The following is a 225039-nucleotide window of genomic DNA, read 5'->3' on the forward strand; positions in this document are numbered from 1 at the left end:
ATCCTTGCGCCCGACAGGCTGGTGACCGTGCGTCATCACCCGTTGCGCGCCTTCGAGACCTTCCTCGCCAATGGAGAGGTGCCCGTTTCGCGCGACGAAGCTCCAGCGCCTGAGGCCATCCTTCTCGGGTTGATGGACGCGGTGGTCGGGCGCATGGCCGATCTCCTCGAAGCATCGGGCCGCGCGCTTGATGCGCTGATGGCCTCGATCCATGCGCCTGGCACAGGGCCTGGGGTGAACGTTCTGCGAGGAGCGCTCGCCAGCCTCGGGCGAGAGGGCGAGCTTGTTGCGCAACTGCGCCAGGCGCTCGTGACGCTTGAACGGGCGCTCGGGCACTGTGCGGCGAGCCGGGCAGGGGTGGAATCCTCCACCGAGGTCTTGCGCTTTCTGCAGCTGGAGCAGCGCGACATCGCTGCGCTGGCGGTGCATGCGGATTTTCTATCGGCGCGGCTCGGTCAGGCCTCCGAAGTGACCCTCGGGGTGATCAACCTCGACCAGAACAACACGATAAGGATCATCTCGGTGGTGACGGCGCTGTTTCTCCCACCCACGTTGATCGCGTCGATCTACGGCATGAACTTCGCCTTCATGCCCGAACTCGGCTGGCCCCTCGGATACCCGCTTGCCCTCGGGCTCATGGCGTTGGCCTCCTGGGGTACATGGCGCTATTTCCGCAGCAAGGGCTGGCTCTGAGGCCGCAGTCGGCCTTGCGCATCTGCGAATCGGGCGTCTTTCGCGTTGCCAGCGGGTGGGGCCCGGCTATGCTCGCTTGGCAGGAACGGAACGATTGCAAGACGCGAGAAGGGGCGGCACTCGATGGCGGTCACATTTTCCATCTTCCCCGAACGCGGGCTCGTCTATGTGCGTTACGAGGGCGAAGCGCGCCTTGCCGACACCATGGCGGCCTTCGCCGAATATGCAGCCCATCCCGATTGCCGCCCGGGCCAGAAACAACTGGTCGATCTCTCTGCCGTCACCGGCGTGGAGATGAACTTTGCGCAGCTGATGGAGATGCAGGCACGCAAGGCCGATCTCTTCGGCACTGCGGAGGAAACCCTGATGGTCTATTTCGCGCCCACGCCCGAGGCGCGGCGGATCGCGAATCTTGCCATGCGTTCCTGGCAGGGGCTGGGGAAAGTGGTCGCGCTGGTCGCCGAAACCGAGAAGCAGGCACTCGAACTTCTCGGCCTTTCCGAGACCGGAATTGCCGAACTGACGGCGCAGGCGGGATAGTCCCGCCGCAGGCCAAAGCGCAGGGAGGCGACCATGGCCATCAGCGAACCGAGCTTCACCCTTGGCATCGAGGAGGAGTATCTCCTCGTCGATCGCGACGGCTTCGATCTCGCGGAGGCCCCGGCCAAACTCATGGAGGCCCTGCGCGCGCGCCTCGGTGATCAGGTCAGTCCCGAATTCCTGCGCTGTCAGGTCGAGGTGGGGACGCGCGTCTGCGCAAACATCGCAGAGGCCCGGGAAGAGCTGCGCAATCTCCGCCGTGCCGTGGCCGAAGAGGCCGCGCGGTTCGATCTGGTGCCGCTTGCCGTCTCCTGCCATCCCACCGCCGACTGGGAGGATCAGCCGCGCACCGACAAGGAGCGTTACGAAGTCATCGAGCATGACCTTGCCGCCGTGGCGCGGCGGCTGCTGATTTCCGGAATGCATGTGCATGTGGGCATCGAGGACGAGAACCTGCGCATCGACCTGATGAACCAGGCAACCTACTTCCTGCCGCATCTTCTGGCGATGAGCGGCTCGTCACCCTTCTGGAAGGGGCACGATACCGGGCTGATGAGCTACCGCCTGACGGTTTTCGACAATGTGCCCCGCACGGGCCTTCCGCCGCGTCTGTCGGACTGGTCGGAATACCAAAGGTCGATCGAGGCGATCGTTGCCACGGGCGCGATCGAGGACGGCTCCAAGATCTGGTGGGACATGCGCCCTTCGGTGCGCTTTCCGACGCTCGAGGCGCGCATCTTCGACAACTCGCCGCGGTTGGAGCACACGCTGACGCTCGCCGCCTTCACCCAGTGCATCCTGCGCCACCTGTTCCGGCTGCGCCTCAAGAACCAGCGCTGGCGCATCTACGACGCCTTCCTCATCGGCGAGAACCGCTGGCGCGCCCAGCGCTACGGCATGCGCGAGGGGCTGATCGATTTCGGGCGGGGAGAGCTTGTGCCCTTCCCCGAGCTTCTGGAGGAGATGCTCGAGCTTTTTGCCGAGGACGCCGAAGCGCTGGGCTGCGTGGCCGAGATCGAGGGCGGGCGCGACATTCTCGCCCAAGGCAGCTCTGCCGAACGCCAGCGCCGCGTCTTTGCCGACGAAGTCGCCGCGGGCGCGACACGGGAAGAGGCCTTCCGCGGCGTGATCCTGAGCCTGATCGAGGAATATCGCGCCGATCTATGAGAAGATGGCCGGGCGCGGACGCTTGCCAGGAGGGGCGCGGCGGCGTTAATTAAACGCGCGTTCAGTTCGGCCGGAGAGGGGAGGCAGCGATGGATTTCGCGCTCAGCGAGGAACAGACGGCGATCTACGACATGGTCCGCGCTTTCGGCGAGGAGCACGTCGCGCCACATGCCCGCGAGTGGGAGGCGGCGGGCACCATCCCCCGCGATCTCTGGCCCAAGCTCGCCGAGCTTGGCATGGGCGGCATCTTCGTCTCGGAGGAGGCGGGCGGGGCGGGGCTCTCGCGGCTCGACGGCACGCTGATCTTCGAGGCGCTGAGCCGCTCCTGCGCGTCGGTCGCGGCATTTCTCTCCATCCACAACATGTGCGCGGCGATGATCGACCGCTTCGCCAGCGAGGAAATGAAGGCCCGGCTCCTGCCCGGCATCGTGGCGATGGAAACGGTCGTCGCCTATTGTCTTACCGAGCCCGGTTCGGGCTCGGACGCGGCCGCGCTCAGAACCCGGGCCGAGCGCACGAACGAGGGCTATGTGCTCAACGGCACCAAGGCCTTCATCTCCGGCGGCGGTTATTCGGACCTCTACCTCGTCATGGCCCGTACCGGCGACGACTCGCCGCGCGGCATCTCCGCGATCGTGGTCGAGGCGGGCACGCCCGGCCTGTCCTTTGGCAAGCTCGAGGAGAAGATGGGCTGGCGCTCCCAGCCCACCGCGCAGGTGCAGTTCGATGACTGCACCGTTCCGGCCGAGAACCTCGTGGGCGAAGAGGGCAAGGGCTTCAAATACGCCATGGCCGGGCTTGACGGCGGCCGGCTCAACATCGCCGCCTGCTCGCTTGGCGCCGCCCAGGCCGCCTTCGAGAAGACCCGCGCCTACATGGCCGAGCGGCGGGCCTTCGGGCAGACGCTCGACCAGTTCCAGGCGTTGCAGTTCCGCCTTGCCGACATGGAGATCGACCTGCAGGCGGCGCGCACCTTCCTGCGCCAGGCGGCATGGAAGCTCGATCAGGGCGCGCCCGATGCCACGAAGTTCTGCGCCATGGCCAAGAAATTCGTCACCGAAGTCGGCAGTCAGGTTGCCGACCAGTGCCTGCAGCTGCATGGCGGCTACGGCTATCTCGCCGATTACGGCATCGAGAAGGTGGTGCGCGATCTGCGCGTGCACCAGATTCTCGAAGGCACCAACGAGATCATGCGGCTCATCGTGGCCCGCAGCCTTCTGGCCGAGCGGCCATGAGCGAGGAAATCCTCATCCGCAGGGAAGGCCGGGCAGGGCGGATTACGCTCAACCGCCCCAAGGCGCTGAATGCGCTGACCTGGCCGATGGTCACGGCCATCGAGGAGGCGCTCGATGCCTGGGCGGATGACGGGGAGGTGGCGCTTGTCCTGATCGACGGGGCGGGCGAGCGCGCCTTCTGCGCCGGGGGCGACATCGCCGAGCTCTACCGCACGGGGCGGGCGGGCGACTACGACTACGGCCGGCGCTTCTGGCGCGACGAATACCGCATGAACGCCAAGCTCTTCCATTTCCCCAAGCCGGTGGTGACCTTCCTGCACGGCTTTGTCATGGGCGGCGGCGTCGGCGTGGGGTGCCATGGCTCGCATCGCATCGTCTGTGAAAGCTCCGTGGTCGCGATGCCCGAATGCGGCATCGGGCTGGTGCCCGACGTGGGCGGTTCGCTGATCCTCGCCCGGGCGCCGGGGCGACTTGGCGAGTATCTCGGCACCACCGGCACGCGCATGGGGCCGGCCGATGCCATCCATGCGGGCTTTGCCGACCATTTCGTTCCCGCCGCGGACTGGGAAGGGCTCAAGGCCGAGCTTTGCGCCTCGGGAGATGCGCGCGCGGTGGCGGCGGCGGCAAAGGCGCCCGGCGAGAGCGCGCTTGCCGCGCGCCAGCGGCTCGTTGACCGCCACTTCGGCGGCGAGACGCTGGGCGACATCCTGCGCTCCTTGCGCATCCCCACGCCGGGCGAGCCCGAGAACACCGCCTTCTGCGAGGAGACGCTGAAGGTGATGGCGCGCAACTCGCCCCTGTCGATGGCCTGTACGGTGCAGATCATCCACCGCCTGCGCGGGCCTGGCGCCACCATCGAGCGCGCGCTCGATCTCGAATACCGCTTCACCGCGCGGGCGATGGAGAAGGGCGACTTTCTCGAAGGCATCCGCGCGGCCATCATCGACAAGGACCGCAACCCGCGCTGGCGTCACACGCTGGACACCCTCAAGGATTACGAGGTGACGCGGATGCTGATGCCCCTGCCGCGCGAGGAGAAGAAGACGACATCATGAAGATCGGTTTCATCGGGCTGGGCAACATGGGCGCGCCGATGGCCCGCAACCTCGCCAGGGCGGGCCACGAGGTGAAGGGCTTCGACATCGCTGCGCCCTGCCCCGAGGGGGTGGAATGCGTGGGCTCGGCCGCGGAGGCGGCGAAGGGCGCGGAGGTGGTCATCACCATGCTGCCCGACGGCAACATCCTGCGCCAGGTCGCCGCCGAGATCATCCCGGTCATGGAGAAGGGCGCGGTGTTCCTCGACTGCTCGACGGTCGATGTGGAAAGCGCGCGCGAAGTGGCACGGCAGGCCGAGGCGGCGGGGCTGAGGCCGCTCGATGCGCCCGTCTCGGGCGGGGTCGGCGGCGCGGAGGCGGGCACGCTTACCTTCATGGTGGGCGGCTCGGAGGAAGCCTTCGAGATCGCGAAGCCCCTCTTCGAGGTGATGGGCAAGAAGGCCGTCCATTGCGGGCCATCGGGCAACGGGCAGGCGGCGAAGATCTGCAACAACATGATCCTCGGCGTGACCATGATCGCCACCTGCGAGGCCTTCGCGCTGGCCGACAGGCTCGGCCTCGACCGCCAGAAGCTCTATGACGTGGTCTCCACCTCGTCGGGCTACAGCTGGGTGATGAATGCCTATACGCCCGCCCCCGGCGTCGGTGTGCCCTCGCCGGCCGACAACGACTACAAGCCCGGTTTCGCCGCCGAGCTGATGCTGAAGGATCTGCGCCTGTCGCAACAGGCGGCCGAGGCGGTGGATGCCGACACGCCCATGGGCCAGCGCGCGGCCGAACTCTACGAGGCCTTCGTCGAGCGCGAAGGCGGGCGCGGGCGCGACTTCTCGGCGATGCTGCCGCGCTTCGAGAGCCGCCGCCGGCGCGGGTGAAACGCCCCCGCAACGGCCACACGGAGCGACAAAATGCCTCGCGTGGTAAGGGGCTCGCACGAATTTGGGGAAAAGCGGCGTTACAGATACAGCCACAGGTGGTATATCTTCCTGCCTGACCGGCGAATCGAAGGGATCGTTGGAATGAAGAAGAAAAATGAAGGAATCGTTGACCGCACCCTGCGCGTCACGCTCGGCTCCGGTCTTCTGATCTCGTTCTTCATTTTTCCCGAGGCGTCCTGGCGATGGTGGCTGCTTCTGGGGTTCTTCCCGCTGATCTCCGGACTCGTCGGTTACTGCCCCCTCTATTCGCGCTTGGGGCTTTGCACCTGCCCGAAGGATCAAGCCTGAACGCCTGAGTCGCCCCGGACGCCCGCGCGTTCCCGCGGTGGCATGTGTGGCCGGCTTGCCATTGAGCCCGCGGCGCGACAGCCTGTCGACGCAGAAGATCCCATCGTCCGAGGCGTGATGCACGAGATTTCCCAGTCTCCCACCGACCCCGAATTCGTTCAGAACCCCTATCCCTTCTACGAGCGCGCCCGTGCCCTTGGGGAGGTGGTGTACTGGCGCGACTATGAGCTGCCCGTCGCCCTGAGCCACCGGGCCGTGGATATGATACTGCGTGACCGGAGGCTGGGGCGCGAGCCGCCCGCCGAAGCGCGCGGGCCGGTTCCCGAACATCTGGCGCCCTTCTTCGAGATCGAGGCGCACTCGATGCTCGAACTCGAGCCGCCCCGCCATACCCGGCTGCGCGGTCTCGTTCTGCGCGCCTTCACATCGCGCCGGATCGCCGGGCTTGCCCCGGAGATCGCCGAGCTGTGCCACGCCCTGATCGACGGCTTTCCCGAGGGCGAATTCGATCTCTTGCCGCGCTACGCCACCCGCGTGCCCGTGATCGTCATCTGCCGGTTGCTCGGGGTTCCCGATTCGATGGCCGATCAGCTTCTCTCCTGGTCGCATGACATGGTCGCCATGTATCAGGCCCGTCGCGACCGGGCGGTCGAGGAGGCAGCGGCGCGGGCCGCGGGCGCCTTCGCAGCGTTCATGCGCAGCTACGTGGAGGAGCGGAGGGCGCGGCCGGCAGATGATCTGATCACCCATCTCATCGCCGCGGAGGAGGAGGGCGAGCGGCTGACCATCGACGAGCTTGTCGCCACCTGCATACTACTTCTTAACGCCGGTCACGAGGCGACGGTGCACACGCTTGGCAATGGGGTGAAGCTGCTGCTGGAGGAGGGGGCGGATCCGGCCTGGCTTGCCCCCGGGACGATCGAGGCCACCGTTGAGGAAATCCTGCGCTTCGACCCGCCGCTGCATCTGTTCACGCGTTTCGCGTATAAGGAGGTGGAGCTCTTCGGCGCAAAGCTGAAGCGGGGCGACAGAATCGGCTGTCTTCTCGCCGCGGCGAACAGGGACGCGGCGGTCTTCGAGACGCCGGGGCGATTTGACCCGGCACGTCCGGCGCGTGCCAATCTGGCCTTCGGCGCGGGCCGGCATTTCTGTGTCGGTGCGCCGCTTGCCCGGCTCGAGCTCAAGGTGGCGCTGTCCGTGCTCTTCGACCGTTGCCCAGGGCTTACGCTCGCCGCGACTCCGCGTTATGCCGATCTCTATCATTTCCATGGGCTCGAACGGCTCATGGTGCGGCTGTAGGGGGCGCCGCCCCCTCTGCCGCTTCGCGGCATTCACCCCCGGGGTATTTCCACCCAGGGTGAGAGAACAGGGATAGCAAGGGAGACGGGCATGGCCACGATCGGGTTGCGCAAGGCGCGGACAATCATTCGCAAGGCGCTCGAGAAGGCGCGGGAGATGGAACTCAAGCCCCTCTCGGTGGTCGTCCTTGACGCCGGCGGCCATGTCATCGCCTTCGAGCGGGAGGATGGCGCAAGCCCGGGGCGCTTCGACATCGCCCGCGGCAAGGCCTATGGCGCGGTGATGACCGGGATGCCGGGTTCGGCGCTGCGCGACCGTGCCGAGGCGCAGGCCTATTTCGTCAATGCCCTGAACGGGCTGTGGGATGGGAAGATGGTACCGGTGCCCGGCGGGATACTGGTGCGCGACGGCCGCGGCAACGTGATCGGCGCGGTCGGGGTGACCGGAGACACCTCGGAGAACGACGCCATCGCGGGGATGGCCGGGGTGGAGGCGGCGGGGCTCACGGGCGAGGCCTGAGCCCTCGCAACCCGGCGCCATCGTTGTTATATCCCGGCCGTCGGGAGAAGGAGGCAGTGGCGCATGGCGCGACCGATCGTCGGCATCATCGGCAACAGCCACATGATCTCGGACCGCTACCGGGTTCTGGGTGCGGGGTATTTCTGCGCCGAGGCGATCGCGCATGTGGCGGGGGCGGTGCCCGCCATCGTGCCGAGCGCGCCGGAGCTCGTCTCCATCGAGGAGCTGATGGAGCATTATGACGGGTTTCTCTTCACCGGCGGGCGGCCGAATGTGCACCCGGAGGAGTACGGCCACGAGCCGACCGAGGCGCATGGCGCCTTCGACCGTGATCGCGACCGGGTTGCGCTGCCGCTCATCCGGGCGCTGACCGAGCGCGGGCAGCCCTACCTCGGCATCTGTCGCGGCTTTCAGGAGGTCAATGTCGCCTTCGGCGGCACGCTGCACCCGGAGATCCGCGAACTGCCGGGACGGATGAATCACCGCATGCCGCCCGATGGCACGCTCGAGGAAATCTTCGCGCTGCGCCAGCGGGTGACGTTCGCGGAGGGCGGGGTGTTCCACCGGCTGATGGGCGCACGCCAGGTGATGACGAACACGCTGCACGGGCAGGGCATACTCGAGCCCGGGCGGCGGATCGTGATCGACGGCTGGGCGGACGATTCCACCCCCGAGGCGCTCTATGTGGCCGATGCGCCGGGCTTCACGCTGTCGGTGCAGTGGCACCCCGAATACAACGCCGCCAATGATCCGGTGAGCCGCAAGCTCTTCGAGGCCTTCGGGCAGGCGGTGCGGGACTGGGCCGAGGGACGGCGGCCGCGGCGGCTGAAGAGCGCCTGAGGCTCAGGTTACCGCGGCGCGGCGGCGGCAGGCCGGGTCGTCCCATAGCCGATTGCGCATCACCTCCTCCAGGACGGCGGCGGCGCGCAGTATGTCCTCCTCGCCGATGTAGAGGGGCGTGATGCCGAAGCGGATGATGTCGGGGGCGCGGAAATCGCCGATCACCCCGCGGGCGATCAGCGCCTGCATCACCGCATAGCCTTCAGGATGGCGGAAGGAGACCTGGCTGCCGCGCTCTTCGGGCGCGCGCGGCGAGGCGAGCACGAGCTCGGGGCAGCGGCGCTCCACCTCGGCGATGAAGAGTTCGGAGAGTGCAAGCGAGCGGGCGCGGACATCGGCCATGTCGACCATGTCGAAGATGTCGAGCGCGGCATCGAGCGCGGCCATCTGGATGACGGGTGGCGTGCCAACGCGCATCCGGGCGATGCCGCCTGCGGGGCGATAGGCGGGCTCGAAGGCGAAGGGCGCGTCATGCCCGAGCCAGCCCGAAAGGGCGGGCAAGGCCGCTTCGGCATGGCGCGGGGCGACGTGAATGAAGGCCGGTGCGCCGGGCCCGCCGTTGAGGAACTTGTAGGTGCAGCCCACCGCGAAATCGGCACCGGCGGCGGTGACATCGACTTCCAGCGCACCGGCGGAATGCGCAAGATCCCAGATCGTCAGCGCGCCCACCTCATGCGCGCGGGCGGTGAGCGCCCACATGTCGTGACGTCGGCCGGTGCGGTAGTCCACCTCCGTGAGCATCAGCACCGCAACCTCCTCGGTCAGATGCCCGGCCACCTCTTCGGGTTCCACGAGCTTCAGCCTGTGACCCTGCCCGAGCGTGGCAATGAGCCCTTCGGCCATGTAAAGATCACTGGGGAAATTGCCGGTATCGGAGAGGATCACCCGGCGGGAGGGATTGAGGGCCAGAGCCGCCGCCAGCGCCTGATAGACCTTGATCGACAGCGTGTCGCCGACCACGGTGGTGCCTTCGGGAGCGCCGATCAGCCTGCCAATGCGGTCGCCGAGCCTGAGCGGCATCTCCATCCACCCGGCGCGGTTCCAGGCGGTGATCAGCATCTCGCCCCATTCCTTGTGCACGCAGCGCTCGATGCGCTCGGCGGCGGCGCGGGGCAGGGGGCCGAGCGAGTTGCCGTCGAGATAGGTGATGCCTTCGGGCAGGTGGAAGGCGGCGCGCGTGGCAGCGAAATCGGTGGTCATCAGATCTGGCCCCCGGAAATCTCGATCGCCTGGCCGTTGACCGATTGCGAGGCTGGCCCGCAGAGCCAGAGCGCTGCGGCGGCCACTTCCTCCGGCTCGATCAGGCGCTTGTGGGGGTTGGCCTCGACCATCAGCGCCAGCGCCTCGGCCTCGGAGATGCCCGCGCGCCGGGCGATGGAGGTGATGTTGCGGTCGATGATGGGGGTGGCGACATAGCCGGGGCAGAGTGCGTTGAAGGTGATGGGCTTGCCAAGATGGTCGGCCGCAAGCCCCCGGATGAGGCCGACCATGCCGTGTTTCGAGGCGGTATAGGCGGTGGCGCCCTTGAGCCCCTTGAGCCCTGCCACCGAGGCCACGGCGATGACCCGGCCCCAGTCGAGCCCGTGCATCGTCTTCAGCGCCTCGCGGATGGTGAGAAAGGCGCCGTCGAGGTTGACGGCCATGATCTGGCGCCAGAAGGCCATGTCGGTCTTGTGCAGCGAGCGTCCCTCGGCAAGGCCTGCATTGGCGACGTGGATCGCCACCGGCCCACGCGCCTCTACAGCGCGGGCGAAGCCCTCGCGCACGCTGTCCTCGTTGGACACGTCCATCACCTGCGGGAAGAGCCCCGGCGCCTGCGCGGCCGCTGCCTCGAGCACCTCAAGCCGGCGCCCGGTGATGGTCACCTTCGCGCCGCGTTCGGCGAGCGCCCGCGCAATGGCAAGCCCGATGCCGGTGCCTCCTCCCGTCACAAGGGCATGCGCGTTTTCGATCATCTTCGGTCTCCTCCCTGCCTCACGCGAGCCTGGGCGCAGAGTATCGGCCGCGCCGGGCTGGGCAAGGGGTGCGGGAAGGGGGGCGGGAATTCGTTCAGGGATTGGCGTGAGCAGCCAAGAGAAAGGGCGCCACCGCCGGCCGGCGAAGGCGCCCCCCGTCAGAGCGTGCCGATGGCTCAGAGGTGCTTGCCCATCTCCACCGCGGTGTCGGCCATGCGGTTGGAGAAGCCCCACTCGTTGTCATACCAGCTGAGGATGCGCACCATGCGCCGCTCCATCACCTTGGTCTGGTCCATGTGGAAGACCGAGGAGTGCGGGTTGTGGTTGAAGTCGCAGGAGACGAGCTTTTCCTCGGTGTAGCCGAGGATGCCCTTGAGCGAGTTGTCGGCGGCGACGCGGATGGCGTCGTTGATCTCCTCCACCGTGGTCTCGCGCTTGGCCTCGAAGACGAGATCGACCACCGAGACGTTCGGCGTGGGCACGCGGATCGCCACCCCGTCGAGCTTGCCGTTGAGCTCGGGCAGCACCAGCCCCACCGCCTTGGCGGCACCGGTGGAGGTCGGGATCATGCTCAGCGCCGCGGCGCGGGCGCGGTAGAGATCCTTGTGCATGGTGTCGAGCGTCGGCTGGTCGCCGGTGTAGGAGTGGATGGTGGTCATGAATCCGCGCTCGATGCCGACCGCCTCGTTGAGCACCTTGGCCACCGGCGCGAGGCAGTTGGTGGTGCAGGAGGCGTTGGAGACCACGAGATCCTTCGAGGTCAAGGTGGTGTGGTTGACGCCGTAGACGATGGTCTTGTCGGCCCCCTTCGAGGGTGCCGAAACCAGCACCCGGCTGGCCCCGTTCTCGAGATGCACCGCGGCCTTCTCGCGGTCGGTGAAGATGCCGGTGCATTCCATCACGATGTCGACATGCTTCCAGGGCAGCTCGCGCGGGTCGCGGATGGCGGTCACCTGGATCGGGCCGAAGCCGACGTCGATCCAGTCATCGCCGGTCTTCACCTCGCCGGGGAAGCGGCCGTGAACGCTGTCGTAACGCAGAAGATGCGCGTTGGTTTCGACCGGGCCGAGGTCGTTGATGGCCACCACCTCGATGTCGGTGCGCGCCGACTCGACGATGGCGCGAAGCACGTTGCGTCCGATCCGGCCGAAACCGTTGATGGCGACCTTGACTGCCATGGTCCCTTGTCTCCCTCGTTGCTGGTGCCGCCCGCGTGGGCGGCGGTCGTCCGCGGCTTTAGCGCCAAAAGGCCAGATACTCAATCGCGGCAAGAAGCCTTCTGCCGACAAATACCGGCAGGTTCCAGTGCAGCCAGAAATGGTCCGCCGTCACGAGGGCGATGATCACGAGGCCCAGGGCGATCGCCAGCCTGTTGGTCATGAACCGGGCCCTCCCTCTCGTCGAGGTGACGATAGGGAGGGGAGAGGCTGTCGGGAAGGGGTCAATGTGACCGGCCACGCTCCCTGTCGGAGCGCTTGCGCTTGAATTCCTCCAGCTCGCGGAGCGCCGAGGCGAAGGTTTCGCGGATGAGCCGCGGCAAGTCGTCCCACATTGCCGGGTCATCGCCCTTGCTCTTGACCACGATGTTCGGGCCGGGAACCTCAAGCTCGATCTTGACGTGATGAGCCACGCCCTTCGGGCCGTGGTCGGAATCCTTCTCGATGGCCACGCGCGCGGTCACGAGCCGGTCGTAATGACGCTCAAGCTTGGCCAGTTCCTCGAGCACGAGCTTGCGGATGGCCTCGGAGCTGTCGAGGCCGTGAAAGACGATCTGCGGTTCGGTCTGCATGCGCGGGTATCTCCCTTCTGTCCGGTTCTGTCACGTCACAGCTAGGTGCGGCGTTTCGCAGTTACCATCCTCCGATGCAAGCGCCCGCCGCCCTGACACAGGTCAATGCAATGGGGCCGCCGGCTCCCCATATTCGCAGAGGACAGGACGAGCATGAATACGAGCATGAACTGGAGGATGTGATGAGCGCACTTGGACTGCCGATCATCGACAACGCCGTGCAGGACGCCAACCGCTGGATCAACGAGGTCAACGCCCATGTTGGCTGGGACGACAAGCAGCGCGCCTACAGGCTGCTGCGGCAGGTGCTGCACGTGGTGCGCGACCACCTGAACGTGGACGAGGCCGCGCAGCTCGGTGCGCAGCTGCCAACGCTGATCCGCGGCATCTACTACGAGGGCTGGGATCCCTCCAGGACGCCGGTGAAGATGCGCAAGCCCGAAGAGTTCATCGCCGCCGTGCAGGCCGGTTTCCAGACCGACCCGCTCGGTGATGCGAAGGAGGCGATTGCCGCCGTCTTCGCCGTGCTCGATGCGCATGTCTCGGCCGGCGAGATGGAGGAGGTGAAGCAGGCCTTCACCAAGGAGATCCGCGCGCTCTTCGGCGGGGTGGAGGCCTGACCCCGCTCAGAGTAGCGCCTTGGCGCGGGCGGCGAGGTTCTCGGCGGTGAGGCCGAACTTCTCGTAGAGCACCTTGGCGGGCGCGGAGGCGCCGAAGCTCGAGAGGCCCACGAAATCGGCCTTCGCCTCGCGCCCGCGCTCACCGCACAGCCAGCGGTCCCAGCCAAGCCGCACGCCGGCCTCGATGCCCACACGCACGGGGCCCGCGGGCAGGACGCGGCGGCGATAGGCCTCGTCCTGCTCGGCGAAAAGCTCCCAGCAGGGCATGGAGACAACGCGCGTGCCGATCCCCTCGGCCTGCAAAAGCTCGCGCGCGGCAAGCGCGATTTCCACCTCGCTCCCGGTGGCCAGCAGGATCACCTGCCGCTTGCCTTCCGACTCGGCCAGCACGTAGGCGCCCTGCGCCGTGAGGTTCCTGGCCTTGTGCTGGGTGCGCACCGTGGACACGCCCTGCCGGGTGAGCGCGAGGACGGAGGGGATGCGGGTCTCGCTCAGCGCCAGCTCCCATGCCTCGGCCGTCTCTACCGTGTCGGCCGGGCGGAACAGGCGCAGGTTCGGCGTGGCGCGCAGCATCGCCAGATGCTCCACCGGCTGGTGGGTGGGCCCGTCCTCGCCGACGCCGATCGAGTCATGAGTCATCACATAGACGACCGGCACGCCCATCAGCGCCGACAGCCGGATCGCCGGTCGGGCGTAGTCGGTGAACACCATGAAGGTGCCGCCATAGGGGCGCACGCCGCCATGCAGGGCCATGCCGTTCATCGCCGCGGCCATGACATGCTCGCGGATGCCGTAGTGGATGTAGCGGCCCTTGCGGTTGTCCACGTCGAAGACGCCAAGATCGGGCGTCAGCGTGTTGTTGGAGCCGGTGAGGTCGGCCGAGCCGCCCAGCGTCTCCTTCATCACCGGGTTGATCGCCTTCAGCACCGTCTGCGAGGCCGCGCGCGTGGCGACCTTGGGTTGCGCCTCGGCGGCCTCCTTCTTGACCTTGCGGATGACCGAGGCGAGCCGCTTCGGCGCCTCATGGGCGAAGACGCGGCGGAACTCGGCCTGCCTGGCTTCCGACAGCTGCGCCAGCCGCGCCTCCCATGCCTCGCGCTCGGGCCGGCCGCGCGCGCCGATCGCCTCCCACGCGGCCTTGATCTCGGCCGGGATCTCGAAGGGCGCGGCCGTCCAGCCATAGGCGGCCTTGGTCGCGGCGATGAGCTCGGGATCGGTCAGCGCGCCATGAGCCTTGGCGGTGTCCTGTGCCGCCGAGCCGAGCCCGATATGGGTGCGGCAGGCGATCATGGTCGGCCGGTCGGATTTCTTCGCCGCCGTCAGCGCGGCATCGATCGCCTCGGGGTCGTGGCCGTCACACTCCAGCACCTCCCAGCCGGCGGCTTCGAAGCGCAGCTTCTGGTCGGTGGCGTCGGCGAGCGAGACCTTGCCGTCGATGGTGATGCCGTTGTTGTCCCACAGAAGGATCAGGCGCGAGAGCTTCTGGCGCCCCGCAAGCGTGATCGCCTCCTGGCTGATGCCCTCCATCAGGCAGCCATCGCCCGCGATGACATAGGTGTAATGGTCCATCACCTTGCGCCCCCATGTGGCGCGCAGGTGCTCCTCGGCGATGGCAAAGCCCACCGCATTGCCCACCCCCTGGCCGAGGGGGCCGGTTGTCGTCTCCACGCCGGGCGCATGGCCATACTCGGGGTGGCCGGCCGTCTTCGAGCCCCACTGGCGGAAGTTGCGGATCTCCTCGATGGTCATGCCGGGCATGCCGGTGAGGTAGGCGAGCGCATAGATCAGCATCGAGCCGTGACCGGCCGACAGGATGAAACGGTCGCGGTCGGGCCAGTCGGGGCGCGCGGCATCGAACTTCAGGTGCTTCTCGAACAGCACCGTGGCGACATCGGCCATGCCCATCGGCATGCCGGAATGGCCCGAATTGGCGGCGGCCACGGCATCGAGCGTCAGCACGCGGATGGCACAGGCCTTCATCCAGTGGTCGGGGTGGCGGGCTTTCAGCTCGGCGATCTCCACGGGGCGCGTCCTTCCTTGAGTGGTTGCGTCACGGTTGGGGCAAAATGCGCGCTCCTGATAGCAGCGGGCGGCGGAAGTGCAAGGCGGCAGGGGCGGGCGGGAACAGGGTTCGCGCGGCAAAACGGGCTGGCCTGAGGCGCGTGGAGCCGTTAGCATCCTGTTGCGAAGCCCGAAAAGAAAAACGGGGTCAGGGGCATGTCGGAGCTTTCTGAACTGGAACGACGGCTGAGCGAGGCGCTTGACCGGATCCGCGAGGGCGTGGAGCGGCTGACGCTCGCTCCCTTGCCCGCCGCGCCATCCGAGGCGGCGGCGGACGAAGCGCGCGGAGCGGCCGAGGAAATCGCGTCGCTACGCGAGGCCCTCGAGGCCGAGCGGCTTGCCAATGCCCAGCTTGAGGAGCGGCTCGCCGCGATCCGAAGCCGGCTCGAGGAGAAGGTCGAGGAGCTCTCGGGCGAGGTCGAGGGCCTGCGCGAGCAGCTCGAGGCAACCCATGCCCGCAACCGCCATCTCAAGCGCAGGCTCGAGGAGGTGCGCGCCGCGCTTGCCCGCCTGCGCGAAGCGGCGTCGGAAGGCGTGACCGAGCCCGAGCAGATCAACCGCGCGATGCTGGCCGAGCTCGAGAGCCTGCGCGCGCTGCGCGAGGCGGACCGTCATGAGCTCGATGCGCTCATTGCCGAGCTGAAGCCGCTGGTTGAGGAGGCAGCCGATGCCTGAGGTTTCGATCACCATCGGCGGGCGCAGCTTCACCGTCGCCTGTCAGGATGGCGAGGAGCATTATCTGCACGCGGCCGCAGCGCTGCTCGACGCCGAGGCAAGCGCCCTGACGGCCCAGATCGGCCGTCTGCCGGAGCCGAAGATGCTCCTGATGGCCGGGCTCATGCTGGCGGACAAGGCCGCGGGCATGGAGGAGCAACTGAAGAGCCTCGAGGAGGCGCAGAAGGCGCTGCAGGCCGAGCTCGCCGCCGCACAGGCCGAGATCGAGGCTTTGAAGAGCGCGCCGCCACCCGAACCCGAAAAGATCGAGGTTCCGGTCATTCCCGACGATGTGACGGAGACGCTCGCCGAACTCGCCGCACGCGCCGAGGCGCTTGCGGCCGAGCTTGAGGAGAAGACGCGCGAGGAGGCCTCGGGGCGGGGCGCCGGCTGAGGGCGCCCCGCCGCGTTCAGCTGTTGGCTTCGCGGATCTTGTTGGCCGCGTCCTTATCGTAGGCGACGCCCTTCTTGTCGAAAAGCTCGTCGAGCTCGCCCGAAAGCGTCATCTCGGTGACGATGTCGCAGCCGCCCACGAACTCGCCCTTCACATAGAGCTGCGGGATCGTCGGCCAGTCCGAGTACTCCTTGATTCCCTGGCGGATTTCCTCGTCGGCGAGCACGTTCACGTCGGTATACTCGACGCCCATGTAGTTGAGCACCGAGGCCACGCGGCTCGAGAAGCCGCACTGGGGCATGGTCTTGGTGCCTTTCATGAACAGCACCACGTCATTGTTTTCGACCATCTCGCGGATGCGGTCGTGAACGCTCATCATCGTTCTCCTGAAATTCGGGGGGAGGCGGCCGGCGCGGTCAGTCCGGCGCCTTGGTGGTCAGGGCCAGCGCGTGCAGCTCGCCGTTGGGGCCGTCCATCTTGCCCTTGAGCGCGGCATAGACGGCGCGTTGTTGCTGGACGCGGTTCATGCCGCGAAAGCTCTCGTCGATCACCTCGGCGGCGTAGTGGTTCCCGTCGCCGGCCAGATCGGTGATGGTGATCTTGGCATTCGGAAATGCCGCGCGGATCAGCGCCTCGATCTCGTGGGCTTGCATTGCCATGTGGCTTGGTCCTGTCGCCGCGTGTTCCTCGCCGAAGATGTAGAGCGGCGGGGGCGGGGGTGCAAGGCCGGGGCGACGGATGCCGCCCCGGCCCGCAGGGCTACGAGCCCGTGCCGGTGACGACGAGCGGTCCGACCATGCCCGATTCGTAATGCCCCGGCACGTTGCAGGCGAATTCGATCCGTATCGGCCCGGCGAAGGTCCAGATGATCTCACCGCTCTCGCCGGGCTCGAGCAGAAGCGAGTTGGGGTCGTCATGACCCATGCCGTGATGGATGCGATCGGCCTCGAGCATGCCCGATTCCATCATCGCCAGCATCTCCTTGCGGTGCTCGGCATGCATGGCGGGCGTGCCGAGCCCGAACTCGTGCACGAAGTCGCCGCGGTTCTCCGCGACAAAGCGCACCGTCTCTCCGGCGGCGACTTCGATCACGCCCGGATCATAGGCGTTGTCGGTCATCACCACACGGATGGTGCGCGTGGCGTGGGGGGCCTCGCCGGGTCTGCCGAAGGCGAAACCGTCGTCATGGCTGTGGCCGCCGGTGTGGCTGCCTCCGGCAAGGGCGGGCAGGGCGGTGAGCGCGGCAATCGCCACCGCGCAGGATATGGTCAGGCGCATCCTGATGCTCCCATTTTCTGAAAGATGTGTTGTCGTTTGGCTCGTTGCAGCCGCAATGGTCAGAGCCGGTGGGAGTGGGGGGCGGTGTCTCCGGCAAGATCAGACTTTGGTGAAATGTCTCGAGGGCTCCGAGGCGGAGCACAACCGCCAGCCGAAAGCTGGCTTCCCGCGGCTGGGGTGTCTCCAGCGAGGCGAAGTGATCGGCGTGGCATGGCGTTGGATGGTGGTGCACGTCGACATTGCGATCATCGTGCCGGTCCAAGGCCTGGACGGCGAGATTCTGGCAGTCGTCCGCGGTGCTGTCGAGCGCATGCAGGCGCAGTCGGGCGTGCGACGCGGGAGCGAAGATCACTGCCAGAAGAAGGGCCAGAACGCCGGTTGCGAGCCGAAAAGCCTCTCTCCGTGCTCGCACACTTCGCACCGATGTCCTGCCGAGGGACATGCCGCCTGCCTCGTTCTCTGGTTGGCTCGACGGGCAGGTGAACGGAGCAGAGCGCATCTGTCAACGCCACGCAGATCACACGGGCGTCAGCGGCGGCACGCCGCCTCCGGGTGTTTCAGATTCCCCCGTCGATCGCCCGGCCGAAGGCTGACCGCCAAAGCTCCACAAGCTCGGCAAGCGGTGCCTCAGAGCCGCCCATCCGCACCGTCTCGCCGCCGAAACGGCCGACCGTGGCAATGGGCAGCACGGCCCTTGCCGCCTCGACCATCAGCGCCTCGGCGGCATCGAAGTTGCAGGCGATGAGGTAGCGGCCCTGATCCTCGCCGAAGAGCGCTGCGGTGTCTTCCTCGTCGAGCGTGACGCCCACCCCCGAAGCTGCCGCCATCTCGAAGGCGGCAAGCGCGAGCCCGCCGTCGGAGATGTCGGTGCAGGCGCGGATGAGATGGGCGTTGGCGCGGATGAACTCGCCCGCCGCGCGCTCGGCGGCGAGATCCACGGGGGGCGGCGGGCCCTCCTCGCGGTGGAAGACCTCGGCCAGAAGGGCGGACTGCCCGAGATGTGCGCCGGCTCCGCCGAGCACCACCGCGACGTGGCCGGCGCGCGCGCGGCCGCCTATGAGCTCTTCGGGGCTTTCGATCAGCCCCACCGCGCCGATCGTCGGTGTGGGCAGGATCGGCTGGCCGTCGGTTTCGTTGTAGAGCGAGACGTTGCCCGAGACCACGGGCATGTCGAGGGCCCGGCAGGCCTCGCCGATACCTTGGATGGCAAGCACGAACTGGCCCATGATCTCGGGCTTCTCGGGGTTGCCGAAATTCAGGTTGTCGGTCACGGCAAGCGGCCTTGCGCCCACCGCGCAGAGGTTGCGGAAGGCCTCGGCCACCGCCTGCTTGCCGCCTTCCTTCGGGTCGGCCTGCACATAGCGCGGGGTCACGTCGGAGGTGAAGGCGAGAATCTTTTCGGTGCCGTGCACCCGCACCAGCCCCGCGCCAAAGCCCGGCCCCTGCACCGTGTCGCCCATCACCTGGGTGTCGTATTGTTCATAGACCCAGGCCTTGGAAGCGTAATTGGGGCTTGCGATGAGGATCTTGAGCGCATCCACCGGATCAACCCGCGGCACCTCGCCCAGAGGCGGCGGCGGTGCCGGCGTCACCCACGGGCGGTCATACTCCGGCGCCTCGCCCGACAGCGCCCTGAGCGGCAGGTCGGCCTTCAGCTCGTTGCCGTGGAAGACGAGGAAGCGATCCTCGGCGATGGTCTCGCCGACGATGGCGAAGTCGAGATCCCACTTGGCGAAGATCGCGCGCGCCTCTTCCTCCTTCTCGGGCTTGAGCACCATGAGCATGCGCTCCTGGCTTTCCGAGAGCATCATCTCGTAGGCGGTCATGCCCTCTTCGCGCTGCGGCACGGCATCGAGGTTGAGGCGGATGCCGAGGCCCCCCTTGTCGCCCATCTCCACCGCCGAGCAGGTCAGCCCCGCCGCGCCCATGTCCTGAATCGAGATCACCGCATCGGCGGCCATGAGCTCGAGACAGGCCTCGAGAAGGCACTTCTCGGTGAAGGGATCGCCCACCTGTACCGTCGGGCGTTTCTCCTCGATCGACTCGTCGAACTCCGCCGAGGCCATGGTCGCCCCGCCAACCCCGTCGCGCCCGGTCTTGGCGCCGAGATAGACGACCGGCATGCCCACGCCCGAGGCCGCCGAGTAGAAGATGCGGTCGGCCTGCGCGATCCCGGCGGCAAAGGCGTTGACGAGGCAGTTGCCGTTATAGGCGCGGTGAAAGCGCACCTCGCCGCCCACGGTGGGCACGCCGAAGCAGTTGCCATAGCCGCCGATGCCCTCGACCACGCCGTGCACGAGCCGGCGGGTGCGCGGGTGGCTCAGCTCGCCGAAGGAGAGCGAATTCATCGCCGCGATGGGGCGCGCGCCCATGGTGAACACGTCGCGCAGGATGCCGCCGACGCCGGTCGCCGCGCCCTGATAGGGCTCGATGTAGGAGGGGTGGTTGTGGCTCTCCATCTTGAAGACCACGGCCAGCCCGTCGCCGATGTCGACAACGCCCGCGTTCTCGCCGGGGCCGCAGATCACCTGCGGGCCTTCGGTGGGCAGGGTGCGCAGCCACTTCTTCGACGACTTGTAGGAACAGTGCTCGTTCCACATCGCCGAGAAGATGCCGAGCTCGGTGAAGGTCGGCTCGCGGCCGAGGATGTCGAGTATCCGCTGGTACTCGTCGGGTTTCAGCCCGTGCGCGATGATGAGCTCTTCGGTGATCTTCGGTTCCTGCATTGCGCTCCCCCGGGTGGCGCCCTCGGCGGCCTCCGGGCCCTCATATGCGAACCCGCGGCAAGGGTGAAGGGTGGCCGCGCCCGCGATGCGGCGCGACAGGCACAAGGGCCGGTGGATGACAAAAAAAGAGGCCGAGCGGCAAGGCTCGGCCCAAGTCCAACAGGGAGGTAGAAGACCGTGCGAGAGGTCGCCGCGGCTTCTGGAGCGCAGATAGTTGGCAAATGCAACGGAATCAAGCGCGGATGGCGCCCCGGGGTGCAAAGCTGCCATGCGTGGAGTGCATGGCTTGCGCTGCGCGCACCGCGATCAGGCGGCCTCTCCCTCGCGCATCCGGCGGCGGTGGGCGATCACCTCCTCGGTGACGAAGTCGCGGAAGGCGGCGATGCGGCGGGAGTGGCGCAGCTCTTCCGGATAGGCGAGATAGACCGGCACCTCTTCCGACTCGAGTTCCGGCAGGACCCTGACAAGCTGAGGAAAATCCTGTGTCAGATAATCGGGCAGAACGCCTATGCCGAGATCGTTGAGCACGGCCTGCAGCACGCCGAAATAGTTGTTCACGGTCAGCCGCGAACGCACGTCATGGGTCATCAGCAGCTGCACCAGCCGCGCCCCGGCCGAGACCTGCGGCGCCGAGGTGTTCTGGCACACCAGCCGATGCGACGAGATGTCCTCGATCCGCTCGGGCGTTCCGGCCGCCTCGAGATAGGCGGGCGTGGCGTAGAGGCGCATGCGCACCTCCATCAGCTTGCGGCGGATCAGGTCCGCCTGGCTCGGTTCCTTCATGCGGATGGCGACATCGGCCTCGCGCATGGGCAGGTCGAGCACCCGCTCTTCAAGCATCAGGTCGATGTTGAGATCGGGGTAACGGTCGTAGAGCGCCTTCAGCCTTGGCGCCAGCCACAGCGTGCCGAAGGCAATGGTTGTGGTCACCCTGAGCTCGCCGAAGACCTCCTCGCGGCTGTCGCGGATGCGCGCCTCCGCCGCCTCGAGCCGCCGCGCCATGGCCTTGGTGGCGTCGAACAGAAGCTCGCCCTGTTCGGTGAGAATCAGTCCGCGCGCATGGCGGTGAAAGAGGGTGGTGCCGAGGCTCTCTTCCAGCGCCCGAATCTGTCGCGAGACGGCCGATTGGGAAAGATGGAGCGTCTCCCCCGCATGGGTGAGGCTGCCGGCGGAGGCGACGGCGTGAAAGATCCTTAGCTTGTCCCAGTCCATCATGTGGCCTTCATTGCGCCCGGCGGGGGCGATCGCGCATTTGGGTTTCCGCAGTGCTTAACACAACCCTGTTCCAATGTGGTGACGGGATTTTGACTTTGTAGGTCAGGATTTTTGACCTATAACCCGACGCAGGGCACGCCCCGGGAGGAGCCCAGGGAGGAGGGTGAGCGATGAGCCTGCGCGATGTGAGCCTTCACGACCGTTTCGATCTGCAGAAGTCGCCGGTTCTGCTGAACGGCACCCAGGCGCTGGTGCGGCTGATGCTGATGCAGAAGGCGCGCGACCGCGCGGCGGGGCTGAACACCGCGGGCCTCGTCACCGGCTATCGCGGCTCGCCCTTGGGCGGCGTCGATCAGCAGATGTGGCGCGCGCAGGCCGATCTCGAGGCGAATGACATCCGCTTCATCCCCGGCCTCAACGAGGATCTCGCCGCTACCGCGCTGTGGGGCACGCAGCAGGCGGAGCTGCGCGGCGAGGGGCGCTTCGACGGCGTGTTCGGCCTGTGGTACGGCAAGGGCCCCGGCGTGGACCGCTCGGGCGACGTGATGCGGCATGCGAACATGGCGGGCACCTCGCCCCATGGCGGCGTGCTGATGGCGATGGGCGACGATCACACCGGCGAATCCTCCACCACGCTGCACCAGTCCGACTGGGCGATGGTGGACGCCTACATGCCGGTGCTGAGCCCCGCCGGCGTGCAGGAAATTCTCGATTACGGCATCTACGGCTTTGCCCTGTCGCGCTTCGCCGGCGTCTGGGCCGGGCTGAAGCTGATGAAGGACACGGTGGAGGCGACCGCCGTCGTCGATGGCCGGCCGGAGCGGATGCAGCTCATCACGCCAGACTTCGCGATGCCCGAAGGCGGGCTCAACATCAGGCTGATCGACACGCCGGTGGCGCAGGAAGCGCGCATGATCGACTACAAGCGCTTCGCCGCCGAGGCCTTCGCCCGCGCCAACAGCATCGACCGGCGCGTCTGGGGGGCGCCGGGCGCGAAGATCGGCTTTGTCGCGGCGGGCAAGAACTGGCTCGATCTTGTCCACGCGCTCGAGCTTCTGGGGCTGGACGAGGCCGAGGCGCGGCGGCTCGGGATCACCACCTACAAGGTGGGCCAGACCTTCCCGCTCGACATGCAAAGCTTCCGCGAATGGGCCGAGGGGCTCGAGCTGATCGTCATCGTCGAGGAAAAGCGCAAGCTGATCGAGGTGCAGGCCAAGGAGGCGATCTTCGACGACCGCCGCGGCCGGCGCGTCTACGGCTGGCGCAACGACCGCGGCGAGGAGCTCTTCCCCACCCGCTATGCGCTCGACCCGGTGATGATCGCCGAGAAGATCGGCGCCATCCTCATCGAGGAGGGGCGCGGCACCGAGGGTGTGAAGGCGGGGCTCCGGCGGATCGAGGAGGCCCGCCGCGCCGACAATGCCCCCGAGATCGCCCAGCGCCTGCCCTGGTTCTGCTCGGGCTGCCCGCACAACACCTCCACGAAGCTGCCCGAGGGCAGCCGCGCCTATGCCGGCATCGGCTGTCACTACATGGTGCAGTGGATGGACCGCGAGACCATCGGCTTCACCCAGATGGGCGGGGAGGGGGCGAACTGGGTGGGCGAGGCGCCGTTTTCGAAGCGCGCCCATGTCTTCCAGAACCTCGGCGACGGCACCTATGAGCATTCGGGCGTGCAGGCGATCCGCTTCGCCGTCGCCACCAACACCAACATCACCTACAAGATCCTCTACAACGACGCGGTCGCCATGACCGGCGGCCAGCCGCTCGAGGGCGGTCTGACACCCCAGCAGATCGCGCGCGAGCTTCTGGCGATGGGCGTGAAAAGGGTCGCGCTCGTCTACGATCCCAAGGAAGAGCTCGACTTGGCGAGCTTCCCGCCCGAAGTCGAGAAGCACACCCGCGACGAGCTTCTCGCGGTGGAAAGGAAGTTTCGGGACATCAGGGGCGTCACGGCGATCGTCTACGTCCAGACCTGCGCGGCCGAGAAGCGCCGCCGCCGCAAGCGCGGTGCCTTCCCCGACCCCGACCTGCGCGTTTTCATCGACCCCGACGTGTGCGAGGGCTGCGGGGACTGCGGCGTGCAGTCGAACTGCGTCTCGATCGTCCCGCTCGAGACCGAATTCGGCCGCAAGCGCGCCATCGACCAGTCCTCCTGCAACAAGGACTTCTCCTGCCTCGACGGCTTCTGCCCCTCCTTCGTCACCGTCAAGGGGGCGAAGATACGCAAGGCCGCGACGGTGGAGGTCGATGTGGGCCATCTGCCCGAGCCAGAGCTGCCCCCGATCGCGGGAACCTGGAACACGGTCATCACCGGCGTGGGGGGCACCGGCGTTGTCACCATCGGCGCGGTGATGGCCATGGCCGCCCATCTCGACGGCAAGGGTGCGGGCATGATGGAGATGGCGGGTCTTGCCCAGAAGGGCGGCGCGGTGGCGATCCACTGCCGCATCGGCGAAACCCCCGAGGCGATCAGCGCCATCCGCGTGGCCACCGGCGAGGCCGATGCGCTGATCGGCGGCGATCTCGTCGTGTCGGCCGGCGCGAAGACGCTGGCGCTCACCGCGCCGGGGCGCACCGGCGCGGTGGTCAATTCGCACGAGATCATCACCGGCCAGTTCACGCAGGACCCCGAATTCCGCCTGCCCGCCGAGCGGCTGCGCCTGTCTCTCGAGGCGCGCCTTGGCGCGCGGCTCACCCTGCTCGACGCGACCGAGATCGCGCGGCTCGCGATGGGCGACACGATCTTCTCCAACATGATCGTCTTCGGCGCGGCATGGCAGCAGGGCCTGGTGCCGCTCTCGCATGAGGCGATCCTGCGCGCGATCGAGCTCAACGGCGCGGCCGTCGAGCCCAACAAGCGCGCCTTCGAGCTCGGCCGCTGGGCCGCGCTCAACCCCGAGGCGGCGGCGGCGCTGGGCGGCGAGAGGGTGGCGCAGAAGCCCAGGACGCTTGCCGAGCGCATTGCCCTGCGCGCCGAGCACCTTGAGGCCTACCAGTCGAAGCGGCTCGCCCGGCGCTACCTCAAGCTTGTCGAGTCCGTCGAGGACGAGCGCCTGCGCGAGGCCATCGCCAAGGGCTATCACAAGCTCCTTGCCTGCAAGGACGAATACGAGGTCGCCCGGCTTCTCTCCCGCACCGCGGCCAAGGCGGCGGAGGCGTTCGAGGGTGATCTCGAACTCACCTACCACCTCGCCCCGCCGCTCCTTGCCCGCAAGGGCCCCGAGGGGCGGCCGAAGAAGCGCGCCTTCGGCCCCTGGCTTGCCCGCTTCCTGCCGCTGCTTGCGCGACTGAAGTTCCTGCGCGGCACGCCCTTCGACCCCTTCGGATACACCCAGGAGCGGCGCATGGAGCGCGCGCTGATCCGTCAGTATGAGGCGGATGTCGCCCGGCTTCTCGACGGCGCGGCGGCGCGCAACATGGAGGCGGCCGTGGCGCTGGCCGAGCTGCCGCTCATGATCCGCGGCTTCGGCCCGGTGAAGGCGGCAAATGCCGAGAAGGCGGCGAAGCGGCGAGAGGAGCTCTGGGCCGCCATCGAGGCGGGGCCCGCCCCGCTCCGGCAGGCCGCCGAATAGGTGATCGCGGGGTTTGGCCGGCGCGGAGATTCGGATGTGGAAATCGCGGCGCGTTCGGCCTAATTGCGGTGCGCGATCACAGGGGAGACTCGAGACACATGGCCGTCGGCATCTTCGATTCGGGGCTGGGTGGACTGACCGTGCTCGACGCGATCACGAAACGCCTGCCCGACCAGGCGTTGATCTACTATGGCGACAACGCCCATGCGCCCTATGGGGTGCGCGATGCCGATGACATCTTCCGCCTGACCACCGCCGGCGTGCAGCGGCTCTTCGATGCCGGCTGTGATCTCGTCATTCTTGCCTGCAACACCGCCTCGGCCGCGGCCCTGCGCCGCATGCAGGAGACATGGGTGCCCCGCGACAAGCGCGTGCTGGGCGTGTTCGTGCCGCTCATCGAGGCGCTCACCGAAAGGCCGTGGGGCGACAACTCGCCGCCGCGCGAGGTGTCGGTGAAGCATGTCGCGCTCTTCGCCACACCCGCCACCGTGGCCAGCCGCGCCTTTCAGCGCGAGCTTGCCTTCCGCGCCATCGGCGTTGATGTCGAGGCGCAGAGCTGCGCCGGCGTCGTCGATGCCATCGAGGAGGGCGACATGATCCTCGCCGAGGCGCTGGTCAGAAGCCATGTCGAGGCGCTCAAGCGCAAGATGCCAAACCCCGAGGCGGCGGTTCTCGGCTGCACCCACTACCCGCTGGTCGAGGACGTGTTCCGCGCCGCACTCGGCCCCGAGGTGAAGGTGTTCAGCCAGCCGCGAATCGTGGCCGAAAGCCTTGCCGACTACCTCGCTCGCCACCCCGAGCGGGCAGGGAAGGGCACCGAGTCCTTCTTCCTCACCACGGGCGACCCGCGCCGCGTCTCGGACGGGGCCACGCGGTTTCTCCGCCGCCGCATCGAGTTCCGCGCCGCCTGAGGCCGGGCGCCGCGCCCTTCCTCCATCACCTTGGTCCAAATACCCACCCGCGGCGCAGCCGCGGCAATGTCGCATTTGGCACAAGCGACGGTGAAATCGGGCAAGGCCGGCGCCACAACGCGCCTCTACTCTTGCACAGACGCAGGAGGAGAGAGGCAAGGCCCGATGGATTTCGCGCTGAGCGAGGAGCAGGAGCTGATCGTCGCCACCGTGCGGCAATTCGTCGAGCGCGAGATCTACCCGCATGAGGCGGAGGTGGAGCGTCTGGGCCGCGTGCCACCGGAGCTTGCCGCCGAGATCCGGGCCAAGGTCATCGAGATGGGCTTCTGGGCCTGCAACTTTCCCGCCGAGGTGGGGGGCGCGGGGCTGAGCCATCTCGACTTCACGCTGGTCGAACGCGAGCTTGGGCGCGGATCGATGGCGCTCACGCATTTCTTCGGCCGGCCGCAGAACATCCTGATGGCCTGCGAGGGCGAGCAGCGCGAGCGCTACCTCTTTCCCGCCGTGCGCGGCGAGAAGATGGACGCGCTGGCAATGACCGAGCCCGGCGCGGGCTCCGACATCCGCTCGATGGCCACAACGGCGGTGCGGCAGGGCGGCGACTGGGTCATCAACGGCACCAAGCACTTCATCTCGGGCGCCGACACCGCCGACTTCTTCATCGTCTTCGTCGCCACCGGCGTGGACGACACGCCCAAGGGGCCGAAGAAGCGCATCACCTGCTTTCTCGTCGATCGCGGCACGCCCGGCTTCACCGTGCGCGAGGGCTACCGCTCGGTCTCGCACCGCGGCTATCACAACTGCATCCTCGAGTTCGACGACTGCCGCCTGCCCGACTCCCAGATTCTGGGCGAGGTTGACGGCGGATTCGCGGTGATGAACGAGTGGCTCTATGCCACGCGGCTCACCGTTGCCGCCTTCTGCGTGGGGCGCGCGCGGCGGGTCTTCGACCACGCGCTGTCATGGGCAGCGGAGCGGCGCCAGTTCGGCCAGCCGATCGGCCGGTTTCAGGGCGTGGGCTTCCAGATCGCCGACATGATCACCGAGATCGATGCCGCCGACTGGCTCACGCTCTCGGCCGCCTGGCGGCTCGACCGGGGCCTGCCCGCTAACCGCGAGATTGCCTCGGCCAAGCTCTACGCCAGCGAGATGCTGGCGCGGGTGACCGATGCCACGGTGCAGATTCACGGCGGCATGGGGCTGATGGACGATCTGCCCATCGAGCGCTTCTGGCGCGACGCGCGGGTGGAGCGGATCTGGGACGGCACCTCCGAGATCCAGCGCCACATCATCTCGCGCGAGTTGTTGCGGCCCTTGGGTGCGTGAGATGCGACAGGTGAGGAGGCTGGTTTCAGGCGTCCCGGCAAGGCACAGGGCATGCGCCCGACCGGGCGGGTGCAGAATGCGCCCGCCTGGGGGCGGGCGGGCGCATGCCCGGCCTGACGGCCGGGCCGGGGACCGTCTCTTCGCCGTTTCCCAAAGGCGCCTCTCCCGGCCATGACTTCCGATCTCTCGCGCCTCTTCCGTCCGCGCGCCATCGCCGTGATCGGCGGAGGTGTGTGGGGTGCGAATGTGATCGCCACCTGCCGCAAGATGGGTTTTGACGGCAGGCTCATGGCCGTCCATCCCACCCGCGGCGAGATCGCCGGCGTGCCGGCGGTGCGCCGCGTGGCCGATCTGCCCGTCGCGCCCGACGCGGCCTTCGTCGCCGTCAACCGCGCCGCCGCCATCGAGGCCATCGAAGAGCTTGGCCGGAGGGGCGCAGGCGGCGCGGTGTGTTTCGCATCCGGCTTTGCAGAGGCCGATGCCGAAACCGGCGACGGCGCGGCACTTCAGGCGCGCCTGCTCGCCGTGGCAGGCCGCATGCCGATCCTCGGCCCCAACTGCTACGGCTTCATCAACGCGCTCGACCGCGCCGCCCTCTGGCCCGATCAGCACGGGCTCGTGCCGGTCGAGCGCGGCGTTGCCCTTGTCGGGCAGTCCTCGAACATGCTCATCAACCTGACGATGCAGCGGCGGGGGCTGCCCATCTCCCACGTCGTCGCCGCGGGAAATCAGGCGCAGCTCGGGCTTGCCGCCATCGGCCGCGCGCTCCTTGCCGACGACAGGGTCACGGCGCTGGGCCTGCACATCGAAGGCTTGGGCGATCCTTCAGCCTTCGAGGCGCTGGCGCGGGCGGCGCGGGCGGTCGGCAAACCCGTTGTTGCGCTCAAGGTGGGCGCATCGGCCGAGGCGCAGACGGCCACGCTTTCGCATACCGCGTCTCTGGTGGGAAGCGCGGCCGGGGCGGCGGCACTTTTCGCCCGCCTCGGAGTCGCGCAGGTGCATGACCTCGCCTCCTTTCTCGAGGCCCTGAAGCTTGCCCATGGGCTCGGCAGGCTCCCGGCCGCGAGCCTCGCGTCGATGTCCTGCTCGGGCGGCGAGGCGAGCCTGATGGCCGACATGGCGGCGGCGCGCGGCATCGCCTTTCCGGCGCTGACAGAAGGACAGCGCGCCCGCCTGCGCGAGGTCTTGGGGCCCAAGGTCGCGCTTTCCAACCCCCTCGACTACCACACCTACATCTGGGGCGACACGGAGGCGATGGCGGAGACCTTCGCTGCCATGCTCGCGGGCCCGGCCGCGCTTGGCTGCCTGATCGTGGACTATCCACGGGCCGACCGCTGCGACGCCTCCGCCTGGGCGCCGGTGATCGAGGCGGCCGCGCGGGCGCGCGCCGCTTCCGCCTGTCCCCTTGCGCTGCTGGCCACGCTGCCCGAGAACATGCCCGAGGAGATTGCCGCCGAGGCCTTCGCGCGGGGGCTGGTGCCGCTCGCAGGCCTCGCCGAGGCACTCGACGCTATCGCCGCCCTCGCGCGCGCGGGCGGAGCGCCCGAGGCACCGGCTCCCGCCTTTGCGCCCCCAGAGCCTGCCGGTGGCCGCGTGACATTGTCCGAGGCCGAGGCGAAGGCCGCGCTCGCGGACCATGGGCTCGCAGTGCCGGCCGGGCGCCGGGCGGCGAGCGCGGCGCAGGCGCGCGAGGCGGCCGAGGCGCTGGGCTTTCCGGTCGTTCTCAAGGCAGAGGGGATTGCCCACAAGACCGAGGCCGGGGCGGTGCGGCTCGGGCTCACCTCGGGCGCGGAGGTGGAGGCGGCGGCGCGCGCGATGGGCGCGGGCAGCTTCCTTGTCGAGCGCATGGTCGAGGGCGCGGTGGCCGAACTCGTGCTGGGCATCACCCGCGATCCGGCGCATGGCTTTCTGCTCACCATCGGCGCGGGCGGGCAGCTTGCCGAGCTCTTGGCCGACACCGCGACGCTGATCGTCCCGGCAGGCCGGGCGGAAATCCTGGCCGCGCTGTCGCGCCTGCGCATCTGGCGGCTGCTCGCGGGCTGGCGGGGGGCACCGGCGGGCAACATCGAAGCGGTTGCGGATGCCGCCCTTGCGCTGCAGGATTTCGTGATCGCCGCGGAAGGGCGCGTGGTGGAGGCCGAGATCAACCCGCTCATCGTCACGCCCGAGCGCGCCGTGGCGGCCGATGCGCTGGTGGTCAGGATCGAAAGCGAAGGGGAGGGCGCCGATGGCTGAATTGAAGGTGCGTGACGAAGGGCCGCTAAGGGTCACCCGCCGTGGCCATGTGGCCGAATTCACGCTGGACCGCCCGCCCGCCAACGCCATCGACCTCGCCACGAGCCGGATCATGGGCGAAATCTTCACCGAGTTCCGCGATGACCCCGAGATTCGCGTCGGTCTGGTGACGGCGGCGGGCGAGAAGTTCTTCTGCCCCGGCTGGGATCTGAAGGCCGCGGCGGCGGGCGACGCGGTGGACGGCGACTATGGCGTCGGCGGCTTCGGGGGTCTGCAGGAGCTGCGCGGGCTCAACAAGCCGGTGATCATGGCGGTGAACGGCATCTGCTGCGGCGGCGGGCTCGAGTTCGCGCTCTGCGGCGACATCATCCTCGTCGCCGAGCACGCCCGTTTCGCGCTGCCCGAGATCCGCTCGGGCACCGTGGCCGATGCCGCCTCGATCAAGCTGCCGCGCCGCATCCCCTATCACATCGCCATGGAGATGCTCTTGACGGGGCGCTGGATGGAGGCCGAGGAGGCCGCGCGCTGGGGGCTTGTCAACCGGGTGCTCCCGGCTGCCGAGCTGATGGCTGCGGCGCGCGCGCTTGCCGATGAGCTCGCGTCCGGGCCGCCGCTTGTCTTCGCCGCGATCAAGGAGATCGTGCGCGAGGCCGAGGACATGAAGTTTCAGGACGCGCTCAACCGCATCACCAAGAGCCAGTTCGAGACGGTCGAGCGGCTCTACCGCTCCGAGGATCAGCTTGAGGGCGCGCGCGCCTTTGCCGAGAAGCGCGATCCGGTCTGGAAGGGCCGGTAAGGCCGACGCCGCTCCGTTTTTTTGACCTGATGGCAACACTCGCCGTAGGCTCCGCGTGGCCGCTCTGGCGGCGCGCGGCGTGAACCCCTAATCTGTCAGCCCTGCATTGGGGGAAGCGATATCATGACGACGCGATATGAATACAAGGTCGTTCCGGCGCCGAACCGGGGCATCAAGCGCAAGGGCCTGAAGGATCCCGACGCGCGCTTTGCCGCCGCGGTCACCGAGGCAATGAACGAGCTCGGCGCCGAGGGCTGGGAGTATCTGCGCACCGACTCCCTGCCCTGCGAGGAGCGCAAGGGGCTGCGTGGGCGCGTCACGACCTTCAAGACCATGATGGTCTTCCGCCGTGTCGTGAATGCCGGGACGGAGCAGGTTGACGCCGGCACCGGGGGCGGGACCGGAGCGGCGTCGATGGCCTCCGACCGTGCAGCGCGACGCGAGCCGCTGCTTGCCGGGTCACGGAGCGAGGGCGGCGCCGCGGCCCCGATCGGCCCGGCAAGGATGACATCCGAAGGCGGGCCGGAAACGGCCGCCGCAAGCCCTGTTGTCAGTCTTCCGCTCGAAGGCGAGCGCCGGGGCTGAGGCTCAGGCCTCGACTTCGAGCGCCAGTGCGTGAATCCGTCCGATCAGCTCGGTTCCCAGAGCGGCGTGAATCGCGCGGTGCCGGGCGAGACGGTTCATGTCGGCGAAGGCGCTGGCGCGGATGCGCACGCGAAAATGCGTGCCGCCTCCTTCCCTCCAGCCGGCATGGCCGCGATGGAGCTCACTTTCGTCAATGACCTCTATGTGTTCCGGCGCGAAGGCCGCACGCAGCTTCTGCTCGATCTCGTCGCTTGTCGCCATTTTTTCCGGCCGCCCCCTTTTCAGTCGCGCGCGATAGACTAAACTTTCGGCCCCGACTCGAAAAGGCAGGTGACATGGCAGGACCGGACCCCTTTGGATTCGACCTTCGCGTCTCCACCGAGAAGAAGCGGCGCAACCGCGGCCGGAGGGGGATGTCGGGGGCCTTCGAGACTTCGACCAAGCAATGCGAGCATCCCGGCTGCACCGAGCAGGGCCAGTACCGCGCACCCAAGTCGCGTGAGCATCTCGACGAGTATTACTGGTTCTGCAAGCAGCATGTGCGGGAATACAACCTGAAATGGAACTTCTTCGAGGGATCCACCGAGGAGGAGTTCGAGGCCCAGCTCGAGCGTGACCGCGTCTGGGGCCGACCGACGAAACCGTTTTCGCGCAAGCCCGGCGAGGAAGCGCGCGCCTGGTCGCGGCTCGGCATTGACGACCCGCACCAGGTGCTGGGCGACAAGGCCACGCGCAACCCCGGCAAGGCGGTCACGGGCACGCGCCGCCTGCCGCCCACCGAGCGCCGCGCGCTGGAGATACTCGATGCGAAGGACACCTGGAGCCGCGCCGAGATCCGCAAGGCCTACAAGGCGCTCATCAAGGTGCTGCATCCCGACATGAACGGCGGCGACCGCAGCCACGAGGAACAGCTGCAACAGGTCGTCTGGGCCTGGGAGCAGATCAAGGACAGCCGCAACTTCCGCGACTGAATTCTGCTCGGGCTTTGCCCTGAGGTTGCCAAATTCAACTCGGGCCTTGTCCTCAGGTTGCCAAAAACATCTGCAAGATCCGTCACGAGTTGAATCAAGTTCGAGTCAATTCGGGCGGATTGCAGATGAGGGAATTCATCACGGTCAGGGCGGACGCGCGATGGCGCGAAATGCTTCTGCGGGACGAGAACGGGGCCGTGAGCGTTGACCTTGTCGTTCTTGTCGCGGCGGTGACCGGTCTCGCCCTCGCCGTGATACCCACCATCGCCAGTCAGGTGATCGACAGCTCCGCGCGCATCGGTGATGATATGGCAGAGGTCGTGGCGGGCGTCTCCCTCGGCGCTCAGGCGCAGGCGGGCGGCGGTGACGCCGGCGCTCTGGCAGGGGGTGCGGAGCCGTCTCAGCAGGCTGCCGACGACAGCCAGGAAGCCGAAGAGGGCGTAGCAGACGACAACGGTGATGACGCGGCGGAGGCCGTGGAGAACGCCGAAGAGTCGCAGGGTGAGGCCGGCGATGAATCCGGCTCCGACGACACCGGCCCATCGTCAGCTCAGGCGGCGGATGATGCCGCGGCAGAGGACGGCGCTGCGGGCGCGTCTGGCAATGATAAGAAGACCGAGGGCAACGGCAAAGGCAAGGCCAAGGGCAAAGGCAAGGCGAAAGACAACGGCAAAGGCAAGGCCAAGGGCAAGGCGAAAGACAACGGCAAAGGCAAGGCCAAGGGCAAGGCCAAAGACAACGGCAAAGGCAAGGCAAACGGCAAGGGTTAGGCGAGACTGGCGGCGTCCGGCATTTTCCTGAGCTTTGCACGCATCGGCCGGCCGGGGGCTACAGTTCCTCGACCGTTGCCTTCTCCGGGTAAAAGGCCAGGTACCCGGCGATTGCGGCGACGGGTTCGAGAGGCGCCTCATAGCTCCAGGCAGCGTCCTCGATGATGCCGCTCTTGGTGTGCAACGCGTAATGCGCCGCCTCGCCCTTCCACGGGCAATTGGTAACGGTTGCGCTCCGTTCGAGAAACGCCATGGCGACGTCTTCGCGTGGAAAATAGATCACCGGGGGCAGCTCACCTTCGCTGAGTTCCAGCGCCTCGCGCGTCTCGCCGATCACCGCACCTCCGGCACGCACCACCCAGGTGCCGGGCGCGCGGCGAATGCGTATCCTCTCGGCCATGGCCGTTCTCCCTGCTGTTGTCTGCTGCCCACGGATTCGGCGCGAGAGTATCACTCCCGGCCGCCGCAGCCCAAGTCACAGGGGCGCGGTGACCTGTCGCAGCCAGTCGGTGACGGGGGCGGGGCAGAGTGGCGCGATGCGGCGCCTCACTTCGGCGTGATAGCTGTCAAGCCATGCGCGCTCCTCCCCGGTCAGCAGCTCCGGCGCGATCAGCCGCCGGTCGATCGGCACCCATGTGAGTGTGTCGAAGCAGAGCATCTCCCGGCCTTCGTCGCCGCCTGCCACCGCCGGCGCCTCCCGCACCACCACAAGGTTCTCGATGCGGATGCCGTATTCACCCGCCCGGTAATGGCCGGGCTCATTGGAGAGGATCATCCCCGGCTCGAGCGGCACCGTGCCGGTGCGCGCCAGCCGCTGCGGCCCCTCGTGCACCGAGAGATAGACGCCGACGCCATGGCCGGTGCCGTGGTCATAGTCCATCCCCGCCTGCCAGAGCGCCTGCCGCGCCAGCGCGTCGAGATCGCGTCCGGCAAGCCCTTTCGGCCATCGGGCGCGCGAGATGGCGATCATGCCCTTGAGCACGCGGGTGAAGGCCGCCTTCAGCGCCTCGGGCGGCGGCGTGCGGCCGATCCAGACCGTGCGCGTCACATCGGTGGTGCCGTCGAGATACTGACCGCCCGAGTCGATCAGGAGCGTCTCGCCCGCCCTCAGCTGCCGGTTCGTCTCCCGCGTCACGCGGTAATGCACGATGGCGCCATTTGGCCCGCTGCCGGCGATGGTGTCGAAGGCGATGTCGCGAAGCGCGCCCGTGGCCGCGCGCGCTTCCTCGAGCCGCGTCACCACGTCAATCTCGGTCAGCTCGCCGGGCGCGGTGGCATCGAGCCAGGCGAGAAACTCCGCCATTGCCGCCCCGTCGCGCAGATGCGCCTGGGTGGTGGCCGCGATCTCGGCGGCCGTCTTGCGCGCCTTGGGCAGAAGGCAGGGGTCGGCACCGGCGACGGCCTTGACGCCCGCCTTCTCAAGAATGCGCCACACCTCCCAGGGCGCGGTATCGCGATCCAGGCGCACCGGCCCTGCAAGGCGCGCAAGGTCGGTGGCGAAAGTCTCTCTTGGGGACAGTTGCACTTCAGGGTCGAGTTCGACCGTGGCGAACTTGCCCGGGTCGGCATAAAGCGCCACCTCGCCCTCGCTGCCGACAATCGCGAAGGCCTGCACGATGGGAATGCGGGGGATGTCCGAGCCGCGGATGTTGAGAAGCCAGCAGATGGAGTCGGGCAGGGTGAGCACCGCCGCCTTCTGCCCCGCCTCTGCGAGCGCCGCGCCCACCATGGCGCGCTTTTCGGCCGAGCTCAGCCCGGCCAGTCGCACCGGATAGTCCTCCACCGCGCCGTCGGGTGGGGGCGGGCGATCGGTCCAGATGCGATCGACAAGGTTCTCCCACTCCAGGAATTCGACCTCGGGCGCGGCGCTGCGCAGCTCCTCCACCTGGGCTGCGGTGAAGAGCCAGGGGTCGAAGCCCACGCGCGCGCCCTTCCCGAGCCGGCCGGCAATCCACGGCCCGGGCTTGGAGGCCGGCCATTGCTCGACGGCGAACTCCTCGGCCATCTGCGCGCGGGCCTGCAGCGTGTAGCGGCCATCCACGAACACTGCCGCCTCATGTTCGAGGATCACGGCCTGCCCGGCCGAGCCGGTGAAGCCGGTGAGCCATGCCAGCCGCTCGTCGCAGGGAGCGACGTATTCGCCCTGATGGGCATCCGCCCGCGGAACGAGAAACCCCTGCAGGCCATCCCTGGCCATCTCGCGCCTGAGCGCGGCCAGCCGCGGCGGGCCCTGCTCGGGCCGGGTGGTGGCCTCGAAACTCTGAAACATCGCGGCGCTCCTTGCCTCTCCCGCTGCCCTTTCAAGCCACAATGAACCCGCTGGCGCGCACGGCTGCAAGAGCTGGCCGACATGTGCAGATGCGCACACATGTTGTCAAATCATGCAGAATTTCAGGGTCTTGAGAGAAGCGCGAGGGATGCAGACATGGTGAGCGACAACAGTTCAGGAACAGGAGATCAGGCCATGGCCACGACAACCAGCACCGACAAACCCCGCATCGGCGTCATCATCGGCACCACGCGCAAGGCGCGTTTCGCGGACAAGCCCGCGCAATGGTTCATGGAACTTGCGCGCCAGCGCGAGGACATGGAATTCGAGCTGCTGGACCTGCGTGATTTCGATCTTCCCTTCTTCGACGAGGTGGCTTCCAACCTGTGGGTGCCGAGCGAAGATCCCAAGGCGCGCCGCTGGCAGGAGACGCTGGCCGGCTTCGACGGCTTCGTGGTGGTGACGGGCGAGTACAACCACTCGGTTCCGGCGGTGCTGAAGAACGCGCTCGATCAGGCCTACAAGGAGTGGATGCGCAAGCCCATGGGCTTTGTCGGCTATGGCGGCACCGGAGCGGCGCGCGCCATCGAGCATCTGCGCGGCATTGCCGTGGAGCTTCAGATGGTGCCGCTGCGCAATGCCGTGCATATCGGCGGCGGCGAGTTCATGAAGGTTCACCCGCTCGGCGAAAACGGCCCGATGGAGAGCATCGCCTACGCCATCGAGCCCGCGGCCAAGGCCATGCTCGACGAGCTTTCGTGGTGGGCCCGGGCAACAAAGGCCGCCCGCGCAGCCGACTCCAATCAATCCGAGCAGGCCGCCTGAGCGCGCTTCAGCCCGCGCGTCTCAGCGCCTTGTAGATGCCGAAGACCCGCGCCTTCGCGCGCGGGTCGCGGTCAAAGAGGGTAGCGAGCTGCTCGGTCATCGCCCCGGCGAGCTGCTCGACATCGGTGATCGTCACCGCGTGCTTGTAGTAGCGGGTGACATCATGGCCGATGCCGATGGCGATGAGCTCCACGATCTTCTTGCGCTCGATCATGGCGATCACGTCGCGCAGGTGCTTTTCGAGATAGTTGGCCGGGTTCACGCTGAGCGTGGAGTCATCCACCGGCGCCCCGTCCGAGATCACCATCAGGATCTTGCGCGCCTCGGGCCGGAACATCAGCCGCCGGTGCGCCCATTCGAGCGCCTCGCCGTCGATGTTCTCCTTCAAAAGCCCCTCCTTCATCATCAGCCCGAGGTTCTCCCGCACCCGCCGCCAGGGGGCGTCGGCCGGCTTGTAGATGATGTGGCGCAGGTCGTTGAGCCGCCCGGGGTTCTGCGGCCGCCCCTCGGCAAGCCACTTCTCGCGGCTCTGCCCGCCCTTCCAGGCGCGGGTGGTGAAGCCCAGGATCTCCACCTTCACGTCGCAGCGCTCGAGCGTGCGCGCCAGCACATCGGCACATATCGCGGCAATGGAGATCGGCCGGCCGCGCATCGAGCCCGAGTTGTCGATCAGAAGGCTGACGACGGTATCCTTGAAATCGGTGTCCTTCTCCACCTTGAACGACAGCGGCGTGGTGGGGTTGGCAACCACGCGCGCGAGCCGCCCGGCGTCGAGAATCCCCTCCTCGCGGTCGAACTCCCAGCTGCGGTTCTGCTGTGCCTGCAGGCGACGCTGCAGCTTGTGCGCAAGCCGCCCCACCGCGCCCTTCAGGGGCTCGAGCTGCTGGTCGAGATAGGCGCGCAGCCGCTCGAGCTCGGCCGGCTCGGCGAGATCCTCGGCGCGTACCTCCTCGTCAAACTCGGTGGTGAAAGCGCGGTAATCGGGGTCGGCCTCCGAGATCGGCGCAGGCGGCGGCGGCTCGAAGGGCATGTCGGCATCCTGCTCCTCGCCCTCCTCCCGCATCTCGCTGTCGTCGCGTTCTTCCACCGAGACCTGCGCCTCCAGGGCATCCTGCTGCTGCTCCTGGCTCTGCTCCGGCCGCGCGTCCGCGTCCTCGCCGCCTTCCTCCTCTTCCGAACCGGCCGACTCGGGGCTTTCCTCCTCTTCGCTCGCCTCCTCCTCGCTGTCGTCCTCGGCATCCGGGTCGTCGCCGAGCTGGTCGCCATAGCCGAGGTCGGCAATCAGCTGCCGGGCGAATCTGGCGAACGCCGCCTGGTCGGTGAGCTTGTCCTTGAGTTGCGCGAGCGTCTCGGCGGCCTGCGCCTCGATGAAGGCGCGCCACAGGTTCATCACATTGGCCGCATCGGGGGGCAGATCGCGCCCCGTCGCCAGATGCCGGATGAGATAGCCCGCCGCCGCCGGCAGCGGCGCCTCCGAAGCCTCGCGAATCTGCCCATAGCCGCGCCTCGCGGCCTCATGCGCGATCTTGGCGTCGATGTTGCCGAGCGTGCCGGGCATGTCCCGCGCGCCGACGGCCTCGACCCGCGCCGTCTCCATCGCCTCATAGATGTCGCGCGCCATCTGTCCCGCCGGCGCATAGCGTGCATGGGTCTTGGGGTCGTGGTAGCGGTGGCGCAAGGCAAAGGCATCGGCGGTACCGCGCGCAAGCATCACCTCCTCCCGCGTCATCCGCCGGCTGACCTGCGGCAGGCGGACCGAGTCGGCGGTCATCCCCGGCGGATCGACCGAGAAGGTCACGCCCAGGTCCGGATCGTCGGCCATGACCTTTGTGGCCTCGGCCAGCGCCTTCTTGAACGGATCGGCCGGATTGTCGGAGTGCTTCTTCATGGGGCAGAGATCGCACCCGCCGGTGCGCCTTTCAAGTCTGTCTGCCTGCCGGGAACCCGCATCGGTTCCATCATCCTGGTGCAAATACCCATGTCCACCACCTCCCCCGGCGCTGCCGGCCGGTCGTCCCGATCAACGCAGGAACCAGCCTGGTTCGGCATTGCCGCCACAGAGCAGAACCGCGCAGCGTTCGCCCGGTTCGGGCACATAGGCGCCCGACGTCAGCGCCGCCAGTGCCACCGCGGCCCCGGGCTCGCCCACGATGCGGGTGGTCTCCCACAAAAGCCGCTGCGCTGCGATCACATCGGCATCCGACACCACCACCGAGGGACGTTCCTGGGCGCTCAAAATCGCCCAGGGCATCGCGCCGATCGCCGGCGCACCAAGCGCGGAGGCGGCAATGCCCGAGGCGCGCATGTCGCCGCCGGGGCCTTCGCGCAGAGCGCGCGCATAGGTCGCCGTGCCCTCCGTCTCGACCGCGACCACCTTCACCCGCTCGCCGTACCAGGCGGCGATCCCGCCGATCAGTCCCCCGCCGCCAACCGAAACGAAAAGCGTGTCGATGTCGGGCGCCTGCCCCTCGAGCTCGGCGGCGACGGTGCCCTGGCCGGCCAGCGTCGGCGCGGTGTCATACGGGTGGACGGCGAGCGCCCCCTTCTCTTCGGCATGAGCCTGGTAGGCCGCCATCACCTCGCCGACCGTGCCGCCCACAACGCGCACCTCGGCGCCGAAGCTTTCCATCCGCGCGATCTTCACCGGATTGGCGATTGCCTCTGGCACGAAGATGACTGCCCGCGCGCCGAGCGCCATGGCCGCCCAGGCCACCGCGGCGCCATGGTTGCCTCCGGAGGCGGCAACCACCCCCGCCTCGGGCAGGCGTTCGACCGAGAGCAGGTTGTTGAAGGCGCCACGCGCCTTGAACGAGCCGGTCACCTGGCTGTGCTCGAGCTTCAGCGTGACCGGAACGTCAACGCCGAGCGTGCCGGGCTCGAGTTCGAGCACCGGCGTCAGACGCACGAAGTCGCGGATGCGGGCAAGCGCATCGACAATCTCGCGCCGCCCGATCACCTCGCTCATACGAGGCTCACCGCCGCCGCGCTCTCGGGAAGCTCCTCGTCGAAGCAGCGCTGGTAGAACTCCGCCACCGTGGGCCGCTCGAGCTCGTCGCACTTGTTGAGGAAGGTGAGCCGGAAGGCGTAGCCGACATTGCGGAAGATCTCGGCGTTCTGCGCCCAGTTGATGACCGTCCGCGGGCTCATCACCGTTGAAAGCTCGCCATTCATGAAGGCGGTGCGGGTCAGGTCCGCCACCGTCACCATCCGGCTGACCGTCTGGCGCCCCTTGTCGGTGTTGTAGTGGGGGCACTTCGACAGAACAATCGCCACCTCCGCGTCATGGCTGAGATAGTTGAGCGTCGCCACCATCGACCAGCGGTCCATCTGCGCCTGGTTGATCTGCTGGACGCCGTGATAAAGCCCCGTGGTGTCGCCGAGGCCCACCGTGTTGGCCGTGGCGAAGAGGCGGAAATAGGGGTGCGGGCGGATGATCTCGTTCTGGTCGAGAAGCGTCAGCTTGCCGTCATGCTCGAGCACCCGCTGGATGACGAACATCACATCGGCCCGGCCGGCGTCATATTCGTCGAAGACGATCGCCGTGGGGTGGCGCAGCGCCCAGGGCAGGATGCCCTCCTGAAACTCGGTCACCTGCTTGCCGTCTCTGAGCTTGATCGCGTCCTTGCCGATCAGGTCGATCCGGCTGATGTGGGAATCAAGGTTCACCCGCACGCAGGGCCAGTTGAGCCGGTTGGCCACCTGCTCGATGTGGGTCGACTTGCCGGTGCCGTGATAGCCCTGGATGATGAGCCGGCGGTTGTACTGGAAGGCCGCGAGGATCGCGAGCGTCGTCTCGGGGTCGAACTTGTAGGTCGGATCGGGGTCGGGCACGCGGTCGGTCGGCTCGGCGAAGGCCTTGACCTTCATGTCGGTGTCGATGCCGAACACGTCGCGCACCGAGATCTCCTCGGTGGGTTTGGCGTTGATGTCGAGGCTGCCGTCCGCCATGTGAAAACCTCTTTGGGGGGATACCGTCATTGCGCGCCGCGGCGCCGAGAGCGCCTGCCGCCGGTCTTCATGTAGGAGATTTCGTCGAAGGTCAACGCAGGCGCGCTCAGCTGTGCTCCTCGGCAGCCGTCTCGGCCAGAGCGCGGTTGTAGGCCTTGAGCGCATCGATCTGGAAGAGTGCCCCTCTGAGTTCGGGCGCCTCGCCCTCGCCAGAAAGCGAGATGACCGGGATCCACGCCACGCCGGCCTGATCGAAGATGGGCATGGCGTTCTCCAGCGTGGCGTTCACATCGAGATAGACGCCCCTGTCGATGAGCTCCCAGGCGGCCGCCTCTTCGGGCATGGCCGGGTCATCCACGGGCCGCATCACCTGGCCGACGCGAAAAAGCCCCAGAAGATAGGCCTGCGGCCCTGCGGCGAGGTGGATGTTGCGCCGCTCGAGCTGGGTGAGGAAGAAGGAGCGGTCAACGAGCCGGCTGGCGAGCGCGGTGGAGATCGACACCGCCACCATCACCGCGATGCCGATCTGCCAGTCGCCGGTCATCTCGAAGACGATGAGCGTGGTCGAGATCGGCGCGCCGAGCACGGCGGCGGCGACCGCGCCCATGCCGGCGATTGCATAGATGGTCGCCGAGCCGGAGAAATCGGGCAGGAATCCGGTGGCGACGATTCCAAACGCAAGGCCGGTGAGCGCCCCCACCATCAGCGAGGGCGAGAAGATGCCCCCGCCCATGCGCCCGCCGAAGGTGATGGCCACGGCAATGACCTTGATGATGGCGAAGACAACCGCTTCGTGAAAGAGAAGCTGGCCGGTCAGGGCACGCGAGGTGGTCTCGTAGCCCACGCCGATGACATGGGGGAAGGTGATGGCCAGCGCGCCCAAGAGCGCCCCGGCGATGGCGGGGCGCAGAATGCGCGGCAGGCCGGTGCGCTCGCGGATGGCGGTGGCAAGATCGTCGGCCCAGAACACCGCCCGCATCAGCGCCACCGCCACGAGCCCGCAGACCGCGCCGAGAATGAGAAAGGCCGGCAGCTCTACGTAGAACGCCAGCGTGCCTTCGCCGGGGATGTGAAACTCGGTGACATTGCCGTAGCGCAGCCGGTTGACGACGGTGCCGGCCACGGCGGCCACGGCGATTGGCGCGAAGGCGTGCAGCGCGAAATGGCGCAGGATCACCTCGAGCGCAAAGAGCGCTCCGGCGATCGGCGCGTTGAAGGAGGCGGAGACGGCTGCCGCCACTGCGCAGCCCAGAAGATCGCGCCCGGTGATGCCATCGGCCCGGATGCGGTTCGACACCCAGGTGGCGATGAGCCCGGCGATATGCACCACCGGCCCTTCGCGCCCCGAGGAGCCGCCGGTGGAAAGCGTGATGAGCGAGGCCAGCGCCGAGGCGATTCCGGCGCGCCGCTCGACCCGCCCGTCATGCAGCGCCGCCCCTTCGATCACGTCGGCCACCGAGCGGACGCGATCATCGGGGGTGAAGGTGGTCAGCAGCCAGCCGACGACGAGCCCGCCGGCGACCGGCACGGCAAGGAGCCACCACCAGGGCAGGGTGGCGGCATGGCTGTGCACATGTGCTGCATCCGGGGCCCGATAGATCAGCGCCTGCAGCTCCTCGATGCCGAAGCGGAACAGCAGCGCCGCAGCGCCGGAGGCGATTCCGATGACAAGCGCGATGAACCAGAACTGCACCTGTCCCGGTCCCTTCTCGCGCATCACGGACCATGCCTCGCGCAGCATCTGCGCGGGTCGAGCGAGCAGTGCCGTGAGCGTTCCCTCCTCCGGGCGGGCCATTGTTTCTCCACGTGGGCCAGTGAGTTGCCGCCCCCGGCACTTTCCGAGGCCAGCCCCCTCGCCTAGGGTCTTCAATCCGGGTCTTGCACGAGGCTGATGCACGGGGGGCCGAGATGAGCATCGACACCGCGCTCGCCGAATTGTCCTCGCTTCTAGGCAATCGGTTGAGCCGCGCCAAGGCGGAACGTGAGCTGCACGGCCGTTCGGAGTCCTATTTCCCTCTGACCCTGCCTGATGCCGTGGCCTTTCCCGAGTCCACCGAGGAGGTCGCCCGCCTCGTGGCCATCTGCGCGGCGCATGGCTGTCCCGTGGTGCCGTGGGGCACGGGCACCTCGCTTGAGGGTCAGTCGCTCGCCTTCACCGGCGGCGTCTGCGTGGATTTCTCGCGCATGAATCGGGTGCTGGCGGTGCATGACGCCGACATGGATGCGGTGGTGCAACCCGGCGTCACGCGCGAGGCGCTGAACATGGAGCTGCGTCACCGCGGGCTGTTCTTCTCGGTCGATCCGGGGGCCAACGCGAGCCTCGGCGGCATGGCGATGACCCGCGCCTCGGGCACCACCGCCGTGCGCTATGGCACCATGCGCGACAATGTGATGGCGCTCGAGGTGGTGCTGGCCGACGGACGGGTGATCCGCACCGGCAGCCGGGCGCGCAAGTCGGCCGCGGGCTATGACCTGACCGCGCTCTTTGTGGGCTCGGAGGGCACGCTGGGGCTGGTGACCGAGCTGACGCTCAGGCTCCACGGCCAGCCCGAGGCGATCTCTGCCGCGGTCTGCGCCTTTTCCGACTTTGGCGCGGCGGTGGCGGCGGTGGTGGAGACCATCCAGATGGGCATTCCGATGGCGCGGATCGAATTCGTCGATGCCGCCACGGCCGCCGCCTTCAACCTCTATGCCGGGGCGGAGTTGCCCGAGCTGCCGCATCTGATGGTGGAGTTCCATGGCTCGCCCAGCGCGGTGGAGGAGGATGCGACGCGCTTTGGCGAGATCGCGCGCGAGCATGGGGCCGTGTCCTTCGAGTGGGCCACACGCGAGGAGGACCGGCGCGCGCTCTGGACCATGCGCCACAACGCAGCCTACGCCTGTCTGGCGACCCGCCCCGGCGCGCGCCAGCTTGTCACCGACATCTGCGTGCCGATCTCGCGCCTTGCGCAGGCGGTGGAGGAGACCCGCGCCGACATTGCCGCCTCGAGCATTCCCGGCATGATCCTCGGCCATGTCGGCGACGGCAACTTCCACGCCGTGCTGCTCATCGACCCCGACAACCCGGCCGAGCGGGAAGAGGCGCTGCGGCTGTCGCATCGCATGGTGGAGCGGGCGCTTGCGATGGACGGGACCTCGACCGGGGAGCACGGCGTGGGCGTGGGGAAGACGGCCTACATGGAGGCCGAGCATGGGGCGGCTTGGGGCGTCATGGCCGAGATCAAGCGGGCGCTCGACCCCAAGAACATCATGAACCCCGGCAAGCTCGTGCGGGTGAACTGAGGGGAAAGGGACCTGCCGGGGGACGGGCGTGAACGCGGCGGATGCTCCCGCGCGCAGCCCCTCAGGGCGCGCCATGCCAGAGCCTGCGGCCGGCCCGTTCGGCGGCGGTGACGATCTCGAGGCTGCCGCGGCGCGGCATGATGGCCAGCGCGCCGCTCCGCGCAAGGGAGGCCCGGTCGATCACGGTGCAGCCTTCGGGCAGCGTCTCGGCCACGGCGGCGAGGATCACCAGATCGGCCCCGGCGCAGGCCTCGGAGAGCCGCTCGCGCGCTCCGCGCCCGCTCAGCTGCGCGAGCCGCCGCCCCCCGAGCGTGAAGCGCAGGATATTTCCCTCGCGCGTGAAGGCGGGGCGCAGCGCCGCTTCGGCTTGCGAGGCGCCGTCTCCGTCGTTCTCGAGCCAGATCGTGGCGACAAATCCCTGCCCGCGCGGCTTTGACAGCGCGCGGCCATGCTCGGTCATCAGGCCGAGGAGCGCGCCGTCGGCACTGACGAGAAGCGCCGGCCGCTCGGCAAGCGCCCACCCGGCAACGGCCGCGGCGGCGAGCGGCAGCCCCGCCCATCGGCCCCGCCCGCGCCAGATGAGCGCGACAAGCCCGCCCGCGGCCATCACCGGCAACACCCAGGCGGGCGGGGCTGGAACCGGCGTGACCGCCCCCGGCAGCGCCGCGACGCGCTCGGCGACGGCGAGGATCCAGACGATCGCCGGGCGCATCAGCTCAAGCCCGAGCCAGCCAAGCCCGAGGGGGGCGAGAAGGGCTGCGAGCACCGCGCCGGGTATCACCACGAGCCCCATCAGCGGCACGCTGAGAAGATTGGCCACGAGACCGTAGTCGGAAATCCGGTTGAAATGCGCCGCCGCCACCGGCGCGGTCGCAAGCCCCGCAACGGCCGAAGAGATCACCACCGCCAGCACGCCCCGCGCCCAGCGCCGGGGCGCCCAGCGCTCCCAGTCGCGCAGCGCGGCAAAGACGCCGACGAGCGCCGCCGTGGCGGCGAAGGACATCTGAAAACCTGGCGAGGTCAGGGTCTCGGGTCTCACGGCCAGCACGATCAGCGCAGCCACCGCCACCGCGCGGAGCGTGAGCGCGCGCCGGTCAAGCAGCACCGCGCCAAGCGCGACCGCCACCATCACGAAGGCGCGCTCGGTCGCCACGTTGCCGCCCGAAAGCGCGTAATAGACGGACGCGGCAACAAGCGCCCCGCCAGCGGCAATCTTCTTGATCGGCCAGTTGAGGGCGAGCCACGGCACCGCGGCCATCGCAAGCCGCAGCGCGGCGAAGACGAAACCCGACAGAAGCCCCATGTGCAGCCCGGAGATGGCCAACAGATGCGCCAGGTTCGAGTCGCGCAGCGCCTCGAGCGTTTGCTGCCTGATGCCCGAGCGATCCCCGGTCATGATGGCGGCGGCAAAGGCGCCGGGCTCGCCGGGCAGCACCGCTCGCACCGCGTCGCCGAGGCGGAAGCGCAGCCGCGCGAGCCACAGCGCGCCGCCGGCCTGCGGCGCGGCAGGCTCGACCAGCAACAGCGGGTTGCGCGTGTAGCCAACCGCCCCGATCCGCTGAAACCAGGCGTGGCGGCGGAAATCGAAGCCTCCCGGCTCCACCGCCCCGCCGGGCGCGGCGAGATGGCCGGTGGTCATCACCCGCGCCCCCGGCGCGGGCAGCTGCGGCACCAGCCCGTGCAGCGAGATTCGCACCCGCGCCGGCACCTTCCCGATCGGCACGTCACCGAGCCAGACCTCGTCGAGGGTCAGGCGCGGCCGGTCGGACCGGGAACGGTCGATGCCCACGACCCGCCCTTCAATGGGGCCGTAATAGCGCCCCTCGAGCACCGGGGTCGCCACGTGCCGGGCCCGCAGGCCCGCATCGGCGAGGCCGAGGGCGAAGAGGGCGAGGCCCAGCGCCGGGGCCAGCGCCCGCGGCGCGCGCCACCACAGCCAGCCGCACAAGATGAGCGCCGAGACCGCGAAAGCCCCGAGACGCCACAGCGGCGGCTCCGTGCCAAGCGCGAAGTAGCAGGCGATCCCGGCGCCGAAGGCAACCGGCGCCCAGGGCATCAGGGCGCCGCGCTGGCGGTCCACCGCGCCGAGCAGGAAGCCGACGATCGCGGCGATGGGCGCCACCCTTGTCACCCCGCAGGCGATTGACTAGACCGCCCCGGATCCTCTGCCTGCAAGGTTTAGAGAAGGTTAAAAGCCATGTCCGCCGCTCCCCACTCCCCGGTCGTCACCCGTTTCGCACCCTCGCCCACGGGCTATCTGCACATCGGCGGCGCCCGCACGGCGCTGTTCAACTGGCTCTACGCGCGCGGGCGCCGCGGCCGCTTCCTGCTGCGCATCGAGGACACCGACCGCGCCCGTTCCACGCCCGAGGCGACACAGGCGATCTTCGACGGCCTCACCTGGCTCGGCCTCGACTGGGACGGCGAGGCGATCAGCCAGTTCGCCCGCGCCGAGCGTCACCGCGAGGTCGCCGAGGAGCTTCTTGCCCGTGGCGCGGCCTACAAGTGCTTTGCCACGCCCGAGGAGATCGCCGCCTTCCGCGAGGCTGCGCGTGCCGAGGGGCGTTCCACGCTCTTCCGCTCGCCCTGGCGCGACGCCGACCCTTCGAGCCACCCCGATGCGCCCTATGCGGTGCGGCTCAAGGCCCCGCGCGAGGGCGAGACGGTGGTCGAGGACCGCGTTCAGGGCACCGTGCGCTTCGCCAATGCCGAGCTCGACGACATGATCCTGTTACGCTCCGATGGCACACCCACCTACATGCTGGCGGTGGTGGTGGATGACCACGACATGGGCGTGACGCATGTGATCCGCGGTGACGACCACCTCAACAACGCCGCGCGTCAGACGCTGATCTATCAGGCGATGGGATGGGAGGTGCCCGTCTGGGCGCATATCCCGCTGATTCACGGCCCCGACGGCAAGAAGCTTTCCAAGCGCCACGGGGCGCTCGGGGTGGAGGAATACCGCGCCATGGGCTACCCGGCGCGGGCCATGCGCAACTATCTCGCGCGGCTCGGATGGAGCCACGGCGACGACGAGTTCTTCACCGATGAGCAGGCGCTCGCGTGGTTCGACCTCGACGGCATCGGCCGCTCGCCGGCGCGCTTCGACTTCAAGAAGCTCACGCATCTGTCGGGGCTGCATATCGCGGCCACGCCTGATGACGTCCTCCTCGCCGAGCTCGAGGACTGGATGGCCTTCACCGGCCGCCCGCCGCTCACCGCGCGCCAGCGCGAGGGACTTGCGCGCGCGATGTACTGCGTGAAGCCGCGCGCCAAGACTTATCCCGACCTCCTCGACGCCGGTCATTTCGTGCTGACCGAGCGTCCCGTTGTTCCCGATGAGGCCGCGGCGAAGGCGCTGGACTCTGTATCCCGTGGTATACTGAAACAATTGACGCCGCAGCTGCGAAATGCTAGCTGGGAGCGCGAAACGCTGGAGGCGATCGTGGCCGAGACAGCCGCGTCGCTGGGCACCAAGCTTGGCAAGATCGCCGCGCCCTTGCGAGCGGCTCTCGCCGGCCGGACGGCGACCCCCAGCGTGTTTGACATGATGCTCGTCCTCGGCCGTGAGGAGACCATCGCCCGGCTTGAAGACGCCGTGGCACGCCACGGGCGGGAGAGCGAGCAGAGCTGAATGACCCGCCCGCGTTTGCGGGGAGGGCCCACACAGGAGGAATGCATGGCCGACACCGCTGGTGCAACGGGCAAGACCGCGACCCTCAGTTTCGAGGACAAGACGCTCGAGCTGCCGATCCTCACGCCCACGCTTGGCCCCGAGGCCATCGACGTGCGCAAGCTCTATGCCCAGGGCCACGTCTTCACCTACGACCCCGGCTTCACCTCCACCGCCTCCTGCCAGTCGACGATCACCTATATCGACGGCGACGAGGGCGTTCTGCTGCACCGCGGCTATCCCATTGAGCAGCTTGCCGAGAAGTCGCACTACCTGGAGGTGTGCTACCTTCTCCTTTATGGTGACCTGCCCACCGCCGAGCAGCTCGAGGATTTCGAGAACCGTGTCACCAAGCACACGATGCTGCATGAACAGATGCAGTATTTCTATCGCGGCTTCCGGCGCGACTCGCATCCCATGGCGATCATGGTGGGCGTCGTCGGGGCGATGTCGGCCTTCTACCATGACAGCCTCGACATCAACGACCCCTGGCACCGCGAGGTGGCCTCGATCCGCATGATCGCGAAGATGCCCACCATCGCCGCCTGGGCGTACAAATACTCGATCGGCCAGCCGTTCATCTATCCGCGCAACGACCTCGACTACGCCTCGAACTTCCTGCACATGTGCTTTGCGGTGCCGGCCGAGGAATACGTCGTCAATCCGATCCTCGCCCGCGCGATGGATCGCATCTTCACCCTCCATGCCGACCACGAGCAGAACGCCTCCACCTCCACGGTGCGGCTCGCCTCCTCCTCGGGCGCCAACCCCTTCGCCTGCATTGCCGCCGGCATCGCCTGCCTGTGGGGGCCGGCCCATGGCGGCGCCAACCAGGCCTGCCTCGAGATGCTGCGCGAGATCGGCACGCCCGACCGCATCCCCGAGTACATCGAGCGGGCCAAGGACAAGAACGACCCCTTCCGCCTGATGGGCTTCGGCCACCGCGTCTACAAGAACTACGACCCGCGGGCGAAGGTGATGAAGCAGTCGGCCGACGAGGTGCTGGAGCTTCTGGGCATCGAGAACAACCCCACGCTGCAGGTCGCCAAGGAGCTCGAGCGCATCGCGCTGCAGGACGACTACTTCCAGGAAAAGAAGCTCTTTCCCAACGTCGATTTCTACTCGGGCATCATCCTCGACGCGATGGGCTTCCCCACCTCGATGTTCACCCCGATCTTCGCGGTCGCCCGCACCGTGGGCTGGATCTCGCAGTGGAAGGAGCAGCTCTCCGACCCCGAGCACAAGATCGGCCGGCCGCGCCAGCTCTACATGGGCCACCCGCGCCGCGACTACGTCGACATCGAGAACCGCTGAAACAGAAGAGGGGCGCCGAGATTTTCCGGGCGCCCCTCAGCCCCATCACCCTGGGCCAAATACCCTTGCCGAAGGCACGCCGCGCCAGCGGCGTTCCCTCACCTGCCCTCGTAGATGGGCGGGCGCTTTTCCAGGAATGCCATCACGCCTTCGCGGAAGTCCCGCGTGCGCCCGCATTCGCCCTGCAGGTGCGCCTCGAGCTCGAGCTGGGCATCAAGATCGTTGGACCAGCTCTCGCGCAGCGCCCGCTTGATGCGCCGATAGGCCTCGGTGGGGCCATTCGCGAGCTTCGCCGCCCGGGCATGCCAGTGTTCGGCAAAGCGATCGTCCGGGACCGCCTCCCAGATCATCCCCATCGCCGCCGCCTCCGCCGCCTTGACCGGTTCGGCAAAGAGCGCCAGCCCCATGGCGCGGGCGAAGCCCACCTGGCGGGGCAGCCAATAGGTGCCGCCGGCGTCAGGGATGAGCCCGATGCGCGCAAAGGCCTGCAGGAAAACGGCCGACTCAGCCGCGATGACCACGTCGCAGGCGAGCGCGAGATTGGCGCCCGCACCGGCGGCCGCGCCATTGACCGCGGCGATGGTCGGAATCTTGCAGTCGAAGATCGCCCGCAGCATCGGCTCGTATTCGTCGCGCAGGGTGCGTTCGAGGTCGAGATCGTCGACATTGGCGCGGTCGCCCAGATCCTGCCCCGAACAGAAGGCGCGCCCCTCGCCGGTGATGACGAGCGCCCGTGCGGCGCCTTCGGCTTCCCTTACGGCGCTCAGGATCTCGGCCCGCATCTGGCTGTTGAGCGCATTCATCACCTCGGGCCGATTGAGCGTGATGACGGCGAGATTGTCGGCGATCTTCAGCCGGATCGTGTCGTAGTCCATCGGTTTCCCTCGCTCCTTGGGGATCGCGCGGCAGCATAACCGACCGCTCGGTAAGGAAAAGGGAAACCCTGCGTCAGTCGCCCAGAATTTCCTTCAGCCGCGCCTCCTCTTCGGGCGAAAGCGGGGCGCTGGGCTCGCCCCGGGCGCGCGCGCGGCGGCGGACATAGACCGTGCCGGTCGCAAGCGCGATCACCAGAAGGGCGGGCCCCGCGAGCCAGAGCAGCATGTTGGCGCCGCTCGTCGTGGGCTTCAGCAGCACATACTCGCCGTAGCGATCGACGAGATAGGCGATCACTTCCTCGTCGCTGTCGCCCGCCTTGAGCCGCTCGCGCACGAGGATGCGCAGATCGCGCGCCAGATCGGCGTTCGACTCGTCGATCGATTCGTTGCGGCAGACAAGGCAACGCAGGTTCTTCGAGATCTCGCGGGCGCGCGCTTCGAGCGCCGGGTCATCGAGTATCTCGTCAGGCTGCACGGCCCTGCCGGGCAGCGGCGCCAGCGCGAGCACAACGGCACATGCCGCGAGCCACCGCCTCATTCGGCGGCCACGGCGCCGGCCGGCGCCGCCCTCCTTGCCCCTGCTGCGACGCGGTAGCGCCGGTCGGTCAGGCTGGCGAGCCCCCCAAGCGCCATGATGATCGCGCCGAGCCAGATCCAGTTTGCAAACGGCTTGATGTAGGTGCGCACCGTCCAGGAGCCGTCATCCTGCGCGTCGCCGATGACCACATAGACGTCGCGCAGAAGCCCGCTGTCGATCCCGGCCTCGGTGGTGGGCATGCCCGCCACCGGATAGACGCGCTTTTCCGGGTGCAGCCGGGCAACCTCGCGCCCCGCCCGGGCGACCACCATCGTTGCCATGGTGGAAAGGTAGTTCGGCCCCTGCACCTCACGCACGTCCTGAAGCGTGATGGTGTAGCCGCCCACCTCGAAGCTCTCGCCGACGCGCGCGGTGCGGATGTCCTCTACCTCCCAGGCCATCAGCCCGGCGATGCCGAAGATGGTGATGCCAAGCCCGCCATGGGCGAGCGCGCGGCCCCAGTCGGCGCGTGGCAGGCGGGCAAGCCGGCCGAGCCGCGACCGCCAGCCCTGCCGGCCGGTGCGCTGCCACAGGTCCGCCGCGGCGCCGCCCACAAGCCACACGGCAAGCACCACGCCCACCGGGCCTAGGGCTGAGCCCCCCGTCTGCAGAGCCCAAACGAGCGCGCCCGAGGCGATCGACAGCGCCAGAACGCCCCAAAGTGGCTGCATCGCGCGCGACAGCCGCGCGCGCTTCCAGGGCAGGATGGCGCCTATGGGCAAAATCGCGGCGAGGGCGACGAAGAAGGGGGTGAAGGCGGCATTGAAGAAGGGCGCGCCCACGCTCAGCTTGCGCCCGAATGCGAGCTCGGCCACGAGCGGCCAGACGGTGCCGACGAACACCACCATGGCCGAGACCGCCAAGAGGATGTTGTTGAGCACCAGCGCGCTCTCGCGGCTGACGACCGAAAAGACGCCCTTCGCCTCCATGGCGCTGGCCCGCGCGGCATAGAGCGTCAGAGCGCCGCCGACGAAGACGGCGAGGATGGCGAGTATGAACACCCCGCGTTCGGGATCATTGGCGAAGGCATGCACCGAGGTGATCACGCCCGAGCGCACAAGGAAGGTGCCAATGAGCGAAAAGCCGAAGGCGATGATGGCGAGAAGGATCGTCCAGCTCTTCAGCGCCTCGCGCTTTTCCACCACGATGGCCGAGTGCAGAAGGGCCACGGCAAAGAGCCAGGGCATGAAGGAGGCGTTCTCCACCGGATCCCAGAACCAGAAGCCGCCCCAGCCGAGTTCGTAATAGGCCCACCAGGAGCCAAGCGCGATGCCCACCGTGAGAAACATCCAGGCCGCCAGCGTCCAGGGGCGCACCCAGCGCGCCCAGGCGGCATCGACGCGGCCTTCGATGAGCGCTGCGACGGCGAAGGAGAAGGCCATCGAGAGCCCGACATAGCCGAGGTAGAGGAAGGGCGGGTGAAAGGCGAGCCCCGGATCCTGCAGAAGCGGGTTGAGATCCTCGCCATTCAGTGGCGGGCGCGCGAGGCGGATGAAGGGGTTTGAGGTGAAGAGGATGAAGGCGAGAAACGCCGCCCCTATCGTGCCCTGCACCGCCAGCACCCGCGCCCTGAGCCGCGCCGGCAGGTTGCCGCCGAACCAGGCCGCCGAGGCGCCGAAGAGGGCGAGGATCAGCACCCACAGAAGCATCGAGCCCTCGTGGTTGCCCCACACGCCGGTGACCTTGTAGAGCATCGGCTTGTCGGTGTGCGAGTTCAGCACCACAAGCCGCAGCGAGAAATCCGAGACCACGAAGGCCCAGGTCAGAACGCCGAATGAGAAGGCGATGAGCAGGAGCTGCGCGGTGGCCGCGGGCGCGGCCACATCCATCCACGGCCGCCAGCCCCTGGCGGCGCCGATCAGCGGAATGGTGGACTGCACCAGCGCGACGCCGAGTGCGAGGATGAGGGCGAAGTGACCGAGTTCCACGAGCATGGCGCAACCATAAGTGACCGAGTTCCACGAGCATGGCGCAACCATAGTGGTCGGCCCGCGCTTGTCCATCGTCCCGATGCGCTCGGCGCCGCAATGTCACATCACAGCGCCGTGAGGGATGCGTGCCCTCATCCCGTCATCAGTCCCCCGCGCATGATCCAGGCGAGGCTGCCGCCGAGAAGCGCGCCGATCATCAGCCGCACCAGCCATTTCAGCGCGTCCTCGATCGCACCCAGACGATTCTCGACATTGGTGCGGTGCACCTCCTCAACGGCGTTGCGCAGCTCAAGGCTCTGCAGCCGCTTGTCGATCTGCCGCCGCCATTCCTCGATCATCGACCGGCCCTCCAGTCCTCAAGTGCGGCGTTGGGTCCCGTGCCTGCCACCGGTTCCGCCGCTGGCGGGTTTGCAGCACGCTCCCCGGCACCGGCCTCAAGCGCCTGAAGCGCAGAGAGGTTGCGGATGACGCCGGGGGTGGCGGCGAGGGTGGCGGCGATGGAGCGCTGGAACTCCTGCCCCTTGGTTTGGGCCCGCGCGCCGAAATAGAACCCCACGATCGCACCGAGCAGCCACCACAGCGGCTCGGGCACCAGCGCGATCCCCTGCATGCGCGCGGCGAACCACACGGGATCGACCATCGCGGCGATGAAGAGCCCCAGGGTGCCGAGCGCCATCGCGGGCCGCGGGATGCGGTTGAGGGCATCCATGAAACGGTCGAAGCCGCTTCTTTGCTCGGTGCCGAATTCGCGCGCGAATTGCTCGAGTGCTGCTGCCTGCGCTGCGGCCTCGCGCTGGCCTGCGGCCTCGGCGTTCTCGCGGAAGACCTCGACGGTTTCCTTCACCACATTGCGGCCGCTTCCGAAGAGCGCGGTGAAAAGGCTCTCGATCAGTCCCATGCCGCGGTCCTCCGGCGGTGCTCCTCATCGGTGAGGTGGTAGCGGGGCGAGATGAACTCCTCGGCGCGGCGAATCCAGCCGCCCTTGCCGCCTGCGCGCGTGCGGGCGTATTTGCGGCTCGCCGGGCGACGGTCGGCGAGCGCGTAGTACCAGTTGCGCCGGGCGATGCCGTAGGCGTCGACCAGGTGATGCGGCGCGGCCGCCAGCGCCAGTTCGGCCGCGGCGATGGTCTGCGGGCCGATGATGCCGTCAACGCCGACGCGCTGGCCCATGTCATTGAGCAGGCGCTGGAGGATCTTCACCGCATTCGCCCCGGCGTTGACATACATGTCGAAAACGGGAGGCTGCAGAGGCTCCGGCAACCGGTCGATGCCGGGGTCGTGGAAGTAGCTGGCAAGCAGGATCTCGCGTGCCTCCTCCCGGCTCAGCGCGCGCACGTCGGCGACGTCCACATCGCCGTCGCCGTCGATGTCACGGCCGAGGCGCTGGAGCGTTCCGATGGTGATGCCGTGATTGGTTGCCCCACCGGGGTCGTCGGGGTCGTTCACGAAACCGCCCTCGCGGGCGAGAATCTCCTCTGCGATGCGTTCGACCGATTTCATGCCTTCGCGCCTCCCGCGGCCATTGCACATGCGCGCAAGGCTCGGCGGGGCGCGTTAAGATCGTTCAAGCCGAGCGTACGGCGGGAAAAGGGGGCGCTGCCCCCTCTGCCGCTACGCGGCATTCACCCCCGGGGTATTTTCACCCAGGATGATGGAACACTGGCGAAAGGAGGAGAGGGCGCGGTGCTCACCCGTTGGGCTCGGTGTCGGGCTCGACATAGACGCCCTGTTCCTTCAGCGCGTCCACCACCTCCTTGGGCATGTAGTTTTCGTCATGCTTGGCGAGGATCTCGGAGGCCTCGAAGACGCCGTTCACATAGCGGCCGGTGCCCACCATGCCCTGACCCTCGCCGAAGAGGTCGGGCAGCACGCCGGTGAAGGAGACGGGGATCGAGGCGCCGCCGTCGGTGACGCGGAAGGTCACCGTCTCGCCCTGGCCGCGCACGAGGCTGCCTTCCTCGACGAGGCCGCCGATGCGGAAGACTTCCGTGGGGGGCGGCGGGGCTTCGGCGACCTGGGAAGGCGAGCGGAAGAAGTTGATGCCATCACGCATTGCGTAGCCCACAAGGGCCGTCGCCCCGGCGAGCGCCACGAAGGCCACGATGATGATCTGGATTCGGCGGCGCTTCTTGAGCCCCTTCATCCCGGCCATGTCCTGCCCTCCTTCACGGGAAGACGGGAGCGAGCGTCAGCCCCGTCGTCTCCTCGATGCCCAGCATCAGGTTGGCGTTCTGCAGGGCCTGACCCGACGAACCCTTGGTGAGGTTGTCGAGAGCGGCGATCACCACCGCCCGGCCCGGCCTGCGGTCGCCCACCACGCCGATGTGGACGTAGTTAGAGCCGCGCACGTGGTGCGTCGAGGGGTGTGCGCCAAAAGGCAGCACCTTGATGAAGGGCTCGGCGGCGTAGGCCTGCGCAAGGGTGGCGTGAATCTCCTCAGCCTCGCCGCGGACATAGACGGTGGCGAGGATGCCGCGGTTGGCCGGGATGAGATGCGGGGTGAACTGCACCTCGACGGGCCGGCCGGCGATGCGCGAGAACTCCTGGTCGAACTCGCCCAGATGGCGATGGGTGCCGCCCACCGCATAGGCCTGGTAGCCCTCGGAAAGCTCGGCATGCAGCAGGTTTTCCTTCAGCGAGCGCCCGGCGCCGGAGACGCCGGCCTTGAGGTCGATGATGATCTCGTCAAGGTCGATGACACCCGCCGCGATCAGGGGGCGAAGCGCATACTGGCCGGTGGCGGCATTGCAGCCGGTGCCGGCGACAAGGCGCGCGGCGCGGATTTCCTCTCGGTAGAATTCGGTGAGCCCATAGACGGCCTCGGCCTGCAGCTCCGGTGCCTCATGGGGCTTTCCATACCATTTCTCGTAGGCCTTCGGGTCGCGCAGGCGGAAGTCGGCCGAGAGGTCGATGATCTTCAGCGCGCGCGGCAAAGCCTTGATGACGCTTTGCGAGGTCGCGTGGGGCAGGGCGCAGAATACCAGATCGATGCCGGAGAAGTCGAGCTCCTCGATGCGTTGGAGCCTCGGCAGTTCCAGGTGCCGCAGGTGCGGAAACACTTCGGCCATGCTCTGCCCGGCCTTGGCGTGCGCCGAGAGCGCGGCGATCTCGATCTCGGGATGGGTGGCGATGAGGCGCACGAGCTCCGCGCCGGTGTAGCCGCTCGCCCCCAGAATGGCGACCCTGTGGGACATGTGATGCCTCCTTCGCGCAGTCCGCGCCGGTTTATGCCGGATGCGCGCGCGGCGCAATCGGGGCTGCCCTGTGCTGCTTGCGCCCCAGATGGGTATTTCTGCCTGGGTGATGGAGAGAGGCGCGCGGGCGCTTGCCAGCGCGGCGCTTTGCGGGCAAGCCTTGGGCCGTCATGGAGTTTGGCCCTTATCTGATGCTGGCAACGCTTGAGGGCGCGGTGAGTGCGGCCGTGCTCGCACTTACTGCCGTGGGCCTCAGCCTCGTCTTCGGGGTGATGCGGGTGGTCAATGTCGCCCATGGCGAGTTCTTCATGCTTGGAGCGGTGGTGGCATGGACGGTGGCGCACTGGCTGGGAGGGCATCCGGCGCTGGGCTTTGCGCTGGCGCTTGTCGTGGCGCCGGTCGCGGTGGGGGGGCTCGCGGCGGTTGCCGACTGGCTGGTGCTGAAGCGCATCGGCTATGACCCCGAGCGCACCATCGTCGCCACCATCGGGCTTCTCTACATCATCCAGCAAGGCGCGCTCATGGGCTTCGGCCCCGAGGCGCGGCCCGTCGAGCCGCCCTTCAACACCCGCCTTGCGCTGCCCTGGATCGAGTGGGGCGAGGAGGGGCTCCGGCTTGTCTGGCCGTGGGGTCTGGCGACGACCAGCTACAAGCTTTTCGTGATCTTGGCCGCGGCGGCGGTGCTTCTGGGCGTCTGGGCGCTAATGGCGCGCTCGCGGGCGGGGCTCGTCATGCAGGCCACGCGGGAGGACAGGGAGATGGCGCTGGCCTTCGCCATTCCGGTGGGGCGGGTCTATGCCGGCGTCTTCGGCCTCGGCGCAGGGCTCGCAGCGCTTGCGGCCGTCCTGATCGTGCCCATCCAGCAGGCGCATTACCTGATGGGGGGCGATCCGCTGCTGCTCTCCTTCATCGTCGTCATCATCGGCGGTCTGGGCAGCCTGCCCGGAACCGTGCTCGCGGCGGTGCTGATCGGGCTCACCGACGGGATCGTCTCGGTGTTCTTTTCGCCGACGCTGGCCAAGATCCTTGCCACGCTTCTCGTGGCCATGGTGCTGGTGTTCCGCCCGCAGGGGCTGTTCGGGAGCACTGCGCGATGAGGGGGGGCGGCGCGCGTGCCTGGACGCTCCACCTCGCCGTGCTGGTGCTTCTCCTTGCCGTGCAGTTTGTCCTGCCAGCCTACCATCATGGCAACCTCGCGCGCATCATGGTGCTGGCGAGCTACGCCGTGGGGTACAATATCCTCTTCGGCTACACGGGGCTTCTGAGCCTCGGTCATGCGCTTTTCTTCGCTGCCGGCATGTACGGGCTGGGGCTGGCGATCAAGCTTGGCGGCTGGGCCGCGGGGCCGGCGATTGTCGCGGGGCTCGGCGCCGGTCTTCTGCTTAGCCTTGCGGTGGGCGCTCTGGCGCTGCGAACCAGTGGCGTGGCCTTCATGATCGTCACGCTGATGTTCGCGCAGGCAGGTTATCTTGCGATCCTCTATTTCGGCGCCTTCACGCGTGGCGACGAGGGCTTCGTCATTCCCCGCGAAGCGCGCATGATCATGTGGCTCGACCTTGCCGACGCGGCCACGCGCTATTTCGTGGCGCTCGCGCTCTTTGCCCTTTGCCTTCTCTTCTGCCTGTGGCTGATGCGCCAGCCGTTGGGGCGCGCGTTGATTGCCATTCGCGAGAATGAGGAACGCACCGAGATGCTGGGCTACGACACCTTCCGCCTCAAGCTCGTGGCGGTGGCAATCTCGGGCACGATGTCGGCCGCTGCCGGGGCCGCCTACGCGCTGCTCTTCGGATATGTGGGCGCGAGTTTCGCGGCCGTGCAATATTCGATCCTGCCGCTTCTGTGGGTGCTCGTGGGCGGGGCGGGGACGGTGCTGGGGCCCTTCCTCGGCACGCTCTTCATGTTCTACCTCATCGATATCGCCAGCGGGCTGACCACCGCCTACATGATGATCGCCGGTGTCGTGCTGGTGATGATCACGCTTTTTGCTCGCAGTGGGCTTCTGGGGGAGGCGAGGCGGCGCCTGTGGGGGTGGCTGCCGTGAGCCTTCTGACCACCAGCGGGCTTACCCGGCACTTCTCGGGCATCCATGCGGTGGAGGGGGTGGATTTCACCCTGGAGGCCGGGGAGATCCGCGCGCTCATCGGGTCGAACGGCGCGGGCAAGACCACGCTTGTAAGCATGATCTGCGGACGCATTCCGCCGAGCGCGGGCGAGATCCACTTCGATGGGCGCGACATCACCCGCTGGCCCGCGCACCGCCGCATCATGGCCGGCATGGCCTACACCTTTCAGATCAGCTCGATCTATGCGGGGCTGCCGGTGTTCGAGAACGTCGCGCTTGCGGCGCGTCGCAAGCGGCGGGGCCGCGCGGCGGAGGCGGCGACGCAGGAGGCGCTCATGCGCGTGGGGCTGTGGGAGCGCGCCGACCAGCCCGCGGGGGATCTGGCCTATGGTCATCAGCGGCTCCTCGAGATCGCCATGGGGCTTGCCCAGTCGCCGCGGCTTCTGATCCTCGATGAGCCGACGCAAGGCCTGAGCGAAGGCGAGATCGCCGCGTTCAAGGCGCTCATCCGCGAGCTGGCGCCGGCCACCACCATCCTGCTGATCGAGCACAACATGAGCGTGGTCATGGAGCTGGCCGAGCGGGTGACGGTGATGGACATGGGCCGCATCCTTGCCGAGGGTACGCCGGCCGAGATCCGCGCCAACCGCGCCGTGCAGGCGGCCTATCTGGGGACCGGGTGAGATGCTCAGGATCGAGGCCGTCGATGCAGGCTATGGCCGGGCCCAGGTGCTGCGGCGCTTCTCGCTTGAGGTGGCTGCGGGGGAGGTTCTGTGCCTTCTGGGCCGCAATGGGGCGGGCAAGACCACGCTCATGCGCGCGATCATGGGGCATCTGCCGCTGATGGGCGGCGCGATCAGGCTGGAGGGCGTCGAGCTCTCGGCGCTGCCGCCGCATGAGGTGCCGCGTCAGGGCGTGGGATATGTGCCGCAGGGTCGCCGGCTTTTCGGCGATCTGACCGTGGCGCAGAACCTCGCCATCGGGCTGATGGCGCGCGGGCAGGGAGAGGAGACGCGCGAATGGGTGCTTGGCCTCTTCCCCCGCTTGCGCGAGCGTCTCGGCCAGCGGGCGCGCACGCTGTCGGGGGGCGAGCAGCAGATGCTGGCCACCGCCCGGGCGCTCTGCCTCCGGCCGAGGCTTCTGCTGATGGACGAGCCCACCGAGGGCCTCCAGCCCTCGATGATCGAGGCGATCCGGCAGGTGGTGGCGCGCATGCGCGACGAGGGCGTGGGCATCCTTCTGGTCGAGCAGCGCATCGACGCGGTGCTGGCGATTGCCGACCGCGTTGCCTTCATCGAGAACGGCCGAGGCGGAGAGGTGGTGCCGGCCGAGCAGCTCAGGCGCGATCACGCGCTTGTGGAGCGCTATCTGGGTGTGTGAGCGCTGGAGCCGGAATGCGGCGCCACCACAAGCTCTTGCCTGTCATCACGGTGGGAGGCACAATCGGTGCAACCACGCACTGCGGAAGCGGTTGAAAATTGGGGCTCTCGCCCCCAGATAGAGGCCATCACCGGGGAAGGCCGGAGGCTGCCGCATGACGGGGCCCGTACCTTCCTGCCAATCGAGGAAAGAGCATGTCCGATCACCCCACTCATACCTATCCCGTGCTGCCGCTGCGCGACATCGTGGTGTTTCCACACATGATCGTGCCGCTCTTCGTCGGGCGCGAGAAATCGGTGCGCGCGCTCGAGGAGGTGATGCAGGACGACAAGCAGATTCTGCTGGCGAGCCAGATCGATCCCGCGCAGGACGATCCTGGCACCGACGGAATTTATCGCACCGGCGTTCTGGCCAATGTCCTGCAGCTCCTCAAGCTGCCCGACGGCACCGTGAAGGTGCTGGTCGAAGGCCGCACGCGCGTTGCGATCACCGAATTCGTGCCGAATGACGAGTTCTTCGAGGCGGTTGCCGTCGAGCTTCAGGAGGAGCTTGGCGACGAGGCGGCCGTGAAGGCGCTGGTCAAGTCAGTCTCGGAGGAATTCGAGCGTTACGCCAAGATCAAGGGCAACATCCCCGAGGAGGCGCTTGCCGCCGTTGCCCAGACGCGCGAGCCCGACCGGCTGGCCGATCTGGTGGCGGGGCATCTTGGCGTCGAAGTCGAGAAGAAGCAGGAGCTTCTGGAGACGCTCAACATCGCCGAGCGGCTGGAGAAGATCTATGGCCTGATGCAGGGCGAGATCTCCGTTCTCCAAGTGGAGAAGAAGATCAAGAGCCGCGTCAAGAGCCAGATGGAGCGCACCCAGCGCGAGTACTATCTCAACGAGCAGATGAAGGCGATCCAGCGCGAGCTGGGTGAAGGCGACGAGGGCCAGAACGAGATCGCCGAGCTCGAGGAGAAGATCAAGAACACCAAGCTCTCCAAGGAGGCGCGCGAGAAGGCCGAGCTGGAGCTGAAGAAGCTCAAGTCGATGTCGCCGATGTCGGCCGAGGCCACGGTGGTGCGCAACTACCTTGACTGGCTGCTGTCCCTGCCGTGGGGCAAGAAGTCCCGCGTCAAGAAGGATCTCGTGCGGGCGCGGAAGATCCTCGACGAGGATCATTACGGGCTCGACAAGGTCAAGGAGCGGATCATCGAGTATCTCGCCGTCCAGCAGCGCTCGAAGAAGCTGAAGGGGCCGATCATGTGCCTCGTCGGCCCGCCGGGCGTGGGCAAGACGAGCCTCGGCAAGTCGGTGGCGCGCGCCACGGGGCGCGAGTTCATCCGCATCAGCCTTGGCGGGGTGCGCGATGAAAGCGAGATCCGCGGGCACCGGCGCACCTACATCGGCTCGATGCCGGGCAAGATCATCCAGGCGCTTCGCAAGGCGAAGACCACCAACCCGGTGATCGTGCTCGACGAGATCGACAAGATGGGCCGCGACTTCCGGGGCGACCCGGCGGCGGCGCTCTTGGAGGTGCTCGACCCCGAGCAGAACTCGAGCTTCGTCGATCACTATCTGGAGGTGGAGTATGACCTGTCCGATGTCATGTTCATCGCGACGGCCAACTCCTACAACATCCCCGAGCCGCTTCTGGACCGGATGGAGATCATTCCGCTCGCGGGCTACACCGAGGATGAGAAGCTCCAGATCGCCAAGCGCCATCTGATCCCCAAGCAGATGAAGAACCACGGGCTCAAGCCCAAGGAGTTCTCCATCACCGACGAGGCGCTGGTCGCGATCATCCGCACCTACACCCGCGAGGCGGGGGTGCGGAACCTCGAGCGCGAGATCGCCAAGCTCTGCCGCAAGGCCGTCACCAAGCTCGTCAAGGGCGAGGTGGACAAGGTGGAGATCACGCCGGATGTCCTTGAGGAATATCTCGGCGTGCCGCGCTACCGCTACGGCCTGGCCGAGAAGGAGGACCAGATCGGCGTGGTCACCGGGCTTGCCTGGACGAGCGTCGGTGGCGATCTGCTCTCCATCGAGGCGTTGCGGCTGCCGGGCAAGGGCCGGATCAAGGCCACCGGCAAGCTCGGCGAGGTGATGAAGGAGTCGATCGACGCTGCCTCGAGCTACGTGCGCGCCATTGCGCCGCAGATCGGGATCAAGCCGACCCAGTTCGAGCACTGGGACATCCACGTCCACGTGCCCGAGGGGGCGACGCCCAAGGACGGGCCTTCGGCCGGCATCGCGATGGTCACCGCCATCGTCTCGGTGCTGACGCAAATCCCCGTGCGCAAGGATGTCGCCATGACCGGCGAGATCACGCTCAGGGGCAACGTGCTGGCGATCGGCGGGCTGAAGGAGAAGCTCCTCGCGGCTCTGCGGGGCGGCATCAAGACGGTGCTGATTCCCAAGGAGAACGAGAAGGATCTCGCCGAGATCCCCGACAACGTGAAGGAGGGGCTGGAGATCATTCCGATCTCCCATGTCTCCGAGGCGCTGAAGATCGCGCTCACGCGCCAGCCCGAGCCCATCGAATGGGACGAGGCTGCCGAGGCCGAGGCGGCTGCCGCCAAGGCGAAGGCCGCGGCAGCCGAGGAGGGCACCACCACGATCGCGCACTGAGCCGCAACCGGGCCGGCAGTCGGCCCGAAGCGGGGGTCACGAGAAGGACCGGATGCGATTTTCCGCACCCGGTCCTTTTCGTCTTTTGGTGATCCGTCAACAGGCAAGCTCCCGCCACTGCGGACGCTGCCTGCTCCAGGTCTCGCATCGCCATCGAGCGCCGCCTGCGGAACGGCGCCCGGCAGGCCCCCGACTTTCGTCGCCGTTGCCCGAGGCCTGTGGACGAAATGGCGTCTCCGCAGTAGCATTCGACCGACCCGGCGAAGGGGCATGAGGGAGAGCAGAAGCCATGGCAACGAGACGGAAAGCGCCGCGCGGCGGCACCGAAAAGGCCGCGGAAGTCGCGATCGAGCCGACCGAAGACGCGGCGGCGCCCGCGGAGGAGGGCGCGGTCCAGCCCGCACAGAAGCCGGCGGTGACCAAGCGCGATCTTGTCGCGCGGGTGGCGGAGTTGGCAGGCGTCAAGCGCCGCGTGGCGCGGCCGGTCGTCGAAGCCGTTCTGGCCGAACTGGGCAACGCGCTTTCGCGCGGAGAAGAGCTCAACCTGCGGCCCCTTGGGCGCGCCAGCGTCAACCGCGTGCGCGAGGGGACAAAGGCGGAAGTGCTGATCGTGAAGCTGCGCCGGGCGCGGGCCGATCTCGAGGTCGGGCCCGAAGGTTCTCCCGATGGCACCGACCCCCTTGCACAGGCTGCCGAGTGACGTTATCTCGACGCGCGGATGGGTGATTAGCTCAGTGGTAGAGCGCTTCGTTCACATCGAAGATGTCGGCGGTTCGAATCCGTCATCACCCACCACTCAATCCTTTGCACACCCTCAAGGGGGCAGCAGGCCGAGGCGGTTGTTGCCAGTCGCCTGAAGTCGATCTTCAATGCTTGCGCTCACGTGGTGGCATGCCGCGCGTTGGCGTGAAATGTCCCTGAAAAGGAGACTGCCGCTCAATGTCCGTTGCCATATCGAATGATCTCGTCCTGCGCTCCGCACGGCCGCAGGATCTCACGGCCATTGCACGCCTTCAGGCGGCCAGCTGGCGCGATGCTTACGCCGGGCTTCTTCCGGCGGAGTTCCTCGGCCCTTCGCTTGACGAGAGGCTGGGTGCGCATTGGGCGCGGCTCCCGGGGGCGGGCTGGCGGGTCGAGCTGGCGGAGCTTGGCGGCGAGATCGCCGGTTTCGCGGCGGCGCGGCTCGAGGCCGAGGGGCCGGAGCACAGCTATCTGGACAACCTGCACGTCGCGCCTGCCCTTCGGCGCGGCGGGGTGGGGCGAATCCTGCTGCGGCATGTGGCCGCGCGCCTCCTCGAATCGGGGCAGCGCTCGATGCACCTGACGGTGCTGGAAGGAAACGCGCGCGCCCGCGCCTTCTACGCCGCGATGGGTGGCCGTGAGGGGCCCCTGACCACCGACGAAATGCATGGACTGACAGTCCCCGTGCATCGCGTGGACTGGGACGATCTGGCCGATCTGGCTGGTGTCGGCATCGCGGATGGGGAAAAGCGAAAAAACCGCCCTCGCCCCGCTTGACGAGGCCCAAACTTGGGCCTAGAAGGCAGCCCACGCAGCGGGCGGTTGTAGCTCAGTCGGTTAGAGTACCGGCCTGTCACGCCGGGGGTCGCGGGTTCGAGTCCCGTCAACCGCGCCACTGCTGCGTCTCCCAGCAAGTAAAGAGTGTGTCCCGGCAGCCAGGCGTCAGGCCGCTTGCATGCCATGAAGTCGCGCTGTCTTCATGCCCCAACGGGTTTCTTCCGGTGCACGGGCAGCGCTGCCGCAGCGGGGACGACCGCTTGAGACGGGCGCAGATGCGCCCCAAGTCGCCGGTCCTGCCCGGGCATTGGGCGGGAAGCGATTCGGGGCGCGTATTCATCCGCCGCGAGACACGCGTGGTCAGCGCGGTTCCATGCTGAGGGCATGCAGAACGCGTGCCCAGCTCCGCGCGCCACGGTGAAAGCTCGACAGGTGATACTTTTCGTTCGGGCTGTGGATGTTGTCGTCGTCGCGCCCGAAGCCGATCAGCAGGGAATTCATGCCGAGGATCGACTGGAAATACCCCGCGATCGGAATCGAGCCGCCGCAACCGATGAAGGCGGCGGGTTTGGGCCATTCGGCGCCGAGAGCCCTGCGGGCGGCTTCGAAGGCGGGGTCGTCTGCAGGCATCTGACAGGCCGGTGAAGCGCCGTGGTCGGCGAATTCGGCCGTGCAGTCGGCCGGCAACATTCCTTGCACCATGGCCCGGAAATTCCGGCGGATCTTGTGCGGGTCCTGCTCCCCCACCAGCCGGAAGCTCAGCTTGGCCGAGGCGCGTGCGGGCAACACCGTCTTGAAGCCGGGGCCTTCGTAGCCGCCCGAGATGCCGTTGACGTCACAGCTCGGGCGCGACCAGATCATTTCGAGCGGCATGCGGTCACGCTCCCCGGCCGGCTCCGAAAGCCCGACCGCGCCAAGAAACTTTCGGGCATCGAATCCCAGCGCCTGCCATTGTTCGCGAATCGCCGCGGGCAACTCGGAAACGCCCTCGTAGAAGCCCGGTACGGTGATGCGCCCCTCGTCATCGTGCAGCGCTGCGATGATGCGAGACAGGACGTGGATCGGGTTCCGGGCAATGCCGCCATACATGCCCGAGTGCAGGTCCCGGTCTGCCGCGCTGATGGTCACCTCCTCGCCCAGAAGCCCCCTGAGCATGGTGGTGATCGCGGGGGTATCGTTGTCGAACAGCCCCGTGTCGCAGATGAGTGCCAGATCGCCCCTGAGCTCGTCGGCATTCGCCTCGAGGAAGGGCACGAGCGAGGGCGAGCCCGACTCCTCTTCACCTTCGAAGTGAAAGGTGACTGCGGCGGGAAGCGCGCCATGCACCTCAACCCACGCGCGGGCCGCTTCGACAAAGGTCATCAGCTGGCCCTTGTCGTCGGAAGCGCCACGAGCGCGGATCACCTTGCCCTCGGGCGTCTCCTCTATGGCCGGATCAAAGGGGTCACGATGCCACAGCTCGATCGGATCGACCGGCTGCACGTCGTAATGGCCGTAGAAGACCAGGCGGCGCGGCCCCTCGCCGCCGTGTCCGACCACCATCGGGTGGCCGGGGGTGGCGCGGGCCGATGCCGCCACGCCGAAGCTCTCGAGATCGGCCACGAGCCACTCGGCAGCACGCCGGCAATCCTCCGCATGGGCCGGATCGGTGGAGATGGAAGGGATTCGCAGCAGATCCATGAGGCGCTCGAGCGCGGCATCGAGATTGGCGTCGATTCGCTCCAGGACCGGGTAAAGAGGGGAGGCATCGTTCATTCTGGCTGGACCTTCCGGCATGCTGAACCTAACTGAAGCCGCAAGCGGCGCCACAAGCCTAGCACCGGGCTGTGTGCTGTCCAGCAAGGGCCGGGGCGGTAAAATCCCTGTGCGACTTGACACAGATCATGGACTCGCAGCGTCAAAACGTATCAGTTTGTGAATGCGTTGGTGCACGCAAGGCCGCGGCCTGCTAGAGGCAGGCGAGGGAAAACGCTGGAGGTTCGACGGTGGACTACGAAGCCAAGCTCGATTCCGCGCTGCAGAGACTGCATGACGAAGGACGCTATCGGACCTTCATCGACATCGAGCGCCGGCGGGGGCACTACCCGCATGCCACATGGACCCGCCCGGACGGCACCGAGCGGCCGATCACCGTTTGGTGCGGCAACGACTATCTCGGAATGGGCCAGCACCCCGTGGTGCTCGAGGCAATGCACGAGGCGATCGACCGCACCGGTGCGGGCTCGGGCGGCACGCGCAACATCTCCGGCACCACCATCTATCACAAGCGCCTCGAGGCGGAGCTTGCCGACCTGCACGGGAAGGAAGCGGCGCTTCTGTTCACCTCGGCCTACATCGCCAATGACGCGACGCTCTCGACCCTGCCCAAACTGTTTCCGGGGCTGATCATCTATTCGGACGAGCTCAACCACGCCTCGATGATCGAGGGCATCCGCCGCAATGGCGGCGCCAAGCGCATCTTCCGTCACAACGATGTGGCGCATCTGCGCGAGCTACTGGCCGCCGATGACCCCGAGGCGCCCAAGTTGATCGCCTTCGAGTCCGTCTACTCGATGGATGGCGACTTCGGGCCCATCGAGCAGATCTGCGACCTGGCAGACGAGTTCGGCGCGCTGACCTATCTCGACGAGGTGCATGCGGTGGGGATGTACGGGCCGCGGGGCGGCGGCGTCAGCGAGCGGGACGGGCTCGCGCACCGCATCGACATCATCAACGGCACGCTTGGCAAGGCCTTCGGTGTGCATGGCGGCTACATCGCCGCGTCGTTCAAGATGTGCGACGCCATCCGCTCCTATGCGCCGGGCTTCATCTTCACCACGTCGCTGCCACCTGCCGTTGCCGCAGGTGCCGCGGCGAGCGTGCGCTATCTGAAGACGGCGCAGGAGCTGCGCGACAGGCACCAGGCGCAGGCGCGGATCCTCAAGGCGCGGCTGAAGGGGCTTGGCCTGCCAATCATCGATCACGGCAGCCACATCGTGCCCGTGATCGTGGGCGATCCCGTGCACACCAAGAAAATCTCCGACATGCTGGTTGAGGATTACGGCATCTACGTGCAGCCGATCAATTTCCCCACGGTGCCGCGCGGAACCGAGCGGCTGCGCTTCACCCCGTCGCCGGTGCATGGCCCCGAGGAGATGGACAAGCTGGTTCGCGCGCTCGACGCGCTGTGGTCGCATTGCGCGTTGAACCGCAAGCAGCTCAGCGCCTGATTCCGGCAATAGGTGATTTCCCGCTGGACCTGTGATAGGCTCTTGGTCATAGCTCACGGCGGCGTTAGAATCGCCGAAGAAAAGAGGCACCAGCAGCGGGGCAGGTGGCATGATCGGGCGCAGGTCCGAACCTCCCGTAGAGCACGAGGTTCCGAGGCCCAAGGGCTTCGATGACTTCGAGTTGCGGATCGGCGACATCCTGCGCGGCGAGCGCGCCACGCTCGGCAAGTCGCTGCTCGATGTCCAGCGCGAGCTGCGCATCAAGGCCGCCTATATCGCCGCGATAGAGAATGCCGATCCGAGCGTCTTCGAGACCCCCGGATTCGTTGCCGGCTATGTGCGCTCCTATGCCCGCTATCTCGGCCTCGATCCCGAGTATGTCTTTGCCAAGTTCTGCGAGGAATCGGGATTTCGGACGTCGCACGGCCTGTCACCTGCGGCCTCGAGGACCCCGGCCCGGGCGCGAGCCGAGGCGGCGGCGGCGCGCCGGGCGCGCGCGGCCCGGCCGCGCGACCCGTTGGCCGAACCGAACACGCCGTTCACGCCCAGGCGGGAGCCGTTCTGGTCGCAGCTAGAGCCGGGCGCCATCGGCTCGATGCTGGTTCTGGTGGTTCTGACACTTGGCCTCGGCTATGGCGGATGGTGGATCCTGCAGGAGATCCAGCGTGTCCGCCTCGCGCCGGTCGAGGCGAGCCCGGGCATCGCCACGGAGATCGATGGCATGTTGCCCGAGTCCCTCGAGCGAGTCGCCGCGCTGGAGGGGGTTGATCGCGGGCTCGACATTCCGTCCTCGGCGGATGCCTTGAATCGCCTCTACAGGCCGCCGGCGCTCGAGGTGCCGGTGCTGACCCCGCGCGATGGCCCGATCGCCGCGGTCGATCCCGCCTCGACGGGGGCGCTTGCCGGTGTGGTTGCAAGACCGCAGCTGCCGCAGATGCAGGCCGATGCCGCCCGCGACAGCGCGCAGAGGACGCCGGACGACGCCGTCGAGCGCGCCATTGCCGACGCGCTCGGGTTCGCGGCCGCGGAGACGGACGACGTCCAGGTCATGGCAGAGGCGGCGCCCGAGGTGGTGATGTTCGCGGTTCGCCCGTCATGGGTGCGGGTGAGCGCGCCTGACGGTACGGTGCTGTTCGAGAAAATCCTCGATGCGGGCGAACGCTATGTGCTGCCGCCCACCGAGGAGCCGCCCCTGCTGAGGGCAGGCAACGCGGGATCGGTCTACTTCGCCATCGCCGGCAAGACCTATGGTCCGGCCGGAAAAGGGCCCTCCGTGGTCAAGAACGTCGCGCTTGCCCCCGAAGCCCTGCGCGAGGCCTATCCGGTTGCCGATCTGGCGCGTGACCGGGATCTCGCGAAATACGTCGAGGTTGCCGAGGCGGAGTCGCTTGGCGCAGGCGGAAACTGAGGCGCCGCGGCGCCCGGATCGGCAGAGCCGTCAAGGCATGTGTCGTTGCACGTGACGGGCCTCTGACCTATGTGAGCGGCGCACACCCGCGCAAGCAAGGCCAGCGCCCATGACCCACAATCCCATTCGCCCCTGGCGCAACATCGAACGGCGGCGTTCGCGGCAAATCTTCGTGGGCAATGTCCCCGTCGGTGGCGACGCGCCGATCTCGGTGCAGACCATGACCAACACGGACACGCGTGACGTGGCCGCCACGGTGGCGCAGGTGCAGGCCTGTGCCGAGGCCGGCGCCGACATCGTGCGCGTCTCCACCCCCGACGAGGCTTCGACGCGGGCACTGCGCGAGATCGTGCGCGAGAGTCCGGTGCCGATCGTCGCCGACATCCACTTTCACTACCGCCGTGCCATCGAGGCGGCCGAGGCGGGCGCGGCCTGCCTGCGGATCAATCCGGGCAACATCGGCTCCGAGGAACGCGTGCGCGAGGTCATCGCCGCGGCCCGCGATCACGGTTGCGCCATCCGCATCGGGGTGAATGCCGGCAGTCTCGAGAAGCATCTGCTGGAGAAATACGGCGAGCCCTGCCCCGAGGCGATGGTGGAGTCGGCGCTCGAACACATCCGCATCCTCGAGGAGCACGGGTTTCGCGACTACAAGGTGAGCGTCAAGGCCTCCGACGTGTTCCTTGCCGCCGCCGCCTATCAGGCGCTGGCCGAGGCTACGGACGCGCCCCTGCATCTGGGCATCACCGAGGCCGGCGGGCTTCTCTCGGGCACGGTGAAGTCCGCGATCGGGCTTGGCAGCCTGCTCTGGGCCGGCATCGGCGACACGATCCGCGTCTCGCTGTCGGCCGATCCGGTGGAGGAGGTGCGGGTGGGCTACGAGATTCTCAAGGCGCTGGGGCTCAGGCACCGCGGCGTGAACATCATCTCCTGCCCGTCCTGCGCGCGTCAGGGCTTCGACGTGATCGCCACCGTGGCCGAGCTGGAAAGGCGCCTTGCGCATGTGAAGACACCGATGACGCTGTCGATCATCGGCTGCGTCGTCAACGGCCCCGGCGAGGCATTGATGACCGACATCGGCTTCACCGGGGGCGGTGCCGGGCATGGCATGGTCTATCTCGCGGGCAGACAGAGCCACAAGATGTCCAACGCCGAGATGATCGACCACATTGTCGAGCTGGTGGAGAAGCGCGCCGCCGAAATCGAGGCCGAGACAAAGCAGGCCGCCGAATAGCCTGCCGGGAGGACCGCCCTCCCGAGGGCCATCTCAACCCTCGCCGCGCAGCTCCTCGACAAGAGCCCGCATGTGCTCGAGCGGGGCGTAGCCGCGCAGCATCTGGTCGCCGAAGACGAAGCTTGGCGTGCCGTTGATCTGCAGGCGCTGTGCAAGCCGCCGGTTCTCGGCGATGATGCGCTCGATCTCGGGATTGCTCATCTCGGCAAATATGGCATCGGCATCGAGCCCGAGATGCGCCGCGAGCGCCTTCAGCGAATCCTCGCTGATCTCGCCGCGGAAGGCCATGAGCGCATCGTGCACCTGCCCGTAGGCGGCGTCGCCGGCGACGTTCTTGGTGGCGATCGCAAAGCGCGAGGCCAGCACCGACTGTTCGCCGAGAATCGGGAATTCCTTGACGATGAAGCGGATGTTCCCGTCGCTCTGGAGCAGCTCTTTCACGTCGGGAAAGGCGCGCTTGCAGTAGCCGCAGCGATAGTCGAGGAACTCGACCACCGTCACGTCGCCCTCGGGGTTCCCGCCCACCCAGGACCAGCCGTCATCAAACAGGGCGTCGGCATTCGCGGCGATCAGGGCGGCGTCGTCCGCGGCCTTGCCGGCGGCCTGGCGCTCCTCGAGCACGTTGATCGCCTCGAGCAGCACCTCGGGATTCTCGAGGAGGTAGGCCCGTACCTCGGCGCGGAAGGCGTTGCGCTCGGCATCGCTCATGGCGGAGATGTCGAAGGCCGTGGCCGGTGTCGCTATCGCCGTGGCGGCAACGGCGGCTGCGGTGAGGGTGCGTGCGATCATGTCATCTCCGTCGGTTCACTTGCGGCGCGCGGCTGCTCTTGCCGCATCTAGCACATTCTGGGCGCGGTTCCATCCGCCGCTGCCTCTGGGCAGCTGATCCAGGGCGCGCTTCGCGTGAATGACCGCGGTCTTGAAATCGCCGAGCAAGGCGTAACGCTCTGCCGTGGCGGCCGAGGCAAGGCCGTTCTGCCCCAGCCGGGCGTGGGCAACGGCAAGGTCGCGCAGGAGCCGGGCGTCGAAGGGGTCGCGGGCGCGGGCGCTCTCGAGAACCTGCGCCGCCCGCCGGATGTTCTGGCTGTCGCCCATCGCCAGCAGCGCGCGTCCGTAACCGGCGAGGATCAGCGCATTGCCCGGAGCCAGCTGCACCGCGCGGCGATAGGCGTTCACAGCGGCGGGGAAGCGGCGTGACTCAAGCAGAATCTGTCCCTCGAGTTCGGCTATGAAGGGATCCTGCGGCCGCCGAGCCCTGAGCCGGCCCATCTCCCGCATGGCGGCTTCGGCATCGGCGGAGCGGTGCAGCGCGATGGCCCGCGTCATCAGCGCAATGTCGCTGTCATCGCGCGCCGGTGTCTGGCGCAGCAGGCGCGCGGGATTGCGGGTGAAGGCCGCGAGCTTGGCACGGGCGCGGGCGAACCAGTAATCGGCCTCCGGGTCATCGCGGGCGCGCTCGGCGTAGGCGGCCGCCAGCCCTTCCACGGCGCGGATCCGGTCGCGGGTGAGGGGATGGGTCCGCACGTAGGGATCCTGCCGCGCCTCGGTCAACATCTCCTGGCCGCGGAAGATCTTCAGCACTTCCGCCGCGGCGGCGGGATCGATGCCCTTGGCGATCATGTACCGCACGCCCGACTGATCAGCCGCAGCTTCTTCGGCGCGAGTATGGGCAAAGAACAGCCGTTGAGCACTCGACTGCGTGCCCATCAGAAGCCCGCCGCCCGCCTCGGGCACTCCAGAGGTGGCCGCAACCGCCACCGACAAGATCGCGCCAACCGCGGCGACACCGCGCATGGCGCGCATGTTCGCCATCCGTCGTGCGATGTGCCCGTTGGCGATATGCGCGGCCTCATGGGCCAGAACCGCCTGCAGCTGTTCGGCCCGCTCGAGCCGCAGGATCATTCCCGAATGCACGACGATGAGGCTCGGCGAGGCGACGAAGGCGTTGAACTTGGGGTCCTCGTAGACAAGAACCTGCACGCGGTTGGGGTTCAGGCCGGCGGCCGAGAGCACCGGCTGGGCGAGGCGCGACAGGGCATGTTCGATGTCGGGGTCGCGCACGAGTCCGCCAGCCTCTGCCCGCGGCGTCATCGCGAGAAGGAGAGCGAGCGCAAGCGTCAGCTCAACAAGCCGCGCGGCGCTCGGAAGCGATCGGATGGATGCCGGCATTGACCTTCCGCCATCGGGGGTGCACCTGTCGCCCGGCAGCATAGAGAGGGCGGGATGCGAAACTCAAGGCGCAGCGCGGTCGATCCCTTCATCGTGATGGATGTGATGGAAGCCGCCCGCAGGGCAGAGGAGGCGGGTCGGCACATCATCCACATGGAGGTGGGCCAGCCGGGCACGCCGGCCCCGCGAGGGGCGCGTGCCGCGCTTGCGCGCGCGATGGATAAGAACGCGCTGGGCTACACCGTTGCCCTTGGCCTGCCCGAGCTGCGCAGGCGCATCGCCCGTCTCTATGATGAATGGTACGGGGTCGAGCTTGACCCCGCGCGGGTGATCGTCACCGCCGGCTCCTCGGGGGCGTTCCTTCTGGCCTTCACGGCGCTCTTCGACACCGGCGAGAAGGTGGGCATCGGCGCGCCGGGCTATCCCTCCTACCGCCAGATCCTGCGTGCGCTCGATATCGCGCCCGTCATCATCGAGACCGCGCCGGAGAACCGTTATCAGCCCGTTCCCGCCGACCTGCCTGACGATCTGGCGGGCCTCATGGTCGCTTCGCCCGCCAACCCCTCCGGCACGATGCTGGGCCGCGAGGAACTCGCCGCGCTCATCGGCTGGGCGCATGAGCGCGGGGCGGCGCTGATCTCGGACGAGATCTATCACGGCATCGAATACGAGAAGAAGGCAGTGACCGCGCTGGAAATCAGCGATGAGGTGTATGTCATCAATTCGTTCTCCAAGTATTTTTCCATGACCGGCTGGCGCGTGGGCTGGATGGTGGTGCCGGAGGATCACGTGCGCATCATCGAGCGGCTGGCGCAGAACCTGTTCATCTGCCCACCGCACGCAAGCCAGGTCGCCGCCCTTGCCGCCATCGACTGCCGCGAGGAGCTCGAGGCCAATGTGGCCGTCTATGCCGAGAACCGCCGGCTGATGCTGGAGGGGCTGCCGCGCGCGGGCTTTACCCGCATCGCGCCCCCAGATGGTGCCTTCTACATCTACGCCGATGTCTCGGAGTTTACCGACAACAGCGCCGCCTTTGCCGCGGAGATCCTCGACGAGGCCGGGGTGGCGGTCACGCCAGGGCTTGATTTCGACCCCGTCAGGGGCGCCCATACGTTGCGTTTTTCCTATGCCCGCTCGACCGAGGATATACGGGAAGGGCTCCGCCGGCTCGAGAGCTTCATGGCGGAGCGCAAGTCCGGCTGATGCGGCTTTGCGGCCGCGCCGCCGGCTGCTATGTTGGGCACAAGGCCCCTTCAGAGGCCCGAACGAGGCGCATGAGCAGCATCCGAAACGCCTGTCTTGCGGCGCTTGCCGCGCTTTTCTGTCTCGCCGCGCCGGGGGTGGCGCAGGAGCTCACCGCGCTCGCGCATGTCCGTCCCTCAGACACCACCGCCAAGGCGACTCCCGGCGGCGGGGTGGAGCTTGTGCTCGCCCTTGACCGGCCGGTGCCCTGGCGCGTCTTCACCCTCGATGCGCCACCGCGGCTCGTGCTCGACTTTTCCGAGCTGGACTGGTCGGGGCTTTCGCCCGAAACCATCCGGGCGCGGGGGCTTGGCGAAATTTCCATGGGCCGGTTCCGCCCCGGATGGTCGCGCATGGTGGTTGCCCTCGACGCGCCCCTCGCGATCGCGTCGGCGGCCATGACCACCACCGATGGCGGGGCGGTCGTCACGCTGCGCCTTGACCCGACCGACCCCGAAAGCTTCGCCGCGCGCGCGGGCGCGCCGCCCTCGGCGCTGTTTGCGCTGCCCGAGCCGGTGCGCGATCTGCCGCCCGCCATGCCGCGCCAAAGGGGCGACCGGCCGCTCCGGGTGATGCTCGACCCCGGTCACGGGGGCATCGACCCCGGCGCCGAGCGCGCCGGGCTGCGCGAGGCCGATCTGATGCTCACCTTCGCCCGGGAGCTCGCCGATGTCCTCCGGCGGTCGGGCATGGAGGTGCACCTGACGCGCGAGGCCGACGCGTTCGTGCCCCTCGAGGCGCGTCAGAGTCTCGCCCGTGCCGCAGGGGCCGATGTGTTCATCTCGCTGCATGCCGACGCGCTCGCCGAGGGCAGGGCGCGGGGCGCAACCGTGTACACACTGTCGGAAAGCGCCTCCGATGCCGCCTCCGCGCTTCTGGCCGAGCGCCATGACCGCGCCGATCTTCTTGCCGGGCTCGACCTTTCCAACCATGACGACGTCGTTGCCGATGTGCTGATGGATCTCGCCCGCCTCGAGACCCAGCCGCGCTCCGAGCGGCTTGCCGATGCCATCGTGGCGGCGCTTGGTCGCTCGATCGGCAACCTGCACAAGCGCCCCCGCGGGCACGCGCATTTCTCGGTGCTGAAGGCGCCGGACATCCCCTCCGTGCTGATCGAGCTCGGATTTCTTTCGGACCCGCGCGACCGGGAACGCCTTGCGGATCCGTCATGGCGCCGGCGAGCCGCCGAGGCGATCGGCGAGGCCCTTGCCGAATGGGCGCTGATCGATGCGGCCGAGGCCTCGCTGGTGCGCAAGTAGGCCGCGCCTGGCGGCTCGGTGCCAACCTGCCGCGGTCGTCCTGCCGCTTTTGACCATGCCCGGTCGCACGCCTATATTGCCGCCGTCGGTGAGAGGGTCGTCATGTTCCGTTTCATCCTGTCCGTCCTGGGCGCGCTGTTCAGCGCGGCAACGATCGGCACGGCTTTTGCAGCACTGTCGATCGGCGCCGTGTTCTGGGCCTACGGACGGGATCTGCCGAATCACGAGCAGCTCGCGCAATACGCCCCGCCCACCATCAGCCGCATCTACGACTCCGAGGGCCGGCTCATCGACGAATTCGCCCGCGAGCGCCGGCTTTTCGTGCCGATCGAGGAGATTCCCGATCTGGTCAAGCACGCCTTCATCTCCGCCGAGGACAAGAACTTCTACATCCACAAGGGCTACGATCCGCGCGGCATGATCGCCGCGGCGATTGACGCGTTGCGCGGAGAACGGTTGCGTGGCGCCTCGACCATCACCCAGCAGGTGATGAAGAATTTCCTGCTCTCCTCGGACCGCTCGGCAGAGCGCAAGATCAAGGAGCTGATCCTCGCCACCCGCCTCGAGGAGACACTGTCGAAGGACAAAATTCTGGAACTGTACCTCAACGAGATCTTTCTGGGGCAGAACTCCTTCGGCGTCGCCGCTGCGGCACAGACCTATTTCAACAAGACCCTGGCCGAGCTCACCGCGGCGGAAGCGGCCTATCTGGCGGTCCTGCCCAAGGCCCCGTCAACCTACCACCCGGTGCGCCAGCGCGAACGTGCCATTGCCCGGCGCAATTTCGTGCTGAAGGAGATGTACGAGAACGGCTACATCTCGCAGGCCGAATATGCGCAGGCCATCACCGAGCCGTTGAAGACGGTGCAGAACGGCGACTATCCGCCGTTTCGCGACAGCCTGCCGCCGCGCGACTATTTCACCGACGAGATCCGCCGCCAGCTTTCGCGCGACTTCGGGGCGGAAACCTTCTTCACTGGTGGCCTGACGATCCGGGCCACGGTTGACCCCGAACTGCAGCGCGCCGGGGCAATCGCGCTGCGCCGGGGCCTCGAGAAATACGACCGCGCGCAGGGCATCTGGCGCGGCACGGGAAAGAGCCTCGCCGCCGACGACCTGGCAGACGAAGCGCGCTGGCGCGCGGCCCTGGCCGAGGTCGACGTGCCCCGCGACATCGAGCTTGACGGGCTGTGGCGGCCGGCCGTGGTGCTGGAGCTGGGCCGCAACGATGCGCGCATCGGTATCGAGGGGGTGGCGGAAGATGCCGACGGGCACTGGATCCGCGCCGATGATGTTCAGTGGGCTCGCCCGTTGGGCGAAGACGGCAAGCCGGGGCCAAAGGCGCGGCGGGTGTCCGATCTGCTCAAGGTCGGCGATGTGGTGCTGGTGCGGGAGGTGAAGGGCGAGAACGGCACCCGCACCGGCTGGACACTGCGCCAGGTGCCCGAGATCCAGGGCGCGTTCATGGCCATGGACGTGCACACCGGGCGCGTGCTGGCCATGCAGGGCGGCTTTTCCTACCAGAGTTCGGTGTTCAACCGGGTCACCCAGGCGATGCGGCAGCCGGGCTCCAACTTCAAGCCGTTCGTCTATGCCGCGGCGCTGGACTCGGGGTTCTCTCCGGCGACGATCGTCATCGATGCGCCGATCGAGGTGGAGACCGGCGAAGGCGTTTGGCGGCCGCAGAATGCCTCCGAAAAGTTCTACGGGCCGACGCCGCTCAGGACCGGAATCGAGCAGTCGCGCAACCTGATGACGGTGCGCCTTGCCCAGGAGCTGGGGATGGAGACCGTCGCCGCCTACGCCGAGCGCTTCGGGGTGTACGACGAGATGCAGCCCTATCTGGCCAATGCGCTGGGCGCGCAGGAGACCACCCTTTACCGGATCGTCTCGGCCTACGCGATGTTTGCCAATGGCGGCCAGCGGGTGGAGCCGACGCTGGTGGACCGCGTGCAGGACCGCTGGGGGCGCACGGTCTATCGCCATGACACCCGCAAATGCCTCGACTGTCAGGTTGCCGCCCTCGAGCCGGGGCGCGGCCCGCGGATCGAGACAACCCGGCGCCGCGTGATCGACGCAATCACCGCCTACCAGCTGACCTCGATGATGGAGGGGGTGGTCAAGCGCGGCACCGCTGCGGGGATCGTCACCCTTGATGTGCCGGTGGCCGGCAAGACCGGCACCACGAACGACGCCCGCGACGTGTGGTTCACGGGCTTCACCTCGAATATCGCCGCCGGATGCTACATGGGCTTCGATCAGCCTCGCTCGCTCGGAAGAAGCGCCTATGGCGGCACCATGTGCGGGCCGGTCTTCGACGAGTTCATGGAGGTTGCGACGGCGAAATACGGTGGCGGGCCGTTCAAGGTGCCGCCGGGGGGGCACTTCATCAAGATCGACCGCTACTCCGGCGCCCGCCTGCCCGACGATGCGGAAGGGCCCAATGTGGTGGCCGAATATTTCCGCGACGGCGAGGAGCCTTTTGTCAGCGTCATCGATGGGGGGTGGGCGATGGGCTCGAACCTGCCGTTGTATCTGCCCGAGGAAGGCGGCGCCCCGGCTTCCGGCGAAGGCGGAGGCGTTCCGGCCAAGGCGGATTTCGGCACGCTCTCCTCCGGCGGACTGTACTGACGGCTCGCCGCGCGCCCGCTTGAAGGCGAAGGGCGCGGGCGTTATCTGCTGCTTCACCTCCCGAACCGGCCGAGAGACAGGAACATGCGCGCCGAAGCTCAGAATACGGTGGATGCGATCAGGAAGTCGCTGGAGCTGCTCAAGCAGCGCATTGGCTGGGAAACTGCGGCCCATCGGCTCGAGGAATTCAACGCGATGGTGGAGGATCCCACGCTCTGGGACGATCCCGCGCGTGCCCAGAAACTCATGCGCGAGCGCCAGGCGCTCGTCGACTCTGTCGAGACGGTGAAGGCGATCGAGCAGGAGCTTTCCGACAACGTCGAGCTGATCGAACTTGGCGAGGCCGAGGGCGACGAAGAGGTCGTGGCCGAGGCCGAGGAGGCGCTGAAGGCTCTCAGGAAGCGCGCGGAAGAGAAGGAGATCGAGGCGCTGCTGTCCGGCGAGGCCGATGCCAACGACTGCTATCTGGAAATCAACGCAGGTGCCGGCGGCACCGAAAGCTGCGACTGGGCGGCGATGCTCGCGCGCATGTATGTGCGCTGGGCCGAAAAGCACGGCTATTCCGTCGAGCTGATCGCCGAGAACCCGGGCGAGGAGGCCGGGATCAAGTCGGTGGTCTACAAGGTTGTCGGCCCCAACGCCTACGGGTGGCTGAAGACGGAATCCGGCGTCCACCGGCTGGTGCGCATCTCGCCATTCGACAGTTCCGCGCGCCGGCACACCTCTTTTGCCAGCGTCTGGGTCTATCCGGTCGTCGATGACAACATCGAGATCGAGATCAACCCCGCGGACATTCGCATCGACACATTCCGCTCCTCGGGCGCCGGTGGCCAGCACGTGAACACCACCGATTCGGCGGTGCGGATCACCCACCTTCCCACCGGCATCGTGGTGACGAGTTCGGAGAAGTCCCAGCACCAGAACCGCGAGATCGCCATGAAGGCGCTGAAGTCGCGGCTCTACCAGCTTGAACTCGACAAGCGCAACCAGGCCATCGCCGAGGCCCATGAGGCCAAGGGCGAGGCGGCCTGGGGCAACCAGATCCGTTCCTATGTTCTGCAGCCCTATCAGATGGTGAAGGATCTGCGCACCGGGGTCGAGACATCGGACACGCAAGGTGTGCTTGACGGGGATCTCGACCAGTTCATGGCCGCGGCGCTTGCCAAGGACGTTGCAGGCAAGAGCCGCAGCGAGGCGGCGGCGTCTGCCCAGGCGTGAGGCGGCGGGCCGGAACGGCCGCCTGTGGCGGCCGTGCCTGCGGCGCGGGTATTTTCACCAGGGTGATCGGGCGAGAGGCGCTGTTGACGCTGGCGCGTGTCCGGCTTATGCGGAGCGCACGTGGCGATTTGTTCACCGGATTGCGGGCCACGTAAAACAAGCCGCTAAAGAGGTCTGGGCAACATCGACCCCCGACGCTCTTCGCGGTGGGGGTCTTTTGTTGTGCGCAATGGAGGCGCAGCATGACGGAACGCGGGCAGTCCAGGCGCACCAGGGCCATCCATGCCGGTATCCGGCGCAGTGGCTATGGCGAGGTGGCCGAGGCGATCTTTCTCACTCAGGGCTTCGTCTACGACAGCGCCGAGAAGGCCGAGGCGCGGTTCATCGAGGCGGGACCGGACGAGTTCATCTACGCCCGCTACGGCAACCCCACGGTGCGCATGTTCGAAGAGCGCATGGCCGCTCTCGAAGGCGCGGAGGACGCGTTTGCCACGGCCTCGGGCATGGCGGCGGTCAACGGCGCGCTGATGTGTCAGCTGGCCGCCGGTGACCGGGTGGTGGCGAGCCGTGCGCTGTTCGGCTCCTGCCTCTACATTCTCGAGGACATCCTGCCGCGTTTCGGAGTGGAGGTCGTGCTTGTGGACGGCACCGATCTCGAGGCCTGGCGGACGGCGCTCGCGCCGGGCGCGCGGGCGGTGTTTCTCGAGTCGGTCGCCAACCCCACCCTCGACATCATCGACATCGCCGCCGTCTCGGCGCTGGCCCATGATGCGGGCGCCTGCGTGATCGTCGATAATGTCTTTGCCACGCCCGTCTTCTCCCGGGCGCTCGATCATGGGGCGGACGTGGTCGTGTATTCCACGACCAAGCATGTGGACGGGCAGGGGCGCTGTCTGGGCGGGGTGGTGCTGGGAAGCCGCGACTTCATCCGCAAGCGGCTCGAGCCCTATCTCAAGCACACTGGCGGGGCCATGAGCCCGTTCAACGCCTGGGTGATGCTCAAGGGGCTGGAAACGCTCGATCTGCGCGTGCGCGCGCAGGCGCAGGCGGCGCTGGAGCTTGCGCGCGGGCTCGAGGGGCATCCGGCGCTTGCGCGGGTGATCTATCCGGGCCTGCCGTCACACCCTCAGCACGCGCTCGCGGTCCGGCAGATGCCGGAGGGGCAGGGAACCGTCTTCTCGATCGACGTGAAGGGCGGCAAGGAAGGCGCCTTCCGCTTCATCAATGCGCTCGAGATCTTCACGATCTCGAACAATCTGGGCGATGCGAAATCCATCGTGACCCATCCCGCGACCACGACCCATCAGCGCCTGTCAGAAGAGACGCGGGCGGCGCTTGGCATCACGCCGGGTCTGGTGCGCATTTCGGTCGGGCTCGAGGACCCGGCCGACCTCGCCGCCGATCTGGCGCGCGGACTGGCCGCGGTCGGGTGATCCGCCCGGCGGCGCAGCCCGTATGAGAAGCGGGTTGCGTATGAGGAATGGAAATTCGTCCATCTGTCTCATATCTTCACCCGGTGCGACACGAGGGAGATCGCTCGATGAACGTCCATCTGCCGCGGGCACCGCTTGCGGGTGACGACGAGAAGGCGCAACGCGACGAGATCGCGCGCGCTCTGCAGGCCATCGAGGGCAGGCTTGCCGAATCGGTCGGCGAAGAGAGGCGCGCGCTGATCGCCGGGCTAGAGCGGCTTCTCATGCGAAACGGGACGGAGCCGGCCGCAGATGGGCCGCGTGCCGGCCTTTCCCGCGACTATGACAGCGATTTCGTCCCCGACGAGGCCTACCGCGCGAGCCTGCCCGACCTGCAGAACGGGCCGGCGAGCCTCATCCGCGGCGAGCGCGGGCTGATCCAGCATGTGGGCATCTCCAACTTCCGGCTGCCGATCCGCTACCACACCCGCGACAATGGCGATCTGACGCTGGAGACTTCCGTGACCGGCACGGTGAGCCTCGAGGCGGAGAAGAAAGGCATCAACATGTCGCGCATCATGCGCAGTTTCTATGCCCATGCTGAACGCACGTTCAGTTTTGACGTGATCGAGGCGGCGCTTGACGACTACAAGCGCGATCTGGAGAGCTTCGATGCGCGCATCCAGATGCGCTTCTCCTTCCCGATGAAGGTGCAGAGCCTGCGCTCGGGTCTCTGGGGATATCAATACTACGACATCGCCCTCGAGCTCGTGGAGCGTGACGGGGTGCGGCGCAAGTTCATGCATCTCGACTATGTCTATTCCTCCACCTGCCCCTGCTCGCTGGAGCTTTCCGAACATGCCCGTGAGGTGCGCGGGCGGCTGGCGACGCCGCATTCGCAGCGCTCCGTGGCGCGCATCTCGGTGGAACTGAAGGGGCCGAAGTGCCTGTGGTTCGAGGACCTCATCGAGCTTTGCCGGGCGGCGGTTCCGACCGAGACGCAGGTGATGGTCAAGCGCGAGGACGAGCAGGCATTCGCCGAGCTCAACGCCGCCAATCCGATTTTCGTGGAGGACGCGGCGCGGCTGTTTTGCGAGAAGCTGGCGCAGGATCCGCGCATAGGCGACTTCCGCATCGTGGCGAGCCACCAGGAAAGCCTGCACAGCCATGACGCGGTGAGCGTTCTCACGCGGGGGCCGTCGCTTGCGGCCGAAAGCCTCGATCCGCGGCTGTTCGACACGCTGCACCACGCCGGATGACCGGCCCGGCTTGACAGCGGCCAAGCCCGGCGACATGCCTGCGGCCCATGTTTGACGTCCGCCCCGTTGCCTATGTCACCGGCCTGCTCGTGGCGGTGCTCGGCGCCTCGATGCTCGTGCCGATGGCGGTCGATTTCGCCTATGGCAACGGCCACTGGCCGATCTTTCTGGAGGCGGCAATCGTCACCGCGCTGACGGGCGGGCTTGCCGCGCTGGCCTCGGCAAACGGCGTCGGGCCGCGCCTGTCGCTGCGGCAGACCTTCCTGATCGCCACGCTGGCGTGGCTGGTTCTGCCCGTCTTTGCCGCGATCCCCTTCATGCTCGGCCCGCCCGAGGCGCGCTTTGTCGATGCCTTCTTCGAGGCGATGTCGGGGCTCACCACCACCGGCTCGACCGTCTTTGTCGGGCTCGACAGCCTGCCCGAGGGCGTGCTTCTTTGGCGTTCGATGCTGCAGTGGTTCGGCGGGGTCGGGATCATCGTGGTGGCGATGGTGTTCCTGCCCGAGCTGCGCGTGGGCGGCATGCAGATCTTCCGCACCGAGGCTTTCGACACCGCCGGCAAGATCCTGCCGCGTGCGGCCCAGATCGCGGCGCGGATCGGCGTGGTATATCTGGTGCTGACAGCGGCATGCATCGCCGCCTATCGGGCGGTGGGAATGGACGCCTTCGACGCCGTCAACCACGCGCTGACGACCGTCTCCACCGGCGGCTTCTCGACGACTGATGCCTCATTCGGCGCCTTTCAGGGCGTACCGGAATATGTGGCCTCCGTCTTCATGGTGCTCGCAAGCCTTCCCTTCGTGCGCTTCGTTCAGCTGATGGGCGGCTCGGCAATGCCGCTCTGGCGGGACAGCCAGGTGCGCGCGTTTCTGGTGGTGATGCTGGCGCTGACCGGGGTCACCGCGCTTTACCGCGTGCTCGCCAATGACGACCATCTCGAGCATGCCATTCGCGAGGGGCTGTTCAACGTAACCTCGATCATGACCGGCACGGGCTATGCGAGCGTCGACTACCAGCTCTGGGGCAGCTTCCCGGTGGTGCTGTTCTTCTTCCTGGGCCTCATCGGCGGCTGTGCGGGCTCGACCTGCTGTTCGATCAAGATTTTCCGTTATCAGCTCCTGATCTCGGCGATCCGGGCGCAGATCCGGCGACTGCATTCGCCCCATGGCGTGTTCGAGCCGCGCTACGAGGGGCGAAAGGTGGGGGAAGATGTGATCTCTTCGGTGATCACCTTTTTCGTCATCTTCATCGTGACTCTGGGCGTGCTGTCCGTCGCCCTGGCGATGACCGGTCTTGACACCGTGACGGCGCTTTCGGGGGCGGCGACCGCGCTTGCCAACATCGGACCGGGGCTCGGCCGCGAGATCGGGCCGGCGGGCAATTTCGCCGGCCTCAATGACACGGCAAAATGGCTGCTCAGTCTTGCCATGCTCGCCGGAAGGCTCGAACTGATGACGGTGCTGGTTCTCTTCACCCGCCGCTTCTGGAGCGCCTGACAAGTGACAAAGGGCGCAGGCCCTCTCACCCCTTCCAGCAGCTGACCAGAACGGTGACGTCCGCCGCGATTTCGGCAAGCTCCTCGGGCGCGAGGCTGTCGCTGTTCTCGGCGCGGGCAGGGGACTTGCCCGCCGCGCGCAGGAATTGAGCGAGAGCCGGCGCATCCACGGCAAAGGAGACGTCCCCGGGCAGCAACCGCGCGCCTTCCTGTCCGCGCGGTAGAAGCATGCCGGCCACGGCGCCTGCAAGGTCGAACACCGGTCCACCGGCGTCGCCCTCGGCGGCGGGAAGGGCGAGCCTGTCAAGCGCTTCTTCGCCACGGAGACCACGCATGTCGGCGAGCTTGCCGAAGGTAAGGGTTGGGGCGGACAGGATGCCCTCGAAGGAGTAGCCCGCCACCGCAACCTCCGACTGCAGGCGCGGCGGATCGAGGCGGAAACGGGCATGACCCCTTGGCGCGAGCGCCTCGCGTGGCTCGAGCAGCGCAACTCCGAGGGTGGGGTCGGTCGCGGTGACATCCACGACGTGGGTTTCCTCCAGCGTCACGCGACCGCATCCCTCGACGGCCTCGAGCACGGTGAGCACCGCGCCGCGGGGATCGACGAAGAAACCGCTTCTCCCCTTCTCCGGGCGGCGGATCTTCAGCCCGGCGAGAAGATCCACGCTTTGCTCCAGCGCCCCCTCGCCGAGCGTGTCGGGCAGGCTGGCACCCCGGATCGGGCGGAAGCTCTCGCGCATGCGCTCAAGCACGAACTCGCGCCGGCGGTCTTCGCCGGCCGGCCAGATCAGCGTGAAGCCCTTCACCGCTCCATCAGCCACGCGCGCGTAGGTGTGGGAAGTGATCCGCTCATTGGCGCCCGTGAGCAGGAATTCCCTCCCCCGCCGGCTGCGCGCGCCTTCAAGCGGCACGATCTCGAGCGTCTGCATGATGTCGTAAAGGCCAAGCAGCGTGCCCTCATCGCCGGCCTGGCTGATCAGCAGGACACTGACGCCGGAGCCGTCCCGCTCGGGATAATGGGCGAAGGGCGGATCGTATCGGTCGAAGCGCACCATCCCCATCGGAAGTTCGATCTCGATGCCGGCGGTCTCGTCACGGACCAGCTCGAGCCCGATCGCGGCGAGCTCGCCGCGGTATTCGTCGAGAAGTTCGGCGCGCTGACGTGTGGTGAGGATCCCGGTGGGCTCATGGCCCCTGGCGACCTGCCATGCGGCCATGGCCCGCCGCGTGGCCGGCCCGAATGAAGCATCGATCCGCCCCTCGTAGTGGCCGAACCACTGAAGGGCGCGCTGCAGCTCGGCGCGTTCATCGCGCCCGAGGCGCGCCTCCGAGCGGCGCGCTTCGGCTGGCGTCTCGTCCTGGGGTTCGGGCGTCTGCGCGGCCGCGAGGGGCGCGGCAGGAGCCTCGGCCGATACGTCCGTCGCGGTCGCGGTCGGGGCGGGATTCTCCGGCGCGGCGGCGAGCGCCGGCCGCTCGCGGGCGTCAGCGCCCACCGGGTAGAACTGCTGCCCGAACACGTCGGCGCGGACGATAAAGCTGTCGCGGGGAATGCGCCCCTCGGCGCGCAGCTGGCGCAGCGCGGCGCGGGCATCGGCCTCGAGAAACGGCCCCAGGGCGACCACATACCACCCCCCGCTGATGGAAAATCCGGCAACTGCGCCGAGATCGGCGGCGCGGCGGCGGGCGATCTCCTCCGCCTCGCTCAGAATGCGGTGGGCGGAAAGCTGAATCCAGGAGTCGGGCGTTTCCTGAGCCACGCCGGGGCGCGCGAGCGAAATGACGAAAAAAAGGCTGGTGGCAAGGGCAATGGTGATGTGTCGCATGCGGCGGTCCGGTCCTCAACTGCATCGGCGCGAAAGGATATTGCGCCATCGGCGCCAATCCTAGCAGAGCGGTTTGGCGATGCACCCCCAAAGAGTTGGACGCGGCGCGGTCCGCTCGCACCGCTTCGCGCGATTGACCCCCGCCCGTGGCTTGCCTATGGAGAACGCGCTTTTCCCGGAGGGTCGAGATGGCAGAGGTGGCGTCGAAGCCTGCGAGTTTTCAGGAAGTGATCCTGCGCCTGCAGGATTACTGGGGTCGGCAGGGCTGCGCGATCCTGCAGCCGTATGACATGGAGGTCGGGGCAGGCACGTTCCACCCCGCGACCACCCTGCGCGCGCTCGGCCGCAAGCCTTGGGCGGCGGCCTATGTGCAGCCCTCGCGCCGGCCCACCGACGGCCGCTACGGCGAGAACCCCAACCGCTTGCAGCACTACTACCAGTATCAGGTCATCATAAAACCCTCGCCGCCCGATCTGCAGGAGCTGTACCTGGGCTCGCTCGCGGCCATCGGCATCGATGCGCGGCTGCACGACATCCGCTTCGTCGAGGACGACTGGGAAAGCCCGACCCTCGGCGCATGGGGGCTTGGCTGGGAGGTCTGGTGCGACGGGATGGAGGTGAGCCAGTTCACCTATTTCCAGCAGGTGGGCGGCCATGACTGCCATCCGGTCTCGGGCGAGCTCACCTACGGGCTCGAGCGGCTGGCGATGTATGTGCTCGGCATCGATCATGTGATGGCGATGCCCTTCAACGACCCCGAGGCGCCGATCGCGCTGACCTACGGCGATGTGTTCCGCCAGGCCGAGGAGGAATATTCGCGCTACAACTTCGATGTGGCCGACACCGAAATGCTCCTGCGCCACTTCGAGGACGCCGAGGCCGAGTGCCGGCGCATCCTTGCCGAGCCCGAGATCGACCCGCGCACGGGCAAGCGCATCGTCATGGCGCACCCGGCCTATGACCAGTGCATCAAGGCCAGCCACATCTTCAACCTGCTCGATGCCCGCGGGGTGATCTCGGTGACCGAGCGTCAGGCCTATATCGGGCGGGTGCGGGCGCTGGCGAAGGCCTGTGCCGATGCCTTCGTGACCACCGAGGCGGCGGGCGCGGCGGCGGGGGGCGCGCCTTCTGCGCCCGAAGCCGCGTGAACGGCCGGAGAGCGCGCCCGTGAATGGCAGGATCCTTGCCATGCTTCTCGTGGGTCCGGCGCTGGTCGCCGGCGCGCTCATGTACTGGCTGCAGCTCTATGCCTTCTACGAGGAGCTCGACCCGGCCAGTGTCGAGCTCACGCTGATCTCCCGCGAAACAGGCGTGCCAGAGCCCTTCCCGGGCACCGTCATTGCCGCGATCGACGCCGATTCGTCGCCGATCCGCTTTCGCGCTTGTGCCCGGGCCGACATTGCGCCGGAGGCGCTTTCCGCGGCATTCGAACCATATCCGAAGCCCGAGCCACTCAACGCGCCGGGCTGGTTCGACTGTTTCGATGCGCGTGAGATCGGTGAGGCGCTCAAGGCAGGCCGCGCGCGCGCCTTTCTCTCTGCGCCCGAGATTCACGACGGGGTGGACCGGGTGATCGCGGTGATGGAGGACGGCCGCGCCTTTGCCTGGCAGCAGCTGAACGAGAAATACAAGGATTAGGGACGCGCCCATGCCCGACCTTCTGATCGAGCTTTTCTCCGAGGAAATTCCCGCCCGCATGCAGGCCCGCGCGGCCGGCGACCTCGAGCGGCTCATGGTTTCCGGGCTGCGGGAGGCCGGGCTCGTGTGCCGTGGTGCGCGCGCCTTTGCCACGCCCCGCCGGCTCGCGCTCGCCGTCGAAGGGCTGCCCAAGGAAAGCCCCGCCCGCCGCGAGGAGCGCAAGGGCCCGCGCGTGGACGCGCCCGAGCAGGCGCTGGAGGGGTTCCTGCGTTCCACCGGGCTCACCCGTGACCAGCTAGAGGCGCGGGAGGACAAGAAGGGCAACAAGGTCTGGTTCGCGGTGATCGAGCGGCCCGGCCGTCCTGCCGCAGAGATCGTGGCCGAGGTGCTGGGCGAGGTCATCCGCAGCTTCCCGTGGCCGAAATCGATGCGCTGGGGTTCGGGCAGTCTGCGCTGGGTGAGGCCTTTGCACGCGATCCTTGCCATCCTGCACGACGAGGCCGGTGCGCAGGTGGTCCCCTTCGAGATCGAGGGCATCCGCGCGGGCGACAGCACCCGCGGTCACCGCTTCATGGCACCGGAGCCTTTTTCCGTCACGTCCTTCGATGACTACGTGGCGAAGCTCAAGCGCGCGAAGGTCATTCTCGACCCCGTGGAGCGCGCCGACATCATCCTGCAGGAAGCCGAGAGCGCGGCCTTTGCGCAAGGGCTTGAGCTCGTGCATGACAAGGGGCTTCTGGCCGAAGTCGCCGGGCTTGTGGAATGGCCCGTGGTGCTGATGGGCGCGATCGGCGAAGAATTCCTCGGCCTTCCCCCGGAAGTGCTGCAAACCTCAATGCGCGAGCATCAGAAATTTTTCTCGGTGCGGAACCCGAAGACCGGCCGCATCGAGCGCTTCGTGACCGTGGCCAACATCGAGGCCGCCGACGGGGGCGCCACGATCCTTGCCGGAAACGCCAAGGTGCTCGCCGCCCGGCTGTCTGATGCGCGCTTCTTCTGGGAAAACGACCTGAGGCGTGTGCGCGAGGAGGGCATGGTCGGCATGGCCGAGGGGCTGAAGGCGGTGACCTTCCACGCCAGGCTCGGCAGCCAGTGGGACCGGGTCCAGCGCATCCGCCGGCTGGCGCGCGAGATCGCGCCAGTGGTCGGCGCCAAGCCCGACCTCGCCGATGAGGCTGCGGAAATCTGCAAGGCCGATCTGGTGTCGGAAATGGTCTATGAATTCCCCGAATTGCAGGGAATCATGGGCCGCTATTACGCGAAAAGTGCAGGCCATGATGACGGCGTGCCGGAGGCCTGCGAGGAGCACTACAAGCCCTTGGGCGCCTCGGACGATGTGCCGAGCGCGCCGGTGTCGATTGCCGTGGCGCTTGCCGACAAGATCGACACGCTCACCGGCTTCTGGGCGATCGGCGAGAAGCCCACGGGCTCGAAAGACCCCTTCGCGCTGCGCCGCGCCGCGCTGGGCGTCATTCGCATCGTGCTGGAGAACGGGCTGAGGCTTCGGCTTCAGGAGCTGTTTGCGCATGGCTATCCCGGCGCCGATGCCGGCGACCTCCTCGCCTTCTTCCACGACCGGCTCAAGGTGCATCTGCGCGAGCAGGGCATCCGCCACGACATTATCGACGCCTGCCTTGCCATGCCGGGCAACGACGACCTGACCCTTGTCGTGAAGCGGGCGCAGGCGCTTGCCGACATGCTGGCCACCGAGGACGGCGAGAACCTGCTGCAGGGCTTCCGGCGGGCCAACAACATCCTCACCCAGGCCGAGGAGCGCGACGGGGTCGAATACAGCTTCGGTGCCGATCCGAAGTTCGCCGAGCATCCCGCTGAAAAGGCGCTGTTCTCGGCGCTCGATGAAGCGGAGGAGAAGATCGCCCCCGCCATGGAGCGGGAGGATTTCGAGGCAGCGATGCAGGCCATGGCGGCGCTGCGCGGGCCGATCGATGCCTTCTTCGAGGCGGTGCAAGTCAACACCGACAACGAGATCGTCCGCCGCAACAGGCTCAACCTGCTCTCGCGCATCCGCACGCTCTGCCTCTCGGTGGCCGACCTGCGCCGCATCGAGGGCTGAAACGGGAACCTCGGCGCGTTCCGGTCAGGTGAATTGACCGCAGCCCTTGCGCAAAGGCTGTCCGGCGTTATCATGCTGCAACACAGCAAGGGCGCCGCAGTGCAGAAACATCAGCCGATAGCAGCCAGGGGAGCGCTGGCGGAAAGGGGCGAGCCGTTCACGGTCATCACCGAGACCGCCCCCATCGCCGCCGCCACGCATGGCGGGCGGGCGAAGTGCCTGCAGCGGTTGATCCGCCTTGGCCTGCCGGTGCCGCGCACGGTGGCGCTCTCCTTCGACGCCGTGCATGAGATCGCGGCTGGTCACTACGTCGATTTTGCGCCGCTCATCGCGGCCTTCGGCGAAGCGCCGCTTCTGTCGGTGCGGGCAAGTTCGGCTGACCCCGACTGGGGCGGGCCGGGCGCGATTCTCAACATCGGCATGAGCGGCGAGATGCGGGACCGGCTCGCCGGCGAGATCGGCGAGGCCGCGGCCAATGCGCTCTATCTGCGGTTCATACACGCCTATGCGGTTCATGTCGCGCGGCTCGATGCCGAGCTGTTCGACATCCCCGAGCAGCCTGACCAGGGCGCCATCGAGCGCGCGCTCGTCGTCTATGAGGAGGAAACCGACGAGCCTTTCCCGCAGTCCGTCGAGGTGCAGCTGGGCGAGGTGCTCCGCTCCATGGCCCGTGCATGGGAGGGGCCTACGGCGCGGCTCTTGCGCCAGGCGCGCGGCGCGCCGCCAGATGCGGGGCTCGGGCTCGTCGTGCAGGAGATGGCGCTCGGTCTCGGGCCGCCCGAGTCGGGCGCGGGTGTGATCCAGTTCGTCAACTCCGCGACCGGCGAACCCCAGATCACGGGCAGGTATCTCTCGCAGGCGCAGGGGCGGGAGGCGCTCTTGCCGGGCGCCAAGGGTGCGATCTACCTCACGCGCGACCCCCGCGGGCCGTCGCTCGAGGAGCTTTGCCCGAAATGCTTCGCTGAGCTTGTTGAATACGGGCGCATCTGCCGCGAACGCCTGCGCGAGGAGATGCAGATCGAGTTCACTCTCTCGGCCGGCCGTCTCCATGTGCTTGACGCGGTGCGGGTGGCGCGCAGCTCGCGTGCGGCGGTGCGCATCGCCGTCGACCTTGCCGAAGATGGGATCATCTCCCGCGCCGACGCCCTGCTGCGCATCCCGCCGCGAGCACTGACCGATCTTCTCCACCCGCAGGTGGACCCGCGGGGCAAGCGCGATGTGCTGGCCCGCGGCGTTGCGGCAAGCCCCGGCGCGGCGGTGGGGCGGCTGGTGTTTTCATCGACCGCGGCTCAGGCGGCGGCGGCGCGCGACGAGAAGGCGATTCTGGTGCGGCGCGAGACCACGCCCGAGGATGTGCGCGGGATGCACGCCGCCGCCGGCGTGCTGACCGAGCGCGGGGGCATGACCAGCCACGCCGCGGTGATCGCCCGCGGGCTTGGCGTGCCCTGCGTTGTCGGTGCCGACATCGAGATCGACCAGCGCGAGCGTCTGATTCGCTGTGCCGATGGCCGTGTGTTGCGCGAAGGCGAGGTGATCACCCTCGATGGCACCGCCGGCGAGGTGCTCGCGGGCGCGGCGCCGCTTCTCGAGCCCGCGCTTGACGGCGCCTTCCGCAAGCTCATGGACTGGGCCGAGGCGGCCTCGGACATCGACATCCGCGCCAATGCCGACACGCCTGCCGACGCCGAGCGCGCGCGCAATTTCGGCGCCCGCGGCATCGGGCTCTGCCGCACCGAGCACATGTTCTTCGAGGAGGACCGGCTCGGCGTGATGCGCGAAATGATCTTTGCCGAGACCCCGGAAGACCGGGCGGCGGTGCTGGAGATGCTCCTGCCCATGCAGCGGGAGGATTTTCTCAAGCTCTTCCGCATCATGGAAGGGCTGCCCGTCTGCATCCGCCTGTTCGATCCGCCGCTTCACGAGTTCCTGCCCCATGACCGGGAGGGGCTGAGGGAGCTCGCCGAGTCGCTCGACATGCCGATCGCCGAAGTCACCCGGCGTGTCGAGGCGCTGAGCGAGTTCAACCCCATGCTGGGGATGCGCGGCGTGAGGCTCGGCATCACCGTGCCCGAAATCTACGACATGCAGGCCCGCGCGATCTTCGAGGCCACGGTGGAGGCCAAGGCGGAGGGCGCCCATGTGGTGCCGGAAATCATGATCCCGCTGGTCTCGGCGCGGCGCGAGGTGGAGCTCGTCAAGACCCGCATCGACGCGGTTGCCGCCGCCGTGCGCAACGAGCGCGGGCAGGACTTCACCTACCGCCTCGGCGTGATGGTCGAGACCCCGCGCGCGGCCCTCAGGGCGGACGAGATCGCCCATCACGCGGCGTTTCTCAGCTTCGGCACCAATGACCTCACGCAGATGACCTACGGCCTCAGCCGCGACGATGCCGGGAGGTTCATGTCGGCCTATGTCAAGCTCGGCGTCTTCCCGGAGGATCCCTTCCACGTGCTCGACACCGAAGGCGTTGGGGAGCTTCTGTCAATCGGCGCGGCGCGCGGGCGCGCGGCAAGGCCGGATCTGACGCTGGCGATCTGCGGCGAGCATGGCGGCAACCCGGAGTCGATCGCCTTCTGCCGGGATGCGGGCTATGATTATGTGTCGTGCTCGCCCTACCGCGTGCCGGTGGCTCGGCTTGCGGCCGCGCACCTTGCGCTGCGCGACCCGCGGCGCGGCCCGGGAGCCGGCGCCGCGGGGTGAAGACCGGACGGGAGCGACGCTTGGTGGCGCACGGCGCACCGCCCGGTGCGTGAGCAGGCGGAACCGGCGGAATCCGGCGGCGTGCCTGCCGCGATTCGATCACAAGCTGGACTCATGGGACGGTTTGGGGTTAACACCCCCCGGTCAGGGCTGCTGCCAAAGAAGAAAACCCTGGAGGGGCAAATGCTGACCCGAAAGCTGCTTTGGGCCGCGCTCGTGGCGCTGGCGGGCGCCGGCGTTGCCGCCGTCGCTCCCGCCTTGGCGGACGTGTCGATGAGCCAGTCGAACGCGCCGCGTCTTCTTGTCGGCGAGCACATGACCAGTCTCATGGAGATCGAGCGCAAGGGACTGGGTCGCCTCGGCGAGGGCCGGATGGAGCGCCTTGCCGGCACGCCGAAGCCGCGCGCCGGCCGGGTTGAGGTTGGCCAGATCCGTTATGACGTGGAGTGGCTCGACGCGCTTCCCGCACCGAAACGCGGTGGCGACGAGCTGTCCTGTCTGGCCGAAGCGCTTTACTTCGAGGCGCGCGGCGAGACGGTGAAAGGTCAGTTTGCGGTGGCGGAGGTCATTCTCAACCGCGTTGACAGCGACCATTTCCCCGACAGCGTCTGTGGTGTTGTGCATCAGGGCACGGGCAAACGCTATCAGTGCCAGTTCACCTACACCTGCGACGGACGGCCGGAGACCATCAGCGAGGCCGAGGCCTATGAGCGGATGCGCAAGATCGCGGCAGTCATGCTCGCGGGGGCGCCCCGGGTTCTGACCAAGGGTGCGACCCATTACCACACGCTGGCGGTCTCGCCACGCTGGGCGCGGCGCTTCGACCACACCGCCACCATCGGCGAGCATCGTTTCTACCGGATGTCCGAACGGGTCGCGCAACGCTGAGCCCGGTCGCAACGGCGGGAATGGGCGTCGCGCGGGGGCATGGCGCGCGGGCGAGCGCTGCGGTATCAGCGGCGCAGGAACCGCCCGTTGCAGCGAGGCGCCGATGACTGACGAGATCACGCAAGCCTTCGACCATCCCGAGGCGCGTTCCGCCGCCACGGCGCCGGAGCCGCGGGACCGCCTCAGCTTGCGTGATCACATCCGTGAGGTGGAGATCGGCGCCTTCGAGACGGAGCGTGGCCGTCGCCAGCGGCTGCGCTTCAACGTCGTTGTGGAGGTCGCCCCGCCCGACGCGCCGATCGGCGACGATGTTGACCGCATCCTCTCCTACGACAATCTGACCGATGCGATTTCGGCGGAACTCGGCGCCGAGAGGCTGAACCTGCTGGAGACCCTGGCCGAACGGATCGCCGCGCGCATACTGCTCAAGCCGCGCGCCTTGAGGGTTTTCGTTCGTATCGAGAAACTCGACCGAGGGCCCGGCGCGCTGGGCGTTGAAATCGTGCGCGCGCGCCAGCCCGAGGCGCCCGCGCCGCTGGAGGTTCCGAGCGAGCCGCCCCGGCCCGCCCCGCAGCTGGTGCTGCTTTCGGCCGCGGCCGCCGAGGATGCGCGGCTGTCCTCCTGGCTTGACGCGGTTGCCGGAAAGGGCGCGGCCGTTCTCGTGGTCGCGCCGGCGGCATTGCCCTTGCCCGAAACGCGCGATCCGGAGGCCGCGCGGCAGGTGGCGCTTCTCGCGCTCGATCAGGCGGCATGGGCGCTCGCGGGGCGCGATCCGCGCCTCATCGCCGTGGCCGCACGAACCGAACTTGACTGGGCCATCGGCGAAGGGAGGCTTGCGGTCTGGGCACCGGCAAAGATGGTGCGCGACGCTGCGCAGCGGGTGGAGGATGTCTCCGCGCCAGCGCTGGCCGTGTGGCTGGCCGGCCGGCTTGGCGTCGGCGAGCTCGTGCTGATCGGCGCACCGCCTCCGCCGGGCTGGTCGGGCGCCTCGACGCGGCTTGACGTCTCCGCGAGGGCGGGCGACTGAGCCTGCCTGCCGCCATCACGTCAGGAAAGCAAAACGATGCGTGTCTATTATCGCCCGATCCCCATGACCGACCCGGCGCGCCCCGCCGGCGCGCTCGCCCTTGCCGGAGGCTGGTGCTGGTTCGATCGCGTGGAGCGCATTGCGCGTGGCGCCGAGCCCGAGGTCGTGCCGCTCGAGGCAGCTCCACCCGAGGTGCTCGAACGGCTCACCGCGCCGCGGCCGAGCCTTGCCGGGCTTGATCTTTCCCGACCGCGGGTGATGGCCATTCTCAACGTCACCCCCGACAGCTTCTCGGATGGCGGGCGTTTTGCCGCGCGCGAGGCGGCGGTCGCTCAGGGGCTGCGCCTTGCCGAGGGCGGCGCCGACATCATCGATGTTGGAGGGGAGTCGACCCGCCCCGGCGCAGACACCGTGCCGGCGGCGGAGGAGATTGCCCGCGTCGTGCCGGTGATCTCCGAACTGGCCCCGCGCATCGCCGCTCCCATCTCCATCGACACGCGCAAGGCGGCGGTCGCCGAGGCGGCTTTTGCCGCCGGTGCCGGGATTCTGAACGACGTGGCAGCGCTCGGCTTTGATCCGGCGCTTGGTCCGCTTGCGGCGCGGGCGGGCGTGCCTGTCTGCCTGATGCATGCGCAGGGCGACCCGAAGACCATGCAGGCCGACCCGCGTTATGACGACGTGCTCCTCGACGTCTACGACTTTCTCGAGGCGCGCATTGCGGCGGCCGAGGCGCTGGGCATCCCGCGCGCGCGCATCATGGTCGACCCCGGTATCGGCTTTGGCAAGACCGTCGAGCACAACCTCGCGCTCCTGCGCCGCATCTCGCTCTTCCATGCGCTGGGCTGCCCGGTCTTGCTCGGCGCCTCGCGCAAGCGTTTCATCGGCGTGATCGGGCGGGCGCCCGAGACCGGCGAAAGATTGCCGGGATCGCTCGCCGTGGCGCTTTCGGCGGTGCGGCAGGGTGTGCAGATCGTGCGGGTTCATGATAGTCTCGAGACCATTCAGGCGCTTCGCCTCGATCGGGCGCTGGTGACGCCCGACGCCTGAGGCGGGCGACAGAGGGACAGAGACGGATTGCATGACAGACAGGCTTTTCGGCACCGACGGCGTGCGTGGGCGCGCCAACAGCTATCCGATGACGGCGGACATGGCGCTGCGGCTCGGCGCTGCCGCGGGGCGGTACTTCCGGCGTGACGGTCGCAACGGCCACCGGGTGGTGATCGGCAAGGACACCCGGCTTTCGGGCTACATGATCGAGAACGCGCTGACGGCCGGGCTGACCTCGACGGGGATGAACGTGCTTCTGCTCGGGCCCGTGCCGACGCCGGCGGTGGGTTTTCTCACCCGCTCGATGCGCGCCGATTTCGGCATCATGATCTCCGCGAGCCACAACCCGCATTACGACAACGGGATCAAGTTCTTCGGTCCCGACGGCTTCAAGCTCTCGGACGAGGCGGAGGCGGCGATCGAGGAGCTTGTTCATGGCGAGGTGACTCCCGCCCGCCCCGAGCACATCGGCCGCGCCCGCCGCATCGACGACGGTTTGGGCCGCTACGTGGAATATGCCAAGACAACCTTTCCCGGCCGCGGCCGGCTCGACGGGCTGAAGGTGGTGATCGACTGCGCCAACGGCGCGGCCTATCGCGTCGCCCCGCAGGTGCTCTGGGAGCTTGGGGCCGATGTGGTGCCGATCGGCGTTTCGCCGGACGGCAAGAACATCAACGCCGGCTGCGGCTCCACCGACACCGCGCTTGCCGCGCGCACCGTGGTGGAGCAGGGGGCCGACCTCGGCATCGCCCTCGATGGCGACGCCGACCGGGTGATCCTCATCGACGAGACCGGCGGCGTGGCGGACGGCGACCAGATCATGGCCCTGTTTGCGGCGCGCTGGGCGGCAGACGCGCGGCTGGCGGGCAACACGCTCGTGGCCACGATCATGTCGAACCTCGGGCTCGAGCGGCATCTGAAGGGTCTCGGCATCCACCTCGAGCGCACGCCGGTGGGCGACCGTTATGTTGTCGAACGCATGCGCCAGGGCGGCTGGAACCTCGGCGGCGAGCAGTCGGGCCACATCGTGATGACCGATTACGCCACCACCGGAGACGGGCTCATCGCGGCGTTGCAGTTTCTCGCCGAGATGGTCGCCACAGGCCGCCGCGCGTCCGAGCTTGCGCGCAATTTCGAGCCGGTGCCGCAGCTTCTGCGCAACGTCCGCTACACGCGCGGTCAGGAGCCCCTGCGCACCGAGCGCGTGCGCCGCGCCATCGAGGAGGGTGAGAGGCGGCTGGCCGGGACGGGCCGGCTCGTCATCCGCCGGTCGGGCACCGAGCCGGTGATCCGGGTGATGGCCGAGTGCGAGGACGCCGACCTGATGGAGGCGGTCGTCGCCGAGATCGTCGCCGAGGTGGAAGCGGTCTGCGAGACCGCGATGAGCTGAGGGCGTGAATGGCGGCCGCGCTCAATGCGCGCGCCGCCCGCCTTGGCTCGGCTGGCTGTGGGGGATGTATTCGACGCTCGGCTGGCGCTGCGTCGGCTGGGGGTAGAGTGTCATCATCTGCAGCACCGCTTCGGGGATGTCGGTGCTGACCGGAAGGCCGATCTCCCGGGCGTGCTCGGCGAAGATCGGGTAATCGTGCGTCCAGCGCCCCTCGCTCAGCATCACCGACACCTCGCGCGCCTTCTCCGCTCCGAGCTTGTCCTTCAGGAGCGCCTCGGCCGTGGCCTGCACCTGGGCGATGGCCTTGGCGCCCTGATCGGCCATCACGATGGTCTGGTCGTCGATGTCCTTGGGCTCCTTCTTCTGCAGCACCACCTGCAGCGACGCCGCAGGCATCTGCCCCAGCTGCGGGTCGATGGGTCCGAGCGTGGCGTGCGGGCTCATCACGATCTCGTCGGCGGCAAGCGCGATCAGCGTGCCGCCCGACATGGCGAAATGCGGCACGAAGACCGTCACTTTGCCCTCATGTGCCTTCACCGCGCGGGCGATCTGGGTGGCGGCGATCACCATGCCGCCCGGCGTGTGCAGGATGATGTCGAGCGGCTTGTCCTTGGGCGTGGCGTGGATGACGCGCAGGATTTCCTCGGAGTCATTGATGTCGATGTAGCGCATCAAGGGAAAGCCCAGGAAACTCATCGTCTCCTGCCGGTGCACCAGAAGCACCACCCGCGAGCCGCGCTCGCGCTCGAGCTTCGCGATCTGGCGCGCGCGCATGTTCTCCAGCATCTTGCGCTGGAAGATCGGCTGCAGCGCCGACATCAGGAAGATCAGCCAGAAGATGTCGAAGATCGAAAAGCCCGTGGCTTCCATGGGTGCGCTCCTTCCTGCCTGCCTGAGCGGCTGCATCCTTGACCATGCCGCCCCCTTTGGCAACCCGGAAAACGAAACGGGACGCGCCCGAAGACGCGCCCCGTTTCAATTCGTGAAAGCTCGTTCAGTTCTTCGAGCGATCCACCATGCGCTTCTCGGCGATCCAGGGCATCATCGCGCGCAGTTTCTCGCCGACCTGCTCGATCTGGTGGGCGTCGTTGAGCCGGCGGATGGCCTTGAAGCTCGGCTGGCCCACGGCGCATTCGGTCATCCAGTCGCGCACGAAGCGGCCGGTCTGGATGTCCTCGAGGATGGCCTTCATGCGCGCCTTGGTCTCCTCACGCGGCAGCACGCGCGGGCCGGAGACATACTCGCCGTATTCAGCGGTGTTGGAGATCGAGTAGTTCATGTTGGCGATGCCGCCTTCGTAGATCAGGTCCACGATCAGCTTCACCTCGTGCAGGCACTCGAAATAGGCCATCTCGGGGGCATAGCCCGCCTCCACCAGCGTCTCGAAGCCCATGCGGATGAGCTCGACGAGGCCGCCGCAAAGCACCGCCTGCTCGCCGAAGAGGTCGGTTTCGCACTCTTCCTTGAAGTTCGTCTCGATGATGCCGGCGCGCCCGCCGCCGATGGCCGAGCAGTAGGAAAGCGCAATCTCCATCGCCTTTCCGCTCGCGTCCTGATGCACCGCCACGAGGCAGGGGACACCGCCACCGCGCACGTATTCGCTGCGCACCGTGTGGCCCGGGCCCTTGGGCGCCATCATGATGACATCAACGCCGGGCTTGGGCTCGATCAGCCCGAAATGCACGTTGAGCCCGTGTGCAAAGGCGATCGCCGCCCCGTCGCGCAGGTTGTCGTGGACGTACTTCTTGTAGGTCTCGGCCTGAAGCTCGTCGGGCATGGTGAACATGATCAGGTCGCACCAAGCCGCGGCCTCGGCAATGCCCATCACCGTCAGCCCTTCGGCTTCGGCCTTGGCTGCCGAGGGCGAGCCTTCGCGCAGGGCGATGGCGATGTTCCTGGCCCCCGAATCCCGTAGGTTGAGCGCATGCGCATGCCCCTGGGATCCATAGCCCAGGATCGCCACCTTCATGTCCTTGATCAGATTGATATCGCAGTCGCGATCGTAGTAGACGCGCATCGCGCTCTCCCTTCCTTCACTGTCCCTGGCGTCAGCCCATCTCGGCGCTCGTGTTTAGCGGCATTTTGCCGGGATGCAATGGCGCCCCGCATGCGGTATCGCGCGCTTCGTCCCATACGCTTTGCCAAGCGGGCGCAACCTCGCTAGGCAGAGGGCGGAACGCTTCGCAGGAGCATGAGGCATGAGCGCACTTCGCCCCGACGTCGACCCTGACGGCCTGATGGAATTCTCGGTGGTCTTCACCGACCGTTCACTCAATCACATGAGCCAGCGCTTCCAGCAGGTGATGCGCGATCTGTCGGAAATCCTGCGCGGCACCTACAAGGCGGACGCTCTGGCGCTGGTGCCCGGCGGCGGCACCTACGGCATGGAATCGGTCGCCCGCCAGCTGGCCACCGGCCGAAAGGTGATGGTGATCCGCAACGGCTTCTTCTCCTACCGCTGGAGCCAGATCTTCGAGATGGGGGCGATCCCGGCCGAGGAGACCGTGCTGAAGGCACGGCGCACCGGCAACGGGCCGCAGGCGCCCTTCGCGCCGCCGCCCGTGGAGGAGGTGGTGGAGCGCATCCGCGCCGAGCGCCCCGATCTTCTGTTCGCGCCGCATGTCGAGACGTCCTCGGGCATGATCCTGCCCGAAGACTACCTGCAGGCGGTGGCCGAGGCGGTGCATGGCGTGGGCGGGCTCTTCGTGCTCGACTGCATCGCCTCGGGCTGCGTCTGGGTGGACATGGAGAAGACCGGGGTCGACGTCCTTCTCTCCGCGCCCCAGAAGGGCTGGTCCTCGCCACCTTCGGCGGGGGTGGTGATGCTGAACGCGGCCGCGCGCGACCGCGTGAAGGAAACCCCCTCGACAAGCTTTGCCATGGATCTGGCCAAGTGGCTGTCGATCATGGAGGCCTATGAGGCGGGCGGGCACGCCTATCACGCCACCATGCCCACCGATGCGCTCGCCGCCTTCCGCGACAATGCGGCGGAGGCGAGGGATTATGGGCTCGACCGTCTTGCCGAGGCGCAGTGGGAGCTCGGACGGCGGGTGCGCGCTGCCCTTGCCGCGCGTGGCTTGCGCTCGGTCGCCGCCGAGGGTTTCGAGGCGCCGGGTGTGGTGGTGTGCTACACTGACGACCCCGCCGTCCAGAACGGCTCGAAGTTCGCGCAAGCAGGCTACCAGATCGCGGCGGGAGTGCCGCTGATGGTGGACGAGGGCCCCGACTACCACAGCTTCCGCATCGGGCTCTTCGGGCTCGACAAGCTCAAGGATGTCGATGGCACCGTCTCCCGCCTCGAGGCGGCGCTTGACCGGGTCTTCGGCCCCGCGCAAGGCTGAGGTCGCGCAGCAACGCGCGCCGGCGGGCGGGGGAGGTGGCGGGGCGTGTCGCTCCGGCCCGCGGGTTGTCGCGAACAGGCTTGGTCGGCCAGCGCCGGGCGCCTAGAAGCGGGAAACTCCCCGCGACGGAGATCATGATGCTTCGAGTTCTGGGAAATTCCTGGGCACTGCTCATCGGCATCGGGCTGCTGATGATCGGCAACGGTATGCAGGCCACACTCATGGGTGTGCGGGGCGCCATCGAGGGTTTCAGCACGACCGAGCTGTCGATCATCACCTCGGGCTATTTTGCCGGCTTCCTGGGCGGCTCGCGGCTGACGCCGGAACTCATCCGGCGCGTGGGACATGTGCGCGTGTTCGCCGCGCTCGGCTCCTTCGTGTCCGCTGCGCTCATCCTCTTCCCGGTGCTGACCGACCCCTGGGCCTGGACGGCGCTGCGGGTGGTGCTGGGCTTCTGCTTCTCGGGCATCTACGTCACGTCGGAAAGCTGGCTCAACAATGCCGCGACGAACGAGACCCGCGGGCAGACCCTTTCGGCCTACATGATCGTGCAGATGCTGGGCATCATCGCCGGGCAGGGGCTTCTGAGCCTCGGCGATCCGGCAGGCTACGAGCTGTTCATCCTCCCCTCCGTGCTCGTGTCCATCTCCTTCGCGCCGATCCTGCTTTCGGTCATGCCCACACCCGCCTTCGAGACGACAAAGCCGCTGCGCCTTGGCGCGCTGTTTCGCGCCTCGCCACTCGCTTTCGCGGGTATGACCATTCTTGGCGGCGTCTTCGCCGCCCAGTTCGGCATGGCGTCCGTCTTCGCCACCCAGATCGGGCTGAGCGTGGGCGAGATCTCGGCCTTCATCTCGGCCCTTTTCGTGGGGGCGCTGGTGTTTCAGTATCCGCTCGGCTGGGTGTCCGACCGTATGGACCGCCGGCTTCTCATCCTGATGGTGTCGCTCGTCGGAGGTCTCGCGGCCATCGGCGGATGGCTTGCGGCGGACCGGTTCGCCGGGCTTGTCACTGCTGCCCTGGTGCTGGGCGGCATGACCAACCCGCTCTATTCGCTGCTGATCGCCTACCTCAACGACTACCTCGACCCCGATGACATGGCCGCTGCCTCGGGCGGGCTGATTTTCGTCAACGGGATGGGGGCGATCACCGGCCCGGTCATCACCGGCTGGCTGATGGAAACGGCCGGCCCCGCAAGGGGGTTCTGGCTGTTCATCGCCTTGCTCCTGCTCTCGCTCGCGGCCTACGCGGCCTACCGCATGACCCAGCGCCCGGCCCCGACCGTGGAGGAAACAGTGGCCTATGTCGCCGTTGCGCCCATTGCCAGCCAGGTGGCTGTGGAGGCGGCGCAGGAATGGGCGCACGAGCAGCACGAACTTCAGGAGGAGAACGCCGACGCGGACCGCGCCGCGCCCACAGGCTGAGGCGGCCTTCCGTTGCAAGGCCGGTCAACGGAAAATTGCGTGATCGCCACAGCCTTGCCGAATTATCCCCAGGCTGTTGCCAGCCTGTGGAAAACGCCGCAGACTGGAAGTGCCTGGCGGGGCGCGAGAGCATGAGGGGTGTGGCGATGACGACTCCGGAGGAGGTTCTGACGTTCTGGCTCGACGAGGTCGGGCCCGAGGGCTGGTATCGCGGCGACGAGGCGCTTGACCGCGAGATCCGCGAAAGGTTCCTTGATGCTTGGGAAGAGGCGCAGCGCGGCGGGTTCGGACTGTGGCTCACCTACCCGTCGGGAACGCTGGCCTACATCATCCTGAATGACCAGTTTCCGCGAAACATGTTCCGCGGTGACGCGAAGGCCTTCTCCTCCGACCGCCGGGCGTTGGCGGCGGCCAAGATGGCCATTGCCCGCGGCTGGGACATGAAGATCGACCCGCCGGCGCGGCAGTTCTTCTACCTGCCGCTGATGCACTCGGAAAATCTCAGCGATCAGGACCGTTGCGTGCGGTTGATGAAGACCCGGATGGGCGAGGGTGGCGAGGAGAACCTGCGCCATGCGCGTGCCCACCGTGAGGTGATCCGTCGCTTCGGTCGTTTCCCCACTCGCAACGAGGCGCTGCACCGCCGTGACACGCCGCCCGAGGCCGAGTTTCTGGCGCATGGCGGCTATCGTGCCGCGCTCGACGCGGTCGACGGAGCCGCAGCCGAAACGGGCAGCACCTGAACGCCTTGCCGGCTCACGGCACACCGCCGCCCGGGGATGCGTCATTCCGCCGGGGCAGGGCGGGCATTCCCTTTCGGCAGAGCGCGCAAGGGGTGTGGCGATTGCGCGCCTTCGGGCGATAGTTTAACGTCAAACTACTTTTGCGACGCGGTTGGCTGGCGGAGGAAGCGGGATGGCAGCGAAGTCTTTCGATGTGGTGGTGATCGGCGCCGGGCCCGGCGGCTATGTCGCGGCGATCCGGGCCGCGCAGCTCGGGCTCAAGGTGGCCATCGTCGAGCGCGAGCACATGGGCGGCATCTGCCTCAACTGGGGCTGCATCCCGACGAAGGCGCTGTTGCGCTCGGCCGAGGTGTTTCACCTCATGCATCGCGCGAAGGAATTCGGGCTGAAGGCCGAGAACATCGGCTTTGATCTCGACGCCGTGGTGAAGCGCTCGCGCGCGGTCGCCAAGCAGCTCAACGCCGGCGTCGGCCATCTGATGAAGAAGAACAAGGTCACGGTGGTGATGGGCGAGGCGACGCTCGCCGGCAAGGGCCGCGTCTCTGTCAAGACCGACAAGGGCAGCGAGGAGCTGACGGCCCCGCACATCATCCTCGCCACCGGCGCGCGGGCGCGCGAGCTGCCGGGGCTCGAGGCTGACGGCGATCTCGTCTGGACCTACAAGCATGCGCTGCAGCCGCCGCGGATGCCGAAGAAGCTCCTGGTCATCGGATCGGGCGCGATCGGCATCGAATTCGCGAGCTTCTACAACACGCTGGGCGCCGATGTGACGGTGGTCGAGGTGATGGAGCGCATCCTGCCGGTGGAGGATGCCGAGATCTCCGCCTTTGCGAAGAAGAGCTTCGTCAAGCAGGGCATGACCATTCTGGAAGGCGCCACGGTGAAGAAGCTCGACCGCGGCAAGGGGCAGGTGACCGCTCATGTCGAGAAAGGTGGCAAAACGGAAACCCTTACCGTCGATACAGTGATTTCCGCCGTCGGAATTGTCGGAAATGTGGAAGGGCTGGGGCTTGAGGCGCTGGGCGTGAAGATCGACCGCACCCATGTGGTGGTGGACGAGTTCTGCCGCACGGGCGTGGAGGGGCTCTATGCCATCGGCGACATTGCCGGCCCGCCGTGGCTGGCGCACAAGGCCAGCCATGAGGGGGTGATGGTGGCCGAGATGATCGCGGGGCAGAAGGTGCACCCGATCAAGCCGGGCTCGATTCCCGGCTGCACCTACTGTCATCCGCAGATCGCCAGCGTGGGTCTGACCGAGGCGCAGGCGAAGGAGGCGGGCCACGAGGTGCGCGTCGGCCGCTTCCCCTTCATCGGCAACGGCAAGGCGATCGCCATGGGCGATGCCGAGGGCATGATCAAGACGGTCTTCGATGCGAAGACCGGCGAGCTTCTGGGCGCGCACATGGTCGGGCCTGAGGTCACCGAGATGATCCAGGGCTATGTCATCGGCAAGACGTTGGAGACGACCGAGGCCGAGCTGATCGAGACCGTGTTCCCGCATCCGACCATCTCAGAGGCGATGCACGAGGCGGTTCTCGACGCCTTCGGCCGCGTGATCCATATCTGAGCGGCATCGGGGCACTCCGGCCCGCACGGGCCGGAGAACGCCTTTCTTGGCGAATTCCCTGTGGGTGTTCGCTGTATGTTCCAGATTTCTGTTGGAGTCGCGCGCGCTTTCGCCTATCTCTTGGCCACTGGCGGTGAAGGTGGGTCATGGCCGAACAGAAGTTCATCTCGGTGCGCGGCGCGCGCGAGCACAATCTCAAGTCCATCGACGTTGACATCCCCCGCGACAAGCTGGTGGTGATCACCGGGCTGTCGGGCTCGGGCAAGTCGAGCCTTGCCTTTGACACCATCTATGCCGAGGGCCAGCGCCGCTATGTCGAGAGTCTCTCGGCCTATGCGCGCCAGTTTCTCGACATGATGCAGAAGCCGGACATGGACCACATCTCGGGCCTGTCGCCGGCGATCTCCATCGAGCAGAAGACCACCTCGAAGAACCCGCGCTCCACCGTCGGCACCGTCACCGAGATCTACGACTATCTGCGGCTTCTCTTCGCCCGCGTCGGCACGCCCTACAGCCCCGCCACCGGCCTGCCCATCGAGGCGCAGCAGGTGCAGGACATGGTCGACCGGGTCATGGCGCTGCCGGAGGGCACGCGCGCCTATCTGCTCGCCCCCATCGTGCGCGACCGCAAGGGCGAATACCGCAAGGAATTTCTCGAGCTCCGCAAGCAGGGCTTTCAGCGGGTGAAGGTGGACGGGACGTTCTACGACCTCGACGAGCCGCCCGCTCTCGACAAGAAATTCCGCCACGACATCGACGTGGTGGTCGACCGCATCGTGGTGCGCGAGGGGATCGAGACGCGCCTTGCCGACAGCTTCCGCACCGCGCTCGATCTGGCCGACGGCATCGCCATTCTCGAAACCGTACCACGGGAGGAGGGCGAGGAGCCAGAGCGCCTCACATTCTCGGAGAATTTCGCCTGCCCGGTCTCGGGCTTCACCATCCCCGAGATCGAGCCGCGGCTGTTCTCCTTCAACGCCCCCTATGGCGCCTGTCCCAAATGCGACGGGCTGGGGGTGGAGCTCTATTTCGACGAACGCCTCGTCGTGCCCGACCAGTCGCTGACGCTGGCCGAGGGCGCGCTTGCGCCGTGGCGCAAGGGCAAGTCGCCCTATTTCCTGCAGACCATCGAGTCGATTGCCCGCCACTACGGCTTCGACAAGTCGCTTCCCTGGCGCGATCTGCCCGAGAAGGTGAAACGGGTCTTTCTCTACGGCTCCGGCAATGAGGAGATCCTGTTCCGCTATGACGAGGGCGGGCGGGTCTATCAGGTCAGCCGCCCCTTCGAGGGGGTGATCCCCAACATGGAGCGGCGCTATCGGGAGACGGACTCGGCCTGGATCCGCGAGGAATTCGAGCGCTACCAGAACAACCGCCCCTGCGGCGCCTGCGGCGGCTATCGCCTGAAACCGGAGGCGCTGGCAGTGAAGATTGCCGGCCTGCACATCGGGCAGGTCACCGAGATGTCGATCCGCCAGGCGCATGAGTGGATCGGGGAGGTGCCCGAGCATCTCACCGCGCAGAAGAACGAGATCGCCCGCGCGATCCTGAAGGAAATCCGCGAGCGGCTCGGCTTTCTCAACAATGTCGGGCTCGAGTATCTCACGCTGTCGCGCTCGGCCGGCACGCTCTCGGGCGGGGAGAGCCAGCGCATCCGGCTGGCGAGCCAGATCGGCTCGGGGCTGACCGGGGTGCTCTATGTGCTCGACGAGCCCTCCATCGGGCTGCACCAGCGCGACAACGGCCGGCTTCTCGACACGCTGCGCAACCTGCGCGACCAGGGCAACACGGTGATCGTCGTGGAGCATGACGAGGAGGCGATCCGCACCGCCGACCATGTGCTCGACATCGGCCCCGGCGCGGGTGTGCATGGCGGGCGGGTGGTGGCCCAGGGCACCCCCGAGGAGATCGCCGCCGACCCAGCCTCGCTGACCGGGCAGTATCTGGCCGGCACGCGCTGCATCCCCGTGCCAAGCGAGCGACGCAAGGGCAACGGCAAGGCGGTGACGGTGGTCGGCGCCACCGGCAACAACCTCAAGAACGTCACGGTGGATTTCCCGCTGGGCAAGTTCGTCTGCGTCACCGGGGTGTCAGGCGGCGGCAAGTCCACCCTCACCATCGAGACGCTCTACAAGGCGGCCTCGATGCGGCTCATGGGCGCGCGGCAGACGCCGGCGCCCTGCGAGACGATCAAGGGGCTTGAGCATCTCGACAAGGTGATCGACATCGACCAGCGTCCGATCGGCCGCACCCCGCGCTCGAACCCGGCCACCTACACCGGCGCCTTCACGCCGATTCGTGACTGGTTTGCCGGGCTGCCCGAGGCCCGCGCGCGCGGCTACAAGCCGGGCCGCTTCAGCTTCAACGTCAAGGGCGGGCGCTGCGAGGCCTGCCAGGGTGACGGCGTCATCAAGATCGAGATGCACTTCCTGCCCGACGTCTACGTCACCTGCGAGACCTGCAAGGGCAAGCGCTACAACCGCGAGACGCTGGAGATCAAGTTCAAGGGCAAGTCGATTGCCGATGTGCTCGACATGACGGTGGAGGAGGCGCGCGAGTTCTTCGCCGCCGTCCCGGCGATCTGCGAGAAGATGGATGCGCTGCACCGGGTGGGGCTCGACTACATCAAGGTCGGCCAGCAGGCGACCACGCTTTCGGGCGGCGAGGCGCAGCGGGTGAAGCTTTCAAAGGAGCTCTCGCGCCGGGCCACGGGACGCACCCTCTACATCCTCGACGAGCCGACGACGGGGCTGCACTTCGAAGATGTGCGGAAGCTTCTCGAGGTGCTGCACGAGCTTGTCGACCAGGGCAACACCGTGGTGGTGATCGAGCACAACCTCGATGTCATCAAGACCGCCGACTGGATCATCGACATCGGCCCCGAGGGCGGCGACGGCGGCGGACGGATCGTGGCGACCGGTACACCCGAGGAGGTAGCGGCGGTGGAAGAGAGCCACACGGGGCGCTACCTGCGCCCGCTGCTCGACGCACGGCGGGTGGCGGCGGAGTAGGGCGCCACAAGAAGACGGGCGCCGGTCAACACGGTTGCGCGAGGGGCGGCGCCCGACCCGAGAGCGGGTGCTGCCCGGCCGACGGCCGGGCGGGTCGGGCCACAAGCCCCCGAAACAGGCGCCCCGCCCGGACAAAAAAGGGGCGCCCGGTCTCCCGGGCGCCTTCTCCCTGCGTTCCTGCCTTCTCAGGCAGTGCGGGTATTGCCGCCGTGCTTCTCGTCCGAGGTCGACCAGCCCAGCAGGTGGTAGACCGGGCAATAGCCCACAAGCCCGCTCACAAGCGGGATGAGGCCGACCCAGAACGCCCACCGCCAGGCGGTGTCCGGCCAGATCCAGAAGCCGGCGATCAGCGCGAGACCGATCACGACGCGGATGACGCGATCGATCATGCCCACATTGTGCTTGAACATATCGTGCCCTCCTCTCATGCGTTGTGACGGTTCACAGAGAAGATATTTGTAGGCCGCTTTTGCGCTTCAAGAGGGCCTTGCGGCTGTCGTGCCCGCCGGGTGCGCCCTTCGGGCTGTCTATATGCGAATTATCATTTCGAAATTTCGTTTGACTTGAAACACGAAAAACCGCATTCGTCGGCCATGGCGGAGGACAGGGCCTCAGATCGGGCGGGTCAGGCGCGGCGGGCGGCGATCCTGCGTCATATCGGCGCGCATGGCCGGGCGCGGGTGAACGAGCTTGCCGAGCTGTTTGGCGCCACGCCCCAGACCATCCGGCGCGATCTTGCTCTGCTGGCCGAGGCGGGCGAGGTGACCCGTTTTCATGGCGGCGCGGCGCTCTTGGCGGGGGTCGAGTATCTCGATTTCGAGCGCCGGCTGGAGATCGCCACGCCCGAGAAGCAGGCCATTGCCCGCGCCGCCGCGCGGCTGGTGCCCGACCGTTCCACCTTGTTTCTCAACGCCGGCACGACAACGGCCTTTGCCGCGCGCGAGCTGGGAAGCCGCATGCGCCTGACGGTGATTGTCGACAGTGTCTTTCTTGCCAATGAGCTGCGTGGCGCGCCCATGGTCGAGCTGATCGTGCCGCCGGGGCGGGTGCGCGCCGCCGACGGGGCCATACTCGGCGCCGAAGCGGTGGAGTTCCTGCGCCGTTTCCGCCCCGATCTGGCGCTGATCGGGGCCGCCGCGATCTCTGCGGACGGCGCGCTTCTCGACTTCGATCTCGAGGAGGCCGCGATGGTGCGCGCGATGATCGCCCGCGCACGGCGGGTGATCCTGTGCGCCGACTCGGCGAAGTTCGGGCGCGGCGCGCCGGTGGAGCTCGGGCGGCTTGGTGATGTGCAAACGCTGGTCACCGACGAGGGCTGCCCGGACGCGCTCGCCGAGCTGTGCCGGGCCGAAGGGGTCGAGCTGATCGTTGCGGGCCGCACGTGATTTCGAATGTTGACATGAATTTTCGAATCGTGATCGATACGAAAAAAGCATGGGCCACGGCTGCGGGAGGGCGCGTGAGATGAGCGGGACAGGCGCGGAGACCGGGGCGGCAGTGCTGGTGGCCGGGATCTCCGCGCTCGACGTCATTCTTGCCCTTCCCGAGCTGCCGGGCGCGGCGGCCAAGTATCGCGCCGATCAGGGCGCGCTTGCGCCGGGAGGCTGCGCCGCCAATGCCGCGATCGCGGTGGCGCGGCTTGGGGGGCGAGCGTGGCTTGCCAGCCGCCTGGGCGATGATCTCGTGGGTGATCTGGTCGTGAAGGCGCTGGCCGAAGAGGGGGTCGAAACGGCGCTTGTGCACAGGCAGCCGGGCGCGCGCTCGTCCTTCTCCTCGGTTCTGGTGGATGCTGCGGGCGAGCGGCAGATCGTGAACTTCCGCGGTACGGGGCTTGACGCCTGTGCGGGCTGGAGCGGGCATGTGCCTGCCGTCCGCGCGGTGCTGGCGGACACGCGCTGGACCGAAGGCGCCGCCGAGGCGCTCCGGCTTGCGCAGGCGCGCGGCATTGCCGGCGTGCTCGATGCCGAGCCGCCGATCGCGCCAGAGCTTCTCGATCTTGCCAGCCATGTCGCCTTCTCGCGGGCGGGGCTTGCCGCGCTTTCGGCGCGGTCGGATCCTGCCGAGGCTCTGGCCGAGGCGATGGCCGGGCGCGCCGCCTGGGCCTGCGTCACCGACGGGGCGGCGGGCGTTTACGTCCTTTCCGGGGGCGAGGTGGAGCATCTGCCGGCCTTCGCGGTGGAGGCGCGCGACACGCTCGGCGCCGGCGACGTCTGGCATGGCGCCTTCGTGCTGCGGCTGGCCGAAGGGGCCGGCGAACGTGAGGCGGTGCGTTTCGCCAATGCCGCCGCCGCGCTCAAGTGCACCCGTTTCGGAGGCGGCCTCGGCGCCCCGGGCCGGTCGGAAACCGAGGAATTCCTGAGGGAGAGAGGGCAATGGAACTGACACCGGGCAAGCTCTGGGGGCTGCGGCGGCTTGCGGACGCGCGCGGCATCTTCCGCATGGTCGCGGTCGATCAGCGCCCGCCGATCAAGGGGCCGATCGCCCGCGCGCTCGGGGTCGAGGAGGCGCCGTGGGAGGAGGTCGCGCGCTTCAAGGCGCTGCTTGTCGAGACGCTGCAGGAGGGCGCAACGGCGCTGCTTCTGGACCCGCATTACGCCATCCCGCGGGCGATCGACCTGATGCGCCCGGCGCTCGGGCTTGTGGTGACGCTCGAGGACTCGCTCTTCGAGGAGACGCCGGGCGGGCGGCTCTCGGCCGAAATCGACGACTGGTCGGTGGCCAAGATCAAGCGCATGGGCGGCGACGCGGTGAAGGTGCTGGCCTGGTATCGCCCCGACGCTGCGCCCGAGGTCGTGGCCCACCAGAAGGATTTCGTCGCCCGCATTGGCGCCGAGTGCGCCCGGCTCGACATTCCCTTCCTGCTTGAGCTCCTGGTCTATCCGCTGCCCTCGGATGCGGGCCATACCACCGACTATGTCGAGATGGGTGCCAAGCGCGCCGATCAGGTGCTTGCCTCGGTCGAGGAGTTCGCGAAGCCCGATTACGGGGTCGACATCTTCAAGCTCGAAAGCCCGGTGCCCGCAGCCGCGGCCGACGGCTCGGCCGAGGTGCAGGCGCTCTTCGACGAGATGGGGCGGCTTGCCGGCCGGCCCTGGGTGATGCTCTCGGCCGGGGCCGGAAAGGAGGAGTTCGCCCGCGTGCTCGATCACGCCTTCCGCGCCGGCGCCTCGGGCTTTCTGGCCGGCCGCGCGATCTGGGCCGATGCCTTCGCCGCCTATCCCGACTGGGAGGTGATCCGCGCCGGCCTCGAGGGTGAGGCGCGCGATTATCTCGCCCGCATCTCGGCCATGGCCGCCGAAAAGGCCCTCCCTTGGTCGCGCCATCCCTGCTACGGCGAAGGCGGGGCGCGCTTCACCCCGGCGGACGCCTCCTTCCGCCATGTCTACGGGGAGTTCTGAGACGATGCGTGTTGGCATCCTGCCCCTCGGCCGCGCCACCTTCGATGTCGCCTATGCCGAGGAGCGGCTGGCGGCGATGCTCGCGGCGCTCGAGGCAACCGGCGCCGAGCTTGTCGGCCCGCGCCATTTGCTCACCGGCGCCGAGGAGACCGCGGTCGCCATCGACGCGCTCACCGGGCAAAGCATTGACCGGCTGCTGATCCTTCAGGTCACCTTCACCGATGCCGCCGCCACCGTGGCAGCGGCGGCGCGGATCGGCGCGCCGCTGGCCATCTGGGCAGTGCCCGAGCCGCGGGCGGGCGGGCGGCTCAGGCTCAACGCCTTCTGTGGGCTCAACCTTGCCGCTCACGCGCTCGGCCGGCGCGGGATCGGCCACGGCTGGCTCTATGCAAGCCCCGAGACGGCGGGCGAGGAGCTTGCCGCGTTGCTGGCGGGCGCACGCGATGTCGAGCCCCTCGAGGGTGCGCCGATGACGGTTGCAGACGATGCACTCGCCACGGGCCGCGAGATCGCCGCGCGCATCGCCGGGCGGCGCATCGCGCGCATCGGCGCGCCGCCCGAGGGGTTTGACACCTGCCTTGCCGCGCCGGGCGCAACCGAAGCGCTCGCGGGCGTGGCGCTCGAGGAGTGGCCGCTCGAGCGGCTGTTCGAGACGGCGCGCGCGGCGGCACCCGAGGCGGTGGACGCGGTGCGCGCCGAGGCGGGCGCCGTGCTCGAGGGGCTCGAGGCGGTTGACGAGGCGGCGCTTGAGCGCTCGCTCAGGCTCGCGGCGGCGCTCAAGGCCATGCGCGGGGCAGGGCAGGCCGATGCCTTCGCCATCCGCTGCTGGCCGGAGATGTTCACCGAGTGGGGCGGCGCCGTCTGCGGGCCGGCCGCGATGCTGGGGGAGGCGCGCGCGCCCTGCGCCTGCGAGGCGGATGTCTTCGGCGCGCTCACCCAGATCGTGCTGCAGGAGGTGGCTCAGGCCCCGGTCTTTCTCGCCGATGTGGTCGATGTGGATGCCGCCGATGACAGCGCGGTTCTGTGGCATTGCGGGCAGGCGCCGGCCTCGATGCGCGACCCGGCTGTGCCGGCCGTAGCCACCATCCACTCCAACCGCCGTCTGCCGCTCCTTTACGAGTTTCCGCTGAAGCCGGGGCGGGTGACGCTGGCGCGGATCAGCCAGGCGCGCGGGCGGCAGAAGATGGTGATTGCCACCGGCGAGATGCTCTCCCGCCCGCTTGCCTTCTCGGGCACGGCCGGGGTGATGCGTTTCGACCGGCCGGCGGGGGAGGTGCTTGGGCGGATCATCGGCGCAGGCCTCGAACATCACGTGGCGCTTGCCTACGGCGATCACGCCGAGACGCTGCGCGCCGTCGCCGCCGCGCTGGAGTTGCCGGTGCTGGAGCTTTGAGGCAGCCTGCAGATTGGACCCGCGCCAATGACGAAACCGCAGATTCTCATCACCGAATTCATGGACGAGCCCGCCGTGGCGCGGCTTGATGCCGCCTTTGGCGCGCTCTACCGTCCCGATCTCGCCGATCGGCAGGAGGAGATCGCGCCGCTCCTTCCCGGCATCCGCGCGCTCATCGTGCGCAACCGCACCCGCGTGACGGCGGCGCTGCTCGATGCGGCTCCCGATCTCGTCTGCGTGGGTCGTCTCGGGGTGGGGCTCGACAACATCGACCTCGAGGCCTGCGCCGCGCGCGGGATCGACGTCTACCCCGCCACCGGGGCCAACGACCTCAGCGTTGCCGAATATGTCCTCGGCACCGCGATGGCGCTTCTGCGCACGGCCTACGCGGTCAACGAGGCGATGCTCGCCGGCGCGTGGCCGCGGCAGTCCTCGGCGGGCCGCGAGCTTGCCGGCAAGACCCTGGGGCTCGTGGGTTTCGGCTCCATCGCCCGGCTGACGGCCGAGAAGGCGCGTGCGCTGGGCATGACCGTGATCGCCCACGACCCCTTCGTGCCGGCCGATGACCCGGCATGGGCCAGGGCCGGGCGCGCCGAGACGCTTGGCGCGCTCCTTGAGGCGGCGGATGTGGTGAGCCTGCACGTGCCGCTCACCGAGGCCACGCGGCATCTCATCGGCGCGCAGGAGATCGCGGCGATGAAACCGCGCGCGGTTCTCGTCAACGCCGCCCGTGGGGGCGTGGTGGACGAGGCGGCGCTCGCCGAGGCCCTGGCCGAGGGCCGGCTTGCCGGAGCCGCGCTCGATGTCTTCGAGACCGAGCCGCTCACGGCCGAGGCGGCGGCGAAGTTCCGCGGCCTGCCGAATATCATCCTCACCCCGCACATCGCCGGGGTGACGGAGGAGTCGAACGCGCGCGTGAGCGCACTCATCGCCGAGCGGGTCGCCGCAAGGCTGGCCGGAGCATAGGACGCAGAACCAGACGCGACAGGGGAGAGAGAATGGCCAAGGATGTTGACCGGCGCATCGTCGCCGACATGAAGGCAGCGGGGATAGGCTTTGTCACCTCGGTGCCCTGCAAGCAGCTTGCGGGCGTGATCGAGGTGCTCGACGAGACGCCGGAGATCATGCACGTGCCCTGCAACCGCGAGGATGAGGGCATGGGGCTTTGCGCCGGCGCCTACATGGGCGGGCGCATGCCCTGCATCGTGATGCAGAACACCGCGCTCGGCGTGGTGGTCAATGCGCTGGCGACGCTCATCCAGTTCTACCAGATCCCGCTGCCCATGCTCATCTCCTACCGCGGCGAGGTGGGCGAGAAGGTGGCCTGCCAGGTGGAAATGGCGCTGCACACCAAGCCGATCCTCAATCAGCTGCACATTCCCACCTACCACTTCCACCGTCCCGGCGACGAGGCGGAGCTTCCGGGCATCCTCAACCACGCCTGGGTGAGCTCCAAGCCCGTTGCCATCCTCACCGACGCCAGCTTCTGGAGTGCCGCGAAATGAACCGCTACGAACTGCTCAAGTCGATCGTTCCGGTGCTGGGCGACACGCTTGTTGTCTGCAACATCGGCGCCCCCAGCCAGGAGCTCTTCCAGCTCGCCGACCGGCCGGGCAACTTCTACATGCTCGGCACCATGGGGCTTGCCTCCTCGATCGGGCTTGGCCTTGCGCTGGCCCAGCCCAGGCCCGTTCTCGCCATCGATGGCGACGGCTCGGTGCTGACCAATCTCGGCACGCTCGCCACCATCGCCAACAATCCCGCCCGCAACTTCGTGCTCCTGATCGTGGACAACGGAAGCTACGGCTCCACGGGCGATCAGCCGACCTATGCCGGAAAGCGCACGTCGCTCGCAGAGGTGGCGCGCGCGTGCGGCTGCGCGGATGTGGTGGAATGCAGCGCCGAGGCGACCGCGGGCGAGGTCGAGGCTGCGCTGGCGCGCGAGGGCACCAGCGTGATCGTCGCCAAATGCGAGGCGGGCAATGTCGATGTGCCGGTCATCACCATGAACCCGGTGGTGATCCGCCAGCGATTCATGGACGAGGTGCGCCGCGCCTGAACCGGCGGCGCCAGTCCGACAGCGCATGATCCTGCGTCGCGCCCGCGCCGATTGTCGCGGGCGCGTTGATTTTTTGCGCGCGATAAATGATGTTAAATTCCGTAAAGGCGACAACCGGAGAGGCAGGCAATGGGCGCGAAGATCCGCAACATGGAGGAATTTGCCGCCGCGGTCGGCATCTCGCGCCCCACGGTCTCGAAATACTTCCACGACCCCGAAAGCGTCCGCCCCACGACCCGCGCGCGCATCGAGGCGGCACTGGAGAAATACGACTACCGGCCCAACATCTTTGCCATGAACCAGAACCGCAAGCTGACGAAGAACGTCGGCATCGTGGTTCCCTATCTGGCCGACCCCTTCTTTGCCGAGATCGCGCGGATCCTCGAGACGCGCTGCATCGAGGCGGGCTACCGGCCCACGCTGTTCAGCTCGCATGGCAGCACCGAGCTTGAATGCGAGATCCTCGACACCCTGCGCTCGATGAAACCGGCGGGTGTGCTGCTGGCCCCCCTCGGGCGGGCCACCGACCGCAAGGCGCTTGAAAACTTCTGCCGCCACGTCCCGACGCTGATCTTCGACTCGAGCGTCGAGGAATTCGGCATCGCCTTCGTCGGTTCGGACAACTTCCAGTTCACCCGCGTCATTACCGATTACCTGTGCCGCACCGGCTCGCCGCCGGTGTTCTTCGAGATGAAGACGCCCGCGAACCCCAACGCGCACCGGCGCCGTCAGGCCTACATCCAGGCGATGGAGCAATTCGGCCATGAGCCACACGTTGTCTCGGTTCCCGGCGAGGGTTGGGCCTTCGAGGAGATCGCCCGCCGCGGCGCGCACGAAGCCTTCGAGGCGGGGCAGATCACCGGTGACACGATCCTGTGCAGCAACGACCGGCTGGCGATCGGCCTGATGACGGCCTGCTACGAACGGGGCTTGCGCGTCGGCCGCACGGCGGACTGCGCGATTCGGGTGGCGGGCATGGATGGACACCCGCTGTCACGCTTCACCTGCCCGCCCCTGACCACGGTTGCGCACGACTACGAGAACGTCGCCCAGAAGGCCGCCACGACCCTGTTCGAGGCCCTGCGCGAGGGGCCAGGCCCTTGGAAAAGCACGCGGATCGAGGGCAAGCTCGTGATGCGGGACACGGCATGAGCCAAGCGCAAACTTGTCGCGCGTAAAAAATTTATTGACACCGCGTCATCCCTTTGCCTAGCGTGCGTCATCATCCTAGCGAAGGGAGGAACGGATGACTTTCATGACCGCACTCCGCGCGGCCACCGCGCTCGGGGTTGTCGCTGCGGCCGCCGCGGCGCAGGCCGAGACCATCACCATCGCCACCGTGAACAACGGTGACATGATCCGCATGCAGGGCCTGACCGACGACTTCACCTCGAAGACCGGCATCGAGGTCGAGTGGGTGACGCTCGAGGAAAACGTGCTGCGCCAGCGGGTGACCACCGACATCACCACCAAGGGTGGTCAGTTCGACATCATGACCATCGGCATGTACGAGGCGCCGATCTGGGGGCGCAACGGCTGGCTGGTGCCGCTAGACGATCTGTCGGCCGAGTATGACGTCGATGACATTCTTCCGGCGATGCGCGATGGCCTGAGCGCCGACGGCACGCTCTATGCCGCGCCGTTCTATGGCGAGTCCTCGATGCTGATGTATCGCAAGGACCTGATGGAGAAGGCCGGGCTCACCATGCCCGAGGAGCCGACCTGGGAGTTCATCCGCGAGGCCGCGGCGGCCATGGATGACCCCGAGAACGGTGTCAACGGCATCTGCCTGCGCGGCAAGGCCGGCTGGGGCGAGGGCGGGGCGCTGATCACCGTGGTCGCCAACTCCTTCGGCGCCCGCTGGTTCGACATGGACTGGCGCCCGCAGTTCGACACCCCGGAGTGGAAGGAGGCGCTGACCTTCTACGTCAACCTGATGAATGACTACGGCCCCGAGGGCTATGCCACCAACGGCTTCAACGAGAACCTCTCGCTCTTCCAGCAGGGCAAGTGCGGCATGTGGATGGATGCCACCGTGGCCGCCTCCTTCGTGACCAACCCGAAGGAATCGACCGTTCACGACAAGGTCGGCTTTGCGATGGCGCCGAACAAGGAGGGCGTCTCGAAGAAGGCCAACTGGCTGTGGGCCTGGGCGCTGGCGATCCCGGCCGGCACGCAGAAGGAAGAGGCCGCCAAGAAGTTCATCGAGTGGGCGACCTCCAAGGAGTATCTCGAGCTCGTCGCTTCCAAGGAAGGCTGGGCAAACGTTCCGCCGGGCACCCGCAAGTCGCTCTACGAGAACCCGGAATATGCCAAGATCGACTTTGCGCAGATGACGCTGAAGTCCATCCTCGCGGCTGATCCGAAGAACTGCTGCGTCAAGCCCGTGCCCTATGTCGGCATCCAGTTCGTGGCGATCCCCGAGTTCGCGGGCATCGCGACGGAGGTGAGCCAGGAGTTTTCCGCCGTCTATGCCGGGCAGCAGTCCATCGACGAGGCGCTGGCCAAGGCCCAGGCGCTGACCGAGGACGCGATGGAAGCCGCCGGCTACCGCTGATCGGATCCTCCCGACTGCGGAGGGCAGCGGCCAGCTTCACGACCGCGCCGTTGCCCTCCGCCCTTTCCCCCCGCCACAGTATTCCCTGACGACCACCGGCCCGCGAGGGCCGAACGAGGAGGGATTTGACCATGGCCACCCGTCACGCCCGTTCCGCCGCCCGTCTGATGATGGCACCTGCGGTGATCCTGCTTCTGGGCTGGATGCTGGTGCCGCTAACAATGACGCTGTGGTTCTCCTTCCGCAAGTATCTGCCGATGCGCGGCGGCGATCTGGGCTTCGTGGGCTTCGAGAACTACGTCCGCTTCGTGAAGTCCTCGGCCTTCTGGCCTTCGATCCAGGTGACGCTGACGCTGGTTGTCGGCGTGCTCGTCATCACCGTTGTCCTCGGCATCCTGCTTGCGCTTCTGCTCGACCAGCCGATGTGGGGGCAGGGGGTGGTGCGCATTCTCGTGATCGCGCCCTTCTTCGTGATGCCCACCGTCTCGGCGCTGGTGTGGAAGAACATCATGCTCGACCCGATCAACGGCTTCTTCGGGCATCTGTGGCGCGCCTTCGGTGCCCAGCCGGTGGACTGGCTGAGCCAGGCTTCGATGGGCTCGATCATCACCATCGTTTCCTGGGAGTGGCTGCCCTTCTCGACGCTGATCCTTCTCACCGCGCTGCAGTCGCTCGACCGCGAGCAGCTCGAGGCCGCCGAGATGGACGGGGCCGGCCCGATCGCGCGCTTCTTCTACATCATGGTGCCGCACCTGGCCCGTGCGATCACCGTGGTGATCCTGATCCAGACGATCTTCCTTCTGTCGATCTTCGCCGAGATCTTCGTCACCACCGGCGGCGCCTTCGGCACCAAGACGCTGACCTACCTCATCTACCAGCGGGTGCTGGAGAGCCAGAATGTGGGGCTCGGCTCGGCGGGCGGCGTCTACGCCATCATCCTCGCCAACATCGTTGCCATCTTCCTGATGCGCATCGTCGGCCGGAACCTCGACCGCTGAGGAGGGAGTGACAATGGCACGCGCAACCACCCCCCGCCGCAAGGCTTTCAACACCGCCCTCGCCTGGGCCGTGGGTCTTGTGATCTTCTTCCCGATCCTGTGGATCGTGGTGCTCTCCTTCAAGACCGAGGGCGACGCCATCCGCCCGCCGCTCGAGGTGCTCTTCGATGCGGCCTGGACGGTGGAAAGCTACGGCGTCGTTCAGGAGCGCTCGAACTACGTCAAGCACTTCTCGAACTCGGTCATCATCGCGCTGGGCTCTACCGTCCTTGGCCTTCTCGTCGCGGTGCCCGCGGCCTGGTCGATGGCCTTCGTCCCCTCGCGCCGCACCAAGGACATCCTGATGTGGATGCTCTCCACGAAGATGCTGCCGGCGGTGGGCGTGCTCTATCCGATCTATCTCATCTTCATCAAGCTTGGGCTGCTCGACACGCGCACGGGGCTCGTGATCGTGCTGATGCTCATCAACCTGCCGATCATCGTCTGGATGCTCTACACCTATTTCCGCGAGATCCCCGGCGAGATCCTCGAGGCCGCGCGCATGGACGGGGCGGGGCTGCGAGAAGAGATCCTCTACGTGCTCACGCCGATGGCCGTGCCGGGCATCGCCTCGACGCTCCTGCTGAACGTCATCCTCGCCTGGAACGAGGCGTTCTGGACGCTCAACCTGACCGCGGCCAACGCCGGCCCGCTCACCGCCTTCATCGCCAGCTATTCGAGCCCCGAGGGGCTTTTCTACGCCAAGCTCAGCGCGGCATCGACCATGGCCATCGCGCCGATCCTGATCCTCGGCTGGTTCAGCCAGCGCCAGCTCGTGCGCGGCCTGACCTTCGGCGCCGTCAAGTGAGGAACTGACCGATGGGACGCATCGTTCTTGACAAGGTGAACAAGACCTTCGGCGAGGTGGAGGTGATCCCGCCCCTCGATCTCGAGATCGAAGACGGCGAGTTCTGCGTCTTCGTCGGCCCCTCGGGCTGCGGCAAGTCCACGCTGCTGCGCCTCATTGCCGGGCTCGAGGACGTGTCCTCGGGCCGGATCGAGATCGACGGCGAGGATGTCACCGAGGTGCCGCCGGCAAAGCGCGGGCTGGCGATGGTGTTCCAGTCCTACGCGCTCTACCCGCACATGACGGTGCGCCGGAACATCGCCTTTCCCCTGCGCATGGCCGGGCTCGACCGCGAGGAGATCGAGCGGCGCGTCGCCCATGCCGCCGAGGTGCTGAACCTCACCGCCTATCTCGACCGCCGGCCGGGCCAGCTTTCGGGCGGGCAGCGCCAGCGGGTGGCGATCGGGCGGGCGATCGTGCGCGAGCCGAGAGCCTTTCTGTTCGACGAGCCGCTCTCCAACCTCGACGCGGCGTTGAGGGTGGGCATGCGCCTCGAGATCTCCGAGCTGCACAACCGGCTCAAGACCACGATGATCTACGTCACCCACGATCAGGTGGAGGCGATGACCATGGCCGACAAGATCGTGGTGCTCAACGCGGGCCGCATCGAGCAGGTGGGCAGCCCGCTCGAGCTCTACCGCGCCCCGCGCAACCTCTTCGTGGCGGGCTTCATCGGCTCGCCGAAGATGAACTTCATCGAGGGCGCGGAGGCGGCAAAGCACAACGCCCACACCATCGGCATCCGCCCCGAGCATATCGAGGTCGTGGGCGAGGGCGGCCCGTGGCGGGGGCGCGTGGGCGTGGCCGAGCATCTGGGCTCGGACACCTTCTTTCACGTCCACGACACGGGGCTGGCCGAGACCATCACGGTGCGCGCGCCGGGCGAGGTTGCCTTCCGGGCCGGAGACACGATCCATCTGTCGCCGCGGCTTGAGCATCTGCACCGCTTTGACGCCAACGGCGTGAGGCTCGCATGAGACGTCTTGAAGGCAAGCGCGCGCTCATCACCGGCGCGGCGCGCGGTATCGGGCGCGCCTTTGCCGAGGCCTATGTGCGCGAGGGTGCCGAGGTGGCGATCGCCGACATCGACATCGCCCGCGCCGAGGCCGCCGCGCGCGAGATCGGCCCCGCGGCTCATGCCATCGAGATGGACGTGAGCCGTCAGGACAGCATCGAGGCGGGCGTGGCCGAGGCCATCGCGCGGCTCGGGCAGATCGATGTGCTGATCAACAACGCCGCCGTCTTCACCGCCGCCCCCATCGTCGAGATCGAGCGCGCCGACTACGAGCGGGTGTTCGCGATCAATGTTGCCGGCACGCTCTTCACCCTGCAGGCGGTCGCGCGGCACATGATCGAGCGCGGCATCCGCGGCAAGATCATCAACATGGCGAGCCAGGCCGGAAGGCGCGGCGAGCCGCTCGTGGCCGTCTATTGCGCCTCGAAGGCGGCGGTGATCTCGATCACGCAGTCGGCCGGGCTCAATCTCATCCGCCACGGAATCAACGTGAACGCCATCGCCCCCGGTGTCGTGGACGGAGAGCACTGGGACGGGGTGGATGCCTTCTTCGCGCGCTACGAGGGCAAGGCGCCCGGCCAGAAGAAGCGCGAGGTGGGCGCGGCGGTGCCCTACGGGCGCATGGGAACGGCGGAGGATCTGACCGGCATGGCGATTTTCCTCGCCACGGCCGAGGCCGATTACATCGTCGCCCAGACCTACAATGTCGATGGCGGAAACTGGATGAGCTGATGACCCAAGCCGCGCCTGCCCCCCGTCCGGTGAAGCTCTGCAATGCCACCCTCGCCGAGTTGCCCGCCGGCATCGAGCGGCCCCGCTATGACCGCGCTCGCCTCCGCCCCGGCATCGTGCACATCGGGGTGGGCAATTTCCACCGCGCCCATCAGGCGTGGTATCTGCACCGGCTGATGCAGGAGGGCGCGGCGCTCGACTGGGCCATTCTGGGCGCCGGCGTGCGCGCGGCGGACGCGGCGATGCGCGAGAAACTTCTGGCGCAGGACTGCCTGACCACGCTGATCGAGCTCGCCCCCGACCACCGTTCGGCCGAGGTGATCGGTGCGATGAGCGGCTTTCTCCCCGTCCAGTCCGACAATGCGGCGCTGATCGCGGCGATGGCCGATCCGGCCATCCGCATCGTCTCGCTCACCGTCACCGAGGGCGGCTATTTCACCGATGCCGCCGGCGGCTTCGATGCTGGGCACCCGGACATCCGCCACGACGCGGCCAGCCCCGACACGCCCCGCACGGCCTTCGGGGCGATCGTCGCCGCCCTCGCCCGCCGCCGCGCCGCGGGCCATGGGCCCTTCACGGTGATGAGCTGCGACAACCTGCGCGGCAACGGCGCCGTGACGCGGGCCACGGTCACGGGCCTTGCGCAACTGTCCGACCCCGTGCTTGCCGGCTGGATCGAGGCCAACGTGACCTTCCCCAACGCCATGGTCGATTGCATCGTGCCGGCCACCGGGCCCGAAGAGATCGCGCTCGCCCGCGCCTTCGGCATCGACGACGCCGCGCCCGTCACCCACGAGAACTACCGCCAGTGGGTGATGGAAGAGGCCTTCTGCGCCGGTCGGCCGGAATGGGAGAGGGCGGGCGTGACCATCTCGGCCGACGTGCACGGCTGGGAGACGATGAAGATCCGCATTCTGAATGCGGGTCATCAGGTGCTTGCCAATGCCGGTGAGCTTCTCTCGATCCCGACCATCGCCGACTGCATGGCCGACAGCACGCTTTCGGCCTTCTTCGGTCGGGTGGAGCGCGAGGAGATCGTCCCCCATGTGCGCCCCGTCGAGGGCATGACGCCCGAGGACTATCTCGGCCTCATCATCCGCCGCTTCTCCAACCCCGCCATCCGCGACACCACCCGGCGCGTGGCCTTCGATGGCTCCTCGCGCCACCGCGGATTCGTCCTGCCCATCCTGCGCGACCGGCTCGCCGCCGGGGGCGACGTGCGCGGGCTTGCGCTGGTCGAGGCGCTCTGGGCGCGGATGTGCGCGGGCACGCGGGAGGATGGCAGCGAGATCGCGCCCAATGATCCGCAATGGCAAGCGCTCAATGCCGCCGCGCTTGCCGCGCGCGCGGACCCTTCCGCCTGGCTCGAACAGCGCAGCATCTACGGCGATCTCGCCGCCGCGCGGCCCTTCGCCGAGGCCTTCGGCCTCTGGCTCGGGATGCTGTGGCAGAAAGGGGTGCGGGCAACGCTCGAGGCGTATCTGAAGCAATAGGACGGCGGCGGCAGGCAGCCGCCGCCCTGCCTACCTTCAGCCCGCGGCCCTGAGCGGGGGGCGGGCGTGGCGGCTCAGCGCCTGCCATGCAGCCCATTGCGACAGGAACACCTTCCCGCTCAGCTCATCGAGGAAGTGGCTGCGCTTCAGCCGGTCCATCACCGGACCCTTCACTTCCGACAGGTGCAGCCGCACGCCCATCTCCGCAAGCCGGCGGTTGATCTCCTCGAGCGCCTCGAGCGCGGAATAGTCGATGTCGTTCACCGCCGACATCATCAGCACCACATTCCTGATCCGGGGCGACTCGGCGAGCCGCTCGAGCACCATCTCCTCGAGGAAACGGGCGTTGACAAAATAAAGGCTCTCGTCCACCCGCAGCGTCAGCAGCTCGGGGTCGGTGATCACGTCGTGGCGGCGGATGTTGCGAAAGTGCTGGGTGCCCGGCACGAGGCCCACTTCGGCCACATGCGGGCGCGCGGTGTTGTAGAGATGCAGAAGGATCGACAGGATCACGCCTGACGCCACGCCCGCCTCGACGCCCGCCCCGAGCGTCACCAGAATGGTCGCGGCAACAGCGGCGAAGTCGGCGCGCCGGTAGCCCCAGGTCTTCTTCAGGATCGAGAAGTCCACGAGGCTCAGGACGGCCACGATGATGGTCGCCGCGAGCGTCGCCTTCGGCAGGTAGAAGATGAGCGGGGTGAGAAACAGCGAGGCCAGAAGCAGCCCCATGGCGGTGAAGGCCCCGGCCGCAGGCGTTTCGGCGCCGGCGTCGAAATTGACCACCGAGCGGGCAAAGCCCCCCGTGACCGGATAGCCACCGGTGAAGGCCGCGCCCAGATTGGCCGCGCCAAGGCCGATCAGCTCCTGATCGGGGTCGATGCGCTGACGCTTCTTCGCCGCGAGGGTCTCGGCGACCGAGATCGACTCCACAAAGCCGATGATCGAGATGAGGATCGCCGGCACCAGAAGCTGGCCCACGAGCTCGGGCGCAAGCCCCGGCATGGTCAGCGGCGGCAGCCCCTGCGGCACCTCGCCCACGATCTTCACTCCAAGCGCATCAAGCCCGAGCGCCCCCGTGACGAGCGTCGTCACTGCCACCGCCGCCACAGGCCCGGCCTTGGCGAGCATGTCGGCGAGTCGCGGCTTGAGCCCCGCCCGAATGAGCAAGGGCTTCAGCCCCTTGCGCACCCAGAACAGGAAGGCAACCGCCGAGGCGCCGATGACGAAGGTGACGGGGTTTGTCTGCGGCAGATGCGCAATCAGCGAGCCCGCCATCTCGAGAAGGTTGTGGCCTTGGGCCTCGACGCCGAGGATGTGCTTCATCTGGCTCGTGGCAATCAGGATGCCCGAGGCGGTGATGAAGCCCGCAATCACCGGATGGCTGAGGAAATTGGCAAGCCACCCGAGCCGCAGAAGCCCGAGCGTGACGAGAAAGGCGCCTGACAGGAACGCGAGCGTCAGCGCGGCCACCGCATAGCCGGCGGTGCCCTGCTCGGCCACCTGTCCGACCGCCGAGGCGGTCAGGAGCGAGACAACCGCCACCGGCCCGACCGCAAGCGCGCGCGAGGTGCCGAAGATCGCGTAAAGCACGATCGGGGCGATCGAGGCGTAGATGCCCGCCTCGGGCGGCAGGCCCGCGAGCAGCGCATAGGCCAGCGACTGGGGAATGAGCATGATGGTGACGATGATCGCTGCCACCATGTCGTTCGAGAATGTGTCGCGATTGTAGTGCCGGCCCCATTCGAGGATCGGAAGGTAGCGGGAAAGCCTGCGAAGCATGATCGAAGCCCCTCGGCGCGCAGAAACGCCCGCGCGCCGTTCTCGATGGTGATGATGATCGGAGTCGCCCGGCCAGGCTTTCAGGCCGCGGTCTCCAGAAGCGGGGCGAGGGGGGCAATGTCATAGCCCGCCTCCCGCGCCGCCGCGACAATCTGCGCCGCCGGCCGACGCCCGGCCTGGGCGAGCGCCCAGAGGATGGTCGAGCGCGTGCCCGAGCGGCAGAAGGCCAGCACCGGCCCCGGCAGCTCGTCGAGCGCGCGCGCCATCTCGGCGACCGCCTGCGTGGGCGGAAGCCCGCCCGAGGCCACCGGGATGAGCCGCGCCTCGAGGCCGGCCGCTTTCGCGGCCCGCTCGATTTCCTCGAAGGTGGGCTGGCCGGGTGCTTCCCCGTCGGGGCGGTTGCAGATGATCGCCCGGAAGCCCAGCGCAGCGGCCTCGGTGACCTCGGCGGGCGTGATCTGCGGGGCGACCGACAGGCGGTCGTCGAGCTTGCGGATGTCCATGCCGCCCACTCCTCAGAGCTTGTTGACCGGCACCTTGAGCATCTGGTTGCCGTCCTTGTCCTCGGGGATGTGGCCGGCGCGGATGTTCACCTGGATCGAGGGAATGATCAGCGTGGGCATCTTCAACGTCTTGTCTCGCTCGGTGCGCACGCGGATGAACTCCTCGCGCGTCTTGCCGGCGATGTGGATGTTGTTCGCCTTCTCCTCGGCCACGGTCGTCTCCCACTTCGGCTCCCGCCCGCCGGGGCAGTAGTCGTGGCACATGAACAGCCGCATCTCGTCGGGCAGGCTCAGCACCTTCATGATCGAGTCATAGAGCGTGCCTGCATCGCCGCCGGGGAAGTCCGCCCGCGCCGTGCCGCCATCGGGCATGAACAGCGTGTCGCCGACGAAGGCCGCGTCGCCGATGACATGGGTCATGCAGGCCGGCGTGTGGCCCGGCGTGTGCATCGCAAAGGCGGTCATGTTGCCGATCTTGTAGGTCATGCCATCGGTGAACAGCGCGTCGAACTGCGAGCCGTCACGCTGGAACTCGGTGCCCTCGTTGAAGATCTTGCCGAAGACCTCCTGCACGATCTTGATGTTCTCGCCGATGCCGATCTTGCCGCCGAGCTTCTCCTGGATGTAGGGGGCGGCGGAGAGGTGGTCGGCATGGGCGTGGGTCTCGATGATCCACTCGAGCTTGAGGCCCTGTTTCCTGATCTCGTCGATCAGCATGTCGGCGTGATCGAAGGTGATCCGGCCCGCCGCGTAGTCGATGTCCATCACGCTGTCGATGATAGCGGCCGCGTTCGAGGTCGGGTCCTTGACAATGTAGCTGATCGTCGCCGTGGCTTCGTCATAGAAGCCCTGAACCTCGGGCTTGATGCTCATGTCGACGGGATAGTTTGCGATGGGCGTGGCAATGGCCTCGGCCATCCTGTCGTTGTGTGCGTCCATCTGCGCCTGCTGGCGCGCTTGTTCGTCCTTCATTTCCATGCCCTTTCCCTGTTCCTGGCACACAGGGCACCATTGCCCCGGTCGTGGACCGGAGCGCGCCCATGCGCCGGTCATCACTGCAACGCCTTCGGCGCCCGTGCGCCGCGGCAGCGGCTCTGGCGTTTACTCGGCCTTGCAGGTGCGGATGCCGAACACCCGGTAGAGCGGGCAGTTGCCGACGGCCGCCGTGATCAGCATGATCACTGCCACGATCACCCCCAGCCACAGCAGCAAGCCGTTTGCCGAAGCCGCCCCCGAGAGGAAGGCCCAGTAGAGCAGTGCCAGACCGATGACGGCCCGCACCACGCGGTCAACCGTGCCCATGTTCTTCGACATCACGAATGCCCTCCGATAAGCGTTGTCAAAGCATATATGATATCACGCGCCGGCGCTGTCTGTGACCTTGTCACGGAGGGCGCCGTTTCACCCGGAGGCGGCAAAACGTGCCAGGGCATCGGGGTCGATGAGCCTGGTCCGCCCGCGCCCAAGCTCGACCCAGCCACGGCGCTGGAATTCGCCCAGCTGGCGCGAGACCACCTCGCGCGCGGTGCCCAGTTCGGCGGCAAGTTCGGCTTGGGTCAGTCGCACCTCGCCGTCCGCGTTTGCCAGCTGCACGAGCCGCTCGGCGATGCGCAGATCCATCCGCCCGAACACGACATCGTCGATGACGCGGAAAAGGTCGACGATGCGGTTGGCATAGGCCGAAAACACGAAGTCCCGGAACTCGGGCGCGTCGGCCAGAAGCTCCTCGAAGGTCGATTTCGGCACCTCGGCGGCGACCACATCGCTTTCGGCGATGCCTTCGGCGAAGTAGTTGTGCTGGGTGAACAGGCAGGCGCTGGTCATCACGCAGCTCTCGCCGGCGCTGACACGGTAGAGCACAATCTCGCGCCCGCTGTCGGATTGCTGCGCGACCCGCACCGTGCCCTCGAGCAGAAACAGCATGCCCGAGGGCGTGTGGCCCGGACCGAAGATGCGGTCACCGGCGCGGAAACGCCGGATGCGCGCCGCATTCTCGAGCTTTCGCCGCAGCTGCGGGCTGAGCCGGCGCAGCCCCGCAAAACGCTCCGTCCAGCCCGCCTCCTTCCCACTCATGGCCGGGAGGATGCACGATGGCCGCCAAGCCCCGCAAGCATCACCTGGCGGCGCAATGGCGCGATGTCATGCACGAGCCTCAGCCCCAGCGCGCGCAGCGCCTGGACCGGTGGCGCACCGGACCGGCAGACCCGGTTGAACAGGTCGATGGCGGCGGCGCGCGCGGCGATGTCGCGGGAGCGGGCGCGGGCGTAGGCGGCAAGCACCGGCTCCGCGCCGGGGTCGCCGTCTCCATGAGCGCGCGCCGCCTCCACGAGTGCGGCCACATCGACGAGCGAGGTGTTGAGCCCCTGGGCGCCGATCGGGGGCAGGGTGTGTGCGGCTTCGGCGACAAGCGCAACCCGCCCCGCGGTCAGGCGCCGGGCCCGACGGGTGAGGACCGGGAACATAGCCCGCGCGCTCAACAGGCGCAGCGGCCCGTAGAGCGCGCAGCTGCGCTCGGTCGCTGTGCGTTCGAACGCCGCGCGCTCAAGCTCCATCAGCCGCAGAGCCTCGCGCCCGTCATTCATCCACACCACCGCAGAGGCGGGGCGCCCCTCCTGATTGCCGAGCGGCACCAGAGTGAAGGCGCCGCCCTCGTTGTAGATCTCGGTGGAGACGTTGTGATGCGGCTCGCTGTGGCTGACGGTGAAGGTCAGCGCCTTCTGCCCGTAGCGGGTGGTATCCGCCTCGATGCCGGCGGCGTCGCGTACGGCGGACTCGCGGCCGTCGGCGCCGACGAGAAGGCGCGCGGCGATGCGCCGGCCGTCGAGGAGCCGGACGATGATGAGGTCGTCGCGCGCCAGCATGTCGCGGAAGCCTGTGCCCAGCGCAAGCTCGACACGGGTCTCGGCACGCAGATGCGCGATGAGCGCCGCGCGCGTCGCGGCATTCATCAGGTTCCACCCGAAGGGGGTCGCGCCGGTTTCATCGGAACGGAACAGCCGGCGGGCGCGGATGCGTGGCGGCCAACCGGTGCTGTCAACCGCCTCGAGCGCCTCGAGCGGCGTCGCAAACGGGGCGAGGCGCTCCCACAGGCCGGAGCGTTCCAGAAGCGCCTGCGCGGGACGCAGGAAGGCCGTCGAGCGCAGGTCAGGTCCCCGCGCGCCCTCGGGCACGGCACCTTGCGGGGCGGGATCGGCGAGGAGCACCGAAAAGCCCTCCGCCGCGAAGGCCGCCGCGGCGATGAGCCCGGCGAGCCCGCCGCCGGCGATGACGACATCGCGCTCCTCGCGGCTCATGGACGGGCTCCTTCCGAAGCGCTTTCTGCGCGCGCCGGGGTCAGCGACGCCAGAAAGCCGGGCAGGTCGTCGGTATGGTGGTGAATGTGCGGCGCCGGCTGGGGCAGGGGCGCGACGTGTACCGTGCGCATGCCCATCGCATGGGGAGCGGCGAGATTGCGCGCGTCATCCTCGAAGATCGCCGCTTCCTCCGCTCGCCCGCCGTCGCGCGCGAGCACCTCGGCAAAGGCGGCGGGCTCTGGCTTGGGGCGGAAGCCGGCGTGCTCCACGCCATAAACGGCGTCGAAGATGCCCGACAGCCCGCGCGCCTCGAGCACCCGCTCGGCGTGCCGCGCCGAGCCGTTGGTGTGCACAATGCGCCGCCCCGGCAGGTCCGCGATGGCCCGCCTCAGCGACGGGTCGGGCTCCAGATGCTCGAGCGAGATGGCGTGCACCTCATCGAGATAGGCGTGCGGTTCCACCCCGTGTTCGGCCATCAGACCCGCCAGCGTGGTGCCGTAGCGCGCCCAGTAGTCGCGGCGCAGCCGGTCGGCATCGGCGTGGGCGAGCCCCAGCGCCTTGCTCACCCACTCGGTCATCCGCGCCTCGATCTGATCGAACAGCCGTGCCTCGGGCGGGTACAGCGTGTTGTCGAGGTCGAAGATCCACAGCCGGACGTGGGAAAATGCGGTGAAGAGCTGGTTGGCGGGCATGGCGCGGAGACTATCTTCTGCATATTCTGGCCGCAACGGATGTGTGCCGTTCCCACCGGCCTGTCCAGAGGGAATGCCGCAAAGCCGAGGAAGTGAACCGTGAAGGAACCTCGCCCTGCCCAGAAGGACGCCTACGCGCTGATCCTCGAAGCCATCGACAGTGGCATCTACAACCCCGGCGACCGGCTGGTGGAAAGCGAGCTCGCCGAGCGTTTCGGGGTTTCCCGCACACCGGTGCGCGAGGCGTTGCAGCGGCTCGAGACGCAGGGGCTTCTGACACGGGACGGGCGGAGCCTGATCGTCTCGTCACTCGATCACAACGCGCTGGCAGAGCTTTACGTCGTCCGCGCCGAGCTCGAGGGGCTTGCCGCCGCGCTCGCTGCGCGTCACGCCACGCGGGAGGAGGTGCGCGTGTTGCGCGAATTCGTCGAAGAGGATCGCAAGCTAATGGGCGATCCGCGCGCGCTGGCCCGCGCCAACCGCCGCTTCCACCGCCAGATCCACCTCGCTTCGCACAACCGTTTCCTCATGCAGCAGCTCGAGATGGTGCATCGCTCGATGGCGTTGCTGGCGACCACGTCCTTTGCGGTCGAGGGCCGTGACGCCGAAGGGCTGAACGAGCACGCCCGCATCGTCGAGGCGATCGCCGCGGGAGATGCCGCTGCGGCCGAGGCGGCGCTGAAGGAGCATATCTCGAAGGCTTTCGAAACGCGTCTCAAGCTCGACGCGAGCGCGGCCGCAGCCGAGTGACGTCGCGCCCCCGGCGACGGCGCGGGCTAACCCGGCCGTGTTCGGTCTTGTCCCAGAAAAAGGGGCGGTGGATCACCTCCCAGAGGCCCTTGGCCACGGCGACGCTGGCCATCAGGTAATAGACATGCAGAAGCGGCGCCCACGGCACAAGCGCACGCCGCTGCCGCCCCGCGCGCCAGAGCGCCGCGGCCGAGGCGGAGAGGTTGATCGCCTCGCAGGTCAGAAAGCCTGCCCACAGCGCGTGGCCCAACGGGGCTGACAGCATCGGATCGAGGGGATGCGGCAGGCCGAAGAGAATCAGCCAGAAACTCCACAGGAACGGCTGCAACGCGAACTGGATCACCGTTCCAAGAAACAGGACCTGAAAGCCCATAAAGCGCCACCAGCCAAGCTCGCGCAGCAGGCGGCGCGGGGCGCGCATGTGCACACCCCAGGTGACGGCGTAGCCCTTCAGCCAGCGCGAGCGCTGCCTGATCCAGGCCGAGGGGCTGGATGCGGCCTCCTCGGTCGTGACGGTGTCAAGGAGCTCGACGCGGTAGCCGAAACGCGCGAGGCGCACGCCGAGGTCTGCGTCCTCGGTGACGTTGTGCGCATCCCAGCGCCCCATTTCCTCAAGCGCGGGACGGCGGAAGAAGAGTGTCGTCCCCCCGAGAGGGACGACGAGGCCAAGCCGCGCCAGCCCCGGCAGGACAAGGCGGAACCATGTGGCATATTCGATCGTGAAGCAGCGTGTGAGCCAGTTCTGGCCGCTGTTGTAGAAGTCCAGCACGCCCTGCACCCCGGCCACCTCGGCAGGTGCGCGGTGCAGATGGCTGACAACCTTCTCGATCTGGTCGGGGGCGGGCGCGTCCTCGGCATCCCAGACACCGATGATTTCGCCTCGGCAGAAGTCGAGAACGAAGTTCAGCGCCCGCGGTTTGGTGCGGACGCTTCCGCCGGGAACGATCACCGCGCGCATCCACGCCGGCAGGTCGGCGCGTTCGAGGGCGGCGCGGGTGATGTCGTCATCCTCTTCAACCGCGAAGCAGATTTCGAGGCGGTTGCGCGGGTAGCGCACCCGGCAAAGACGCTCGATCAATGCGCCGGCAATCGAGGCCTCGCGAAAGAGCGGCACGATGACCGAAACCATCGGCCGCTCTGGCATGAGAACGAGGGGGCCGCGCTCCTCGCCGGGGCGCGGGCGCGGCGGGGCGAGGGCGGCCAGCGCGGCGGCGAGCTTGAGCGCGGTTGCCAGCAGCATCGCGGTGACGGCCAGCGCGGTCAGCGCGGCGAGCACCGTCTTTGGCGCGACGAGGGTCACGGCGCCGAAGAGCTGAAGCCAGGCCAGAGCCTCCAGGGGCCTCACCGCGCCCGCGAGCGCGCGGCAACTGACCGGCTCGGGCACATGCGCTTCGGCCGCGCGCGCCAGCGTCGCGCCGAAATGATGGCGAAGCGCCTCCTCGATGTCGCGGGGAGCTGCGAGGATCGGCCGCACCGGGCCAAGCGCCGTCTCGATCATGCGGCGCCGGGCGGCGAGCCGTTCGGGATCGGCGGTCGCCACGAGCGTCTCGCGGCCGGCGCGGCGCAAGGGCAACATCCCGAGGCGCAGGCAAAGCGCGGGGCCCAGCGCCTCGACCAGCCGGGGCTCGGGCGGTTGCGCCAGGAGATCGGCCCGTGCCAGCCGGCGTGGCGGCGTTGAGCTGTTGGCAGGGCGGGGCGCGGCTTCCGGCACCCCTCGCGGGCTCGCAGACACGCCGGCGGCGCCGTTCGCTTCCTCGGCGATCCTGCGAGGGCTCGGAACACTCTCCACGACACCACCCTGTCAGCACGGGCCGACAGGGTGCGCCGCCGCTCCTTAATGGCCGGTTAAGCGCGTTATCGGGTGGGGCGGCGCCGCGGCTTCAGGCGGTGGTCTGTTTGCGAGCGGCAATGGCGGCTGCGAAACGCTCGAAAAGATAGTAGCTGTCCTGCGGACCGGGGCTCGCCTCCGGGTGATACTGCACCGAGAAGACCGGGCGGTCGGTCATCCGGATGCCGCAGTTGGACCCGTCGAAGAGTGAAACGTGGGTCTCGATCACGCCGTCGGGCAGGGTCTGGCTGTCGACCGTGAAGCCATGATTCATGGAGGTGATCTCCACCTTGCCGGTCTCGAGATCCTTCACCGGATGATTGGCGCCGTGATGACCGTGGTTCATCTTCACCGTGCGCGCGCCGAGTGCGAGGGCGAGCATCTGATGACCGAGGCAGATGCCGAAGATCGGTATCTCGGTCTTCTCCATCACTTCGCGGATCATCGGCACGGCGTATTCGCCTGTCGCTGCCGGATCGCCCGGCCCGTTCGAGAGAAACAGCCCCTCGGGCTGATGGGCAAGCACCTCTTCCGCGCTCGCGGTGGCCGGCAGAACGATCACGTCGCAGCCCGCGGAGGCCAGACAGCGCAGGATGTTGCGCTTGGCACCGTAATCGATCGCCACCACGCGGTGCCCGGGCCCTTCGCGCCGCCCGTAGCCGCCGGGCCAGGCCCAGCGGGTCTCGTTCCAGCGGTAGGACTGGCGGCAGGTGACCTCCCTTGCGAGATCAAGCCCGACGAGGCCGGGAAAGGCGCGCGCCGAAGCCACCAGCGCCTCGATGTCGATATTGCCCTCGGGGTCGTGCGCCAGGGCGACATGGGGCGCGCCCTGCTGGCGGATGGCGCGGGTGAGCCTGCGCGTGTCCACGCCGCCGATGCCGATGCGCCCGTGACGGGCGAGCCAGGCGTCGAGCCGCTCTGCGGCGCGCCAGTTCGAGGGTTCGGTCGGATCCCATTTCACCACCAGCCCCTCGGCCACGGGGCGGTCGGCCTCGTCGTCCTCGGGGTTGACGCCGACGTTGCCGATGTGGGGAAAGGTGAAGGTCACCACCTGCCCGGCATAGGAGGGATCGGTCATGATCTCCTGGTAGCCGGTCATGGCGGTGTTGAAGCAAAGCTCGGCAGTGGTCTGGCCAGTGGCGCCAAAGCCGCGGCCCCAGAAGAGCGTCCCGTCGGCAAGGGCGAGGCAGGCGGTGTGATCGGAACGGCGAGCAGTCGGCATGTTTCTTCCCCGGAATGGCTGGCGGGGAACCTATGCCCGCCCCCTCAGCGGGTCAAGGGCGGGCGGAAAAACGGTATCTCAATGTTTTCAATGGCTTGCTCGCGGTGGCCGTGGTTGCGGCTGGTGCCGCGGCACGCTATGTTCGTGGCTTGCGACGAAAAACGGAAGATGGGACGCCGATGCAACTGCGAGACAGGATCGCCGCCGAACTTAAGGCGGCGATGAAGAACCGGGAGGAAACGCGGCTCGCCACGCTTCGCCTCATCAACGCCGCGCTCAAGGACCGCGAGATCGCGCTGAGGGGCGCGGGTGAAGAAGGAGGCGCGGGCCTCACCGACGAGGAGGTACGCGCCATTCTGGCCAAGATGGTCAAGCAACGGCAGGAGAGCGCGCGCGCCTACGAGGAGGGCGGACGGCTCGATCTGGCCGAGCGCGAGCGCGACGAGATCGCGGTGATCGAGGAATTCCTGCCCCGGCAGCTTTCGGACGAGGAAATCCGCCGGGCGGTGGAAGAGGCCATCACCGAGACCGACGCCAAGTCCATCCGTGACATGGGCCGGGTGATGGGCGCGTTGAAGAAGCGCTACACCGGGCAGATGGATTTCGGCCGCGTCGGCGGCATGGTGAAGGAGCGCCTCGCCTGAGCGGCGCCGAAGCGGCGCGTGAGCCTTCTGTGGCGCTCGCCGGCTACGGTCAGCGCTTCACCCGTGCCAGCTCTGCGAGAAGTTCCCGATAGAGCGTCTCGCGCTCTTCGGGGCTGAGAAAGGCGCCAAGCTCAACCTGCCGACCGCCGCCTCTCAGCGTGATGTAGTTCGGCACCGGGCCGCCCGCGCGGTGCAGCTCGACGTCCACCCAGTAGGGGTTGGCCGACCACTCCTGCCGCCGCCCGCGCGGGTCGGTGCGCACGAGTTCGATGCGGTCGTGCCAGAGCCGCAGATCCTCGCGCAGCTGCGCATCCCGGTAGCTGCGTTCGAGAAAATACCAAAGAAGCGCCAGCGTCCCCATCAAAAAGGGCAGGAGTCCCCACAGCACGATGCTGCCCAGAACCGCGAGCAGCGGCAGGCAGAGAAGCGCGAATGTGGCGAGGATGAAGCCGGCGAAGCCACGCCGCGGCAGCGAGCGGTGCGGCCAGAGCACCAGATGCGCAAGCGGCCTGTCGCGGCCTTCACGGGAAAAGGCCCCGGACTTTGCCGGGGCCTCCTCGTCTTCCTTGTGCCAGCGTGCCGGCATCTCAATGCGCGGGCGACCGGTCCCAGTCTTCGCGCTTGGGCAGGGTCTCGAAGGTGTGGGCAGGAGCCGGCGAGGGCACCGTCCACTCGAGCGTGTCGGTGGGCAGACCCCAGTAGTTGGGCTCGCTCACGCGGCGCCCGGCGAAGAGGGTGTAGATGATCACCGCGAAGAAGAACAGGAAGCTCGCGAAGGCGATGAAGGCGCCGATCGACGAGATGTAGTTCCAGTAGGCGAAGGCCTCCGGGTAGTCGATGTAGCGCCGCGGCATGCCCTGACGGCCCAGGAAGTGCTGGGGGAAGAAGGTCAGGTTGGAGCCGATGAACATCGTCCAGAAGTGCAGCTTGCCCGCCCACTCGGGATACTGCCGGCCGCTCATCTTGCCGAGGTAGAAGTAGATGCCGGCGAAGATGGCAAACACGGCGCCGAGGCTCATCACGTAGTGGAAGTGAGCGACCACGTAGTAGGTGTCGTGATAGGCCCGGTCGACGGGCGCCTGGCTGAGCACCACGCCGGTCACGCCACCGATGGTGAACAGGAACAGGAAGCCGAAGGCCCAGAGCATCGGCGTGCGGAACTCGATGGAGCCGCCCCACATGGTGGCGATCCAGGAGAACACCTTGATGCCCGTGGGCACGGCGATGACCATGGTCGCCAGCATGAAGTAGGCCTGTTGGGTGATCGACATGCCCACCGTGTACATGTGGTGCGCCCAGACGACGAAGCCGAGCACGCCAATGGCGATCATCGCCCAGACCATCGGCAGGTAGCCGAAGATCGGCTTCTTCGAGAAGGTCGAGACGACGTGCGAGATGATCCCGAAGCCCGGCACGATGATGATGTAGACCTCGGGGTGGCCGAAGAACCACAGGATGTGCTGGTACAGGATCGGGTCACCGCCGCCCGCCGGGTCGAAGAAGGTGGTGCCGAAGTTGCGGTCGGTCAGCAGCATGGTGATGGCGCCCGCCAGAACCGGCAGTGCCAGCAGGATCAGCCACGCGGTGACGAAGATCGACCAGCTGAACAGCGGCACCTTGAACAGCGTCATGCCCGGCGCGCGCATGTTCAGGAAGGTGACGATCATGTTGATCGCGCCGAGGATCGACGAGGCGCCCGAGACGTGCACGGCGAAAATCGCCAGATCCATCGAATAGCCGCCTTCAAGCGTCGAGAGCGGCGGATAGAGCACCCAGCCCACGCCCGACCCGAGCTGGCCGTTGCCACCGGGGCTCAGCACCGAGGCGATGGCCAGCGAGGTGCCGGCGACATACATCCAGTAGCTGAGGTTGTTCATCCGCGGGAACGCCATGTCCGGCGCGCCGATCTGCAGCGGCATCAGGAAGTTGCCGAAGCCGCCGAAGAGGGCGGGGATCACCACGAAGAACATCATCAGGATGCCGTGCGCGGTGACGACAACGTTCCAGAGGTGGCCGTTGGGTGTGCATTCGCCGGCTGCGGCCGCGGTGAAGCGCGCCCCCTCAAGGCACATGTACTGCACCCCGGGCTCCATCAGCTCCATGCGCATGTAGACGGTGAAGGCCACCGCGATGAAGCCGACGATCGCCGAGGTCACCAGGTAGAGAATGCCGATGTCCTTGTGGTTCGTCGACATGAACCAGCGGGTGAAGAAACCCGGATGGTGGTCGTGGTCATGGATGGCTGCGTCGGCCATGCCGTACCTCCTCGTTCTTGAGCTGCTCCCGCCGGCGCGAGTCGCAACGCCAGTCGCAACACGGCTGCGGAGTTGCTCTGCTTCTAGCGTCCGCGGTGCCCGAGAGCAACGCGCAGCACGTCGTATCGGGCCGCGCGGCGGCAGTTTGTCACGTCTCAGGCTCAGCTTTTGGTGGGGTCGTCTCCCCGAACGCGGTGGCGAAGGTCCGGCGCAGCGCCGCGTCCACCTCATCCATGGTCACGGGAAGCCCGAGATCCACGAGGCTTGTGACCCCGTGGCCACGGATGCCGCACGGCACGATGCCGTCGAAATGGCTCAGGTCCGGCTCCACGTTGATGGACAGGCCATGAAAGCTGACCCAGCGGCGGATGCGCACGCCGATCGCGGCAATCTTGTCCTCGCGCGGGCTCCCGTCGGGCAGGGGCGGCCTCTCGGGGCGTGTCACCCACACGCCGACCCGCCCGTCGCGCGTCTCGCCACGCACATTGAACTCCGCGAGCGTGGCAATCACCCACTCTTCCAGCTGGCGCACGAAGCGGCGCACGTCCCGGCCGCGCCGCGACAGGTCAAGCATCACGTACACCACGCGTTGGCCGGGCCCGTGGTAGGTGAACTGCCCGCCCCGCCGCGTCCAGTGCACGGGGAACCGGTCCGGATCGGTGAGGTCCTCGATCCGCGCGGAGGTGCCGGCGGTGTAGAGAGGCGGGTGCTCGAGAAGCCAGATCGCCTCGTCGGCATGGCCGGAGCGAATCGCCTCGGCCCGCGCCTCCATGAAGGCAACCGCTTCCTCGTAGGGCACGAGTGAGCGTGAGGTGATCCACTCCACCATGGGCGGGCTCCCGGGCGCTCTGGCGACGGGCCGGGTATAGCGGGCCTGCGCGGCGCGAGACAAGGCCGCGGCGGAGCTGGCGGGCGCCCTGGCGGGAAGTGCGAAAAATCTTTGCCCGCGCGTCGTCGGGGGTCTTCACATCGCGCGCCGGGTGGTCTATCTGACGCGCCACTGGTCACGGATGCGGCCGTGGCGGAATTGGTAGACGCGCAGCGTTGAGGTCGCTGTGGGGTAACACCCGTGGAAGTTCGAGTCTTCTCGGCCGCACCACTCTTCACATCTTCACAGCTGGATGGCGTGCCGTCAGGCGGCTCTATGTCCTTCCGTCGATCTGGCGCCAGCGCTCCTCGAGCTTTTCGATCGCAGCGATGCGCTCCTCCACTTTCGGGTGGCTCATCAGCCATGCCGGAACCGCCCCGTGGCTGGCCTGGGTGAGGCGCTCGAGCTTGGCGAAGAGGGATTTTTGCGGCGCGGTGCCGATTCCGGCCTTGGTCAGAAGGGCGGCGGCATAGGCATCGGCCTCGAACTCGTCGCTGCGCGAGAGGCGCGCGGCCAGCAGCATGGTCAGGAAATTCGCGATCATTGCGCCGAGCCCGGGCAGGAAGCGCGAGAGCACCATTGCGAGCGCGGTCCTCAGCGCGTTCTGGCCCGAGAAGTCGATCATCCGCCGACGGGTATGGCCCAGCGCCACATGGCCAAGCTCATGGGCGATGACCGAAGCGAGCTCGTCGGCGCTGACCTCCCCGGCGCGGTAGCGGTCGTAGAATCCGCGGGTGATGAAGATCCGGCCGTCGGGCGCCGCGAGCCCGTTGACCGGCGCGATCTCGTAGATGTGCACGCGGATCTTCGGCAGATCGAGCGCAGCGGCCATCCGGTCGCACAGCACCTTGAGCAGCGGGTCGGCAAGCTCGGTGGAGCGCGCGTCAAGCTCGCGGGCGGTGCGCCAGGCCGAGAAGCGGTACATCGCCAGCGCGTAGAGAACGGCCAGAAGGATCGGCGTGAACTTCAGCATGCCACAGATATGGCCCGGTCTGCTGCCGGTTCCAAGCCGGATGCGGCCGGGGCGCGAAGTTTGAAAGGCCCCGGCCGAACGCCGCCTCAGCCCTCCATCGCCTCGAGCTCGTCGATCATCCGCGAGATCATCGACAGCCCCTTGTCCCAGAAGGCCGGATCGCGCGCATCAAGCCCGAAGGGCGCCAGAAGCTCGCTGTGATGCTTCGAGCCGCCGGCCTTCAGCATCTCGAGGTATTTCTCCTGGAATGCCGGGTCGCCTTCCTCGTAGACGGCATAGAGCGCATTCACGAGCCCGTCGCCGAAGGCATAGGCATAGACGTAGAAGGGCGAGTGCACGAAGTGGGGAATGTAGCTCCAGAAGCTCTCGTAGCCCTCCATGAACTCGAAGGCCGGGCCGAGGCTTTCGGCCTGCACGCTCATCCACAGCGCGCCGATGTGCTCGGGCGTGAGCTCCCCTTCCTCGCGACGGGCCGCATGCAGCTTGCACTCGAAGTCGTAGAAGGCGATCTGGCGCACCACGGTGTTGATCTGGTCCTCCACCTTGCCCGCGAGCAGCACCTTGCGGGTGGCGTTATCCCTGGCGCTCGCCAGAAGCTTGCGGAAGGTGAGCATCTCGCCGAAGACGCTCGCGGTCTCGGCCAGCGTCAGCGGCGTCGATGACAGAAGCTCGCCCTGTCCTGCGGCCAGCACCTGATGCACGCCGTGGCCAAGCTCATGGGCGAGCGTCATCACGTCGCGCGGCTTGCCGAGGTAGTTGAGCAGGACATAGGGGTGCACCTCCGTCACCGTGGGATGGGCGAAGGCGCCGGGCGCCTTGCCGGGCTTCACGCCGGCATCGATCCAGCCCTTCTCGAAGAAGGGGCGCGCGATCTCGGCCATCTTCGGGGAGAATTCCGCGTAGGCGTCGAGCACCAGTTTCTCCGCTTCCTCCCACGGGATCAGCCGCGGCTCCTCCATCGGCAGGGGCGCGTTGCGGTCCCACACCTGCAGCTTGTCGAGCCCGAGCCAGCGGCGCTTCAGCTCGTAGTAGCGGTGCGAGAGTTTCGGGTAGGCCGCGACCACGGCGTTGCGCAGCGCCTCCACCACCTCCGGCTCCACGTCATTGGCCAGATGCCGAGAATATTGCGGCGTGGGCATCTTGCGCCAGCGGTCCTCGATCTCCTTTTCCTTGACCAGCGTGTTGTGGACGCGGGCGAAGAGCTTGATGTTGGCGGTGAAGACGCGGGCGAGCGCCCGCGCGGCCGCCTCGCGTTTCGCCCGGTCATGCTCGGTCAGCAGGTTCAGCGTTGCCTCGATGCCGAGCTCCTCGCCATCGACCTCGAAGGTCAGCCCCGCGATGGTCTCGTCGAAGAGCTTGTTCCAGGCGCTGGCGCCCACCACCGACTGGTCGTGCAGGAACCGCTCGAGCTCGTCGGAAAGCTGGTGCGGGCGCATCTTGCGCATGCGGTCGAAGACCGGCTTGTAGCGGGCCAGATCGGCGTTTTCGGCCAGAAGCCGGGCAAGGTGGTCATCCTCGAGGCGATTGAATTCCAGCGAGAAGAAGACGAGCGGCGTGGTGTAGTCGGTGATCCTGTCCTGGCAGTCGGAGAGGAACTTGGCGCGCTCGGCGTCGGTCGTGGCCTGATAATAGCGCAGGCCCGCATAGCTCATGATCCGGCCCGAGACGGTGGAGATGCGCTCGTAGCGGCGCACGCATTCGAGAAGCCCTGCGGCATCGAGCGTGGCGAGCTTGCCCTCGTAATCGGCGGCGAAGGCGGCGCATTCCTGCTTCAGCCAATCCATGTCGCGCTTGAGCTCGGGCGCGTCGGGGGCGGGGTAAAGATCGCTCAGATCCCACTCGGGCAGCTGGCCGAGCTCCTGCGCGCCCTTCTCGGCAGCGTCGAAGACGGGACGGAAATGCTTTGTCATGGTCTGATCCTTGTCTCGTTCCGCCCCGACATAGGGGCAGGGAGCGGCGAGGTTCAAGCGCTCTGGCCCTGACAAGGGCGAGAAGCCCCGACGCCCGCACGGCGGCGACGGGCGCAGGCGGTGGGCGATCTGCCCTAACGCGCCGCGGCGTAATAGGCGACCTTGCGCTCGAGCCAGGCGAGAAACTCCGCAAGCGTGAAGGCGAGCGCAAAGAGCACGATCAGCACCGCCCAGAAATGCGCCATCAGGAAGTTCGCCGAGTAGAGCTCGAACAGCGCGCCGAAGCCGACGATGGAGATGAGGAGCTGGCCGATGATCACGCCCTTCACGGCGCGGATCACCCCGATGCGCACGCCGCCCAGGATCTCCGGCAGGGCGGCCCAGAAATAGACCTTGGTGAAGGCATCCCACGGCCGGGCGCCGAAGCTGCGCGCCATCTCGACGAGCGAGCGGTTGATGCCCTGCACGCCCGCGCGCGCATTGAGAATGATGATCCAGATGGCGAAAAGCGTGGTGGTGATGACGATCGCCTTCATCCCGAAGCCGAACAGCACCATCAGTACCGGCACGAGCGCCGTGAGGGGCGCGGAGAGGAAGATGTTGACCCACGGCAGCAGAAGCTCGTCGATGAGCCGGCTCTTGCCCATCAGGATGCCCACCGGAATGCCGATCACCACGGCAAAGAAGACGCCCGCGAGAAACGCATAGGCCGTCTCGAACAGCGCCTTCTGGAAGGCGGCGGTGCCGATGATCTCGTAGAGCGTGGCAATGACTTCGCTCAGCGGCGGCAGGAAGAAGCTGAAACCCGTGCGCCCCACGAGCTCCCACAGAAGCCCCCAGAGGATGAGCGAGGACATGCCCGGCAGGCGGACGCCGAAGATCTTCATCACCTACTCCACGTAAGACCTGAGCGAGGCCCAGATGCGGTCAACAATGTCGAGGTATTCGGAATCGCGGCGGATGTTGGCGACATCCTTGGTTCTCAGCCCCTCGGGGCGGATGATTTCCGACACGCGGCTTGGCCGCGGCAGGAGAATCGCGATCTGGTCGGAGACATAGACCGCCTCCTCGATGGAGTGGGTGACGAAGATGAAGGTCTTTCGCTCCTGCGCCACCAGCTCGAGGAGATCCTCCTGAAACTTGCGGCGGGTCTGTTCGTCCACCGCCGAGAAGGGCTCGTCCATCAGCAGGACCTCCGCATCGACGGCGAGCGCGCGCGCAAGCCCCACGCGCTGGCGCATGCCGCCCGAAAGCTCATGCGGGTAGCTCTTCTCGAAGCCCGAAAGCCCCACCTTGGCAATGTATTTTTCCGCGATCGCCTCGCGCTCGGAGCGCGCAACGCCTCTCAGCTCGAGCCCGAAGGCGACGTTTCGCAGCACCGTCGCCCAGGGCAGAAGGGCGAAATCCTGAAACACGAAGGCGCGGTCGGGTCCGGGGCCGGTGACGGGGTGGCCGTTGACCTCGACCTCGCCGGCGGTGGGCTCCAGAAGCCCTGCGATGATCTTCAGGAGCGTGGTCTTGCCGCAGCCCGAGGGCCCGAGGAGCGATGTGAGCTGCCCGCGGGGGAAATCGAGCGAGAGGTTCCTGAGCGCCTCGACCGAGCCGTAGGTCTTGGACACGCCGCGCACGCGCACCGCCATCTGCGGCGCTGCGCCGGCGGTCTCGACAAGGGAGAGATCAGTCTGAGGCATGGCCACGGAATCGTCCTCCGAACAGGGCGCGCTCGATCATCTCGAGCACGTTGAGAAACAGCACCGCCAGAAGGATGATGGAGAAGATGGCGGCATACATGCTGGGGTAGTCGGCGATCGAACGGCTGTAGGTGATGATGTCGCCCACGCCCGTGGGGGTGATCTTGAGCTCGGCAAGGATCGCGCCGATGAAGCCTGCCGAAGTGCCGAGCCGCAGCCCCGAGAAGATCAGCGGCGAGGCGGCCGGCAGCACGATCTTGAGAATGATGTCGCGCCGTGTGCCGAGGAAGGCGCGCCCCATCTCGGTGAGCGAGGCGGGCGTGTTGCGCACCGCGCCGGCGGTGTTGAGCACGATCACCGGCATCGCCATGATGCACACGACGAAGACCTTCGACGTCAGGCCGATGCCGTAGACCATCACCAGAAGCGGGATCAGCGCCGCGAGCGGCGCGGCCTGCATGACGATGAAGATCGGCGAGAACAGCCAGTCGAACCAGCCCGAGAGCCCGATGGCAAGCCCGATGGCGATGCCGAGCACCGCCGAGATCGCCACGCCGATGACCAGCGGGCGCAGCGTGTCGGCAAATGCGGTCAGGAGCGCGCCGTCCGCCAGCATGGCGAAGAGCGCGGCCATCGAGTCGAGAAATGTGGGGAAGGCATAGGAGACGGGGATGCGTCCCGCGATCTCCCAGGCGCCGAAGACGATCGCCGCCGAGAGCAGTTTCAGGACAAGGGAGCGTTCGGGCATGTCATCTCATCCGCATGGGTGAAAGGCGCACCGGCCCCCGCAAGGGAGAGGGGGAGATGGGGCCGGTGCAAGGCGCGCGCTCCTACTTGCCGAGCTTTTCGATGGCCCGGTCGAGCGGCGCGAAGTACCAGAAGTCGTTGATGTCGAGCGTGGCGGGATCGCCCTCGAGCTGCCCGGCCTTGGAATACCATTCCATGTCGGCCATCGCCGCCTTGCGCCCGCCGCCGTCGCGGTCATAGAGCCCGCCCTCGACCGCCTCGCGGTAGAAGTTGTCGAGGTTGTCGAGGATCTCCTTGGGCAGCTGCCCGATCGGCCCGTTCGGGTCGGTCTCCCGGGAGATGATGGTGGGATCTTCGTTCATGTCCCGCCACACCGACAGGAGCGCCTCGACAAGGATGTTCACCGCCTCCTCGTTTTCCCTGATCCAGTTGAGGTTGGCGAACAGCGCCTCGTCGGATGCCTCGACATCGAACATCGGCAGCACGTTGAACTTGTCGCCATGCTCGCGCATCAGCTTGTTCTTGTTGGCCAGATCGATGATCGTCGCTTCCGCCTGTCCGGCCACGAGCGCCACGACACGGTTGGCCGAGCCCGGCACATAGGAGCGCTTGCCGAACTTGATGCCCACGCGCTCCTCGATGACGTTGGCGATGGAGTCGGTGCCGCCACCCCGCGAGTGCAGAAGGATCGGCACGCCGTCGAGATCCTCAAGCCTTGAATACTTCTTCGTCGTGACCGGGAAGAACTTCAGCTTCGAGATCTGGAAGATGATGCGGATGGGCGCCTTCGAGCGCTGCATCACGGCGTATGGCGTGCCGAAGCCGATGTCCATCTGCCCCGAAAGCACCGCCTGAATGGCGAGTTCCTCGTCGGAGAAGGCCGTCCACTCGTAGTCGAGCCCCATCTTCCTCGCCCTGTCGAGGGCCACGAAAAACGCCGCAAGCTCGTCGGAGGGCGTCTCGGCGAGCGCGATGCGTACCTTCTCGGCATGCGCCGCCCCGAGCATCGCCCCGCCGGCGACGATCGCCGCCGCCAGAAGGCGCGTTGTCGTCTTCACGATACTGAACATGGCTTTCCTCCCTGAGATACCGTGATCTTCTCGTCCCTGTCGGGGCGCCGGCTTGTGCTGCCGGTCGCCCGTGTCCTGCCCGATCAGACCTCCCCGAAAAGCCGCGCCGAGACCGAGCCGATGTGGGCGCGCATGGCTGCCTGTGCCTCGCCGGGGTCGCGCGCCTCGATCGCGGACGCGATGCGGGCGTGTTCGGCAAAGCTCGGATGGTCGCGCGGCGGCCGCTCGGTCTCGCGCACCACGCTGCGCCAGGCGACGGCCCGCTGCACCTGATTGAGCTGGTCGTAGAGCGCGGCGAGCAGGATGTTGTCGGCCGCGCGTGCCACGGCGCGGTGGAAACGGTCGTCGGCGGCCTCGTAACCGGCCCAGTCGGCGGCTTCGACGGCCTCGCGCTCGGCCCGGCGGATCGCCGCAACTGCCTCGGCCGAGGCATTCATGGCCGCTTCCCGCGCGATTGCCGGTTCCAGGCAGAGCCGGGCGCGCATCATCTTCACCGGCGTGAGCTGTTGGCTTATCTCCGCAAGCCAGCCCGGTTGCCGCGGAACGGATTTCGCGGCCACGAATGTGCCCTTGCCCACATGGCGCCAGATCGCGCCGTCGTTCTCCAGCTTTTCCAGCGCCTTGCGCAGGGTGGTCCGGCTCATGCCCAGCTCGACCATCAGGTCGCGCTCCGGCGGCAGCCGGTCGCCGGGTCCATAGCCGCCATCGACAATGAAGGCCTGCAGCCGCTCGATGGCCAGCTCGCGCTCCGCATCTGCCGGTCTGGTGAGCACATCTCCTCCGAATTGATCGATCAATTTGGTTGATTTGGTCCCATTAAGGGGTAAGAAAGGGATTCGAGCAACATCAAATCGCCGATCATGGCCAATTGGTTGGATCAATCGGGATCATTTGGCGCGAATCGGCGCCGGAACAGGGAGAGAAGGGAATGGAAGGCAAGGTTCCGCAGTTCGTGATTCCGGCGCCCTCGGTGGTGGCGCTTCCCGTGGCCGGCACCGACGCCCTGTTTCCGGTGCGCAGGGTTTACTGCATCGGCCGCAACTACGCCGCGCACGCGGTGGAGATGGGGCATGATCCCGACCGCGAACCGCCCTTCTTCTTCCAGAAGAACCCGGACAACCTCGACCCGTCGGGCGAGTTTCCCTATCCGCCCAAAAGCACGGACGTGCATCACGAGGCGGAGATGGCGGTGATGCTGAAGGCGGGGGGCACCGACATACCGATCGATGAGGCGCTTGACTGCGTCTTCGGCTACGCCCTGGCGCTCGACATGACCCGGCGCGATCTGCAGGGGCAGGCCAAGAAGATGGGCCGGCCCTGGGAGATCGGGAAGGCCTTCGAGCGCTCCGCCCCGGTGGGGCCGGTGCATCCGGTCTCCGAGGTGGGCCACCTCAGCGAGGGCGCGATCACGCTCAAGGTCAACGGCGAGCTCCGGCAGGAGGGCGACCTCAACCAGATGATCTGGAAGGTGCCGGAGATGATTGCCTATCTGTCGGAATATTTCGAGCTTGCGCCGGGCGACGTGATCCTGTCGGGCACACCTGCGGGCGTCGGTCCGGTGGTGCGGGGCGACGTGATGGAGGTGGCCATCGACGGTCTCGGCGCCATGAAGGTGAGGGTGGTCTGACGCCTGCCTTCCCGACCGGCCCGAGGCGCCGGTTAGCGGCGCGGGGCAGGCCGGGCGAGGTTCAGATGCGCCCGGCTATTCTTTCCATGCAGTCGAGCAGTTCGCGGGCCTCGAACGGCTTGGGCAACACCGCGTCGGGCCGCTCGACCGGGATGTGGCCCAGGCTGACGCCGGCGGCATGGCCGGTGGTCAGCACGAAGCGCTTGCGCCGGTGGCGGCTGTCGCCGCGCATTCTCCTCAACAGAGCCATCCCGTCCATGCCCGGCATGCAAAGATCGCATATGACCACATCGATGGGGGCGCTCTCGAGCAGCTGCAAGGCCTCTTCGGCCGAGCAGGCGGTGCGCACCTGACGCACCCCGAAACGCTCCAGAAGCTGGAGCAGAACCTGGCGGCTCACCGACATGTCGTCGACCACCAGCACGCGGAGTTCGCTGCGCAAGGCCATGGCGGCCCTTTCGAAGTGACCGGGCCGCAGCATCACCCGTTTTGGTTAAGCCCGCGTGAACCGCCTCGGTTCCGGCGCGCTTCGAGATACGCGGCGCAGCCGGCGAGCGCGGCGAAATCGTCCTCGATCACCGAGACGGCGAAGTTCTGCATGAACCCGGCGAATCGGCCCTTGTCGCGAAAGGCCTCGGCAAAGCCATGGCGGGCGAGATGCGGGGCGATGGCGCGCGAGACGCCGCCGACAAGATGGATGCCGCCGAAAGGCAGGTGAATGAGGGCGAGATTGCCCGCCACGCGCCCCAGCATCGACACGAAAACCGAAAGCGCCCTCTCGGCGCGCGCCTCCCCGGCCTCGGCGGCGGCCACGATCTCGGCCCCGCGCGCCTCGCGCGGCGCGCCCTCGCGGTGGCCGAGCCAGGCGTAGACGCGCTCGAGCCCGCGGCCCGAGAGCACATCCTCCACCGCCGGAAAACCATGCGCCGTCTCCACGAAGCGGCAGAGCGAAAGCTCCTCCTCGTTGCGGATCGGCAGGTTGGCGTGGCCGGCCTCGGAGGGCGGAACATGGCGGCCGGCGGGCGTCTCGTGCACCGCGGCGGCGTTGAAGCCGGTGCCGACCCCGATCACCAGCCGGTCACGTCCGAGCGGTCGGGCAGGGCCCGGCACCACCGGGCGGATGTTTTCTGCCGCGATATGGTCAAGCGCCCAGCCCTGTGCCTGCAGGTCGTTGAGCAGCGCCACCTGCTCGGCCCGCGTGGCCCGGGCAAGCGTGGCCTCGTCGATCGTCCAGTCGAGGTTTGTCAGCGTCCCCACCCCGTCATGCACGGGGCCCGCGACCGCCACGCAGGCACCGGCGCAGTCCACGCCGCCTTCCTCCTCGATGTAGCGGGTGAGCACCGTCTCGAGGCCGGGAAACTCGGCGTTGCGGTAGCGGCGGATGGTCTCGGGCAGAAGCCGCTCGCCCTCGGCCAGCGCAACGCGGGTGTTGGTGCCGCCGATGTCGGCGACAAGCGAGTATCGGTCAGGCGGGAATGCGGGCATCTTCAACTCTCACTGGCGCGCCAGCGCGCGGGCAAGCGCGTGATAGGACGCCTTGGGCGTTCGTTCCAGCGTTTCGAAATCGACATGGACGAGGCCGAAACGCTTGTCATAGCCGAGTGCCCATTCGAAATTGTCCAGAAGCGACCAGATGAAATAGCCCTTCACCGGCACGCCCTCGGCGATGGCGCGCGCGACCGCCGCGAGATGGCGGGCGATGTAGGCAAGCCGCGCGGCATCCTCCACCTCGCCGTTCACGACCACGTCGTTTTCCGACATGCCGTTCTCGGTGACATGGATCGGCAGCCCGCCGCCGTATTCGGCGTGGTTGCGGACAAGGAAGTGATGCAGGCCTTCGGGGTAGATCTCCCAGCCCATGGTCGTCTGCGGCAGATCGCCCGCATGTTCGGCCAGATCGCCCCAGAGCCCGCTCGGGCCGGGCCCGATGAGCTTGCGGGTGTAGTAGTTGATCCCCAGCCAGTCCACGGGCTGGGTGACGGTCTCCATGTCAAGCTCCCAGCCGCGGGGCAGATGCGGGCCGAGTCCCTCCAGCACCTCCTCGGGATACTGGCCGCGGCGCATCCCGCCGAGGAACCAGCGGTTGTAGATCGCGTCATAGAGGCGCGCGGCGGCGTGTGCCTCGGGCGTGTCGTCGACAGGCTCGACATATTCGTGGTTGGTGACGATGCCGATGTTCGTGATCCCCGCCGCGCGCATCGCCTGCACCGCCTTGCCATGCGCCAGCGGCACATGGTGCATCGCGCGCGCCGCGGCGCGGATGTCGCGCACCCCCGGCGCGTGCAGCCCGAGAAAGTGGCTCAGCCAGGCCACGCACCACGGCTCGTTGATGGTGGCCACGGCATGCACGCGGTCGCCGATCCGGCCCATGACGGTGGTGGCGAAATCGGCGAACCAGTCGGCGATGTCGCGGTTGCGCCAGCCGCCGAGATCGGCGAGCGCGGAGGGCAGCTCCCAGTGATAGAGCGTGACGAAGGGCTTGAGGTTGCGCTTGAGGCAGGCATCCACCAGCCGGTCGTAGAAGTCGAGCCCGCGCGCGTTCACCGCGCCGCGGCCCTCGGGCATCACCCGCGCCCAACTTGTCGAGAAGCGGTAGGCGTCAAGCCCCATGCCGGCGGCAAGGTCGAGGTCTTCCTCGAAGCGGTGGTAGTGATCGCAGGCGCGCGCGCCGTTCTCGCCGCGCACCACATTGCCCGGCGTCGCGGCGAAGTCGTCCCAGTGGGTGCGGCCGGCGCCGCCATAGGCATGGCCCTCGATCTGATAGGCGGAGGTGGCAGCGCCGAAGAGGAAATCGGCCGGGAAGTCGGCACGGCTGGGCAGCATGGGCGGTCCTTTCAGTCTGCAGGCGCGGGGCCGGTGGAGGCGCCCACGGTAAGGGCGGCATCAAGCAGGCGGTGGCGTGGCGGGGCGTCGGGGTTGGCGATGCTCTCGATCAGCATTTCCGCGCAGAGCCGACCGGCCATGCGCACCGAGGAGCGCGTGGCGGTGAACATCGGAACCTCGCCGGCGTTGCGCAGATAGCTCAGCTCGTCGTCATGGGTGATCACCGAGACATCGCGCCCCATCTCGAGCCCGAGCTCGTGAATCGCGCGCCGCACGCCGATCGCAATGATCATCGATGAACACAGGATCGCCGTGGCCGGGCGTTCGCGCTCGAGAAAGGCGCGGGCAGTCCGGTAGCCATAGCTTTCGGTCATCTCGCCCGAAGTGATCAGGGTTTCGTCGGGCGCGATCCCGCGTGCGCCCAGCGCCTGGCGGAAGCCCTCCTCGCGTCGGCGGGCGAAGTCCATCGACACCAGACCGTTGATCAGCCCGATGCGCCGGTGGCCGAGGTCGAGCAGGAAATCGGTTGCATGGGCGAAGGCGCGCAGGTTGTTGATGTCTACCCAGCTGTAGTCGTCATCGCGCCCGCGCGAGGCACGGCCGTGCACGACGAATGGCAGGCGCAGCTCGTGCAGAAGGGCGATGCGCGGGTCGCCCGTGTGCGGGGCATGCACGATGATGCCGTCGGCCGTGCCGCGCGCGGCGATCTCGCGATAGGTGCGCTCCTGCTCGTCGTCGGCCACGAGCTTGAGCACCATGTCATAGCCGTGGCGGAGGTAGATCTCCGAGGCACCGGCGATGAAGTCGGTGAACACGGGGTTCACGAGTTCATGGCTGTCGGAGATCGGCAGCACATGGGCGATCGCCATAGAGCGGCCCGTTGCCAGCCCTCGGGCGCGGGCGTTCGGCACGTAGTTGTAGCGCCGCGCGGCCTCGAGAACCCGCGCGCGCGTGGCCTCGGCCACCTCGGGGTAGCCGTTGAGCGCGCGGCTCACCGTCGTCTGGGAAAGACCCAAAGTGCGGGCGAGTTCCTTCAGGTTCACGGGCATACTCAAAGCGCTTTGACAGTCTCTGGAGGTTAGCTTTGCCGGTCGGCAGCGTCAAAGGTCACCGGCCTGCGGAAGTCAAGTGACGATATTTCGTGTGGTTTTCCGGTCGGCCGTGGTGGCATGCTGCGACGATTGACAGGGCGGGGAGAATAAACGAGTTTGAAGTCATCCAAAGCGCTTTGAATGCGATTCGCAGCGCTCGGATGGAATCACCACCGGCGCAGAGGCGCCAATTGGGAGGACAGGAATGAAACACGTGCTTCTTGCCGGCGCCGCGGCGCTGGCGCTGACGGCCGGCAGCGTTCGGGCCGAGCAGCTGACGGTGTTCGGCCCCTGGCTGGGGCCGGACCAGGAGAATGTCGAGAAGGTTCTTGCCGCATTCGCCGCCGAGACGGGCCATGACGTGCGCTATGTCGGCTCGGACAGCTTCGAGCAGCAGATCGTGGTCGATGCCGAGGCCGGATCGGCCCCCAACATCGCCGTCTTCCCGCAGCCCGGCCTTGCCGCCGACATGGCCAAGCGCGGTTTCCTGACGCCGCTCGCCGAGGGCACGGCCGAGTGGATCCGCGACAACTACGCCGCCGGCCAGTCCTGGGTCGATCTCGGCACCTATGAGGGGCCGGACGGCCAGCCGCATCTTTATGGCTTCTTCTACAAGGTCGATGTGAAATCGCTCGTCTGGTACGTTCCCGAGAACTTCGAGGATGCGGGCTACGAGATCCCGCAGACGATGGAGGAGCTCAAGGCGCTGACCGAGCAGATCGTTGCCGACGGCGGCACGCCCTGGTGCATCGGGCTCGGCTCTGGCGGGGCGACGGGCTGGCCCGCGACCGACTGGGTCGAAGACCTGATGCTGCGCACCCAGCCGCCCGAGGTCTATGACGCCTGGGTGAAGAACGAGATCCCCTTCACCGACGAGCGCGTCATCGCGGCCATCGACGAGTTCGGCTGGTTCCTCAGGGACGAGTTCGTGGCCGGCGGGCGCAAGGCGGTGGCCTCGACCGACTTCCGCGACAGCCCCAAGGGCCTCTTCACCTCGCCGCCGCAGTGCTACATGCACCGCCAGGCCTCCTTCATCCCGGCCTTCTTCCCCGAGGGCACGGTTGTGGGCGAGGATGCCGATTTCTTCTACTTCCCCGCCTATGAGGGCAAGGATCTGGGCAAGCCGGTGCTGGGCGCGGGCACGCTCTGGGCCATCACCAACGAGAACCAGGCCGCCCATGACCTCATCAAGTGGCTGCAGAAGCCCGAGGCGCATGAGATCTGGATGGGGCTGAAGGGCTTCCTGACGCCGCACAAGGGCGTGGATCCCTCGAAGTTCTCCGACCCGACGCTGCGCAAGATGAACGACATCCTGCTCGCGGCCACCACCTTCCGCTTCGACGGCTCCGACCTGATGCCGGGCGCGATCGGCGCAGGCGCGTTCTGGACCGGGATGGTCGACTATGCCGGCGGCAAGCCCGCCGCCGAGGTCGCGGCCGAGATCCAGGCCGCATGGGACGCGATCAAGTGATCGGCTGAGGCCAGGGGCGCGGCCTCCTTCCGGGGCCGCGCCTGCGCCGCAGCGGAAACGACCACCGAGACGGCCCAAAAGGGCCGGGGAGGAGGCAGTCATGCATCCGGCACTTCAGGGGCTCATCACCATCATCATCGGCGTCGGCGGATGCGTGGGCTATTTCTGGCTGTCGAACCTTGTTCTCGACAAGGTGCTGTTTCCGCCCCGCGGCCCGAATGCCGGGCGCAACATCAACCGCGCCAACATGATCCGGCCGTGGCTGTTTCTCTTTCCCGCGCTGGCCGCGCTGGGGCTTTATCTCGCCTATCCGGTGTTCGAGACGCTGCGGCTTTCGATGATCGAGCGTGACGGGGTGGAGGAGCACTGGGTCTGGTTCGCCAACTACGCCCGGATGGCGGCGGAGCCCAAGTTCATCGAGGCGCTGCGCAACAATTTCCTGTGGCTGCTGGTGGTGCCCGCCGCCTCGACCGCCTTCGGGCTTCTGGCCGCGCAGCTGACCGACCGGCTGCGCTGGGGCAACCTCGCCAAGTCGCTCATCTTCATGCCGATGGCGATCAGCTTCGTCGGCGCGGCGGTGATCTGGAAGCTGGTCTACGACTACCGCCCCATCGATCAGGAGCAGATCGGCGTCTTGAACGCCATCGTCGTGGCGCTGGGCGGCGAGCCGCAGACCTGGCTGCAGATCCCGTTCTGGAACAACTTCTTCCTGATGGTGGTGCTGATCTGGATCCAGACCGGCTTCGCCATGGTGATCCTGTCGGCCGCGCTGCGCGGCATCCCCGAGGAGACCGTGGAGGCGGCGATCGTCGATGGCGCCAACCCCTTCCAGATCTTCTTCAAGATCAAGGTGCCGCAGATCAGGGGCACCATCGTGGTGGTGTGGACGACGATCACGCTGGTGGTGCTCAAGATCTTCGACATCGTCTTCGCCATGACCAACGGGCAGTGGGGCACGCAGGTGCTGGCCAACTACATGTTCGACAAGCTCTTCCGCGCCAATGACTGGGGCGTGGGCTCGGCCTCGGCGATGGTCATCATGGTGCTCGTGACGCCGATCCTGGTCTGGAACGTCGTCAACGCCCGGCGTGAGATGAAATAGGAGGCAGGGGAGATGGACAACATCGCCGGAACCCGCTCTGCGCTCGGCTGGGCCGTGAACCTTTCGGTGCTGGCGCTGGTGCTTCTGTGGCTCTTTCCCACGGTGGGGCTTTTCGTCTCCTCCTTCCGCACCGCCGACCAGATCGCCACCACCGGCTGGTGGAAGGCCCTGGTGCCGGCGGAGCAGAACCTGACCCTGCGCACCGCGCCCCCCGAGACCCAGCGCGAGGAGAACGGGCGTTACGTGATCGCCGGCAACCTCTTCCTCGAGGACGGGCGCGAGCCGGCCGAGATTTCGGCCTGGGGCATCTCGAGCCGCGCCATCGACGCCTATCGCCCGGGCGAGACGGCGGAGCTGCGCCGCGGCGGCACCATAACGGTCGAGGCCAATGGCGATTACCGGATGGAGAGCGCCGAGCCCTTCACGGGCTCGCGCGGCCAGCGCGTTTTCGTCACTGCCGAAATCCCGCCCGAATTCACGCTTGAGAATTATGACAAGGTGCTGGGCAAGGGCGTGGTCAAGCGCCTTGCCGTCTATGCGCTCGCGGCGCTGATCTTCGCCTTTGCCGTGCGCTGGAGCTTGCGCGACCGCGAGGGTTGGCTCGTGGCCGCGCTGCCCACCGTCGCGGGGCTCGCGCTTCTCGTCGCGCTCTCGCTCGTCTTCGGCCTCTCGGAGGGCGAGGCGGAGGGCGCCCAGACCACCGACAACATGTCGCGCGCCTTCTTCTCGACGCTGACGGTGGTGATCCCGGCCACGGTGATCCCCATCACCATCGCCGCCTTTGCGGCCTATGCGCTGGCATGGATGGAATTTCCGGGCCGCGCGCTGCTGATCGCCGCCGTCGTCGGCCTGCTCGTGGTGCCGCTGCAGCTGGCGCTGATTCCGCTTCTCAAGCTCCACCTCGCCATCGGCATCGGCAAGGGCTACCTCGGCGTGTGGCTGGCGCACACCGGCTTCGGCCTGCCGCTCGCCATCTATCTCTTGCGCAACTACATGGTCGGCCTGCCGCGCGACATCATCGAGTGTGCCAAGGTCGATGGCGCCACCGACTTCCAGATCTTCGCGCGCATCGTGCTGCCGCTCTCGTTCCCCGCGCTCGCGAGCTTCGCCATCTTCCAGTTCCTCTGGACCTGGAACGATCTTCTTGTGGCCAAGGTCTTCCTGATCGACGCCACCGGCGAGACGACAGTGATGACCAACGCCATCGTCGAGCTTCTCGGCACCCGCGGCGGCAACTGGGAGATTCTCGCCACCGCCGCCTTCGTGTCGATGGCGGTGCCGCTGGTCGTCTTCTTCGCCATGCAGAAATATCTCGTGCGCGGGCTTCTGGCCGGTTCGGTCAAATAGGCCCCCTTGCAAGGACAAGACCCACATGAGTGCCATGCCTGACATCACCCCCCGCGGCCTTCCCGCGCCCGACCCTGACTGGTGGCGCGGCGCGGTGATCTACCAGATCTACCCGCGCAGCTTTCAGGACAGCGACGGCGATGGGGTGGGCGACCTAAGGGGCATCACCGAGCGGCTTCCTTACGTCGCCTCGCTCGGGGTCGACGCGATCTGGATCTCGCCCTTCTTCCGCTCGCCGATGAAGGACTACGGCTACGACGTCTCCGACTATTGCGACGTCGACCCGCTCTTCGGCACGCTTGCCGATTTCGACGCGCTCGTTGCCCGCGCCCACGAGCTGGGGCTGAGGGTGATGATCGACCTCGTGCTGTCGCACACCTCCGACCAGCACCCCTGGTTTGCCGAGAGCCGCCGCTCGAAGGACAACCCGAAATCCGACTGGTATGTCTGGGCCGACGCCAAGCCCGACGGCACGCCGCCCAACAACTGGCTGTCGGTCTTCGGCGGCTCGGCCTGGGAGTGGGACCCGCGCCGCTGCCAGTATTACCTCCACAATTTCCTGCCCGAGCAGCCCGATCTCAACTTTCACAACGAGGAGGTGGTCGAGGCGCTCTTCGACGTGGCGCGCTTCTGGCTCGACCGGGGGGTGGACGGCTTCCGCCTCGACACGATCAACTTCTACTATTGCGACAGGCTCCTGCGCGACAATCCCGCGCTGCCGCCGGAGCTGCGCAACGACACCATCGCGCCCAAGGTCAACCCCTACAACTGGCAGCACCACATCTACTCGAAGAACCAGCCCGAGAACCTCGACTTCCTGCGCCGCTTCCGTGCGGTGATGAACGAGTACCCGGCCATCGCCGCGCTCGGCGAGGTGGGCGACGCGCAGCACGGGCTCGAGATCCTCGGCCAGTACACCGCCGGCGATGAGCGGGTGCATATGTGCTACGCCTTCGAGTTTCTTGCCCAGGAGCCGCTCACGGCGGCGCGCGTGCGCGAGGTCTTCGACCGACTTGCCGAAGTCGCCGGCGAGGGCTGGGCGTGCTGGGCGTTTTCAAACCACGACGTGGTGCGCGCGGCCACGCGCTGGCATCTGTCCGAGCCGGCGCTGAGGCTGCACGCCACGCTGCAGATGTGCCTCATGGGTTCGGTCTGCATCTACCAGGGCGAGGAACTGGGGTTGACCGAGGCCGAGCTCGCCTTCGAGGATCTGCACGACCCCTACGGCATCCGTTTCTGGCCCGAGTTCAAGGGCCGTGACGGGTGCCGCACGCCGATGCCGTGGGAGGCCGAGGCGCCGAACGGCGGGTTCTCGGAGGCGAAACCCTGGCTTCCGGTGCCGCGCGAGCATCTGGCGCGCGCCGTCGACCGCGAGGAGGCCGACCCGGCCGCGCTTCTGCACCACTACCGCCGGGCGATCGCCTTCCGCACCGCCCATCCGGTGCTCAGAAAGGGGCGGCTTGAAGCGATGCGCGATGACGGCCCGGTGCTGAGTTTCCTGCGCGTCGGCGAGGGCGAGACGCTCTTCTGTGCCTTCAACCTGTCGGACGCGCCCGCCGAGATCGCGGCGCCCGAAGGCGCGTGGGTGCCGGTTGGGGCAGAACTCGGCGCGCAGGCGCCGGAGGGGGGGCGCATCTCGCTGGGGCCGTGGGGCGTTTCGCTGTTGTCACGGGCGTGAGGCAGAAGGGGAGGGAGGAGACATGGCCGATCTGAAGCTCACCGGCGTCGGCAAGACCTATGGCGGCACTGTCGAGGTGCTCAAGGACATCAACCTCGACATCGCCACGGGCGAGCTCATCGTCTTCGTCGGGCCTTCGGGCTGCGGCAAGTCCACGCTTCTGCGCATGATCGCGGGGCTCGAGAAGATCACTACGGGCACGCTCGAGATCGACGGCATGGTGGTCAACGACGTCCCCCCCGCCCAGCGCGGCATCGCGATGGTGTTCCAGTCCTATGCGCTCTATCCGCACATGACGGTGCGCGAGAACATGTCATTCGCGCTCAAGATCGCCCGCAAGCCGCAGGCCGAGATCGATGCGGCGGTGATGCGTGCGGCGAAGATGCTCCAGCTTGAGCCTTATCTCGACCGGCTGCCCAAGGCGCTGTCGGGCGGGCAGCGCCAGCGCGTGGCCATCGGGCGCGCCATCGTGCGCGACCCCAAGGTCTATCTCTTCGACGAGCCGCTCTCGAACCTCGATGCCGCCCTGCGCGTGGCCACCCGCATCGAGATCGCCCAGCTCAAGGAGTCGATGCCGAACTCCACCATGATCTACGTCACCCACGACCAGGTGGAGGCGATGACGCTTGCCTCGCGCATCGTGGTGCTGGCCGACAAGGGCATAGCCCAGGTCGGTCCGCCGCTCGAGCTCTACGAGCGGCCCAGAAACGAGTTCGTCGCCCGTTTCATCGGTTCGCCGGCCATGAACCTCCTGCCCGGCGAGATCATCGGCACCGGCGAGAAGACGACTGTCAGGATCGCGGGCGGGGGTCTGGCCGTCTCCGCCGTACCCACGAGGGCCGCCGACAAGGGGCTGAAGGTCAACGTCGGCATCCGGCCGGAAGATTTCGTGATCACCGAGGCCGAAGATCACGTCTATGACGGAGAGGTCGAATTCGTCGAGGCGCTGGGCGAGGTCACCGTGCTCTACTTCCGGCCCGAGCCCGGCCGTGATGCGGTTCTGGCCAAGCTTCCGGGCGTGCATGCCGACTTGCGCGGGCGCAGGGTGCGCCTTGCCGCCGACCCGGCCAGGGTACACCTGTTTCACGGGGGCGAGTCGCTGCTCTGGCGCGACTGACGTCCCGATCAGTGCGGCGCGATGATGCCAAGGCTGCGCAGCGCGGCTTCGGCCTCCTCGCGCATGGTGAAAGCCGCGCCTGCCGGGTCATAGTGTGCAAGGCTGCCGTAGAGAAAGTCATGCGCCCCGCCGCCCGCTGCGCCGTCGGCGAAGAGCCACTTCATCCGCCGATGACAGATCGCGGCAAGATGCGTGTGCCAGATCGCCCCGTGCCAGCCGCAGACACGGCTCAGAAACACCGAATCGCGCCCTGGATTCTCGGCCAGCGCGCGCAGCACGCGCAGCTCCGTTGCCGAGGGGGGCAGCGCCGCGAAGGCCTGCCGGATGCGAACCACGTCAGGCAACGCGGCAACCGGCGCCGCCGCGCAAGGGGCCTGCGGCAGGGCGCCCGCCGCGGTGACCGGCGTGGTCTTTTTCCCTTGCCGCGAGAAAAGGCGCGCTACGCGGCGCGCTGGTCCGTGCTCCGGTGCTGCAATGCCCATTCTGCCTGCCTCTTGCTGTGTCCAATCCTTCGTCGTGAAATCCGTTCCGAGCTAGCGCCTCTGATTGTGGCGCAATTGTGGCATTGCGCCATGTCTTCGCAGTGATTCGGGCCTCCGCATCGCCCATGGCTTCCATGAGCAATCCTCTGTTGAAGATTGGTTAACGGCGCTGCACCCTGCGGCGCGGACCCACACGTCGCCGACACGACAGAGGGCAAGCAATCGCGCCTTGCGCGGTCGCGGTACGGGCGCGCATGCCCCGCCCGGGCTCAACATCGGGAGCCATCGGCCTTCCCTCTTTCAATCCTCTTGCCGTTCGCAAAGCAATCTCACCGGCCGGGAACGCGAGTGTCTGTCACCCTGGTGCAAATACCCTTGCCGAAGGCGGCGCGCGCAGCGCGCCTTCTCCCCCGACACCCCGCGCCACGATCGCGGTTCAATCCGCCGCGCTTTTCCTCTAACCACCTTTCAGGCAGAGCTTCACGAGGAGGAGACCGATGACCGCCGGCGCTTCGAAGATCGAGTTTCACGACCGTATGCTGAGCCTCGGGCTCGCCCGTGTTTCGGAGGCCGCGGCCATGGCCTCTGCACGGCTGGTCGGCCGGGGCGACGAGAAGGCCGCCGATCAGGCCGCCGTCAACGCCATGCGCGAGCAGCTCAATCTTCTCGACATCAAGGGGGTTGTCGTCATCGGTGAGGGCGAGCGCGACGAAGCACCTATGCTCTACATCGGCGAGGAGGTGGGCACCGGCAAAGGACCCGAGGTCGACATCGCGCTCGACCCGCTCGAGGGCACCACGCTGACCGCCAAGGACATGCCCAACGCGCTGACGGTCATCGCCATGGCCCCGCGTGGCACGCTCCTGCACGCACCCGACGTCTACATGGACAAGCTTGCAATCGGCCCGGGCTATCCCAAGGATGTGGTCAGCCTCGAGATGCCGCCTGCCGAGCGTGTGCGCGCGCTGGCCGCCGCCAAGGGCTGCGACCCGGCCGACATCACGGTCTGCGTACTCGAGCGCCCCCGCCATGAGGAAATGATTGCCGAGATCCGCTCGACCGGCGCCGCGATCAGGCTGATCACCGACGGCGACGTGGCCGGGGTGATCCACTGCGCCGAGCCCGAGATCACCGGCATCGACATGTATATGGGTGCGGGCGGCGCGCCTGAGGGGGTGCTTGCCGCCTCGGCGCTGAAATGCATGGGCGGGCAGATGTGGGGGCGGCTCCTGTTCCGCAACGACGACGAGCGCGCCCGTGCCGAGCGGGCGGGCATCACCGATCTCGACCGCATCTATTCGCGCGACGACATGGTGCGCGCCGATGTGATCTTTGCCGCCACCGGTGTCACCGACGGGTCGATCCTGCGGGGCATGAAGCGCGAGCCCACGCATCTGACCACCGAGACGATCCTGATGCGCTCGAAGACCGGATCGGTCAGGCGCATGATCTACCGCAACCCGCGCAAGCCGGTCTCGGACTGAGAGCGGAGCATGCGCGCGCTGGTGCTCATCGATTTTCAGAGAGGCTTTGCCGATGCGCGCTGGGGGCCGCGCAACAACCCCGGCGCCGAGGCGGCTGCCGCGCGCCTTCTGGCGCGCTGGCGTGCAGCCGGGGCGCCGGTCTTCCACATCCGCCATCTCTCGCGCGACAGCTCGAGCCCGCTTGCGCCGGGGCCAGGAGCCGCGCCCATCCCTGTGCTCGCCGAGGCCGCTGGCGAGACGGTGATCGAGAAGCACGTCAACTCTGCCTTCATCGGCACCGATCTTGAGGTGCAGCTGCGGGTGACGGGGATTGCCAGCCTGGCCATTGCAGGCCTGACAACGCCTCACTGCGTGTCGACCACCGTGCGCATGGCCGCGAATCTCGGCTTCGATGTCGTCGTGGCTCATGACGCCTGCGCCGCCTTCGCCGCGAATGCCGATGCTTCGTGGCGCGTGGCCTCCGAGAGCGATGCCCACTCGGTGCATTGCGCCGCCCTTGACCACTTGCATGGCGAATTCGCCCGAGTGACATCGGCGGCGGCGATCACGCCATGAAGCCCTTTCTCGGCGTCGAGCGCTCGCTCACCGGCCGCCGCTGGCTCGGGCCGGGAGAGGAGGCGATGCGGCTTGCCGAGGCGATCGCGCAGGCCACCGGCCTGCCGCTTGCCGTGTGTGGTGTTCTCGCATCGCGGGGCGTGTCTGCCCACCTGGCGGAAGGCTGGCTCTCGCCAAGGCTGCGCGAATTGCTCCCGGATCCACGATCGCTGCGCGATGTGAAGCAGGCGGCCGAACGGCTGATCGCCGCCGTCACGCGGGGCGAGCGCATCGCCATCTTTGCCGACTACGACGTTGACGGCGCCGCGTCGGCCGCCCTGCTCATCGACTGGCTGCGCGCCATGGGCCTGGATGCGACGCTGTATGTGCCCGACAGGATTGACGAGGGCTATGGCCCCAATGCTCCCGCCATGGCGGGGCTGGCACGCACCCATGATCTCATCGTCTGCGTGGATGCGGGCACGCTGTCTCATGAGGCGATAGCTGCGGCGCAGGGGGCGGATGTGATCGTGCTCGACCACCACCTGGGCGGCGAGACGCTTCCCCCCGCCCTTGCCGTGGTCAACCCCAACCGGCAGGACGAGGACGGTGCGCTTTCGCATCTGTGCGCGGCGGCCGTGGTGTTTCTCGTGCTTGTCGAGGCGGGCCGCCAGCTGCGCGCCGCGGGCCGTGCGGGGCCGGATCTGATGGGTATGCTCGACCTGGTGGCGCTGGCGACCGTGGCCGATGTCGCGCCGCTCGTGGGCGTGAACCGCGCCTTCGTGCGCCAAGGGTTGTCGGTGATGGCCCGCCGCGCCCGCCCCGGTCTGGTGGCGCTCTGTGACACCGCTCGCCTCGACCGCGCCCCGACAGCCTATCATCTGGGCTATGTCCTCGGACCGCGCATCAATGCCGGCGGGCGGGTGGGCACGGCCGATCTCGGCGCGCGCCTGCTCGCCACCGCCGACCCCTCCGAAGCCGCTGCCATTGCCGAGCGGCTGGAAGCGCTCAACGAGGAGCGCCGGGCGATCGAGTCGGCGGTGCGCGAGGAAGCGCTCGCCCAGGCCGAGGCGCGCGGGCTGGATGCGCCGCTCGTCTGGGCGGCGGGGGAGGGCTGGCACCCCGGCGTCGTCGGCATCGTCGCCTCGCGGCTCAAGGAGGCGGCGAACCGCCCGGCGGTGGTGATCGGGCTCGATGGCGGCGAGGGCAAGGGCTCGGGTCGCTCGGCCGCAGGCATCGACCTTGGCGCGGCCGTGCATCGGCTTGCCGCCGAAGGGCTCTTGCTGAAGGGTGGGGGGCACCCGATGGCGGCGGGGCTCACGGTGGCCCGCGAGAAGCTCGAGTCGGCGATGGAGCGGCTCTCCGAGCTTCTCGCGCGACAGGGCGCCGACCGGCTTGGCGCGGCGGATCTGAGGCTGTCGGGGCTGCTCGCGCCCGCCGCCGCGACGCCTGAGCTCGTCGAGATGCTGGAGCAGGCCGGCCCCTATGGCGCCGGCGCCCCCGCGCCCCGATTCGCCTTTGCCGACTGCCGAATCCATTTCTCCCGTCAGGTGGGAAGCGATCACCTCAAGATCGGCTTTTCCGACGGAACCGGTCCCCGGCTCGAGGCCATCGCCTTCAATGCCGCCACCGGGCCGCTCGGGGCGGCGCTCTCTGCGCATGCGGGGGCGCGCTTTCACCTCGCCGGGCGTCTCGAGATCAACGACTGGGGCGGGCGCCGGCGCGTGGAGTTGAGGCTTGAGGATGCGGCGCCGGCGGCGTCGTGACCCGAAGAGGACATCCGATGCCGGGGTGCGCGATTTTGGTGAAATTTCCTCTTGCCCTCGGCGGGGCATTTTTCTAAACCCCCGCTCACTGACCGAGCGGCCCGTTCGTCTATCGGTTAGGACGCCAGGTTTTCAACCTGGAAAGAGGGGTTCGATTCCCCTACGGGCTGCCACTTCTCCAAGTTTTTCGAGCGTTTTCCAGCGTGGTGCCGATCTTGCACGCGCCGCTTGAGGCTTTCCCGCGCCCTTGCGCACCGGCGCATCATGCTTTCCCATCGTTGCGTCACGCCGTTGCGCGCGCGTTGTCGAGCGCGTGGTCAGCCGGGCAAGGAGGAGGGCAGCGATGTTTCCGCTTACCGATGAGCAAAGGGCGCTGCGCGATGCGGCACGGCGGGTGGCGGAGGAGGCGATCGCCCCGCGCGCGGCTGAGATCGACCGGAGCGAGGGGTACCCCTGGGACAATGTCGAGCGCCTGCGCGAGGCGGGGTTTCTGGGCATGACCATCCCGCGTGCCTATGGCGGGCAGGGGCTTGGCTATCTCGAGGCGGTGCTCGTCATCGAGGAGATGGCGCGGGTGTGCGGCGTGACGGGGCGCATCGTGGTGGAGACCAACATGGGCGCCATCGGCGCGATCATGAGATACGGCAGCGACGAGCAGAAGCGCCGCGCCGCCGATCTCGTGCTTTCCGGCGACAAGCCTGCCATCTGCATCACCGAGCCCGAGGCCGGCTCCGCCGCCACCGAGATGCGCACCACCGCCGTCAGGCGTGGCGAGGCATATGTGCTCAACGGGCGCAAGCACTGGATCACCGGCGGCGGCGTCTCGCGGCTGCACCTCATCTTCGCCCGCGTGATCGAGGACGGCGAGGAGCAGGCCATCGGCGGCTTCATCGCCATCCGCGGCGAGGATGAGGGGCTCAAGATCGGCCGCCGCGAGCCGACGATGGGGCTGAGGGGCATTCCCGAGACCGAGATCATCCTCGAGGATCTGGTTCTGCCCGCCGACCGGCTCGTCACGCCGCCCGAGGGGCTGCGCCGCGGCTTTGCCGGGCTGATGAACGCCTACAACGGCCAGCGCGTGGGCGCAGGCGCGGTGGCGCTTGGCATTGCGCAGGGCGCCTATGAGCTTGCGCTCGACTATGCCAAGGCGCGCCGCCAGTTCGGCCGACCCATCGCCGAGTTCCAGGGGCTGCAGTGGATGCTGGCCGACATGTCGGTGGGGCTTGCCGCGGCGCGGGCGCTCGTTCACGGCGCGGCGGCGGCGGCGGGTTCGGGCTTTCCCGACATGCGTGCGGCGGCGCAGGCAAAGCTTCTGGCCTCGGAGACGGCGATTCGGGTGACCAATGACGCGCTGCAGATCCACGGTGCGGCGGGGTATTCGCGCAACCTGCCGCTCGAGCGCATGGTGCGCGATGCGCGCATGTTCACCATCGGCGGCGGCACGGCGCAGATCCTGCGCACGCAGATCGCCGGCTCCATCCTCGGCATCCGCACGCCCCAGACGCGCGATGGCTATCTCCGCCGTCAGGACTGACCGGCGCGATCCGCCGGGCCGGGCGTGGGGATGATATGGGCGAAGGAGCCCGCGACACGGCCCGCGACAAGCCCCATCGGCGGCAGGGCATTTCCTTCGGCGTCTTCGGCGGCGAAGAGGGGTGCGCCTTCGGCCTTCATGGTCGTGGCATAGTGAAACTCGTGACCCAAGTGGTGGCCGGGGAAGGGGCCCGCCAGGGCGGCGAGCCGCCGGTAGCCAAGGGTCAGGCGCCGCTCGGCAAAGCTTGTCAGTAGCGGCAGCAGCCCGGCCATGGCATGAGGCGTTCCCTCCGCGTCGATGAGGGCCTCGCCGAGCACCATGTAGCCGCCGCATTCGCCGTAGATTTGGGCTGTCTGCGCCGCACCTCTGAGGCTTGCGAGAAAGCGCCGGGCGGCGGCGATGCGCCCTGCGTGCAGCTCAGGGTAGCCGCCGGGCAGGAAGACGAGATCGGCTTGTGGCACCGGCTCGTCGGCGAGCGGGGAGAAGAAGACGATCTCGGCCCCGCCCGCGCGCCAGTCGGCAAGCCAGTGCGGATAGGCAAAGCCGAAGGCGGCATCGCGGGCCACGGCGATGCGCTGGGCCGGGGGCAGCGGCGCGCGCCAGCCTCCGGGCTCGGGCAGCGGTCGGGCGAGGGCTGCCAGCGCCTCGAGGTCCACGGCGGCCGCCACCGCCTCGGCGGCGCTGTCGAGAAACGCCTCGAGATCGGCCCGCTCGCCGGCCTGCACGAGCCCGAGATGGCGGGAGGGGTGGGCAAGCCGCGGCTCGCGGGGCAGGGCGCCGAGAACCGGCAGGCCCGAAGGCGCGAGGGCGCGGCGCAGCATCTGCGCGTGGCGCGGGCTGCCCACGCGGTTGAGGATCACCCCGGCGATTTCCACCTGCGCATCGAAGCGCGCGAAGCCGGCGACGAGCGGGGCCACCGACTGGGCCATGCGCGCGGCATCCACGATCAGCACCACCGGCAGGCCCAGGATGCGTGCGAGATCGGCCGTCGCCCCGCGCCCATCGGGCGGGGCGCCGTCGAAGAGGCCCATCGCCCCTTCGATGAGAAGCAGCCCCGGCCCCGCGGCGCGGGCGCGAATCTCCTCCGCGCTCATCGCCCAGGCGTCGAGGTTGAGGCATTCCACCCCGCAGGCGGCGGCGTGAAAGCGCGGGTCGATGTAGTCCGGCCCCGATTTCGCCCCGCGCACCGGGGTTCCCCGCCGCGCCAGCGCCCGCAGAAGCCCCAGCGTCAGCGTGGTCTTGCCGCTCCCCGAGGCGGGGGCGGCGATGATGAGGCCGCGGCCGGTCATGAAAGGATCGGTGCAACGTCGCGCATGGCGCCCTTATGGCGGCAAGCGCGCTTGGCGAAAAGTGCGGAGCGATTGGACGCGCGCGCCCGCCGCGCTACAAGATCGGGCGATGAAGGAAGCCGACACCCCCAAGCTCCGCCGTGGCTGGACGACGGGCGCCTGCGCCACGGCGGCAACGCGCGCGGCACTGATGGCGCTCTGGGGCGGGGCGTTTCCCGAGCGCGTCACCATCACCCTGCCGCGCGGTGAGCGGCCGAGCTTTGCGCTGGCCCACACTGCGCGCGGCGATGGCTGGGCCGAGGCGGGGGTGGTGAAGGACGCCGGCGACGACCCCGATGTCACCCACGGCGCGCTGGTCATCGCGCGCGTTGCCGAGGGCGCGCCGGGCTCGGGCGTCACCTTTCGCGCCGGCGAGGGCGTGGGCACGGTCACGCGGCCCGGCCTGCCGGTCGCACCGGGGGAGCCCGCGATCAACCCCGTGCCGCGCCAGATGATGGCGCAGGTGGTGGAAGAGCTGGCCGCCCGCTTCGGGCGTGCAGGCGATGTCGTCATCACCGTCTCCATCCCCGGCGGCGAGGAGATCGCCAAGCGCACATGGAACCCGCGACTTGGCATCGTCGGCGGGCTGTCGATTCTCGGCACGACGGGCGTGGTGCGCCCGTTCAGCTGCGCGGCGTGGATCGCTTCGATCCATCGCGGCATCGATGTGGCGCGCGCCGCCGGGCTCACCCATGTTGCGGGCTGCACGGGGGCGACGAGCGAGCGCGCGGTGCGCGCGCGCCACGGCCTGCCCGAGCATGGCATGCTCGACATGGGCGATTTCGCCGGCGGGCTTCTGAAATACCTCCGCCGCCACCCTGTTCCGAGGCTCACCATCGGCGGCGGTCCGGGCAAGCTCACCAAGCTCGGGCAGGGCGCGATGGATCTGCACTCGGCGCGCTCGCAGGTCGATTTCGCCGCCTTGGCCGAAGCGGCAGGCGAGCCGCGCATCGCCCGCTGCAACACCGTGCTCGAGGCGCTGGAGATCGCGGGGCCTTCCCTCGCCGAGGTCATCGCCGGGCGGGCGCGCGACGTGGCGGCGGGGGTGCTCGAGGGGGCGGGCGTTACGGTGGATGTCATCGTGGTCGGGCGCGATGGGCGCATACTGGCGGAGGCGGAGTGATGCGGCTTCTGCTTCTGGCGGGCACGGGGGAGGCGCGGCGGATTGCCTCGGCTCTTGCCGAGATGCCGGGGCTTGAGCCGGTCGCCTCGCTTGCTGGCGCAACGCGCGGGCCGGCGCGGCTCGCCATCCCCACGCGCATCGGGGGCTTCGGCGGGGCCGAAGGCTTTCGCGCCTTCCTTGAGAGCGAGGGGATCGGCGCGGTGCTCGACGCCACCCACCCCTTCGCGGCGCGCATCTCGCACCGCAGCGCGGCGATCTCTGCCGAGGCGGCCATCCCCTATCTGCAGCTTCTGCGCCCGCCCTGGCTGCCGCGTCCAGACGACAACTGGCTCATGGCGCGCGATGCCGCCGAAGCGGTGGCGGCGATCCCTGCAGGCGCACGCGTCTTCGTCGTCACCGGCCGCCAGACGCTGGAGGATTTCGCGGGGCTTGACAAATGCACCGTCTTCTTCCGCCAGATCGACCCGCCCGGCCGTCCCTTTCCCTTTCCCCAAGGCGACTGGGTGATCGGCCGCCCGCCCTTTTCGGTCGAGGATGAGGAAGCGCTGTTCCGCCGGCTGCGCATCGACTGGCTCGTGGTCAAGAACGCGGGCGGGCGCGCGGCGGCAACGAAACTCGAGGCCGCGCGGCGGCTCGGGGTCACGGTGGCCATGCTGCGCCGGCCCCGCCAGCCCGCCGCTCCGCGCGTGGCAAGCGTCGGCGCGGCGCTCGACTGGGTGAGGAGGCTTGCACGATGACCGGCCACGGCGAGCGCATCATCGAGACGCCCGACTGCGTGGCCGAGGGCGCGGCCTGGCTCGCCGCGTGCGAGCCGCGCTTTGCCCACGCGCTCGCGCTCACCGGCCCGCTGCCCTTGCGCCGGCGCGCCGACGGCTTCGCGGCGCTCCTGTCGGCGATCGTCTCCCAGCAGGTCTCGGTGGCCGCGGCCGATGCGATCTGGGCACGGCTCGAGGCCGCCGGGCTCACCGCGCCCGAGCGCATCGGCGCCGCCGCCGACGAGGAGCTGCGCGCCTGCGGGCTCTCGCGCCAGAAGGCGCGCTATGTGCGCGCGCTTGCCGAGGCGCGGATCGACTACGCCGCCCTGCGCGCCGCGCCCGCAAGTGAGGTCATCTCCCGTCTCGTCGAAGTCCCCGGCATCGGCCGCTGGACGGCGGAGATATACGCGATGTTCTCGCTCGGTCGCGCCGATGTCTTCGCAGCCGGAGACCTCGCCCTGCAGGAGGCCACGCGGCTTCTCTTCGCCCTCGAGGAGCGGCCGACCGAACGCGCGCTGCGCGGCATGGCCGAAGCATGGTCGCCCTGGCGCGCGGTTGCGGCGCGCGCGCTATGGGCCTACTACCGCGTGACAAAGGAGCGCGAGGGGATCAGATGACAAGAGAACTCAAGAGCGAGCGCCGCGGCCCGCCGGAAGGCGAGGCAAGCGCGGTGGTGGTGTTTCTCCACGGCTATGGCGCTGACGGCGCCGATCTTCTGGGGCTGGCCGAGCCGCTCTCCCCGCATCTGCCGGGCACCGCCTTCTACGCCCCCGATGCGCCCGAGCCCTGCGCCGTCAACCCCGGCGGGCGGCAATGGTTTCCGATTCCGTGGATCGACGGCTCGTCGGAAGAGCAGGCGACCGCCTCGATGCTCGCCTCGGCCCGCGATCTCGACGCCTTTCTCGATCAGGTGCTCGCCCGCGAGGGGCTCAGCCCCGACCGCATGATCCTCTTCGGCTTCTCTCAGGGCACGATGATGGCGTTGCATGTCGCCCCGCGCCGGCCCGAGCCGGTGGCCGGCATCGTTGCCTTCTCGGGCCGGCTGCTCGCGCCCGAGCGGCTGGCGACCGAAGCGCTGTCCAAGCCGCCGGTCATCCTCATCCACGGCGATGCCGACGAGGTGGTCCCGCCACAGTCTCTCAACGAGGCGGGTGAGGCGCTGCAGGCGGCGGGCTTCGAGGTCTACGCCCACGTGATGCGCGGCACCGGCCATGGCATCGCGCCCGACGGGCTGTCGGTGGCGCTCGCCTTCATGCGCGACAAGCTCGGCTTTGACGGCGGCGAGCGGGGCTGACTCAGAAACCCCACAGCGCGGGCTCCGCCATCTCCAGCGAATTGCCGGCCGGGTCGCGGAAGTAGATCGAACGCGCCCCGTTCGGCCAGCGGAAGTCGGCCTCGATCGGATGGCCCGCGGCGGTGAGGCGTGCGGCCCATGCCTCGATCTCTTCCGCTTCGGCGGCAAAGCACAGATGCCCCGGCCCGCGCGCCCCGTGCCGCGGCACCGGCATGCGCGCGCCAGGGTCTTCTACTTCGGTGCGCGCGGGATTGAAGATGAGCAGGATCATCCGGCCGACACGGAAGAAGACATGCCGGTCGCCCTGCCGCAGCACGCGCTCCAGCGCCAGAACGCCGCCGTAGAATGCCTCGGCAGCGTCAAGATCGGGCGCATACAGGGCCGCCTCGAGCACGGCGGCGATGGGCGGGGCGTGCGGCAAGAGCTGTCTCATCGGGGCAAGCCTAACCGCACTTGCGCCGGCCTGTCATCTTCCTGTTGCGCCGGACGTTCAGGATGATCGGCGGAAACGCTTGATCTTGCGGGGCTTGCCCGATGCAGAGCGCGATATATAGTGAAGGTCAACGCATGGGGCGGCGCGTCCGGCCCCAGCGCCGCGGCCAGACGGCGAAAGGGGAGGAAGAGGGGCCGACCATGGACGGGGATTTCAGACGCGAATTCGTGCGCGAGCCGGCAAGTCTCAAGCACTGCCCCGCGCTTGTGCTCAATGCCGACTACCGGCCGCTCAGCTACTATCCCCTGTCGCTTTGGCCATGGCAGGAAGCGGTAAAGGCCGTCTTTCTCGACCGTGTCGATATTGTCGCCGAATACGACCGGGTGGTGCACAGTCCAACGATGGAGATACGCCTTCCCTCGGTGGTGGTTCTCAGGGATTACATCCAGCCCCAGAAGCGCGTGGCCTTCACGCGCTTCAATCTTTTTCTGAGGGATGAATTCTGCTGTCAGTATTGCGGCGCGCGCGGCGATCTCACCTTCGACCACGTGGTCCCGCGCTCGCGCGGGGGGCGCACGAGCTGGGAAAACGTCGTCGCCGCCTGCGGCCGCTGCAATCTCAGGAAAGGGGCGCGAAGCCTGCGGGAGGCCGGCATGAGCCTGATGCGCCCGCCGCGCCGGCCGAGCGCGGAGGAGCTCCGAAACATCGGCCGCAAGTTTCCGCCGAACCACCTGCACGACACCTGGCTCGACTTCCTGTACTGGGATGCCGAGCTCGAGGCGTGAGCGCGCCGCCGCCCTCTCTCCCGCTTCTGCCGGGCCTCGCCGATCCTGCCGCAGCGCCGCGCTCGTCGGACATCCCCTCCGGGGCATCATCCTGGTGCAAATACCCTCGCCGAAGGCGCGCCGCGTCAGCGGCGCCCCTCAGGCCGAGCAGCTTGCCCCGCCGAGGACGCAGAACTTGGCGCAATGGGGGTGGTTGAGCGCCACCGCGCCGCCCGCCTCGGCCAGAGTGCGGCCCATCTCGAAGCGCGGGTCGTAGGGCAGAAGCGTGCACGCCACGACCACCGGGTGTTCCGCGCCCTTGCGCTTGACCACCATGCGCGCGCTCGCGCACATCACCTCCCCGGGCGACTTGCCGAGGATTCCCCAGCAGGCCTCCGTGATCTCGGGCACATCGGCGTTTGCGTCCATCTCCGGGAAGATCACCAGCTGAGCGGGGTCGAAGGCGTCGATGCCAAGGCCTTCGGCCTCGAAAAGCGCGGCATAGCCCGCGCGTGCCTGCGCCTCGCTCTCGCCCCAGATGCTGCGGCCGGCGACGCTCATCCGCAGCCCCTCCCGCGCCAGCCAGTGCATGCCTTCAAGCGCCCGGTCAAAGCTGCCCGCGCCGCGCTCGGCGTCGTGCAGGGCGGGAGTGTAGTGATCGAGCGAGACGCGCAGCGTCAGCCGCGGCCCGAAGCGCGTGCCGAGCATGCGCAGCCCGGCCTGAAGGCGCGGCCGCATCATCGGGCGCATGGCATTGGTCAGCACCAGAACCTCGAATCCGCGCACAAGCGCCTCCTCGAGCATTTCGATGATCTCGGGGTTCATGAAAGGCTCTCCGCCGGTGAAGCCGATCTCCTTCACCGGAAGCCCTTCCCCGGCGATCTCGTCGAGATAGGCGACAACCTCGTCAAGACGGATATAGGCCAGCCTGTCGTTGACGGGCGAGCTTTCGATGTAGCAGTTCGCGCAGGTGATGTTGCACAGCGTGCCGGTGTTGATCCACAGGGTGCGCAGACGCTCGAGGCGCACCTTCGCACGGGGAGCGCCATCGGCCGTGCGGTCGGGGTCGGCGAATTTCGCCCTGTCCACGGTCGGCGCGTGCTGATCCTTCATTCCCTGCCTCCCTGTTGCCGTCGCGTCTGTCTTCGCCTGCGGGCGCCTTCCTTCCCGATTGCTAGCCTGCCGGGGGCAGCAGGAAAAGCCGGTGTGCACATTCATGACGGGACCGTGAAGCCTGCTTGTGGTGCCCGTCTCTGCTGCTAGACTTCGCGGCGCCCTTGGGTTAGAGGATCTGCCGTTAGCGCTAACATGCGCTTGCACGGGTTTTCTCACAACAGGCGCCGGCGGGGCGGTCCGCCGGCCGGGCACCGGGGAGATGTATGATGGCGCACGGACCGGTGCAGGACTGGCGGGAAGGGGCAAGGAAGATGGCATCGCGGGTGATCCCTGTGGACGTGTTCGATCTCGTGATTTTTGGCGGAACGGGCGATCTGGCGCGGCGGAAGATCCTGCCGGGCCTCTACCGGCGGTTCCGTGCCGGACAGATGCCGCGCGATGCCCGGATCATCGGCGCCGCTCGCTCCGAACTGGATGATGCAGGCTACCGCGCGCTGGTGGCCGAGGCGGTGCGCGAGCATCTCGAGCCGGAAAAGCGCGACGAGGAAAGCCTCGCCGCCTTCCTCGAGACGGTGCATTACGTGACCGTCGACGCGCGGGGAGATGCAGGCTGGAAGGAGCTCTGCGCGCTCATCCGCGAAGGCACGGTTCACGCCTTCTATTTCTCTGTCGCGCCGTCGCTTTTCGGCGATCTGGCCGAGCGGCTGCGTGCCCACCGGCTGGCCGATGGCAAGGCGCGGATCGTGGTCGAAAAGCCCTTCGGCCACGACCTCGAGAGCGCGCGCGAGCTCAATCGCACGCTCGCCCGCCACTTCGACGAAAGCCAGATCTATCGCATCGACCATTACCTGGGGAAAGAGACCGTCCAGAACCTGATGGCGGTGCGCTTCTCCAACATCCTCTTCGAGCCGTTGTGGAACGCGCAATACGTCGACCACATCCAGATCACCGTGGCCGAGACGGTGGGTGTGGCCGGCCGTGGCGAGTATTACGACAAGGCCGGCGCGCTGCGCGACATGGTGCAGAATCACATGATGCAGCTTCTGTGCCTGATCGCCATGGAACCGCCCTACCGCTTCGACCCTGACGCGGTGCGCGACGAGAAGCTGAAGGTGATCCGCGCGCTCAAGCCCCTCACCGCCCGCGACATCGTGCGTGGCCAGTATGACGCCGGCCCCGGCATTCCGAGCTACCGGGAGGATGTGGGCAATCCCGACAGTTTCACCGAGACCTTCGTGGCCATGAAGGTGGAGGTGTCGAACTGGCGCTGGGAGGGAACCCCCTTCTACATCCGCACCGGCAAGCGGCTGAAGGCGCGCGCCTCCGAGATCGCGGTGGTGTTCAGGGAGCCGCCGCACGCCATCTTCGGCCAGCCGCGCGACGGGCAGGGCAATGTGCTGGTGATCCGCCTCCAGCCCAATGAGGGGATCAATCTTTGGGTGCGGATCAAGGAGCCGGGACCGGGCGGCATGCGCCTTGTCGAGGTGCCGCTCGACATGTCCTTCGCCGAGGCGCTGGGCCCGGCGGCGGCGGAGGTGCCGGAGGCCTATGAGCGGCTGATCATGGATGTCATCCGCGGAAACCAGACGCTGTTCATGCGCGGCGACGAGGTCGAGGCCGCCTGGGCCTGGATCGATCCGCTGATTGCCGATTGCGAGAGCTGCGGCGAGCCGCCAATACTCTACGAGCCGGGAAGCTGGGGGCCCGAGGAATCGGCGATGCTGATGCATCGCGAGGGCCGGCGATGGAGGGAGATCAGGGAATGAAGCTCGTTGAGTATCCCGACCGGGAGATGCTGGCGATCGACCTGGCCAATCTTCTGGCCGGTGAGCTCAATCAGGCGCTGATGACGGGCGAGACCGCGAGCTTCGCGGTGCCCGGCGGCACCACGCCGGCGCCGATCTTCGACGCTCTGTGCGCGGCCGACCTGCCCTGGGAGCGCGTGCATGTGATGCCCACTGACGAGCGTTGGGTGCCGGAGGACGACGCACGCTCCAACGCGCGGCTCATTCGCGATCATCTGCTTGTGGAGCGCGCCGCGCGCGCCGAGTTCATCTCCTTCTTCGACGGCTCGCCCCGCCCCGAGGAGGCCGCCGAGCCGGTGGGGCGGAAAGTCGCGGCCGAACTGCCGCTGTCGATCGTGTTGCTCGGCATGGGGCAGGACATGCACACCGCCTCGCTCTTTCCCGACGACCCGCGGCTTGCCGAAGCGCTCGACCCGGACGCGCCGCCGGTGCTGGCCGTCTATCCCCCGTCCCAGCCCGAGCCGCGGCTGACGCTGACCGGGCCGGTGCTGACGGGGGCGATGTCGGTGCATGTGGTGATTACCGGAGAGGCCAAGCGGCGCGCGATCGAGGAGGCCGAACGCATCGGCGACCCGATGCGCGCACCGGTCGCGCTGGTCCTTGACGACGCAACGGTTCACTGGGCGGAGTGAGGTCATGACCCTTGAAGAGCTGCGGGCGCTCAGGGCCCGCCGCGGGGAAACCCGCATTCTCGATCTTTTTGCCGCTGATCCGTCCCGTGCGCAGCGCTTCTCGGTGCGCGCCGAGGGGCTGGTTTTCGATTACTCCAAGACCGACATCGACGTCGAGGCGAGGGCCGGGCTTCTGGCGCTGGCCGGGGCGGCCGGTGTTGCCGAGCGCCGGGAGGCGATGTTCACTGGCCAGAAGATCAACGAAACCGAGGGGCGGGCCGTGCTCCACACGGCGCTGCGCGATCCCGACGGCGCGCCGGTGATCGTCGATGGCGAGGACGTCAAGCCGTTCATCCGCGAGACGCTGGCGCGCATGAACGCATTTGCCGAAGGGGTGCGCAGCGGCGCCATACGGGCGCCCGGCGGCGCGGCCTTCACCGATGTCGTCAACATCGGCATCGGCGGCTCAGACCTTGGCCCGGCGATGGCCGTGCGCGCGCTTGCGCCCTACCATGACGGGCCGCGCTGCCATTTCGTCTCCAACATCGACCCGGCGCATCTGACCGACACGCTGGCCGGGCTGCGGCCGGAGACGACGCTTGTCATCGTCGCCTCCAAGACCTTCACCACGCTGGAGACGATGGAGAACGCGCGCGCGGCGCGCGACTGGATGGCCGCGGGCGTTGGTCAGGCGGCAGCCGGGGGGCATTTCGCCGCGATCTCCTCGGCGGTCGAGAAGGCGAGGGCGTTCGGCATCGCGCCCGAGCGGGTGTTCGGTTTCGGCGATTATGTCGGGGGACGCTATTCCGTCTGGGGGCCGATCGGGCTGAGCCTGATGCTGGCGATCGGGCCGGAGCGCTTCGGTGAATTCCTCGCGGGCGGGCGGGCGATGGACAACCATTTCCGCACTGCCCACGGCAAGGCCAACATGCCGCTGATGCTGGGGCTTGTCGGTATCTGGCACAACCAGGTCTCGGGTCATGCCACCCGTGCGGTGCTGCCCTATGAGGAGCGGCTGGCGCGGCTGCCGGCCTATCTGCAGCAGCTCGAGATGGAATCGAACGGCAAGCGGGTGACGATGGACGGCAGACCGCTGTCCGAGCACTCGGGGCCGGTGGTGTGGGGCGAACCGGGAACCAACGGCCAGCACGCCTTCTTTCAGCTCATCCATCAGGGCACGCGGGTGGTTCCCTGCGAGTTCATGGTGGGTTGCGAGGGGCATGAGCCCGAGCTGGCGCATCAGCACCGTCTCTTGCAGGCCAACTGTCTTGCCCAGTCGGAGGCGCTGATGCGCGGACGCAGCCTTGAGGAGGCGCGGGCGATGCTGGCGGGCCGGTACGAGGGCGCCGAGCTTGAGCGCCAGGCGGCGCATCGCGTCTTTCCCGGCAACCGGCCGTCGACGACGCTTGTCTATCCCAGGCTGACGCCCCGGGTGCTTGGCCAGATCATCGCGCTCTATGAACACCGGGTCTTCGTGGAGGGGGTGATCCTTGGCATCAACTCCTTCGATCAATGGGGCGTGGAGCTTGGCAAGGAGCTCGCGCTCTCGCTTGCGCCGGTGATGGCCGGAGAAGCCGAGCCGGAGGGGCGGGACGGCTCGACGCGCATGCTGGTCGAGGTGTTGCGCGGCCGCTAGCCGGTCCGGCGCGGGGCCCGTGCCGGCCGTGGCGCGAGTGGGTATTTTCACCAGGATGATGACAGGGGTCGCTCAGGCCTGCGCGGCGTTGGTTCGGGCGGCAAGGATCCCCGTCGCCCACATCTGCAGCACCTTTGCCGCGATGGGCGGGATCACGACCGTCGCGCCGATGAGGGCCAGCGCGCCGATGGTGCCGAACAGCGGCGCGCCGGGCACCGGCAGTGTCGCGAGGGTGAGCAGGAGGCTGGCGAAGCCCGCCAGCGGAAAGGTGAAGGCGCCCCAGAAGGGGGAGAAACCGGCCTCGGTGAGAAAGCGGATGCGGGCAAGAAGCGCAGCGAGCACGAGAGTCGCCAGGATACCGAAGGCGAACGCGATCATCGGCTTGCCGAAGCCCGCCGCCGTCATGCCGAACAGCGCAAGCGGCGCGAGGTGGATGGCGAGCAGCGGGCGCAGTGGCGCGGGCGGGCTCTGCCGCGCGAGTTGGGCAATGCTGACGGCGTAGACGATGCCGGCCATGATCGCCGCGAATACGGTGCAGAGCTGCGCCAGCGCGACCAGCCCGAGCGGCAGCGCCGCGATCGGGGCGAGGATGAAGCCCACGAAGGTCAGGTGCCATGCGGGCGTGACGTGGCGCTGTTCTGCCGGGCCGGTGGCAATTGCCCAGGCCGACAGCACGGCGATGAGCGCGTGGCACGCCACCGCGCCCCCGAGCACCACGCCTGCCAGGCCGGGCGCATGAGGAACGAGCGCTGCGGCAACGAGCATGGCGCCCTGTGTAATTGCCGCGACCCCGGCGCGGCCGGGAAGAATCCTGAGCTCATCGAGCAGCACCCCGGGGCGTCGCGCGACCTTCGCGAGGTAGGCGAGGGCGGCGAAGGTCCACAGAAGGGTGACCGCGCCGAGAACGAGCTCACCCACCGCCGCCGGAACCCCGAGGGCCTCGGCGGCGCGCCGCCAGGCGAGGCCGAGCCCCAGGAGGCCGAACAAGACCGGAAAGATCGCCGGCGGCGTGCGGCTGAAGAGCGGCGCAGGCGCGGGTGGCATGGTGCGGGAGACCGTGGGGCGCAGTCGGGAGGCTTTCATCGGTTGCAACCTTGCTGGGGAGCGGCGCGGGGGTGCGGTGCAGCGTAGCGGCGGCGAGGGCGAATTTCCATGCCGTTTCTTGAATGTGATGGAGCGGGCCGGTCCGGCGATGTTTTCCCGGACGATCGGGCGCCGCCCGGCAGGGCCAGGTGAGCATGCCGTGCCCCGCCGGCATTGAGGCGAGAGGCGAGGGCCGGGGCAGAAGCCGGGCCGGCGCCTCACCCCCTTTTCATCTGCCTTCAGCCGTGAAATAGGGAGCCGCCAAACGATGCTCCCGGAGGACCCCATGGAGATTCGCGAGGCGCTTACCTTCGATGACGTTCTTCTCGTGCCCCAGGCCTCGAACGTGCTTCCGGCCGAGGCGGATGTGCGCACCCGCGTCACCCGCCGCATTGCGCTCAACATCCCGCTCTTGAGCTCGGCGATGGACACGGTTACCGAGGCGCGCATGGCCATTGCCATGGCCCAGGCTGGCGGCATGGGGGTGATCCACCGCAACCTTTCGATCGAGGAGCAGGCGCGCGAGGTGCGTCGCGTCAAGCGCTTCGTCTCGGGCATCGTCTACAACCCGATCACCCTCAAGCCCGATCAGACGCTTGCCGACGCGAAGGCGCTCATGGAGCGTTACAACGTCACCGGCTTTCCGGTTGTCGATGACGCGGGTCGCGTGGTTGGCATCGTCACCAACCGCGACATGCGCTTTGCCAGTGACGACAACACCCCGGTGCGGGTGATGATGACCGCCGAAAACCTCGCGGTGATGACCGAGCCGGTGGATCTTGACGAGGCGAAGAGCCTGATGCGCGCGCGCCGCATCGAGAAACTCCTTGTCACCGACGGCACGGGCAAGCTCACCGGGCTTCTGACGCTGAAGGACACCGAGCAGGCGGTGCTGAACCCGCAGGCCTGCAAGGACGAGCTCGGCCGGCTGCGCGTGGCCGCGGCAACGACGGTGGGCGATGCAGGCTTCGAGCGCTCCAAGGCGCTCATCGAGGCCGAGTGCGACCTCATTGTCATCGACACGGCGCATGGCCACTCGGCGGCGGTGGCCGAGGCGGTGGAGCGGATCAAGCGGCTCTCGAACGACGTGCAGGTGGTGGCCGGCAACGTCGCCACCGCCGAGGCCACGCGGGCGTTGATCGACGCGGGAGCGGACGCGGTGAAGGTCGGCATCGGTCCGGGCTCGATCTGCACCACGCGGATGGTCGCGGGCGTGGGCGTGCCGCAGCTGACGGCGATCATGGACTGCGCGGCGGAGGCGGGCGACATTCCCGTCATCGCCGATGGCGGCATCAAGTATTCGGGCGACTTCGCCAAGGCCATCGCGGCGGGGGCATCTTGCGCGATGGTGGGGTCGATGCTTGCCGGCACCGATGAGAGCCCCGGCGAAGTGATCCTCTACCAGGGCCGCTCATTCAAGGCCTATCGCGGCATGGGCTCGCTCGGCGCCATGGCCCGCGGCTCGGCCGACCGCTACTTCCAGAAGGATGCCGCGTCCGACAAGCTGGTGCCGGAAGGCGTTGAGGGCCAAGTGCCCTACAAGGGGCCGGCGGCGGGGGTGATCCACCAGCTCGTCGGGGGCCTGCGCGCGGCGATGGGCTACACCGGCTGCCGGACCATCGACGAGATGCGGACAAACTGCCGCTTCGTGCGCATCACCGGTGCGGGGCTGAAGGAAAGCCACGTCCACGACGTGCAGATCACCCGCGAGAGCCCCAACTACCGGGCCTTCTGAGGCGCTCCGCGGGCCATGACCCCCGCCGCCCGTGCCGCTGCCGCCATCGAGCTCATCGACGCCTGGGCCGAGGGCGCTCCGGTGGAAAGGCTGCTGACCAACTGGGCGCGGGCCGCGCGCTATGCCGGCTCGTCCGACCGCCGCGCCGTGCGCGATCTGGTCTTCGACGTGCTGCGCCGGCGCCGCTCTGCCGGCTGGATGGGGGGCGGCGAGAGCGGCCGCGCGCTCGTGCTGGGGTTGTGTCGGCTCGAGGGCATCGCCCCCGACTCGCTCTTTACCGGCGCCGCTCATGCTCCTGCGCCACTGAGCGGGATCGAGCGCGAGTCGCCTGCCCCGCTCGCAGATGCGCCTCTTCCCGTGCGGCTCGACTGGCCCGATTGGCTCTGGGAAGCGGCGGTGGCAAGCCTTGGCGAAGCGCTGGAGCCTGCGCTCGAGGCACTGCGCCATCGCGCGCCCGTCACTGTGAGGGTCAACCTCGCCCGGATGTCCCGCGAAGAGGCGCTTGCCCGCCTCGCCGAGGCGGGGCTCGCCGCGCGGCCGGTGCACGGCGTGTCGGGTGCGGTCGTGATCGAAGGCGAGGCGCGCGGCCTCAAGGGGCTCGACCTCTGGCGCGACGGGCTGATCGAGCTGCAGGATGCGGCGAGCCAGGCGCTGGTGGAGGCGCTGCCGCTCGTCCCCGGCATGCGCGTGCTCGACCTGTGCGCGGGCGGCGGCGGCAAGACGCTGGCAATGGCCGCGCGGGCCGAGATCGCCGTGTTTGCACATGATGCGCATCCCGCGCGGATGCGCGATCTGCCGCGCCGGGCGTCGCGGGCCGGAATTGCGCCGCGAATTCTCCCGGAGCCGAAGGCGCCGGAGCGTCACGCGCCCTACGACGTCGTGCTCGCCGACGTGCCCTGCTCGGGCAGCGGCGCCTGGGCGCGCAACCCCGAGGGAAAGTGGAGGCTGACGCGGGACGGGTTCGAACAGCTGGTTGCAACCCAGCGCGGCATCCTCGCGCGCGCCGCGGCTCTGGTGCGGCCCGGCGGAGCGCTTGCTTACGCCACCTGCTCGCTCCTCGATTCGGAGAATCGCGACCAGATCGCGCGCCTTCTCGCCCGGTCGACGGGCTGGACGCTTGAACAGGAGCGCCGCTGGCTGCCCGGCGCTCCGGGAGACGGCTTTTACCTCGCCGTCCTGCGCAAGGCTTGACGCAAGGCCCGCCAGGCGGGAAGCTCAACCCAAGGTGGCATTTGCGCCACGTTTAATCCCGATTTAACCCGGCTTGGGCAAGAACCGTCCGGGCAGGCGGGGAGGGCAAGCAAAGTGGCGGAAACCGCAATTGCCGCCGGAGACACGGCACACAGGGAAGCGACGCTGCGCCGGCGCATGTTGCTGGCGCTCGCCGCCGCGGTTTCGGTTCTCGCCGCCTCGCTGCTCGTTCGGGACGAGCGCACCGCATTTCTGCTCGCGGTGCTCGCCGGGGTCGTTGCGCTGCCGCCCGCCTGGCTTGCGCTGCGCCCCTGCCTTGCCGCCTGGCGCAGACGGCACCTGACGGAAGCCCTTGATGCGCTCGTTGAGGCCGATTTTGCCGCCGCGGTCATCACCGACGGCGATGGCGCCGTGGTTTGCTGCAATGGCGTGGCGCGCGAGCACTTCGATATCGAACCGGGGCAGCCCATGGCGCAAGCCATGTCAAGCCGCCTCGCCGGCGCCGGCGGGCTCCTGCGGCAATTGCGGCGGGCGGCGGCAACTCACGGGATGGCCTGTCAGGACATCGCGGGGATGCGCCGGCCGCTGCGGGTGGCGGTTCGCCCGCTGCCGGTAGGCGATCGCTTTCTGTGGCGCTTCGAGGAGGGGCGGGCCTTCATCGACACGGGCAAGGATGCGGCGAGCCTGCCTTCCTTCCTGCTCGACGCCGAGGGCCGCCGGATCCTCGAGACGAACGCGGCGTTTCGGGAAATGCTGGCCGAGCCGGTCATGCGGCTGGAGCAGGTTCTCGTCGACCCGCCGCTGAGGCCAGGTGAAGTGCATGTGCTGCGCACGCGCCAGGGCGTGATGGCCATGCGGCTTCTGCCCCAGCCTCAGCCGACGGGCGAAACGCGCTATCATCTCGTTCCGGGCGAGCCGGGGCCGGGGGCGTGGACGCAGTTCGATCTGTTGCCGGTGCCGATCCTCAAGCTCACGCCGCGAGGCAGGATCCTCGTGGCCAATCGCCCCGCGCGGGGACTGCTTGGCCTCGAGGGGGTCATCGGTGCCGAACTCGCCGACCTCGTGGAAGGGCTTGGCCGGCCGGTGGAGGAGTGGCTTCTCGACATCGCCGAGGGGCGCGGGGTGACGCGGCCGGAGGTGGTGCGCGCAACACGGCATGAGAAGGAGGTCTATCTGCAGATCGCCGTGCGCCCCATGCAGGACGGCGGCGGTCAGGCATTGCTGGCGGTGCTTTCCGACGCCACCGAGCTCAAGACCCTCGAGGCGCAGTTCGTGCAGAGCCAGAAGATGCAGGCGATCGGTCAGCTTGCCGGCGGGGTCGCTCATGATTTCAACAACCTCCTGACCGCGATCAGCGGCCATTGCGACCTGTTGCTGCTGCGCCATGATTCGAGCGACCCGGACTATGGCGATCTGATGCAGATCAGTCAGAACGCCAATCGCGCCGCAAGCCTCGTGAGCCAGCTTCTGGCTTTTTCCCGCAAGCAGACGCTGGAGCTCAGGCCGCTCGATCTGCGCGACACGCTGGCGGAGATGACGCATCTGCTCAACCGCCTGGTCGGCGAAAAGATCCGCCTGACGGTCCGCCACGACCCCGATCTTGGCCATATCAGGGCCGATCGCAGACAGCTCGAGCAGGTCGTGATGAACCTCGTGGTCAATGCGCGCGACGCCATGCCGGAAGGCGGCGAGATCGCGATAGAAACGGAGATGTGCCGACTCGCCGAGCCATTGAAGCGCGACCGCGCCACCGTGCCCGCCGGGAATTACGTTCTCGTCAAGGTGCGCGACCAGGGCCACGGCATAGAGCCGGAGAAGATTTCGAAGATCTTCGAGCCGTTCTTCACCACCAAGCGCACCGGAGAGGGCACTGGCCTTGGCCTTTCGACGGCCTATGGGATCGTCAAGCAATCCGGCGGTTTCATCTTTGCCGACAGCGTGATTGGCGAGGGCACATGCTTCAGCATGTATTTTCCGAGCTGCCCGGCGCCTGCGCTCGAGGCATCGGCGCCGTCCCGCGCCCCGGCAGCCGCGCCCGACGGGGGGAGCGAGCCGCGGCCGTCGTCGCATGGGGGCGGGGTGGTCGGCGGTCCTTCACCCGCCACGCCTGAAGCGGCGGTGATACTTCTCGTCGAGGACGAGGCGCCGGTGCGTGCCTTTGCCGCGCGCGCGCTGCGGCTGCGGGGGCACAGCGTTCTGGAAGCGGACAGCGCCGAAGCCGCGCTGGAGATGCTGCAGGACCCCTCCCTTCGCGTGGACGTGTTCGTCACCGATGTCGTCATGCCCGGCCGCGATGGCCCCAGCTGGGTGGCCGAAGCGTTGACCCTGCGGCCCGCCGCCCGGGTGATCTTCGTCTCCGGTTATTCGGAAGACGCGCTGACGCGCCAGCGCAGCCGCATCCCGAACGCGGCGTTTCTCCAGAAGCCATTCTCACTCGCCGAGCTGACGGCGGCGGTTCAGGAGCAGCTTGCCATGCACGCCGCGGAGGCGGGTACCACGGAGGAGAACGTAACGGAGGCGGGCGTAACGGAGACGGGCAATTGGGAGGCGGCACCTGCCCGGCACGGTGCCTCGTCGCCGGCATGATCCGGCCACCTGGCCGACGGCTGACGGCCTGTCGGGCGTCACAATCCCGCTTCCGGCAACGGTCGCGCCGAAATGACCATCAGCCGGAGCGCGCCTGCTCCCAGACCTGGAATTCCTCCGCGCGTTCGGCCTGCAAGCGCGCGATGAGCCGCGGCCGAAGAGTGAGCTCGGCGGCCGGCGATTCGTTGAGCCGCTTCAGGCGGATCTCCCGATTGAGGCGTTTTTCGAGAAAGGTCAGCAGCGCAGGCAGCGCCTCGTAGCGGAACAGGTGGTCCACGGCTATGCGACCGTCGCTGTCGGTCAGGAACTTGGCCTGGCTGCCCACCTCGGCGAAGGGAGGACGGCGGCGCTTGAGATAGGCGCGAACGAAATCATTGAAGCTCATCCCCCGCGTGGAATTCGGATGCCCCTCCAGCTCGGCGCGGGATCGGTAGCGATACCAGCTCCCCAGCCAGTCCACCGGGTGGCGCACCACCGCGACGGTCTCGAAATCGTCCGCTCCACAGGCAGCGAAATACGGGGCCAGAAAGCGCCGGAACCGGTAGGCGGGCGTATGCTTGATGACCGGAGGGTCGGTCAGTGCAATGCCGGCCACCGGCCGCAGGGCCATTTCCAGCGCCGTCGAGCCGGTCTTCGGCGTAGCGAAGAAGACGAGCCTTTCCTCCCAGAAAACAAGCACTTGTGGGCACCTCTCCGAGCAACGCCATCCGTCTCGGCGATGTAAACTAACCATTAAGCGAATTCGCCGAAAGTCGGGATGCCGAAAATTCCTGTTGAAATGTTCGCTTTTTGATCTCATGAATGATGGGAACAAGAAGCGAACGAACGCGGCGATGGACGGCCGCGGCAGGCTGTGAAATAAGGACCCGGGCTGATGGCAACGGCAGATCTTCTCTCGATGAGTGACAAGCGCATGGCAGACAGGCAGAAGGCGCTCGATTCGGCGCTGGCTCAGATTGAGCGGCAGTTCGGCAAGGGCTCGATCATGAGGCTGGGTGCCGACAACCCGGTGACCGAGATCGAGGCAACCTCGACGGGCTCGCTGGGGCTGGACATCGCGCTTGGCATCGGCGGCTTGCCCAAGGGGCGGATCATAGAGATCTACGGCCCGGAAAGCTCGGGCAAGACGACGCTGACGCTGCACTGCATCGCCGAGGAGCAGAAGAAGGGCGGCATCTGCGCCTTCGTCGACGCCGAGCACGCGCTCGACCCGCTCTATGCGAAGAAGCTGGGGGTCAACCTCGACGAGCTCTTGATCAGCCAGCCCGACACCGGCGAGCAGGCGTTGGAGATCACCGATACGCTGGTGCGCTCGGGTGCGGTATCGATGGTGGTGGTCGATTCGGTGGCCGCTCTCACACCCAAGAGCGAGCTCGAGGGCGACATGGGCGACTCGAACGTCGGGCTGCATGCGCGGCTGATGAGCCAGGCGATGCGCAAGCTCACGGCCTCGATCGCGCGCTCGAACTGCATGGTGATCTTCATCAACCAGATCCGCATGAAGATCGGCGTGATGTTCGGCAGCCCCGAGACCACGACCGGCGGCAATGCGCTGAAGTTCTATGCCTCTGTGCGGCTCGACATCCGCCGGATCGGCCAGATCAAGGACCGTGACGAGGTCGTGGGCAACGTCACACGGGTCAAGGTGGTCAAGAACAAGGTCGCCCCGCCGTTCAAGCAGGTCGAGTTCGACATCATGTACGGCGAGGGCATCTCGAAGACCGGCGAGCTGCTCGACCTTGGGGTGAAGGCCGGCGTGGTCGAGAAGTCCGGCGCCTGGTATTCCTACGGCGACGAGCGCATCGGGCAGGGGCGCGAGAACGCCAAGCAGTTCCTCAAGGAACATCCCGAGATGGCTGCGGAGATCGAGGACAAGATCCGCGCCGCGCACGGCCTCGACTTCCATGTCACCGATGATGACGACGCGGTGATGGAGGGCTGAGGGGCTCTCGCGAGGCGCGGCCCCCGCCCCCCTGCACGAGACGGCCCGGCCCAGGACCCCGCGGGCCGAGGCCGCGCATCGTCGTCTCCGGCACGCCGCTTCCGCCTGCGGCGGCGGGGCTGTGGACAGCCCCGCGCCGGGGGGATAAACGGGATCGATCCTTGCTCATCACCCGGATGACCCTTGCGCCATGACCAGTCTCAACGACATCCGCACCACCTTCCTCGACTACTTCAGGCGCAACGGCCATGAGGTCGTGCCCTCCTCGCCGCTTGTGCCGCGCAATGACCCGACGCTCCTGTTCACCAACTCGGGAATGGTGCAGTTCAAGAACGTCTTCACCGGCGTCGAGCACCGCCCCTACACGCGCGCCACCACCGCCCAGAAATGCGTGCGCGCGGGCGGCAAGCACAACGATCTCGACAATGTCGGCTACACCGCGCGTCACCATACCTTCTTCGAGATGCTGGGGAATTTCTCCTTCGGCGACTATTTCAAGGAGGCGGCGATCCCCTTTGCCTGGGATCTGATCACCAAGGAATTCGGCCTCGACCCCGATCGGCTGCTGGTGACGGTCTATCACACCGACGACGAGGCGGCGGCGATCTGGAAGAAGCACGCGGGTCTGCCCGACGAGCGGATCATCCGCATTCCCACCGATGACAATTTCTGGATGATGGGCCCGACCGGCCCGTGCGGCCCCTGTTCGGAGATCTTCTACGATCACGGTCCCGAGATTCCGGGCGGGCCGCCGGGCAGCCCTGACGAGGACGGCGACCGCTTCATCGAGATCTGGAACCTCGTCTTCATGCAGTTCGAGCGGTTCGAGGACGGCACGCAGAGGGATCTGCCGCGCCCGTCCATCGACACCGGCATGGGGCTTGAGCGCATGGCCGCCGTGCTGCAGGGCGTGCATGACAACTACGACACCGACCTGTTCCGCTCGCTGATCGAGGCCTCCGCCAACGCCTCGCGCACCGAGCCCTACGGGCCGGGCCGCCTGCATCACCGGGTGATCGCGGACCACCTGCGCTCCACGTCATTTCTGATCGCCGATGGGGTGATGCCCTCGAACGAGGGGCGCGGCTATGTGCTGCGCCGGATCATGCGCCGGGCGATGCGGCATGCGCATATGCTGGGGGTGGACGAGCCCTTGATGTACCGGCTGGTGCCCGAACTCGTGCGCCAGATGGGCCAGGCCTACCCCGAGCTCGGCCAGGCGCAGCCGCTGATCGAGGAGACGCTGAAGCTCGAGGAAACGCGCTTCCGCCAGACACTCGATCGCGGCCTGCGCATTCTCGACGAGGAGCTGGCGAAGCTGCCCGACGGCGCACCGCTGCCGGGCGAGGTGGCGTTCCGGCTCTATGACACCTACGGATTCCCGCTCGACCTCACCCAGGACGCGCTGCGCGAGCGCGGGCGTGGCGTGGATGTCGAGGGTTTCGAGCGCGCCATGGCCGAACAGAAGGAGCGCGCGCGCGCCGCGTGGGCCGGGTCGGGCGAGCAGAAGGATGCCGCCATCTGGTTCGAGATTGCCGAGGCGCACGGGCCGACCGAATTCCTCGGCTACGACACGGAAACGGCCGAGGGGCAAATCCTGGCCGTGGTGCGCGACGGGCAGAAGGTGAACGAGGCGGGGCAGGGGCAGAGCGTGCAGATCGTGCTCAACCAGACGCCCTTCTACGCCGAGGCGGGCGGTCAGGTGGGGGACACCGGCTGGCTTGTCACCGACAAGGGACGCGCGCGGATCATCGACACGCAGAAGTCGGCGGGGGTGTTCATCCACCATGCCGAGGTGGTTGAGGGAACCATCCGCCCCGGCGATGCCGCGAAGCTTGAGGTGGACCATGCCCGGCGCGCGGCCATCCGCGCCAACCATTCGGCGACTCACCTGCTGCACGAGGCGCTCAGGCGCGCGCTCGGGCCCCACGTGGCCCAGCGCGGCTCGCTCAACGCGCCGGACCGGCTGCGCTTCGACTTCAGTCATTCCGCGGCGCTGACGCGCGAGGAGATTGACCGCGTCGAGCGCGAGGTGAACGCCTACATCCGCCAGGACGCGCCCGTCGAGACGCGCATCATGACGCTCGAGGAAGCGCGAGCGATCGGAGCGCAGGCGCTATTCGGCGAGAAATACGGCGACGAGGTGCGCGTCGTCTCCATGGGCTGGGCCGAGAAGGGTGCGGGGCCCGACGGGCACACCTATTCGATCGAACTTTGCGGCGGCACGCATGTGCGGCGCACCGGCGAGATCGGGGTTTTCGTCGTGGTCAGCGAGAGTGCCTCGGCGGCAGGGGTCCGCCGCATCGAGGCGCTCACCGGCGAGAAGGCCTTCGAATACATCAACGAGATGCAGACGCGCATGGCCGAGCTGACCGAGCTTCTGCGCTGCGGGCAGGCGGAGGTGGTCGACCGCGTGCGTGCGCTCATCGAGGAGCGCAAGGCGCTGAACAACGAGGTGGCGCAGCTGCGGCGCGAGCTTGCCCTTGCCGGCGGCGCCGGGCAGGGCGCGGGCGCTGAGGCGCGCGAGATCGGCGGGGTGAAGTTTCTCGCGCAGGTGCTGAAGGGCGTCTCGGGCAAGGAACTGCCGGCGCTCATTGACGAGCACAAGGCCCGTCTCGGCTCTGGCGCGATCCTGCTCATCGCCGACACCGATGGGAAGGCGGCGGTGGCTGCCGGCGTCACATCCGACCTGACCGATCGGATCTCGGCGGTCGAGATGGTGCGCACTGCCGTGGCCGAACTGGGCGGCAAGGGCGGCGGCGGCCGGCCCGATCTTGCACAGGGCGGCGGGCGCGATGCCTCGCGCGCGGATGCGGCCATCGCCGCAGTGGAGAAGCTTCTGGAGGAGGGGAAATGAGCGCGCTCTGGATCGCCCATGTGAAGGTGACCGACGAGGAGGCCTATGCCCGCTATGCCGCCCTTGCCACGGAGGCGATCGCCGAGCATGGCGGCGTCTTCCTCGCCCGCGGCGGGCGCTATGTGCAGCTCGAGGGCCCCGACCGGCCGCGCAACGTGGTGGCGCGCTTCCCTTCGGTGGAGGCGGCCGTCGCCTGTTACAACTCCCCCCGCTACCAGGAGGCGCTCTCCCACGCGCGCGGCGCGGCCGAGCGCGAGCTGGTGATCGTGGAGGAGTTCGAAAGCTGAGGCCAGGCCGGCCGGGGCTCACCCGGCCTGCGCCGCCCGTGCCCGGCGCTTGCGCTCATGCGCGTCCAGCCAGCGCTTGCGCAGGCGGATCGCCTTCGGCGTCACCTCGACAAGCTCGTCGTCGTCGATATAGGCGATCGCCTCCTCGAGCGAGAGGCGCCGGGGCGGGGTAAGCACCACCGCGTCATCCTTGCCGGCGGCGCGGATGTTGGTGAGCTTCTTGCCCTTGAGCGGGTTCACCTCGAGATCCTCGGCGCGCGCATTCTCGCCGATGATCATTCCTTCGTAGACTTCTTCCTGCGGGCCGATGAAGAGCCGCCCGCGCTCCTCGAGGTTCCACAGCGCATAGGCCACCGCCTGACCGCGCCCGATCGAGACCATCACCCCGGTGCGCCGCCCCGCGATCGGCCCCTTCCAGGGCGCCCAGCCGTGAAAGACCCGGTTGAGCACGCCGGTGCCGCGCGTGTCGGTGAGAAACTCGCCGTGATAGCCGATGAGCCCGCGCGAGGGCACATGCGCCACCAGCCGCGTCTTGCCCGCCCCGGCCTGCCGCATCTCGACAAGCTCGCCCTTGCGCGGACCGGTGATCTTCTCGATCACCGCCCCGGCGAACTCGTCATCGACGTCGATGGTCACCTCCTCCACCGGCTCCAGAAGCTGGCCCTCCTCCTCGCGGCAGATCACCTGCGGGCGCGAGATCGACAGCTCATAGCCCTCGCGCCGCATGGTCTCGATCAGCACGCCCATCTGCAACTCGCCGCGGCCGGCCACCTCGAAGGCCTCGCCGCCGGGCGTGTCGCTGACGCGGATCGCCACGTTCTGCTCGGCCTCGCGCATCAGCCGCTCGCGGATCACCCGGCTCTGCACCTTGTCGCCATCGCGCCCCGCTAGCGGGCTGTCGTTGACCGAGAAGGTCACCGAGATGGTCGGCGGGTCGATCGGGCGCGCGGGGATCGGCGCCTCCACCTCGGGGGCGCAGAGCGTGTCGGCCACGGTGGCGCGGCTCATGCCGGCAAGCGTGACGATGTCGCCTGCCACCGCCTCCTCGATGGGCTGCTGGGAGAGGCCGCGGAAGGCGAGCACCTTGGTCACGCGGAACTGCTCGAGCCGCTCGCCCTCGCGCGAGAGCGCCTTGAGCATCTGGCCCGCGCGCACCCGCCCCGATTCGACCCGGCCGGTCAGGATGCGCCCGAGGTAGGGGTCGGCCGAGAGCGTGGTGGCAAGCATCGAGAAGGGCTCGTCGGCGCGCGCGGCCTGCGCCGGTGGCGGGACGTGCGCAAGGATGAGGTCGAAGAGTGCGGAGAGATCGCGCCGCGGCCCGTCCAGCGTGGCATCGGCCCAGCCCGCGCGCCCCGAGGCGTAGAGCGCGGGAAAATCGAGCTGGTCCTCGCTTGCATCAAGCGCGGCGAAGAGGTCGAAAACCTCGTCGAGCGCGCGGTCGGGCTCGGCATCGGGCTTGTCGACCTTGTTGAGCACGACGATTGGCCTGAGCCCCAGCGCCAGCGCCTTTTGCGTGACGAACTTGGTCTGCGGCATCGGCCCTTCGGCGGCATCGACGAGCAGCACCACGCCGTCCACCATGCCGAGAATGCGCTCCACCTCGCCGCCGAAATCGGCGTGGCCCGGCGTGTCGACGATGTTGATACGCGTGCCCTTCCACTCCACCGAGGTGCACTTGGCGAGAATTGTTATGCCGCGCTCGCGCTCGAGATCGTTCGAGTCGAGCGCGCGCTCGGCGACTTCCTGCCCCTCGCGAAAGGCCCCCGACTGCTTGAGCAGGTTGTCCACGAGCGTGGTCTTGCCGTGGTCGACATGGGCAATGATGGCGATGTTGCGCAGATCCATTTGCGGGGCCTCTTGAGGGGGAATCGCCGCGCCACATAGCGCGCCCGCCCCGCAAAGGCCAGCGGCGCGCGCTCAGTGCGGGGCGGTATCCGACAGAAGGTGGATGACGAGGATGCCGCCCAGGATCATCGCCATGCCCAGAATGGCCGGCCAGTCGAGGCGCTGGCCGAAGATGACAAGGCCGATGAGCGCGATGAAGACGATGCCAAGCCCCGACCAAATGGCATAGGCCACGCCGACGGGGATGTACTTCAGCGCCATGCCGAGCAGGTAGAAGGAGACGCCATAGGCGAGCACCACCGTGACCGAGGGCCAGAGCCGCGTGAACTGCTGGCTCGCCTGCAGGGCGGTGGTGCCGATGGTCTCGGCAATGATCGCGGCGATCAGGTAGAGATAGGGCATGGGTCTCGCGCTTGCTCCGGCACTGTCCTGCCCGAGCCCTATGCAAGCCGTGGCCGAAAGAAAAGGGGCCGGCACGCGGGCCGGCCCCTTCCTGCCTCTGGCAAAAGCGCTCAGACCTTCTCTTCCTCGAGCGCCTTCTTCAGATACTCGTCCACCTTCTCGAGGAACTGCATGGTAGTCAGCCACTTCTGGTCGGGGCCGACCAGCACGGCGAGATCCTTGGTCATGTAGCCGTCCTCGACGCACTGCACGGTGACGCGCTCGAGCGTCTCGGCGAACTTCATCAGCCGCTCGTTGCCGTCGAGCTTGGCGCGATGCTTGAGCCCGCCCGTCCAGGCGAAGATCGAGGCGATGGAGTTGGTCGAGGTCTCCTTGCCTTGCTGGTGCTGGCGGTAGTGGCGGGTGACGGTGCCATGGGCGGCCTCGGCTTCCACCGTCTTGCCATCGGGCGTCATCAGGATCGAGGTCATCAGCCCAAGCGAACCGAAGCCCTGCGCCACCGTGTCGGACTGCACGTCGCCGTCGTAGTTCTTGCAGGCCCAGACGAAGCCGCCCTCCCACTTCAACGCACAGGCGACCATGTCGTCGATCAGCCGGTGTTCGTAGGTGATGCCCTTCTCGGCGAACTTGTCGGCGAACTCCTCGTCAAAGACCTTCTGGAACAGATCCTTGAAGCGGCCGTCATAGACCTTCAGGATCGTGTTCTTGGTGGAGAGATAAAGCGGCCAGCCCTTGTCGAGCGCGTAGTTCATCGAGGCGCGGGCAAAGTCGATGATCGACTGGTCGAGGTTGTACATGCCCATGGCGATGCCGGCCGAGGGCGCGTCGAACACCTCGTATTCCTGCACCGTCCCGTCGGCGCCCTCGAACTTCATGGTGATCTTGCCCGGGCCGGGGAAGCGGAAGTCCGTGGCGCGGTACTGGTCGCCGAAGGCATGCCGGCCGATCACGATGGGCTTCGTCCAGCCCGGCACGAGGCGGGGGATGTTGCGGCAGATGATCGGCGAGCGGAACACCACGCCGCCCAGGATGTTGCGGATGGTGCCGTTGGGGCTCTTCCACATCTTCTTGAGGCCGAACTCCTTCACGCGGGCCTCGTCGGGGGTGATGGTGGCGCATTTCACGCCCACCCCGTACTTCTTGATCGCATAAGCCGCCTCGACCGTCACCTGGTCATCGGTAGCGTCGCGGTTCTGGATCGACAGGTCGTAGTATTTCAGGTCGATGTCCAGATAGGGCAGGATCAGCTTTTCCTTGATGAAGTGCCAGATGATCCGGGTCATCTCGTCGCCGTCGAGCTCGACAACGGGATTTTCGACCTTGATCTTCTCCATGGGCGGGATCCTCGCTTTGGGCATTGGTCCGGGAATCGTTCGCGCGTCTCATAGCGCATGCGGCGCCGGGGCGAAAGTATGCAAAGGTATACTGACCAGCCCGCCGGGGCGGCGCAGCCGTGCCTTTCATCATCCTGGTGAAAATACCCCCGCCGGAGGCAGGCGCGCCACGAGGCGCGCCTTCGATGGCTCCGGGCCGCGCGGCCAGGCGCGGCCGGCGCCTGCTCAGCGCGTGTTCTCGGTCAGCCGGCGACGAACGTACTCGTCGACATGGCCGATCATCGTCTCCATGTGCGGATCCTCGAAGAAATGCCCCGCGCCGTCGATCTCGACATGGGTGATGGTGATTCCCTTCTGCTCCTTCAGCTTCTCCACGAGCGCCCGCGTGTCCTTTGGAGGCGCGACGCGGTCGGCGGTGCCGTTGATGATGAGGCCGGAAGCGGGGCAGGGGGCAAGGAAGGAAAAGTCATACATGTTTGCCGGCGGCGCCACTGACACGAAGCCGGTGATCTCGGGCCGGCGCATCAGAAGCTGCATGCCGATCCAGGCGCCGAAGGAGAAGCCGGCAACCCAGCAGTGCTTGGCGTTCTGGTTCAGCGACTGCAGGTAGTCGAGCGCGGCGGCGGCATCGGACAGCTCGCCAACCCCCTGGTCGTATTCGCCCTGGCTGCGGCCCACGCCACGGAAGTTGAACCGCAGCACGTTGAAGCCCATGTTGTAGAAGGCATAATGGAGGTTGTAGACCACGCGGTTGTTCATCGTGCCGCCAAATTGCGGGTGAGGATGGAGCACGATGGCAATGGGCGCGTCCTTCACCTTGTGGGCGTGGTAGCGGCCCTCCAGCCGGCCTTCGGGACCTGGGAAAATGACCTCGGGCATCGCTGTCGTCTCGTCCTTGATGGTGTTCTCAAGCGGGTGTCGTCGCGGAAGGTGCACGTCAATTCTTGACGGAATTGCTCGGACACCTTAGAACAGTTCTAACTTGCTTTGCCTGCAGCATCGCGGGCCTGTGAGGAAGTAGTGACGCGGGCCCGCCGCGTCAACGTGGAGCTTGCACTGGCACACCCATCCGGTCAGTTGGGACCGATGAGGCACCGGCCAGCAGGGAGAGGAAGGCAACGCGCATGAAGCTTTCGACGAAAGGCCGTTACGCGATGGTGGCGCTCGTCGATCTGGCCAGCCAGCCCGCTGGCGCGCTGTCGTCGCTTTCCGAGATTGCCGAGCGGCAGGACATCTCGCTGAACTATCTCGAGCAGCTGTTCGTGCGTCTGCGCCGCGCCGGTCTTGTCGAGAGCGTGCGCGGCCCCGGCGGCGGCTACCGGCTTGCGCGCCCTCCTTCAGAGATTCGCGTGGCCGAGGTGCTCGAGGCCGTGGACGAGACCGTGAACGCCATGGAGAAGACGGCCGGCGCCTCGGGAGCCTCGTCGGGCACCCGCGCCCAGTCGCTGACCAACCGGCTGTGGGAGGCGCTTTCGGCGCATGTCTATGTCTATCTGCACCAGACGCGGCTTTCGGATGTCGCTGCCAACACGCTCGCGCCCTGCCCGGCCGTCCCGAGCCTCTTTCAGGTGGTTGACGATGCTGCCGGCCCGTCGCGGGCCGAAAGCGCGGCTGCCGGCGTGGAGGCGGGTACATGACGGCACGCGCCTATCTCGACTGGAACGCCTCCGCACCCCTGCGCCCGCAGGCGCGGGAGGCGATGCTCGCGGCGCTGGAGGTGACGGGCAATCCTTCTTCGGTGCACGCCGAAGGGCGGGCAGCGCGCGCCATCGTGGAGCGGGCGCGGGCGCAGGTGGCCGAGCTTGCCGGCTGCGCGCCCGCCGAGGTCGTGTTCACCTCCGGTGCGACTGAAGCCGCGCAGGTTCTGCCCCGCCTTGCCCGGGGCGGCTGGGTCGCGGTTGACCCGCTCGCGCATGAGTGCCTGTGGGCGCATCGCGGCGGCGGCGACGGTGCGCCGGGAGTCTACGCCATGCCGCTTGCAGAGGGCGAGACGGGCCTTCTGCGCGGCCTGCCGTCGCGCGACGAGGAAGGGCTCTGGCAGACGGAAGCGGGCTCCACGCCGCGGCTCGTCGTCGATGCGGTGCAGGCGGTGGGGCGCATCCCCTTCGACTTCGCCCGCTCCGGGGCGCAGGCCGCGATTCTCTCCGCCCACAAGCTCGGCGGGCCGCGTGGGGTAGGCGCGCTGATCCTGCGCGAAGGCGTCGACATCGACAGCCTCGCGCCGGGCGGCGGGCAGGAGCTCGGGCGCCGCTCGGGCACGGAGAACGTCGCCGGCATTGCGGGTTTCGGCGCCGCTGCCGCTGCGGCCGCCGCCGACATGGCCGCAGGGCTCTGGGAAGAAGTCGCCGCGCTGCGCGACGAGATGGAGGCAGCACTCATGGCCGCCGCGCCCGAGGCGGTGATCATCGGCCGCGACGCGCCGCGCCTGCCCAACACCACCGCGATCGCCGTGGCCGGCTGGAAGGGCGAGACCCAGGTGATGCAGATGGATCTCGCGGGCTTCGCCATCTCGGCGGGCTCGGCCTGCTCGTCGGGGAAGGTCCGCGAAAGCCGGGTGCTGGGGGCGCTGGGACTTGCGCCGGAGCTTGCGCGCTCGGCGATCCGCATTTCCATCGGCCCTGCCACCCCGCGCGAGGCAGTGATGGGCTTTGTCGCCGCCTGGGAGCGGCATCTGAGAAAACACCGTGCCCGTGCCGCCTGACGCGGCAGGGCGCCTGGCGAAGGAAAGGAAGCCAATGGCAACGCTCGACGAGAAGATTGAGGTGCGCGAAGGCGTCGACAAGGAAACGGTCGAGACGGTTCGCTCCATGGCCGGGAAATACAAGTACGGCTGGGAGACGGACATCGAGATGGAGTTCGCCCCCAAGGGGCTGAACGAGGAGATCGTGCGCCTCATCTCGGAAAAGAACGAGGAGCCCGAGTGGCTCACCGAGTGGCGGCTGAATGCCTACCGGCGCTGGGTGCAGATGGAGGAGCCGGACTGGGCGATGGTCGATTACCCGAAGATCGACTACCAGGAGCAGTATTACTACGCCAAGCCCAAGTCTCTGACGAAGCGGCCGAAATCGCTCGACGAGGTGGATCCGAAGCTTCTCGAGACCTACGAGAAGCTCGGGATTCCGCTGCGCGAGCAGATGATCCTCGCCGGTGTCGAGGGGGCGGAGGCGGCCCCTGCCGAGGGCCGGCGCGTGGCCGTGGATGCGGTGTTCGACTCGGTCTCGGTCGGCACCACCTTCAAGGTGGAGCTCGAGAAGGCCGGCGTCATCTTCTGCTCGATCTCCGAGGCGGTGCGCGAGCATCCCGAGCTCGTGCGCAAGTATCTGGGCAGCGTCGTGCCGCCCACCGACAACTTCTTCGCCACGCTCAACTCGGCGGTCTTCTCCGACGGCTCCTTCGTCTATGTGCCGCCTGGCGTGCGCTGCCCGATGGAGCTTTCCACCTATTTCCGCATCAACGCCGAGAACACCGGCCAGTTCGAGCGCACCCTGATCATCGCCGACAAGGGCTCTTACGTGAGCTACCTCGAGGGCTGCACCGCGCCCCGGCGAGACACCCACCAGCTCCATGCCGCCGTGGTGGAGCTGATCGCGCTCGAGGATGCCGAGATCAAGTATTCGACGGTGCAGAACTGGTACCCCGGCGACGAGGAAGGCAAGGGCGGCATCTACAACTTCGTCACCAAGCGTGCCGACTGCCGCGGCGCGCGCTCCAAGGTGATGTGGACGCAGGTCGAGACGGGCTCGGCGGTGACCTGGAAATACCCCTCCTGCATCCTGCGCGGCGAGGGCAGCGTGGGCGAGTTCTACTCGATCGCCATCACCAACAATTACCAGCAGGCCGACACCGGTACCAAGATGATCCACCTGGGGCGCAACACGCGCTCGCGCATCGTCTCCAAGGGGATCAGCGCCGGCCACGCGCAGAACACCTATCGCGGGCTGGTCTCAATCCATCCCAAGGCCGCGAACAGCCGCAACTACACCCAATGCGACAGCCTGCTGATCGGCGACAAGTGCGGTGCGCACACGGTGCCCTACATCGAGGTGTCCAACACCTCGAGCCGGGTGGAGCACGAGGCGACCACCTCGAAGGTGGACGAGGACCAGCTCTTCTACTGCCGGCAGCGCGGCATGAACGAGGAGGAGGCGGTGGCGCTCGTCGTCAACGGCTTCTGCCGCGAGGTGCTGCAGGCGCTGCCGATGGAGTTTGCCATGGAGGCGCAGCAGCTGGTGGCGATCAGCCTCGAAGGCTCGGTGGGCTGAGCGGTGAGGAGCTCGCAGGCACATGACGCTGTCCGCGCCCTGGCAGGCGATGCTGCCGATCGTGCTTCTGTCGCTGTCGAATGTCTTCATGACATTCGCCTGGTACGGGCACCTGAAATTCACCGGCCACGCGCTGTGGGTGGTGGTGCTGGCAAGCTGGGGGATCGCCTTTTTCGAGTATTGGCTGGCGGTGCCGGCCAACCGGATCGGGCATCAGGTCTATTCGGCGGCGCAGCTGAAGACCATTCAGGAGGTGATCACGCTGACGGTCTTTGCCGGCTTCTCGGCCTTCTATCTGAAGGAAAGCCTCAGCTGGAACACCGCCATCGGTTTCGCGCTGATCGCGCTCGGGGCCGCCTTCGTGTTTCGCGGGTGACGGGAGCGGGTGAATGGCGCGTGGCGTAATTTTCGCGGCGGTGGCGGCAGCTGTCTTTGCCGCGCTTCTGCTGGCGGCAGCGCCGGCTGCGGCGGCGCTGGCGGGGCTCGGTTTTGCCACGCTCGCCGGCGCGCTGGCGGCAGCCCTGTTTTTGCTGCTCACGCGGCTCGCCCCGCGGCACGGAAAGAAATGAAAGGCGGGGCGGCAGGCGCCCCCAAAGCGGATGAACACAGAGGAAAACATGCTGGAAATCAGGAATCTGCACGTCAAGCTCGAGGAAGAGGACAAGGAAATCCTCAAGGGCGTCGACCTCACCGTCGAGGCGGGGCGCGTGCACGCGATCATGGGGCCGAACGGCTCGGGCAAATCCACCCTTTCCTACGTGCTCGCCGGGCGCGAGGGCTATGAGGTGACCGAAGGCGAGGTGCTGTTCCTCGGCCAGAACCTTCTGGAGATGGAGCCCGAAGAGCGCGCCGCGGCGGGGCTCTTCCTTGCCTTCCAGTATCCGGTGGAAATCCCCGGCGTGGGCAACATGACCTTCCTGCGCACCGCGCTCAATGCCCAGCGCAAGGCGCGCGGCGAGCCCGAGATCAGCGCGGCCGACTTCCTCAAGCTCGTGCGCGAGAAGGCGCGCGCGCTGAAGATCGACGCCGACATGCTCAAGCGGCCGGTGAATGTGGGCTTCTCGGGCGGCGAGAAGAAGCGCAACGAGATCCTGCAGATGGCCGTGCTCGAGCCGAAGCTCTGCATTCTCGACGAGACCGACTCGGGCCTTGACGTGGACGCGATGCGGCTGGTGGCCGAGGGGGTGAACGCCCTGCGCTCGCCTGATCGCGGCTTTCTCGTCATCACCCACTACCAGCGGCTTCTCGATCACATCGTGCCCGATGTGGTGCACATCATGGCCGACGGGCGCATCGTGAAGACGGGCGGGCCGGAGCTGGCGCTTGAGGTGGAGAAGAACGGCTATGCCGACATCCTCAAGGAGGTGGCGTGATGGTGGCGGTGGCAAAGCTTACGCCCCAGAAGATCGCCGCCACCGAGGCGCGGCTTGAGGGGGCGACGCTGCCCGAGGGCGCGGGCTGGGCACGTGCCGCGCGCGAGGCGGCGCTTGAGAGGCTGCGCGCCACCGGTCTGCCTGCACGGCGCGATGAGTACTGGCGCTACACCAAGCCCGAGCCGCTCTATGAGCTTCCCGCGCCCCGCGCGGCGGTGTTCGACGCCGGCGGCGAGGCGCCCGTCTTTGGCGAGATCGACCGCGTGAAGCTCGTCTTCGTCGATGGCGTCTTCGACCCGGACGCGTCCGACGAGCCGAGCCTTGCGGGGGTGGAGATCGCCCGCCTTTCGGAAGTCACCCAGGCCGACATTCACTGGGCGAAGGATCTGTTCGGGGTGCTCGAGGCGCGCGGCCAGTCGCCCGTGCCGCGCCCGCTTGCCGCGCTCAACACCGCGCTGGCGCCCGATGGCGTTGTCATCCGTGTCACCGGCAAGGCCGAGAAGCCGGTGAGCCTCATCTACCTGCACCGCGACGAAAGCTCGGATGCGATGCTGCACCATCTCGTCCGTCTCGAGCCCGGCGCAGAGCTGACGCTTCTGGAAAACGGCCCGGCCGCGGCGCGCTTCAACAAGGTGCTGGAGGTGGACGTGGCCGATGGCGCGCGCTTTCACCACGTGCGCGCGCAGGGGCGTGACCACGAGCGGCTCGCCGCCACCCATATCTTCGCCCGTCTGGGGCAGGAGAGCACTTTCAAGTCCTTCACCCTGACCGCCAATGGCCGGCTGACCCGCAACGAGACCGTGGTCGAGTTCACCGGCGATGACGCGGTGGCCCATGTCGCCGGCGCGGCGGTGGGCGATGGCGACTTCCACCACGATGACACCATCTTCATCACCCACGGCGCCGAGCGCTGCGAAAGCCGGCAGGTGTTCAAGAAGGTGCTGCGCGGCGGCGCGATGGGGGTGTTTCAGGGCAAGATCCTCGTCAAGCCCGGCGCGCAGAAGACCGACGGCTACCAGATCAGCCAGGCGCTTCTGCTCGACGAGGGCTCGGCGTTCCGCGCCAAGCCCGAGCTTGAGATCTACGCCGACGACGTGGCCTGCTCGCACGGCTCGACGACGGGGGCGATCGACGAGACGCTTCTGTTCTACCTGCGCGCGCGCGGCATTCCTCTCGAGGAAGCGCGGGGGCTCCTGATCCTCGCCTTCCTCGCCGAGGCCATCGAGGAGATCGAGGACGAGGCCCTGGCGGCCGACATCACCGCGCGCCTTGAGGCCTGGATCCGCCGCCACCGCAGGGCCGGCTGATGGGGCTGGCGGCGGATATCGCGGCCACCTGGCGCGGGCCGAGGCGCGTCATCCGCCGCCACCTCGAGGCAGGCGTAGGCGAGGATCGCCTTCTGATGTTCCTGATGCTGGGCTGCGCCTTCGTCTTTCTCGCGCAATGGCCGCGGCTCATGCGGGTCGCGGCCGAGCCCGGCGCGCCGCCCTTCGAGGCTCTGATCGGCGGCGCACTGCTGGCCTGGCTCTTCATCGCGCCTCTGGGCTTCTACCTGATCGCGGGGCTTGCGCATCTGGCCGCCCGGGCGCTGGGCGGCAGGGGCACCGGGCGCGGGGCGCGGCTGGCCCTCTTCTGGGCGCTGCTCGCCGCCGCCCCGGCGTTCTTGCTGCACGGGATCGCGCGCGGCTATCTCGGCAGCGGGCCGGTGACGCAGCTCATCGGCGCAATTGCCCTTGGCGTTTTCCTCGCCTTCTGGTTTCTGGGGCTCATCGAGGCCGAAACCGATGCCGGCAGCTCCGGAGAGCGCGCACGCCCATGACCGTTACCGCCAGAGATTACATCGCGCTGGCCATCGCCAGCATCCGCAACCCGCGCGCGGGCGCCGAACAGATCATGCGGATGGCCGCGGGCCGTCTCGGGCGGCGCGAGCGCTGGGAGCTTCTGGCGCTCGTCGTGCTTCTGAGCGCCATCCTGACCGAGCTGACGATCCTGATCCTGCCGCAGGGGGCTTCGCTCCTGATGCCGCTGGGGCTGAGCCCGCTTGCCATGACGCTTCTGCAGTTCGGGCTGATGGCGCTGACCGTGCAGGCCGTCTACTGGATCGGACGCGCCGCCGGCGGGCAAGGCAGCCTTGAGGACGCGCTCCTCCTCGTCGCCTGGCTTCAGGCGATCCTGCTCGGGGTGCAGCTGATCCAGTCGCTTGCGCTCCTGCTCGTGCCGCCGCTGGTGAGCCTCATCACCCTCTTCGGCATGGTGCTCTGGCCGTGGCTGATGACCGGCTTTGTCGCCGCGCTGCACGGGTTCTCGTCGCTGGCGAAGGTGTTTCTCGGGATCGTTGCGGCGAGCTTCGGCATCGCGCTGGGGCTGTCCTTGATCCTTGCCATGATCGGCGTGGCGCCGCGGGGCTTCTGAGAGCGAGGGCAGGGGAGATGGAGGGAGCAACGATGACCGCCGGCTACGACGTGGAGAAGATCCGCGCCGACTTTCCCATTCTCTCGCGCGAGATCAACGGCCGCCCGCTCGTCTATCTCGACAACGGCGCCTCGGCGCAGAAGCCCCGCGCGGTGATCGACGCGGTCACCCGCGCCTACGCGGAGGAATACGCCAACGTCCACCGGGGCCTGCACACGCTCTCGACCATCGCCACCGAGAAATACGAGGCGGTGCGCGGCATCGTTGCCCGTTTCCTTGGCGCCGCGCATGAGGACGAGATCGTGATGACCACGGGCTCGACCGAGGGCATCAACCTTGTCTCCTACGGCTGGGCGGCGCCGCGCATGGAGCCGGGCGACGAGATCATCCTTTCGGTGATGGAGCATCACGCCAACATCGTGCCGTGGCACTTCCTGCGCGAGCGGCAGGGGGTGAAGCTTGTCTGGGTGGACATTGACGACGCAGGCCGGCTCGACCCGCAGGCGGTGATCGACGCGATCACCCCGCGCACCAAGCTCATCGCGCTCACGCATGTCTCGAACGTCCTTGGCACGGTCGTCGACGTTGCCACCATTTGCCGCGAGGCGCGCGCGCGCGGCGTGCCGGTGCTCGTCGACGGCAGCCAGGGCGCGGTGCATCTGCCGGTGAATGTCTCCGAGATCGGCTGCGACTTCTACGCCATCACCGGCCACAAGCTCTATGGCCCCTCCGCCTCGGGAGCCATCTACATCAGGCGCGAGCGCCAGGCCGAGATGCGCCCCTTCAAGGGCGGGGGCGACATGATCCGCGAGGTGCATCAGGATCGGGTGATCTACGCCGACCCGCCGCTGAAGTTCGAGGCGGGCACGCCCGGCATCGTCCAGCAGATCGGGCTTGGCGTGGCGCTCGAATACATGATGGAAATCGGGATGGAAGCCATCGCCGCCCATGAGGCGCGGCTGAGGGACTACGCGATGGCGCGGCTTTCGGGGCTCAACTGGCTCAACCTGCAGGGCACGGCGCCCGACAAGGCGGCGATCTTTTCCTTCACCCTCTCGGGCCCGGCCCATGCCCATGACATCTCGACCATCCTCGACAAGCGCGGCGTGGCGGTGCGCGCCGGCCACCACTGCGCCGGCCCGCTGATGGACAGGCTCGGGCTCAGCGCCACCTGCCGGGCCTCCTTCGCGCTCTACAACACCGAGGCGGAGGTCGATGCGCTGGTCGAGGCGCTGGAGCTTGCGCACGAGCTTCTCGGCTGACGGCGGCTGCGTGTCGCGCGTCTGTCATTGCCGTGTCGTGATGCCGTAACGCAGCGGGCCTAGAGCGTCTCCGTGACCGGCCGTCGCCGGACGAGCAAGAAGGAGACGAGCGCCATGAAGGATATCGAGCCGCACTCCCTGTCGGCGGATGACTGGGACGAGCTGAACTTTCCCCGCCCCGAGGAGCAGGAGTTCGACCGTGTGGTTGAACGGGCGCTGTCGCGCCGCGGGTTTCTCGGCGGCATCATCGCCTTCGGTTCGGGGGCATCGGCCCTCGGCCTTGGGGTGCTGAAGGGCTCGACGGCGCTGGCCGGGGCGGGCCGTTTTGCCTTCGAGGGCATCCCGGCCGCCACCGACGCCACCGTGCACGTACCCGAAGGCTACGCGTGGAAGGTTCTGGTGCGCTGGGGTGATCCGCTGTTCGGCGATGCGGTGGGAGACTTTGACGATGCCACTGGCGGCAGTGCCGACAAGGCCGACCGTGTCTTCGGGGAGAACACCGACGGCATGGAGCATTTCGTGATCGACGGGCGCGAGGTGATCGCCGTCAACCACGAATACGCCAACCGGCGGGTCAACCTGCCGCAGGCCGCGGAAGGACGTCCGCGCGGCGCCGATGATGTGGCCAAGCTGCAGAAGTTGCAGGGCGTGTCGATATTCGAGATCCGGCAAGGGTCCGACGGCTGGGAAGTGGTGCTCGACAGCCCTCTCAACCGGCGCATCACGCATCTCACGCCCATGCGCATTTCGGGCCCTGCGGCGGGTGACGAGCTGATGCGGACCGCGGCCGATCCCACCGGAACCGTCTGTCTTGGCACCTTCAACAACTGCGGATCGGGCCGCACGCCGTGGGGGACGTTCCTCACCTGCGAGGAGAACTTCAACGGCTATTTCGGGGCCAGCGGGGACTTCGCCGTCGACGGACTCGCCGCCGAAGGGTACCGGCGGTACGGCATCGCCCCCGAGGGCTGGGGATATGACTATCACAAGTGGGATGCGCGCTTCGACGTGACGCAGGAGCCCAACGAACCGCACCGCGCCGGCTGGGTCGTGGAGATCGACCCGGCCGATCCGCAATCGACCCCCGTCAAGCGCACCGCGCTTGGCCGCTTCAAGCATGAAAATGCGGCGGTTGTTCTGGCACCCGACGGGCGGGTCGTCGTGTACATGGGCGACGACGAGCGCGGCGAGTTTCTCTACAAGTTCGTCTCGAGCGGCGCCTATGGACCCGGCGTCGACACCTCGACGCTGCTTGACGAAGGGCAGCTCTATGCGGCGCGCTTCGAGGATGACGGCACCGGTCGCTGGCTTGCGTTGACCCCCGAGGCAACGGGCATGAGCCCGGCGCAGATTGCCATCTTCACCCGCATGGCCGCCTCCCGCGTGGGCGCGACGACGATGGACCGCCCCGAATGGGTGGCCGTCAATCCCGCGGCCGTAGAAGCGTATTGCGCGCTCACCAACAACCGCAACCGCGGTGTCAGGACCAACGCCGGGGGCGACTGGCAACGGGTGGGCGGGCCGAACCCGCGCAAGATCAACAACTTCGGCCAGATCGTGCGCTGGCGGCCCGCGGGCGACGATCACGCTGCCGAAAGCTTCGCCTGGGATCTCTACGTGATGTGCGGGAATCCCGCCGTCTCGGAGGGGCCGTACAGGGGAACGGCGAACATCACCGTCGGCAACATGTTCAACTCCCCCGACTGCATGATGTTCGACACCACGGGTCTGCTCTGGATCCAGACCGACGGCGATGATTCGAACGAAGGCGAGTTCGCCGGGCAGGGGAACAACCAGATGCTCGCCGGAGACCCGGTGACGGGCGAGATCCGGCGCTTCCTGACCGGCCCGAGGGGTTGTGAGGTCACCGGGCTGACCTGGTCGGCGGACCGGCGGACGATGTTCGTCGGAATCCAGCATCCCGACGCGCCGTTCCCCGATGGAGCCGGCAGGCTGCCCCGCTCATCGATCATCGCCATCTGGCGCGAAGATGGCCGCCCGCTCGGCTGAGCGCGGTCGGCGGGCGAAATTCGCGATTGTCTAGGCGCGGGCGATGGGGTATCCGTCGCCCGCGCGAGGCACCCGTAGCTCAGCTGGATAGAGCGCTGCCCTCCGAAGGCAGAGGCCAGAGGTTCGAATCCTCTCGGGTGCGCCATTGCCTGGCTCCGCGCGCGCAACGCCTGCAGGGCTGGCAGGCAGTTCCCGGTTCGAAACCACGTGAGAGGTCGGGGCGGCTCCGGCTGGTGTCCGTCTCTCTTCGGGCAGGTGCCAGGCGCCGCCTTACGCAGGGCCGGCGACGCTCGGCGCTGCTCCCTCGAGCGCGGCAAGTTCGGCTGCCAGCGCCGCGCGCTGCGCGGCATCGAGTGGCGTGAGTGGCGGGGCCATCCGCGTCCAGCTTTCCTCGCCGCTGCGCCAGGCCGCGATCTGTTTCATCGCCGCCACGAGCGGGAACTTCGCCGCCAGGGCACGCGCGGCCTTGACCCTCGCCATGGCCGCGGTGCGGGCGGGGCCTTCGGGTGCCCGCAGCGCCGCCTGTGCCAGCGCGCCGAAGGCGTTCGTCGAGCCGGAAATCACCCCGGCGGTGCCGATGGCGAGCCCATCCCACAGCAAGGCCTCCGAGGAGGGAAACACGTCAAACCCGGCTTCCACGCCGCCGGTCGCCTCGACGAAGGCTCGGGTCTGCGCGAAGTCGCCGCTCGAATCCTTCAGACCGGCAATCACCGGCCCGAAGGCCGCGCGAAGCCGCGTCACCAGGGCGGTGGAAATCGGAACCGCCGACATCTGCGGGAAATGATAGAGATAGACGCGCAGGTCGTCGCGGCCGATCTTTTCCACAAGCGCGGCATAGTAGGCGAAGAGCCCGTCTTCGGAGGGGTTCTTGTAGTAGTAGGGTGGCAGCACCAGCACATTCGTGTAGCCAGCATCCACCGCGGCGCGGGCGAGTTCCACCGCATCGCTTGCGGAGGGCGCGCCGGTGCCGAAGATCACCCGCTCCGGTTCGATGCCGGCTTCGGCAAGGGCGGCGGGCAGCGCAAGGCGCTCGCGCATGGAAATCGAGGTGCCCTCGCCCGTGGTGCCGGTGGGGGCGATTCCGTCACAACCGCCGGCCTCGCTCAGCAGATACCCGCAGTGGTCCAGGAACCTCGCGACATCGACGGCGAAGTTGTCGTCAAACGGCGTGATGGCGGCGGCGTAGATACCGTGGCGGGCCCTGGTCATGGTCTGCCTCCTCTTGCTCGGGCGCGGCGACGTACCTCCTCCACGCTTACGTGTTGACCGGGGCGAGGGAAAGGCGCAACCAGCAAGCGGCCGGGCCCGTTGCCCGGCCACCAAATGTGGCGGGCGCCCGGCGCGCCGGCCGCGTGACCGGAAAGGGACCGCGATGATCGATCTTTACACCTGGACGACGCCGAACGGGCGCAAGGTTTCCATCCTTCTCGAGGAGCTAGGCGCGGAGTACGAGGTGCACCCGGTCGACATCTCAAAAGGCGAGCAGTTCGACCCCGGGTTCCTCAAGATCGCGCCCAACAACCGCATCCCGGCCATCGTTGACCGGGAAACGGGCATGGCGCTGATGGAGTCCGGTGCGATCATGCTCTACCTCGCGACAAAGTTCGACCGCTTCATCTGCAAGGGCGACGAGTACTGGCGCATGCTCGAGTGGCTCATGTGGCAGATGGGCGGGCTCGGACCGATGCTCGGGCAGGTGCATCACTTCGTGAAATTCAATCCCGGCGTCTGCCCCTATGCCGAGGAGCGCTACACAAGGGAAGCGCATCGGCTCTACGGCGTGCTGGACCGGCGCCTTGCCGGGCGCGACTTCATCGCCGGCGTGGGGCGGGGCGAATACAGCATCGCCGACATGGCCGCGTGGCCGTGGATCTCGCGCTTCGAGTGGCAGCGGATCGACCTTGCCGACTATCCCAATGTGCGCGACTGGTATCTGCGCATTGCCGCGCGGCCCGCGGTGCAGCGCGGCTACAAGGTGCCGAAGGATGTGGGCGACGTGCCGATGCCGTGAGCCGGGCGCCGCGGAAGACAATGGAGAACGGACCGGAACGGGTGGAGGCGCGTGCCGGATTCGAACCGGCATGAGCACGATTTGCAATCGTGTGCGTAACCATTCCGCCAACGCGCCACGGCCCTCCAGATATGCCATGTCCGGGCCGGTGGCAAGACGGTCGGCGAGGGCAGGGCGGTTGCTCCGGCCCGCTCCCGCGGGAGTTCAGCGCCGGGGCATCCCCTTGGGGCGCATCAGCCGTTTCTGGGCGGCGATGCGGAAGGGCGCGTTCGGGGCGCCATAGCCTGAATAGGCGCCGCGCCGCTCGACAATCTCGAAGAAGAAGCCATTGTCGAAGGGCCGCGAGTAGAGCTGGAAATAGGCGCCCTTCTCGTCCTCGTCATAGAGGATGTGATGGCGCGCGAGCCTTTCGACCTCCTCCGCCGTCAGCCCGAAACGTGCCTTGAGGTCGCGGTAGTAGTTCTCGGTCATCGGCAGCGCCTCGAAACCCGCGGCCTCGAGGGCGCCGGCGGTGGCGAAGATGTCGTCCGTGGCGAAGGCAAGGTGCTGGACCGCGCCGCCGAAGCTCTCGGCAAGGAAGCTGCCGGCCAGCGTGCGGTGAGTTTCGGCGCCGTTCAGGGTGATGCGCACCGCCCCGTCACGGCTCGCCACCGCTTGGCTGCGCACAAGGCCGTCGGGGTCGATCACGTCAACCATCGGGGTCTTCGTCATCTCGAAGATCGAGGTGTAGAAGAGCGCCCAGCTCAGCATCTCGTCATAGCTCATCGTCTCGGCGATGTGGTCGATGCGCGTGAGCCCCGCGCCGCCTGGCGCCTCCGGCGCCGCACCCTCGCGCGGGCGGAACTCCACCTCCCACACCCGCGCCAGCCCGCTTGCCTCGTCGAGAAAGTGCAGCACGCTGCCGCCCACCCCGCGCACCGCCGGAATCTCGAGCTCGCCGGGCCCCACCGGCTGGTGAAAGGGTTCGGCCTTCAGGGCGGTGGCCCGCGCGACGGTGTCGGCCGCGCTGTCCACCCGCAGCCCGATGTCGCATACCGAGCTGCCGTGCATCGCCCATGCTGAGGCGGCAAAGCCCGTCTCTTCCGCGTTCAGCACGATGCGCACCGCGCCCTGCTGCCACAGCTCGACCCGTTTCGAGACGTGATCGGCGACATGGCGAAAGCCCATGCTCGCCAGCATGGCCGAAAGCGCCTCCGCCTCGGCGCCGCGGGTGGTGAATTCGACGAACTCCACCCCGCGCACCGGCACGCGGGGCGGAATTTCCGGCAGGCGTGCGCGGATGTCGGGCTCGGCCCGGCGCACATCGTCGAGAAGCGCCACGATCGAGCGCAGACCGTCGCGCGCAAGCCCCTCGGGCCGGCCGCCGCGGAACTGGTCGTTGAAGATCTCGAGGCTTACCCAGTCGTCATAGCCGGTCGCGGCGACCGCGCGCATGAAGTCGGTGACGGGCAGGTCGCCTTCTCCCGGCATGCAGCGGAAATGCCGCGACCAGTAGAGCAGGTCCATCTCGATGAGCGGCGCGTCGGCCAGCTGGACAAAGACGATGCGATCGGCGGGGATGCGGCGGATGGTGTCGGGGTCGATGCGCCGTGCGAGCGTGTGAAAGCTGTCGAGGATGAGGCCGACGTTGGGGTGATCGGCGCGGCGCACGATCTCCCAGGCGTCGCGGTGATCGTTCACGTGCCGGCCCCAGGCCAGCGCCTCGTAGCCGACGGTGATGCCGTATTCCCTGGCGATTTCCCCGAGCTCGCGGAAGTCCTCCGCCGCGCGGTCGATGCCGCCGAGCGCCTCGGGATGCACCGAGGAGCAGACGAGGATGCGGCTCGCGCCGAGCTCTGCCATGGTGTCGAACTTCGCGCGCGCCCGGTCGAAGGCGCGCCGGCGCAGTTCGCCGGTGAGTCCCTCGAAGTCCCGGAAGGGCTGGAAAAGCGCGATCTCGAGCCCGTGGTCGCGGATCATCCGGCCGATCTCGCGCGGGCTGCCTTCCTCGGCGATGAAGTCCTGCTCGAAGATCTCGATGCCCTGAAAGCCCACGCGCGCGATGGCCTCGAGCTTTTCGCGGAAACTGCCGGAGATCGAAACCGTGGCGATCGAGGTCTTCATGGCGTCATCCCGTGTAACCCAGCAGTCGTGGCAGCCATAGCACGAAATCGGGCAGGAAGGTGATGGCGGCGAGCGCGGCGAACAGCGCCAGGATGAACGGCCAGATCTCGGCGATGATCCGGCCAACCGGCTGATTGGTGATGTTGGCGGTGATGAACAGCAACAGCCCATATGGCGGGGTGACCAGCCCGATCATGGCGTTGACGACGGTGATCACCCCGAAATGGACAAGGTCGACGCCCAGCGCCTGCGCGGTGGGCAGCAGGATCGGCAGCACGATCAGGATGATCGCCCCGCCCTCGAGCACGCATCCGAGCGCGAGAAGCAGGAGGTTCACCGGGATCAGAAAGCCCGTCGGCCCCAGATCGAAACCGGCAAGAAAGCCGGCGAGCGCGTTGGGGATGTCCTCACGCGTGATCACGTAGTTGAAGGTGATGGAACCCGCGATCAGCACGCCAATGGCGCCGGTGGAGCGTGATCCCGCCTTCAGTGCCGCCCAGAAGGCGTCGAAGGAGACCGAGCGGTAGAACACCACCGAGATCGTCAGCGCATAGGCGGCGGCAACGGCGGCTGCCTCTGTCGGCGTCATCACCCCGCCGTAGATGCCGCCCAGCAGGATCACCGGCAGCATCAGCGCCGGGAATGCCTCGAAGGTGGCGCGCGGCAGCTCTCGCAGCGGCACCGCCTCGTCGACCGGAAAGCCCCGCCGGCGGGCGATCAGGAAGTTGGTCAGCGCCATCATCGCCGCCATCAGCAGCCCCGGCAGGAGCCCCGCGGCAAAGAGATAGCCGATCGACTGGTCGGAGACGAGGGCGTAGAGCACCATCGGGATCGAGGGCGGGATGATCGGCCCCACGGTCGCGGTCGCGGCGGTGATCGCCGCGGCATAGGCCGGGGTGTACCGCCCGTCGCGGGTCATCAGGTTGATGACGATCTTGCCCATGCCCACCGCATCGGCCACCGCAGAGCCTGACATGCCCGAGAAGATCACCGAGGAGACGACGTTGACATGCCCGAGCCCGCCCCGGAACCGGCCCACCAGCGCCTGACAGAAGCGCAGCAGCCGGTCGGCGAGGCTGCCCACGTTCATGATGTCGGCGGCAAGGATGAACAGCGGGATCGCAAGCAGCGTGTAGCCGTTGTAGAGCCCCTGAAGCAGCTGCTCGGTGGTGATCGAGGGGTCGAAGCCACGCGGGAAGCGCATGTCCATCAGGATCAGGTAAAGGAAGGAGCCGCACATCATCGCGATCCCGACGCTGAGCCCCGAAAGCGCCAGCGCCACGATGAGCAGCATCGACAGCGTGAACGGATCAGTCATAGTCGTGGGTCTCCGGCCGGGGTTCCAGCTCGGCGCGCGGCCGGTCTCCGGCGATGCCGGCCCAGACCAGCGCCAGCATCCTGACGATCACGGCGATGTGGAAGGGGATGTAGACCGCGAAGACAAGGTCGAAGCGCCACTGGAAGGCGGCGGTGCGCTCGATCTTCATGAAGGTCACGTAGTCCCAGGCATGGGGCAGGGTCCAGGCGAAGATCGCCGCCGTCACCAGCCCCACGAAGACATCCATCGCCCGGCGCGCGCCACGCGGCGCGGCATTGTATAAGATGTCGAGGCGGATCATCTCGCCGGGGGTGAGCACGAAGGCGAAGGCCAGCAGGATGCCCCACAGCCAGGCGATGGTGACCCATTCCACGGTCCACAGCACCGGCCAGCCGAGGACGTAGCGGAACAGGATCTGCAGAAGGAAGACGACGAACATCGACAACAGAAGCCCCGCCGTCAGGTGATTGACCAGCACGGCGAGGCGCCCGGCGATCCGGCGCAGTCGGTCCATTGGCAGGCCCTCCCTTCAGTGCAAGGCGGCGGGCGATCATCACCGCCCGCCGCCGGCTCCCGCAAGGATCAGTTGGCGGTGTAGCCGTTGATCCGGTCGTAGAGGCCCTCGGGCCAGTCCTTGTCCTGCCCCTCGGCGGCATAGACCTTCTTGACGTTCGCCACGAAGGCGTCGAGGTCGGGGGTGTAGATGTCGATCCCCTTCGCCTTCATGTCGGCCTCGAGCTCCTGCTCGAGCTTCAGCGTGGCCTCGTCGAGTGCGCGCTCGAAGTTCTTCGCGCACTCCTGCACCCTGGCCTGCTGCTCGGGGGTGAGGGAGTTCCACTTCGCCAGCGAGATGGTGAAGAGGTTGTGGCCGACGAGGTGCGCGGTCTTGCCGATGTGGTTGATGACCTCGTCGAACTTCATGGAGCGGGTGGCCGGAAAGCCGTTGTCCTGACCGTCGATCGCCCCGGTCTGCAGCGCGGTGTAGACCTCGGTGAAGGGTACCGGCACGGTGGTTGCGCCCATGGCGCGGCCCACGAGCTGCCAGCCCTCGCCCGGCGGCATGCGCAGCTTCATGCCCTTCAGGTCGTCGGGGGTCATCACCCGCTTGTCGCCCTTGTAGCCGAGGTGGCGCGTGCCGTTGTAGGGCGTGGCGAGGATCTTCACCTGCGCCTTTTCCTCGATCTCCTTCCACAGCTCGTCAAGGAGGTCGGAATTGTAGACCGCTCGCATGTGCTCGTAGTCACGGAACAGGAAGGGCGCGCCGAGCACCTTGGTGTGCGGCACCTGGTTGTAGAAGTCGAAGATGGCGAGGTTGCCCATGTCGAGGTTGCCGCGCTGCATCGCCGTCAGCTCGGTGCCCTGCTTGAACAGCGTCGCGCCGTGGTAGGACTTGAAGTCGAAGTCGTCGCCGAGGCATTCGCCGAATTCCTTGCGCAGGATCTGCGAGCGGATGTCGTTCTCGGCCACGGTGTCGGAGTAGATCAGCTCCACCTTGTCGGCCATTGCGGCGGTGGCGCTGAGCAGCATGGCGGCGATGCCGCCGGTCAGGATGTTGCGCATTATCGGTCCTCCCTTGGTGCGCTGAGGGTGCCGGACGTCCCGGCGGTCTGGCGGCTGCCCGCAGCCTCGAAGGCCGCGCGCATCCGGTCGGGGTCGGCCTTGCAGCCGGTGAACAGCTCGAAGGCCCGCACGGCCTGGAACACGGCCATGCCCGCCCCGCTCATCACCCGGCAGCCGCGGGCGCGAGCGGTGGCGAGAAGCTCCGTTTCGAGCGGGAAATAGACGATGTCGGCGACCCAGTGGCGGGGCCTGATGAGCGCGGCGGGCAGGGGCAGGCCGGGATGGCTGGCCATGCCGATGGGCGTCGCGTTGACGAGCCCGCATGCGCGCTGCGCTGCCGCGGCGAGCGCTTCCGTGCCGGGGCTCACCGCCTCGACGCGCGCCGCGCCGTGGCGCGCGGCAAGGCGCTGCGCCAGGGTCTCGGCAGCCTCCTGGCGCGAGTCGCGGATGAGCAGCAGGCCCACGCCCTGCGCCATCAGCGCTTCGGCGACCGCCCCGCCCGCGCCGCCAGCCCCGAGGAGAAGCACTACCTCGCGGGGTGCCTCGGCCAGTTCGCGGGCGAAGGCCTCGGCAAAGCCCCAGCAATCGGTGTTGTGCCCATGGCGGCGCCCGTCCTCGAACACCACGGTGTTGACCGCCCCCACCGCTTCGGCGGCAGGCGAAAGGCTGTCGAGATGGGCGAGCGCGGCCTGCTTGAACGGATGGGTGACGTTCACCCCCCGGCAGCCGACCGCCTCCGCCTCGGCCAGGAGTGCGCCGATGTCGGCACCGGGTCGGCCGGCCGTGTCGATCAGGTCGTAGTGATAGGCAAGGCCCTGTGCACGGCCTTCGGCCATGTGCATCGCCGGGGTGCGCGAGGCGCCGATACCGGCCCCGATCAGCGCCGCGCGGATCGTGCCCGCGGCATCGGTGGGCGCATTGCCGGCATCAGGCATCGTCCGGCCTGTGCGGTCCTTGCCCGTGATTTCCTGCACGGCTTCCTCCCTCCGTCTGTTGGATGCCCGTCCGGCAGCCCGGCCAATGCTGGCGAGGGGAATGTTTGTACTGGTTCGTACATTACGTCAAGAGTTTTGTACTGGACAGTTAAAACACTTCTCGGCTAGCTTCTGGCGGGGAGGGCAGGAATGGACACGACGACAGGGCCGAAAGAGAAAGAGGTGGAGCCAGCCGAGGGCGGGGCGGACGGAGCGCCGGCCCGGCGCGACCCCGAAGGCGTGCGGCGCGACATTCTGGCCGCGGCCGGCGAGGTTTTTGCCGAGAGGGGGCTTTCGGGGGCAAGGATCGACGAGATCGCCGCGCGCACCCGCACGTCGAAGCGGATGATCTATTATTATTTCGGCGACAAGGAGGGGCTTTACCGCGCCTGCCTCGAGGCCGCCTATGACGAGGTGCGGCGCGGAGAGGAGGCGCTCGACCTGGGCGGGCTGCCGCCCGCCGAGGCGCTGGCGCGGCTTGTCGCCTTCACCTTCGACCACCACCGCCGCCACCCGGCCTTCATCCGCATGGTGATGATCGAGAACATCCACCGCGCGGCGCATCTGCGCGCCTCGCGCGTGGCCGCGGAGCGCAACCGCGCGGCCGTGGCCCGGCTCACCGAAATTCTGCGGCGCGGAGAGGCGGAGGGCGTGTTCCGCCCCGGCGTCGACCCGCTCGAACTGCACTGGCACATCTCGGCGCTGAGCTTCTTCAACGTCTCCAACCGCCCCACCTTCTCGGCGCTTTTCGGAGATGAGCTGTTCTCGGAGGAGGCGCAGGCACGGCTGCGCGCGCATGCGGTGGAAATGATTCTCGCCCTTGTGAGGCAGGAGGAGCCAGGCGATGACGATCAGGCCTGACCTGGAACCCTTTCTCGAACGCTGGCAGGCGGAATGGGCGAGCCTGCCGCCCGGCGCCGGACCGGCAGAGCGGCGCGCGCATTTCGAGGTGATCGCCCGCCACATGCGCCTGCCCACGCCCGAAGACGTGAAAACGGACCGCGAGGAATGGGTCGAAAGCCCGGCGGGCCGCGTGCGGGTGCGCTTCTTCCGCCACGCGGGGGGCGGGCCGCGCCAGCCGGCGCTGATCTACATGCACGGCGGCGCGTTCATGCAGGGCAGCCCGGAGACGCATTGGGACATCACCGCGCGCATCGCCGCCTGGAACCGGCAGACGGTGATCTCGGTCGATTACGCAAAGACGCCCGAGCACCCCTTTCCGGCCGCGCTCGAGCAGGTGGATGCCGTGGTGCGCTGGGCCCATGCCGGCGCTGACGCGCTCGGCATCGATCCCGAGCGCATCTCGCTCGGTGGCGACAGCGCCGGCGGCAACCTGGCCGCCGCGGCGGCGCTCGATCTGCGGGGAGAGATCCCGCTTCGGGCGCAGCTGCTGATCTACCCGGTCTGCGACTTCGACAACTCACGCCCGTCCTATCTTGAAAACCCCGAAGGGCCGATCGTGCGGGTGGCGGACATGGATCGGGTCAACGCCATGTACTGCCCCGATCCGGCCGATCTGCACAACCCGCGTGCCGCGCCGCTTCTGGCGGAGAGCCATGCGGGCCTGCCGCCGGCCTATATCGCAGTGGCAGAACACGACCCGTTGCGCGACAGCGGCGTGGCCTATGCCGAGGCGCTGCGGGCCGCGGGCGTGCCGGTGGTGCTCGATCCCGGCGAGGGGCTCATTCACGGCTACCTTCGTGCCATGGGTTACTGCCCGGAAAGCGAGGCTCGGTTGCGGGCGATGGCCCGCTGGCTTGCCGAACGGCAAGGCTGAGCAGGCCCGGGAGCGGGCGGCATCGCGCCAGTGGCAGCGGGCGGCTCCCGCAGCAGGGCATGGCTCAGTGGCTCGTGCCTTCCGAGAAGCGGATCTTGTTCCACACGTTGTACTTGCCCGAGGGCTTCCGCATGGGCAGGCGCGTGACCTCCTCGAGCGTGGCGGCGTCATAGACGATGAGGGCGCCCTCATCTTCCCAGACGCTGACAAAGGCATGGCTGCCGTCGCGGTCGAACTCCACATGCGCCACGGTCGCTCCGGGCACGGGGCGCAGCGTGCGCACGATCTCGAGGCTCTGCTTGTCGATGACATGCATCACGTCGCGGTTGGGGCCGAAGAACACATCCGCCCAGAGATAGGGCGTGTTCTCGTGGCTGCGCAGGAAGAAGCCGGGGCCGAGCGTCTCGATCACCTTCACCACCTCGAAGGTTTCGGTGTCGATCACCGTGAGCTTGCCCTCCTTCAGATGCGGCGTGGCCATCACGCGCCGCCCGTCGGCCATCGTCCACGAGATGCCCGAGCCCAGATGCGGCATGCCGGGCAGGGGCAGCTCGGCAACCACCCGCCCGACATTGAGATTGACCACCACCCCGCGGCTGCCATCGCGCGAGGCACCGATGAGGTGGCGGTAGTCGGTGGTGAAGAAGAAATCGTCGATCGGCTCCTCGAGCAGGATGCGGCGGCGGGCGAAGAGCCCCTCTTCGGCGCCCACAGCCTCGACCATGCCGGCCTCGCGGGAGTGCACGAAGCCCTCGTAGAAGGGGCCGGCATCAGGGTCCGTGGCGATCTCCCAGATTTCGGGAGCATCCTTCAGCGCGAGGATGAAGCTCTTGCGCTGGGGCGCCTGATAGACGGCGGATACGCGCGAGGGCGTGCCGTCGCGGGCGATCACGTCGATCACGCGCACGGGCTCGAGCGTGCCGGCATCGAGGATGGAGAGCGAGCGCGGCAGGTAGTTGGCCACCGCAAGCCACCTGCCGTCATGGCTGAGCGCAATGTTGCGCGCATTGATGCCCGCGCGCACGCGCCCCACCTCGGCAAGCGACCAGATGTCATACTTCTGCACCCAGCCGTCGCGCGACATGATGTAGGCAAAGCGGCCGTCGGGGCTGAACTTGACCCCGCCATGCACGGCATAGGGCGTGGGAAAGCGGTCGAGGATGGCGAAGCTGTCGCCATCGAGCACGCTGACGTGATGGTCGCCCTTCTCCACCACCAGCGTGATGTTCATCGGGTCGGGCTCGAAGACGGGCGCGGCCGCGGGGGTGTAGTCCCCGGACATCTCGCGGCTCGCGGCGATCTCGGCCATGCCCCAGACGGGGAGCGGCTCCACCGGCTCATGCAGCCAGGCGGCGAGCGCGGCGATCTCTGTCTCGCCCAGCACCTCGCCGAAGGCCGGCATCTGCGTGGCCGGGCGGCCGTCGCGGATCACTGCCTCAAGCCGCTCCCCCTTGAGCCGGCCGAGCGTTTCGGGGATGAGCACCGGACCCTGCCCGCCGAGCCGCCCCTCGCCGTGGCAGGCGGCGCAATGCTCGGCGTAGAGGGCGGCGGCATCCTGAGCCGCAGCGCCGACAGGGGCGAGCGCGGCAAGGGCGAGTGCAAGGAGCGAAGCGCGGTCAGAAGAAGCGATGAGCCGGATCATGTGACTTGCCTCGGAAGGGGGTGACTTCCACGCGCGGGCCGCCGGTCTCGACGCCGATCTCGGCGTCATCGAGATAGCACGCCGGGTCTTCGGCCCAGGGATCGCCGGTGAGCTGCAGGGCGCGAATGCGGGTGTTGCCGCCGCACACATCCTTGAAGGCGCAGGCGCCGCAGCGGCCCTTGAGCGGGCGGGGGCGGCGGCGCAGCTCGGCCAGCATCGGATCATCGCCCGTCCAGAGCGCCGAGAAGGGCGTCTCCTTCACGCTGCCGACGGTGTAGTCGGACCAGTAGGTGTCGGGGTGCACGCGGCCCTGATGGTCGATATTGGCCACGCCCACGCCGGAGGAATTGCCGCCCCAGGCGGCAAGATGGGCGCGCAGATGGGCGCAGGTGGCGTCATCGAAGCGCGACTCGGCCCATTTGAGGAAGGCCACCGCATCGGCGTCGTTGTTGCCGGTGACGATGTCGAAGCGTTCGCCCGCTTCAACCGCCTGCCATGCCACCTCGATCAGCCGGGCGATGGCGGCGCGGGCGCGGGCGCGGTCTGCATCCTCGGCCCGGTGCTTGTCGCCGCGCCCGGCATAGACGAGATGGCTGAGATAGAACTTGTCCACCCCCTCGGCGCGGCAGAGGGCGAGGATGTCGTCGAGCTGATCGGCATTGTCGCGGGTGATGGTGAAGCGCAGGCCCACCTTGATGCCGCGCGCCTTGCACTCCCGCACGCCGCGCACCGCCGCCTCATAGGCGCCGTCCACGCCACGGAACCAGTCGTTGGTGGCGCCGATGCCGTCGATGGAGATGCCGACATAGTCGAAGCCGATCTCGGCGATGCGGTCGGCCGTCTCACCGGCAATCTTCGTGCCGTTGGTGGACAGCGCCAGATAGCGCACCTGCCTGCGCGCCGCTTGGGCGATGTCGAAGAAGTCGAAGCGGTCGAGCGGCTCGCCTCCCGAGAGGATCAGCGCCGGCACGCCGAAGGCGCCGATGTCCTCGACCACGCCCATCGCCTGTTCGTGGCTGAGCTCGCCGGGGAAGTGGACATCGGCCGAGACGGTGTAGCAGTGCCGGCAGCGCAGGTTGCAGCGGCGGGTGAGGTTCCAGATCACCACCGGCTTGACGGGCCGGCCGGGCGGGCGGGTGCGCACCGGGGTCGGGTTGGTGATCTGGCGCATGTAGTCGCTGAGGCGGAACATCCCCTCACTCCTTGCGCTTGAGCCGAAGGCCCGTTTTCTTGAGGATGCGGCGCGAGAGCAGCATGTCGTCGGCGCGGCAGGCCTCCCCCAGCATCGCCCGGATCTTGGCGCGCTTCTCCTCCACCTCCTCGCGGCTTGTGCCGTGGACCATGGCGAAAAGATTGTAGGGCCAGTCGGGCAGCGCGGGCGGGCGCAGGTAGCAGTGCGAGACGAAATCGAGCGCGCCCACCTGCGCCCCGAGCGCCTCGGCCCGGCCGTCGTCCACGTCCCACACCGTCATGCCGTTGAAGGTGAGCCCCAGCGCGTAGTGGTTGGGTGCGGCGGCGATGCGGCGGATGATGCCGGCCGCACGCATGGCGGCAAGCCGGTCGATGACCTCGCCCTCGGGCAGGCCGAGCCGCGCGCCGATCTCGGCAAAGGGCTCGGGCACGAGCGGCAGCCCGGCCTGCGTCTCGGCGATCAGCGCGCGGTCGGTCGCATCAAGCTTCATGCCGCCACCCGGAAGCCGATGAAGAACTCCCGCTCCTTTGGAAAGCGGAACACCCTCAGCCCCGTCTGCGCCTCGATCCTGTCTGCCACGGTGTCGATCTCCTCGCGCGTCTCGGTGGCCAGAACAAACCACATGTTCAGCCTGTGATCGCGCTCATAATTGTGCGCGACCTCCGGCTGCGCATTGACCTGGATCATCACTTCGTCGAATCGCTCCGGCGGCACCGCCATGGCGCAGAGGCAGAAGGCACCGCCCATCGCCTCGGCGTCGAAGAAGGGGCCGAAGCGGGTGATGATGCCCTCCGCGCGCAGCCGCTCGAGCCTTTCGAGAAGGTCGCGCTCGCCGATGCCCAGCTCCTCGGCCACCACCGCAAAGGGACGCGAGACAAGCGGCAGGTCGTCCTGCAGCCGGTTGAGAATGGCGCGGTCGAACGCGTCGAGCTCTGCCCTCACCTCCCGCCTCATCGGGCAACCCCCGCGCGCCAGTGAGGCGCGGCGTCGATGAGCGCGCCGCTTTGCTTGAAGCAGCGCACCGAGAACAGGACCTCGCGCCGCACGCTGGCAAGGCCGTGGGCCTCGGCCGCGCGCTCGAGCGTGGCCAGCGCCTCGGCACGGCTCTTGGCGTGGATCATCGTGTAAAGCCGGTAGGGCCAACCCGGCGCCGGGCGGCGCTCATAGCACAGGGTGATACCGGGCGTTGCCGCGAGCGCGGGGCCGGCGGAATCGATCTCCTCGGGGGTCATGTCCCACACCACCATCGCGTTTGCCGTCCAGCCGAGGCTGCGATGGCGTACGATGATGCCGAGGCGCGAGATGATGCCGGCCTCGCCAAGCTCCCGAACCCGGCCCATCACCTCCGCACGTGCCCGGCCCAGGCGCGCGGCAAGTGCTCCCCAGGGGTCGGGGCAGAGCTCGAGCCCTTCGGTGAGCCCCTGCAGGATAGGCCGGTCGCCGGGCTCGAGGAGCTCGCGCCGGGGCGCGCGGGGCGCGGGCGGCAGCGCGTTCGTCTTCGACAGCGAAAAGCCCAGATCGACGTTGAAGGCGCGCCTCAGCCGCAGATCGAGGGCGGCAAGACCCGTGTCGCGCCGGAGCCGCTCCAGCCGGCTCTCGACATAGGCCGAATCGGGTCCGGTGAGAACGAACCAGAAGTTCCAGTCATGCTCGCGCAGATAGGCGTGGTTGACACCCGGCTCGCCGGCAACGAGGGCGGCGACACCATCGATGCGCCCGTCGGGAACGCGCATCGCCACGAGGGTGCTGGCCGAGATCGTGTTGGGCGCCACTGTCGCCCCCACACGGCTGATGCGGCCCTCGGCGGCGAGCCGCGCGAGCCGGTCGAGCACCTCCGCCTCCGAAAGGCCGAGCGCCCGGCCGATCTCGGCAAAGGGGCGATCGCAGACGGGAAAGCCGCGCTGGTTGGCGTCGATCAGGCGAATGTCGGTGGGGTCCAGTCGCTCGGGCATGGTTCAGAGTCCGATCCTGTGGGCTCGGGCGGTGAAGAAGATGCCCGAGGGGCTTGTCGCCTCGATCTCGGCGAGCTGCTCGAGGCTCTGCGTGTCGAAGATCTTCACCCGGTTCTCGTCGCGCACCGAGATCCACACCTCCCGCCCGCGCGGGGCGAATTCCATGTGCAGCGTCGCCGGGCCGGTGTTCAGCGTGTGGATGACCTGCCGGCTTTGCGTGTCGATCACCTGCACCACGTCGTTGAGCGGATGGGCGAAGTTCACCCACACCTGCCGGCCGTCCGGGCGGGCCATGGCAAAGACCGGCTGGCCGTGGGTCGGGGTGACGCCCATGGGCTCGAAGCTGCGCCCGTCCACCCACAGCACCTCATGCAGCCCCACCGCGGGCAGCACGAAGGCCTCGCCGGTGTAGGCCCAGCCTTCGAGATGCGGCATCTTGTAGACGGGCAGCTTCTCGTCATGGGCGGCATAGCCGGGCAGGATCGGGCGGGGGGCGGGGCGCTCGGCCCAGAGGTCGATGAGGCTCAGATGATCCTCGCCGAAAAGCCCGGCGATGTAGAAGCGCCCGTTGCCGGTGACGAGCCCGTCATAGGGCCGGTCTCCCACCCCCGCGATCCGGGTGATGAGGGGGGCGCCCGCGCCTTCGAAGTCGGCGATCCATGTCTCGCCCCTGTCCCACAGCGAGAAGACGAAACGGCGGCCGGGCGCATCGACGAGCCCCACCGTCTTCGAGTCGGCGGGAATGTCGGCGACCATCTCGAGCGTCTCGGCATCGAAGACGCGCACGCCGCCGGGCTCGTAGTTCGACACCGCGACGAGCTGGCCGTCGTCGGAGATCGCCCCGCCGATGGAGTTGCCCGCCTGCATCACGCGCCCGGCGATGCGGGCCTCGATCATGTCGAGCCTGGTCAGCCCGCCGTCGCGGCCGAAGATGAAGGCAAAGCGCTCGTCGGGCGAATAGACGGCCGAGGCGTGGGAGAGATCGCCCAAGCCCTCCACTCGCGCAACGGCCGCCCGCGCGATGCGGTCCACGATCAGCACCGAGCCGCTGGCGCGCTCGATGACGATCCCGAGCCCGCCGGTGGCGCGCGCGGTGCATCCCTCGGGGCCGCCCCCGCGGGCCGCGAGAGGCGCGGCGCCAAGCGCCGCTGCGGCGAGAAACTCCCTGCGTCTCATTGTGACTCTCCCTTTCTGAGGTAGGCGATGATCGCCTCGAGCTCGCCCGGCCCGAGGAGCGCCCGCCACGGCGGCATCGGCGTGTCCGGCACGCCGTCAAGGATGATCTCGGCAAGCGTCTCGTCGTCGTATTTCGCCACCGCCTCGGGGGTGATCGCCGGGCCAAGCCCGCCCTTGAGGGTGAGCCCGTGACAGGAGCCGCAATCCTGGCGCACGAGCCGCTCCACGTCGCGGGCCTCTTCGGCTTGAGCCGTCGCCCCCGTGAGCATGAGGAGCGTCAGCATGAGGAGGCTTGCCAGCCAGGGCATGGGTCAGATCCCCTTCAGCGCCGCCGCTATGCGATTGGCCGCTCCGGCCCCGATCGCGGCCGCGGAAAGGGTGAGGCGCTCGCCCCCGCCCGCATCGGCCAGCCGCACCACGTCGCCCACGATGAAGAGCACCGGCGAGGGCAGGGGCGAGAGGCGCATCTCAAGCCCGATCCGGTCGAGCCGCGAGACGTGACGCTGCTCGGCCGCGGTGGTGGCGCCGCTCACCGCCATCACCGGCGTCGCGCCCGGCCGGCCCGCCGCCATCAGGTGGAAGGCGATCTCGGCGATATTGGTCGCGCCCATGTAGATGACGAGCGTGGTTGCGGGGTCGGAAAGGCCCTGCCAGTCGAGATCGAGCGGCGCGCTGCCCTGGCGGTGGCCGGTGACATAGCGCACGCCCGAGGCAAGGCCGCGATGGGTGAGCGGCACGCCGGTTCCGGCCGCCGCGCCCTGCGCCGAGGTGATGCCGGGGCAGATGTCAACCGCGATGCCGCGGGCGCGCAGATACGCCGCCTCCTCCGAGCCGCGGCCAAAGATGAACGGGTCACCCCCCTTCAGTCGGACCACCTCGAGCCCCTCGCGGGCCAACTCGGCGAGAATCTCGTTGATCCGCTCCTGCGGCACGCTGTGAAAGCCCGCCGCCTTGCCGACGGGGATCATCCGCGCGCGCGCCGGCGCCATGGCAAGGATCTCGGCCGAAACCAGCCGGTCATGCACCACCGCATCGGCGCGCTCGAGAAGCCGCACGGCCTTGAGCGTCAGAAGTTCGGGGTCGCCGGGGCCTGCCCCGACAAGATGCACCCGGCCTTTTGCCGCTTCGCGCTCAGCCATCGCCTTCGGCCTCCCCTTCGGGGTGAATTACTAGGGTTCCGGGGGCCGGAAGATGTCCGGCCCCCGGCTGATGGACGTCCTCAGTAGACGTCGTTGCGGGTGTTGTAGACGTTGAACTTGCCCGTCGGCGTGATCAGGCGCGGATCCTTGATCACGTGCTTGAGCTCCAGCGTCTTGTCGTCAACCACGACGATGGCCGACTCCTTGTCCGAGGAGTTCCAGACCGAGAACCAGATCTCGGTTCCCTCGCGGTTGAACTCACCCTGCACCACGCGCGGCTGGCCCTCGGCGATGCCGGCCCATTCGGCAATCGGCAGCACCGTGTATTCGGGCTCTTCCTGCGTCATGTCCTCGATGCGGAAGGCCGCAACCGAGCCCGAAATCTCCGGGTCGGGGTTGAGGGGCGCGTCCACATAGAGGTGATGCGATTCCGGGTGCGTCTTCACGAAGAGCGAGCCGCCGCCCATCGCATAGAGCGTCTGCACCACCTTCCAAACGTTCTCGGGGTGGCCTTCGGGATCGGTCCCGATCAGCGCCACCGTCTCGTCACCAAGGTGCGAGGTCGCCCAGACCGGCCCGTAGACCGGGTGCACGAAGTTCGCCCCGCGGCCGGGGTGCGGCGTCTGCCCGCCGGTCTCGACCAGGGTGACGAGCTTGTCCTCCTTGGTGTCGATCACCGCGATCTTGCCGCGGGCGTTGGCGGCAACGAGGAAGTAGCGCCCGCTCGAATCGAAGCCGCCGTCATGCAGGAAGCGTTCGGTCTCGATCTCGGTGATCTTGAGATTCTTGAGATCGGTGTAGTCGATCATCAACGTCTTGCCGGTTTCCTTGACGTTGACGATGAACTCCGGCCGGTAGTGCGAGGCGACGATGGAGGCCACGCGTGGCTCGGGGTGATAGGTCTGCTCGTCATAGATCATGCCGCGGGTGGACTTGATCTTGAGCGGCTCGAGCGTCTCGCCGTCCATGATCACCCATTGCGGCGGCCAGTAGGCGCCGGCGATGGCATACTTGTCCTCCCAGCCCTCCATCTTGGAGGTCTCCACGGAGCGCGCCTCGGTGCCGATCTTGATCTCGGCGACGGTGGCGGGCGGGTCCATCCACAGGTCGATCATCGTGACCTTGGCGTCACGGCCGATGGTGAAGAGATAGCGCCCCGAGGCCGAAAGCCGGCTGATGTGAACCGCATAGCCGGTGTCGATGACCGCGCGGATCTCGTAGGTGTTCCCGTCGATCAGCGCCACCTGGCCGGCATCGCGCAGCGTCACTGAGAAGAGGTTGTCGATGTCGATGTCGTTCATCTTCTCGGTGGGCCGCTCCTCGGGCGGCAGGATCACCTTCCAGCTCGCCCGCATCTCCGGCATGCCCCACTCGGGCGGCTGCGCCGGATCGAGAAGCAGGTAACGGGCCATCATGTCGACTTCTTCCTCGGTCAGCTCGCCGGAGGTGCCCCAGTTGGGCATGCCGGCGGGCGAGCCATAGTTGATGAAGTCGTGAAGGTACTCGTAGCCGAGTTCGCGGGTGATGTCGGGCGTCAGCGCCTTGCCGGTCGCCCCCTTGCGCAGCACGCCGTGGCAGCCCGCGCAGCGCTCGAAGTAGATGGTGTTGGCGCGGCTGTATTCGGCCGGCGTCATCACCGGGTCACCCGGCTTGCGGCCGGGGATCTCGACGCCGATCTGCGAGAGGGTGTTCATGCTGGGAACGTATTGCCCCCCCGGCTTTGTCTCGTGGCCCTTCGGGGCGTTCTGGGCCCAGGCGCCGGCGGCGCCGAGGCCGACAACGAGCGCGACAGCGGCAGCGCTGCGCAACACCCGTCTGGTCGGTATCGCAGTCATGTCCGTCTCCTTTTCGCCGGAACTTCGGGGAGAAGCCCGCCACCCCTGCTAGATGAGTGCCCGTCTTGCCGCCTTGACTTCGGTCAAGGAGAACGCGGAAAGCCGGTGGCACTGTCCGCGCATGTTCAGAAGCGTCTCCCTTGCGCCCTGCCTTGCCTGCCTCACCGCCGGGCTTGCCCGCGCGCTTGGGCTCCTCGCGCTTGCGGCAGTCATCTCTGCTGCGCCGGCCAGCGCCGAGACACCGGAGGAAAAGGCCGAGCGCGTGGCGGGCGAGCTTGCGGATGTTCTGGCCCAAAGCCTTGCCCCGGCAGCGGGTGCAAGGCTCGAACATCACGCTGCGCCGGTGCCGCACTGGCGCCTTGTTGCGCCGGGGAAGGGCGTTCTCGCCGCCATCGGCTCGAGTCGGGAACTCGTCGCCTCCACGGGTTACTCTGGCCGGCCGCTCGACCTGGTGGTGGCCGTGGGGGTTTCCGGGCCGGGCCGGGGGAAGATCCTCGGCGTGCGGCTTGCCTCGCACGCGGAGCCGGTGCTCACACTGGGGCTCTCGGATGAAGATTTCGCCCGCTTCGCCGAGGGCTTTTCGGGAATCGACCTGAGCCGTCCGCTGGAAGAGGAGAACCGCCCGCCGCCCGCCATCGCCCGTGCCACCGTCACCAGCGGAGTGATGCGTGATGCCGTGCTTCGCACCGCGCGGCTTCTGGCGGAGGCCACGGGTGCGATCTCGGGCGGCGGAATCGACCGGACGGCATTCCGCCCCGCCGGCTGGGCCGAGCTTTCCGGGATCGGCGCGATTGCCACGGCGTCCCTGTCCTTGCAGGAGGCCCGCGCGCAGATGGCCAGTGCCACTGTCCCGCCACCGGAAGGGGAGGGCGACTATGTCCGCCTTCATGTCGCTCTCATCGACCCGCCTACCATCGGGCGCAACCTTCTCGGCGAACACCTCTACGCTCGCGCCATGGCCGAGCTTCTGCCCGGTCAGTCCGTGCTCTTCGTCGGCTCTTCGGGACTTGTCGGCCACCGCGGCACGCGCTGGCGGCGCAAGGGTGTGTTCGAGACGCTGACAATCCGTCAGGGGGAGACGCGCTTTCACCCCTCGGCGGAGGGCTTCATCGCTGTCGACAAGCTTGCCGCCGCGGATGCGCCGCCGCTCGAACAGATGAGCCTCTTCCGCCTGCCCGCCGAGGGCTTCGACCCTGCACAGCCTTTCACGGTGGAGCTGACCATCGCCCGCCCGGCGCGCGGAGGCGGCACGGCCGAGGCGCGGCTGGCCGTGAATTATGCAGTGCCGGCCGAGTTTCGCAGCGCGCCCACGGCGCCGCCCCCGGCAAGCTGGGAAGAGGCCTGGGCGGCGCGCTGGCCGGTCGTCGTCGGGGTGGGGGTGCAGCTCGGCGTGCTGTTTCTCATCCTTCTCTTCCAGACGGTTCTTGTCCGCCACAAGCGGCTGTGGCTGGGGCTTCGGGCGGGTTTTCTCGCCGTCACCTTCCTGTGGCTTGGCCTGTGGGTGGGTGGACAGCTTTCGGTGGTGCAGGTGGCGGCCTTCCTGCATGCGCTTCTGTCGGGCTTTCGCTGGGAGACCTTCCTGATCGAGCCGGTGATCTTCACTCTCTGGTCCTTCGTGGCGCTGGGCCTTCTGTTCTGGGGCCGGGGGGTCTATTGCGGCTGGCTCTGCCCCTTTGGGGCGGCGCAGGAGCTTGCCAACATCGCCGCGCGCCGGCTCGGCATCCGCCAGATCGCCGTGCCGCATGCGGTGCATGAGCGGCTCTGGCTGATCAAATACACCGCCTTCGTCGCCATCATCGCGGTGAGCTTCCACTCGATGGAAAAGGCGCTCCTGCTCGCGGAGATTGAGCCCTTCAAGACCGCCATCACGCTGCGAATGATGCGCGCCTGGCCCTTCGTCCTGTTTGTCGTGGCGCTGCTCGCGGCGGGGCTTTTCATCGAGCGGTTCTACTGCCGCTACCTCTGCCCGCTTGGCGCGGGGCTGGCGATTCCGGCGCGGCTGCGGATCTTCGACTGGCTCGACCGCCGCCCCCAGTGCGGGCGGGAGTGCCGGCTGTGCGAACAGCGCTGCACCGCCGGCGCCATCGACCCGATCGGACGCATCAACCCCAATGAGTGCCTGCTATGCCTGCGATGCCAGATGATCTACCACGACCCGGAAACCTGCGTGGTGCTCAAGCGGCGCGCCCGCGCCGCGGCGACGACATGACCGTGGCCCGGCGCCTGCTGTCGGAAGGCTTCCGGGCGTTCTTTTTCGCCGCGCTCGCCTTTGCCGTCGTCTCGATGCTGGCCTGGCTCTTGTGGCTCGCGGCCCCAGTGCTCGGCGAGACAGCACCGTTTCTTCCCTTTGGCGAAGAGCCGGTGCTGTGGCACGCACATGAAATGGTCTTCGGCTACGGCTCGGCGGCGCTGGGCGGCTTTCTTCTCACCGCCGTTCCCTCATGGACGGGAACCCCGGCCGCACGCATGGGCTTCATCGGATTCGCCGCGGCGCTGTGGCTTGGCGGACGTCTCGCCGTATGGCTCGCGCCGCTCCTGCCGCCTCCGGCCGTGGCCCTTGCCGCGCTCGCCTTCCTGCCGGTGGTGATGGCGCGGGTGGCCGATCAGCTGCGCCGCCGGCCGAAGCCGCAGAACGTGGCCTTCCTTTTCTTCCTCGTGCTGGCCTGGCTGGCCGATCTGCGCGTGCAGATCGCCTGGATGCAGGGAGAAGACGCACATGCCGGGCTTCTGGCCGGGCTCCTGACACTGGGAGCAATGATCGCGGTGATCGGGGGGCGCGTGACGCCTGCCTTCACACGCAACGCCATGAAGCGGGCCGGAGAGGCGGAGGCGCGCTGGCCCGTCTCGCTCAGGGCCGCCGATCTGGCGGCCATCTTCGCCACGACCGCGGCCGCCTTGCTGACGCTTCTTGGCAGCGAAGGCGCGCTCACGGCTGGCCTCCTTTGCCTTGCCGGGCTGGCGCAGCTTCTGCGCCTGATGCGCTGGCGGCTGGGCTTTGCCTTGGGCCAACCGATCCTCTGGTCGCTGCATCTGGGCATGGCGGCGCTCGGGCTGGGGCTCCTCGCGCTCGGGCTGTCCGGTTTCGGGCTCATGCCCGAGGGCGCGGCGGTACATGTTCTCGGCATCGGTGCTGTGGGCGGCATGACGCTCGCGGTGATGAGCCGGGCGATCCTGGGCCACACGGGCCGGGGGCTGGTGGCGCCGGGGCCGGTGGCCTTGGCCTACGCGCTCCTGCCGCTCGCCGCCCTGACGCGCGCCGGTGCGGAATGGGCCGGTGCCGGGCTCTACCTCGCGCTCCTCGTCGGCGCCGCGCTCCTGTGGGTCGCGGCATTCGCGGCAACGCTTGCCGCGCTCTGGCCGGCGATCTCGGGGCCGCGCGCCGATGCGGGCGCCGCGCCCCCACCGCAGGGGATACGGCCATGACCCTCACCCGACGCCGCTTTCTCGTCACGGCCTCGCTCGCGGGGCTCGCCGCTGCCTTCGGGTACGCCGCGCCTGCGCCGGAGGTCATCTGGCGCGGGCGGGTGTTCGGGGCCGAGGCCTCGATCCGCCTGCGCAGCGAAGCGCCCGAGCGCGCCCGGAGCGCCATTCGCGCCGCCCTTGGCGAGATCGCGCGCGTGGAGCGCGCGGCCAGCCTCTACCGCCGCGACTCCGAACTCGTGCGCCTCAACCGCACGGGCGTGATCGTCAATCCCTCCACGACCCTTTCGGGGCTCCTCGCCCTGTGCGATGCGCTGCATGCGGCCACGGAAGGCGCCTTCGACCCGAGCGTTCAGCCGCTCTTCACCGCCCTTGCGGGCGGTGGCGACGCGGCCCGCGCTCTCGGGCGCGTCGGCTGGCAGCGGGTGAGCCTCACCGGCCGTGAAGTGCGGCTTGGCCGGGGCATGGCGCTCACGCTCAACGGCATCGCCCAGGGCTGGGCCGCCGATCGCGTGGCCGAGGCGCTCGCCGCGCGCGGCTTTGACGAGGTGATGATCGATACCGGCGAGCTGCGCGCGCTAGGCGGTGGCGCGGGGCGCGGGGCGGGCTGGCCGGTGCAGCTTCAGGGCAGGACGCTGCAGCTTGCCGACCGCGCGCTGGCCACCTCCGAGCCGCTCGGCACGGTGCTCGATCGCGCAGGGCGCATCGGCCACATTCTCGATCCGCGCCAGGGCGCCGTTCTCCCCCGCTGGCGCAAGCTCGCCGTCTCCGCCCCCGATGCGGCCGTCGCCGATGGGCTTTCCACCGCGCTCTGTCTGCTCGACGAGGAGGCGCAGGCGCGCGCGCTCCGCCATTTTCCGGCCGCGCGGATCGAGGCGCGGCTGCCGGCCTGAGCTTCAGTGCTCGTGCGGGCCGAGCGCCCCGTGCAGGCGCGCGTCATGGGTGGCGAAGTGGCCCTCAAACCATTCGGCCAGCGCCTCGACGGTCGCCTCGGCCGCGGCTTCGGGCGCCTCATGGGCCTCGTCCATCAGCTCGCGCAGCCGGTCGATGAGCCGCTCGTGATCGGCCTTGTGCTCGGGGTAGGCGGGGTAGCCGGCCCGCTGCATCTGCCGCTCCTCATGGGCGAAATGGCCCGAAACGGCGGCCAGAAGATCGCCGAAGGCCGCGTCGATCTCCTCGGCCGGTGCACCGGCCCTGATGCGGCGCGCCGCGGCGTTGACCAGTTCGATGAGTTCCCGGTGCTCGTGATCGACAGCCGGATCGCCCACCGAAAACGACTCGCGCCAGACAAGTTCAGCCATCCTCTCGCCTCCCTTCGTGAAAAACGAATCCCCCCGCCTCGGTATCGAAGTCAATGGCAAGGTTCTCGCCTGGCGTGAGCGTCACCTGACGGGCAAGCTCCCACCGCGCCCCATCACCCTCGGGGTTTTCGGCCAGCCACAGCGCGATCTGATGCGGACCCGCAGGCACGGCGAAGCGTGCATAGAGCCGCGAGGGCCCCGTCCCCCACAACCCCGAGGGCGGCACGGCGCGGTCGATAAGCGCCTGCCCGTCGAGCACGAGGCGCACATGCACCGGGGCGCGGCGGCGGTCACAGATCTCGCGCAGGCGCATGTTGGGCGGCAGGCGGGCCAGTTCCTCCTCGCTGGCGGGGCGGCACGCGCGCACACCGCCATGGCGCAGGCTCAGCCTGATCACCGCCGCCTCGTCCGGCACGCTCTGCCAGCTCGGCCATTGCGAGACCGCCGCCACCGCAAGAAACAGCGCCAGCGAAACGGCCCCGCCGGTCAGAAGATGCACAACCCGCCCCGTCATTCCGCCGCCCTCCTGATCGTCTGTCGCCCGAGCGCCAACGCCTCGGCGCGCTCCTCCTCGCTCAGCGGGCGCACGCGCTGCAGCGGGCCGAGACCGGCGAGCCGCGCACCGAAATCGCTGGTCTCGCGCGCGAGCCTTGCGGCCTCGGTAGGCCCTGCCCAGACGGTGAGAAGCCGCTCGCGCGGGACACGCTCGCGCAGCATCGGGTCCCGCGCGCGGGCAACGCGCGCCTCGGTCCAGGCGCGGCCGAAGCGGTTGTGGCACTCGCGGGCGGCACAGCCGGCGATGACCACCCCATCCGCCAGCCCGCGCGAAAGGATGAAGTCGAACATCGAGGGCGGCGCCATCGCCACGCAGGGCATGACCACGCGGCCCGGCGCCTCCTCATGCCCCGCGCCATGCGCGCAGGAAAGCGTCAGCACCCGCGGCGCGCCGGCCTTGGCGGGCAGCGCCTCGGCTGCCGCGATCACCTGCGCGCGCAGCTCGGCAAGGCTGAGGTCGGGCAGGTCGATGCCCGTCACCAGCCCGCCCGAGCGCCGGAAGGGAGAGGACGAGGGGCAGGCGCCCATGCAGATGCCGCAGGCAACGCAGCGGTCGGGCAGGACCTGCGCCTCGAAGGCGAAAGGCGCGCCGTCGCTGCGGGGCACCATGCGGATGGCGTTGTAGGGGCAGTCGGCCACGCAGCGCTCGCAGCCGTTGCAGTGGTCGAGAAACACTTCCGCGGGCTTCTCGCGGGGCGGGCGCGGCGGCGCCCAGGGCAGGGCGGCGACCGCCACCGTGCCCACGACCGCGCCGATCCAGACAAGCGGCGCCGCGGCGCGCTCGAGGACGGGGTAGGCGGAGAGGAAGAACCAGTCGAGCCCCACCGCCTGCGGAACGGTCGAGAGATCGGCCGGGCCGTTGAGCGGGGCGGGAGCGATCAGCGCGGCGACAACGAGCGCCCCGAGCGTGATGGCCGCGAGGCCGCGCGGCGGGCGGGTGCGGGCTGCGGAGATGCGCTGGATGTGGATCCACATCAAGAGAAGCAGGATCAGCGGGATGGCGATGTGGAGAAACACCATCAGCGTGAAGAAGCGGTCCGACAGATGCGCGGGCGAGAGGAAATTGCGCGCGATCGGCTCGCCGAAGATGCCGAGGGTGTCGAGAAACTCCGCGGTGGTGATCGCCACATATTGCGCCAGCCGGTCCCAGACGAGCCAGAATCCGGTGATGCCGGACATGTAGACGAACCAGATGATCGGCACGCCGGTGAACCATGAAAACCACCGCGCCCCGCGAAACCGCCCGAGCGCCCATTCCCGCAGGAGGTGGGTGAACATCACCACCACCATCAGGTCCGAGGCGTAGCGGTGCAGGCTGCGCGCAAGCCCCGCATGCCACCACCCCGCGCGGCTCATCCACTCGATCGAGGCGTAGGTCTCCGTGAGCCCTGTGTCGAAGAAGGCGAAGAGATAGGCCCCGGTGACGGTGACGATCCAGAACAGGAACCACCCCAGCGGCCCGAGCTGCGCCAGCGGGTTCCACTCCGGCCCGAAGGCGCGGTCGAGCCCCCTCTCGATCCGGTCGAAGCCGCGCGCGAGCGGCCCCGGTCTGCCCTTGCTCATGACACTGCCTCGCCCTTTCAGGTGCCGCCCGCCTGCATCGCCCGGCGCCGCTCTCGCCACAGCCGCAGGATCACCAGAGCGGTCAGCAGAAGCGACAGCGCACCGAAGAAGACACCGAAGAAGATCGCGTAGTCGAAGCGGTAGGCGCCGGTGGCCGGGTCATAGGTGGTGCACAGGAAGGCGATGCGCTTCCACAGATCGGCAGGCTGCGGCGACAGCGCCGCGCCCCCGAGCACCAGCTCCTTGAGCGGCTCGACCAGCATCGGCGGCGGGAAGTCATCGCCATAGACCTGCCGGAACACCTCTCCGCCCGGCGCCAGCACCGTGGTCTGGGTCACATGGCGGAAGCCTCCGGCGATGTCCTCGTAGGAAAAGCCGAGTTCACGCAGGAGCACCTGCGTTGTCGCCGGATCGGCCGACGCGACCCACCAGCGGGGCATGTTCTCGATCCGGTGGCTCACGGCAAAGCCGCGCAGCTTCTCGGGGCTGTCTCCGCGGGCATCGAAGCCGAAGGTGAGCACGTTGAAGCTGTCGGCGCCGAGGGCGCGCCGCGCATCGAGCACCACCTCGCGCAGATGGTCGCTGACCACCGGGCAGACGGTCCCGCAGGAGGTGTAGACGAGCGAGATCACGAGCGGGCGGTCGGTGAGCGCGCCAAGCCGCAGCGCCGCGCCGTTCATGTCGGTCAGGCGATGGTCGCCCACGCCATTGCCGATGGCGGCCTGGCTTTTCTCATAGGCCTTCCGTGCGGGGTCATCGGCCGTTGCCGCGCCTGCGCAGAGCGCGAGGAGCGCAGCGAGAAGCCCCGCCCTCAGAGTGCCCATTGCAGCCCCCTGTCGGCAAAGAGCCCCAGCGCAAGGGCGGCGAACTGGATGAGCGAGGCGCGGAAGCAGGCCATCGCGTTCTGGCGGGCGGGATCGCGCATCAGCCGCCAAGCGGCCTTGAGAAAGATCGCGCCGCCGACGATCGCCCCGGCCGCGTAGAGCGCCCCGTAGCCGTAAAGGAGCGGGCCGAGCGAGAGCGCCACCAGAAACACGACATGGATGAAGATCACCGGCCCCCACACCGCATGCGGCTGGACCACGGGCAGCATCGGGATGCCGGCGCGGCGGTAGTCGGCCCCCTTGGCCGCGGCCAGCGCCCAGAAATGCGGCGGCGTCCAGAGAAACAGCCACGCGGAAAGGATCAGCGGCACGGGCTCCACCACCAGCCCGAATTCGGGCGCGGCGGCGGCCGCACCGGCCAGAAGCGCGAAACTGCCCGAGGCGCCGCCGATGACCACGTTCCACACCGAGCGGCGCTTGAGCCAGACGGTGTAGATCACGGCATAGGTGAGCGCGCCGAGAAGCACGAAAAGGCTCGCGAGCCCGCCGCCGACCGCAAGGGCCAGAAACAGCGCGCCCGCGAGCAGCGCCAGGAAGGAAAGCGGCCATACCGCTCCCGGCTTCAGCCGCCCCGTGGCGAAAGGACGCCCGGCGGTGCGGGCCATCAGCCGGTCGGTGTCCCGTTCGTGGTAGTGGTTGTAGGCCCCCGCCGCACCGGACGCGCCGAGCACGGCGAGGGCAAAGAGCATGGCGTCGGCCCAGCCCATGCCCCCGGAGGCGGAGACGATCCCCATCAGGGCGGCGAGCGCCACGAAGGAGCCGATGGACAGTTTCATCAGCGAGGCGGTCATCGCGGCGGCCGCGCGCAGCTTGTCGCTGGCCATCATCGGGGTTGGTGTCGCCTGCAGGGTCATGGGCCGGACCTTTCCGTGAGTGTCAGTTGAACAGCCAGAGCTCGGAGAGGTACTTCCAGTTGACGAAGTAGTAGAGCACGAAGGCGGCGAAGAAGATGCCGACGAGGATGATCGTGCCCGGCAGCTTCAGCGTGCCCTCGCTGCCATACTCCGAGACCTGACGGCTCGCGTCATGCAGGGGGAAGACCATCTTCGCGTCCGGCCCGTCGAGCTTCGGCCCGGCGAGGATCGAGGCCACCACGGTGACGATGAAGACGAGCCCGCCGAGGGCGGCGAGGATGGCGAAGAGCCCGTTGAGCCCCATCATCAGATAGGCCGCGGCCGGGAACTCCACCGCCCGATGCGCGGCATCGGCCAGCGAGATGTCCCAGTGCCGGCGCGGCACGCCGAGCGTCCCCGCCCCCATCATGAACAGCGAGATGCCACCCGCGCCGATGCCGAAGAGGTAGGGTTGCCACTTCGCCAGCGTCGGCCAGATGATGTCGCGCCGGAAGATGAGCGGCACCACGAGCCAGGTCATCGCCATGAAGGCCAGCGTCGTGCCGGCAACCACGGTGCCGTGGAAGTGGCCCGGCACGTAGAGCGTGTTGTGCATCAGCACGTTGAGCTGCTCGGTGCCGAGGATCACGCCGGAGATGCCGCCGATGAAGCCGAACATCACCAGGCTCAGGAACATCCCCGAGAACGCCGGGTTGCCCCAGGGCGCCTTGGTCAGCCACTCGAAGGCGCCGCGGGTGAAGCCGTTGCGCCGCTGCGCCGCCTCGATCGCGCCGGGCACGGTGAGGCCGTGGATCATCGAGCCCAGCACGGCAAGATACATCATGTAGCTGGTGTTGACGATCTTCCAGCTCGCGCTCATCCCCGGCTCGGCCAGCAGGTGGTGGGCCGAGGCGAGCTGCAAAAACAGGATGTACATCAGGAAGGCCATCCGGCTGACCTTCTCCGAGAGCGGCTTTGCACCCAGCACCATCGCCGCGATGGCGTACCAGATCGCCACATGGGCAGAGACGTTGATCTGCTGGGAGGAGTGGCCCATCCCCCACCAGACGACCTTGTACATCAGCGAGTCGATCTCGGTTATGAGCCCGAGCGACCAGAGCCAGGTCGGGATGAGGATGATCGCGCCCGAGGCCAGCGTGAACACGGCGATAATGGCCGCGGTGATGGCGCCGAAGGTGACGAGCGGCACCGAGCCGTCATAGGTGTTCTCGTTCTTGGCCACGACCAGCGTGGCGAAGAAGACCATCACCGAGATCAGCGCGCCCACCGCAAAGACGATGAGCGAGAGATAGAACCAGTGCGAGGCCTGCATGGGCACGTAGCTCGTGAACATCACCGTGCTGTCGCCGCGCAGCACGGCGTAGTTGGCCATCAGCGCGCCCACGAGCATCAGGATGTAGCCCAGCCACGCGACCTTGGGTGCCGCCAGCCGCGAGCCCAGAAGGATCGCCGAAGCGAAGAAGAGCACCGCCATCTCGAAGAAGATGATCCAGAACAGAAGCACGTTCGCCCCGTGCCCGGTGAGCACGAGGTAGAACCACTCGGGCGGCAGGATCTGCACGGCCGGCCAGCGCGTGAGCGCCACGCCAAGCCCCATCAGCCCGCCGAGCGCGAGGAAGATCACCGCCGTGACCGCGTGCACCTTGATCAGCGTCTCGGCGGCCTGATCCACCTTGAGCCCGGTGAAGCGGCACATGCGGTAGGGCGCGTTGACCACGCCGCTGCCGGCCGCCGTTGCGTCGATGCTTGCCATGGGTTTGCCCCCTCTATTCGACGACGCGGATCAGCCCGGTCATCGTGTGATGGCCGATCCCGCAGTATTCGTTGCAGACGATCCCGAACTCGCCGGTCTCGGTGGGCGTGAGATTGATCACGTGCTCATAGCCCGGATGCACCGAGATGTTCATGTTCACGGGCTGGAGCGAGAAGCCGTGCTGCCAGTCCACCGACGAGATGTGGATGCGGTATTTCACGCCCTTCTTCAGCTCCACCACCGGCCAGAACTCCCACAGCCGGGCGAGGATGTAGACGTCGCCCCCCTCGGGCGGCGCGACGACGGGCGTGCCCTCGACCTCGACCGGCTCGCCATCGGCGCCGATCTTCTGGTACTGCTCCGCCCAGGCGGCGACTTTCTCCTCATAGGCCGCGGGCTTGACCCGGTAGGTTTCGGTGGAAAGGTTCTGATCGCCGATGAAGTGCCAGGCGATCATGAAGAAGAACATGAACAACCCCCAGAGGAAGGCGATGACGATCCAGCCCAGTTCGACGCCGTGGATCGGCTCCTTCCACCAGAGGCGATTTGCCGGAGGTGTGATGGCCATGATCGGACTCCTGTCGCTGACGGGCTACTGGCCGACGGGGACCGAGGCGACCTCCATGATCCCCCAGATCAGGTAGAGGACGGCCGGAACGGTCACGCCGAGGAAGAGAAGCAGGAACGGGTTGTCGAGCACCTGCTGCATCATGGGCACCTTTTCACGCGCCTCGCCCGCTGGCGCCTTTTGGGGGGTTTCTGCCATTGTCGATCTCCTGTCCCTTGTGCTAGCGACATTGCGGCGCCCGTTGCGCCGGCACCGCCGCTGCACAGCCGATTCGCGCTGCCCGCCGCCGCAGGGACGCGGCACGGACGGACAACGTCGTCCGACACGCTAGCTGAAAGCGACGAAGGGGTACTTGACTTTGGTCAATGCCTACGGAGCCGCTGGGCGGATCACCGTGCGGCGCGGCCCTGGGGCAGGGGCTCTTCGTCGAGCCAGGCACGCAGCGCGCGCAGATCGCTGATGCGGGCGCGGTTGCGCTCGACATTGACGCCGAGGGCGCGCAGTCGCGCGAAGGCGCGCGAGAGGCTCTCGGGTGTCATGCCCAGACGGGCGGCGATGAGGCTCTTGTCGTAGGGCAGGATGACGATGGCTTCGCGCCCCTCGCTCGGCGCGAGGTCGAGCAGAAGTTCCGCCACCCGCTCGGGTCCGGTGCGCGCCTTCAGCGTTTCCACCTGCCGCACGAGCTCGTGCAGATGCTGGAATACCTCCGACACGACCGCGATGGCCGCTTCGGGTTCGCGAACGAGGAGCTGGCGGAAGGCGGCAGCCGGAACCTCGAGCACGCGGCAGTCGGTCGCCGCTTCGGCAGAGACGGGGTAGCTGTCGCCCCGCAGTGCCACCGGCACGGCGAAGGACGCTCCGGCCGTCATCGTTGCCACCACCGCCTCCGATCCGTTGGCGGCGGTCCGGTAAAGCTTCACCCAGCCGTCGATCACGAGATAGAAGGCGCTGGCCGGTGCACCCTGCAGGAACATCGTCTGCCCGCGTTCGAACTGAAGAACCCGGCTTCGCGCCAGAAGCCTGCGGCGCAGGGCTTCGTCAAGCGACGAGAGCAGCGCACAGCGCATGACGGCACGTTGTGTGGCCCGATCGGTTTCGCCCTGCATCCGTCCCTTTCGCCGCCGGTGTCGAGGAAGCCCGAGGCTCCCGCGGTGGCCCCGCTGCCAGATGTCGCCGCGCTGAACCTAGCCTGCGATGGTCCGCGTTGGCAACACGGCCCGGCCTGGCCCGCCCCTGGGTGTCCCTGCTGTCAGGCGCGCGGGGGCCGACATGCGGGCAACGGCACGAGGTGATTGTCCCATGCCGCGCCGTGGCGCGCGAGCGGCCGGGCCTTGCCGCCGGCAATCGCGATGACGCCGCCGAGCCCGTCGGTGGCCAGAAGCCCCGAGGCGCCGGCGGCGAGCCCGCAGATGTCGGCCCGCGCCAGCGCGCCCAGGAACGTGCCGTCCGGCGCGAAGCGCTGCAGCCTGCCGCCGCGCGGGGAGGTGATGGCGACCTCCTCGCCACCGGCCGCGAAGGCGACGCTGCCGGCGTAGCCGCGCATCGCCAGGAGCTCGGGCAAGGGCGGCTCGGCCAAGAGCGGCGGCGCCCCGCGGCGGTGCAGCCCCAGAAGCGGCGGTGCCTCCTCGGGCGCCCCCTGCCACTGCATGGCGAAGGCCACCAGCCCGTCACCGCGCACGGCGAGATGGCGGATGGAGTTCCTGTGCAGCGCATCGTCGAGCTCGACGCGCTCCTCGAGCCTGCCGGTAAGGCCGAGATAGGCGAGGTTCGGGCGCATGCTGTCGATGTTCAGCTTGCGCCGGTCGGCCGGATCGGTGGCGATGCCGCCATTGGCGACCACCAGAGTCGCGCCGTCAGGCATCAGGCACAGCTCATGCGGGCCGATGCCGTGGGTGGAAAACTCGCCGGCGCGCCGGTAGCCTGCTGCCACGTCCCAGACGCCGACGCGGCCTTCGCTCGTCTCCGAGACCTGCTCGCTGGTGAACAGCAGCGCCCCGTCGGCGGCAAAGGTGCCATGGCCGTTGAAGTGCCGCCCGGGCGGTG

General features: G+C 68.0%; 204 protein-coding genes, 6 tRNA genes and 1 riboswitch (2 of these 211 only partly in view). Of the genes, 117 read left to right on the forward strand and 93 right to left on the reverse strand.

The window, feature by feature from the left end:
* The 10 genes from BLQ14_RS07875 to BLQ14_RS07920 form a co-directional block, all read left to right on the forward strand.
* Positions 1-693: the 3' portion of a CorA family divalent cation transporter gene (locus tag BLQ14_RS07875; protein ID WP_092499903.1), read on the forward strand. The gene continues 273 nt to the left of window position 1, outside the view; 693 of the gene's 966 nt are visible here — the last part of the coding sequence; the start codon falls outside the window, past its left edge; it ends in the stop codon at positions 691-693.
* A 123-nt stretch (positions 694-816) separates the two neighbouring features.
* Complete coding sequence (locus BLQ14_RS07880; protein WP_092499904.1) at positions 817-1233, forward strand: hypothetical protein; 417 nt, start codon at positions 817-819, stop codon at positions 1231-1233.
* 33 nt (positions 1234-1266) lie between these two features.
* Positions 1267-2400 carry a carboxylate-amine ligase gene (locus BLQ14_RS07885; RefSeq protein WP_092499906.1) on the forward strand — a complete coding sequence of 378 codons (1134 nt, stop codon included), beginning with the start codon at positions 1267-1269 and terminating at the stop codon, positions 2398-2400.
* Between the two features lie 89 nt (positions 2401-2489).
* The gene (locus tag BLQ14_RS07890) at positions 2490-3635 is read left to right on the forward strand and encodes an acyl-CoA dehydrogenase family protein (RefSeq protein WP_092499908.1); all 1146 of its coding nucleotides are present in this window, start codon (positions 2490-2492) and stop codon (positions 3633-3635) included.
* Positions 3632-4690: an enoyl-CoA hydratase/isomerase family protein gene (locus tag BLQ14_RS07895; RefSeq protein ID WP_092499910.1), complete on the forward strand. Its 1059-nt coding sequence runs from the start codon at positions 3632-3634 to the stop codon at positions 4688-4690. Before BLQ14_RS07890 ends, BLQ14_RS07895 begins: the two co-directional genes overlap by 4 nt.
* Positions 4687-5562, forward strand: a complete 876-nt coding sequence (gene mmsB, locus BLQ14_RS07900) for a 3-hydroxyisobutyrate dehydrogenase (protein ID WP_092499912.1) — start codon at positions 4687-4689, stop codon at positions 5560-5562. The genes BLQ14_RS07895 and mmsB overlap by 4 nt, the downstream gene beginning before the upstream one ends.
* A 144-nt stretch (positions 5563-5706) precedes the next feature.
* Entirely contained in the window at positions 5707-5913 is a 207-nt protein-coding gene (locus BLQ14_RS07905) for a YgaP family membrane protein (RefSeq protein WP_092499914.1), read from the forward strand.
* 117 nt (positions 5914-6030) lie between these two features.
* Positions 6031-7212 carry a cytochrome P450 gene (locus BLQ14_RS07910; protein ID WP_092499916.1) on the forward strand — a complete coding sequence of 394 codons (1182 nt, stop codon included), beginning with the start codon at positions 6031-6033 and terminating at the stop codon, positions 7210-7212.
* A gap of 90 nt (positions 7213-7302) precedes the next feature.
* Complete coding sequence (locus BLQ14_RS07915) at positions 7303-7731, forward strand: GlcG/HbpS family heme-binding protein (RefSeq protein WP_092499918.1); 429 nt, start codon at positions 7303-7305, stop codon at positions 7729-7731.
* 63 nt (positions 7732-7794) lie between these two features.
* Positions 7795-8571, forward strand: a complete 777-nt coding sequence (locus BLQ14_RS07920; RefSeq protein WP_092499920.1) for a gamma-glutamyl-gamma-aminobutyrate hydrolase family protein — start codon at positions 7795-7797, stop codon at positions 8569-8571.
* Between the two features lie 3 nt (positions 8572-8574).
* Here the strand turns inward: BLQ14_RS07920 and kynU are convergent, their stop codons facing one another.
* The 5 genes from kynU to BLQ14_RS07940 form a co-directional block, all read right to left on the reverse strand.
* Positions 8575-9771, reverse strand: coding sequence for a kynureninase (gene kynU / locus BLQ14_RS07925; protein WP_092499922.1), 1197 nt, complete (start codon positions 9769-9771; stop codon positions 8575-8577).
* Entirely contained in the window at positions 9771-10526 is a 756-nt protein-coding gene (locus BLQ14_RS07930) for an SDR family NAD(P)-dependent oxidoreductase (RefSeq protein WP_092499924.1), read from the reverse strand. The genes kynU and BLQ14_RS07930 overlap by 1 nt, the downstream gene beginning before the upstream one ends.
* A 176-nt stretch (positions 10527-10702) precedes the next feature.
* Entirely contained in the window at positions 10703-11704 is a 1002-nt protein-coding gene (gene gap, locus BLQ14_RS07935) for a type I glyceraldehyde-3-phosphate dehydrogenase (RefSeq protein WP_092499926.1), read from the reverse strand.
* 58 nt (positions 11705-11762) lie between these two features.
* Positions 11763-11906 carry a hypothetical protein gene (locus tag BLQ14_RS15385; RefSeq protein ID WP_170068362.1) on the reverse strand — a complete coding sequence of 48 codons (144 nt, stop codon included), beginning with the start codon at positions 11904-11906 and terminating at the stop codon, positions 11763-11765.
* A gap of 61 nt (positions 11907-11967) precedes the next feature.
* A complete protein-coding gene (locus BLQ14_RS07940; RefSeq protein ID WP_092499928.1) occupies positions 11968-12315 on the reverse strand; it encodes an HPF/RaiA family ribosome-associated protein in 348 nt (115 codons plus the stop codon).
* A 182-nt stretch (positions 12316-12497) separates the two neighbouring features.
* Between BLQ14_RS07940 and BLQ14_RS07945 the strand changes: the two genes are divergently transcribed.
* The gene (locus BLQ14_RS07945; protein ID WP_170068361.1) at positions 12498-12935 is read left to right on the forward strand and encodes a DUF2267 domain-containing protein; all 438 of its coding nucleotides are present in this window, start codon (positions 12498-12500) and stop codon (positions 12933-12935) included.
* Positions 12936-12941: 6 nt separating this feature from the next.
* On the opposite strand, the gene tkt is transcribed toward BLQ14_RS07945, so the two are convergent.
* Positions 12942-14957: a transketolase gene (tkt, locus tag BLQ14_RS07950; protein ID WP_092499932.1), complete on the reverse strand. Its 2016-nt coding sequence runs from the start codon at positions 14955-14957 to the stop codon at positions 12942-12944.
* A 195-nt stretch (positions 14958-15152) separates the two neighbouring features.
* Here tkt and BLQ14_RS07955 point away from each other — a divergent pair, with 195 nt between their 5' ends.
* A complete protein-coding gene (locus BLQ14_RS07955) occupies positions 15153-15671 on the forward strand; it encodes a hypothetical protein (protein ID WP_092499934.1) in 519 nt (172 codons plus the stop codon).
* Positions 15664-16104, forward strand: coding sequence for a cell division protein ZapA (locus BLQ14_RS07960; protein ID WP_092499936.1), 441 nt, complete (start codon positions 15664-15666; stop codon positions 16102-16104). The genes BLQ14_RS07955 and BLQ14_RS07960 overlap by 8 nt, the downstream gene beginning before the upstream one ends.
* Positions 16105-16120: 16 nt before the next feature.
* Here the strand turns inward: BLQ14_RS07960 and grxD are convergent, their stop codons facing one another.
* From grxD to BLQ14_RS07985, 5 genes are all read right to left on the reverse strand, one after another.
* Positions 16121-16480 (reverse strand): Grx4 family monothiol glutaredoxin, encoded by a 360-nt coding sequence (gene grxD, locus BLQ14_RS07965; RefSeq protein WP_176759533.1) that lies wholly within the window; start codon positions 16478-16480, stop codon positions 16121-16123.
* Between the two features lie 40 nt (positions 16481-16520).
* Positions 16521-16763: a BolA/IbaG family iron-sulfur metabolism protein gene (locus BLQ14_RS07970; RefSeq protein ID WP_092499940.1), complete on the reverse strand. Its 243-nt coding sequence runs from the start codon at positions 16761-16763 to the stop codon at positions 16521-16523.
* Positions 16764-16863: 100 nt separating this feature from the next.
* On the reverse strand, positions 16864-17382 hold the full coding sequence (locus BLQ14_RS07975) for a cupredoxin domain-containing protein (protein ID WP_092499941.1): 519 nt from the start codon (positions 17380-17382) through the stop codon (positions 16864-16866).
* A 557-nt stretch (positions 17383-17939) separates the two neighbouring features.
* The gene (purL, locus tag BLQ14_RS07980) at positions 17940-20108 is read right to left on the reverse strand and encodes a phosphoribosylformylglycinamidine synthase subunit PurL (protein WP_092499943.1); all 2169 of its coding nucleotides are present in this window, start codon (positions 20106-20108) and stop codon (positions 17940-17942) included.
* A 306-nt stretch (positions 20109-20414) separates the two neighbouring features.
* Positions 20415-21320, reverse strand: a complete 906-nt coding sequence (locus BLQ14_RS07985; protein WP_092500221.1) for a LysR family transcriptional regulator — start codon at positions 21318-21320, stop codon at positions 20415-20417.
* Between the two features lie 173 nt (positions 21321-21493).
* On the opposite strand from BLQ14_RS07985, the gene BLQ14_RS07990 reads away from it, so the two are divergent.
* From BLQ14_RS07990 to BLQ14_RS08015, 6 genes are all read left to right on the forward strand, one after another.
* Positions 21494-24898 (forward strand): indolepyruvate ferredoxin oxidoreductase family protein, encoded by a 3405-nt coding sequence (locus tag BLQ14_RS07990; RefSeq protein ID WP_092499945.1) that lies wholly within the window; start codon positions 21494-21496, stop codon positions 24896-24898.
* Between the two features lie 98 nt (positions 24899-24996).
* On the forward strand, positions 24997-25809 hold the full coding sequence (locus BLQ14_RS07995; RefSeq protein ID WP_092499947.1) for a glutamate racemase: 813 nt from the start codon (positions 24997-24999) through the stop codon (positions 25807-25809).
* 165 nt (positions 25810-25974) lie between these two features.
* Entirely contained in the window at positions 25975-27135 is a 1161-nt protein-coding gene (locus BLQ14_RS08000; protein ID WP_092499949.1) for an acyl-CoA dehydrogenase family protein, read from the forward strand.
* Positions 27136-27306: 171 nt separating this feature from the next.
* Positions 27307-29370, forward strand: coding sequence for an acetate--CoA ligase family protein (locus tag BLQ14_RS08005; protein WP_092499951.1), 2064 nt, complete (start codon positions 27307-27309; stop codon positions 29368-29370).
* Positions 29363-30166 (forward strand): carnitinyl-CoA dehydratase, encoded by an 804-nt coding sequence (locus tag BLQ14_RS08010; protein WP_092499953.1) that lies wholly within the window; start codon positions 29363-29365, stop codon positions 30164-30166. Before BLQ14_RS08005 ends, BLQ14_RS08010 begins: the two co-directional genes overlap by 8 nt.
* Before the next feature lie 123 nt (positions 30167-30289).
* On the forward strand, positions 30290-30751 hold the full coding sequence (locus BLQ14_RS08015) for a DUF4177 domain-containing protein (protein ID WP_092499955.1): 462 nt from the start codon (positions 30290-30292) through the stop codon (positions 30749-30751).
* A gap of 3 nt (positions 30752-30754) precedes the next feature.
* On the opposite strand, the gene BLQ14_RS08020 is transcribed toward BLQ14_RS08015, so the two are convergent.
* Positions 30755-31012: a BolA family protein gene (locus tag BLQ14_RS08020; RefSeq protein WP_092499957.1), complete on the reverse strand. Its 258-nt coding sequence runs from the start codon at positions 31010-31012 to the stop codon at positions 30755-30757.
* 74 nt (positions 31013-31086) lie between these two features.
* Here BLQ14_RS08020 and BLQ14_RS08025 point away from each other — a divergent pair, with 74 nt between their 5' ends.
* Together BLQ14_RS08025 and BLQ14_RS15390 are read left to right on the forward strand one after the other, a co-directional pair.
* Positions 31087-31722: a J domain-containing protein gene (locus BLQ14_RS08025; RefSeq protein ID WP_092499959.1), complete on the forward strand. Its 636-nt coding sequence runs from the start codon at positions 31087-31089 to the stop codon at positions 31720-31722.
* Between the two features lie 125 nt (positions 31723-31847).
* Positions 31848-32492, forward strand: a complete 645-nt coding sequence (locus BLQ14_RS15390; RefSeq protein WP_170068360.1) for a hypothetical protein — start codon at positions 31848-31850, stop codon at positions 32490-32492.
* 58 nt (positions 32493-32550) lie between these two features.
* Here BLQ14_RS15390 and BLQ14_RS08035 read toward each other — a convergent pair whose 3' ends face one another.
* Positions 32551-32892, reverse strand: coding sequence for a DUF427 domain-containing protein (locus BLQ14_RS08035; RefSeq protein WP_092499961.1), 342 nt, complete (start codon positions 32890-32892; stop codon positions 32551-32553).
* 75 nt (positions 32893-32967) lie between these two features.
* A complete protein-coding gene (locus BLQ14_RS08040; protein WP_092499963.1) occupies positions 32968-34761 on the reverse strand; it encodes an aminopeptidase P family protein in 1794 nt (597 codons plus the stop codon).
* Positions 34762-34956: 195 nt separating this feature from the next.
* On the opposite strand from BLQ14_RS08040, the gene BLQ14_RS08045 reads away from it, so the two are divergent.
* A complete protein-coding gene (locus BLQ14_RS08045; protein WP_092499965.1) occupies positions 34957-35586 on the forward strand; it encodes an NADPH-dependent FMN reductase in 630 nt (209 codons plus the stop codon).
* 7 nt (positions 35587-35593) lie between these two features.
* On the opposite strand, the gene cobT is transcribed toward BLQ14_RS08045, so the two are convergent.
* The 4 genes from cobT to BLQ14_RS08065 form a co-directional block, all read right to left on the reverse strand.
* A complete protein-coding gene (gene cobT / locus BLQ14_RS08050) occupies positions 35594-37474 on the reverse strand; it encodes a cobaltochelatase subunit CobT (protein WP_092499967.1) in 1881 nt (626 codons plus the stop codon).
* Positions 37475-37606: 132 nt separating this feature from the next.
* On the reverse strand, positions 37607-38551 hold the full coding sequence (locus BLQ14_RS08055; RefSeq protein WP_092499969.1) for a threonine/serine dehydratase: 945 nt from the start codon (positions 38549-38551) through the stop codon (positions 37607-37609).
* On the reverse strand, positions 38548-39534 hold the full coding sequence (gene cobS / locus BLQ14_RS08060; RefSeq protein WP_092499971.1) for a cobaltochelatase subunit CobS: 987 nt from the start codon (positions 39532-39534) through the stop codon (positions 38548-38550). Before cobS ends, BLQ14_RS08055 begins: the two co-directional genes overlap by 4 nt.
* 106 nt (positions 39535-39640) lie before the next feature.
* A complete protein-coding gene (locus BLQ14_RS08065; RefSeq protein WP_425412089.1) occupies positions 39641-41329 on the reverse strand; it encodes a chloride channel protein in 1689 nt (562 codons plus the stop codon).
* A gap of 113 nt (positions 41330-41442) precedes the next feature.
* Here BLQ14_RS08065 and BLQ14_RS08070 point away from each other — a divergent pair, with 113 nt between their 5' ends.
* The gene (locus BLQ14_RS08070) at positions 41443-42816 is read left to right on the forward strand and encodes an FAD-binding oxidoreductase (RefSeq protein ID WP_092499973.1); all 1374 of its coding nucleotides are present in this window, start codon (positions 41443-41445) and stop codon (positions 42814-42816) included.
* Between the two features lie 61 nt (positions 42817-42877).
* Here the strand turns inward: BLQ14_RS08070 and BLQ14_RS08075 are convergent, their stop codons facing one another.
* Complete coding sequence (locus BLQ14_RS08075; RefSeq protein WP_342670232.1) at positions 42878-44938, reverse strand: ComEC/Rec2 family competence protein; 2061 nt, start codon at positions 44936-44938, stop codon at positions 42878-42880.
* Positions 44939-45013: 75 nt separating this feature from the next.
* Between BLQ14_RS08075 and gltX the strand changes: the two genes are divergently transcribed.
* Entirely contained in the window at positions 45014-46453 is a 1440-nt protein-coding gene (gene gltX / locus BLQ14_RS08080; protein WP_092499975.1) for a glutamate--tRNA ligase, read from the forward strand.
* A 45-nt stretch (positions 46454-46498) separates the two neighbouring features.
* Positions 46499-47806, forward strand: a complete 1308-nt coding sequence (gene gltA / locus BLQ14_RS08085) for a citrate synthase (protein ID WP_092499977.1) — start codon at positions 46499-46501, stop codon at positions 47804-47806.
* 98 nt (positions 47807-47904) lie between these two features.
* On the opposite strand, the gene BLQ14_RS08090 is transcribed toward gltA, so the two are convergent.
* The 8 genes from BLQ14_RS08090 to argC form a co-directional block, all read right to left on the reverse strand.
* Entirely contained in the window at positions 47905-48681 is a 777-nt protein-coding gene (locus BLQ14_RS08090) for an enoyl-CoA hydratase-related protein (protein WP_092499979.1), read from the reverse strand.
* A gap of 73 nt (positions 48682-48754) precedes the next feature.
* On the reverse strand, positions 48755-49219 hold the full coding sequence (locus tag BLQ14_RS08095; RefSeq protein WP_092499981.1) for a cytochrome c-type biogenesis protein: 465 nt from the start codon (positions 49217-49219) through the stop codon (positions 48755-48757).
* Positions 49216-51192 carry a heme lyase CcmF/NrfE family subunit gene (locus BLQ14_RS08100; RefSeq protein WP_092499983.1) on the reverse strand — a complete coding sequence of 659 codons (1977 nt, stop codon included), beginning with the start codon at positions 51190-51192 and terminating at the stop codon, positions 49216-49218. Before BLQ14_RS08100 ends, BLQ14_RS08095 begins: the two co-directional genes overlap by 4 nt.
* Before the next feature lie 128 nt (positions 51193-51320).
* Positions 51321-51527, reverse strand: coding sequence for a hemolysin XhlA family protein (locus tag BLQ14_RS08105; RefSeq protein WP_092499984.1), 207 nt, complete (start codon positions 51525-51527; stop codon positions 51321-51323).
* Positions 51524-52087, reverse strand: a complete 564-nt coding sequence (locus tag BLQ14_RS08110) for a holin family protein (RefSeq protein WP_092499986.1) — start codon at positions 52085-52087, stop codon at positions 51524-51526. Before BLQ14_RS08110 ends, BLQ14_RS08105 begins: the two co-directional genes overlap by 4 nt.
* A complete protein-coding gene (locus BLQ14_RS08115) occupies positions 52078-52689 on the reverse strand; it encodes a holin-associated N-acetylmuramidase (RefSeq protein ID WP_092499988.1) in 612 nt (203 codons plus the stop codon). Before BLQ14_RS08115 ends, BLQ14_RS08110 begins: the two co-directional genes overlap by 10 nt.
* A 187-nt stretch (positions 52690-52876) precedes the next feature.
* Positions 52877-53332 (reverse strand): cytochrome c maturation protein CcmE, encoded by a 456-nt coding sequence (ccmE, locus tag BLQ14_RS08120; protein WP_092500224.1) that lies wholly within the window; start codon positions 53330-53332, stop codon positions 52877-52879.
* A 22-nt stretch (positions 53333-53354) separates the two neighbouring features.
* Positions 53355-54383 carry an N-acetyl-gamma-glutamyl-phosphate reductase gene (gene argC, locus BLQ14_RS08125; protein WP_092499990.1) on the reverse strand — a complete coding sequence of 343 codons (1029 nt, stop codon included), beginning with the start codon at positions 54381-54383 and terminating at the stop codon, positions 53355-53357.
* 170 nt (positions 54384-54553) lie between these two features.
* Between argC and BLQ14_RS08130 the strand changes: the two genes are divergently transcribed.
* The 9 genes from BLQ14_RS08130 (at position 54554) to BLQ14_RS08170 (ending at position 62070) form a co-directional block, all read left to right on the forward strand.
* On the forward strand, positions 54554-55480 hold the full coding sequence (locus tag BLQ14_RS08130) for a branched-chain amino acid ABC transporter permease (protein ID WP_092499992.1): 927 nt from the start codon (positions 54554-54556) through the stop codon (positions 55478-55480).
* Complete coding sequence (locus tag BLQ14_RS08135; protein WP_092499994.1) at positions 55477-56424, forward strand: branched-chain amino acid ABC transporter permease; 948 nt, start codon at positions 55477-55479, stop codon at positions 56422-56424. The genes BLQ14_RS08130 and BLQ14_RS08135 overlap by 4 nt, the downstream gene beginning before the upstream one ends.
* Complete coding sequence (locus BLQ14_RS08140) at positions 56421-57128, forward strand: ABC transporter ATP-binding protein (protein WP_092500225.1); 708 nt, start codon at positions 56421-56423, stop codon at positions 57126-57128. Before BLQ14_RS08135 ends, BLQ14_RS08140 begins: the two co-directional genes overlap by 4 nt.
* Before the next feature lies 1 nt (position 57129).
* Positions 57130-57825, forward strand: a complete 696-nt coding sequence (locus tag BLQ14_RS08145; RefSeq protein ID WP_092499996.1) for an ABC transporter ATP-binding protein — start codon at positions 57130-57132, stop codon at positions 57823-57825.
* Between the two features lie 194 nt (positions 57826-58019).
* Entirely contained in the window at positions 58020-60434 is a 2415-nt protein-coding gene (lon, locus tag BLQ14_RS08150) for an endopeptidase La (RefSeq protein WP_092499998.1), read from the forward strand.
* A 289-nt stretch (positions 60435-60723) separates the two neighbouring features.
* Entirely contained in the window at positions 60724-61134 is a 411-nt protein-coding gene (locus BLQ14_RS08155) for an HU family DNA-binding protein (protein WP_092500000.1), read from the forward strand.
* Between the two features lie 20 nt (positions 61135-61154).
* Positions 61155-61229 (forward strand) — tRNA-Val (locus tag BLQ14_RS08160).
* 144 nt (positions 61230-61373) lie between these two features.
* Positions 61374-61952: a GNAT family N-acetyltransferase gene (locus BLQ14_RS08165; RefSeq protein ID WP_092500002.1), complete on the forward strand. Its 579-nt coding sequence runs from the start codon at positions 61374-61376 to the stop codon at positions 61950-61952.
* A 41-nt stretch (positions 61953-61993) separates the two neighbouring features.
* Positions 61994-62070, forward strand: a tRNA-Asp gene (locus BLQ14_RS08170).
* A 242-nt stretch (positions 62071-62312) separates the two neighbouring features.
* Here BLQ14_RS08170 and BLQ14_RS08175 read toward each other — a convergent pair.
* Positions 62313-63707, reverse strand: a complete 1395-nt coding sequence (locus BLQ14_RS08175) for a M20/M25/M40 family metallo-hydrolase (RefSeq protein WP_092500004.1) — start codon at positions 63705-63707, stop codon at positions 62313-62315.
* 230 nt (positions 63708-63937) lie between these two features.
* On the opposite strand from BLQ14_RS08175, the gene hemA reads away from it, so the two are divergent.
* The 3 genes from hemA (at position 63938) to ispG (ending at position 67803) form a co-directional block, all read left to right on the forward strand.
* On the forward strand, positions 63938-65161 hold the full coding sequence (gene hemA / locus BLQ14_RS08180; protein WP_092500006.1) for a 5-aminolevulinate synthase: 1224 nt from the start codon (positions 63938-63940) through the stop codon (positions 65159-65161).
* A 109-nt stretch (positions 65162-65270) separates the two neighbouring features.
* Positions 65271-66569 (forward strand): helix-turn-helix domain-containing protein, encoded by a 1299-nt coding sequence (locus BLQ14_RS08185; protein ID WP_092500008.1) that lies wholly within the window; start codon positions 65271-65273, stop codon positions 66567-66569.
* Positions 66570-66678: 109 nt separating this feature from the next.
* Complete coding sequence (ispG, locus tag BLQ14_RS08190) at positions 66679-67803, forward strand: flavodoxin-dependent (E)-4-hydroxy-3-methylbut-2-enyl-diphosphate synthase (RefSeq protein ID WP_092500010.1); 1125 nt, start codon at positions 66679-66681, stop codon at positions 67801-67803.
* 33 nt (positions 67804-67836) lie between these two features.
* Here ispG and BLQ14_RS08195 read toward each other — a convergent pair whose 3' ends face one another.
* Both BLQ14_RS08195 and BLQ14_RS08200 read right to left on the reverse strand, forming a co-directional pair.
* Positions 67837-68592, reverse strand: coding sequence for a DsbA family protein (locus tag BLQ14_RS08195; RefSeq protein WP_092500012.1), 756 nt, complete (start codon positions 68590-68592; stop codon positions 67837-67839).
* A gap of 15 nt (positions 68593-68607) precedes the next feature.
* Positions 68608-69972, reverse strand: a complete 1365-nt coding sequence (locus tag BLQ14_RS08200) for a M48 family metalloprotease (RefSeq protein WP_092500014.1) — start codon at positions 69970-69972, stop codon at positions 68608-68610.
* A 54-nt stretch (positions 69973-70026) separates the two neighbouring features.
* On the opposite strand from BLQ14_RS08200, the gene BLQ14_RS08205 reads away from it, so the two are divergent.
* The 7 genes from BLQ14_RS08205 to BLQ14_RS08235 all read left to right on the forward strand — a co-directional run bounded on the left by BLQ14_RS08205 (position 70027) and on the right by BLQ14_RS08235 (position 80489).
* Entirely contained in the window at positions 70027-71175 is a 1149-nt protein-coding gene (locus BLQ14_RS08205; RefSeq protein ID WP_092500016.1) for a pyridoxal phosphate-dependent aminotransferase, read from the forward strand.
* A 71-nt stretch (positions 71176-71246) separates the two neighbouring features.
* Entirely contained in the window at positions 71247-72473 is a 1227-nt protein-coding gene (locus BLQ14_RS08210) for an N-acetylmuramoyl-L-alanine amidase (protein ID WP_092500018.1), read from the forward strand.
* 102 nt (positions 72474-72575) lie between these two features.
* On the forward strand, positions 72576-75104 hold the full coding sequence (locus tag BLQ14_RS08215; protein ID WP_092500020.1) for a penicillin-binding protein 1A: 2529 nt from the start codon (positions 72576-72578) through the stop codon (positions 75102-75104).
* A gap of 84 nt (positions 75105-75188) precedes the next feature.
* Positions 75189-76322: a peptide chain release factor 2 gene (gene prfB / locus BLQ14_RS08220; RefSeq protein WP_092500022.1), complete on the forward strand. Its 1134-nt coding sequence runs from the start codon at positions 75189-75191 to the stop codon at positions 76320-76322.
* 110 nt (positions 76323-76432) lie between these two features.
* Positions 76433-76511: riboswitch (SAM riboswitch) on the forward strand.
* 53 nt (positions 76512-76564) lie between these two features.
* Positions 76565-77755 (forward strand): O-succinylhomoserine sulfhydrylase, encoded by a 1191-nt coding sequence (gene metZ / locus BLQ14_RS08225; protein ID WP_092500024.1) that lies wholly within the window; start codon positions 76565-76567, stop codon positions 77753-77755.
* Between the two features lie 107 nt (positions 77756-77862).
* Complete coding sequence (gene folE2 / locus BLQ14_RS08230) at positions 77863-78993, forward strand: GTP cyclohydrolase FolE2 (RefSeq protein WP_092500026.1); 1131 nt, start codon at positions 77863-77865, stop codon at positions 78991-78993.
* Between the two features lie 47 nt (positions 78994-79040).
* Positions 79041-80489, forward strand: a complete 1449-nt coding sequence (locus BLQ14_RS08235) for a TrkH family potassium uptake protein (RefSeq protein WP_092500028.1) — start codon at positions 79041-79043, stop codon at positions 80487-80489.
* Positions 80490-80514: 25 nt separating this feature from the next.
* On the opposite strand, the gene BLQ14_RS08240 is transcribed toward BLQ14_RS08235, so the two are convergent.
* Positions 80515-82311 carry a peptidoglycan-binding protein gene (locus BLQ14_RS08240; RefSeq protein ID WP_092500030.1) on the reverse strand — a complete coding sequence of 599 codons (1797 nt, stop codon included), beginning with the start codon at positions 82309-82311 and terminating at the stop codon, positions 80515-80517.
* A 188-nt stretch (positions 82312-82499) separates the two neighbouring features.
* Between BLQ14_RS08240 and BLQ14_RS08245 the strand changes: the two genes are divergently transcribed.
* The 8 genes from BLQ14_RS08245 (at position 82500) to glmM (ending at position 93075) form a co-directional block, all read left to right on the forward strand.
* Complete coding sequence (locus tag BLQ14_RS08245; protein ID WP_176759534.1) at positions 82500-83459, forward strand: glycine--tRNA ligase subunit alpha; 960 nt, start codon at positions 82500-82502, stop codon at positions 83457-83459.
* 19 nt (positions 83460-83478) lie between these two features.
* On the forward strand, positions 83479-83949 hold the full coding sequence (locus tag BLQ14_RS08250) for a DUF6446 family protein (RefSeq protein ID WP_092500032.1): 471 nt from the start codon (positions 83479-83481) through the stop codon (positions 83947-83949).
* A 10-nt stretch (positions 83950-83959) separates the two neighbouring features.
* Complete coding sequence (gene glyS / locus BLQ14_RS08255; RefSeq protein WP_092500034.1) at positions 83960-86023, forward strand: glycine--tRNA ligase subunit beta; 2064 nt, start codon at positions 83960-83962, stop codon at positions 86021-86023.
* Between the two features lie 99 nt (positions 86024-86122).
* On the forward strand, positions 86123-88723 hold the full coding sequence (locus tag BLQ14_RS08260; RefSeq protein ID WP_425412090.1) for a putative PEP-binding protein: 2601 nt from the start codon (positions 86123-86125) through the stop codon (positions 88721-88723).
* A gap of 183 nt (positions 88724-88906) precedes the next feature.
* Positions 88907-89611, forward strand: coding sequence for a cell wall hydrolase (locus BLQ14_RS08265; RefSeq protein WP_170068359.1), 705 nt, complete (start codon positions 88907-88909; stop codon positions 89609-89611).
* A 103-nt stretch (positions 89612-89714) separates the two neighbouring features.
* Positions 89715-90638, forward strand: a complete 924-nt coding sequence (locus BLQ14_RS08270) for a dihydroneopterin aldolase (RefSeq protein WP_092500038.1) — start codon at positions 89715-89717, stop codon at positions 90636-90638.
* A 36-nt stretch (positions 90639-90674) separates the two neighbouring features.
* Positions 90675-91685, forward strand: a complete 1011-nt coding sequence (gene folP / locus BLQ14_RS08275) for a dihydropteroate synthase (RefSeq protein ID WP_092500040.1) — start codon at positions 90675-90677, stop codon at positions 91683-91685.
* A gap of 31 nt (positions 91686-91716) precedes the next feature.
* Positions 91717-93075 (forward strand): phosphoglucosamine mutase, encoded by a 1359-nt coding sequence (gene glmM / locus BLQ14_RS08280; RefSeq protein WP_092500042.1) that lies wholly within the window; start codon positions 91717-91719, stop codon positions 93073-93075.
* Between the two features lie 21 nt (positions 93076-93096).
* Here glmM and BLQ14_RS08285 read toward each other — a convergent pair whose 3' ends face one another.
* Both BLQ14_RS08285 and ilvC read right to left on the reverse strand, forming a co-directional pair.
* The gene (locus BLQ14_RS08285) at positions 93097-93945 is read right to left on the reverse strand and encodes an SDH family Clp fold serine proteinase (RefSeq protein WP_092500044.1); all 849 of its coding nucleotides are present in this window, start codon (positions 93943-93945) and stop codon (positions 93097-93099) included.
* 124 nt (positions 93946-94069) lie between these two features.
* Positions 94070-95092 carry a ketol-acid reductoisomerase gene (gene ilvC / locus BLQ14_RS08290; RefSeq protein ID WP_092500046.1) on the reverse strand — a complete coding sequence of 341 codons (1023 nt, stop codon included), beginning with the start codon at positions 95090-95092 and terminating at the stop codon, positions 94070-94072.
* 181 nt (positions 95093-95273) lie between these two features.
* Between ilvC and BLQ14_RS08295 the strand changes: the two genes are divergently transcribed.
* The 5 genes from BLQ14_RS08295 (at position 95274) to uvrA (ending at position 103161) form a co-directional block, all read left to right on the forward strand.
* The gene (locus BLQ14_RS08295; RefSeq protein WP_092500048.1) at positions 95274-96416 is read left to right on the forward strand and encodes an aminotransferase class V-fold PLP-dependent enzyme; all 1143 of its coding nucleotides are present in this window, start codon (positions 95274-95276) and stop codon (positions 96414-96416) included.
* 137 nt (positions 96417-96553) lie between these two features.
* Positions 96554-97840 carry an MFS transporter gene (locus BLQ14_RS08300; RefSeq protein ID WP_092500228.1) on the forward strand — a complete coding sequence of 429 codons (1287 nt, stop codon included), beginning with the start codon at positions 96554-96556 and terminating at the stop codon, positions 97838-97840.
* 146 nt (positions 97841-97986) lie between these two features.
* Positions 97987-98583 (forward strand): DUF924 family protein, encoded by a 597-nt coding sequence (locus tag BLQ14_RS08305; protein WP_092500050.1) that lies wholly within the window; start codon positions 97987-97989, stop codon positions 98581-98583.
* Positions 98584-98755: 172 nt separating this feature from the next.
* Positions 98756-100150 (forward strand): dihydrolipoyl dehydrogenase, encoded by a 1395-nt coding sequence (lpdA, locus tag BLQ14_RS08310; RefSeq protein ID WP_092500052.1) that lies wholly within the window; start codon positions 98756-98758, stop codon positions 100148-100150.
* A 146-nt stretch (positions 100151-100296) separates the two neighbouring features.
* Positions 100297-103161, forward strand: coding sequence for an excinuclease ABC subunit UvrA (gene uvrA, locus BLQ14_RS08315; RefSeq protein WP_092500054.1), 2865 nt, complete (start codon positions 100297-100299; stop codon positions 103159-103161).
* A gap of 185 nt (positions 103162-103346) precedes the next feature.
* Here the strand turns inward: uvrA and BLQ14_RS08320 are convergent, their stop codons facing one another.
* A complete protein-coding gene (locus BLQ14_RS08320) occupies positions 103347-103571 on the reverse strand; it encodes a YgaP family membrane protein (protein WP_092500056.1) in 225 nt (74 codons plus the stop codon).
* A 183-nt stretch (positions 103572-103754) separates the two neighbouring features.
* On the opposite strand from BLQ14_RS08320, the gene BLQ14_RS08325 reads away from it, so the two are divergent.
* The 14 genes from BLQ14_RS08325 to BLQ14_RS08390 all read left to right on the forward strand — a co-directional run bounded on the left by BLQ14_RS08325 (position 103755) and on the right by BLQ14_RS08390 (position 117692).
* Entirely contained in the window at positions 103755-104546 is a 792-nt protein-coding gene (locus BLQ14_RS08325) for a DeoR/GlpR family DNA-binding transcription regulator (RefSeq protein WP_092500057.1), read from the forward strand.
* A 79-nt stretch (positions 104547-104625) separates the two neighbouring features.
* Positions 104626-105543 (forward strand): PfkB family carbohydrate kinase, encoded by a 918-nt coding sequence (locus BLQ14_RS08330; RefSeq protein ID WP_092500059.1) that lies wholly within the window; start codon positions 104626-104628, stop codon positions 105541-105543.
* The gene (locus tag BLQ14_RS08335; protein WP_092500061.1) at positions 105534-106559 is read left to right on the forward strand and encodes a tagatose 1,6-diphosphate aldolase; all 1026 of its coding nucleotides are present in this window, start codon (positions 105534-105536) and stop codon (positions 106557-106559) included. Before BLQ14_RS08330 ends, BLQ14_RS08335 begins: the two co-directional genes overlap by 10 nt.
* Before the next feature lie 4 nt (positions 106560-106563).
* On the forward strand, positions 106564-107952 hold the full coding sequence (locus tag BLQ14_RS08340; RefSeq protein ID WP_092500063.1) for a hypothetical protein: 1389 nt from the start codon (positions 106564-106566) through the stop codon (positions 107950-107952).
* A gap of 27 nt (positions 107953-107979) precedes the next feature.
* Entirely contained in the window at positions 107980-108918 is a 939-nt protein-coding gene (locus BLQ14_RS08345) for a hydroxyacid dehydrogenase (RefSeq protein WP_092500065.1), read from the forward strand.
* 32 nt (positions 108919-108950) lie between these two features.
* A complete protein-coding gene (comD, locus tag BLQ14_RS08350; RefSeq protein WP_092500067.1) occupies positions 108951-109457 on the forward strand; it encodes a sulfopyruvate decarboxylase subunit alpha in 507 nt (168 codons plus the stop codon).
* A complete protein-coding gene (comE, locus tag BLQ14_RS08355; RefSeq protein WP_092500069.1) occupies positions 109454-110011 on the forward strand; it encodes a sulfopyruvate decarboxylase subunit beta in 558 nt (185 codons plus the stop codon). Before comD ends, comE begins: the two co-directional genes overlap by 4 nt.
* A 129-nt stretch (positions 110012-110140) precedes the next feature.
* Complete coding sequence (locus tag BLQ14_RS08360) at positions 110141-111163, forward strand: LacI family DNA-binding transcriptional regulator (RefSeq protein WP_092500071.1); 1023 nt, start codon at positions 110141-110143, stop codon at positions 111161-111163.
* A 94-nt stretch (positions 111164-111257) separates the two neighbouring features.
* Entirely contained in the window at positions 111258-112568 is a 1311-nt protein-coding gene (locus tag BLQ14_RS08365) for an ABC transporter substrate-binding protein (RefSeq protein WP_092500073.1), read from the forward strand.
* 131 nt (positions 112569-112699) lie between these two features.
* Complete coding sequence (locus BLQ14_RS08370) at positions 112700-113566, forward strand: carbohydrate ABC transporter permease (protein WP_092500075.1); 867 nt, start codon at positions 112700-112702, stop codon at positions 113564-113566.
* A gap of 13 nt (positions 113567-113579) precedes the next feature.
* A complete protein-coding gene (locus BLQ14_RS08375) occupies positions 113580-114413 on the forward strand; it encodes a carbohydrate ABC transporter permease (RefSeq protein WP_092500077.1) in 834 nt (277 codons plus the stop codon).
* 11 nt (positions 114414-114424) lie between these two features.
* Positions 114425-115429, forward strand: coding sequence for an ABC transporter ATP-binding protein (locus tag BLQ14_RS08380; protein WP_092500079.1), 1005 nt, complete (start codon positions 114425-114427; stop codon positions 115427-115429).
* Positions 115426-116199 (forward strand): L-iditol 2-dehydrogenase, encoded by a 774-nt coding sequence (locus BLQ14_RS08385; protein WP_092500081.1) that lies wholly within the window; start codon positions 115426-115428, stop codon positions 116197-116199. Before BLQ14_RS08380 ends, BLQ14_RS08385 begins: the two co-directional genes overlap by 4 nt.
* Positions 116199-117692: a mannitol dehydrogenase family protein gene (locus tag BLQ14_RS08390; RefSeq protein WP_092500083.1), complete on the forward strand. Its 1494-nt coding sequence runs from the start codon at positions 116199-116201 to the stop codon at positions 117690-117692. Before BLQ14_RS08385 ends, BLQ14_RS08390 begins: the two co-directional genes overlap by 1 nt.
* Positions 117693-117728: 36 nt before the next feature.
* On the opposite strand, the gene BLQ14_RS08395 is transcribed toward BLQ14_RS08390, so the two are convergent.
* The 7 genes from BLQ14_RS08395 to BLQ14_RS08425 all read right to left on the reverse strand — a co-directional run bounded on the left by BLQ14_RS08395 (position 117729) and on the right by BLQ14_RS08425 (position 123959).
* Positions 117729-119471 carry a SulP family inorganic anion transporter gene (locus BLQ14_RS08395; RefSeq protein ID WP_092500085.1) on the reverse strand — a complete coding sequence of 581 codons (1743 nt, stop codon included), beginning with the start codon at positions 119469-119471 and terminating at the stop codon, positions 117729-117731.
* 80 nt (positions 119472-119551) lie between these two features.
* On the reverse strand, positions 119552-119974 hold the full coding sequence (locus BLQ14_RS08400) for a protein tyrosine phosphatase family protein (RefSeq protein ID WP_092500087.1): 423 nt from the start codon (positions 119972-119974) through the stop codon (positions 119552-119554).
* 12 nt (positions 119975-119986) lie between these two features.
* Positions 119987-120868: an MBL fold metallo-hydrolase gene (locus BLQ14_RS08405; RefSeq protein ID WP_092500229.1), complete on the reverse strand. Its 882-nt coding sequence runs from the start codon at positions 120866-120868 to the stop codon at positions 119987-119989.
* A 207-nt stretch (positions 120869-121075) separates the two neighbouring features.
* Positions 121076-121288: a YgaP family membrane protein gene (locus BLQ14_RS08410; RefSeq protein WP_092500089.1), complete on the reverse strand. Its 213-nt coding sequence runs from the start codon at positions 121286-121288 to the stop codon at positions 121076-121078.
* 87 nt (positions 121289-121375) lie between these two features.
* Positions 121376-122047 (reverse strand): Crp/Fnr family transcriptional regulator, encoded by a 672-nt coding sequence (locus BLQ14_RS08415; protein WP_092500091.1) that lies wholly within the window; start codon positions 122045-122047, stop codon positions 121376-121378.
* A complete protein-coding gene (locus BLQ14_RS08420; RefSeq protein WP_092500092.1) occupies positions 122044-123267 on the reverse strand; it encodes an FAD-dependent monooxygenase in 1224 nt (407 codons plus the stop codon). The genes BLQ14_RS08415 and BLQ14_RS08420 overlap by 4 nt, the downstream gene beginning before the upstream one ends.
* Entirely contained in the window at positions 123264-123959 is a 696-nt protein-coding gene (locus BLQ14_RS08425; protein ID WP_092500094.1) for a pyrimidine 5'-nucleotidase, read from the reverse strand. Before BLQ14_RS08425 ends, BLQ14_RS08420 begins: the two co-directional genes overlap by 4 nt.
* Positions 123960-124058: 99 nt before the next feature.
* On the opposite strand from BLQ14_RS08425, the gene BLQ14_RS08430 reads away from it, so the two are divergent.
* Positions 124059-124709 carry a GntR family transcriptional regulator gene (locus BLQ14_RS08430; RefSeq protein ID WP_092500096.1) on the forward strand — a complete coding sequence of 217 codons (651 nt, stop codon included), beginning with the start codon at positions 124059-124061 and terminating at the stop codon, positions 124707-124709.
* Here the strand turns inward: BLQ14_RS08430 and BLQ14_RS08435 are convergent.
* The gene (locus tag BLQ14_RS08435) at positions 124675-126441 is read right to left on the reverse strand and encodes a glycosyltransferase family 2 protein (RefSeq protein WP_092500098.1); all 1767 of its coding nucleotides are present in this window, start codon (positions 126439-126441) and stop codon (positions 124675-124677) included. The two genes, BLQ14_RS08430 and BLQ14_RS08435, sit on opposite strands and share 35 nt — an antisense overlap.
* A 148-nt stretch (positions 126442-126589) precedes the next feature.
* On the reverse strand, positions 126590-127759 hold the full coding sequence (carA, locus tag BLQ14_RS08440; RefSeq protein ID WP_092500100.1) for a glutamine-hydrolyzing carbamoyl-phosphate synthase small subunit: 1170 nt from the start codon (positions 127757-127759) through the stop codon (positions 126590-126592).
* A 179-nt stretch (positions 127760-127938) separates the two neighbouring features.
* Here carA and BLQ14_RS08445 point away from each other — a divergent pair, with 179 nt between their 5' ends.
* The gene (locus tag BLQ14_RS08445) at positions 127939-128403 is read left to right on the forward strand and encodes a GatB/YqeY domain-containing protein (RefSeq protein ID WP_092500102.1); all 465 of its coding nucleotides are present in this window, start codon (positions 127939-127941) and stop codon (positions 128401-128403) included.
* A gap of 49 nt (positions 128404-128452) precedes the next feature.
* On the opposite strand, the gene BLQ14_RS08450 is transcribed toward BLQ14_RS08445, so the two are convergent.
* From BLQ14_RS08450 to lipB, 3 genes are all read right to left on the reverse strand, one after another.
* The gene (locus tag BLQ14_RS08450) at positions 128453-128989 is read right to left on the reverse strand and encodes a DUF2244 domain-containing protein (RefSeq protein WP_092500103.1); all 537 of its coding nucleotides are present in this window, start codon (positions 128987-128989) and stop codon (positions 128453-128455) included.
* Between the two features lies 1 nt (position 128990).
* Positions 128991-130658 carry a cytochrome c oxidase subunit I gene (ctaD, locus tag BLQ14_RS08455; RefSeq protein ID WP_092500104.1) on the reverse strand — a complete coding sequence of 556 codons (1668 nt, stop codon included), beginning with the start codon at positions 130656-130658 and terminating at the stop codon, positions 128991-128993.
* A 148-nt stretch (positions 130659-130806) separates the two neighbouring features.
* Positions 130807-131487 (reverse strand): lipoyl(octanoyl) transferase LipB, encoded by a 681-nt coding sequence (gene lipB / locus BLQ14_RS08460; protein WP_092500105.1) that lies wholly within the window; start codon positions 131485-131487, stop codon positions 130807-130809.
* A gap of 183 nt (positions 131488-131670) precedes the next feature.
* Here lipB and BLQ14_RS08465 point away from each other — a divergent pair.
* Positions 131671-131757: transfer RNA gene (locus BLQ14_RS08465), tRNA-Leu, on the forward strand.
* A gap of 43 nt (positions 131758-131800) precedes the next feature.
* Here BLQ14_RS08465 and BLQ14_RS08470 read toward each other — a convergent pair.
* From BLQ14_RS08470 to BLQ14_RS08500, 7 genes are all read right to left on the reverse strand, one after another.
* The gene (locus tag BLQ14_RS08470) at positions 131801-132499 is read right to left on the reverse strand and encodes a M48 family metallopeptidase (protein WP_092500106.1); all 699 of its coding nucleotides are present in this window, start codon (positions 132497-132499) and stop codon (positions 131801-131803) included.
* An 86-nt stretch (positions 132500-132585) separates the two neighbouring features.
* On the reverse strand, positions 132586-134409 hold the full coding sequence (locus BLQ14_RS08475; RefSeq protein WP_092500107.1) for a M3 family oligoendopeptidase: 1824 nt from the start codon (positions 134407-134409) through the stop codon (positions 132586-132588).
* Positions 134410-134543: 134 nt separating this feature from the next.
* Positions 134544-135296 carry an ABC transporter permease gene (locus BLQ14_RS08480; RefSeq protein WP_092500108.1) on the reverse strand — a complete coding sequence of 251 codons (753 nt, stop codon included), beginning with the start codon at positions 135294-135296 and terminating at the stop codon, positions 134544-134546.
* 3 nt (positions 135297-135299) lie between these two features.
* Positions 135300-136100 (reverse strand): ABC transporter ATP-binding protein, encoded by an 801-nt coding sequence (locus BLQ14_RS08485; RefSeq protein ID WP_092500230.1) that lies wholly within the window; start codon positions 136098-136100, stop codon positions 135300-135302.
* Positions 136087-136848: an ABC transporter permease gene (locus BLQ14_RS08490; RefSeq protein WP_092500109.1), complete on the reverse strand. Its 762-nt coding sequence runs from the start codon at positions 136846-136848 to the stop codon at positions 136087-136089. The genes BLQ14_RS08485 and BLQ14_RS08490 overlap by 14 nt, the downstream gene beginning before the upstream one ends.
* Before the next feature lie 82 nt (positions 136849-136930).
* Positions 136931-137917: an ABC transporter substrate-binding protein gene (locus BLQ14_RS08495; protein WP_092500110.1), complete on the reverse strand. Its 987-nt coding sequence runs from the start codon at positions 137915-137917 to the stop codon at positions 136931-136933.
* Positions 137918-138000: 83 nt separating this feature from the next.
* On the reverse strand, positions 138001-138690 hold the full coding sequence (locus tag BLQ14_RS08500; RefSeq protein WP_092500111.1) for a FadR/GntR family transcriptional regulator: 690 nt from the start codon (positions 138688-138690) through the stop codon (positions 138001-138003).
* Positions 138691-138845: 155 nt separating this feature from the next.
* Between BLQ14_RS08500 and BLQ14_RS08505 the strand changes: the two genes are divergently transcribed.
* Positions 138846-139544, forward strand: a complete 699-nt coding sequence (locus BLQ14_RS08505) for a fumarylacetoacetate hydrolase family protein (protein ID WP_092500112.1) — start codon at positions 138846-138848, stop codon at positions 139542-139544.
* Between the two features lie 61 nt (positions 139545-139605).
* Here BLQ14_RS08505 and BLQ14_RS08510 read toward each other — a convergent pair whose 3' ends face one another.
* Genes BLQ14_RS08510 through BLQ14_RS08525 form a run of 4 tightly spaced genes read right to left on the reverse strand, consistent with a single transcriptional unit; the run spans position 139606 to position 143410 of the window.
* On the reverse strand, positions 139606-139992 hold the full coding sequence (locus tag BLQ14_RS08510; protein ID WP_176759535.1) for a response regulator: 387 nt from the start codon (positions 139990-139992) through the stop codon (positions 139606-139608).
* A gap of 32 nt (positions 139993-140024) precedes the next feature.
* Complete coding sequence (locus BLQ14_RS08515) at positions 140025-141029, reverse strand: glucokinase (protein WP_092500114.1); 1005 nt, start codon at positions 141027-141029, stop codon at positions 140025-140027.
* A gap of 9 nt (positions 141030-141038) precedes the next feature.
* Positions 141039-142367 carry a GH1 family beta-glucosidase gene (locus BLQ14_RS08520; protein ID WP_092500115.1) on the reverse strand — a complete coding sequence of 443 codons (1329 nt, stop codon included), beginning with the start codon at positions 142365-142367 and terminating at the stop codon, positions 141039-141041.
* A gap of 11 nt (positions 142368-142378) precedes the next feature.
* A complete protein-coding gene (locus BLQ14_RS08525) occupies positions 142379-143410 on the reverse strand; it encodes a LacI family DNA-binding transcriptional regulator (RefSeq protein ID WP_092500231.1) in 1032 nt (343 codons plus the stop codon).
* 253 nt (positions 143411-143663) lie between these two features.
* Between BLQ14_RS08525 and BLQ14_RS08530 the strand changes: the two genes are divergently transcribed.
* The 5 genes from BLQ14_RS08530 (at position 143664) to BLQ14_RS08555 (ending at position 150173) form a co-directional block, all read left to right on the forward strand.
* A complete protein-coding gene (locus BLQ14_RS08530) occupies positions 143664-144929 on the forward strand; it encodes an ABC transporter substrate-binding protein (protein WP_092500116.1) in 1266 nt (421 codons plus the stop codon).
* A gap of 100 nt (positions 144930-145029) precedes the next feature.
* On the forward strand, positions 145030-146031 hold the full coding sequence (locus tag BLQ14_RS08535) for a carbohydrate ABC transporter permease (protein WP_092500117.1): 1002 nt from the start codon (positions 145030-145032) through the stop codon (positions 146029-146031).
* A gap of 12 nt (positions 146032-146043) precedes the next feature.
* Positions 146044-147378: a carbohydrate ABC transporter permease gene (locus BLQ14_RS15520; protein ID WP_245657013.1), complete on the forward strand. Its 1335-nt coding sequence runs from the start codon at positions 146044-146046 to the stop codon at positions 147376-147378.
* Between the two features lie 25 nt (positions 147379-147403).
* Positions 147404-149056, forward strand: coding sequence for an alpha-amylase family glycosyl hydrolase (locus tag BLQ14_RS08550; protein WP_211295336.1), 1653 nt, complete (start codon positions 147404-147406; stop codon positions 149054-149056).
* A gap of 22 nt (positions 149057-149078) precedes the next feature.
* Positions 149079-150173, forward strand: coding sequence for an ABC transporter ATP-binding protein (locus BLQ14_RS08555; RefSeq protein WP_092500118.1), 1095 nt, complete (start codon positions 149079-149081; stop codon positions 150171-150173).
* Between the two features lie 8 nt (positions 150174-150181).
* On the opposite strand, the gene BLQ14_RS08560 is transcribed toward BLQ14_RS08555, so the two are convergent.
* A complete protein-coding gene (locus tag BLQ14_RS08560) occupies positions 150182-150517 on the reverse strand; it encodes a hypothetical protein (protein ID WP_143004471.1) in 336 nt (111 codons plus the stop codon).
* 635 nt (positions 150518-151152) lie between these two features.
* Between BLQ14_RS08560 and glpX the strand changes: the two genes are divergently transcribed.
* From glpX to acdA, 5 genes are all read left to right on the forward strand, one after another.
* Positions 151153-152139 carry a class II fructose-bisphosphatase gene (gene glpX / locus BLQ14_RS08565; RefSeq protein WP_092500120.1) on the forward strand — a complete coding sequence of 329 codons (987 nt, stop codon included), beginning with the start codon at positions 151153-151155 and terminating at the stop codon, positions 152137-152139.
* Positions 152140-152148: 9 nt separating this feature from the next.
* On the forward strand, positions 152149-152694 hold the full coding sequence (locus BLQ14_RS08570) for an isochorismatase family protein (protein WP_092500121.1): 546 nt from the start codon (positions 152149-152151) through the stop codon (positions 152692-152694).
* Positions 152691-154439 (forward strand): single-stranded-DNA-specific exonuclease RecJ, encoded by a 1749-nt coding sequence (recJ, locus tag BLQ14_RS08575; protein ID WP_092500122.1) that lies wholly within the window; start codon positions 152691-152693, stop codon positions 154437-154439. The genes BLQ14_RS08570 and recJ overlap by 4 nt, the downstream gene beginning before the upstream one ends.
* A gap of 98 nt (positions 154440-154537) precedes the next feature.
* Positions 154538-154612 (forward strand) — tRNA-Glu (locus BLQ14_RS08580).
* 170 nt (positions 154613-154782) lie between these two features.
* Positions 154783-155973: a 3-sulfinopropanoyl-CoA desulfinase gene (acdA, locus tag BLQ14_RS08585; protein WP_092500123.1), complete on the forward strand. Its 1191-nt coding sequence runs from the start codon at positions 154783-154785 to the stop codon at positions 155971-155973.
* Here the strand turns inward: acdA and BLQ14_RS08590 are convergent.
* Positions 155964-157262: a cobyrinic acid a,c-diamide synthase CobB gene (locus tag BLQ14_RS08590; RefSeq protein WP_092500124.1), complete on the reverse strand. Its 1299-nt coding sequence runs from the start codon at positions 157260-157262 to the stop codon at positions 155964-155966. The two genes, acdA and BLQ14_RS08590, sit on opposite strands and share 10 nt — an antisense overlap.
* Before the next feature lie 109 nt (positions 157263-157371).
* Here BLQ14_RS08590 and BLQ14_RS08595 point away from each other — a divergent pair, with 109 nt between their 5' ends.
* The 4 genes from BLQ14_RS08595 to BLQ14_RS08610 are packed head-to-tail and all read left to right on the forward strand — an operon-like array spanning position 157372 to position 160473.
* On the forward strand, positions 157372-158424 hold the full coding sequence (locus BLQ14_RS08595) for a cobalt-precorrin-5B (C(1))-methyltransferase (protein WP_092500125.1): 1053 nt from the start codon (positions 157372-157374) through the stop codon (positions 158422-158424).
* Entirely contained in the window at positions 158424-159161 is a 738-nt protein-coding gene (locus BLQ14_RS08600; protein ID WP_092500126.1) for a cobalt-precorrin-6A reductase, read from the forward strand. Before BLQ14_RS08595 ends, BLQ14_RS08600 begins: the two co-directional genes overlap by 1 nt.
* The gene (locus tag BLQ14_RS08605) at positions 159158-159796 is read left to right on the forward strand and encodes a DNA-3-methyladenine glycosylase family protein (RefSeq protein ID WP_092500127.1); all 639 of its coding nucleotides are present in this window, start codon (positions 159158-159160) and stop codon (positions 159794-159796) included. Before BLQ14_RS08600 ends, BLQ14_RS08605 begins: the two co-directional genes overlap by 4 nt.
* Complete coding sequence (locus BLQ14_RS08610; protein ID WP_092500128.1) at positions 159793-160473, forward strand: alpha/beta hydrolase; 681 nt, start codon at positions 159793-159795, stop codon at positions 160471-160473. Before BLQ14_RS08605 ends, BLQ14_RS08610 begins: the two co-directional genes overlap by 4 nt.
* 1 nt (position 160474) lies before the next feature.
* Here BLQ14_RS08610 and BLQ14_RS08615 read toward each other — a convergent pair whose 3' ends face one another.
* Complete coding sequence (locus BLQ14_RS08615; RefSeq protein ID WP_092500129.1) at positions 160475-160906, reverse strand: VOC family protein; 432 nt, start codon at positions 160904-160906, stop codon at positions 160475-160477.
* A gap of 200 nt (positions 160907-161106) precedes the next feature.
* Between BLQ14_RS08615 and BLQ14_RS08620 the strand changes: the two genes are divergently transcribed.
* Positions 161107-161691, forward strand: a complete 585-nt coding sequence (locus BLQ14_RS08620) for an HNH endonuclease (RefSeq protein WP_092500233.1) — start codon at positions 161107-161109, stop codon at positions 161689-161691.
* A 138-nt stretch (positions 161692-161829) separates the two neighbouring features.
* Here BLQ14_RS08620 and BLQ14_RS08625 read toward each other — a convergent pair whose 3' ends face one another.
* A complete protein-coding gene (locus BLQ14_RS08625) occupies positions 161830-162783 on the reverse strand; it encodes a radical SAM protein (RefSeq protein WP_092500130.1) in 954 nt (317 codons plus the stop codon).
* A gap of 314 nt (positions 162784-163097) precedes the next feature.
* On the opposite strand from BLQ14_RS08625, the gene zwf reads away from it, so the two are divergent.
* Genes zwf through pgi form a run of 3 tightly spaced genes read left to right on the forward strand, consistent with a single transcriptional unit; the run spans position 163098 to position 166838 of the window.
* A complete protein-coding gene (gene zwf, locus BLQ14_RS08630) occupies positions 163098-164552 on the forward strand; it encodes a glucose-6-phosphate dehydrogenase (RefSeq protein ID WP_092500234.1) in 1455 nt (484 codons plus the stop codon).
* Complete coding sequence (gene pgl / locus BLQ14_RS08635) at positions 164549-165223, forward strand: 6-phosphogluconolactonase (protein WP_092500131.1); 675 nt, start codon at positions 164549-164551, stop codon at positions 165221-165223. The genes zwf and pgl overlap by 4 nt, the downstream gene beginning before the upstream one ends.
* Positions 165224-165227: 4 nt before the next feature.
* Complete coding sequence (gene pgi, locus BLQ14_RS08640) at positions 165228-166838, forward strand: glucose-6-phosphate isomerase (protein WP_092500132.1); 1611 nt, start codon at positions 165228-165230, stop codon at positions 166836-166838.
* A 72-nt stretch (positions 166839-166910) separates the two neighbouring features.
* Here the strand turns inward: pgi and BLQ14_RS08645 are convergent, their stop codons facing one another.
* Positions 166911-167921, reverse strand: a complete 1011-nt coding sequence (locus BLQ14_RS08645; RefSeq protein WP_245657015.1) for a TDT family transporter — start codon at positions 167919-167921, stop codon at positions 166911-166913.
* A 286-nt stretch (positions 167922-168207) separates the two neighbouring features.
* Here BLQ14_RS08645 and guaB point away from each other — a divergent pair, with 286 nt between their 5' ends.
* The 3 genes from guaB (at position 168208) to BLQ14_RS08660 (ending at position 173433) form a co-directional block, all read left to right on the forward strand.
* Complete coding sequence (gene guaB, locus BLQ14_RS08650) at positions 168208-169656, forward strand: IMP dehydrogenase (RefSeq protein ID WP_092500134.1); 1449 nt, start codon at positions 168208-168210, stop codon at positions 169654-169656.
* 15 nt (positions 169657-169671) lie between these two features.
* On the forward strand, positions 169672-170847 hold the full coding sequence (locus tag BLQ14_RS08655) for an RsmB/NOP family class I SAM-dependent RNA methyltransferase (protein ID WP_092500135.1): 1176 nt from the start codon (positions 169672-169674) through the stop codon (positions 170845-170847).
* Positions 170848-170961: 114 nt separating this feature from the next.
* Positions 170962-173433 (forward strand): ATP-binding protein, encoded by a 2472-nt coding sequence (locus BLQ14_RS08660; RefSeq protein WP_245657016.1) that lies wholly within the window; start codon positions 170962-170964, stop codon positions 173431-173433.
* Between the two features lie 79 nt (positions 173434-173512).
* Here BLQ14_RS08660 and BLQ14_RS08665 read toward each other — a convergent pair whose 3' ends face one another.
* Positions 173513-174112: a gamma-glutamyl kinase gene (locus tag BLQ14_RS08665; protein WP_092500137.1), complete on the reverse strand. Its 600-nt coding sequence runs from the start codon at positions 174110-174112 to the stop codon at positions 173513-173515.
* A 195-nt stretch (positions 174113-174307) separates the two neighbouring features.
* On the opposite strand from BLQ14_RS08665, the gene recA reads away from it, so the two are divergent.
* The 3 genes from recA (at position 174308) to BLQ14_RS08680 (ending at position 178519) form a co-directional block, all read left to right on the forward strand.
* The gene (recA, locus tag BLQ14_RS08670) at positions 174308-175375 is read left to right on the forward strand and encodes a recombinase RecA (RefSeq protein WP_092500138.1); all 1068 of its coding nucleotides are present in this window, start codon (positions 174308-174310) and stop codon (positions 175373-175375) included.
* 190 nt (positions 175376-175565) lie between these two features.
* Positions 175566-178232 carry an alanine--tRNA ligase gene (gene alaS, locus BLQ14_RS08675; protein ID WP_092500139.1) on the forward strand — a complete coding sequence of 889 codons (2667 nt, stop codon included), beginning with the start codon at positions 175566-175568 and terminating at the stop codon, positions 178230-178232.
* Positions 178229-178519 (forward strand): DUF1330 domain-containing protein, encoded by a 291-nt coding sequence (locus BLQ14_RS08680; protein WP_092500140.1) that lies wholly within the window; start codon positions 178229-178231, stop codon positions 178517-178519. Before alaS ends, BLQ14_RS08680 begins: the two co-directional genes overlap by 4 nt.
* Before the next feature lie 18 nt (positions 178520-178537).
* On the opposite strand, the gene typA is transcribed toward BLQ14_RS08680, so the two are convergent.
* The 4 genes from typA to BLQ14_RS08700 all read right to left on the reverse strand — a co-directional run bounded on the left by typA (position 178538) and on the right by BLQ14_RS08700 (position 182979).
* Positions 178538-180364, reverse strand: a complete 1827-nt coding sequence (gene typA / locus BLQ14_RS08685; RefSeq protein ID WP_092500141.1) for a translational GTPase TypA — start codon at positions 180362-180364, stop codon at positions 178538-178540.
* A gap of 72 nt (positions 180365-180436) precedes the next feature.
* Positions 180437-180766, reverse strand: a complete 330-nt coding sequence (locus tag BLQ14_RS08690; protein WP_092500142.1) for an SMR family transporter — start codon at positions 180764-180766, stop codon at positions 180437-180439.
* A gap of 110 nt (positions 180767-180876) precedes the next feature.
* On the reverse strand, positions 180877-182100 hold the full coding sequence (locus BLQ14_RS08695; protein ID WP_092500143.1) for an NADP-dependent isocitrate dehydrogenase: 1224 nt from the start codon (positions 182098-182100) through the stop codon (positions 180877-180879).
* 225 nt (positions 182101-182325) lie between these two features.
* On the reverse strand, positions 182326-182979 hold the full coding sequence (locus tag BLQ14_RS08700; RefSeq protein ID WP_092500144.1) for an alpha/beta hydrolase: 654 nt from the start codon (positions 182977-182979) through the stop codon (positions 182326-182328).
* 245 nt (positions 182980-183224) lie between these two features.
* Between BLQ14_RS08700 and BLQ14_RS08705 the strand changes: the two genes are divergently transcribed.
* The 12 genes from BLQ14_RS08705 to BLQ14_RS08760 all read left to right on the forward strand — a co-directional run bounded on the left by BLQ14_RS08705 (position 183225) and on the right by BLQ14_RS08760 (position 193564).
* Positions 183225-183737 (forward strand): Rrf2 family transcriptional regulator, encoded by a 513-nt coding sequence (locus BLQ14_RS08705; protein WP_092500145.1) that lies wholly within the window; start codon positions 183225-183227, stop codon positions 183735-183737.
* Positions 183734-184801, forward strand: coding sequence for a cysteine desulfurase family protein (locus BLQ14_RS08710; protein ID WP_092500146.1), 1068 nt, complete (start codon positions 183734-183736; stop codon positions 184799-184801). The genes BLQ14_RS08705 and BLQ14_RS08710 overlap by 4 nt, the downstream gene beginning before the upstream one ends.
* 34 nt (positions 184802-184835) lie before the next feature.
* Positions 184836-186362, forward strand: coding sequence for a Fe-S cluster assembly protein SufB (gene sufB, locus BLQ14_RS08715; protein ID WP_092500147.1), 1527 nt, complete (start codon positions 184836-184838; stop codon positions 186360-186362).
* A 22-nt stretch (positions 186363-186384) separates the two neighbouring features.
* Positions 186385-186738, forward strand: a complete 354-nt coding sequence (locus BLQ14_RS08720) for a DMT family protein (protein ID WP_092500148.1) — start codon at positions 186385-186387, stop codon at positions 186736-186738.
* Positions 186739-186751: 13 nt separating this feature from the next.
* The gene (locus BLQ14_RS08725) at positions 186752-186931 is read left to right on the forward strand and encodes a hypothetical protein (RefSeq protein ID WP_092500149.1); all 180 of its coding nucleotides are present in this window, start codon (positions 186752-186754) and stop codon (positions 186929-186931) included.
* Positions 186932-186979: 48 nt separating this feature from the next.
* Positions 186980-187735: a Fe-S cluster assembly ATPase SufC gene (sufC, locus tag BLQ14_RS08730; protein ID WP_092500235.1), complete on the forward strand. Its 756-nt coding sequence runs from the start codon at positions 186980-186982 to the stop codon at positions 187733-187735.
* Positions 187735-189042 (forward strand): Fe-S cluster assembly protein SufD, encoded by a 1308-nt coding sequence (gene sufD, locus BLQ14_RS08735; RefSeq protein ID WP_092500150.1) that lies wholly within the window; start codon positions 187735-187737, stop codon positions 189040-189042. Before sufC ends, sufD begins: the two co-directional genes overlap by 1 nt.
* Positions 189042-189554, forward strand: a complete 513-nt coding sequence (locus BLQ14_RS08740; RefSeq protein WP_092500151.1) for a hypothetical protein — start codon at positions 189042-189044, stop codon at positions 189552-189554. The genes sufD and BLQ14_RS08740 overlap by 1 nt, the downstream gene beginning before the upstream one ends.
* Positions 189551-190147 (forward strand): YIP1 family protein, encoded by a 597-nt coding sequence (locus BLQ14_RS08745; RefSeq protein WP_092500152.1) that lies wholly within the window; start codon positions 189551-189553, stop codon positions 190145-190147. The genes BLQ14_RS08740 and BLQ14_RS08745 overlap by 4 nt, the downstream gene beginning before the upstream one ends.
* Positions 190148-190179: 32 nt before the next feature.
* Positions 190180-191409: a cysteine desulfurase gene (locus BLQ14_RS08750; protein WP_092500153.1), complete on the forward strand. Its 1230-nt coding sequence runs from the start codon at positions 190180-190182 to the stop codon at positions 191407-191409.
* Between the two features lie 114 nt (positions 191410-191523).
* The gene (locus BLQ14_RS08755; protein ID WP_092500154.1) at positions 191524-193419 is read left to right on the forward strand and encodes a PhoX family protein; all 1896 of its coding nucleotides are present in this window, start codon (positions 191524-191526) and stop codon (positions 193417-193419) included.
* Positions 193420-193487: 68 nt separating this feature from the next.
* A tRNA-Arg gene (locus BLQ14_RS08760) sits at positions 193488-193564 on the forward strand.
* 125 nt (positions 193565-193689) lie between these two features.
* On the opposite strand, the gene BLQ14_RS08765 is transcribed toward BLQ14_RS08760, so the two are convergent.
* Positions 193690-194628: a dihydrodipicolinate synthase family protein gene (locus BLQ14_RS08765; RefSeq protein ID WP_092500155.1), complete on the reverse strand. Its 939-nt coding sequence runs from the start codon at positions 194626-194628 to the stop codon at positions 193690-193692.
* Positions 194629-194791: 163 nt separating this feature from the next.
* On the opposite strand from BLQ14_RS08765, the gene BLQ14_RS08770 reads away from it, so the two are divergent.
* Positions 194792-195430: a glutathione S-transferase family protein gene (locus tag BLQ14_RS08770; RefSeq protein WP_092500156.1), complete on the forward strand. Its 639-nt coding sequence runs from the start codon at positions 194792-194794 to the stop codon at positions 195428-195430.
* A 42-nt stretch (positions 195431-195472) separates the two neighbouring features.
* Here the strand turns inward: BLQ14_RS08770 and BLQ14_RS08775 are convergent.
* From BLQ14_RS08775 to BLQ14_RS08800, 6 genes are all read right to left on the reverse strand, one after another.
* A tRNA-Cys gene (locus BLQ14_RS08775) sits at positions 195473-195547 on the reverse strand.
* A gap of 87 nt (positions 195548-195634) precedes the next feature.
* Complete coding sequence (locus tag BLQ14_RS08780; protein ID WP_092500157.1) at positions 195635-197533, reverse strand: bifunctional sugar phosphate isomerase/epimerase/4-hydroxyphenylpyruvate dioxygenase family protein; 1899 nt, start codon at positions 197531-197533, stop codon at positions 195635-195637.
* 4 nt (positions 197534-197537) lie between these two features.
* Positions 197538-198851, reverse strand: a complete 1314-nt coding sequence (locus BLQ14_RS08785) for a TRAP transporter large permease (protein ID WP_092500158.1) — start codon at positions 198849-198851, stop codon at positions 197538-197540.
* Entirely contained in the window at positions 198844-199365 is a 522-nt protein-coding gene (locus BLQ14_RS08790; RefSeq protein ID WP_092500159.1) for a TRAP transporter small permease, read from the reverse strand. Before BLQ14_RS08790 ends, BLQ14_RS08785 begins: the two co-directional genes overlap by 8 nt.
* Before the next feature lie 68 nt (positions 199366-199433).
* Positions 199434-200411, reverse strand: coding sequence for a TRAP transporter substrate-binding protein DctP (gene dctP, locus BLQ14_RS08795; RefSeq protein WP_092500160.1), 978 nt, complete (start codon positions 200409-200411; stop codon positions 199434-199436).
* A complete protein-coding gene (locus BLQ14_RS08800) occupies positions 200411-201385 on the reverse strand; it encodes a shikimate dehydrogenase (protein WP_245657018.1) in 975 nt (324 codons plus the stop codon). Before BLQ14_RS08800 ends, dctP begins: the two co-directional genes overlap by 1 nt.
* Positions 201386-201535: 150 nt before the next feature.
* On the opposite strand from BLQ14_RS08800, the gene BLQ14_RS08805 reads away from it, so the two are divergent.
* Both BLQ14_RS08805 and BLQ14_RS08810 read left to right on the forward strand, forming a co-directional pair.
* Positions 201536-202246 carry a TetR/AcrR family transcriptional regulator gene (locus tag BLQ14_RS08805; RefSeq protein WP_092500162.1) on the forward strand — a complete coding sequence of 237 codons (711 nt, stop codon included), beginning with the start codon at positions 201536-201538 and terminating at the stop codon, positions 202244-202246.
* The gene (locus tag BLQ14_RS08810; protein ID WP_092500163.1) at positions 202230-203162 is read left to right on the forward strand and encodes an alpha/beta hydrolase; all 933 of its coding nucleotides are present in this window, start codon (positions 202230-202232) and stop codon (positions 203160-203162) included. Before BLQ14_RS08805 ends, BLQ14_RS08810 begins: the two co-directional genes overlap by 17 nt.
* Positions 203163-203226: 64 nt before the next feature.
* Here the strand turns inward: BLQ14_RS08810 and BLQ14_RS08815 are convergent, their stop codons facing one another.
* The 9 genes from BLQ14_RS08815 to BLQ14_RS08855 form a co-directional block, all read right to left on the reverse strand.
* Entirely contained in the window at positions 203227-204804 is a 1578-nt protein-coding gene (locus tag BLQ14_RS08815) for a nitrite reductase (protein WP_092500164.1), read from the reverse strand.
* Positions 204779-205996, reverse strand: coding sequence for a heme d1 biosynthesis radical SAM protein NirJ (nirJ, locus tag BLQ14_RS08820; protein WP_092500165.1), 1218 nt, complete (start codon positions 205994-205996; stop codon positions 204779-204781). The genes BLQ14_RS08815 and nirJ overlap by 26 nt, the downstream gene beginning before the upstream one ends.
* 4 nt (positions 205997-206000) lie before the next feature.
* Positions 206001-206486, reverse strand: a complete 486-nt coding sequence (gene ahbB / locus BLQ14_RS08825) for a siroheme decarboxylase subunit beta (RefSeq protein WP_092500166.1) — start codon at positions 206484-206486, stop codon at positions 206001-206003.
* The gene (locus BLQ14_RS08830) at positions 206483-206950 is read right to left on the reverse strand and encodes an Lrp/AsnC family transcriptional regulator (protein WP_092500167.1); all 468 of its coding nucleotides are present in this window, start codon (positions 206948-206950) and stop codon (positions 206483-206485) included. Before BLQ14_RS08830 ends, ahbB (BLQ14_RS08825) begins: the two co-directional genes overlap by 4 nt.
* Entirely contained in the window at positions 206947-207948 is a 1002-nt protein-coding gene (gene ahbB / locus BLQ14_RS08835) for a siroheme decarboxylase subunit beta (protein WP_092500168.1), read from the reverse strand. Before ahbB (BLQ14_RS08835) ends, BLQ14_RS08830 begins: the two co-directional genes overlap by 4 nt.
* Before the next feature lie 3 nt (positions 207949-207951).
* Positions 207952-209124: a cytochrome D1 domain-containing protein gene (locus BLQ14_RS08840; RefSeq protein WP_092500169.1), complete on the reverse strand. Its 1173-nt coding sequence runs from the start codon at positions 209122-209124 to the stop codon at positions 207952-207954.
* Positions 209121-209432, reverse strand: a complete 312-nt coding sequence (locus BLQ14_RS08845) for a c-type cytochrome (protein WP_092500170.1) — start codon at positions 209430-209432, stop codon at positions 209121-209123. The genes BLQ14_RS08840 and BLQ14_RS08845 overlap by 4 nt, the downstream gene beginning before the upstream one ends.
* 3 nt (positions 209433-209435) lie before the next feature.
* Complete coding sequence (gene cobA / locus BLQ14_RS08850; protein ID WP_092500171.1) at positions 209436-210263, reverse strand: uroporphyrinogen-III C-methyltransferase; 828 nt, start codon at positions 210261-210263, stop codon at positions 209436-209438.
* 80 nt (positions 210264-210343) lie between these two features.
* On the reverse strand, positions 210344-212098 hold the full coding sequence (locus BLQ14_RS08855; protein WP_092500172.1) for a nitrite reductase: 1755 nt from the start codon (positions 212096-212098) through the stop codon (positions 210344-210346).
* 121 nt (positions 212099-212219) lie between these two features.
* On the opposite strand from BLQ14_RS08855, the gene BLQ14_RS08860 reads away from it, so the two are divergent.
* Genes BLQ14_RS08860 through BLQ14_RS08870 form a run of 3 tightly spaced genes read left to right on the forward strand, consistent with a single transcriptional unit; the run spans position 212220 to position 216411 of the window.
* The gene (locus BLQ14_RS08860; RefSeq protein WP_092500173.1) at positions 212220-214307 is read left to right on the forward strand and encodes a NosR/NirI family protein; all 2088 of its coding nucleotides are present in this window, start codon (positions 212220-212222) and stop codon (positions 214305-214307) included.
* Positions 214304-215521, forward strand: coding sequence for an NnrS family protein (locus tag BLQ14_RS08865; RefSeq protein ID WP_092500174.1), 1218 nt, complete (start codon positions 214304-214306; stop codon positions 215519-215521). Before BLQ14_RS08860 ends, BLQ14_RS08865 begins: the two co-directional genes overlap by 4 nt.
* Positions 215518-216411, forward strand: a complete 894-nt coding sequence (locus BLQ14_RS08870) for an FAD:protein FMN transferase (RefSeq protein ID WP_092500175.1) — start codon at positions 215518-215520, stop codon at positions 216409-216411. The genes BLQ14_RS08865 and BLQ14_RS08870 overlap by 4 nt, the downstream gene beginning before the upstream one ends.
* A gap of 3 nt (positions 216412-216414) precedes the next feature.
* Here BLQ14_RS08870 and BLQ14_RS08875 read toward each other — a convergent pair whose 3' ends face one another.
* From BLQ14_RS08875 to BLQ14_RS08915, 10 genes are all read right to left on the reverse strand, one after another.
* Positions 216415-216819: a bacteriohemerythrin gene (locus tag BLQ14_RS08875; RefSeq protein WP_092500176.1), complete on the reverse strand. Its 405-nt coding sequence runs from the start codon at positions 216817-216819 to the stop codon at positions 216415-216417.
* The gene (locus BLQ14_RS08880) at positions 216812-217333 is read right to left on the reverse strand and encodes a hypothetical protein (protein WP_092500177.1); all 522 of its coding nucleotides are present in this window, start codon (positions 217331-217333) and stop codon (positions 216812-216814) included. The genes BLQ14_RS08875 and BLQ14_RS08880 overlap by 8 nt, the downstream gene beginning before the upstream one ends.
* Positions 217330-218937, reverse strand: a complete 1608-nt coding sequence (locus BLQ14_RS08885; RefSeq protein WP_092500178.1) for a cytochrome b N-terminal domain-containing protein — start codon at positions 218935-218937, stop codon at positions 217330-217332. The genes BLQ14_RS08880 and BLQ14_RS08885 overlap by 4 nt, the downstream gene beginning before the upstream one ends.
* A 17-nt stretch (positions 218938-218954) precedes the next feature.
* Positions 218955-219761: an SCO family protein gene (locus tag BLQ14_RS08890; protein ID WP_092500179.1), complete on the reverse strand. Its 807-nt coding sequence runs from the start codon at positions 219759-219761 to the stop codon at positions 218955-218957.
* On the reverse strand, positions 219749-220612 hold the full coding sequence (gene cyoE / locus BLQ14_RS08895; protein ID WP_092500236.1) for a heme o synthase: 864 nt from the start codon (positions 220610-220612) through the stop codon (positions 219749-219751). Before cyoE ends, BLQ14_RS08890 begins: the two co-directional genes overlap by 13 nt.
* 85 nt (positions 220613-220697) lie before the next feature.
* Positions 220698-222428, reverse strand: a complete 1731-nt coding sequence (locus BLQ14_RS08900) for a cbb3-type cytochrome c oxidase subunit I (protein WP_092500180.1) — start codon at positions 222426-222428, stop codon at positions 220698-220700.
* A gap of 13 nt (positions 222429-222441) precedes the next feature.
* Positions 222442-222996 carry a cupredoxin domain-containing protein gene (locus BLQ14_RS08905; RefSeq protein WP_092500181.1) on the reverse strand — a complete coding sequence of 185 codons (555 nt, stop codon included), beginning with the start codon at positions 222994-222996 and terminating at the stop codon, positions 222442-222444.
* A 24-nt stretch (positions 222997-223020) separates the two neighbouring features.
* Complete coding sequence (locus BLQ14_RS15395; protein WP_170068358.1) at positions 223021-223194, reverse strand: hypothetical protein; 174 nt, start codon at positions 223192-223194, stop codon at positions 223021-223023.
* A gap of 191 nt (positions 223195-223385) precedes the next feature.
* Complete coding sequence (locus BLQ14_RS08910) at positions 223386-224063, reverse strand: Crp/Fnr family transcriptional regulator (protein WP_245657020.1); 678 nt, start codon at positions 224061-224063, stop codon at positions 223386-223388.
* 182 nt (positions 224064-224245) lie between these two features.
* Positions 224246-225039 carry the 3' portion of a DUF1513 domain-containing protein gene (locus tag BLQ14_RS08915; protein ID WP_092500183.1) on the reverse strand. 307 nt of this gene lie beyond the right edge of the window, so the window shows 794 of its 1101 coding nt (coding positions 308-1101); the start codon falls outside the window, past its right edge — the gene reads right to left on this strand; it ends in the stop codon at positions 224246-224248.

The organism is Meinhardsimonia xiamenensis, assembly GCF_900102905.1.
GTDB classification, from domain to species: domain Bacteria; phylum Pseudomonadota; class Alphaproteobacteria; order Rhodobacterales; family Rhodobacteraceae; genus Meinhardsimonia; species Meinhardsimonia xiamenensis.

Bases quoted from the DNA above. Each gene is read 5' to 3' on its own strand.
- BLQ14_RS07880 (WP_092499904.1), top strand. From the start codon at position 817: ATGGCGGTCACATTTTCCATCTTCCCCGAACGCGGGCTCGTCTATGTG.
- BLQ14_RS07885 (WP_092499906.1), top strand. From the start codon at position 1,267: ATGGCCATCAGCGAACCGAGCTTCACCCTTGGCATCGAGGAGGAGTAT.
- BLQ14_RS07890 (WP_092499908.1), top strand. From the start codon at position 2,490: ATGGATTTCGCGCTCAGCGAGGAACAGACGGCGATCTACGACATGGTC.
- BLQ14_RS07895 (WP_092499910.1), top strand. From the start codon at position 3,632: ATGAGCGAGGAAATCCTCATCCGCAGGGAAGGCCGGGCAGGGCGGATT.
- mmsB (WP_092499912.1), top strand. From the start codon at position 4,687: ATGAAGATCGGTTTCATCGGGCTGGGCAACATGGGCGCGCCGATGGCC.
- BLQ14_RS07905 (WP_092499914.1), top strand. From the start codon at position 5,707: ATGAAGAAGAAAAATGAAGGAATCGTTGACCGCACCCTGCGCGTCACG.
- BLQ14_RS07910 (WP_092499916.1), top strand. From the start codon at position 6,031: ATGCACGAGATTTCCCAGTCTCCCACCGACCCCGAATTCGTTCAGAAC.
- BLQ14_RS07915 (WP_092499918.1), top strand. From the start codon at position 7,303: ATGGCCACGATCGGGTTGCGCAAGGCGCGGACAATCATTCGCAAGGCG.
- BLQ14_RS07920 (WP_092499920.1), top strand. From the start codon at position 7,795: ATGGCGCGACCGATCGTCGGCATCATCGGCAACAGCCACATGATCTCG.
- kynU (WP_092499922.1), bottom strand. From the start codon at position 9,771: ATGACCACCGATTTCGCTGCCACGCGCGCCGCCTTCCACCTGCCCGAA.
- BLQ14_RS07930 (WP_092499924.1), bottom strand. From the start codon at position 10,526: ATGATCGAAAACGCGCATGCCCTTGTGACGGGAGGAGGCACCGGCATC.
- gap (WP_092499926.1), bottom strand. From the start codon at position 11,704: ATGGCAGTCAAGGTCGCCATCAACGGTTTCGGCCGGATCGGACGCAAC.
- BLQ14_RS15385 (WP_170068362.1), bottom strand. From the start codon at position 11,906: ATGACCAACAGGCTGGCGATCGCCCTGGGCCTCGTGATCATCGCCCTC.
- BLQ14_RS07940 (WP_092499928.1), bottom strand. From the start codon at position 12,315: ATGCAGACCGAACCGCAGATCGTCTTTCACGGCCTCGACAGCTCCGAG.
- BLQ14_RS07945 (WP_170068361.1), top strand. From the start codon at position 12,498: ATGAGCGCACTTGGACTGCCGATCATCGACAACGCCGTGCAGGACGCC.
- BLQ14_RS07955 (WP_092499934.1), top strand. From the start codon at position 15,153: ATGTCGGAGCTTTCTGAACTGGAACGACGGCTGAGCGAGGCGCTTGAC.
- BLQ14_RS07960 (WP_092499936.1), top strand. From the start codon at position 15,664: ATGCCTGAGGTTTCGATCACCATCGGCGGGCGCAGCTTCACCGTCGCC.
- grxD (WP_176759533.1), bottom strand. From the start codon at position 16,480: ATGAGCGTTCACGACCGCATCCGCGAGATGGTCGAAAACAATGACGTG.
- BLQ14_RS07970 (WP_092499940.1), bottom strand. From the start codon at position 16,763: ATGGCAATGCAAGCCCACGAGATCGAGGCGCTGATCCGCGCGGCATTT.
- BLQ14_RS07975 (WP_092499941.1), bottom strand. From the start codon at position 17,382: ATGCGCCTGACCATATCCTGCGCGGTGGCGATTGCCGCGCTCACCGCC.
- purL (WP_092499943.1), bottom strand. From the start codon at position 20,108: ATGCAGGAACCGAAGATCACCGAAGAGCTCATCATCGCGCACGGGCTG.
- BLQ14_RS07985 (WP_092500221.1), bottom strand. From the start codon at position 21,320: ATGGACTGGGACAAGCTAAGGATCTTTCACGCCGTCGCCTCCGCCGGC.
- BLQ14_RS07990 (WP_092499945.1), top strand. From the start codon at position 21,494: ATGAGCCTGCGCGATGTGAGCCTTCACGACCGTTTCGATCTGCAGAAG.
- BLQ14_RS07995 (WP_092499947.1), top strand. From the start codon at position 24,997: ATGGCCGTCGGCATCTTCGATTCGGGGCTGGGTGGACTGACCGTGCTC.
- BLQ14_RS08000 (WP_092499949.1), top strand. From the start codon at position 25,975: ATGGATTTCGCGCTGAGCGAGGAGCAGGAGCTGATCGTCGCCACCGTG.
- BLQ14_RS08005 (WP_092499951.1), top strand. From the start codon at position 27,307: ATGACTTCCGATCTCTCGCGCCTCTTCCGTCCGCGCGCCATCGCCGTG.
- BLQ14_RS08010 (WP_092499953.1), top strand. From the start codon at position 29,363: ATGGCTGAATTGAAGGTGCGTGACGAAGGGCCGCTAAGGGTCACCCGC.
- BLQ14_RS08015 (WP_092499955.1), top strand. From the start codon at position 30,290: ATGACGACGCGATATGAATACAAGGTCGTTCCGGCGCCGAACCGGGGC.
- BLQ14_RS08020 (WP_092499957.1), bottom strand. From the start codon at position 31,012: ATGGCGACAAGCGACGAGATCGAGCAGAAGCTGCGTGCGGCCTTCGCG.
- BLQ14_RS08025 (WP_092499959.1), top strand. From the start codon at position 31,087: ATGGCAGGACCGGACCCCTTTGGATTCGACCTTCGCGTCTCCACCGAG.
- BLQ14_RS15390 (WP_170068360.1), top strand. From the start codon at position 31,848: ATGAGGGAATTCATCACGGTCAGGGCGGACGCGCGATGGCGCGAAATG.
- BLQ14_RS08035 (WP_092499961.1), bottom strand. From the start codon at position 32,892: ATGGCCGAGAGGATACGCATTCGCCGCGCGCCCGGCACCTGGGTGGTG.
- BLQ14_RS08040 (WP_092499963.1), bottom strand. From the start codon at position 34,761: ATGTTTCAGAGTTTCGAGGCCACCACCCGGCCCGAGCAGGGCCCGCCG.
- BLQ14_RS08045 (WP_092499965.1), top strand. From the start codon at position 34,957: ATGGCCACGACAACCAGCACCGACAAACCCCGCATCGGCGTCATCATC.
- cobT (WP_092499967.1), bottom strand. From the start codon at position 37,474: ATGAAGAAGCACTCCGACAATCCGGCCGATCCGTTCAAGAAGGCGCTG.
- BLQ14_RS08055 (WP_092499969.1), bottom strand. From the start codon at position 38,551: ATGAGCGAGGTGATCGGGCGGCGCGAGATTGTCGATGCGCTTGCCCGC.
- cobS (WP_092499971.1), bottom strand. From the start codon at position 39,534: ATGGCGGACGGCAGCCTCGACATCAACGCCAAACCCACCGAGGAGATC.
- BLQ14_RS08065 (WP_425412089.1), bottom strand. From the start codon at position 41,329: ATGGCCCGCCCGGAGGAGGGAACGCTCACGGCACTGCTCGCTCGACCC.
- BLQ14_RS08070 (WP_092499973.1), top strand. From the start codon at position 41,443: ATGAGCATCGACACCGCGCTCGCCGAATTGTCCTCGCTTCTAGGCAAT.
- gltX (WP_092499975.1), top strand. From the start codon at position 45,014: ATGTCCGCCGCTCCCCACTCCCCGGTCGTCACCCGTTTCGCACCCTCG.
- gltA (WP_092499977.1), top strand. From the start codon at position 46,499: ATGGCCGACACCGCTGGTGCAACGGGCAAGACCGCGACCCTCAGTTTC.
- BLQ14_RS08090 (WP_092499979.1), bottom strand. From the start codon at position 48,681: ATGGACTACGACACGATCCGGCTGAAGATCGCCGACAATCTCGCCGTC.
- BLQ14_RS08095 (WP_092499981.1), bottom strand. From the start codon at position 49,219: ATGAGGCGGTGGCTCGCGGCATGTGCCGTTGTGCTCGCGCTGGCGCCG.
- BLQ14_RS08100 (WP_092499983.1), bottom strand. From the start codon at position 51,192: ATGCTCGTGGAACTCGGTCACTTCGCCCTCATCCTCGCACTCGGCGTC.
- BLQ14_RS08105 (WP_092499984.1), bottom strand. From the start codon at position 51,527: ATGATCGAGGAATGGCGGCGGCAGATCGACAAGCGGCTGCAGAGCCTT.
- BLQ14_RS08110 (WP_092499986.1), bottom strand. From the start codon at position 52,087: ATGGGACTGATCGAGAGCCTTTTCACCGCGCTCTTCGGAAGCGGCCGC.
- BLQ14_RS08115 (WP_092499988.1), bottom strand. From the start codon at position 52,689: ATGAAATCGGTCGAACGCATCGCAGAGGAGATTCTCGCCCGCGAGGGC.
- ccmE (WP_092500224.1), bottom strand. From the start codon at position 53,332: ATGAAGGGGCTCAAGAAGCGCCGCCGAATCCAGATCATCATCGTGGCC.
- argC (WP_092499990.1), bottom strand. From the start codon at position 54,383: ATGTCCCACAGGGTCGCCATTCTGGGGGCGAGCGGCTACACCGGCGCG.
- BLQ14_RS08130 (WP_092499992.1), top strand. From the start codon at position 54,554: ATGGAGTTTGGCCCTTATCTGATGCTGGCAACGCTTGAGGGCGCGGTG.
- BLQ14_RS08135 (WP_092499994.1), top strand. From the start codon at position 55,477: ATGAGGGGGGGCGGCGCGCGTGCCTGGACGCTCCACCTCGCCGTGCTG.
- BLQ14_RS08145 (WP_092499996.1), top strand. From the start codon at position 57,130: ATGCTCAGGATCGAGGCCGTCGATGCAGGCTATGGCCGGGCCCAGGTG.
- lon (WP_092499998.1), top strand. From the start codon at position 58,020: ATGTCCGATCACCCCACTCATACCTATCCCGTGCTGCCGCTGCGCGAC.
- BLQ14_RS08155 (WP_092500000.1), top strand. From the start codon at position 60,724: ATGGCAACGAGACGGAAAGCGCCGCGCGGCGGCACCGAAAAGGCCGCG.
- BLQ14_RS08165 (WP_092500002.1), top strand. From the start codon at position 61,374: ATGTCCGTTGCCATATCGAATGATCTCGTCCTGCGCTCCGCACGGCCG.
- BLQ14_RS08175 (WP_092500004.1), bottom strand. From the start codon at position 63,707: ATGAACGATGCCTCCCCTCTTTACCCGGTCCTGGAGCGAATCGACGCC.
- BLQ14_RS08185 (WP_092500008.1), top strand. From the start codon at position 65,271: ATGATCGGGCGCAGGTCCGAACCTCCCGTAGAGCACGAGGTTCCGAGG.
- ispG (WP_092500010.1), top strand. From the start codon at position 66,679: ATGACCCACAATCCCATTCGCCCCTGGCGCAACATCGAACGGCGGCGT.
- BLQ14_RS08195 (WP_092500012.1), bottom strand. From the start codon at position 68,592: ATGATCGCACGCACCCTCACCGCAGCCGCCGTTGCCGCCACGGCGATA.
- BLQ14_RS08200 (WP_092500014.1), bottom strand. From the start codon at position 69,972: ATGCCGGCATCCATCCGATCGCTTCCGAGCGCCGCGCGGCTTGTTGAG.
- BLQ14_RS08205 (WP_092500016.1), top strand. From the start codon at position 70,027: ATGCGAAACTCAAGGCGCAGCGCGGTCGATCCCTTCATCGTGATGGAT.
- BLQ14_RS08210 (WP_092500018.1), top strand. From the start codon at position 71,247: ATGAGCAGCATCCGAAACGCCTGTCTTGCGGCGCTTGCCGCGCTTTTC.
- BLQ14_RS08215 (WP_092500020.1), top strand. From the start codon at position 72,576: ATGTTCCGTTTCATCCTGTCCGTCCTGGGCGCGCTGTTCAGCGCGGCA.
- prfB (WP_092500022.1), top strand. From the start codon at position 75,189: ATGCGCGCCGAAGCTCAGAATACGGTGGATGCGATCAGGAAGTCGCTG.
- metZ (WP_092500024.1), top strand. From the start codon at position 76,565: ATGACGGAACGCGGGCAGTCCAGGCGCACCAGGGCCATCCATGCCGGT.
- folE2 (WP_092500026.1), top strand. From the start codon at position 77,863: ATGAACGTCCATCTGCCGCGGGCACCGCTTGCGGGTGACGACGAGAAG.
- BLQ14_RS08235 (WP_092500028.1), top strand. From the start codon at position 79,041: ATGTTTGACGTCCGCCCCGTTGCCTATGTCACCGGCCTGCTCGTGGCG.
- BLQ14_RS08240 (WP_092500030.1), bottom strand. From the start codon at position 82,311: ATGCGACACATCACCATTGCCCTTGCCACCAGCCTTTTTTTCGTCATT.
- BLQ14_RS08245 (WP_176759534.1), top strand. From the start codon at position 82,500: ATGGCAGAGGTGGCGTCGAAGCCTGCGAGTTTTCAGGAAGTGATCCTG.
- glyS (WP_092500034.1), top strand. From the start codon at position 83,960: ATGCCCGACCTTCTGATCGAGCTTTTCTCCGAGGAAATTCCCGCCCGC.
- BLQ14_RS08265 (WP_170068359.1), top strand. From the start codon at position 88,907: ATGCTGACCCGAAAGCTGCTTTGGGCCGCGCTCGTGGCGCTGGCGGGC.
- BLQ14_RS08270 (WP_092500038.1), top strand. From the start codon at position 89,715: ATGACTGACGAGATCACGCAAGCCTTCGACCATCCCGAGGCGCGTTCC.
- folP (WP_092500040.1), top strand. From the start codon at position 90,675: ATGCGTGTCTATTATCGCCCGATCCCCATGACCGACCCGGCGCGCCCC.
- glmM (WP_092500042.1), top strand. From the start codon at position 91,717: ATGACAGACAGGCTTTTCGGCACCGACGGCGTGCGTGGGCGCGCCAAC.
- BLQ14_RS08285 (WP_092500044.1), bottom strand. From the start codon at position 93,945: ATGGAAGCCACGGGCTTTTCGATCTTCGACATCTTCTGGCTGATCTTC.
- ilvC (WP_092500046.1), bottom strand. From the start codon at position 95,092: ATGCGCGTCTACTACGATCGCGACTGCGATATCAATCTGATCAAGGAC.
- BLQ14_RS08295 (WP_092500048.1), top strand. From the start codon at position 95,274: ATGAGCGCACTTCGCCCCGACGTCGACCCTGACGGCCTGATGGAATTC.
- BLQ14_RS08300 (WP_092500228.1), top strand. From the start codon at position 96,554: ATGCTTCGAGTTCTGGGAAATTCCTGGGCACTGCTCATCGGCATCGGG.
- BLQ14_RS08305 (WP_092500050.1), top strand. From the start codon at position 97,987: ATGACGACTCCGGAGGAGGTTCTGACGTTCTGGCTCGACGAGGTCGGG.
- lpdA (WP_092500052.1), top strand. From the start codon at position 98,756: ATGGCAGCGAAGTCTTTCGATGTGGTGGTGATCGGCGCCGGGCCCGGC.
- uvrA (WP_092500054.1), top strand. From the start codon at position 100,297: ATGGCCGAACAGAAGTTCATCTCGGTGCGCGGCGCGCGCGAGCACAAT.
- BLQ14_RS08320 (WP_092500056.1), bottom strand. From the start codon at position 103,571: ATGTTCAAGCACAATGTGGGCATGATCGATCGCGTCATCCGCGTCGTG.
- BLQ14_RS08325 (WP_092500057.1), top strand. From the start codon at position 103,755: ATGGCGGAGGACAGGGCCTCAGATCGGGCGGGTCAGGCGCGGCGGGCG.
- BLQ14_RS08330 (WP_092500059.1), top strand. From the start codon at position 104,626: ATGAGCGGGACAGGCGCGGAGACCGGGGCGGCAGTGCTGGTGGCCGGG.
- BLQ14_RS08335 (WP_092500061.1), top strand. From the start codon at position 105,534: ATGGAACTGACACCGGGCAAGCTCTGGGGGCTGCGGCGGCTTGCGGAC.
- BLQ14_RS08340 (WP_092500063.1), top strand. From the start codon at position 106,564: ATGCGTGTTGGCATCCTGCCCCTCGGCCGCGCCACCTTCGATGTCGCC.
- BLQ14_RS08345 (WP_092500065.1), top strand. From the start codon at position 107,980: ATGACGAAACCGCAGATTCTCATCACCGAATTCATGGACGAGCCCGCC.
- comD (WP_092500067.1), top strand. From the start codon at position 108,951: ATGGCCAAGGATGTTGACCGGCGCATCGTCGCCGACATGAAGGCAGCG.
- comE (WP_092500069.1), top strand. From the start codon at position 109,454: ATGAACCGCTACGAACTGCTCAAGTCGATCGTTCCGGTGCTGGGCGAC.
- BLQ14_RS08360 (WP_092500071.1), top strand. From the start codon at position 110,141: ATGGGCGCGAAGATCCGCAACATGGAGGAATTTGCCGCCGCGGTCGGC.
- BLQ14_RS08365 (WP_092500073.1), top strand. From the start codon at position 111,258: ATGACTTTCATGACCGCACTCCGCGCGGCCACCGCGCTCGGGGTTGTC.
- BLQ14_RS08370 (WP_092500075.1), top strand. From the start codon at position 112,700: ATGGCCACCCGTCACGCCCGTTCCGCCGCCCGTCTGATGATGGCACCT.
- BLQ14_RS08375 (WP_092500077.1), top strand. From the start codon at position 113,580: ATGGCACGCGCAACCACCCCCCGCCGCAAGGCTTTCAACACCGCCCTC.
- BLQ14_RS08380 (WP_092500079.1), top strand. From the start codon at position 114,425: ATGGGACGCATCGTTCTTGACAAGGTGAACAAGACCTTCGGCGAGGTG.
- BLQ14_RS08385 (WP_092500081.1), top strand. From the start codon at position 115,426: ATGAGACGTCTTGAAGGCAAGCGCGCGCTCATCACCGGCGCGGCGCGC.
- BLQ14_RS08390 (WP_092500083.1), top strand. From the start codon at position 116,199: ATGACCCAAGCCGCGCCTGCCCCCCGTCCGGTGAAGCTCTGCAATGCC.
- BLQ14_RS08395 (WP_092500085.1), bottom strand. From the start codon at position 119,471: ATGCTTCGCAGGCTTTCCCGCTACCTTCCGATCCTCGAATGGGGCCGG.
- BLQ14_RS08400 (WP_092500087.1), bottom strand. From the start codon at position 119,974: ATGGACATCCGCAAGCTCGACGACCGCCTGTCGGTCGCCCCGCAGATC.
- BLQ14_RS08410 (WP_092500089.1), bottom strand. From the start codon at position 121,288: ATGTCGAAGAACATGGGCACGGTTGACCGCGTGGTGCGGGCCGTCATC.
- BLQ14_RS08415 (WP_092500091.1), bottom strand. From the start codon at position 122,047: ATGAGTGGGAAGGAGGCGGGCTGGACGGAGCGTTTTGCGGGGCTGCGC.
- BLQ14_RS08420 (WP_092500092.1), bottom strand. From the start codon at position 123,267: ATGAGCCGCGAGGAGCGCGATGTCGTCATCGCCGGCGGCGGGCTCGCC.
- BLQ14_RS08425 (WP_092500094.1), bottom strand. From the start codon at position 123,959: ATGCCCGCCAACCAGCTCTTCACCGCATTTTCCCACGTCCGGCTGTGG.
- carA (WP_092500100.1), bottom strand. From the start codon at position 127,759: ATGCCGACTGCTCGCCGTTCCGATCACACCGCCTGCCTCGCCCTTGCC.
- BLQ14_RS08445 (WP_092500102.1), top strand. From the start codon at position 127,939: ATGCAACTGCGAGACAGGATCGCCGCCGAACTTAAGGCGGCGATGAAG.
- BLQ14_RS08450 (WP_092500103.1), bottom strand. From the start codon at position 128,989: ATGCCGGCACGCTGGCACAAGGAAGACGAGGAGGCCCCGGCAAAGTCC.
- ctaD (WP_092500104.1), bottom strand. From the start codon at position 130,658: ATGGCCGACGCAGCCATCCATGACCACGACCACCATCCGGGTTTCTTC.
- lipB (WP_092500105.1), bottom strand. From the start codon at position 131,487: ATGGTGGAGTGGATCACCTCACGCTCACTCGTGCCCTACGAGGAAGCG.
- BLQ14_RS08470 (WP_092500106.1), bottom strand. From the start codon at position 132,499: ATGCTGAAGTTCACGCCGATCCTTCTGGCCGTTCTCTACGCGCTGGCG.
- BLQ14_RS08475 (WP_092500107.1), bottom strand. From the start codon at position 134,409: ATGACAAAGCATTTCCGTCCCGTCTTCGACGCTGCCGAGAAGGGCGCG.
- BLQ14_RS08480 (WP_092500108.1), bottom strand. From the start codon at position 135,296: ATGAAGATCTTCGGCGTCCGCCTGCCGGGCATGTCCTCGCTCATCCTC.
- BLQ14_RS08485 (WP_092500230.1), bottom strand. From the start codon at position 136,100: ATGCCTCAGACTGATCTCTCCCTTGTCGAGACCGCCGGCGCAGCGCCG.
- BLQ14_RS08490 (WP_092500109.1), bottom strand. From the start codon at position 136,848: ATGCCCGAACGCTCCCTTGTCCTGAAACTGCTCTCGGCGGCGATCGTC.
- BLQ14_RS08495 (WP_092500110.1), bottom strand. From the start codon at position 137,917: ATGTTCAGTATCGTGAAGACGACAACGCGCCTTCTGGCGGCGGCGATC.
- BLQ14_RS08505 (WP_092500112.1), top strand. From the start codon at position 138,846: ATGGAAGGCAAGGTTCCGCAGTTCGTGATTCCGGCGCCCTCGGTGGTG.
- BLQ14_RS08510 (WP_176759535.1), bottom strand. From the start codon at position 139,992: ATGGCCTTGCGCAGCGAACTCCGCGTGCTGGTGGTCGACGACATGTCG.
- BLQ14_RS08515 (WP_092500114.1), bottom strand. From the start codon at position 141,029: ATGCCCGCATTCCCGCCTGACCGATACTCGCTTGTCGCCGACATCGGC.
- BLQ14_RS08520 (WP_092500115.1), bottom strand. From the start codon at position 142,367: ATGCTGCCCAGCCGTGCCGACTTCCCGGCCGATTTCCTCTTCGGCGCT.
- BLQ14_RS08530 (WP_092500116.1), top strand. From the start codon at position 143,664: ATGAAACACGTGCTTCTTGCCGGCGCCGCGGCGCTGGCGCTGACGGCC.
- BLQ14_RS08535 (WP_092500117.1), top strand. From the start codon at position 145,030: ATGCATCCGGCACTTCAGGGGCTCATCACCATCATCATCGGCGTCGGC.
- BLQ14_RS15520 (WP_245657013.1), top strand. From the start codon at position 146,044: ATGGACAACATCGCCGGAACCCGCTCTGCGCTCGGCTGGGCCGTGAAC.
- BLQ14_RS08550 (WP_211295336.1), top strand. From the start codon at position 147,404: ATGAGTGCCATGCCTGACATCACCCCCCGCGGCCTTCCCGCGCCCGAC.
- BLQ14_RS08555 (WP_092500118.1), top strand. From the start codon at position 149,079: ATGGCCGATCTGAAGCTCACCGGCGTCGGCAAGACCTATGGCGGCACT.
- glpX (WP_092500120.1), top strand. From the start codon at position 151,153: ATGACCGCCGGCGCTTCGAAGATCGAGTTTCACGACCGTATGCTGAGC.
- BLQ14_RS08570 (WP_092500121.1), top strand. From the start codon at position 152,149: ATGCGCGCGCTGGTGCTCATCGATTTTCAGAGAGGCTTTGCCGATGCG.
- recJ (WP_092500122.1), top strand. From the start codon at position 152,691: ATGAAGCCCTTTCTCGGCGTCGAGCGCTCGCTCACCGGCCGCCGCTGG.
- acdA (WP_092500123.1), top strand. From the start codon at position 154,783: ATGTTTCCGCTTACCGATGAGCAAAGGGCGCTGCGCGATGCGGCACGG.
- BLQ14_RS08590 (WP_092500124.1), bottom strand. From the start codon at position 157,262: ATGACCGGCCGCGGCCTCATCATCGCCGCCCCCGCCTCGGGGAGCGGC.
- BLQ14_RS08595 (WP_092500125.1), top strand. From the start codon at position 157,372: ATGAAGGAAGCCGACACCCCCAAGCTCCGCCGTGGCTGGACGACGGGC.
- BLQ14_RS08600 (WP_092500126.1), top strand. From the start codon at position 158,424: ATGCGGCTTCTGCTTCTGGCGGGCACGGGGGAGGCGCGGCGGATTGCC.
- BLQ14_RS08605 (WP_092500127.1), top strand. From the start codon at position 159,158: ATGACCGGCCACGGCGAGCGCATCATCGAGACGCCCGACTGCGTGGCC.
- BLQ14_RS08610 (WP_092500128.1), top strand. From the start codon at position 159,793: ATGACAAGAGAACTCAAGAGCGAGCGCCGCGGCCCGCCGGAAGGCGAG.
- BLQ14_RS08615 (WP_092500129.1), bottom strand. From the start codon at position 160,906: ATGAGACAGCTCTTGCCGCACGCCCCGCCCATCGCCGCCGTGCTCGAG.
- BLQ14_RS08620 (WP_092500233.1), top strand. From the start codon at position 161,107: ATGGACGGGGATTTCAGACGCGAATTCGTGCGCGAGCCGGCAAGTCTC.
- BLQ14_RS08625 (WP_092500130.1), bottom strand. From the start codon at position 162,783: ATGAAGGATCAGCACGCGCCGACCGTGGACAGGGCGAAATTCGCCGAC.
- zwf (WP_092500234.1), top strand. From the start codon at position 163,098: ATGGCATCGCGGGTGATCCCTGTGGACGTGTTCGATCTCGTGATTTTT.
- pgl (WP_092500131.1), top strand. From the start codon at position 164,549: ATGAAGCTCGTTGAGTATCCCGACCGGGAGATGCTGGCGATCGACCTG.
- pgi (WP_092500132.1), top strand. From the start codon at position 165,228: ATGACCCTTGAAGAGCTGCGGGCGCTCAGGGCCCGCCGCGGGGAAACC.
- BLQ14_RS08645 (WP_245657015.1), bottom strand. From the start codon at position 167,921: ATGAAAGCCTCCCGACTGCGCCCCACGGTCTCCCGCACCATGCCACCC.
- guaB (WP_092500134.1), top strand. From the start codon at position 168,208: ATGGAGATTCGCGAGGCGCTTACCTTCGATGACGTTCTTCTCGTGCCC.
- BLQ14_RS08655 (WP_092500135.1), top strand. From the start codon at position 169,672: ATGACCCCCGCCGCCCGTGCCGCTGCCGCCATCGAGCTCATCGACGCC.
- recA (WP_092500138.1), top strand. From the start codon at position 174,308: ATGGCAACGGCAGATCTTCTCTCGATGAGTGACAAGCGCATGGCAGAC.
- alaS (WP_092500139.1), top strand. From the start codon at position 175,566: ATGACCAGTCTCAACGACATCCGCACCACCTTCCTCGACTACTTCAGG.
- BLQ14_RS08680 (WP_092500140.1), top strand. From the start codon at position 178,229: ATGAGCGCGCTCTGGATCGCCCATGTGAAGGTGACCGACGAGGAGGCC.
- typA (WP_092500141.1), bottom strand. From the start codon at position 180,364: ATGGATCTGCGCAACATCGCCATCATTGCCCATGTCGACCACGGCAAG.
- BLQ14_RS08690 (WP_092500142.1), bottom strand. From the start codon at position 180,766: ATGCCCTATCTCTACCTGATCGCCGCGATCATTGCCGAGACCATCGGC.
- BLQ14_RS08695 (WP_092500143.1), bottom strand. From the start codon at position 182,100: ATGGAGAAGATCAAGGTCGAAAATCCCGTTGTCGAGCTCGACGGCGAC.
- BLQ14_RS08700 (WP_092500144.1), bottom strand. From the start codon at position 182,979: ATGCCCGAGGTCATTTTCCCAGGTCCCGAAGGCCGGCTGGAGGGCCGC.
- BLQ14_RS08705 (WP_092500145.1), top strand. From the start codon at position 183,225: ATGAAGCTTTCGACGAAAGGCCGTTACGCGATGGTGGCGCTCGTCGAT.
- BLQ14_RS08710 (WP_092500146.1), top strand. From the start codon at position 183,734: ATGACGGCACGCGCCTATCTCGACTGGAACGCCTCCGCACCCCTGCGC.
- sufB (WP_092500147.1), top strand. From the start codon at position 184,836: ATGGCAACGCTCGACGAGAAGATTGAGGTGCGCGAAGGCGTCGACAAG.
- BLQ14_RS08720 (WP_092500148.1), top strand. From the start codon at position 186,385: ATGACGCTGTCCGCGCCCTGGCAGGCGATGCTGCCGATCGTGCTTCTG.
- BLQ14_RS08725 (WP_092500149.1), top strand. From the start codon at position 186,752: ATGGCGCGTGGCGTAATTTTCGCGGCGGTGGCGGCAGCTGTCTTTGCC.
- sufC (WP_092500235.1), top strand. From the start codon at position 186,980: ATGCTGGAAATCAGGAATCTGCACGTCAAGCTCGAGGAAGAGGACAAG.
- sufD (WP_092500150.1), top strand. From the start codon at position 187,735: ATGGTGGCGGTGGCAAAGCTTACGCCCCAGAAGATCGCCGCCACCGAG.
- BLQ14_RS08740 (WP_092500151.1), top strand. From the start codon at position 189,042: ATGGGGCTGGCGGCGGATATCGCGGCCACCTGGCGCGGGCCGAGGCGC.
- BLQ14_RS08745 (WP_092500152.1), top strand. From the start codon at position 189,551: ATGACCGTTACCGCCAGAGATTACATCGCGCTGGCCATCGCCAGCATC.
- BLQ14_RS08750 (WP_092500153.1), top strand. From the start codon at position 190,180: ATGACCGCCGGCTACGACGTGGAGAAGATCCGCGCCGACTTTCCCATT.
- BLQ14_RS08755 (WP_092500154.1), top strand. From the start codon at position 191,524: ATGAAGGATATCGAGCCGCACTCCCTGTCGGCGGATGACTGGGACGAG.
- BLQ14_RS08765 (WP_092500155.1), bottom strand. From the start codon at position 194,628: ATGACCAGGGCCCGCCACGGTATCTACGCCGCCGCCATCACGCCGTTT.
- BLQ14_RS08770 (WP_092500156.1), top strand. From the start codon at position 194,792: ATGATCGATCTTTACACCTGGACGACGCCGAACGGGCGCAAGGTTTCC.
- BLQ14_RS08780 (WP_092500157.1), bottom strand. From the start codon at position 197,533: ATGAAGACCTCGATCGCCACGGTTTCGATCTCCGGCAGTTTCCGCGAA.
- BLQ14_RS08785 (WP_092500158.1), bottom strand. From the start codon at position 198,851: ATGACTGATCCGTTCACGCTGTCGATGCTGCTCATCGTGGCGCTGGCG.
- BLQ14_RS08790 (WP_092500159.1), bottom strand. From the start codon at position 199,365: ATGGACCGACTGCGCCGGATCGCCGGGCGCCTCGCCGTGCTGGTCAAT.
- dctP (WP_092500160.1), bottom strand. From the start codon at position 200,411: ATGCGCAACATCCTGACCGGCGGCATCGCCGCCATGCTGCTCAGCGCC.
- BLQ14_RS08805 (WP_092500162.1), top strand. From the start codon at position 201,536: ATGGACACGACGACAGGGCCGAAAGAGAAAGAGGTGGAGCCAGCCGAG.
- BLQ14_RS08810 (WP_092500163.1), top strand. From the start codon at position 202,230: ATGACGATCAGGCCTGACCTGGAACCCTTTCTCGAACGCTGGCAGGCG.
- BLQ14_RS08815 (WP_092500164.1), bottom strand. From the start codon at position 204,804: ATGATCCGGCTCATCGCTTCTTCTGACCGCGCTTCGCTCCTTGCACTC.
- nirJ (WP_092500165.1), bottom strand. From the start codon at position 205,996: ATGTTCCGCCTCAGCGACTACATGCGCCAGATCACCAACCCGACCCCG.
- ahbB (WP_092500166.1), bottom strand. From the start codon at position 206,486: ATGAAGCTTGATGCGACCGACCGCGCGCTGATCGCCGAGACGCAGGCC.
- BLQ14_RS08830 (WP_092500167.1), bottom strand. From the start codon at position 206,950: ATGAGGCGGGAGGTGAGGGCAGAGCTCGACGCGTTCGACCGCGCCATT.
- ahbB (WP_092500168.1), bottom strand. From the start codon at position 207,948: ATGCCCGAGCGACTGGACCCCACCGACATTCGCCTGATCGACGCCAAC.
- BLQ14_RS08840 (WP_092500169.1), bottom strand. From the start codon at position 209,124: ATGAGACGCAGGGAGTTTCTCGCCGCAGCGGCGCTTGGCGCCGCGCCT.
- BLQ14_RS08845 (WP_092500170.1), bottom strand. From the start codon at position 209,432: ATGCCCTGGCTGGCAAGCCTCCTCATGCTGACGCTCCTCATGCTCACG.
- cobA (WP_092500171.1), bottom strand. From the start codon at position 210,263: ATGGCTGAGCGCGAAGCGGCAAAAGGCCGGGTGCATCTTGTCGGGGCA.
- BLQ14_RS08855 (WP_092500172.1), bottom strand. From the start codon at position 212,098: ATGACTGCGATACCGACCAGACGGGTGTTGCGCAGCGCTGCCGCTGTC.
- BLQ14_RS08860 (WP_092500173.1), top strand. From the start codon at position 212,220: ATGTTCAGAAGCGTCTCCCTTGCGCCCTGCCTTGCCTGCCTCACCGCC.
- BLQ14_RS08865 (WP_092500174.1), top strand. From the start codon at position 214,304: ATGACCGTGGCCCGGCGCCTGCTGTCGGAAGGCTTCCGGGCGTTCTTT.
- BLQ14_RS08870 (WP_092500175.1), top strand. From the start codon at position 215,518: ATGACCCTCACCCGACGCCGCTTTCTCGTCACGGCCTCGCTCGCGGGG.
- BLQ14_RS08875 (WP_092500176.1), bottom strand. From the start codon at position 216,819: ATGGCTGAACTTGTCTGGCGCGAGTCGTTTTCGGTGGGCGATCCGGCT.
- BLQ14_RS08880 (WP_092500177.1), bottom strand. From the start codon at position 217,333: ATGACGGGGCGGGTTGTGCATCTTCTGACCGGCGGGGCCGTTTCGCTG.
- BLQ14_RS08885 (WP_092500178.1), bottom strand. From the start codon at position 218,937: ATGAGCAAGGGCAGACCGGGGCCGCTCGCGCGCGGCTTCGACCGGATC.
- BLQ14_RS08890 (WP_092500179.1), bottom strand. From the start codon at position 219,761: ATGGGCACTCTGAGGGCGGGGCTTCTCGCTGCGCTCCTCGCGCTCTGC.
- cyoE (WP_092500236.1), bottom strand. From the start codon at position 220,612: ATGACCGCCTCGCTGATGAAACTGTCCATCGGCTCCTTCGTGGCGCTC.
- BLQ14_RS08900 (WP_092500180.1), bottom strand. From the start codon at position 222,428: ATGGCAAGCATCGACGCAACGGCGGCCGGCAGCGGCGTGGTCAACGCG.
- BLQ14_RS08905 (WP_092500181.1), bottom strand. From the start codon at position 222,996: ATGGCCATCACACCTCCGGCAAATCGCCTCTGGTGGAAGGAGCCGATC.
- BLQ14_RS15395 (WP_170068358.1), bottom strand. From the start codon at position 223,194: ATGGCAGAAACCCCCCAAAAGGCGCCAGCGGGCGAGGCGCGTGAAAAG.
- BLQ14_RS08910 (WP_245657020.1), bottom strand. From the start codon at position 224,063: ATGCGCTGTGCGCTGCTCTCGTCGCTTGACGAAGCCCTGCGCCGCAGG.